This is a genomic window from Nitrospira sp. Kam-Ns4a (assembly GCF_965152595.1).
Window position 1 is genome coordinate 2584519 of record NZ_OZ224218.1, and the last position, 225131, is coordinate 2809649.

214 protein-coding genes, 7 tRNA genes and 5 pseudogenes (2 of these 226 only partly in view) are annotated in these 225131 nt (G+C 66.6%); 88 read left to right on the forward strand and 138 right to left on the reverse strand.

All coding sequences use genetic code 11. The features are described 5' to 3' along the window. Positions 1-1226: the 5' portion of a class I SAM-dependent methyltransferase gene (locus ACWHYQ_RS12940; protein ID WP_447972536.1), read on the reverse strand. It extends 277 nt beyond the left edge of the window; only the first 1226 of its 1503 coding nucleotides appear in the window; its start codon is at positions 1224-1226; the stop codon falls past the left edge of the window. Positions 1227-1268: 42 nt separating this feature from the next. After that, positions 1269-2636 carry a glutamate-5-semialdehyde dehydrogenase gene (locus ACWHYQ_RS12945; protein ID WP_447972537.1) on the reverse strand — a complete coding sequence of 456 codons (1368 nt, stop codon included), beginning with the start codon at positions 2634-2636 and terminating at the stop codon, positions 1269-1271. Between the two features lie 174 nt (positions 2637-2810). Here ACWHYQ_RS12945 and ACWHYQ_RS12950 point away from each other — a divergent pair, with 174 nt between their 5' ends. From ACWHYQ_RS12950 to ACWHYQ_RS12965, 4 genes are all read left to right on the forward strand, one after another. Beyond that, positions 2811-4052 (forward strand): hypothetical protein, encoded by a 1242-nt coding sequence (locus ACWHYQ_RS12950; protein WP_447972538.1) that lies wholly within the window; start codon positions 2811-2813, stop codon positions 4050-4052. Positions 4053-4098: 46 nt separating this feature from the next. Then, the gene (gene ltaE, locus ACWHYQ_RS12955; protein WP_447972539.1) at positions 4099-5133 is read left to right on the forward strand and encodes a low-specificity L-threonine aldolase; all 1035 of its coding nucleotides are present in this window, start codon (positions 4099-4101) and stop codon (positions 5131-5133) included. Positions 5134-5200: 67 nt separating this feature from the next. Beyond that, a complete protein-coding gene (locus ACWHYQ_RS12960; protein WP_447972540.1) occupies positions 5201-5425 on the forward strand; it encodes a hypothetical protein in 225 nt (74 codons plus the stop codon). Positions 5426-5588: 163 nt separating this feature from the next. Then, positions 5589-6335: a hypothetical protein gene (locus ACWHYQ_RS12965; RefSeq protein ID WP_447972541.1), complete on the forward strand. Its 747-nt coding sequence runs from the start codon at positions 5589-5591 to the stop codon at positions 6333-6335. 30 nt (positions 6336-6365) lie between these two features. Here the strand turns inward: ACWHYQ_RS12965 and ACWHYQ_RS12970 are convergent, their stop codons facing one another. Next, entirely contained in the window at positions 6366-6497 is a 132-nt protein-coding gene (locus ACWHYQ_RS12970) for a hypothetical protein (protein WP_447972542.1), read from the reverse strand. Positions 6498-6569: 72 nt separating this feature from the next. Further along, positions 6570-7748 (reverse strand): ISL3 family transposase, encoded by a 1179-nt coding sequence (locus ACWHYQ_RS12975; protein ID WP_447972543.1) that lies wholly within the window; start codon positions 7746-7748, stop codon positions 6570-6572. Between the two features lie 158 nt (positions 7749-7906). On the opposite strand from ACWHYQ_RS12975, the gene ACWHYQ_RS12980 reads away from it, so the two are divergent. The 3 genes from ACWHYQ_RS12980 to zwf (ACWHYQ_RS12990) all read left to right on the forward strand — a co-directional run bounded on the left by ACWHYQ_RS12980 (position 7907) and on the right by zwf (ACWHYQ_RS12990) (position 11877). Further along, positions 7907-9208 carry an IS1380 family transposase gene (locus ACWHYQ_RS12980; protein WP_447972544.1) on the forward strand — a complete coding sequence of 434 codons (1302 nt, stop codon included), beginning with the start codon at positions 7907-7909 and terminating at the stop codon, positions 9206-9208. Positions 9209-9427: 219 nt separating this feature from the next. Next, positions 9428-10321, forward strand: a complete 894-nt coding sequence (gnd, locus tag ACWHYQ_RS12985) for a phosphogluconate dehydrogenase (NAD(+)-dependent, decarboxylating) (RefSeq protein WP_447972545.1) — start codon at positions 9428-9430, stop codon at positions 10319-10321. Positions 10322-10359: 38 nt separating this feature from the next. Beyond that, positions 10360-11877 (forward strand): glucose-6-phosphate dehydrogenase, encoded by a 1518-nt coding sequence (gene zwf / locus ACWHYQ_RS12990; RefSeq protein ID WP_447972546.1) that lies wholly within the window; start codon positions 10360-10362, stop codon positions 11875-11877. Between the two features lie 76 nt (positions 11878-11953). On the opposite strand, the gene ACWHYQ_RS12995 is transcribed toward zwf (ACWHYQ_RS12990), so the two are convergent. Beyond that, a complete protein-coding gene (locus ACWHYQ_RS12995) occupies positions 11954-12613 on the reverse strand; it encodes an SGNH/GDSL hydrolase family protein (protein ID WP_447972547.1) in 660 nt (219 codons plus the stop codon). Positions 12614-12764: 151 nt separating this feature from the next. Here ACWHYQ_RS12995 and ACWHYQ_RS13000 point away from each other — a divergent pair, with 151 nt between their 5' ends. Beyond that, positions 12765-13847: a GGDEF domain-containing protein gene (locus ACWHYQ_RS13000; RefSeq protein WP_447972548.1), complete on the forward strand. Its 1083-nt coding sequence runs from the start codon at positions 12765-12767 to the stop codon at positions 13845-13847. Between the two features lie 157 nt (positions 13848-14004). Continuing rightward, complete coding sequence (locus ACWHYQ_RS13005) at positions 14005-14565, forward strand: OmpH family outer membrane protein (RefSeq protein WP_447972549.1); 561 nt, start codon at positions 14005-14007, stop codon at positions 14563-14565. Between the two features lie 10 nt (positions 14566-14575). Here the strand turns inward: ACWHYQ_RS13005 and ACWHYQ_RS13010 are convergent, their stop codons facing one another. The 3 genes and pseudogenes from ACWHYQ_RS13010 to ACWHYQ_RS13020 form a co-directional block, all read right to left on the reverse strand. After that, positions 14576-15664, reverse strand: coding sequence for a DUF362 domain-containing protein (locus ACWHYQ_RS13010; RefSeq protein ID WP_447972550.1), 1089 nt, complete (start codon positions 15662-15664; stop codon positions 14576-14578). Between the two features lie 60 nt (positions 15665-15724). After that, positions 15725-16095 (reverse strand): annotated as a pseudogene (locus tag ACWHYQ_RS13015) (rhodanese-like domain-containing protein). After that, positions 16092-17117 (reverse strand): PA0069 family radical SAM protein, encoded by a 1026-nt coding sequence (locus ACWHYQ_RS13020; RefSeq protein ID WP_447972551.1) that lies wholly within the window; start codon positions 17115-17117, stop codon positions 16092-16094. The pseudogene ACWHYQ_RS13015 and the gene ACWHYQ_RS13020 overlap by 4 nt, the downstream one beginning before the upstream one ends. Before the next feature lie 128 nt (positions 17118-17245). On the opposite strand from ACWHYQ_RS13020, the gene serS reads away from it, so the two are divergent. Together serS and ACWHYQ_RS13030 are read left to right on the forward strand one after the other, a co-directional pair. Beyond that, positions 17246-18541, forward strand: coding sequence for a serine--tRNA ligase (serS, locus tag ACWHYQ_RS13025; RefSeq protein ID WP_447972552.1), 1296 nt, complete (start codon positions 17246-17248; stop codon positions 18539-18541). A 12-nt stretch (positions 18542-18553) separates the two neighbouring features. Beyond that, complete coding sequence (locus ACWHYQ_RS13030) at positions 18554-18916, forward strand: hypothetical protein (RefSeq protein ID WP_447972553.1); 363 nt, start codon at positions 18554-18556, stop codon at positions 18914-18916. A gap of 23 nt (positions 18917-18939) precedes the next feature. On the opposite strand, the gene ACWHYQ_RS13035 is transcribed toward ACWHYQ_RS13030, so the two are convergent. Together ACWHYQ_RS13035 and ACWHYQ_RS13040 are read right to left on the reverse strand one after the other, a co-directional pair. Continuing rightward, the gene (locus ACWHYQ_RS13035) at positions 18940-19572 is read right to left on the reverse strand and encodes a response regulator (RefSeq protein ID WP_447972554.1); all 633 of its coding nucleotides are present in this window, start codon (positions 19570-19572) and stop codon (positions 18940-18942) included. Positions 19573-19611: 39 nt separating this feature from the next. Then, entirely contained in the window at positions 19612-21822 is a 2211-nt protein-coding gene (locus ACWHYQ_RS13040) for a PAS domain S-box protein (protein ID WP_447972555.1), read from the reverse strand. Positions 21823-22373: 551 nt separating this feature from the next. Between ACWHYQ_RS13040 and ACWHYQ_RS13045 the strand changes: the two genes are divergently transcribed. The 3 genes from ACWHYQ_RS13045 to ACWHYQ_RS13055 all read left to right on the forward strand — a co-directional run bounded on the left by ACWHYQ_RS13045 (position 22374) and on the right by ACWHYQ_RS13055 (position 23394). Beyond that, positions 22374-22460: transfer RNA gene (locus tag ACWHYQ_RS13045), tRNA-Ser, on the forward strand. Between the two features lie 342 nt (positions 22461-22802). Then, positions 22803-22896 (forward strand) — tRNA-Ser (locus ACWHYQ_RS13050). A gap of 105 nt (positions 22897-23001) precedes the next feature. After that, on the forward strand, positions 23002-23394 hold the full coding sequence (locus tag ACWHYQ_RS13055; protein ID WP_447972556.1) for a cupredoxin domain-containing protein: 393 nt from the start codon (positions 23002-23004) through the stop codon (positions 23392-23394). Between the two features lie 3 nt (positions 23395-23397). On the opposite strand, the gene ACWHYQ_RS13060 is transcribed toward ACWHYQ_RS13055, so the two are convergent. Together ACWHYQ_RS13060 and ACWHYQ_RS13065 are read right to left on the reverse strand one after the other, a co-directional pair. Further along, entirely contained in the window at positions 23398-24150 is a 753-nt protein-coding gene (locus tag ACWHYQ_RS13060; protein ID WP_447972557.1) for a tetratricopeptide repeat protein, read from the reverse strand. Beyond that, positions 24147-24302, reverse strand: a pseudogene (locus tag ACWHYQ_RS13065) (tyrosine phenol-lyase); the annotation flags it as partial. The gene ACWHYQ_RS13060 and the pseudogene ACWHYQ_RS13065, both read right to left, overlap by 4 nt. A 357-nt stretch (positions 24303-24659) precedes the next feature. Here ACWHYQ_RS13065 and ACWHYQ_RS13070 point away from each other — a divergent pair. The 4 genes from ACWHYQ_RS13070 (at position 24660) to ACWHYQ_RS13085 (ending at position 28310) form a co-directional block, all read left to right on the forward strand. Further along, positions 24660-25724 carry a putative zinc-binding metallopeptidase gene (locus tag ACWHYQ_RS13070; protein WP_447972558.1) on the forward strand — a complete coding sequence of 355 codons (1065 nt, stop codon included), beginning with the start codon at positions 24660-24662 and terminating at the stop codon, positions 25722-25724. Then, complete coding sequence (locus ACWHYQ_RS13075; RefSeq protein ID WP_447972559.1) at positions 25721-26734, forward strand: D-alanine--D-alanine ligase family protein; 1014 nt, start codon at positions 25721-25723, stop codon at positions 26732-26734. The genes ACWHYQ_RS13070 and ACWHYQ_RS13075 overlap by 4 nt, the downstream gene beginning before the upstream one ends. A 34-nt stretch (positions 26735-26768) precedes the next feature. After that, positions 26769-27650: an SDR family oxidoreductase gene (locus ACWHYQ_RS13080; RefSeq protein WP_447972560.1), complete on the forward strand. Its 882-nt coding sequence runs from the start codon at positions 26769-26771 to the stop codon at positions 27648-27650. 84 nt (positions 27651-27734) lie between these two features. Next, a complete protein-coding gene (locus ACWHYQ_RS13085) occupies positions 27735-28310 on the forward strand; it encodes a thioredoxin family protein (protein ID WP_447972561.1) in 576 nt (191 codons plus the stop codon). A 25-nt stretch (positions 28311-28335) separates the two neighbouring features. Here the strand turns inward: ACWHYQ_RS13085 and ACWHYQ_RS13090 are convergent, their stop codons facing one another. The 3 genes from ACWHYQ_RS13090 to ACWHYQ_RS13100 all read right to left on the reverse strand — a co-directional run bounded on the left by ACWHYQ_RS13090 (position 28336) and on the right by ACWHYQ_RS13100 (position 30558). Beyond that, positions 28336-28890, reverse strand: a complete 555-nt coding sequence (locus ACWHYQ_RS13090) for a DUF1264 domain-containing protein (protein ID WP_447972562.1) — start codon at positions 28888-28890, stop codon at positions 28336-28338. Between the two features lie 188 nt (positions 28891-29078). Further along, on the reverse strand, positions 29079-30098 hold the full coding sequence (locus ACWHYQ_RS13095; protein WP_447972563.1) for a helix-turn-helix transcriptional regulator: 1020 nt from the start codon (positions 30096-30098) through the stop codon (positions 29079-29081). Positions 30099-30186: 88 nt separating this feature from the next. Further along, entirely contained in the window at positions 30187-30558 is a 372-nt protein-coding gene (locus ACWHYQ_RS13100; RefSeq protein WP_447972564.1) for a hypothetical protein, read from the reverse strand. Between the two features lie 149 nt (positions 30559-30707). Between ACWHYQ_RS13100 and ACWHYQ_RS13105 the strand changes: the two genes are divergently transcribed. After that, a tRNA-Arg gene (locus ACWHYQ_RS13105) sits at positions 30708-30783 on the forward strand. A gap of 27 nt (positions 30784-30810) precedes the next feature. On the opposite strand, the gene ACWHYQ_RS13110 is transcribed toward ACWHYQ_RS13105, so the two are convergent. From ACWHYQ_RS13110 to ureA, 9 genes are all read right to left on the reverse strand, one after another. Continuing rightward, a complete protein-coding gene (locus ACWHYQ_RS13110) occupies positions 30811-31698 on the reverse strand; it encodes a transporter (RefSeq protein ID WP_447972565.1) in 888 nt (295 codons plus the stop codon). A 37-nt stretch (positions 31699-31735) separates the two neighbouring features. After that, the gene (locus tag ACWHYQ_RS13115; RefSeq protein WP_447972566.1) at positions 31736-31930 is read right to left on the reverse strand and encodes a hypothetical protein; all 195 of its coding nucleotides are present in this window, start codon (positions 31928-31930) and stop codon (positions 31736-31738) included. A 417-nt stretch (positions 31931-32347) separates the two neighbouring features. Further along, on the reverse strand, positions 32348-32923 hold the full coding sequence (locus ACWHYQ_RS13120; protein ID WP_447972567.1) for a hypothetical protein: 576 nt from the start codon (positions 32921-32923) through the stop codon (positions 32348-32350). Between the two features lie 156 nt (positions 32924-33079). Beyond that, positions 33080-33409: a hypothetical protein gene (locus ACWHYQ_RS13125; protein WP_447972568.1), complete on the reverse strand. Its 330-nt coding sequence runs from the start codon at positions 33407-33409 to the stop codon at positions 33080-33082. A 249-nt stretch (positions 33410-33658) separates the two neighbouring features. Next, positions 33659-33973 (reverse strand): hypothetical protein, encoded by a 315-nt coding sequence (locus tag ACWHYQ_RS13130; RefSeq protein ID WP_447972569.1) that lies wholly within the window; start codon positions 33971-33973, stop codon positions 33659-33661. Then, entirely contained in the window at positions 33970-34632 is a 663-nt protein-coding gene (gene ureG / locus ACWHYQ_RS13135; RefSeq protein WP_447972570.1) for an urease accessory protein UreG, read from the reverse strand. The genes ACWHYQ_RS13130 and ureG overlap by 4 nt, the downstream gene beginning before the upstream one ends. Positions 34633-34654: 22 nt before the next feature. Beyond that, positions 34655-36379: an urease subunit alpha gene (locus tag ACWHYQ_RS13140; RefSeq protein WP_447972571.1), complete on the reverse strand. Its 1725-nt coding sequence runs from the start codon at positions 36377-36379 to the stop codon at positions 34655-34657. Between the two features lie 63 nt (positions 36380-36442). Next, the gene (gene ureB, locus ACWHYQ_RS13145; protein ID WP_447972572.1) at positions 36443-36937 is read right to left on the reverse strand and encodes an urease subunit beta; all 495 of its coding nucleotides are present in this window, start codon (positions 36935-36937) and stop codon (positions 36443-36445) included. Between the two features lie 22 nt (positions 36938-36959). Continuing rightward, positions 36960-37262 (reverse strand): urease subunit gamma, encoded by a 303-nt coding sequence (gene ureA / locus ACWHYQ_RS13150; RefSeq protein ID WP_447972573.1) that lies wholly within the window; start codon positions 37260-37262, stop codon positions 36960-36962. Positions 37263-37446: 184 nt separating this feature from the next. On the opposite strand from ureA, the gene ACWHYQ_RS13155 reads away from it, so the two are divergent. Beyond that, positions 37447-38532 (forward strand): cytochrome-c peroxidase, encoded by a 1086-nt coding sequence (locus ACWHYQ_RS13155; protein WP_447972574.1) that lies wholly within the window; start codon positions 37447-37449, stop codon positions 38530-38532. Between the two features lie 285 nt (positions 38533-38817). Here ACWHYQ_RS13155 and urtE read toward each other — a convergent pair whose 3' ends face one another. The 6 genes from urtE to ACWHYQ_RS13185 all read right to left on the reverse strand — a co-directional run bounded on the left by urtE (position 38818) and on the right by ACWHYQ_RS13185 (position 46117). After that, positions 38818-39528: an urea ABC transporter ATP-binding subunit UrtE gene (gene urtE / locus ACWHYQ_RS13160; protein WP_447972575.1), complete on the reverse strand. Its 711-nt coding sequence runs from the start codon at positions 39526-39528 to the stop codon at positions 38818-38820. Then, the gene (gene urtD, locus ACWHYQ_RS13165; RefSeq protein ID WP_447972576.1) at positions 39512-40303 is read right to left on the reverse strand and encodes an urea ABC transporter ATP-binding protein UrtD; all 792 of its coding nucleotides are present in this window, start codon (positions 40301-40303) and stop codon (positions 39512-39514) included. The genes urtE and urtD overlap by 17 nt, the downstream gene beginning before the upstream one ends. Positions 40304-40311: 8 nt before the next feature. Beyond that, positions 40312-41532, reverse strand: coding sequence for an urea ABC transporter permease subunit UrtC (gene urtC / locus ACWHYQ_RS13170; RefSeq protein WP_447972577.1), 1221 nt, complete (start codon positions 41530-41532; stop codon positions 40312-40314). Continuing rightward, the gene (urtB, locus tag ACWHYQ_RS13175; RefSeq protein WP_447972578.1) at positions 41519-43081 is read right to left on the reverse strand and encodes an urea ABC transporter permease subunit UrtB; all 1563 of its coding nucleotides are present in this window, start codon (positions 43079-43081) and stop codon (positions 41519-41521) included. The genes urtC and urtB overlap by 14 nt, the downstream gene beginning before the upstream one ends. 139 nt (positions 43082-43220) lie before the next feature. Next, on the reverse strand, positions 43221-44606 hold the full coding sequence (gene urtA / locus ACWHYQ_RS13180) for an urea ABC transporter substrate-binding protein (protein ID WP_447972579.1): 1386 nt from the start codon (positions 44604-44606) through the stop codon (positions 43221-43223). Between the two features lie 35 nt (positions 44607-44641). Beyond that, the gene (locus ACWHYQ_RS13185; protein WP_447972580.1) at positions 44642-46117 is read right to left on the reverse strand and encodes a hypothetical protein; all 1476 of its coding nucleotides are present in this window, start codon (positions 46115-46117) and stop codon (positions 44642-44644) included. Positions 46118-46462: 345 nt separating this feature from the next. On the opposite strand from ACWHYQ_RS13185, the gene ACWHYQ_RS13190 reads away from it, so the two are divergent. Continuing rightward, the gene (locus tag ACWHYQ_RS13190; protein WP_447972581.1) at positions 46463-47485 is read left to right on the forward strand and encodes a hypothetical protein; all 1023 of its coding nucleotides are present in this window, start codon (positions 46463-46465) and stop codon (positions 47483-47485) included. 8 nt (positions 47486-47493) lie between these two features. On the opposite strand, the gene ACWHYQ_RS13195 is transcribed toward ACWHYQ_RS13190, so the two are convergent. The 13 genes from ACWHYQ_RS13195 to ACWHYQ_RS13255 form a co-directional block, all read right to left on the reverse strand. After that, positions 47494-49275 (reverse strand): adenylate/guanylate cyclase domain-containing protein, encoded by a 1782-nt coding sequence (locus tag ACWHYQ_RS13195; RefSeq protein WP_447972582.1) that lies wholly within the window; start codon positions 49273-49275, stop codon positions 47494-47496. Between the two features lie 13 nt (positions 49276-49288). Continuing rightward, on the reverse strand, positions 49289-51679 hold the full coding sequence (locus ACWHYQ_RS13200) for a protein kinase domain-containing protein (protein ID WP_447972583.1): 2391 nt from the start codon (positions 51677-51679) through the stop codon (positions 49289-49291). 225 nt (positions 51680-51904) lie between these two features. Continuing rightward, a complete protein-coding gene (zwf, locus tag ACWHYQ_RS13205; protein ID WP_447972584.1) occupies positions 51905-53428 on the reverse strand; it encodes a glucose-6-phosphate dehydrogenase in 1524 nt (507 codons plus the stop codon). 70 nt (positions 53429-53498) lie between these two features. Continuing rightward, on the reverse strand, positions 53499-54173 hold the full coding sequence (locus ACWHYQ_RS13210) for a DUF6445 family protein (RefSeq protein ID WP_447972585.1): 675 nt from the start codon (positions 54171-54173) through the stop codon (positions 53499-53501). A gap of 62 nt (positions 54174-54235) precedes the next feature. Beyond that, positions 54236-55012, reverse strand: coding sequence for an MCP four helix bundle domain-containing protein (locus ACWHYQ_RS13215; protein WP_447972586.1), 777 nt, complete (start codon positions 55010-55012; stop codon positions 54236-54238). Between the two features lie 134 nt (positions 55013-55146). Beyond that, a complete protein-coding gene (locus ACWHYQ_RS13220; RefSeq protein WP_447972022.1) occupies positions 55147-56436 on the reverse strand; it encodes a 4Fe-4S dicluster domain-containing protein in 1290 nt (429 codons plus the stop codon). A gap of 62 nt (positions 56437-56498) precedes the next feature. Then, positions 56499-59936 (reverse strand): molybdopterin-dependent oxidoreductase, encoded by a 3438-nt coding sequence (locus tag ACWHYQ_RS13225; RefSeq protein ID WP_447972587.1) that lies wholly within the window; start codon positions 59934-59936, stop codon positions 56499-56501. Positions 59937-60434: 498 nt separating this feature from the next. Then, positions 60435-61895: a sigma-54-dependent transcriptional regulator gene (locus ACWHYQ_RS13230; protein ID WP_447972588.1), complete on the reverse strand. Its 1461-nt coding sequence runs from the start codon at positions 61893-61895 to the stop codon at positions 60435-60437. Continuing rightward, positions 61876-63984: an ATP-binding protein gene (locus ACWHYQ_RS13235; protein ID WP_447972589.1), complete on the reverse strand. Its 2109-nt coding sequence runs from the start codon at positions 63982-63984 to the stop codon at positions 61876-61878. Before ACWHYQ_RS13235 ends, ACWHYQ_RS13230 begins: the two co-directional genes overlap by 20 nt. Positions 63985-64069: 85 nt before the next feature. Further along, positions 64070-64618 carry a glycine zipper family protein gene (locus ACWHYQ_RS13240; protein ID WP_447972590.1) on the reverse strand — a complete coding sequence of 183 codons (549 nt, stop codon included), beginning with the start codon at positions 64616-64618 and terminating at the stop codon, positions 64070-64072. Continuing rightward, complete coding sequence (locus ACWHYQ_RS13245; RefSeq protein ID WP_447972591.1) at positions 64596-65468, reverse strand: hypothetical protein; 873 nt, start codon at positions 65466-65468, stop codon at positions 64596-64598. Before ACWHYQ_RS13245 ends, ACWHYQ_RS13240 begins: the two co-directional genes overlap by 23 nt. Positions 65469-65483: 15 nt before the next feature. Beyond that, on the reverse strand, positions 65484-67208 hold the full coding sequence (locus ACWHYQ_RS13250; protein WP_447972592.1) for a SagB/ThcOx family dehydrogenase: 1725 nt from the start codon (positions 67206-67208) through the stop codon (positions 65484-65486). A 45-nt stretch (positions 67209-67253) separates the two neighbouring features. Continuing rightward, entirely contained in the window at positions 67254-67604 is a 351-nt protein-coding gene (locus ACWHYQ_RS13255) for a cupin domain-containing protein (RefSeq protein ID WP_447972593.1), read from the reverse strand. A gap of 37 nt (positions 67605-67641) precedes the next feature. On the opposite strand from ACWHYQ_RS13255, the gene ACWHYQ_RS13260 reads away from it, so the two are divergent. The 19 genes from ACWHYQ_RS13260 (at position 67642) to ACWHYQ_RS13350 (ending at position 84986) form a co-directional block, all read left to right on the forward strand. After that, the gene (locus ACWHYQ_RS13260) at positions 67642-68463 is read left to right on the forward strand and encodes a tetratricopeptide repeat protein (protein WP_447972594.1); all 822 of its coding nucleotides are present in this window, start codon (positions 67642-67644) and stop codon (positions 68461-68463) included. A 59-nt stretch (positions 68464-68522) separates the two neighbouring features. Beyond that, a complete protein-coding gene (locus ACWHYQ_RS13265) occupies positions 68523-68726 on the forward strand; it encodes a hypothetical protein (RefSeq protein ID WP_447972595.1) in 204 nt (67 codons plus the stop codon). A 13-nt stretch (positions 68727-68739) separates the two neighbouring features. After that, the gene (locus ACWHYQ_RS13270; RefSeq protein WP_447972596.1) at positions 68740-69846 is read left to right on the forward strand and encodes a hypothetical protein; all 1107 of its coding nucleotides are present in this window, start codon (positions 68740-68742) and stop codon (positions 69844-69846) included. A 132-nt stretch (positions 69847-69978) separates the two neighbouring features. Continuing rightward, positions 69979-70278: a PqqD family protein gene (locus tag ACWHYQ_RS13275; protein ID WP_447972597.1), complete on the forward strand. Its 300-nt coding sequence runs from the start codon at positions 69979-69981 to the stop codon at positions 70276-70278. After that, the gene (locus ACWHYQ_RS13280; protein WP_447972598.1) at positions 70262-70711 is read left to right on the forward strand and encodes a lasso peptide biosynthesis B2 protein; all 450 of its coding nucleotides are present in this window, start codon (positions 70262-70264) and stop codon (positions 70709-70711) included. The genes ACWHYQ_RS13275 and ACWHYQ_RS13280 overlap by 17 nt, the downstream gene beginning before the upstream one ends. After that, entirely contained in the window at positions 70708-72636 is a 1929-nt protein-coding gene (asnB, locus tag ACWHYQ_RS13285; RefSeq protein WP_447972599.1) for an asparagine synthase (glutamine-hydrolyzing), read from the forward strand. Before ACWHYQ_RS13280 ends, asnB begins: the two co-directional genes overlap by 4 nt. Before the next feature lie 44 nt (positions 72637-72680). Further along, entirely contained in the window at positions 72681-72818 is a 138-nt protein-coding gene (locus ACWHYQ_RS13290) for a lasso RiPP family leader peptide-containing protein (RefSeq protein WP_447972600.1), read from the forward strand. Continuing rightward, positions 72793-73899 carry a 50S ribosomal protein L11 methyltransferase gene (locus ACWHYQ_RS13295; protein WP_447972601.1) on the forward strand — a complete coding sequence of 369 codons (1107 nt, stop codon included), beginning with the start codon at positions 72793-72795 and terminating at the stop codon, positions 73897-73899. Before ACWHYQ_RS13290 ends, ACWHYQ_RS13295 begins: the two co-directional genes overlap by 26 nt. 179 nt (positions 73900-74078) lie before the next feature. Further along, the gene (locus ACWHYQ_RS13300; protein WP_447972602.1) at positions 74079-74888 is read left to right on the forward strand and encodes a hypothetical protein; all 810 of its coding nucleotides are present in this window, start codon (positions 74079-74081) and stop codon (positions 74886-74888) included. A 9-nt stretch (positions 74889-74897) separates the two neighbouring features. Continuing rightward, positions 74898-76091: a nucleotidyltransferase family protein gene (locus ACWHYQ_RS13305; protein ID WP_447972603.1), complete on the forward strand. Its 1194-nt coding sequence runs from the start codon at positions 74898-74900 to the stop codon at positions 76089-76091. Positions 76092-76135: 44 nt separating this feature from the next. Then, the gene (locus tag ACWHYQ_RS13310; protein ID WP_447972604.1) at positions 76136-76759 is read left to right on the forward strand and encodes a sigma-70 family RNA polymerase sigma factor; all 624 of its coding nucleotides are present in this window, start codon (positions 76136-76138) and stop codon (positions 76757-76759) included. Beyond that, complete coding sequence (locus tag ACWHYQ_RS13315; RefSeq protein ID WP_447972605.1) at positions 76737-77765, forward strand: anti-sigma factor domain-containing protein; 1029 nt, start codon at positions 76737-76739, stop codon at positions 77763-77765. Before ACWHYQ_RS13310 ends, ACWHYQ_RS13315 begins: the two co-directional genes overlap by 23 nt. Before the next feature lie 183 nt (positions 77766-77948). Then, positions 77949-78266, forward strand: coding sequence for a hypothetical protein (locus tag ACWHYQ_RS13320; protein WP_447972606.1), 318 nt, complete (start codon positions 77949-77951; stop codon positions 78264-78266). 101 nt (positions 78267-78367) lie between these two features. Next, a complete protein-coding gene (locus ACWHYQ_RS13325) occupies positions 78368-81496 on the forward strand; it encodes an efflux RND transporter permease subunit (protein ID WP_447972607.1) in 3129 nt (1042 codons plus the stop codon). Beyond that, positions 81493-82641 carry an efflux RND transporter periplasmic adaptor subunit gene (locus tag ACWHYQ_RS13330; protein WP_447972608.1) on the forward strand — a complete coding sequence of 383 codons (1149 nt, stop codon included), beginning with the start codon at positions 81493-81495 and terminating at the stop codon, positions 82639-82641. Before ACWHYQ_RS13325 ends, ACWHYQ_RS13330 begins: the two co-directional genes overlap by 4 nt. A 246-nt stretch (positions 82642-82887) precedes the next feature. After that, positions 82888-83817: a hypothetical protein gene (locus ACWHYQ_RS13335; RefSeq protein WP_447972609.1), complete on the forward strand. Its 930-nt coding sequence runs from the start codon at positions 82888-82890 to the stop codon at positions 83815-83817. Continuing rightward, positions 83814-84209 carry a hypothetical protein gene (locus ACWHYQ_RS13340; protein WP_447972610.1) on the forward strand — a complete coding sequence of 132 codons (396 nt, stop codon included), beginning with the start codon at positions 83814-83816 and terminating at the stop codon, positions 84207-84209. The genes ACWHYQ_RS13335 and ACWHYQ_RS13340 overlap by 4 nt, the downstream gene beginning before the upstream one ends. Positions 84210-84325: 116 nt before the next feature. Further along, positions 84326-84814, forward strand: a complete 489-nt coding sequence (tadA, locus tag ACWHYQ_RS13345) for a tRNA adenosine(34) deaminase TadA (protein ID WP_447972611.1) — start codon at positions 84326-84328, stop codon at positions 84812-84814. A gap of 82 nt (positions 84815-84896) precedes the next feature. Beyond that, positions 84897-84986 (forward strand) — tRNA-Ser (locus tag ACWHYQ_RS13350). A 205-nt stretch (positions 84987-85191) separates the two neighbouring features. Here the strand turns inward: ACWHYQ_RS13350 and modA (ACWHYQ_RS13355) are convergent. Further along, on the reverse strand, positions 85192-85983 hold the full coding sequence (gene modA / locus ACWHYQ_RS13355) for a molybdate ABC transporter substrate-binding protein (protein WP_447972612.1): 792 nt from the start codon (positions 85981-85983) through the stop codon (positions 85192-85194). 456 nt (positions 85984-86439) lie between these two features. Here modA (ACWHYQ_RS13355) and ACWHYQ_RS13360 point away from each other — a divergent pair. The 5 genes and pseudogenes from ACWHYQ_RS13360 to ACWHYQ_RS13380 all read left to right on the forward strand — a co-directional run bounded on the left by ACWHYQ_RS13360 (position 86440) and on the right by ACWHYQ_RS13380 (position 93962). After that, a pseudogene (locus ACWHYQ_RS13360) lies at positions 86440-89614 on the forward strand (efflux RND transporter permease subunit). Between the two features lies 1 nt (position 89615). Beyond that, positions 89616-90809, forward strand: coding sequence for an efflux RND transporter periplasmic adaptor subunit (locus ACWHYQ_RS13365; protein WP_447972613.1), 1194 nt, complete (start codon positions 89616-89618; stop codon positions 90807-90809). Positions 90810-90822: 13 nt separating this feature from the next. Beyond that, on the forward strand, positions 90823-92442 hold the full coding sequence (locus ACWHYQ_RS13370; protein WP_447972614.1) for an efflux transporter outer membrane subunit: 1620 nt from the start codon (positions 90823-90825) through the stop codon (positions 92440-92442). Between the two features lie 151 nt (positions 92443-92593). Next, a complete protein-coding gene (locus ACWHYQ_RS13375; RefSeq protein ID WP_447972615.1) occupies positions 92594-93439 on the forward strand; it encodes a M48 family metallopeptidase in 846 nt (281 codons plus the stop codon). Between the two features lie 103 nt (positions 93440-93542). Beyond that, the gene (locus ACWHYQ_RS13380; RefSeq protein ID WP_447972616.1) at positions 93543-93962 is read left to right on the forward strand and encodes a hypothetical protein; all 420 of its coding nucleotides are present in this window, start codon (positions 93543-93545) and stop codon (positions 93960-93962) included. 316 nt (positions 93963-94278) lie between these two features. Here the strand turns inward: ACWHYQ_RS13380 and ACWHYQ_RS13385 are convergent, their stop codons facing one another. Then, positions 94279-95763, reverse strand: coding sequence for a DUF2779 domain-containing protein (locus ACWHYQ_RS13385; RefSeq protein WP_447972617.1), 1485 nt, complete (start codon positions 95761-95763; stop codon positions 94279-94281). Between the two features lie 73 nt (positions 95764-95836). After that, complete coding sequence (locus ACWHYQ_RS13390) at positions 95837-97222, reverse strand: 2-dehydropantoate 2-reductase (RefSeq protein WP_447972618.1); 1386 nt, start codon at positions 97220-97222, stop codon at positions 95837-95839. A gap of 146 nt (positions 97223-97368) precedes the next feature. On the opposite strand from ACWHYQ_RS13390, the gene ACWHYQ_RS13395 reads away from it, so the two are divergent. Then, positions 97369-98094: an SIR2 family NAD-dependent protein deacylase gene (locus ACWHYQ_RS13395; protein WP_447972619.1), complete on the forward strand. Its 726-nt coding sequence runs from the start codon at positions 97369-97371 to the stop codon at positions 98092-98094. A gap of 72 nt (positions 98095-98166) precedes the next feature. Here ACWHYQ_RS13395 and ACWHYQ_RS13400 read toward each other — a convergent pair whose 3' ends face one another. Next, on the reverse strand, positions 98167-98472 hold the full coding sequence (locus tag ACWHYQ_RS13400) for an RNA recognition motif domain-containing protein (RefSeq protein WP_447972620.1): 306 nt from the start codon (positions 98470-98472) through the stop codon (positions 98167-98169). Positions 98473-98721: 249 nt separating this feature from the next. Continuing rightward, positions 98722-99462 (reverse strand): HAD-IA family hydrolase, encoded by a 741-nt coding sequence (locus tag ACWHYQ_RS13405; protein ID WP_447972621.1) that lies wholly within the window; start codon positions 99460-99462, stop codon positions 98722-98724. Positions 99463-99606: 144 nt separating this feature from the next. Here ACWHYQ_RS13405 and ACWHYQ_RS13410 point away from each other — a divergent pair, with 144 nt between their 5' ends. From ACWHYQ_RS13410 to ACWHYQ_RS13450, 9 genes are all read left to right on the forward strand, one after another. Then, positions 99607-100755: a response regulator gene (locus ACWHYQ_RS13410; RefSeq protein ID WP_447972622.1), complete on the forward strand. Its 1149-nt coding sequence runs from the start codon at positions 99607-99609 to the stop codon at positions 100753-100755. Positions 100756-101117: 362 nt separating this feature from the next. Next, entirely contained in the window at positions 101118-103976 is a 2859-nt protein-coding gene (locus tag ACWHYQ_RS13415; protein WP_447972623.1) for a valine--tRNA ligase, read from the forward strand. Further along, positions 103976-104851, forward strand: coding sequence for a carboxylating nicotinate-nucleotide diphosphorylase (nadC, locus tag ACWHYQ_RS13420; RefSeq protein WP_447972624.1), 876 nt, complete (start codon positions 103976-103978; stop codon positions 104849-104851). The genes ACWHYQ_RS13415 and nadC overlap by 1 nt, the downstream gene beginning before the upstream one ends. 4 nt (positions 104852-104855) lie before the next feature. Then, positions 104856-105701 (forward strand): biotin--[acetyl-CoA-carboxylase] ligase, encoded by an 846-nt coding sequence (locus ACWHYQ_RS13425; RefSeq protein WP_447972625.1) that lies wholly within the window; start codon positions 104856-104858, stop codon positions 105699-105701. A 69-nt stretch (positions 105702-105770) separates the two neighbouring features. Continuing rightward, positions 105771-106544 carry a type III pantothenate kinase gene (locus tag ACWHYQ_RS13430; RefSeq protein ID WP_447975568.1) on the forward strand — a complete coding sequence of 258 codons (774 nt, stop codon included), beginning with the start codon at positions 105771-105773 and terminating at the stop codon, positions 106542-106544. 100 nt (positions 106545-106644) lie between these two features. Next, entirely contained in the window at positions 106645-107268 is a 624-nt protein-coding gene (grpE, locus tag ACWHYQ_RS13435; RefSeq protein WP_447972626.1) for a nucleotide exchange factor GrpE, read from the forward strand. A gap of 80 nt (positions 107269-107348) precedes the next feature. Further along, on the forward strand, positions 107349-109268 hold the full coding sequence (dnaK, locus tag ACWHYQ_RS13440) for a molecular chaperone DnaK (protein WP_447972627.1): 1920 nt from the start codon (positions 107349-107351) through the stop codon (positions 109266-109268). Positions 109269-109389: 121 nt separating this feature from the next. Further along, positions 109390-110523 (forward strand): molecular chaperone DnaJ, encoded by a 1134-nt coding sequence (gene dnaJ / locus ACWHYQ_RS13445; RefSeq protein WP_447972628.1) that lies wholly within the window; start codon positions 109390-109392, stop codon positions 110521-110523. A 34-nt stretch (positions 110524-110557) separates the two neighbouring features. Next, positions 110558-111298, forward strand: coding sequence for an RsmE family RNA methyltransferase (locus tag ACWHYQ_RS13450; protein ID WP_447972629.1), 741 nt, complete (start codon positions 110558-110560; stop codon positions 111296-111298). Between the two features lie 67 nt (positions 111299-111365). On the opposite strand, the gene ACWHYQ_RS13455 is transcribed toward ACWHYQ_RS13450, so the two are convergent. The 16 genes from ACWHYQ_RS13455 to ACWHYQ_RS13530 all read right to left on the reverse strand — a co-directional run bounded on the left by ACWHYQ_RS13455 (position 111366) and on the right by ACWHYQ_RS13530 (position 129154). Then, the gene (locus ACWHYQ_RS13455) at positions 111366-112340 is read right to left on the reverse strand and encodes a WD40/YVTN/BNR-like repeat-containing protein (protein ID WP_447972630.1); all 975 of its coding nucleotides are present in this window, start codon (positions 112338-112340) and stop codon (positions 111366-111368) included. Between the two features lie 10 nt (positions 112341-112350). Further along, positions 112351-114039 carry an IPT/TIG domain-containing protein gene (locus ACWHYQ_RS13460; protein WP_447972631.1) on the reverse strand — a complete coding sequence of 563 codons (1689 nt, stop codon included), beginning with the start codon at positions 114037-114039 and terminating at the stop codon, positions 112351-112353. A 131-nt stretch (positions 114040-114170) separates the two neighbouring features. Next, positions 114171-115067, reverse strand: coding sequence for a HEAT repeat domain-containing protein (locus ACWHYQ_RS13465; RefSeq protein ID WP_447972632.1), 897 nt, complete (start codon positions 115065-115067; stop codon positions 114171-114173). Between the two features lie 27 nt (positions 115068-115094). Beyond that, complete coding sequence (locus ACWHYQ_RS13470) at positions 115095-115553, reverse strand: RidA family protein (protein WP_447972633.1); 459 nt, start codon at positions 115551-115553, stop codon at positions 115095-115097. Positions 115554-115650: 97 nt separating this feature from the next. Beyond that, entirely contained in the window at positions 115651-116826 is a 1176-nt protein-coding gene (locus ACWHYQ_RS13475; RefSeq protein WP_447972634.1) for a phosphopentomutase, read from the reverse strand. 81 nt (positions 116827-116907) lie between these two features. Continuing rightward, positions 116908-119349, reverse strand: coding sequence for a hypothetical protein (locus ACWHYQ_RS13480; protein WP_447972635.1), 2442 nt, complete (start codon positions 119347-119349; stop codon positions 116908-116910). A 52-nt stretch (positions 119350-119401) separates the two neighbouring features. After that, complete coding sequence (deoC, locus tag ACWHYQ_RS13485) at positions 119402-120082, reverse strand: deoxyribose-phosphate aldolase (protein WP_447972636.1); 681 nt, start codon at positions 120080-120082, stop codon at positions 119402-119404. Between the two features lie 8 nt (positions 120083-120090). Beyond that, a complete protein-coding gene (gene mltG, locus ACWHYQ_RS13490) occupies positions 120091-121113 on the reverse strand; it encodes an endolytic transglycosylase MltG (protein WP_447972637.1) in 1023 nt (340 codons plus the stop codon). Then, positions 121113-121613 carry a Holliday junction resolvase RuvX gene (gene ruvX, locus ACWHYQ_RS13495; protein ID WP_447972638.1) on the reverse strand — a complete coding sequence of 167 codons (501 nt, stop codon included), beginning with the start codon at positions 121611-121613 and terminating at the stop codon, positions 121113-121115. The genes mltG and ruvX overlap by 1 nt, the downstream gene beginning before the upstream one ends. Positions 121614-121622: 9 nt before the next feature. Continuing rightward, on the reverse strand, positions 121623-121925 hold the full coding sequence (locus ACWHYQ_RS13500) for a hypothetical protein (protein ID WP_447972639.1): 303 nt from the start codon (positions 121923-121925) through the stop codon (positions 121623-121625). A 35-nt stretch (positions 121926-121960) separates the two neighbouring features. Beyond that, positions 121961-124597 carry an alanine--tRNA ligase gene (alaS, locus tag ACWHYQ_RS13505; RefSeq protein WP_447972640.1) on the reverse strand — a complete coding sequence of 879 codons (2637 nt, stop codon included), beginning with the start codon at positions 124595-124597 and terminating at the stop codon, positions 121961-121963. A 12-nt stretch (positions 124598-124609) separates the two neighbouring features. Next, on the reverse strand, positions 124610-125155 hold the full coding sequence (locus ACWHYQ_RS13510; RefSeq protein ID WP_447972641.1) for a regulatory protein RecX: 546 nt from the start codon (positions 125153-125155) through the stop codon (positions 124610-124612). 50 nt (positions 125156-125205) lie between these two features. Continuing rightward, positions 125206-126351 carry a recombinase RecA gene (gene recA / locus ACWHYQ_RS13515; protein WP_447972642.1) on the reverse strand — a complete coding sequence of 382 codons (1146 nt, stop codon included), beginning with the start codon at positions 126349-126351 and terminating at the stop codon, positions 125206-125208. A 276-nt stretch (positions 126352-126627) separates the two neighbouring features. Next, on the reverse strand, positions 126628-127230 hold the full coding sequence (thpR, locus tag ACWHYQ_RS13520; protein WP_447972643.1) for an RNA 2',3'-cyclic phosphodiesterase: 603 nt from the start codon (positions 127228-127230) through the stop codon (positions 126628-126630). Continuing rightward, positions 127227-128534, reverse strand: coding sequence for a competence/damage-inducible protein A (locus ACWHYQ_RS13525; RefSeq protein ID WP_447972644.1), 1308 nt, complete (start codon positions 128532-128534; stop codon positions 127227-127229). Before ACWHYQ_RS13525 ends, thpR begins: the two co-directional genes overlap by 4 nt. A gap of 8 nt (positions 128535-128542) precedes the next feature. After that, positions 128543-129154, reverse strand: a complete 612-nt coding sequence (locus ACWHYQ_RS13530; RefSeq protein ID WP_447972645.1) for a hypothetical protein — start codon at positions 129152-129154, stop codon at positions 128543-128545. 157 nt (positions 129155-129311) lie between these two features. Between ACWHYQ_RS13530 and ACWHYQ_RS13535 the strand changes: the two genes are divergently transcribed. From ACWHYQ_RS13535 to ACWHYQ_RS13555, 5 genes are all read left to right on the forward strand, one after another. Further along, on the forward strand, positions 129312-130019 hold the full coding sequence (locus ACWHYQ_RS13535; RefSeq protein WP_447972646.1) for a chlorite dismutase family protein: 708 nt from the start codon (positions 129312-129314) through the stop codon (positions 130017-130019). A 91-nt stretch (positions 130020-130110) separates the two neighbouring features. Then, positions 130111-130791, forward strand: coding sequence for a hypothetical protein (locus ACWHYQ_RS13540; protein WP_447972647.1), 681 nt, complete (start codon positions 130111-130113; stop codon positions 130789-130791). A gap of 89 nt (positions 130792-130880) precedes the next feature. Beyond that, on the forward strand, positions 130881-131102 hold the full coding sequence (locus ACWHYQ_RS13545) for a hypothetical protein (RefSeq protein WP_447972648.1): 222 nt from the start codon (positions 130881-130883) through the stop codon (positions 131100-131102). Between the two features lie 67 nt (positions 131103-131169). Next, positions 131170-132339 carry a hypothetical protein gene (locus tag ACWHYQ_RS13550; RefSeq protein ID WP_447972649.1) on the forward strand — a complete coding sequence of 390 codons (1170 nt, stop codon included), beginning with the start codon at positions 131170-131172 and terminating at the stop codon, positions 132337-132339. A 74-nt stretch (positions 132340-132413) separates the two neighbouring features. Further along, positions 132414-132845, forward strand: coding sequence for an OB-fold nucleic acid binding domain-containing protein (locus ACWHYQ_RS13555; protein WP_447972650.1), 432 nt, complete (start codon positions 132414-132416; stop codon positions 132843-132845). A 90-nt stretch (positions 132846-132935) separates the two neighbouring features. Here ACWHYQ_RS13555 and ACWHYQ_RS13560 read toward each other — a convergent pair. Next, a pseudogene (locus tag ACWHYQ_RS13560) lies at positions 132936-133463 on the reverse strand (ATP-binding protein); the annotation flags it as partial. A gap of 429 nt (positions 133464-133892) precedes the next feature. Between ACWHYQ_RS13560 and ACWHYQ_RS13565 the strand changes: the two are divergent. Both ACWHYQ_RS13565 and ACWHYQ_RS13570 read left to right on the forward strand, forming a co-directional pair. Next, on the forward strand, positions 133893-134699 hold the full coding sequence (locus ACWHYQ_RS13565) for a HAMP domain-containing protein (RefSeq protein WP_447972651.1): 807 nt from the start codon (positions 133893-133895) through the stop codon (positions 134697-134699). A gap of 7 nt (positions 134700-134706) precedes the next feature. Further along, positions 134707-136104: a sigma-54-dependent transcriptional regulator gene (locus tag ACWHYQ_RS13570; protein ID WP_447972652.1), complete on the forward strand. Its 1398-nt coding sequence runs from the start codon at positions 134707-134709 to the stop codon at positions 136102-136104. On the opposite strand, the gene ACWHYQ_RS13575 is transcribed toward ACWHYQ_RS13570, so the two are convergent. Beyond that, positions 136096-136320, reverse strand: a complete 225-nt coding sequence (locus ACWHYQ_RS13575) for a PEP-CTERM sorting domain-containing protein (RefSeq protein ID WP_447972653.1) — start codon at positions 136318-136320, stop codon at positions 136096-136098. The genes ACWHYQ_RS13570 and ACWHYQ_RS13575 overlap by 9 nt on opposite strands. 308 nt (positions 136321-136628) lie before the next feature. On the opposite strand from ACWHYQ_RS13575, the gene ACWHYQ_RS13580 reads away from it, so the two are divergent. Both ACWHYQ_RS13580 and ACWHYQ_RS13585 read left to right on the forward strand, forming a co-directional pair. Then, positions 136629-136704 (forward strand) — tRNA-Met (locus ACWHYQ_RS13580). A 304-nt stretch (positions 136705-137008) separates the two neighbouring features. Beyond that, the gene (locus tag ACWHYQ_RS13585; protein WP_447972654.1) at positions 137009-138052 is read left to right on the forward strand and encodes a hypothetical protein; all 1044 of its coding nucleotides are present in this window, start codon (positions 137009-137011) and stop codon (positions 138050-138052) included. Here ACWHYQ_RS13585 and ACWHYQ_RS13590 read toward each other — a convergent pair. From ACWHYQ_RS13590 to ACWHYQ_RS13635, 10 genes are all read right to left on the reverse strand, one after another. Further along, on the reverse strand, positions 138042-139151 hold the full coding sequence (locus ACWHYQ_RS13590) for an ABC transporter ATP-binding protein (RefSeq protein ID WP_447972655.1): 1110 nt from the start codon (positions 139149-139151) through the stop codon (positions 138042-138044). The genes ACWHYQ_RS13585 and ACWHYQ_RS13590 overlap by 11 nt on opposite strands. Next, complete coding sequence (gene modB / locus ACWHYQ_RS13595) at positions 139136-139810, reverse strand: molybdate ABC transporter permease subunit (protein ID WP_447972656.1); 675 nt, start codon at positions 139808-139810, stop codon at positions 139136-139138. Before modB ends, ACWHYQ_RS13590 begins: the two co-directional genes overlap by 16 nt. An 88-nt stretch (positions 139811-139898) precedes the next feature. Further along, positions 139899-140102, reverse strand: coding sequence for a TOBE domain-containing protein (locus tag ACWHYQ_RS13600; RefSeq protein ID WP_447972657.1), 204 nt, complete (start codon positions 140100-140102; stop codon positions 139899-139901). 116 nt (positions 140103-140218) lie between these two features. Further along, complete coding sequence (locus tag ACWHYQ_RS13605; RefSeq protein WP_447972658.1) at positions 140219-140584, reverse strand: hypothetical protein; 366 nt, start codon at positions 140582-140584, stop codon at positions 140219-140221. Then, positions 140562-141323 (reverse strand): molybdate ABC transporter substrate-binding protein, encoded by a 762-nt coding sequence (modA, locus tag ACWHYQ_RS13610; protein ID WP_447972659.1) that lies wholly within the window; start codon positions 141321-141323, stop codon positions 140562-140564. The genes ACWHYQ_RS13605 and modA (ACWHYQ_RS13610) overlap by 23 nt, the downstream gene beginning before the upstream one ends. Positions 141324-141409: 86 nt before the next feature. Continuing rightward, positions 141410-142450 (reverse strand): IS630 family transposase, encoded by a 1041-nt coding sequence (locus ACWHYQ_RS13615; protein WP_447972380.1) that lies wholly within the window; start codon positions 142448-142450, stop codon positions 141410-141412. A gap of 50 nt (positions 142451-142500) precedes the next feature. Beyond that, positions 142501-144291 carry a porin gene (locus ACWHYQ_RS13620; protein ID WP_447972660.1) on the reverse strand — a complete coding sequence of 597 codons (1791 nt, stop codon included), beginning with the start codon at positions 144289-144291 and terminating at the stop codon, positions 142501-142503. Positions 144292-144299: 8 nt separating this feature from the next. Continuing rightward, positions 144300-144980: a hypothetical protein gene (locus ACWHYQ_RS13625; protein ID WP_447972661.1), complete on the reverse strand. Its 681-nt coding sequence runs from the start codon at positions 144978-144980 to the stop codon at positions 144300-144302. Between the two features lie 76 nt (positions 144981-145056). After that, positions 145057-145881 carry a molybdate ABC transporter substrate-binding protein gene (locus tag ACWHYQ_RS13630; RefSeq protein WP_447972662.1) on the reverse strand — a complete coding sequence of 275 codons (825 nt, stop codon included), beginning with the start codon at positions 145879-145881 and terminating at the stop codon, positions 145057-145059. A 19-nt stretch (positions 145882-145900) separates the two neighbouring features. Then, entirely contained in the window at positions 145901-147100 is a 1200-nt protein-coding gene (locus ACWHYQ_RS13635) for a substrate-binding domain-containing protein (protein WP_447972663.1), read from the reverse strand. A gap of 134 nt (positions 147101-147234) precedes the next feature. Between ACWHYQ_RS13635 and ACWHYQ_RS13640 the strand changes: the two genes are divergently transcribed. The 6 genes from ACWHYQ_RS13640 to ACWHYQ_RS13665 all read left to right on the forward strand — a co-directional run bounded on the left by ACWHYQ_RS13640 (position 147235) and on the right by ACWHYQ_RS13665 (position 156897). After that, on the forward strand, positions 147235-148806 hold the full coding sequence (locus tag ACWHYQ_RS13640; protein ID WP_447972664.1) for a sensor histidine kinase: 1572 nt from the start codon (positions 147235-147237) through the stop codon (positions 148804-148806). A gap of 21 nt (positions 148807-148827) precedes the next feature. After that, on the forward strand, positions 148828-150186 hold the full coding sequence (locus tag ACWHYQ_RS13645; RefSeq protein WP_447972665.1) for a sigma-54-dependent transcriptional regulator: 1359 nt from the start codon (positions 148828-148830) through the stop codon (positions 150184-150186). Positions 150187-150393: 207 nt separating this feature from the next. After that, positions 150394-150876 (forward strand): response regulator, encoded by a 483-nt coding sequence (locus tag ACWHYQ_RS13650; protein WP_447972666.1) that lies wholly within the window; start codon positions 150394-150396, stop codon positions 150874-150876. Between the two features lie 3 nt (positions 150877-150879). Continuing rightward, positions 150880-154164, forward strand: a complete 3285-nt coding sequence (locus tag ACWHYQ_RS13655; RefSeq protein WP_447972667.1) for an efflux RND transporter permease subunit — start codon at positions 150880-150882, stop codon at positions 154162-154164. Further along, positions 154161-155468, forward strand: a complete 1308-nt coding sequence (locus ACWHYQ_RS13660; RefSeq protein WP_447972668.1) for an efflux RND transporter periplasmic adaptor subunit — start codon at positions 154161-154163, stop codon at positions 155466-155468. The genes ACWHYQ_RS13655 and ACWHYQ_RS13660 overlap by 4 nt, the downstream gene beginning before the upstream one ends. A gap of 61 nt (positions 155469-155529) precedes the next feature. Beyond that, positions 155530-156897 (forward strand): TolC family protein, encoded by a 1368-nt coding sequence (locus tag ACWHYQ_RS13665; protein ID WP_447972669.1) that lies wholly within the window; start codon positions 155530-155532, stop codon positions 156895-156897. Between the two features lie 289 nt (positions 156898-157186). Here the strand turns inward: ACWHYQ_RS13665 and ACWHYQ_RS13670 are convergent, their stop codons facing one another. The 23 genes from ACWHYQ_RS13670 to ACWHYQ_RS13780 all read right to left on the reverse strand — a co-directional run bounded on the left by ACWHYQ_RS13670 (position 157187) and on the right by ACWHYQ_RS13780 (position 179290). Then, positions 157187-157972 carry an MCP four helix bundle domain-containing protein gene (locus ACWHYQ_RS13670; RefSeq protein WP_447972670.1) on the reverse strand — a complete coding sequence of 262 codons (786 nt, stop codon included), beginning with the start codon at positions 157970-157972 and terminating at the stop codon, positions 157187-157189. 153 nt (positions 157973-158125) lie between these two features. Further along, the gene (locus ACWHYQ_RS13675; protein ID WP_447972022.1) at positions 158126-159415 is read right to left on the reverse strand and encodes a 4Fe-4S dicluster domain-containing protein; all 1290 of its coding nucleotides are present in this window, start codon (positions 159413-159415) and stop codon (positions 158126-158128) included. Between the two features lie 98 nt (positions 159416-159513). Further along, the gene (locus tag ACWHYQ_RS13680) at positions 159514-162951 is read right to left on the reverse strand and encodes a molybdopterin-dependent oxidoreductase (RefSeq protein WP_447972671.1); all 3438 of its coding nucleotides are present in this window, start codon (positions 162949-162951) and stop codon (positions 159514-159516) included. 468 nt (positions 162952-163419) lie between these two features. Next, positions 163420-164838 carry a sigma-54-dependent transcriptional regulator gene (locus ACWHYQ_RS13685; protein WP_447972672.1) on the reverse strand — a complete coding sequence of 473 codons (1419 nt, stop codon included), beginning with the start codon at positions 164836-164838 and terminating at the stop codon, positions 163420-163422. A gap of 45 nt (positions 164839-164883) precedes the next feature. Further along, positions 164884-166923 carry an ATP-binding protein gene (locus ACWHYQ_RS13690; RefSeq protein ID WP_447972673.1) on the reverse strand — a complete coding sequence of 680 codons (2040 nt, stop codon included), beginning with the start codon at positions 166921-166923 and terminating at the stop codon, positions 164884-164886. 25 nt (positions 166924-166948) lie between these two features. Further along, positions 166949-167653, reverse strand: a complete 705-nt coding sequence (locus tag ACWHYQ_RS13695; protein ID WP_447972674.1) for a hypothetical protein — start codon at positions 167651-167653, stop codon at positions 166949-166951. A 15-nt stretch (positions 167654-167668) separates the two neighbouring features. Beyond that, positions 167669-168199 carry a peptidylprolyl isomerase gene (locus ACWHYQ_RS13700; RefSeq protein ID WP_447972675.1) on the reverse strand — a complete coding sequence of 177 codons (531 nt, stop codon included), beginning with the start codon at positions 168197-168199 and terminating at the stop codon, positions 167669-167671. Positions 168200-168258: 59 nt separating this feature from the next. Continuing rightward, positions 168259-168795 (reverse strand): O-methyltransferase, encoded by a 537-nt coding sequence (locus ACWHYQ_RS13705; protein WP_447972676.1) that lies wholly within the window; start codon positions 168793-168795, stop codon positions 168259-168261. A gap of 25 nt (positions 168796-168820) precedes the next feature. After that, complete coding sequence (locus ACWHYQ_RS13710; protein WP_447972677.1) at positions 168821-169741, reverse strand: ligand-binding sensor domain-containing protein; 921 nt, start codon at positions 169739-169741, stop codon at positions 168821-168823. Positions 169742-169901: 160 nt separating this feature from the next. After that, complete coding sequence (tatC, locus tag ACWHYQ_RS13715) at positions 169902-170678, reverse strand: twin-arginine translocase subunit TatC (protein ID WP_447972678.1); 777 nt, start codon at positions 170676-170678, stop codon at positions 169902-169904. 35 nt (positions 170679-170713) lie between these two features. Then, the gene (locus tag ACWHYQ_RS13720) at positions 170714-170956 is read right to left on the reverse strand and encodes a DUF465 domain-containing protein (protein WP_447972679.1); all 243 of its coding nucleotides are present in this window, start codon (positions 170954-170956) and stop codon (positions 170714-170716) included. Between the two features lie 137 nt (positions 170957-171093). After that, the gene (rimI, locus tag ACWHYQ_RS13725; RefSeq protein WP_447972680.1) at positions 171094-171678 is read right to left on the reverse strand and encodes a ribosomal protein S18-alanine N-acetyltransferase; all 585 of its coding nucleotides are present in this window, start codon (positions 171676-171678) and stop codon (positions 171094-171096) included. Next, positions 171678-172412, reverse strand: a complete 735-nt coding sequence (gene tsaB, locus ACWHYQ_RS13730; RefSeq protein ID WP_447972681.1) for a tRNA (adenosine(37)-N6)-threonylcarbamoyltransferase complex dimerization subunit type 1 TsaB — start codon at positions 172410-172412, stop codon at positions 171678-171680. The genes rimI and tsaB overlap by 1 nt, the downstream gene beginning before the upstream one ends. 19 nt (positions 172413-172431) lie before the next feature. Beyond that, positions 172432-173274: a hypothetical protein gene (locus tag ACWHYQ_RS13735; protein WP_447972682.1), complete on the reverse strand. Its 843-nt coding sequence runs from the start codon at positions 173272-173274 to the stop codon at positions 172432-172434. Positions 173275-173356: 82 nt separating this feature from the next. Beyond that, a complete protein-coding gene (gene radA / locus ACWHYQ_RS13740; protein ID WP_447972683.1) occupies positions 173357-174730 on the reverse strand; it encodes a DNA repair protein RadA in 1374 nt (457 codons plus the stop codon). 116 nt (positions 174731-174846) lie between these two features. Further along, the gene (locus ACWHYQ_RS13745) at positions 174847-175761 is read right to left on the reverse strand and encodes a hypothetical protein (protein WP_447972684.1); all 915 of its coding nucleotides are present in this window, start codon (positions 175759-175761) and stop codon (positions 174847-174849) included. A 37-nt stretch (positions 175762-175798) separates the two neighbouring features. After that, on the reverse strand, positions 175799-176089 hold the full coding sequence (locus ACWHYQ_RS13750; RefSeq protein WP_447972685.1) for a hypothetical protein: 291 nt from the start codon (positions 176087-176089) through the stop codon (positions 175799-175801). Beyond that, positions 176073-176576 carry a thioredoxin-dependent thiol peroxidase gene (bcp, locus tag ACWHYQ_RS13755; protein ID WP_447972686.1) on the reverse strand — a complete coding sequence of 168 codons (504 nt, stop codon included), beginning with the start codon at positions 176574-176576 and terminating at the stop codon, positions 176073-176075. The genes ACWHYQ_RS13750 and bcp overlap by 17 nt, the downstream gene beginning before the upstream one ends. Before the next feature lie 36 nt (positions 176577-176612). Beyond that, positions 176613-177758 (reverse strand): Glu/Leu/Phe/Val dehydrogenase dimerization domain-containing protein, encoded by a 1146-nt coding sequence (locus ACWHYQ_RS13760; protein ID WP_447972687.1) that lies wholly within the window; start codon positions 177756-177758, stop codon positions 176613-176615. Positions 177759-177791: 33 nt separating this feature from the next. Beyond that, a complete protein-coding gene (locus ACWHYQ_RS13765; RefSeq protein ID WP_447972688.1) occupies positions 177792-178238 on the reverse strand; it encodes a tetratricopeptide repeat protein in 447 nt (148 codons plus the stop codon). Positions 178239-178263: 25 nt separating this feature from the next. Continuing rightward, positions 178264-178542, reverse strand: a complete 279-nt coding sequence (locus tag ACWHYQ_RS13770; RefSeq protein WP_447972689.1) for a DUF507 family protein — start codon at positions 178540-178542, stop codon at positions 178264-178266. A gap of 83 nt (positions 178543-178625) precedes the next feature. Then, complete coding sequence (locus ACWHYQ_RS13775; protein ID WP_447972690.1) at positions 178626-178907, reverse strand: DUF507 family protein; 282 nt, start codon at positions 178905-178907, stop codon at positions 178626-178628. Next, complete coding sequence (locus tag ACWHYQ_RS13780; protein ID WP_447972691.1) at positions 178907-179290, reverse strand: cyclophilin-like fold protein; 384 nt, start codon at positions 179288-179290, stop codon at positions 178907-178909. The genes ACWHYQ_RS13775 and ACWHYQ_RS13780 overlap by 1 nt, the downstream gene beginning before the upstream one ends. A gap of 224 nt (positions 179291-179514) precedes the next feature. Here ACWHYQ_RS13780 and ACWHYQ_RS13785 point away from each other — a divergent pair, with 224 nt between their 5' ends. Next, positions 179515-180288 carry a ribonuclease H-like domain-containing protein gene (locus tag ACWHYQ_RS13785; protein WP_447972692.1) on the forward strand — a complete coding sequence of 258 codons (774 nt, stop codon included), beginning with the start codon at positions 179515-179517 and terminating at the stop codon, positions 180286-180288. Beyond that, a complete protein-coding gene (locus tag ACWHYQ_RS13790) occupies positions 180285-181058 on the forward strand; it encodes a Stp1/IreP family PP2C-type Ser/Thr phosphatase (RefSeq protein WP_447972693.1) in 774 nt (257 codons plus the stop codon). Before ACWHYQ_RS13785 ends, ACWHYQ_RS13790 begins: the two co-directional genes overlap by 4 nt. Positions 181059-181061: 3 nt before the next feature. Here the strand turns inward: ACWHYQ_RS13790 and ACWHYQ_RS13795 are convergent, their stop codons facing one another. From ACWHYQ_RS13795 to ACWHYQ_RS13825, 7 genes are all read right to left on the reverse strand, one after another. Next, positions 181062-181367 carry a hypothetical protein gene (locus ACWHYQ_RS13795; RefSeq protein WP_447972694.1) on the reverse strand — a complete coding sequence of 102 codons (306 nt, stop codon included), beginning with the start codon at positions 181365-181367 and terminating at the stop codon, positions 181062-181064. Positions 181368-181489: 122 nt separating this feature from the next. Then, the gene (locus ACWHYQ_RS13800; RefSeq protein ID WP_447972695.1) at positions 181490-182347 is read right to left on the reverse strand and encodes an urease accessory protein UreD; all 858 of its coding nucleotides are present in this window, start codon (positions 182345-182347) and stop codon (positions 181490-181492) included. Positions 182348-182428: 81 nt separating this feature from the next. Next, the gene (locus ACWHYQ_RS13805; protein ID WP_447972696.1) at positions 182429-183115 is read right to left on the reverse strand and encodes an urease accessory protein UreF; all 687 of its coding nucleotides are present in this window, start codon (positions 183113-183115) and stop codon (positions 182429-182431) included. A 20-nt stretch (positions 183116-183135) separates the two neighbouring features. Beyond that, a complete protein-coding gene (locus ACWHYQ_RS13810) occupies positions 183136-183849 on the reverse strand; it encodes a 3'-5' exonuclease (RefSeq protein WP_447972697.1) in 714 nt (237 codons plus the stop codon). Positions 183850-183904: 55 nt separating this feature from the next. Further along, positions 183905-184450 (reverse strand): N-acetyltransferase family protein, encoded by a 546-nt coding sequence (locus ACWHYQ_RS13815; protein WP_447972698.1) that lies wholly within the window; start codon positions 184448-184450, stop codon positions 183905-183907. 17 nt (positions 184451-184467) lie between these two features. Beyond that, positions 184468-184974 (reverse strand): (deoxy)nucleoside triphosphate pyrophosphohydrolase, encoded by a 507-nt coding sequence (locus ACWHYQ_RS13820; RefSeq protein WP_447972699.1) that lies wholly within the window; start codon positions 184972-184974, stop codon positions 184468-184470. Between the two features lie 3 nt (positions 184975-184977). Then, complete coding sequence (locus ACWHYQ_RS13825; protein WP_447972700.1) at positions 184978-185781, reverse strand: A/G-specific adenine glycosylase; 804 nt, start codon at positions 185779-185781, stop codon at positions 184978-184980. A gap of 179 nt (positions 185782-185960) precedes the next feature. On the opposite strand from ACWHYQ_RS13825, the gene ACWHYQ_RS13830 reads away from it, so the two are divergent. Then, positions 185961-186425, forward strand: a complete 465-nt coding sequence (locus ACWHYQ_RS13830) for a hypothetical protein (protein WP_447972701.1) — start codon at positions 185961-185963, stop codon at positions 186423-186425. A 355-nt stretch (positions 186426-186780) separates the two neighbouring features. Here the strand turns inward: ACWHYQ_RS13830 and ACWHYQ_RS13835 are convergent, their stop codons facing one another. The 6 genes from ACWHYQ_RS13835 to malQ form a co-directional block, all read right to left on the reverse strand. Next, complete coding sequence (locus ACWHYQ_RS13835; protein ID WP_447972702.1) at positions 186781-187827, reverse strand: reverse transcriptase domain-containing protein; 1047 nt, start codon at positions 187825-187827, stop codon at positions 186781-186783. A 2-nt stretch (positions 187828-187829) separates the two neighbouring features. Then, positions 187830-188195 carry a diversity-generating retroelement protein Avd gene (gene avd, locus ACWHYQ_RS13840; protein ID WP_447972703.1) on the reverse strand — a complete coding sequence of 122 codons (366 nt, stop codon included), beginning with the start codon at positions 188193-188195 and terminating at the stop codon, positions 187830-187832. Continuing rightward, positions 188192-190036: an SUMF1/EgtB/PvdO family nonheme iron enzyme gene (locus tag ACWHYQ_RS13845; protein WP_447972704.1), complete on the reverse strand. Its 1845-nt coding sequence runs from the start codon at positions 190034-190036 to the stop codon at positions 188192-188194. The genes avd and ACWHYQ_RS13845 overlap by 4 nt, the downstream gene beginning before the upstream one ends. A 133-nt stretch (positions 190037-190169) precedes the next feature. Beyond that, on the reverse strand, positions 190170-191567 hold the full coding sequence (locus tag ACWHYQ_RS13850; protein WP_447972705.1) for a sigma-54-dependent transcriptional regulator: 1398 nt from the start codon (positions 191565-191567) through the stop codon (positions 190170-190172). A gap of 4 nt (positions 191568-191571) precedes the next feature. Next, complete coding sequence (locus ACWHYQ_RS13855; RefSeq protein ID WP_447972706.1) at positions 191572-192777, reverse strand: sensor histidine kinase; 1206 nt, start codon at positions 192775-192777, stop codon at positions 191572-191574. Beyond that, positions 192774-195086, reverse strand: coding sequence for a 4-alpha-glucanotransferase (gene malQ / locus ACWHYQ_RS13860; protein WP_447972707.1), 2313 nt, complete (start codon positions 195084-195086; stop codon positions 192774-192776). Before malQ ends, ACWHYQ_RS13855 begins: the two co-directional genes overlap by 4 nt. Before the next feature lie 250 nt (positions 195087-195336). Here malQ and ACWHYQ_RS13865 point away from each other — a divergent pair, with 250 nt between their 5' ends. Further along, positions 195337-195831 carry a hypothetical protein gene (locus ACWHYQ_RS13865; protein WP_447972708.1) on the forward strand — a complete coding sequence of 165 codons (495 nt, stop codon included), beginning with the start codon at positions 195337-195339 and terminating at the stop codon, positions 195829-195831. Between the two features lie 16 nt (positions 195832-195847). Here the strand turns inward: ACWHYQ_RS13865 and ACWHYQ_RS13870 are convergent, their stop codons facing one another. From ACWHYQ_RS13870 to ald, 9 genes are all read right to left on the reverse strand, one after another. Further along, a complete protein-coding gene (locus tag ACWHYQ_RS13870; RefSeq protein WP_447972709.1) occupies positions 195848-196690 on the reverse strand; it encodes an SPFH domain-containing protein in 843 nt (280 codons plus the stop codon). 107 nt (positions 196691-196797) lie between these two features. After that, positions 196798-197208: a c-type cytochrome gene (locus ACWHYQ_RS13875; RefSeq protein ID WP_447972710.1), complete on the reverse strand. Its 411-nt coding sequence runs from the start codon at positions 197206-197208 to the stop codon at positions 196798-196800. Between the two features lie 5 nt (positions 197209-197213). After that, complete coding sequence (locus tag ACWHYQ_RS13880) at positions 197214-197372, reverse strand: hypothetical protein (protein ID WP_447972711.1); 159 nt, start codon at positions 197370-197372, stop codon at positions 197214-197216. 24 nt (positions 197373-197396) lie between these two features. Then, complete coding sequence (gene queC / locus ACWHYQ_RS13885; RefSeq protein WP_447972712.1) at positions 197397-198092, reverse strand: 7-cyano-7-deazaguanine synthase QueC; 696 nt, start codon at positions 198090-198092, stop codon at positions 197397-197399. Between the two features lie 69 nt (positions 198093-198161). After that, the gene (locus tag ACWHYQ_RS13890) at positions 198162-198629 is read right to left on the reverse strand and encodes a TraR/DksA family transcriptional regulator (protein WP_447972713.1); all 468 of its coding nucleotides are present in this window, start codon (positions 198627-198629) and stop codon (positions 198162-198164) included. Between the two features lie 130 nt (positions 198630-198759). Next, positions 198760-199281, reverse strand: coding sequence for an adenine phosphoribosyltransferase (locus ACWHYQ_RS13895; RefSeq protein ID WP_447972714.1), 522 nt, complete (start codon positions 199279-199281; stop codon positions 198760-198762). Positions 199282-199309: 28 nt separating this feature from the next. Then, positions 199310-199609, reverse strand: coding sequence for an acylphosphatase (locus tag ACWHYQ_RS13900; protein ID WP_447972715.1), 300 nt, complete (start codon positions 199607-199609; stop codon positions 199310-199312). Between the two features lie 212 nt (positions 199610-199821). Continuing rightward, positions 199822-199898, reverse strand: a tRNA-Pro gene (locus ACWHYQ_RS13905). A 15-nt stretch (positions 199899-199913) separates the two neighbouring features. Continuing rightward, the gene (gene ald, locus ACWHYQ_RS13910) at positions 199914-201017 is read right to left on the reverse strand and encodes an alanine dehydrogenase (protein ID WP_447972716.1); all 1104 of its coding nucleotides are present in this window, start codon (positions 201015-201017) and stop codon (positions 199914-199916) included. A 154-nt stretch (positions 201018-201171) separates the two neighbouring features. On the opposite strand from ald, the gene ACWHYQ_RS13915 reads away from it, so the two are divergent. Genes ACWHYQ_RS13915 through ACWHYQ_RS13930 form a run of 4 tightly spaced genes read left to right on the forward strand, consistent with a single transcriptional unit; the run spans position 201172 to position 202716 of the window. Then, positions 201172-201579, forward strand: a complete 408-nt coding sequence (locus tag ACWHYQ_RS13915) for a hypothetical protein (protein ID WP_447972717.1) — start codon at positions 201172-201174, stop codon at positions 201577-201579. An 18-nt stretch (positions 201580-201597) separates the two neighbouring features. Continuing rightward, the gene (locus ACWHYQ_RS13920) at positions 201598-201954 is read left to right on the forward strand and encodes a (2Fe-2S) ferredoxin domain-containing protein (RefSeq protein ID WP_447972718.1); all 357 of its coding nucleotides are present in this window, start codon (positions 201598-201600) and stop codon (positions 201952-201954) included. A gap of 38 nt (positions 201955-201992) precedes the next feature. Then, the gene (locus tag ACWHYQ_RS13925; protein ID WP_447972719.1) at positions 201993-202406 is read left to right on the forward strand and encodes a hypothetical protein; all 414 of its coding nucleotides are present in this window, start codon (positions 201993-201995) and stop codon (positions 202404-202406) included. 19 nt (positions 202407-202425) lie between these two features. Beyond that, positions 202426-202716 (forward strand): hypothetical protein, encoded by a 291-nt coding sequence (locus ACWHYQ_RS13930; protein ID WP_447972720.1) that lies wholly within the window; start codon positions 202426-202428, stop codon positions 202714-202716. Positions 202717-202731: 15 nt separating this feature from the next. On the opposite strand, the gene ACWHYQ_RS13935 is transcribed toward ACWHYQ_RS13930, so the two are convergent. Both ACWHYQ_RS13935 and ACWHYQ_RS13940 read right to left on the reverse strand, forming a co-directional pair. Then, entirely contained in the window at positions 202732-203787 is a 1056-nt protein-coding gene (locus ACWHYQ_RS13935; protein ID WP_447972721.1) for a phytoene/squalene synthase family protein, read from the reverse strand. Further along, positions 203784-204209 (reverse strand): cupredoxin domain-containing protein, encoded by a 426-nt coding sequence (locus tag ACWHYQ_RS13940; protein WP_447972722.1) that lies wholly within the window; start codon positions 204207-204209, stop codon positions 203784-203786. The genes ACWHYQ_RS13935 and ACWHYQ_RS13940 overlap by 4 nt, the downstream gene beginning before the upstream one ends. A 245-nt stretch (positions 204210-204454) precedes the next feature. On the opposite strand from ACWHYQ_RS13940, the gene htpX reads away from it, so the two are divergent. Then, positions 204455-205339, forward strand: a complete 885-nt coding sequence (gene htpX, locus ACWHYQ_RS13945) for a protease HtpX (RefSeq protein WP_447972723.1) — start codon at positions 204455-204457, stop codon at positions 205337-205339. Between the two features lie 182 nt (positions 205340-205521). Here htpX and ACWHYQ_RS13950 read toward each other — a convergent pair whose 3' ends face one another. The 3 genes from ACWHYQ_RS13950 to ACWHYQ_RS13960 are packed head-to-tail and all read right to left on the reverse strand — an operon-like array spanning position 205522 to position 206803. After that, positions 205522-205794 carry a hypothetical protein gene (locus ACWHYQ_RS13950; protein WP_447972724.1) on the reverse strand — a complete coding sequence of 91 codons (273 nt, stop codon included), beginning with the start codon at positions 205792-205794 and terminating at the stop codon, positions 205522-205524. Positions 205795-205822: 28 nt separating this feature from the next. After that, positions 205823-206092, reverse strand: coding sequence for an FmdB family zinc ribbon protein (locus tag ACWHYQ_RS13955; protein WP_447972725.1), 270 nt, complete (start codon positions 206090-206092; stop codon positions 205823-205825). 57 nt (positions 206093-206149) lie between these two features. Continuing rightward, on the reverse strand, positions 206150-206803 hold the full coding sequence (locus tag ACWHYQ_RS13960; protein WP_447972726.1) for a hypothetical protein: 654 nt from the start codon (positions 206801-206803) through the stop codon (positions 206150-206152). A 290-nt stretch (positions 206804-207093) separates the two neighbouring features. Here ACWHYQ_RS13960 and ACWHYQ_RS13965 point away from each other — a divergent pair, with 290 nt between their 5' ends. Continuing rightward, complete coding sequence (locus ACWHYQ_RS13965) at positions 207094-208533, forward strand: MFS transporter (RefSeq protein WP_447972727.1); 1440 nt, start codon at positions 207094-207096, stop codon at positions 208531-208533. Positions 208534-208789: 256 nt separating this feature from the next. Here the strand turns inward: ACWHYQ_RS13965 and ACWHYQ_RS13970 are convergent, their stop codons facing one another. Beyond that, positions 208790-209437 carry a hypothetical protein gene (locus ACWHYQ_RS13970; protein ID WP_447972728.1) on the reverse strand — a complete coding sequence of 216 codons (648 nt, stop codon included), beginning with the start codon at positions 209435-209437 and terminating at the stop codon, positions 208790-208792. Positions 209438-209606: 169 nt separating this feature from the next. On the opposite strand from ACWHYQ_RS13970, the gene ACWHYQ_RS13975 reads away from it, so the two are divergent. Then, positions 209607-210092, forward strand: coding sequence for a GatB/YqeY domain-containing protein (locus ACWHYQ_RS13975; RefSeq protein ID WP_447972729.1), 486 nt, complete (start codon positions 209607-209609; stop codon positions 210090-210092). 409 nt (positions 210093-210501) lie between these two features. Here ACWHYQ_RS13975 and ACWHYQ_RS13980 read toward each other — a convergent pair whose 3' ends face one another. Both ACWHYQ_RS13980 and ACWHYQ_RS13985 read right to left on the reverse strand, forming a co-directional pair. Beyond that, on the reverse strand, positions 210502-212061 hold the full coding sequence (locus tag ACWHYQ_RS13980; protein WP_447972730.1) for an IS200/IS605 family accessory protein TnpB-related protein: 1560 nt from the start codon (positions 212059-212061) through the stop codon (positions 210502-210504). After that, positions 212062-212628, reverse strand: a complete 567-nt coding sequence (locus ACWHYQ_RS13985; RefSeq protein WP_447972731.1) for an IS607 family transposase — start codon at positions 212626-212628, stop codon at positions 212062-212064. It abuts the gene before it with no gap. Positions 212629-212680: 52 nt separating this feature from the next. Here ACWHYQ_RS13985 and ACWHYQ_RS13990 point away from each other — a divergent pair, with 52 nt between their 5' ends. The 5 genes and pseudogenes from ACWHYQ_RS13990 to ACWHYQ_RS14010 form a co-directional block, all read left to right on the forward strand. Then, positions 212681-212938 carry a hypothetical protein gene (locus ACWHYQ_RS13990; protein ID WP_447972732.1) on the forward strand — a complete coding sequence of 86 codons (258 nt, stop codon included), beginning with the start codon at positions 212681-212683 and terminating at the stop codon, positions 212936-212938. Between the two features lie 348 nt (positions 212939-213286). Then, positions 213287-215140: a PAS domain S-box protein gene (locus ACWHYQ_RS13995; protein WP_447972733.1), complete on the forward strand. Its 1854-nt coding sequence runs from the start codon at positions 213287-213289 to the stop codon at positions 215138-215140. After that, positions 215127-215813 carry a response regulator transcription factor gene (locus ACWHYQ_RS14000; RefSeq protein ID WP_447972734.1) on the forward strand — a complete coding sequence of 229 codons (687 nt, stop codon included), beginning with the start codon at positions 215127-215129 and terminating at the stop codon, positions 215811-215813. Before ACWHYQ_RS13995 ends, ACWHYQ_RS14000 begins: the two co-directional genes overlap by 14 nt. Before the next feature lie 527 nt (positions 215814-216340). Next, positions 216341-216907, forward strand: coding sequence for a hypothetical protein (locus ACWHYQ_RS14005; RefSeq protein WP_447972735.1), 567 nt, complete (start codon positions 216341-216343; stop codon positions 216905-216907). A gap of 1288 nt (positions 216908-218195) precedes the next feature. Beyond that, positions 218196-218390, forward strand: a pseudogene (locus tag ACWHYQ_RS14010) (di-heme oxidoredictase family protein); the annotation flags it as partial. Here the strand turns inward: ACWHYQ_RS14010 and ACWHYQ_RS14015 are convergent. The 3 genes from ACWHYQ_RS14015 to ACWHYQ_RS14025 are packed head-to-tail and all read right to left on the reverse strand — an operon-like array spanning position 218305 to position 219280. Then, the gene (locus ACWHYQ_RS14015; RefSeq protein ID WP_447972736.1) at positions 218305-218667 is read right to left on the reverse strand and encodes a hypothetical protein; all 363 of its coding nucleotides are present in this window, start codon (positions 218665-218667) and stop codon (positions 218305-218307) included. The pseudogene ACWHYQ_RS14010 and the gene ACWHYQ_RS14015 sit on opposite strands and share 86 nt — an antisense overlap. Continuing rightward, positions 218634-219056 carry a hypothetical protein gene (locus ACWHYQ_RS14020; RefSeq protein ID WP_447972737.1) on the reverse strand — a complete coding sequence of 141 codons (423 nt, stop codon included), beginning with the start codon at positions 219054-219056 and terminating at the stop codon, positions 218634-218636. The genes ACWHYQ_RS14015 and ACWHYQ_RS14020 overlap by 34 nt, the downstream gene beginning before the upstream one ends. A gap of 20 nt (positions 219057-219076) precedes the next feature. Further along, positions 219077-219280, reverse strand: coding sequence for a hypothetical protein (locus ACWHYQ_RS14025; RefSeq protein WP_447972738.1), 204 nt, complete (start codon positions 219278-219280; stop codon positions 219077-219079). A gap of 311 nt (positions 219281-219591) precedes the next feature. On the opposite strand from ACWHYQ_RS14025, the gene ACWHYQ_RS14030 reads away from it, so the two are divergent. Next, positions 219592-219729 (forward strand): UPF0175 family protein, encoded by a 138-nt coding sequence (locus ACWHYQ_RS14030; protein ID WP_447975569.1) that lies wholly within the window; start codon positions 219592-219594, stop codon positions 219727-219729. Then, on the forward strand, positions 219722-220309 hold the full coding sequence (locus ACWHYQ_RS14035; protein WP_447972739.1) for a DUF3368 domain-containing protein: 588 nt from the start codon (positions 219722-219724) through the stop codon (positions 220307-220309). The genes ACWHYQ_RS14030 and ACWHYQ_RS14035 overlap by 8 nt, the downstream gene beginning before the upstream one ends. A 208-nt stretch (positions 220310-220517) precedes the next feature. Here ACWHYQ_RS14035 and ACWHYQ_RS14040 read toward each other — a convergent pair. The 6 genes from ACWHYQ_RS14040 to ACWHYQ_RS14065 form a co-directional block, all read right to left on the reverse strand. After that, a tRNA-Ala gene (locus tag ACWHYQ_RS14040) sits at positions 220518-220593 on the reverse strand. Positions 220594-221032: 439 nt separating this feature from the next. Further along, on the reverse strand, positions 221033-221296 hold the full coding sequence (locus ACWHYQ_RS14045) for a hypothetical protein (protein ID WP_447972740.1): 264 nt from the start codon (positions 221294-221296) through the stop codon (positions 221033-221035). Between the two features lie 15 nt (positions 221297-221311). Beyond that, complete coding sequence (purN, locus tag ACWHYQ_RS14050) at positions 221312-221998, reverse strand: phosphoribosylglycinamide formyltransferase (protein ID WP_447972741.1); 687 nt, start codon at positions 221996-221998, stop codon at positions 221312-221314. Beyond that, positions 221985-223025, reverse strand: a complete 1041-nt coding sequence (purM, locus tag ACWHYQ_RS14055; RefSeq protein ID WP_447972742.1) for a phosphoribosylformylglycinamidine cyclo-ligase — start codon at positions 223023-223025, stop codon at positions 221985-221987. Before purM ends, purN begins: the two co-directional genes overlap by 14 nt. 86 nt (positions 223026-223111) lie before the next feature. Beyond that, positions 223112-224401, reverse strand: a complete 1290-nt coding sequence (gene rlmD / locus ACWHYQ_RS14060) for a 23S rRNA (uracil(1939)-C(5))-methyltransferase RlmD (protein WP_447972743.1) — start codon at positions 224399-224401, stop codon at positions 223112-223114. A 370-nt stretch (positions 224402-224771) separates the two neighbouring features. After that, positions 224772-225131 carry the end of a sigma-54-dependent transcriptional regulator gene (locus tag ACWHYQ_RS14065; RefSeq protein ID WP_447972744.1) on the reverse strand. The gene runs 1032 nt beyond the window's last position, so only the last 360 of its 1392 coding nucleotides appear in the window; its start codon lies off the right edge, out of view; its stop codon occupies positions 224772-224774.

The window sequence follows — 225131 nt, forward strand, 5'->3', positions numbered from 1 at the left end:
AGCGGCGTCTGCTCCGGCGGAGGCTCCTCCCCGCCGGAGGGAAGGCCCAGCGCCTCGACGAGTGCCACCAGGGCCTCATCGTCGCTCGTCGCCAGCTCGACCGCGCGCGTGATCGTCCCCACCCCTTGCCCGCCGACCAGAAGCACCTGGAGCCGGTCGTCCGTCGCGACATACAGATAGGCCAGCACACCGGCGGACTCCCCCCACTCGATCTGGATCGCCCCATGGGCCCCGCCCGGCCGCCGCCTCTCGCCCAACGACTTCTTCGCCGGCAGGCGGCCCCAGACAAACTTGGCGGCCTCACTCCGGCACCGAAACAGATCCTCGCCGGGATCGGCCTCGGGGTCTTCGCTCCAGGCAACCGAACCCGGCCCAGGCGAGCCGGAACTCGGGCCCAGCACATAGAGCGGCCCGTCGTCCACGACATCCTCGACGAGCCGATAGCGGAGGGGCACGGGCGATTCGAGCAGGGTCAGCCCGCGGGCGGCCAGGGCACGCTGAAAGGGCACCCGGCGCGCCAGGCGCCTCGACTTCTCGAAGACGACCAGCCGGCCGTCCGGGGCGAGGAGGCGCCGGAGCGCATCCAGCCTCGGCCCCAGCCCGGTCCGTCGTTCGAAGTCCGCCTGCGCTTCGGCGTCTTGCGGCCGCTCGAATGTCCGCCAGTCCCGGCTAAACAGCCCAGGGTCCTGCTCGGCCTGGAGCAGCGCATGGGTGCAGACGACCGCGTCAAATGATCCGTCCGGGGGCCCGGCCGGCACCTGGCTGGCCAGATCGAGACATTCAAACCGGAGGTTACGGAGGCCGAGCGCCCCGGCCCGCTCCGTCGCGGCGGCGATGGAGGCCGGAGACCGGTCCACGCCCACAAAGACGAGTTGCGGGCACCGCCGCGCGTAGAAGGTGGTCAAGATCCCGACGCCGCAGCCGAAGTCCAGGATGCAACCGGAGGGCAGCGATGCCAGGCGCTCGGCGACCAGCCCCCCGACGCCTTGGTAGTACTCATAGCGCTGGCTCTGGAGGACAGGCAAGATCGTCGGCCGCGCCGCATAGTCGTAGAAGGCGACGTCCAGAGCCGGATCGGCGCCGGGGGCTCGCTTGGCTTCGGCCAGCCGGTTCAGCTCGGCCAGATCCTGAGCAGGAATCATCTCCTGCTGCCAGCGGAAGTAGGCTTCGTCGGACTCGACGTGACGGAGCCCCCACCAGGCCAGGTGCTCATCAAGGTCCACCATGTGGTTTCGTGTCGCCCGTCCCGCGTCCCCCATCCCGCGTTTTTACGAAGGTCGCTTCAGCATGATCGCGTCTTCGTAGGCCACCGGCACGGGATGCGGCTGCCGGAGCTGGCCCGTGCCCAGCACGACATACTTCTCGCAGGTGAGCGCCTCGATCCCGATCGGCCCGCGGGCATGGACGCGCCCGGTGCTGATCCCGATCTCCCCCCCCAGGCCGAACTCGGTGCCCGCATGCAGGCGCGTGGAGGCATTCACGAGCACAGCGGCGGCGTCCACCTCCCGCGCGAACCGCATGGCGGCGGCGTAATCCCGCGTCACGATCGTGTCCGTCTGGCCGGGCCCGTATCGCGCGATGTGGTCGAGGGCCTCATCCATATCCTTGACCATTTTCATCGCGAGCGTCTTAGACAGGAACTGGCGCCCCCAATCCTCCTCCGTGGCTTCGACGACCGCCTTGTGGCCGGTCATGGGCTGGGACCCGGTGAGCGCAATCGTCTTGGGGCAGCCCCGCACCTCCACCTTGAACTCGTCAAGCAGCCGACGGACCAGACCCGGGATGAGGGTGCGAGCGACCGCCTGATGGACGAGCAGCGTATCGCACGCGTTCGCCGCGCCCGGGCGCTGCAGCTTGGAATTCACGACGATGTTCTGGGCCATGGGCAGATCCGCGTCGGCGTCCACGTAGACATGGGAGACGCCCCCATCGTGGCAGAGGATCGGCACGCGGGACTGCTCGACGACCACCTTGCGCAGCCCCGCGCCGCCACGCGGGACGAGCGCGTCCACGTGCTTCGTCATGCGAAGCAGCTCGAGCACAGCTTCCTTCTCTGTCCGCTCGACGAAGCTGAGGGCCCCGGCCGGCAGGCCAGCCTGCTCGGCTGCCACGCCGAGGCTGGCGGCCACCGCCGCAGTGGTCCGGAACGCTTCGACCCCAGCGCGGAAGATGCAGACATTCCCGGCCTTCAGGCAGAGTCCGGCGGACTCGATCAGGGCGCTCGGGCCCAAGTCCGTAATGACCCCGATCACCCCGATCGGCACGCGGACCCGGCTGACCTGCATCCCATTGGGGCGGCGCCACATCCGCGTGACCTCCCCGACGGGATCCGGCAGCTCGGCGATCCGGCGGAGCCCCTCAGCCAACTCCGCGACCGCCTCGGCGGTCAGGCGGACCCGCTCCACCGCCTCCTTGATCGCCTCCTTGTTGGGCTCGCCCTCCAGGGTCTTGCCGATGGACTGAATGTCCTCGCGGTTGGCCTCCAGAATCCGCTCCTCGTCGGCCACCAACCGATCGGCCATCGCCAGCAGGGCCGCATCCCTGACCGGCCCCGGAAGCAACCCGAGGGGACGAGCCGCCGCGCGGGCCCGATCGGCCAGCTTCGTCATGTAGATCTTGACTGGAACTTCGACCATTTCCAACCCCGTGCGAAGCGACGCGTGATGCGTGACGAGTGATTGGCTCTGAAAATGCGGGAGGACTATAGCATGCGGTTTTCGAGGGCGTCAAAACGGCCGGAGGGCCCGACGGGGCTTGTGGCTCGTCCAGGACTTCCCTTAGAATGCAGCACATTCCGAAGAGATGACGCTATGCTGCCGGATGACGCCCGGGCCCAGTACAACTATCTGATGACCCTCTGCATCCGCAAGGAGGAGTCCTTCGGCCCCCTCGCCCTGGCCTTCATCAAGGAGCACGAACTGGATCGGCTCGGCCTGACGCCGGAGGAGCAGTTCAACCTCCTCATGGCGACTGCCGACGCTTTCGCGCCGGAGCCCAAGCGTTACAGTCACAAGCTCGAGTGCCTCCAGAAGGCGCAGGACGTGCTCCCGCGGACCCGATTCGCCGAGCCGGGCCTCGCCCGGCACCTCCGGCAGGAAATCCAAAAGACCGCGGCGGAGCTGCAGATGTACAACGAGGCGATGCGGGCGCCGCGTCCACCGAGCCCGGCGGCGCCGATGGAGAAGCACCGGATCATCGTCGAGACGGATCTCCCCGACTATTTCCTCAACGTCGCCCAGAAGCGGGCCGCCACCTACTATCAGAACAAGTTTAAGCTGACCAAGGACGCCAAATACGCCCAGCATTTCACGGGCCCGACGCGGAAGTTCGAGCCGGACAATCCGGCCGTCCACAAGGAGTTCGCCGGCGCCTGCGCCCCCTTCATGAGCGCGCGGACGAGCGCCCTGCACATGATGCTCCCTTTCGACCTGAAGATCAGCCGCAGCCCTGAGGATCCCCTGGACGCAGCGGTGCGGATCTGGTACGCGACGATGGGGTACTCCTTTCCGCTCCGCTACGAACTGGGCAAGCTGTGCAGCTACTACGACGACCAGGTCCTGGACATCAGCCTCGACGACCCCAACCTCCTGTTCGTGTCGGCCTCGCCGGTCAAGGAGCCGGAACTGGGGACCGTGGCGCGGCCTCTGCCCAAGGACGTGCCGATGGAGATCGGCTTGCCTCAGGCCTTCCTGGAGAGCAGCAACGCCCTGGGGCCCTACATCCAAATCAGTTGCAACTTCAAGGTATGGTTCGACGCCTCGGCGATCTCGTTGCTGATCCAGGGGGCGCCGGACCTGTACGAATACGGGCTGCAGGGCGGCGCGGGACTGCTCACCCGGACCTACGCGACCGAGAAAATCCACGCCTACGTCCCCTCGGCCCGCCAGCCCTGGCAGGAGGGCCTGAGCTTCAACTTTGTGAACCTGCACCTGTTGCTGGCGCCCGGGTGCCAGGCGGCCGTCGTGCCCTACAACACGCCGATCTTCTCCGTCTATGCGGTCCTGGACCGGCAAGCTTACCGGTTCGAGGATGCCCGCTCGTTATCGAGCTGACCCCCGATGCCCCATCACCGGTCACCTGTCACCCATCACGGCTTTTATGATTGACCTCCGGAGCGACACCGTCACCAAACCCACGCCGGGCATGCGCGAGGCCATGGCTCGGGCGGAGGTGGGCGACGACGTCTACGGTGAGGACCCGACCGTCAACCAGTTGCAGGCCCGAGCGGCCGCGTTGCTCGGGAAGGAAGCGGCCCTCTTCGTACCGTCCGGGATCATGGCGAACCAGCTTGCGATCCGCGCGCACGCGGGGCCGGGCGACGAGATCATCGTCGAGAGCCAGGCCCATATCGTCCGGTACGAGCACGGCGCCGCCTCGGCGCTGACGGGGGTCCAGCTCCACTGGGTCTTCGGAGAGCGCGGCATCCTGCAGCCGGAGCAGGTGGAGGCGGCGATCCGGCCGAAGGATCCCTACAGTATCCAGACCCGGCTCATCTGCCTGGAGAACACCCACAATAGCGGCGGCGGGACCGTTTACCCGCTGAGCGTGATCGAGCGCATCCGCGCGATCGCGACCGCGCGCGGCATCCCGATGCATCTGGACGGCGCGCGGCTGTTCAACGCCGTCGTCGCCACCGGCGTGCCCGCTGCCGAGTACGCGCGCCACTTCGAGACCGTCTCGTTCTGCCTCTCCAAGGGCCTGGGGGCGCCGGTCGGCTCGCTGATCGTCTCGGACGCCGCCACGATCCAGAAGCTCCGGCGCTACCGCCGCATGTACGGCGGCGGCATGCGCCAGGCCGGCACCCTGGCCGCAGCCGGGCTGTACGCGCTGGAGCATCACATCGCGCGCCTGAAGGAGGACCACGACAACGCCCGCCGGCTGGCGGAAGCCCTAGCAAGGATGCCAGCCGTCTCGGTGGACCCGGCGCGCGTCGAGACGAACATCGTGATTTTTGACGTGACGGACCGACGGCGCACCGCCGCCGACCTTGCGGCCGAGCTGAAAAGCGCCGGCGTCCTCGTCAACGCGGTCGGCGCGCGGACCCTGCGCGCCGTCACTCACCTCAACGTGACCGCCGCCGATATCGAAGAGGCCGGTCGCATCTTCGCCCGCGTGCTGAGCGGCGGCGATTGACAGACCCGCCGTTCCTCCATACAATGCGCTCGCAGCGGCTCGCTGCTGGAGCAAGGGAGAGCGGCCTGTGCTGGACACGGTCTCGTTGAATCAGATCCACCGGATCCTGGAACTGACTGACCGCCTCGGCTTGTCGCGCGAATGGGTCGAGATCCCGCTTGCGCCCGCCCGTCCAGGCGCCGTCCGGAGGCTTCCGAACGGCAAGCTCGAGATCGTGGTGGACGCCGACGCACCATTTGAGCAGTGGCTGGCCTCGCTGGAGCCGCAGATCAGGGCGGTGGCCGCCCTGTAACCAGTCGGGCCGGCGCATTCGGGCACTCCAGACAGACTCCCGCCCCTCCACCTCCAGCCAGTCGGGTAGTTCCCGTCCAGCGCCCATGACTATGGACAATCAGTCCTCGCAACCGTCCTCTTCGTCTTCAGGCACGGCGCCCGAGACGCCCACGCGGGAAGAATTGCAAGCCGAGCTGCTGGAGATTCCCGAGGAGGCACCAGGCCCTCCCGCCCCGCCGGAGCAGCCGAGCCTCGAGGCCATCCTCCAGATCGCCGTGCGGTATGTCCGAGGCAAGCGCGGCGGCGACCTCGTGGCGATCATCCTCGTCGGCTCTGGCGCGCGCCGCGCCCTGACCGCCCACAGCGATCTGGACTTGATCGCGGTCGTCAAAGGCCAGGACGAGGGCGAGGAGACGGTGCGGATCGCGGAGCGGGTGGTCGAGATCCGCTACCGCGCCCAGAAGAACATGGAACAGGACCTCGCCCACGCCCCGCGCCTCCCGCCGCTCCTGCGGAAAGGCCGCATTCTCTTCGAGCTAGAGGGCGCGGGCGCCCGCCTGGTGGAGCGGGCCAACCAGCGCTTCCGGCAGGGACCGCCGCTGCCCAGCGTGCATGAGAAGATCCGGCTCAAGGCAGAATGCCTCCACTGGCTGGGCAAGGCAGAGGACCTAAGCCATCAGCCAGCCGTCGCTCAGTATCTCCTGGGGATCTTCTTCGAGGAGGTGTTGCAGGCCTTCTTCCGGCTACGGGGATACTGGTTGACGGCGCCGGCGGACATGCTCCGGTTCGTCGCGACCCGCGACCGAGCCATCGGCGACGCGGCGGAGCGGGTCCTGACGGCCCCGTTGCTGGCTGACCGCATTGCGGCGGGCCAGCAGCTCGCGGGATTGGTGTTTCAAGACGTTCCGAACCCGCAGCGGATTGACTAGCAGCCCCGGTGCCCCCTGCCGCGCGCGGGCCTACTTCTCGGCCATCTCTATCACCACCGTCGTCTCCATCTCCTCCACGCACGCCGCCGCCCACGAGCGCGACAGCCCAAGCAGCACCCCGAGTCCCCCGGCCACGCGGAGGTGCCCCTGCGCCAGAAGCATAATCGCCCGTCCTCCCTGTGGATCGGCCCAGCCCACACCGCACCGGTCGCGAGGCCTAGAAAAAAAGGCTCTTCAGGCTTTCGTGTGGGTTGGATAGAGATCCAATCCTCCACAATGGAAGTAGATCGCGGTCTTGAAGTGCTCGACGTTGCGGAAGCCGCGGGCGGTCTTCTTGACCCACTGGATCGTGGCATTGACCGCTTCCAGCCCCGCGTTGGTGAGCCGATGCCTCAGATACGTCAACACATTCGGAAGATGGCGCCGGATCAGGTGGGCGACGGCGGCCATTGGGCGCAGCCGACTGTGCGTGGCGCGCCAGAACCAGCGGGCAAAGAAGTTCTGCGCGGCACCGGGGGAGGCATCGTCCCAGAACGGGCGGAAGCGCTCCTTGAGGGTCCAGGCCCGGGCCACCGTCCGCTCACTGCGCTGCAGCGTCCGGAAGGTGGCCTGCTGCTCGGCGGTCATGTCCTTGGGGCGCATGAGCCAGAGGTACTTGGTGCCGGTCAGGCGCGCATCCCCGTCCTGCTTGAGCGTCCGATGCTCGACCCGGCGCACGCGGTCCACGGCGTCATGGAGGTGCTTGGCGATATGGAACTTGTCGAAGACGCTCGTCGTCTCGGCCTCGGGGAGATGGGCGTGGGTGGACTGGACGTAGGGCTCCCACCTGTCCATCGCGATGGCCTCAATCCCCGCGCGCTGCTCGGGCGTCAGCGTCGCCCAGAAGCCATCGAGGCTCTCTTGCTTCCGGTCCTCCGCCAGATCGAGCACGCGGCTGCGGTCCAGATCGGCCACCACCGTCAGGTCGCGATGCCCCTTCGCGATGGCCTTCTCCTCGACACCGAGGTGCGCGACGACGTCCCGGGTGCGACGGCTGAGCCCCCGCGCGACGGCCCGCTCCTTGATCCCCCAGGCCTCATCCCAGGTGATGCGCAGCAGCCCGGCCGCACCTGTGACCGAGCACTCGCGGAGCAGGTCGATGGCCAGGCGTTCGAACCAGGCGGTGAATTGGCTCCCCGGCTCGGCCCAGGGCACCGCGATCTGCTTGACCCCATGGGTCGGACCGCTCACGCGGGGCAGGTCCGCCTGGATCCATGTGGTGAACTGGCATGTATCCAGATGCCGCCACCGCCGGCGCTTGCGATCATAGCCTGGGACCGGCGCCTGGCACTCAGGACAGGGATACGGCCCCGGTCCGGCCTCCACGGTGACGGTCACCTGCTGTCCCTTCACGTCCAGTTCCACGTTGGCCACGGTCCACGGGGCCTGCAGCCCCAGCACAGCTTGATAGAGTTCAACCTGAATCCGGCGCCAGGTAATGACAAGATCCTCTGCTGACGCGCATTCTCGGGCCGCTGGCGCCCCTTCGGGGGAGTTGAGCGAAAGCTATCATTGTGTTAGCTTTGGCTCAAATGCCGCGGGGGCCCCGGAAGCTCACGATCAGGTTCGGTGCCGCGTCGCTGACGCATTACGGCGGCGTCTACCTGCTGCATCGCTTCTTGTCCCGGATTGGCTTCAAGGACGCGATCGCCCGACATGTCCGAGTGGTCCAGCGGAACAACCGGTACAGCATGGGCGAGATGCTGCTCGCCCTGCTGTACCCCATGATCCTCGGGCTCGAACGGATCGAAACCACGCAGTTGCTGCGGCAGAATGGCGTATTCCAGTCTCTCACCGGCCTGCCGAGCTATCCAGAGGCGACCACGCTCCGCCGCTTCCTGCTGCGGGTGGCCCCGACGGCGCTCCCGAAGGTGCGCGCCCTGCACGACAGCTTTCTGCGCCGGATGACCGTTCGGCCGCGGCCCCCGACCCGGCTGATCTTGGACGTGGACTCCACCGTGCTGGTGGTCTATGGCCGTCAGGAGCAAGCTCGGATCGGCTACAACCCGGTCAAGCGGGGCCGGCCGTCGTATCACCCCTTGCTCTGCTTCGAGGGACAGACCAAAGATTTCTGGCACGGCGAGTTGCGGCCAGGGGATGCGCATACCGCCAGCGGGACGCTCGACCTCCTCGCGGCGTGCTTCGCGAAGATCCCGGCCGGGGTCCGGTTGACGATTGTCCGCGCGGACAAAGGGTTTTACGACCACAAGCTGATCGAGTGGCTGGAAGAACACAGGGCCCGATTTGTGATCGTGGCTCGCCTGACCGCCCCGATCAAGCGCAAACTGTCGGGTCTGCGGTACGTCAGTCCCAGTCGAGGCATCGAGGTGGCCGAGTTCCGCTACCAGCCTACCCGCTGGCCCCATCCCTGTCGGTTCGTCGTGATCCGTCGCCCGCAGGCCGAAGAGCCCACCGCCCAGCTGACACTCTTCAAGCTCGGCAAGTACCACTACCAGGTCCTCGTCACGAATCTCCCGTTGCGACCCCTCAACCTCTGGCGGTTCTACAACGATCGCGCCGGAGTCGAGTTGCTCATCAAACAGCTCAAGGGAGATTACGCGTTGGGCAGCATTCCCACCCGTCACTTCTTTGCCAACGAGACCTACTTCCATCTTCTTCTGCTAGCCTACAACCTCGTCAACTGGTTCAAGCGACTCTGCTTGCCTCTGGAATTCCAGAACGCCACCCTTCAGACCTTGCGTCAGCGGATCCTCTCCATGCCCGCCCAGTTGCGGCGCGCTCGCAATCGTCCCACCCTGACCTTACCGGCCAGCGGCTATCGAGAGGCCGCGTGGAAGTACGCCCTGCATCAGATCCAGCGACTTAGGCTGTGACGCCCGCGCTTTTCACGCCGGATTCAGGTTCAAAGTCGCGCATCGCTCGGGTCCTCCTTTCGAGGAACCGAGCATAGCGCAAGAGGGATCAGTGACCCACACAATTTCCTGAAGAGCCGAAAAAAAACGGCAATCTTGAAAGAGCAGGACCCCGACCGGCGGGTGTGATAGGATTGGGCCTCGGCGCCGGCTAGGCGTCCATGCACAGAGAGGATGGCCATGGAAATCGGATTCGTCGGCCTCGGCAAGATGGGCATGAACATGGTGACGCGCCTCCGGCGCGACCAGCACCGCGTCGTGGTGTATGACCGCAACCCCGCGCTGATCGCGCAGGCGGAGGCCCAGGGCTGCATCGGCGCCGCCTCGCTCGCTGATCTGGCGCAGAAGCTCAGCCCGCCCCGGGCGGTCTGGATCATGGTCCCCTCCGGTCCCCCGACCGAGGAGACGGTGCAGGCGGTCGCGGCGCTGCTCCAGCCGGGCGACACGGTTGTGGACGGCGGCAACACCCGCTACCACGACGACGTCCGTCGCGCCGCCGACCTCACGGCACGCGGACTTCACTACGTGGACGTGGGGACCAGCGGTGGCATCTGGGGCCTGACGGTCGGCTACTGCTTGATGGTCGGCGGGGAAGAACCAGCGGTGAAGCGGCTGGAGCCGATCTTCACGACGCTCGCCCCTGAGCGCGGCTGGGCGCACGTGGGCGGCACCGGCGCGGGGCACTACGTCAAGATGATCCACAACGGCATCGAGTACAGCATGATGCAGGGCTACGCCGAGGGCTTCGAGCTGATGGCGAAAAGCGAGTACAAGCTCGACCTCGCCCGCATCGCCGACCTCTGGATGCACGGGAGCGTCGTCCGCTCCTGGCTGCTCGAGCTCGCGGCCGGCGCCCTGGCGAAGGACCCGCGGCTCGAAGGCATCAAGGGCTACGTGCAGGACTCCGGAGAGGGACGCTGGATGATTCTCGACGCGATCGAGAAAGACGTCCCGGTTCCCACGTTGACCGCGGCGCTGTTCACCCGCTTCCGGTCCCGCCAGGAGGAATCGTTTGCCGAAAAGCTGCTGGCCGCGCTGCGTAACGCCTTCGGCGGCCATGCGGTCCGGCGCTGAGGACCAGGCGACCCGCGCCGATCACCGAGGAGCACCCGATGCCCAGTGAGCCCAACCGCGCCTTGCTCGCCCAGCCCTGCACGCTTGTCATCTTCGGCGGGTCGGGCGACCTCGCCAAGCGGAAACTGCTCCCGGCCCTCTACAACCTGCTGCTCGACGGGCTGCTCCCATCCAACTACGCGGTGCTTGGAACCGGCCGGAAGCCGCTTGGCGACCAGGGTTTCCGCGCCGGGGCGCGCGAGGGCATCGCGAAGTACTCCCGGCAGGCCGTGACGGACGGCTCGTGGGCCGAGTTCGAGCGGCGCCTCTTCTACGTCGTCGCCTCGATCGAGGCCCCCAAGGACTACGAGGGACTCAAGAGCAGGCTGGAGCAGATCGAGGCGGCTCTGCACCTTCCGGGCAACCGGATCTTCTACCTGGCCATCCCGCCGACCTCCATCGAAGCGGCCTGCGAGGGCCTGACCCGTGCCGGCTTGGTCGGGCCTCCGGCGGCGGCCCGGCCGTTCTGCCGGGTGATTGTCGAGAAGCCGATCGGGCACGACCTCCAGTCGGCCCAGGCCATCAACGAAACGCTCGGGCGGGTCTTCGACGAATCCCAAATCTTCCGCATTGACCACTATCTGGGCAAGGAGACGGTCCAGAACATCATGGTGCTGCGGTTCGCCAACAGCATCTTCGAGCCGCTCTGGAACAACAAGTACATCGACCACGTCCAGATCACGGTCAGCGAAGAGGAAGGCGTGGGCTCCCGGGCGACCTACTACGAGGGCACCGGCGCGTTGCGGGACATGGTCCAGAACCACTTGCTCCAGTTGCTGTGTCTCGTGGCGATGGAGCCGCCCTACTCCCTCCACCCGGACGTGGTCCGCAACGCGCGCATTGACGTCCTGCGCTGCCTCAGGCCGATCGTCGGCCCGGACGTGGAGCGATATACGGTGCGGGGCCAGTACGGCCCGGGCAAGATTCGCGGGATGGAGGTCCGGGGGTATCGGAGCGAGCCGGGCGTCCGGGCGGATTCGGTCACGGAGACCTACGTCGCCCTCAAGCTGTTCCTCGATAACTGGCGCTGGGCTGGCGTCCCGTTCTATCTGCGCACCGGCAAGGCGTTGCCGAAGCGCTCGACCGAGGTGGCTGTGCAGTTCAAGGATATCCCGAGGATCCTCTTCAACGCCGATCCCGCGGCGGCCCAGGCCCCCAATCTCCTCACGCTCCGGATCCAGCCCGAGGAGGGGATGTCCCTGCGGATCATCTCCAAAGTGCCCGGTTCCCGCGCGCGCACGCACCCGGTGGACATGAGCTTCAAGTACGGCGACGCCTTCGGCTCCCCTTCGCCCGAAGCCTACGAGCGGCTCCTCCTGGACGTGATGGCCGGGGACGCCTCGCTCTTCATGCGCCGCGACGCGGTGGAGGCTTCCTGGGCCTGGATCACGCCGATCCTGGAAGCCTGGCAAGAGGTGGGCCCGCGGACCCTCCTGGAATACCCGGCGGGTTCCTGGGGCCCGGCCGACGCGGACCGGTTCATCGCGAGCGACGGGCGCGCGTGGCGGATCCTCTGAACCCCGTGACGCGGGACGCGGGACGGGAACGCAGGACGGGAACGCAGGACGGGAACGCAGGACCGCAACTCCCCCGTCACCTGTCCCGCATCCCGTGCCCTGTGCTTCCCAGCGGGCGAAACACCTGGTGGTAGAGCAGGTCGGCGAACCGGCGATACCCGTCGGTCGTGAGGTGCAGCCCGTCGTTGGAATAGGCGCGGGCGAGCCGGCGCGTGCCGGGCTCAAGGGTCGCCTGGAACAGATCCACGCAGGCCAGCCCGCGGCCAGCGCAGAATTCCGCGATCATGCGGTTCAGGGCCTCGCGGGGTGCGATCAGCGCCTGTTCCCAGGCTCGCTCCGCCGGCGTGCCCGGCTCACCCCCGATTCGGATCGAAGGCACCGTGACCGCGATCGGTTGGGTCCCGGCCGCCAGCGCCTGCTCGTACATCGCGACGAGGTTCTGGAGAATGTCCCGGGGAGCCAGCCACCACCCCAGGTCGTTCGTCCCACCCAGGATGATCACAAAGGCCGGCTTGGCCGCCAGAGCGTCCGCGCCGAACCGGGCAGCCATGTCGGCCGTGACCTCGCCGCAGACGCCGCTGACCGCCACCCGGGCCGCGCCGGCCAGTCGCTCCCGAAGAAAGACCCCGTAGGGGGTCTCTCTCACGGAAGGGCAGTCCAGAGTCGGAGCCTGGTACCCCGCGGTCAGGCTGTCGCCGAAGCAGACGATGAGCGGAACGGACTCGTCGGACTTCACCGGCTCTTCTCGGGCAGGGCGGCCGCGCGCCCGGGGGCGCCGCGCCCGCCCTCGCCGACAGGGCCGCCATTGTAGCCGCGAGCGCGCGGAATTGACAAACGCCTCGTGGACGGCAAGAATGGGCCCACCTTCAACGCCGGAAGAGGCCCCCATGGCCATTGCGACCAGTTGGGAGCAGCACCACCACATCATCAAGCCCATCCCGATCCTGCAGTGGCTGGTCGTACTCGTCCTCTCCGCCCACATCCTCTTGGGAAACCAGGACGCCCTCTCCACGTTCCAGGCGATCCGCTTCGTCAGCCTTATGCTGGTCAGTAACATCGTGTGCCTGTACATCCTGCCGAACCTCATCAACATGACCGCCGTGGCGACGATCCTGGTCCTCCTAGACACGCTGCTGGTCCCGGCCACGCTCTACGCGACGGGCACGACGGGAACGGACCTGTTCGTCGTCTACTTCGGCATCATCATGATTGCCGGTGCGGCGGGCAGCCTACCCCGCGCCTTGCTCCTGGCGACGGTGACCTGCGTGGCCTACGGCGCTTTCGCCCTGCTCTACGAGCCGGGCACCACCCCGCTCGGCTCGGTCCTGCTCCGGATGCCCTTCTTCCTTGTCGTCACCCTGTTCTACGGACTCATGGGCGAATTCGCGGAGCGGGAACGGAAGGACAAGGAGCGCCTCGCCTATGCGGCGACGCACGACGAGCTAACCGGCATGCCCAACCGGCGACACATCCAGGAAGCGCTGACCCGGGCGCTCGAAGAGGCCAAGCGGTTCGAGTCGCCTCTCTCCTGCGCCATGATGGACATCGACGGGTTCAAGCGGATCAACGACACCTACGGCCACGACGCGGGCGACCAGATTCTGCGGGAGTACGCATCCGTTCTGATCGAGCAGCGGCGGGGCTACGACCTGGTTGGGCGCGTCGGCGGCGACGAATACGTCTGGCTTCTTCCCCGCGTGGACACCGAGGGCGCGATCGCAGCCGGGGAGCGGCTCCGGAAGGCCGTAGAGCGGACCCTGTTCCGGAACGGGGACCGGACCATCCCGCTCACCACCAGCATCGGAATGACCACGTACGAGCCGGGCAAGAGCAGCCACCCATCGCCGGCCACCATGCTCAAGGTGGCGGACCTGGCCCTCTATACCGCCAAGCGCAAGGGCCGGAACCAGGTCTGCCACATGCCGTTGCTGGATCAGGCGTCCGACTGGGAACCGCAGCTCCAGCCCTGAAAGGCGCGACCACGCACTCCGCGTAACGGCGCCGGCCTGCGGCCGCCGCGCCCCGATCTTGACAGGGCTCCAGGCGCAGGGCTATTCTCCCGCCCTTGGACGAAGCCCAGACGGACCGCAGTCGAGACCGCTGGAACCCAGAAAGGAGCGGACCTGTATGCAACGCGCTCGCGGGACGGCAACCGGAACACTCCTGATCGCCGTGCTGACACTCTCGATCCTGGTCGGCCTCTCCCGTGTCGCCGCAGCCGCCGAGACGTTCAAGATGGCGGTCGTGGACCCCCAGGCCGTGCTGGAGAAATCGAAGGCCGGCAAGCGCGCCCTCGACGGCCTCCGCGAATACGCCGCCACCCGCCAGAAGCTCCTCGCCAGCGACGAGGAGGAGCTCAAGAGCCTCCAGAAGCAGCTCAAGGACCAGGAGGCCACCTTGAGCGAGAACCAGAAGCGGGAGAAGGAGGAGCAGTTCAGAGGCAAAGTTCAGGCCTACCAGCGTCGGGTTCAAGAATTCAACCAGGAGCTGGCCGCCAAGCAGAAGGAGTTGGTGGATGAGTACATGCAGAAAATCGCCGCTGCCACCAAGTCGGTGGCGGAGCGGGCCGGGTTTTCGCTGGTCGTGGATAAGGGGAGCGAGAACTCGATCAAGATCGTCATTTACAACCGGGAGGCCCTCGACATCACTGATCAGGTCATCAAAGAATTCGACCGGGTGAACAAGTAACCGAAGCCCGCTACCCCACTCCCACGTCGCGCCGGATCCGCTCGACCAGGCGCTCGAAGGCGGGCGCGTCTCCGCCGATCGAGCGCGCGACCAGCTCGACCTGATTGGGCCCCGCGACCCCCAGTCCCAGCTCGATCGCCCGCACGAGTTGCCGTTGCTCCCACACCCCTCGCTCCAGGACCCTGGGCCACTCGCCGTAGGTGCGGAGCAACGCCACCGCCACCGCGTCCAGCGCCACCCGGTCACCGCTGAGCAGCAGCAGGTCGGCCCGAGCCGAGGTGCCGCTAGTCGGCCCGCCGGCGATCATCACGGTGGTGGCGTCCGCGATCGTGAGCGCCGGGTGGACCGCGAGGTTCAGCTCGGCGATGCGCTCGTGCCAGTCCCCCGAGAGGAAGCTCAAGGACGGACGGTAGCGCGGATGCGTGACTCCCACCAGGTTCTTGAGGCCGCAGGAATAGTGGGCGAACCGGTGGGTCTTCACCACCGGCAGGTTGATGAAGACCTCCGCCTCATACACCGGCTTCGAGACGTAATAGCGCGTGAGGGTCGCAGCCGCGGCGGGCTCGACGCGCACCCACGGTTCGTCCTCCAACGCGAGCAGGCGCGCGCCGGCGGACTCGGCGACGCGACGCATCCCCGTCGCCTCCAGATTCTTGGTGGTCGGAAACCGGATCATCCCGGAGCTGTCGGCGATGACGACCTCGGCAGCCCCGGCGCCGCGCGCGAGCCGGGCGACCGCGGCGACGACTTCCGGCGCCGTTGTGCTGGGCGGCCGGCGGTCGTTGACGACGTTCGGCTTCAAGAGCACGCGTTTTCCCGTGAGCCCGAGCCGGTCGAGCCCGCCGAGCAAGGCTACCCCCTCGCTCAGCATCGCGGCCGGGTCGGTCCCGTGCACCAGGGCGACCAGCGCCCGGCCGTCGCGCGTGAAGGGATTGGGCGGGACCGGCTTGGCGGGCACCAGGGGCCCATCCGGCTCGAAGAGGAGAGCGCGCCAGAGGGAGCGCGGCGCGAAGGCCAGCGCCGGCAGGAACGCGAGCCCGAACCAGAGCCGGGCCAGCAGCTCGCGGCGCGTCAATGCGAAAAACCCGCCATGCGTCATCGGTCACTCGTCACTGGAAAAGGTCCCTTTCACGCATGACCAATGACCATTGACCACTCCTCAGCCTTGCTTCAATGGATAGCCGGCTTCACGCCAGGCCCGGATGCCCCCAGCCAGGCTGACCACGTTCGTATAGCCCATCTGCCGCAGGCTGTCGGCCGCCAGCGCGGACCGAAAGCCTCCGCCGCAATAGAGCACGATCGCGGCTCGCTTGTCCGGGATCACGGTCTCGATATCCCGCTCCAGGATGCCCCGCGCGAGGTGCAGGGCCCCCGGGACCCGGTCCGTGGCGTACTCGTGGTCCTCCCGGACGTCGATCAGGTGGAACGAATCCCCGCGTCAAGCTTCGCCTTGACCTCGGCGATCGTGCATTCCTTGATCCGCCGCCGCGCCTGCTCGACAAGGGCGAGAAAGCCGGGATTGTGCTTCATTGGTCTCCCGAGAACAGCGCCAGTTGCTCGGCGCCCGGTCTGCGGAAGGTCTTCGGGATCGGCTCTGGGGCGCCGTCTGGAAAGCCCGCCTTCCGGCGCGCCACCTCGAACAGCCGCTCGATCATCTCCCAGTAGGTCCCGTGCCCATGGTGCCGTGTAAAGAAACGGCTGTCCGACAGTCGGCCGCCCCGCACCTCGCGGAGCCGGTGCGTGATCTTTGCGATCCGGTCGGGGAAGGCCGCCGCCATCCGCTCGATGAAGACCGGCTCGACGTTCCCGGGTAGCCGGAGCAGGATACACGTCGCGGCCTGCGCCCCCGCCTCGCGGGCGCGGGTCAGCAACTCGGGCAAATCCTCCTCGTTCAAGCCCGGAATCACGGGCGCGATCGAGATGCCAGTCCGCACACCGGCCTCCGAGAGGAGCTTCATCGCCTCAAAGCGCTTCGTGATCGCGGGCGCCTGCGGCTCCACCTTCCGGGCAGTCTCGTTGTCCGCGAACGGGATGCTGAAGAAGACCCGCACCCAGGCTTCCCGGTCAAGTCGCAGGAGCAGGTCCAGGTCCCGGACGACGAGCGCGGCCTTGGTGATGATCCCGACCGGGTTCCGGAATTCCGCGCAGACCTCCAGGCAAGCTCGCGTGAGCCCGTAGCTCGCCTCCAGCGGCTGGTAACAGTCAGTGTTGCCGGAGAAGACGATCAGCTCGCCCGTCCAGGAGCGCCGCAGGAAGGCGGCGCGCAGGAGGGCCGGCGCGTCGCGCTTCACGACGATCTTCGACTCGAAATCCGTGCCGGCGCCGAAGCCCCAGTACTCGTGCGTGGGCCTCGCGTAGCAATAGGCGCAGGCGTGGAAGCAGCCGCGGTAGGGATTGATGCTCCACCGGAACGGCAGATCGGGGCTGTCGTTTCGACTCAGTATTTCTTTTGTGGTATCGTCATACACCTGGAGCGTGACGCGGCCCGGCGGCTCCAGCCGCTCGCGCTGCAGGGACTCGAACGGATTGGGCGGGTTGGACACCAGCCGCATGGCCCTATGGTCCTCTCCGCTGACGGCCCTGTCAAGATCGCCCGGCGGGCGCGTCGAGCATTGACTGGCCGCGGACCCGGTGTTAGAGTGCGGCGCGGTCCGACCCGGGCCGTTGCCACGAGGCCGCCATGTATGAGCTTCGCGCTCTCCGAGAGGACCTGGACGGGATCAGGCAGCGCCTCGGCCCCCGCGGGGCCGACGTGCCCTGGGAAGACCTGCGCAAGCTGATCGAGGAGCGGCGCGGGCTCACGGCGACCGTCGAGGAGCACCGGCACCGGCTCAAGCAGGGTTCCGATGAGGTCGGCCGGCTCAAGCGGGAACGGCAGCCCGAGGCCGCCATTGCGGTCAAGGCGGCCGAGATGAAGGCCCTCGGGGACCGGATCCGGGACCTGGAGGAGAACCTACGCGCGGTCGAGGAGCGGTTGACCGAGCTGGCGCTCCGCATCCCGAACCTCCCGCACGCCACCGTGCCGGTCGGCCAGAATGCGGCCGACAACCAGGAGATCCGCCGGTGGGGCTCCCTCCCCGCTTTCGCCTTCGCGCCCAAGCCGCACTGGGAGCTGGGCGAGGCGCTGGGCATCCTGGACTTCGAGCGCGCCGCCAAGATCGCCGGCGCCCGGTTCGCCATCCTCACTGGTACGGGCGCCCAGCTCGAGCGGGCGCTCATCAACTACATGCTGGACCTGCACACCGCCCGGCACGGCTACCGCGAGGTGCTGCCGCCGGCGCTCGTGAACCGGACGGCCATGACCGGCACAGGCCAGCTCCCGAAATTCGAAGAGGACCTCTTCCGGCTGGCGCACGACGACTACTTCCTGATTCCCACCGCAGAAGTCCCCTTGACCAACCTGCACCGCGAGGAGATCCTCCCCGCGGAGCGATTGCCGCTCCGCTATACCGCCTACACACCCTGCTTCCGGCGGGAGGCGGGCTCCTACGGCAAGGACACGCGCGGGCTCATCCGCCTGCATCAGTTCAACAAGGTCGAGCTGGTCGCCTTCGCCCGGCCGGAAGAATCCTACGCGGAGCTGGAGCGGCTCACCGCCGCCGCGGAGGCCGTGCTCCAGGGCCTGAACCTTCACTACCGCGTCGTCACGCTCTGCACGGGCGACCTGGGCTTCGGCGCGGCCAAGACCTACGACCTGGAGGTCTGGTTGCCGGGGCAGCAGGCCTATCGCGAGATTTCCTCCTGCAGCAACTTCGAGGCCTTCCAGGCACGTCGGGCAAACATCCGGTACCGGCCCCGCGCGGGCAAGGCAGGCAAGACCGAGTTCGTTCACACCCTCAACGGCTCTGGCTTGGCCGTCGGGCGGACGCTGGTGGCCGTGCTGGAGCAGTACCAGCAGGCCGACGGGTCGGTGGTGATCCCGGAGGTCCTGCGGCCCTATCTGGGTGGGCGCGAGCGCCTCGTGCCGGAATCCTGAGAGGAGACGGTCATGTTTGAGGTCGCGTTCCTGGCTACGGCCCTGTGGGTCTGTCCCGGCGAGGTCTACACGAACGAGCCCCGAGCGGGATGCAAGCCGTTTCAGCCATCCAACAAAGAAGCCGTGAGCACCGTCCCCGAGCCCGGAGCGGAACCGGCTCCCACGGAGCCGGCCCGCTCGGACCGCGTCCCGGCCGAAGCGCCGCCGCCTCGCCGTCCGAGCGCACCGTCGGAGCTCTGCGCGCTCTACAAGGAGTACCTCGCGCTGGAATTGAAGACGCAGGGCGGCTTCGTCACCGAATCCACCGACGAGGTCGAACGCTGGCAGACCCTCAAGCGGATGTTCCAGAACAGCCCGGCTCCAGCTTGCCCCTAACCCCGGGCCCCGCGCGCCGCCACTCATTCCACGAGCCAATGCCGGAGAGCGTAGCTCACTAGATCGGCCGTCGTCTTCAGGTTGAGCTTCTTGAGCACCCGCACCCGGTAGGTGCTGACCGTCGTGACGCTCAGGGTCAGGACCTCGGCGATCTGCCCGACGGTCTTCCCCGTCGCGAGCATGCAGAGCACCTGATATTCCCGGTCGGACAGCCTCGCGTGGAGGGGAGTCTCGGGCCCCCGGCCCATCGCCTCCACGATGTGCTCGGCGAGGGCGGCGCTGACGTAGCGGCTACCCGTGTGCACTTTCCGGATCGCCTCGATGAGCTTCTCCGGGGCGTCGGCCTTGCTCAGGTAGCCGGCGGCGCCCGCGCGCAGGACCCGGAGGGCGAAATGCTCCTCGGTGTAGAGGCTGAGGACCAGCACAGGCAGCGCAGGATGGAGCCGCTTGAGATCCTGCAGCACGTCGAGCCCGCTGCGGTCAGGCATGTTCATATCGAGCACGACGACGTCGTAGACCTCGGAATGCACCGCGTCGAGTACCTCCCGCGCGGAGGCCGCCTCTCCCGCAACCGCGAGATCCGGCGTCGTGGCCAGCACCTGCTTCAGTCCCGCCCGGACGACGGGGTGATCGTCGGCGATCAGCACCCTGATCATGTCTCCGCTACCAACCTTCCCGGGAGTCAGTTCCAGCGCTCAGGCGGAGGTCTGCCGAGCCGGCTCGTCGGCTTCGCCCATGGGAATCCGGACCGCGACGGTGGTGCCCCCACCCGGCGCACCTGTGATGGCGAAGGTGCCCCCCGCCAGCTCCGCCCGCTCGCGCATGCCGAGAAGCCCGAGCGACCGGACGTCGGCGATCTCGCTCTCGCCGATCCCCACGCCGTTGTCGCGGACCTCCAACAGGATTGCGTCCTCCTCGCGCGCGAGCCGCACCGTCACGGCGGTGGCGCGCGCGTGCCGGAGCACGTTGGTCAGGGATTCCTGCAGGATTCGGAACAGCGCCGTTGCCCGCTCACGGTCCACCGGCGCATGGCTCAGATCTGAGAGGAACCGGGTCTCGATGCCGGTGCGGGTTTGGAACTCCCGCGCCTGCCATTCCATAGCGGCCGGCAGGCCCATCTCGTCCAGCAGCGGAGGCCTCAGCTCGGCGGCGATCGCCTGGACGGTCTGGATCGTCCGTTCCACCAGGCTTCCCAGCGCATCCAGCTTGGCCGCCAGCTCGGCCGTTTGCTCGGCAATCGGCTTGAACTGCCCTGGCGTGGCCAGACGGCTCCGGACCCACCAGAGGCCCAGCTTGATCCCCGTCAGGGCCTGTCCCAGCTCGTCGTGAATCTCGCGCGCGATCCGCGCCCGGTCCCGCTCGCGCACGGTCTCCAGGTGCGCGGATAGGGCGCGGATCTGCTCGTACGACTGTCTCAAGTGCTCTTTGCTCTCGCGCAGCGCGAGCTGGGCGCGCACGCGCTCGGTGATGTCCCAGCAGTTGACGATCACGCCCTGGACCACGGGATCGTGCAGCAGGTTCTTCCCGGTACCCTCGAGGGTGCGCCAGGACCCGTCGCGATGCCGGATCCGAAACTCCTGAGTGGCCGTGTGGCCCGGGATCCGAACGCCACCCGCGAAGACCTCCGTGACTGCCGGCTGATCGTCCGGATGCAGGAGGTCCCGGGCCTTGCGGCCGATCAGTTCCATCGGCGTGTAGCCGAGCACCCGCTCGACGGAGGGACTGGCGAACAGCACCGATCCGTCGTGATCCAGGAGCACGATGAGGTCGGACGCGTTCTCGATCAATGCCCGGAAGCGCCGCTCACGCCGCTGGCGCTCCTCTTCCAGGCGTCTCCGCGCCCCCATGTCATGAGCCATCGCCACATATGCGGGCCGTCCCTCGAAGGTCACGGGGGCCCACTCCACCTCGACGGCGAGCGCCGCCTCCGCTCCCATCTCATCAAGCCGCTCGACTGCGCGGGGGCTGCGGGGAGCCGCCCGCACCTGTCGTGCCACCAGGGCCATGACGTAGTCGTGGAGGGACACGCTATCCGGGCGGCGCGCAGGGCCCTCCCCCGTGACAGCGGCAGCCCGGCCCCGTGGCACCCCGTACCGCCGCGCCGCCGCCTCATTGACGGCGACAATGGAAAAGTCGTCCGCATCTAGGATCCACATCGGATAGGGGCTACGCTCGAACAACTGGCGGTATTGCTCTTTGGCTTGCTCGAGCGCCCCTTCGATCTGCTTCTGCTGCGTCAGGTCAATGGCCAGCCCGCCCAGCAACTGGCGGCCCATGGCGTCCCGCACCGGGAACTTGAAGACCCACCAGACCTCCGTTCCGCCGTCCTGCCCGGGCAGTCGTGCGAACATCTCCGTGGACGTATCGGTCTCGAGAACCCGCTGGTCGTGCTCACGGAGCTGCCGGGCGGTCTCGGGCGGAAACAGATCGAAGTCCGTCTTTCCCAACCACTCCGCCCGGGGCCTCGTGAACCGTCGTTCCATCGGCCGATTGACGTACCGATAGCTGCCGGAGGCGTCCTTCAGGAACGCCAGCACCGGACTGTTGTCCAGGAAGGTCTCGAACCAGGCAGCTCGCGCGCGCGGTGCCACGCGGTCCCGCCAAACCCACATCACCGTCGCCCAGACCGCCACGAGCATCGTCCCGCTGCCGAGCAGGAAGGACGCGCTCCCGTCCGTGCGGAGCTTGAACAGGGCTGCAAGAGCGATCAGGCCACTCGAGAGCGCCGCGAGCCGGAGGAGATCCGTGGGAACTGGGGACCGACAGGAGGCCCAGACCGCGAACAGGTAGATGACTGCCGGAACCGCCGAGAAGGGAAGCCAAAGGTCGAGTACGAACGCTGCTCCGGCCGCGCTCACCAGCCCAGCCAACAGGATCGCGCGGGCTCGCGCCTGCCCCTCCCACACGATCGGGGCCTTGTGCCCAGGGTCACGCGATGAGGTCACCTCTCGTGCCACAGCCTGGACTGCTCATCCGTTGCTGCCGCGCAATACAAGGGCGATCCCGAGCCGGAGCGCCGCCACTGCCGAAATGGCCCATGGCCGGCCCCTAGCATCCGCCTAAGCACCGACAAGCGCGACCGACCGCCTGTCGGCGCCGGTCGGGCGAAAGCGGCAGGAAGAAACCGGCAGATTTTACCAAGTCGCCCGCGCGAAGCCTAGCGAATACCGATGCCTTTCGCATAAATTTTCAACGCGTTCCGTTGTCGTTGCCAGTACGACAGCGTGACATGGTCTGGGAGGACAGGCCACAGGAGCGCGCTGGTGGTGGACCCAAGCTAGCCTCGACAGCCTAAGAGATAGTTAGACTTACGAATTCGATCCCGTTTGGCCGGCAGCCTGGCTGAAGCGCCCATGAACGGGGCGGCTGGATTAATCCGAGAAAACCCTCTATCATCCAGGAAGCCGACCCGGTTCCCCGGGCGGCCCGTTCACCAGCAGATCGAGCCTGCTGCTGCGGAGGGGTGGCTGAGTGGCCGAAAGCGCTGGTCTTGAAAACCAGAGTCGGGGCGACTCGACCGTGGGTTCGAATCCCACCCCCTCCGCTCCTCGCCAGCGTGGCTGGCCGCTTCAAATTGCTGCGGCCAGGCAGTACCGTCGCGGCTTCTCCGCCTGTAGCTTCGGGGGTAGGATTCGTTTCCCATCCTAACGGCACGATGGTATCGCGCCTGTGCCCCCTCCGCTCCTCGCTCGCGCGGCTGGCCTATGCAACACTGTTGCCGGCTGGGAGGTGCCTCAGCGGTTTTCCTTGGTTCTTGATTCAACTTGCCCCGCCACATCGCTATACTCCTCCCCTTGTGCCGTGGTATAAAGAACGCCTCTAAAAAGGAGCGCCTAGCGCGAACCAGGATCGCGACCAGTTTCGCCGACAGCGGGATAGAAGACACGGAGAGGTGGCCGAGTGGCCGAAGGCAACGGTTTGCTAAACCGTCACAGGGCCTAAAAGCTCTGTCGCGGGTTCAAATCCCGCCCTCTCCGCCACACCAAGCTTGCTCGGCGGGCCGCGTCGGGTCTGGGCGGTCAGTGTGTACTTTCGCGGCCGTGTCCCCTCTTCCGCGACCGAGAAGACTGCCCCTTGCTCCAGCGATGACGCACTCCCTGCTCCTATTGCTGCTGGTCACCCTCTCCCCCCTCCTCCTCACCTCCTCCTGCACACTCTCCGTGCAATCCATTCGTATCGCGGCGCAGGACTTTCGATTCGTCCCGGCCCTCGTGCAGGTGGAGGCCTCACGGCCTGTGCGCCTGGTGGTCGTCAACGAAGGCCGGGAGGTGCATGAGTTCGCCGCGACCCTGCTCGCCGATCCGCACGCGCAGATCTTCTCGGAGCCGCCCCAGACCGCGCCACGCGGCGAAGGCCTCCGGCTCCCGCCCGGCAAGACCCTGGAGATCCTGCTCCGGCCCCAGCCGGGAACCTACCTCTTCCGTTGCCTCATCCGGGGCCACGCCGGCATGCAGGGCACGCTCGTCGTCGAGGGTTGACGGTCACGGGGCGGCGGAGTCGAGCGAGGCGAGGAGCCGTTCCGCCTCCGGCCGGTAGCGCGTCCGCCAGGCGTACCCGGCGCCCGCCCCGCGCAGGTGCACAATCGCGCGCAACTCGCGCCGCGCCGCCTCGACCTGGTTGTGCCGGAGATAGGATTTGGCCAGATCCAGCCGGGCGTGCGCGTAGGTAGGATCGAGGGCGACTGCGCGTTCGAGATAGTCGAGCCCGGCTGCCTCGTCCCCGCCCAGGATCCAGGGCAACTCCTCGAGCAAGCGACCCATCATGTGCAGCGCGGGAGCATAGTCGGGCTTCAGCGCCAGCGCCCGGTCGACGTGCGCCTTGAGATCTCGGACCAGGAGCGCCGAGGCCATGACGCCCTTGAGCTCCGCGGCGCTGCCCGCGTTGGCGGCGTAGAGGTAATGTCCGATACCGTTCGCCTCGTCGCGCTCCAGCGCGCGTTTTGCGAACCGAGCCCCCTCTTCATAGGCCGCCATGCGCTGGGCGGGATCGGTATAGGCGTTGTCGCCGAGATCCAGGTAAAGGTCGGCCAGCGTGAGCAGAACGTGCGGATCGGAGGACTCCCGCGCGCCGGATTCCAGCAGGCGCGCCAGCTTCCGCTGTAAGGACGGTGGGTCGTCGTCCGCAGGTCCGTTCGCCTGAACGGCGGCACGATCCGCGGGCCACGGAGAGAGGAGAAGCCCGATCAGCAGCGCGGTGACCGCCGCGCCGAGCCGCCACCAACGCCCGTCGCTCATAGCGGCTCGAACCGAGCGGTGAAGAATCGGAGCATCGGCGGTTCGTAGACCATCTTGAGGCCCCAGATGCGATCCCGCGCGCGAAAGACCTGGGCGACGCCGTCCGCGACAACGTCCATGTGACTGTAAGTGTACACGCGCTCGCGCGGGAGTCGGAAGACGTTGTAGTGCGCCTCCCGCAGCGCCGCGATCCGCACATCGTACGGGACGCGCTTGAGCGTCTGGACAATCTTGATCCGGAACGACTCCCCGACGGCGCCGGAGCCCGTTGGGCCCCCCCACTCGTTTGATTCATGAACCGTCCGCTCCATCCAGTCCTCCAGCCTGGAACCTTCATTCGGGGGCGGCTTCCTTCTATCCCAATCCAGCCGGATCCCGCAAGCGGACAAGCGGGATCACGCGGCAGCGGCGTGGGCTGCCCGGCATCCGGCGTCCCGCTCGGCTTGCGGGCGCTGCGGCTCTATGCCATCATGCGTCCGAGCGAGCCGTTCCCACAACGAGCCGACAGCATGAGCGGTGCTAGGAAGAAGACGCGCGCCAGATCATTGCGCCGCCCTCCCACGCGGTTTCTCTGGGCCCGCACCCCGACGGAAAAGCTCCTGGACCTCCGCCTCTGCGATCTGGGCGTCAAGCTCGAGCGCACGTGGCTGCACGACTGCATCCGCGAGCTGTACGCCGAGCTCGAGCGGCGCGGCTTTCGCTTCCGGCCGCACGTCTGGCTGTCACACGACTGGTACTCGCCGGAGGGCGTGCCTGGCATCGCCATTCCCTTCTACCTAGCCCATCCCCGCCTGATCCGGCTCGAGCGGAGCCAGATGCTCGAGGCGGAGGGCAGCGCGCGCCAGGAGTGCTTGAAGATCCTCCGGCATGAATGCGGGCACGCGCTCCAGCACGCCTATCAGCTTCACCGCCGACGCCGCTGGCAACAACTCTTCGGCCGATCCGCGCAGCGGTACCCGGACTTCTATCGCCCCAACCCGGCCAGCCGGCGCTACGTCCAGCACCTGCGCCTGTACTACGCCCAGAGCCACCCCGACGAGGACTTCGCCGAGACCTTCGCCGTCTGGTTTCAGCCGCGTGCGGTGTGGCGGAAGCGGTACGCGGGCTGGCCGGCCCTTCAGAAGCTGGAATATGTGGACCAACTGATGCGGGAGATCAGGCGGGCCAGGCCGGCCGTGCGGACGCGCGTGCAGGTGGATCCCCTCCACAAGCTCACGATGACCCTGCGCGAGTACTACGCGGAGAAACGGGAACGCTACCAGACTGGCTCGCCGGACACCTATGACCGCGACCTGGCGCGGCTCTTCTCCCGCGACCCCCGTCACCGCAACCGGGAGCTGGCCTCCACCTTCCTCCGGCGCAACCGCGCCGAGATCCGGCGCCTCGTGGCCCGATGGACTGGGGAATATCAGTTCACCCTGGACCAGGTCCTGAACGAGATGATCGCCCGGTGCCGGGAGATGAAGCTGCGCGTGGTCGGCGCCGAGCGCCAGGTCCGTATAGACTTTGCCGTCCTCCTCACGGTGAGGACCATGCAGTCGCTCTACAACCGCCGGACGTGGTTCGCCCTATGAAGTCGCTGCGCGTCCTCGTCCTCCTGCACCCCGACCTCATGCCCCCCGAGAGCCTGGAAGGCTACACGGAAAAGGAAATCTTCACTTGGAAGACCGAATACGACGTGGTCACCGGCCTGCGGAAACTCGGCCACGATGTGCTGCCGCTCGGCGTCCGGGACGAGCTGACGCCGATTCGGACCGCGATCACGGACTGGAAGCCTCACATCGTGTTCAACCTTCTGGAAGAGTTCGACGGCTTGGCCGAGTTCGATCAGCACGTCGTGAGCTACCTGGAGCTGCTGCACGTCCGGTACACCGGCTGCAATCCCCGCGGGCTCGTCCTGGCCCGGGACAAGGCGCTTTCCAAGAAGCTCGTCGTCTATCACCGGACCCGGGTGCCGGCCTTCACGGTCTTCCACAAGGGCCGGAAGGTCCGCCGCCCCAAGGGGCTGGAGTTTCCTCTCATCGTCAAGAGCCGGAGCGAGGAGGCCTCGCTCGGCATCGCGCAGGCATCGGTCGTGGACAACGACGAGAAGCTGGCCGAGCGGGTCGCGTTCGTCCACGAGAGCATCGGCACCGACGCGATCGTCGAGCAATTCATCGAGGGCCGCGAGCTGTACGTCGGCGTGCTCGGGAACAACCACCTCCAGGTCCTGCCCGTCTGGGAGCTGGTGATCGAGAAGCTGCCGCCCGGCAGCACTCCGATCGCCACGGCGCGCGTCAAGCACAGCCTCGACTACCAGGCGAAGCACGGCATCTTCCAGCAGCCCGCGGACGGTCTCACGCCCAGCCAGGTAGCCTTCATCAACAACACGACGCGACGGATCGCGCGCGTCCTGGAGCTGGACGGTTACGCCCGCATTGACTACCGGCTCAGCCCGGACGGCCGGCTGTACTTCCTGGAGGCCAACCCGAACCCGGAAATCGCCGAGCGGGAGGAGTTCGCCTCGGCCGCGAAGGCCGCCGGTTTTACCTACCCGACGCTCCTCCAGAGAATTCTGGAGCTAGGGTTAGCGCGCCGGCGGTGAGCCCCACCTGCCACCGCTCCCCTCGAGGACGCGCATGGCGAGCAGCGAAGCCCAACAACAGGACGGATATCCCACCGCCGTCGTCACCGGCGCCGGCGGGCTGATCGGCAGCGCGCTCGTAGCGGCCGCGCCCCGGTGGGTGCCCGGCTGGCGGGTGTTGGGACTGACCCGCGCCGACCTGGACCTCACGGATTTCGCGGCCGTCCGTCAGATGTGCGCGACGCTCCGGCCGTCGCTGATCATCCACTGCGCGGCGCTCAGCCGGACACCGGACTGCCAGCAGCAGCCGGCGCTCGCGCGTCGGCTCAACGTCGAGGTGACGGAGATGCTCGCGGAACTGGCTCGGGACATCCCCTTTGTGTTCTTCTCGAGCGACCTGGTCTTCGACGGCCGGAAGGGCTGGTACGACGAAGCCGATGTGGTGAACCCTCTGAATGTCTATGCCGAGACCAAGGTCGCCGCCGAGCGGATCGTGCTCGAGAACCCGCGTCACACGGTGATCCGTCCGGCTCTCGTCGGCGGGGTCTCCCCAACCGGCGACCGCGGCTTCAACGAAGCGCTCCGCCGGGCGTGGGCCGCCGGTCAATCCGTCACGCTCTTTACCGATGAGTACCGCACGCCGACGCCCGCTCCCGTACTCGCCCGGGCTGTCTGGGAGCTCCTGGCCAACGACTGTCCGGGCCTCTACCACCTCGCTGGCTCCGAGCGGCTCTCCCGCTGGCAGGCCGGGCAGCTCGTCGCCGCCCGCTGGCCGGCGCTCCATCCCAAGATCACGGCCGGCTCGCAGCGCGACTACCGAGGCGGGCCGCGCCCGCAGGACACCTCGCTCAATTGCGCCAAGCTCCAGAAGCTCCTGTCGTTTCCGCTGCCCGGTCTCACGGAATGGCTGGCCGCCAACCCGGATGAGCCCTTCTGAGAATGGGCCGCCGTCTCATCCTTCGGACAGGCGCTTGAGTTGGGGGGAAGGCGGTTGCTACAGTAGGTCCGTTGGAGGGTGCCTATGGCAATGGCGTCGGTCATGCTTCCACTGGGAACCCCCGCTCCGCCGTTTGTCCTTCGCGATGTCGTGAGTGGGCGCGTCTACTCGCTCGACTCCTTTAAGGATAAGACCGCTTTGCTCGTCATGTTCCTCTGCCGGCACTGCCCCTACGTCCAGCACGTGCAGGAGGGAATCGCCGCGCTGGGGCAGGACTACGCGAACACCGGGCTCGGCATCATCGCCATCAGCAGCAACGATCCGGCCCAGTATCCGGACGACGCCCCGGAGCGGCTCAAGGAGATGGCCCAACGTCTCGGGTTTCGGTTTCCCTTCTGCTTTGATGAGACCCAGGAAGTCGCGAAGGCATACAAGGCTGCCTGCACCCCGGACTTCTTTCTGTTTGATGCCCAGCGGCGCCTGGTCTATCGCGGGCAGCTCGACGATAGCCGGCCGAGCAATCGCCTCCCCGTGACCGGCCGCGACCTCCGGGCCGCGATTGACGCGGTGCTCACCGGCCGTCCGGTGGACTCCACCCAAAAACCCAGCATCGGCTGTAGCATCAAGTGGAAACCCGGCAACGCCCCGCCGTATGCCTGACCGCCCTCTAATTTCCCCCTTGTCGCTATTGCTTCTTCGACCCCTTCTCGTGCGAGGCATGGCCGACCATCTGGCCCATGCTCACCTTGCCGTTCGGGAGGGCGGCCCCCACCGGCCACAGGGCAAAAATGATCCCGTCCGTCTTGGCCACCGTGTCCGCGACTTCCTTAGCCTTGTCCGGCGGAAGATCGAGGACCTTGACGTTGCCGGTCGCGATCTCCTCCGCATGGTCGTGCCAGACCTTCTTCCAGACCTTCTTCGGAACCGTCTTTTCATCCCGTGTGACCGTCTTGGCCACGATGTACTCGACCCCGACCAGCTTGGCGCCGGGGTCATCGGTCTCGTAGAGCAGACACTCGATGAAGGGGTCCGGCGCCACGACCTTGCAGTAATGGTGGAACGGTCCCCGAACCTTGCCGTCAATCAGGTGCGGCGCGGTGACGTGGATCGTATGGCCGTCGGCTGGGGTCGGCTTGGCCGCCGGACTCGGCGCGGACGGGGCCGGCGGAGCCGGCGCCTGGGCCAGAGCGGAACCACTGGTCAGAAACATGCAGATGGTGGCGATAAGCAATCTCACCATGGCGACACCTCCTTCGTCGGGATCGGACTGGATAGGCCCTGCTGCCCGACACGTCAAGCGGTACTCATGTGCAAGAGGATAGCCCCAACTGTCTGTTCAGATACGATCTCGCGCGACGACGGCATTGCGCGTGGTTACCCTGATCGGGTCGAACTCCCCGCTGGATTCTGTCGAGAGCCGGGCCCCTCTTACTTCCCCTCCGTGCTCGCCGTCGCCGGATCGGCCGGCCGGCCGGCGATCCGCTCGGCCTCCTCCCTGACCACCGCGCGCAGGGACTCCGGTCTTACGACGCGCACCCCGCTCCCGAAGCTCAGCACCCAGCCCACCAGCTCGCGCGTATCCGCGACCGTCAGCGTCATGCGAAGCCGACCGTGCTTGAGCGGCGTCTGCTGCTGGCTGGGGTGCCAGATGCGGTCCTTCACCCACGAGGCCGTCGCCTTGTTAAAGAGTAGCTCCACTTCGATCCTCGGCCCACCGCGCATGACCGTGAGAGCGTCCTGGACGTAGGCCTCGAGGTCGAACCCCAGCGGCATCTGGTAGGGATGGTCGGTCAGGGTGATGGACCGGATGCGCTCGACGGCGAACAGCCGCACGTCCCGGCGCAGGTGGCAGTAGGCGACCAGATAGAGCCCGCCGGAGGCGTACCAGAGCCGGTAGGGATCGGCTTCCCGACGCGTGACCTTCCCGCGCGAAGCGGAGAAGTAGCGGAGCTGGACGGTCCGGGCCTGGCTGATGGCCTGCGTCAGGCGATCAATGGTGTCCCGGTGCCCCTTGTAGGTCTTGTGCGAGCCAAGCCCTACGGAAAACAGACCGCTGACCTGGTCCACGTACTCGCGGCTCGGGGACGGCAAGGTGGCGGCGGCCTTGCTCAGGAGCGAGTCCAAGGCGGTCTGGACCTGGGTGCCCTCCAGGGGCTTGAGGAGATGCCGGCTGATGAGCAACGCCATCAGCTCGGTGGGCGAGCAGGTCAACGCGGGGATGCTCTTAAAGCCGTCCATCAGGCGCCAGCGGACGCGCCCGTCCATCCGCTCGCGAATGAGCGGAAAGCCAGCGGTCTCGAGCGCCGCAAGGTCCCGCCGCAAGGTCCGCACGTGCCGCGGCAGGTCCGGCGGCAGTCCCTCTAGCAGCTCATCGAGCGTGCGCCCGCGCGACGACTCGAGCTGGCGCAGGAGGTGCCACTGCCGGATGACCTGGTCGTTGCGCGACACGCGCGACCTCGCGACAGGGTTGCGGCTAGCATACCGGTCTTTCCGTACGCTCGCAAGCCGAGCGCGGCCGGGCGGGGGCGGTGGAAGGTCAGCGTTCCAGTTGAAGCTGGGGAAGCAGGCCGGGGGTCTGGGTGATGATCGTTTCGATGGCTGGTGCGGACGGCGTCGGGACAGCCGGCGGAGCGGCCGGAGCCGCTGGGCCCGGTAACGGCGGGCTGGGCACGATCGGCGCGCGGGCGGAAACCGGAGGAAAGTACTGGTAGTCGTGAAAGCCACAGCCGGGGGCGCGATAGAGAATCCCGGAGTTGCCGCCGTTATCCCGCTGGGCGCGGAAGCCGCCCGGGTAGGCCTGCGTGCTTCCCGCGCCGCTCCGCACGCCGGCCTGGACGCCGCCAGTCTGGGCGGAGCCGACAGCCGGAAGGAGCAACGCCAAGGCCAAGACCGGGGCCAGGCGGTTCATGGGAGACTGGCTCATGGTGGCCAGTATGCCCGGTCCCGCAGGCACGCGCAAGGCGCAAATCTGTTCAGGTCCACCCTGACTTGACCGTCCCTCACCTGGCCCTGTATAACGTGCCCGACACCTCTGTCCCGCCGCAGACGACCGGCCACGCGCCCGTAGCTCAATGGATAGAGCATCAGACTACGGATCTGAGGGTTGGGGGTTCAAGTCCCTCCGGGCGCGCCATCTCAAACGGAACTGCGACGCCTCGCCTCAAAACCGGATGGCAAGGCCACCCGTCAGCCCGTAATCCGGGGCGCCAGCGGAGAGTCCGACCAGGAAGCCCGCATTGAGCCGGACCGTCTGCCCGAGTTTGTAGCTCAGGTCAAAATAGATGTCCTGCGGGTCCTGGAGTCCTGCGAGGACGGCCGACCAATACTCGTAGTAGACGCTTCCGAGCAGGTTGGGGGTGAAGTAGTAGCCAAGGCCGAGGTCGTAGTTCCATTGATTCTTCAGCTCAACTCCGGGGGGAGAACCGATAAAGGTGTAGCCGACATCTGCGAACGTGATCCACCTCTCAGGCAGCGTCTTGGACACCTGGAGCCCGAATTTCTCGTCGAATTCCCCTGTGCCCAGCCCCTTGTCCGGGTCGGCGGTAGGGAACTTCACCCGGCCGAGCACGGCGACCGTGGGCAGCAGCCCCTTCTCATCGAGGAGATAGTACCGGCCCTGGAGCAGGGTATCCCCGATGCCGCTCTGGGTGACGCGGGTCGCCGTGGTCCGTTCCTGCACAACCTTCCCGCCTCGGACGACGGTTCTCGTGGGGCAGGTCCCTCCCGTGGCGTTGGGCACGCCGCTCAAGAGCGTCACGTTGCAATCGCCCGTCACCCACAGGTACGAGACGATTAACGTCACATCGCCGTTATCGAACAAGCGGCGGATGGAGAGGGGAACCGCCGTGATGTCCGTTCGGGAGCCGGTGCCGTACGTTCCCGAGGAATAGTAGCCCGCGAGGCCCACTTGCCAGTTCGGGGGCTGATCGGCGCTCCAAGACGGCCCGGGTGCCGACGCGAGCAGCAAAACCAGCAGCACGGCGAAGCGGTACGCCTGTCGGCGCGGAGATCGTGCCGCTACCTGAATCGTGGTGATCACGGTCACCATCCACAGGAACGTCCCGCCATGTGAACTCGGCCAGGGCCTAGCACACCTGCCGTGTCCAGCTTCGCAGGACATGGTGGTCGTCGAATCTCAGCACGTAGGCCCGGCACTGGCCGTCCCCCGTGTCGAGCCCTCCGAATGGCCCGACCGGGCTGCTCTGATAACGGTACTCCCATTCGCTTCCGCCGGCGCTGAGGGCCCGCTTGGTGTGGGGGCTCCCTAGTTGCTCCGTCACCTCGACCTCGGTGGCCCTGTTGACGGCCTTTTCGAGATACGCTGCCTGCCACGGGGTACAGGACAAGAGTCCCAGACATAGGACGCTGAGCCCCCACCTCGCTAGGCCTGCCCGGCTGGTCATGGCCCTGTTCGTTTCGCCTCCACCTGAGTGCAGCAAGGAGCCTGCCACGCTTGGCTGACAGAGCCTCTTGCCTGAGGCTGGTTTTTCTGACGAGCCCTGCTGGCCGAGAACTACTTACCGATCCCTGTCGGTTTCTTACACCCGTTCCGGACATAGTAAACCCCTCGAGCGGCAATGTCCGCCCTGCTTCCGCGGGCCTTCTCCGTCGTTCGGCTTGGCGGCGGAGCCGGAGGGTGTTCTAACCGCAGGGAGACGGGTGCCCGGACGTCCCTGTTGGGCGCCACTCGCCGACGGCTAGCGGTTGAGCGGGCGCTCGGGTTTCATCGGTCGCTCGGGGCGCTCCGGACGCTCCGGCCGCATCGGGCGGTCTGGCCGTTCCACGCGCTCAGGCCGAGCGACTTGCCCGGTCCGCTCTTGGCGGACCTCACCGGCCACGAGCTGCTGCCGGGCCTGCTGGACGTCGGCGACCACCGGCCCCAGCTTGAAGCCAAGCTCTTTGGCGATCCTTCCCCACCCCATGTTCTCGTTGCGCATGGACTGGATCTTCGTGAGCGCGTCGGTCATGGTCGGATAGGTGGTCGGATCGGTCTTGGTCAGATGCTGCGCCATGGCGAGCTGAATGGTAATTTCACCCCAGCCCTGCTTTTGGCCTTGCATGGTTTCGATCTGACTCGCAGGCACGTTGAACCGCTGCGACAGAGCCTGCACCCGGTTGGCCGAGTTTTTCGACGCGGCCTCGCTGTCAATGGCCGCACGGGTGGTTTGCAGACGCCCTTCGTCTTGATCAGCTTGGGCCCACAGGGACGTGTGTGACGCCAAGACAAAAGCCAGCCCACCCAGGATCGCAGACAGAAGCCTGTTGCCTCTCATGTCTCTCCCTCCTTTGCTCCGGCTGTCCCAGTTTGCCTAGAACCGCTCACGTCACCAGTACTTTTTCAGCGCACCCCTAAGACCATCAGGTAGATACCCCAGTGACAAACGAGGAAATCCCTGATCCTGCGATCCCGACAAATGCCGGGCAGACCCCTATGACTTGCTATCCCCGTTCTTCTCCTTGCTCTTCTTGCTCGATTTCGCGGCAGGCTTGCTCGCTGCGGTCTTCTCCGTCGTGGCGGTCCCACCGTTGGCCTTGTCCTTCTGCTGCTGGTTCATGATCGCGCCGCCCACGACGCCGGCTGCACCGCCGAGCGCGGCCCCGAGCAGCACGCTCCCGCCGGCCGCCGCCGCGAGCACGGCGCCGCCCCCGGCGCCGATCGCGCCGCCGGAGAGCATCCGCTGCTGCTCGTCGGTCATCCCGGCGCAGCCCGTCAGCGACACCGTCAAGACCAGGCAGAGCATCGCGCTGAGCCCCTTCATGCGCTTACCTCCCTTCCGGTCCCCCTCCCGCCGAGGGGGATGTGTCCAGATTCCGCAAGGAAAAGTCGTGCAAGCACTATGCCTTCATTCACTGAACCGGAAGTTGCGCTACCTCGCGGGGATGTAAGGGAGGGGTCGTGCCGAGCCTTCCCTCAGAAGATCACTCGGGCGGTCAGGATCGTGTAAGGATTTCCTGCAGGAGTGGAGGCTGCTCCCACCGCCGGGGAGGGGGCCGGACGTCTGTTGAACCTAGCAGGGTTGAGTCATCTCCGGCTTCGTGACAGGGTCTATCGCCTGCCGGCAGGCACGCTCATCGAGGATCTTCTTCTCCATAAGGGCGATCGCCGCGATGCCGTCCGGTGAGGGACCCTTGTCCGCCTGGGGTTCGTCAATTTCCATGCGGGCCTTCAGCGCCCGATCCTCCTGCGCCTCGTGCGCGGCTCGGGCCGGGTCGCAGTGCGCCGGTCCGATCGGGCCGGCGCAACCGGCCAAGAAGACCAGGAGAGGCAGGAGCGCGAGGGCACGACCGGCACGGCTCGACGCCATCGAGATGATCGGCATCATCGGGTGGATGTGTCCTTCAGAAGCTGCTCCACCCAGGCCACCACGGTATCAAGGCCTTCCCCGGACAGCAGGTTGGTGAACACGAACGGCCGGTCGCCCCGCATGGCGCGGCTGTCCCGCTCCATCACCGCGAGATTGGCGCCGACGTGCGGAGCCAGGTCAATCTTGTTGATGACCAGGAGGTCGGACCGCGTGACCCCCGGCCCGCCCTTGCGCGGAATCTTGTCCCCGGCGGCCACGTCAATCACGTAGACGACCCGGTCCGCCAACTCCGGGCTGAACGTCGCGGCTAAGTTGTCGCCGCCGCTCTCGACGAAGATCAGCTCGACGTCCGGGACGCGGCGCACCAGCTCGTCAATCGCCTCCTGATTGTGCGAGGCGTCCTCGCGGATCGCCGTGTGGGGGCAGCCGCCGGTCTCAACGCCGAGAATCCGCTCCGGCGGGAGCACACCCCGCCGGGTCAGGAACTCGGCATCCTCCTTGGTGAAGATGTCGTTCGTGACCACGGCCAGGCTCCACCGTTTACACAGCCGGCGACAGAGTGCCTCCACGAGCGCGGTCTTGCCGGATCCGACCGGTCCACCGACGCCGACCACGGGGATGCCCTTGGCCCGCGCCCGGGTCGGCCCACCGCCCTCGTGGTGATGGTGCCCGTGCATGAAAAGATGAAGACCGTACGGCCTAAAACAGAAAATACCGCTGCGCCATCGGCAACCGTGCCATCGGCTCGCAGACGAGCCGCACGCCGTCCGCGCGCACCTCGTAGGTCTCGGGGTCCACTTCGATCCGCGGCAGCGCGTCGTTCAGCTTGAGGTCGCGCTTGCCGATCCCGCGGCAACGCTGCACCGCGACGACGCGCTTCTGGAGGCCGAGCTGCCGCGGCACCTCCCGGTCCAGCGCGGCCCGGGAGACGAAGGTCACGCTGCAGGTAAAGGGCGCGCGGCCGAAGCTCCCGAACATCGGCCGGCTGAGGAGCGGCTGCGGCGTCGGGATCGAGGCGTTCGGGTCTCCCATCGCCGCCTCCATCACGAAGCCGCCCTTCACGACCAAGTCCGGCTTGACGCCGAAGAACGCCGGCCTCCAGATCACCAGGTCCGCCAACTTCCCCACCTCTACCGACCCGATCTCGTGCGCCAGCCCGTGCGCGATGGCCGGGTTGATCGTGTACTTGGCCACGTAGCGCCGCGCCCGGAAATTATCGTGCATCCGGCTCCCGGATTTCTTCCCGTCGTCCAGGTGCCCGCGCTGGAGCTTCATCTTGTGCGCCGTCTGCCAGGTGCGGAGGATCACCTCCCCGACCCGCCCCATCGCCTGGGAGTCGGAGGACATGATGCTGATCGCCCCCATGTCGTGCAGGATATCCTCGGCCGCGATGGTCTCCCGCCGGATCCGGGATTCCGCAAAGGCGATGTCCTCGGGCACCCGTGGGTTCAGGTGGTGGCAGACCATCAGCATGTCCAAGTGCTCGTCCATCGTATTCACGGTGAAGGGCATCGTCGGATTCGTCGAGGACGGGAGCACGTTGGGCTCGCCGCAAACCTTGATGATGTCCGGCGCGTGGCCGCCCCCTGCGCCCTCGGTGTGGAAGGAGTGGATCGTCCGTCCCGCGAAAGCCTTGATGCTGTCCTCCACGAAGCCGGCCTCGTTCAAGGTATCGGTGTGGATGGCGACCTGGACGTCGTAGCGCTCGGCGACGTCGAGGCAGGTGGAGATCGCCGCCGGCGTCGTGCCCCAGTCCTCGTGGAGCTTGAGCCCGAGGGCGCCCGCCTCCACCTGCTCGGCCAGCGCCTCCGGCAGCGCTGCGTTCCCCTTGCCCAGGAAGCCGAGGTTGATCGGGAAGCCCTCGGCCGCTTCCAGCATGCGGTGGATGTTCCAGGCGCCCGGTGTGCAGGTCGTCGCGTTCGTCCCCGTGGCCGGGCCGGTCCCGCCGCCGATCAACGTGGTCAGCCCGGCCGCCAGGCCCTCGATGATGATCTGCGGGCAGATGAAATGGATGTGGGTGTCGATCCCGCCGGCGGTGACGATCTTGCCTTCGGCCGAGATGACCTCGGTGCCGGGGCCGACCTCCATCCCCGGCGTGATCCCCTCCATCAGGTCGGGGTTGCCGGCTTTGCCGATCCCGGCGATGCGCCCGTCCCGGATCCCGATGTCGGCCTTCACGACGCCCCAGTAATCCAGGATGATCGCGTTCGTGATGACCGTGTCGAGGGCACCCCGCGCGCGGGTCGCGGCCGGCGACTGGCCCATCCCGTCGCGGATCACCTTGCCACCGCCGAACTTCGCCTCTTCGCCCGGGGTCGTGAGGTCGCGCTCGATCTCGATGAGCAGCTCGGTGTCAGCGAGACGGACCCGGTCGCCGGCGGTTGGGCCGTAGAGATCGGCGTACTGACGGCGCGGGATTTTCATTGTCGGGCCTCTCCCGGAAGACTAGAATTTCATGAATTACACGAAGTATGACTGCTATCTTGTCTAAATAAATCTGAGTTCTTTAGCTCGCTTAAGGGCCCTGGCACGGATTTCCGGATCGTCCAGCCGGCCGTTCACCAGGCCGTTGATCCCGTAGACCACCCGGTTGCCGCCGAAGGCAACCAGGGTGACACGCTTCTCCTCCCCCGGCTCGAACCGGACCGCTGTCCCAGCCGGCACCTGGAGCCGGAAGCCGAAGGCCTTTTCCCGGTCAAAGCGCAGCGCGCGATTGACCTCGAAGAAATGGCAATGGGAGCCGACCTGGATCGGCCGGTCGCCGGTGTTGGCCACGGTCAGCTCCACCGTCCTGCGGCCCTTGAGCGCCTCGATCGCGCCTTCCCCCAAGATGACCTCCCCGGGGACGACCTCGGCGACCGGCGCGGCGGCGCGCGGCTTGGCGCGGACCGCGCCAGCCTTCGAGCGCGCGGGCTTCGCTTGCTTCACGGCGGACTTCGGTTTCGCCGTGGCTCTGGCAGGTTTGCGCCGATTCGTCTTCATCCCCATGGCCTCCCTCTCCCGCCTACCGGATCGGCTGGTGCACCGTGACCAGCTTGGTGCCGTCCGGGAAGGTGCCCTCGACCTGTAGCTCCGGCAGCATCTCCGGGACACCCGGCATCACGTCTTGGCGGGTGAGCAGCGTTGCGCCGTAGCTCATCAGGTCGGCGACGCTGCGGCCGTCTCGGATCCCCTCCAGGATCGCCGCGGTCAGATAGGCCACCGTCTCGGGGTAGTTCAGCCTGAGCCCGCGCGCCTTCCGGTCCTTGGCAAGCTGCGCTGCCACGTAGATCAACAGCTTCTCCTGCTCTCTCGGCGTCAGATGCATACGTCACTCTTTACGTTCCAGGCCCACAGCGAAGCGGGCAGCAGCCTATCACAGCTCGAACCGCTGTTCAAACGGACTCCGCCAGTCACCCCGACTGTTCGCCCTTGAATTTTCGTCCCGCAGTTTCTACCCTGGTGCCTGACTTGATGGGCGCCTTGACTCACCCGCAACGGAAGACCGGTCCATGAAGACGCGCCAGCGCGGCGACCGTGTCGTGCGCATCCCGCTTTGTATCCTGGGGCTCTGCCTGGCCCTGCCCGTTGAGATGGACGCGGACATGGCCCAGCGGGCCGCACCGGCCGCCCCGCTGCCCGGCACGCCCTACAAGCTGGTCGTGCCGCTGGGGCTCGAGGACCCGGCATCCTACCTGCCGGCGGACAACCCGCTCACGGTGGAGAAAGTGGAGTTGGGGAAGCTCCTGTTTTTCGACCCCCGGCTCTCCGCGGACAATACGATCTCGTGCGCGAGCTGTCACATCCCTCAATTGGCCTGGACGGACGGGCAGCAGGTCGGGGTCGGCATCCACCACCAGCTCGCGACCCGGAACACGCAGACCATTATCAACCGCCTGTACAGCAAGGAGCAGCTCTGGCACGGAAAGGCCTCGAGCCTGGAGGCCCAGGCCAAGAACCCCCTCACCAAGCCGGTCCGGATGGGTATGCCCTCCTACGACGCCGAGGTGCAGAAGCTGAACGCCATCAAGGGCTATCGGGAACGGTTCCGGAAGGTCTTCGGAACCGACGTGACAATTGACGGCATCGCGAAGGCCATCGCCGCCTTCGAGCGCACGATTCTCTCCGGGAACAGCCCGGCCGACCGGTACGACTACGGAGGCGACGAGACGGCCGTCTCCGAGTCGGCCAAGCGCGGCCGCGACCTGTTCCAGGGCAAGGCCCGCTGCGCCCGTTGCCACTCGGGATTCAATTTCACCGACGAGCAGTACCATAACCTCGGCATTGACTGGGACAAGCAGGAAATCAACCTCGGCCGCTACCAGGTGTCCGGCGATCCCGAGGACATTGGCGCATTCAAGACCCCCACGGTCCGGGAGATCGCGCGCACCGCGCCGTACATGCACGACGGCCGGTTCGCCACGCTCGAGGAAGTCGTCGAGTTCTATGACCGGGGCGGGATCCAGAACCCGCACCTCTCGAACCTGATGTTGCCGCTCCATCTCATGGAGCAGGAGAAGAAGGACCTGGTCGAATACATGAAGGCGCTCAACGGGGAAGGCTGGGTCGTCGAGCCCCCGAGGGAACTCCCCCGGTAGCCTCCCACTTCCCACCCTTCTCACCCCTCCCACCCTTCCTCCCCCCACAGGAAGCTGCGACCGGCAGGGCTGGAAGGGCGGCCGGTCGCGGCCTTCACCATGGCGAGTGTGCGACACGGCAAGCCCGATACGCACCGATTCGCCGTTCCGAGAGTCCGCAGAGGCGAAGCGGCCAACCAGGAGGGTTTGAACCAGCAGCTCCCTGCCAACGCATCAGGCGGACCCGAGCGCGACCGTCCTTCGTCAGCCGCGCCCGCCATTCGTCACCCGACCCCGCTCGCCCGCTCACACCACCAGGTGCTGCCTCACCTGTTCCTCGGTCAGCTCCGTCGTCTTCCCCGACGCCACCACCGCCCCCTTCGCCATGATCACGTACGTATCCGCCAGCCGCGCCGCGAACTCCATGTACTGCTCGACCAGCAGGATTGCGAACCGCCGCTCAGCCTTGAACCCCTCGATCACCCGCTCGATCTGGTCCACGATCGAGGGCTGGATGCCCTCGGTCGGCTCGTCGAGAAGCAACAGCTTCGGCTTGGCGAGGAGCGCCCGCGCGATCGCGAGCTGCTGCTGCTCGCCACCGCTCAGCACGCCTCCGGGCCGCTCCAACAGCACCGTCAGCTTGGGAAACAGCGCGAAGACCTCCTCGTAGGCTTCCCGCTCCAGCGCGAGCGTCACGGGCATTCCCCTGGCCTCGAGCCCGATCCGGAGGTTCTCCCGCACAGTCAGGTGCGGGAAGATCTCCCGGCCCTGGGGCACGTAGGCGAGGCCGCGGCGTACCCGGCGGTCCGGCGGCTCATGGGAGACGTCCGCGCCGTTGAAGAGGATCCGCCCGGTCTTGGACCGGAGCAGCCCCATAATCGTCTTGAGCAGGGTGGTCTTGCCCACCCCGTTGCGTCCCATCAGGCAGACGACCTGGTCAGCTCCGACCTCGAACGAGACGTTCCGCAGGATGTGGCTCTCGCCGTAGTAGACGTTGAGGTTATCGAGCCGCAGCATCCGCTTCTCGTTCCCGCTGGCGCCCGAGGTAGATCTCCACCACGCGCGGGTCGGCCTGGACCTTCTCGACCGGCCCCTCGCAGAGCACGGTGCCCTCGTGCAGCACTGTCACCGTCCGGGCGATCTGCCGAACGAACTCCATGTCGTGCTCGATCACGACGATCGAGTGGCGATCGGCGAGCGAGAGGAGCAGCTCGCCGGTCTTCTCGGTCTCCTGGTCGGTCATCCCCGCCACCGGCTCGTCCACCAGCAGCAAGGCAGGGTCTTGGAGGAGCACCATCCCGATCTCAAGCCACTGCTTCTGCCCGTGCGAGAGCGCCCCCGCACGGCTGTGCGCCTGGTCCAGCAGGTCGATGGTTTCGAGTGTCGCGACGATCTTCTCGACCTCGCTGGGGGTCAGCCGGGACGTCAGCGTGGCGAAGACGCCCTTGCTCCTGCGGCGGAGCGAGAGGTCGAGGTTCTCCCAGACCGTCAGGTTCGAGTACACGGACGGCGTCTGGAACTTCCGCCCGATACCCAGCGTGGCGATCTCGTGCTCGCGGAGCGGGATCAGGTCCGTGTCCTTGCCGAAAACCACCCGGCCGGCGACCGGCTTGACCTTGCCGGAGATGACGTCGAGCAGCGTGGTCTTCCCGGCCCCGTTGGGTCCGATCACGACCCGCAGCTCGTAGTAGTCCACGTAGAAGTTCAGATTGCGGAGAGCCTTGAAGCCCTCGAAGTCCACGGTGACGCCTTCGAGGTAGATGATGGAGCCGCGCTCGGATGGCTCGGTCACGTCTGCCCCTATCGCACTTCCTGATGCCTAGCCTCAGCCGCCTCCAGCTTCTCCCGCCCCGCCTCCGCGCGCGATGGCCAGGCGGCACTGAGCTTCCGGAACAACCCGATGAAGCCGTCCGGAAAGATCAGCACGACGGCAATAAACAGCCCGCCGAGGAAGAAGGGCCAGAGGTCCGGGAACGAGTTGGTGAGAATGCTCCGCGCCCAGTTCACCCCGACCGCGCCGAGGACGGCGCCCGCAAGCGTCCCGCGCCCGCCGACCGCGACCCAGATGACCATCTCCAGCGAGGGGAGCACGCCGATCTGCGCGGGCGTGATGATCCCCACCTGCGGCACGTAAAGGGCGCCCGCCAAGCCTGCGAGGCCGGCCGAGACGACGAACACGAACAGCTTGTAGTTGGCCGGCGCGTACCCCGAGAACAGCACCCGTTGCTCGCTGTCCCGGATCGCGACCAGCACCTTGCCTGTCCGGGACCGCGTGATCCACCGGCAGAGCAGGTACGCCCCGCCGAGGCAGAGTACGGTGAGGATGTAGAGGCTGCGCTGCGTCGCGGGATCGGCCAGCCGGAACCCCAACACCTGCTTGAAGTCCGTGAGCCCGTTCGTGCCGCCCAGGTTGGTCTCGTTGCGGTTGAAGACCAGCCAGGCCGAGAGCGCGAGCGCCTGGGTGATGATGGCAAAATAGACGCCCCGGATCCGGCTTCGAAAGGCGAGGAACCCGAACAGCAGCGCGAACAGCGTGGGCAGCAGGATCGCCGCGACGGCGGCGAAGCCGAAGCTGTAGAAGGGCTTCCAGAACAGCGGCAGCTCCTTGACCTGATTCCAGACCATGAAGTCGGGCAGCGTGCTCCCGTACACGCTCTCGGTGCCGATCGCCAGCATCAGATGCATGCCGATCGCGTAAGCGCCCAACCCGAAGAAGACCCCGTGGCCCAGGCTGAGGATGCCGGTGTAACCCCAGATCAGGTCAAGGCCGAGGGCGAGGATCGCGAACGCGAGAAACTTCCCGAAGCGGTTCAGCGCGAAGTCCGAGACATGCAGCCAGGAATCCGGCGCCGGCAGCACGTTGAGGAGCGGGACGACGGCGAGCAGGAGCACGCCGGCGAGCGCAAAGGCTAGCCCCTCACCCTTAGCCTGCCCGTTCACGTCGGCCAGGGCCCGCGCGCGTCGCCCGGCCGCCTCGTCCGGCTCGGCGGCCACAAGCTCGATCGTCTCAGGACTCGGCATGGCGCCCCTTGATCGCGAACAGCCCGGACGGCCGCCACTGCAGGAACAGGATGACCAGGACCAGGATCAGCACCTTGCCGTACACCGCGCCGAAGCTGGGCTCCAACAGCTTGTTCAGCCCGCCGATCCCCAGCGCCGCCACGATGGTCCCCGCAAGCTTCCCCACGCCCCCGGTCACGACGACCATGAAGGAATCCACGATGTAGTTCTGCCCCAGCCCCGGCTCGACGTTCCCGATCAGCGTGAGCGCGCAGCCGGCCAGCCCGGCGAGCCCCGAGCCGAACGCGAAGGTGTAGGCGTCCACCTTGCGGGTGGGAATTCCCAGGCAGGCGCTCATCTCCCGGTTTTGCATGACCGCACGGACCTTCAGGCCGACGCCCGACCGAAAGAGCAGGAGGTAGAGGCCCAGCACGCAGACCACCGAGAGCGCGATGATGAACAGCCGGTTATACGGGAGCTGCACCCCGACGAGCACCTGCGCCCCACCGCTCAGCCAGCTCGGCGACGCGACCGCCGTGAGGTCCCCGAAGATCACACGTGCCCCCTGGATCATGATGAGGCTCACGCCCCAGGTGGCGAGCAGCGTCTCCAACGGCCGGCCGTACAGGAACCGGATCAGGCTCGCCTCGAGGAACAGCCCGAAGACCCCCGCGACGAGGAAGGAGCTGGGCATCGCGACCAAGAAATAATAGTCGAAAACGACCTCTGGAAGATAGGCCTTAAACGCCTCCTGCGTGAGGAAGGTCGTATAGGCGCCCAGCATCATCAGCTCGCCGTGGGCCATGTTGATCACGCCCATCAGGCCGAAGACGATCGCCAGCCCCAGCGCCATGAGGAGCAGAATCGAGCTGAGGCTGATGCCCCGGAAGACTGTCTCGATCGCGCTGGCCCAACTGCTCCAGGTTTCGATCCGCTCCACCGCCCCCGCCGCGACGGCCGCGATCCGGGCCATCTGCTCGTAGGCCTGCCGAGCCTGGACATCGCCCTCGGCGAACTCCGGCGGCGGCGCTTTTGCCAGCTCCTTGAGCGCCGGCAGCGCGTTCTGGCTCCGGAGCTCCCCGAGCCTGGCGGCGGCGGAGAGCTTCACCTCCGGCTCCGCGCTCGCGAGCCTGATCAGGTTGATAGCCTCCTCAATCGTGTACCGGACCCAGCGGTCTGGCTCCCGCGCCAGTGCCGCCTCCAGCCAAGGCACGGCCACCGGATGGCCGAGCATGCCGAGGTCCGTGGCGGCCGACCGGCGCGTGTCAGCATCCTCGCTTGCCAGGTTGGCCCGGTTCTTCAGCAGATCAATCACCGGCTTGAGGAGCAGGCGAACGCTCCGCTCGGAATTGATCCGCAGTTCCTCCAGCCGCGGCAGGAGGCTGGCGTCACCCTGCTGGATCAGCGTGGCGACCGCCGCCTCCTGGGCCGCCTGGTCGGTCCCCGTGAGGTCGGCGAGCGCCCGCTCGATCTCCGGCGGGGCGGAGGCCGGCGGCACCGACGTCTGCGCCCAGGCGGGCGCGGCCAGCGCCAGAGCGCCGGCCAGGACCGCACACCACAATACGTTCATATGCGGGGGTTCCCTTCAGTTCAGAGGTTCCGGTGCAGCACGCGCGGCTGGCGGCGAGGCGCGCGGAGAGCCGCCGATCCCGGCAGCGGCAGGGGCCCGTCGGGCAGTCAGTGCAGCCGCTCCGCGGGCCCCGCGCCGGTTATTTCTTCTTCTGATACGTCCCCTGGTGCTTCACCCAGTCGCAGCCTTTGTCCGGGTTCGTGTACTCGCTCCAAGGCTCGGGCTTCACCAACCCCTTCGAGCGCCAGACAATCTTGAACTGGCCGTCCTTGAGGATCTCCCCGATCAGCACTGGCTTCCAGGTGTGGTGATTAGCCTCGTCCATCTTCTTCTTGCCGCCCGGCGCGTTGAACTCCATCCCGTAGACCGCCTTGCGGACCGCGTCCACGTCCGTCTTGCCAGCCTTCTCGACCGCCTGCTTCCAGACGTACACTCCGTAGTAGGCGGCCTCGATCGGATCGTCCGTGACGCGCTTGTCGCCGTCCGGGAGATTGTTCCGCTTGCAGTACGCCTTGAAGTTGGCCACGAACTGCTTGTTCTCGGGTGTGTCAATGCTCTGGAAGTAGTTCCAGCAGGTGAGATGGCCGACCAGCGCGCTCGTATCCATGCCGCGCAGCTCATCCTCCGCCACGCTGAAGGCCATGATCGGCGCATCCTCTGCCCGGAGGCCCTGGTTGGCGAACTCCTTGTAGAAGGGCACGTTGCTGTCGCCGTTGATCGTGCTGATCACGCAGGCGCTCCCGCCGGCCGCGAACTTTTTGATCTTGCCGACGATTGTCTGGTAGTCCTGGTGATGGAACGGCGTGTATTCCTCCATGATGTTGGCCGGCGGCACCTTCTTGGCCAGCAGCATCGCCCGGAGGATCTTGTTCGTGGTCCGGGGGTACACGTAGTCGGAGCCCAGCAGGTAGAACTTCTTGTAGCCGCCCCCTTCCTTGCTCATGAGGTATTCGACCGCCGGCACCGCCTGCTGGTTCACCGCCGCCCCGGTGTAAAAGACGTTGTGCGAGCACTCCTCGCCCTCGTACTGCACGGGGTAGAAGAGCAGCCCGTTGTGCTTCTCGAAGACCGGCAGCACGGACTTGCGGCTCACCGAGGTCCAGCAGCCGAACACGACAGCGACCTTGTCCTGGAGCAGGAGCTGCTTGGCCTTTTCAGCAAAGAGGTCCCAGTTCGAGGCCGGGTCCACCACCACCGGCTGGATCTTCCGCCCCAGCACGCCGCCCTTGGCGTTGATCTCTTCCACCGCCATCAGCACGACGTCCCGCAACGACACCTCGCTGATCGCCATCGTCCCGCTCAGCGAATGCAGCACGCCGATCTTGATCGGCTCCTTGTCCGCCGCGTAGGAGAGCGCCCAGTGCCCCAGGTTGCCGAGCAGGGCTGCGATGCCCGCGCCCGCCACCACCTTGCCGCTGGCGGCCAGGAATTCCCGCCGCGACGGACCCGCCGTCACACCCTCGCTGCTCGCGGCCGCCGGTTCCGCCGCTTCGTTCGTTTTGGACGATGCCATCGTCTTATCCATCACGCGCACTCCTTTCCCTCCCTGCCGGGAAGTTCTCAGAAGTTGTACCAGAACGAGAGGTTATATTGCTGTCCGGAGAATCGCTCGAAGGTGCCCGCCCACTGCGTCCACAGGTTCTGGAACTCCGCGCCCATGTAGAAGTCGGCCCAGATCTGCTTGACCGCCGTGACGTACATTCGCTGATTCGAGAGGTACTGGGTGTCCGGATTGGTCGTGCTCCCTGCCAGATCGCCGTGGAGCGGACTGTCCACTCCGTAGCCGGCCAGGAAGGTGTAGCCCTTGACCGGCGCGTAGCTGAGCTGCCCCCAGGCCACGACGGTCCGGATCGGCCTGCCGGTCGTGAGGTTCAGATCCTGCCCAAACCGGAAGAACTCCTGGCCCAAGCCCTGCCCCCAGGCCAGCTCGCCCGAGAACTTCAGCGTCTTGGTGATCGGCCAGACAAACTCGGCCCCGACCAGGTAGGAGTTCACGTCCTTGCCGGACTGGAAGGTGCCGCTCCCAAAGGCTGCGGCGTTGGTCCCGGCCCGGGGCGCGGACCGGTACCACCGGTAGGCCGCGCTGACCGCGAAGAGCATCCCGTCCTTGTTGTAGGCCAACCTGGTCCCGTAATAGGGATTCTGAATCGGATCGCTGAACGCATCGTTGGAGGCGCCGAATCCCCCTAAGCTGTTATCGCCTTGCGCGACATTGGTGCCCGGAGGCCGGAAGTCCGGCCGCACCTGGCGCTGCCCCGAGATCGCATAGAGGCCGCGCTCGAACCGCATGACCGTCAGCAAGCCCTCCAGATTCTTATTGAACTGGTAGCGCAACGTGATCTGCGGGATCCGTTGCCAGAGGTTGCCACCGTACCCCATGATCGAGAAGTCAATCAGGTCCGGATGCAGGGCCATGACCGGCGTCCAGTCCTGGCCGACGGTCAGACTGGCCTCGCCGTGCGTGTAGCGGACGTAGGCCAGACGCAGACGGGGCGGAATGTTGCCCGCCAGGTCCTTAGCCCCGTAGAAGTCCATTTCCACCACGCCGGTCAGGTTGTGCTTGCCGTCGGTCCGATCCGCCCGGATGCCGAACACGCTGTAGCGGGGGTTCAGCGTGCTGGACGCATTGCTGTTCTTGCCCGCCGCCGTCGCGTACCCGTTGAACTGCGCCGGGTCCAGCGGGTTGGTGTTCCGGCTGCTGTAAATCGCGTCCAACTCGACGCGCCCGTAGGGCGTGATCGTGCCCTTGCTCTGATCCGTGTACAGGGTGGCGAGGCACCCCGGGCAAAGATGCACACCTTCCTCTTCCTTCCGGATGGCCCGCCCCGCACCAGCCGCCTCTTCCGCCGGTTCCTCCCCTTTCCCCGCCCCCTGCGAGGGCGGGGATGCGGGGGGCGGGGCCTGCGCAATCTGCACCAGGCGAGCCGGGCCTCCCGAGTCCACTGCGTTCTGTGCCAACGCTGGCGCCGCGGCCAGGGCGAGCGCGGCGGGCATGAGACCGAGGAGCCTCTGTCCCCGGGGATACTGCGTATCCATGAGCCAACCTCCTCCCAAGTGGTGAAGTCAGGGGTGAACAGCCCGGGAGGGGTTCAGGCCATAAAAAAACGCCCTCCCGGTTCAACAGTTGAACCAAAAGGACGTCGTTGTCCCACGGGTGGCCGGTCTGGGCCGGAGACTCCGTCGTCCGCGGCCCTCGGCCTCATGTCAAGCCGCCACGTTTTTAAGCCAGACAGGTCGCTCTGTCAAGAGGTTTTCTTGCGGGAGTCGCCGCCCACTGAATTGAGGGGTCTCTCTTGGCCCTAGCCAGTGGCCTGTTCCAGCTCAAGGAACCTGTGATACACTACGCCCGGCCTGACGAGTCACACAAGCAACGGAGATCGAGTGGCTCACCAACACTCAGGGGCACGGCCAAATGCGGGCTGGCGCACCGGCCTTGCTATTCTCCTGCTCCCCGCTCTGCTCCCGGGCTGCGCGACCTCTCCGAGAACGGAGGCCGTCATCTTCGAGAGCCCCCGGGTCTCGGTGTACCTGGAACATCCTTCGGACGCCTTCGAAGCCACCCATCCGATCACGTTGAGCCCGGCGCTCCTGGAGCGCGTCCTCAAGGGCGTGCTCGTGACCGGGCGCAAGACCGCACTCGAGACGATTTTTACCGACACCGATCAGTTCGAACGGGTCTTCTCGGACGAAGAAGCGCGGCTGCTGGCCCCCCTGCTGACCAAGGCACTGGCCCAGGCCAAGCCGACCCAGCGCGTCCGCTTTACGGTCACGCAGCCGCCGCGGGGGCCACGGCGCCTCTTCTCCATGTCCGAGACGGGCGGCGCTGCCGTCGGGTCGTCCGATCCGCCGCCCTACGAGCCACCGCTCGAAACGTCGGCCGCCACGCTCTACGTCTTCCGGCCCTCGCTGTACCTGACGCTGACGGAGTATCGCCAGAAGCCGAGCCGGCCGGACAGCATCAATATGCCCAACCGTCGCCTGCCCGATGCGGACGGCCTGGACCGCATCGATATCCTCTTCACCCCCAAGGCGGCCCTCCAACCGGAGTCCTTCCAGGAGCCGGGAGTCCTGGGCGAGCCGCACCTGACGCCGATCATCCTCGATTACGAGCGGTTGGCGAGCCTGCCGGAGCCAAAACCCAAGCCCGCGTCCCAGCCTCAGCCAGCTCCTCCGGCCGCCGCCGGAGCATCTGACCAAGCGGCCCCCACATCCAGCGAGGGGCCACCCGCCCGGAGCGAGGCCGGCGCGCCGGGGGACCTGCACTCGCTCAAGGAATCGCTCGCGAAGCAGGAGCAGGAGTTAAAAGCGCTGCGTGAGGAGCTGGAGTCGCTCCGCAGCCAGCAGGAGGAGCGGAACGCGGCGGGAAAGCACCCGAAGCCCCAGAGGAAAGCGACCCCGCCTTAGCCCTCGGCTCAGAAAGCGGTCCGTCGCTCGGGAGCCCGACTGCTTTCGGCCGCCGGCGACGTATCGGCGAATTCGAGACCCAGCTTGAAATAGACGGCCCCGCGCTCATCCACCAGCCGCTCCGACCGGACCACACGCGCTTCGCGGTTGGTCATCTTGTCCCCGTTGGGCAGCTTGAACGACAGCAGCACCCGCGCGCCGGGCGTGAATTCGTCCCGGGTGCTCAGTTGCGCGCCGCCCAGGCTGAGGTTCTTGATCGTTCCCTGGTAGACGCGGCTTTGCGCGGGGTCCCGGTAGATCGCGAACAGCGAGACCTCCTTCCGCTCGCTCCGCCTGAGGTTCTTGGCCTCCTGATCGGAGGGCGGCGCCAGCAGCTCCAACACCTCAAAGACCTCCACCGTGCCCGTGCGGCCCTTGACTTTGATCGGCGGCCAGCGCTCGACCCGCACCTGCGCGCCCACCTGCCGGTACGTCGCCTCGCTGATCAGGATCCCGCCCGGCCTCGCGCAAGTCTGGAGCCGGGCCGCCAGGTTCACGTTGTCGCCGATGATCGTATACTTGACCCGGGAGACCGACCCGATGTTGCCAGCCACCACCTCCCCGCTGTTGATCCCGATCCGGATCTGGAACTGAGGCCAGCCCTGCCGCTCGGCGCGCTCGGCCAATTCGGCAGTCGCCTTCTGCATGTCCACGGCGGCCGCCACGGCCCGCTTGGCATGGTCCGCGCGCGGGACCGGGACCCCGAACACGGCCAGGACCGCGTCCCCCAGGAACTCGAGCATCGTTCCCTGGTGGCGAAACACGATCTCGGTCATGATCCCGAAGAACTCGTTCAAGTGCCGGACCACCTGCTCCGGGTCCAGACGCTGCGCCACCGGCGTGAAGCCGCAGATGTCGCCGAAGAGCACCGAGCAGTCGGTCCGGCGGCCGCCGAGGATCGCCGCCCCTTCCCGCTTGAGGGCCTCCTCCGCCACGGTCGGTGGGAGGTACCGTTGGAGGTTCATTCGCGCGGTCGTCTCCTTCTGGACGTTTTCATACAGACGCGCGTTCTCGATGGCGATGGCCGCCTGGTGGGCGAACGCGGTCAGGAACTCCAGGCTCTGCTCGGTGAACGCCCCGGAGGTCAGCCGGTTGTCCACGTAGATCACGCCCAGGATCCCGCTCGTCTTGGATTGCAGCGGCACGCAGAGCAGGGACCGGATGCGGTGCGCGATCACGCTCTGCATGTCCTGGAAGGCGCGTTCCCGGCTGGCGTCTGTAGCCAGGATGGGTTTCCCTTCGCTCGCGACGCGGCTGATGATGTTGGTGCTCACCTCCCAGGAGCCGCCGCTCGCCAGCTCCGCGTCCAGCTTGCGGGCCGCCTGCACGGCCAGCTTGCCTGTCTGGGCGTCCTTCAGCATGAGGAGCCCGCGCTCCGCGTTCATTACCTTGATCGCCATGTCCATAATCGTGTTGAGGAGCTGGTCCATGGCGAGGACCGAATTGATCGTCTTGCCCACTTCGACCAAGGTGGCCATTTCCCGCTGCAATCGCGTGATGTCCTGAAAGCTTCTCTGCAATCCCTGGAAGACCTCGGCCAAGCTCCGGAGCGCATCGCCGCCGGCCTGGGCGGTCTGGGGGGCCTCCTCGAAGCAAGTCCGCGCCCGCGCCAGCCCAGCCTCGAACTGGGCCAGGCGCGCCTGGACACCCGCGTACTGCTCCATGTGGACGAGGCAGCCGACGCAGTAGGTGGCGGGGGCCTGGACCCGGCCGCAGTGAGGACAGGTCGTGGTGGGAGCGTCTTGGGCCATGGCGCAAGGAGACCTAGGCCAGCGCCTGCAGCTCCCGGTTGAGCGCGTCGGCGGTCGGGGGGCGGTCTTCCGGCCGCTTCTCCAGGCACTTCATCACCAGGGCCTCGAGCGGTTGACTCACCTTGGGGTTCAGCAGACCCGGCACCAGGGGCACTTCATGCACGTGCCGGTAGGCCACGTCCCCTTCGGCGAAGGGCACGCGCCCCGTCAGGAGCTCGTACAGGGTCACCCCGAGCGCGTAGAGATCCGTCCGGCCGTCCACCGGCTTGCCGAGGATCTGCTCCGGCGCCATGTACCAGGGCGTGCCCAGCAGCGCCCCCGTGTGGGTCAGGCTGGATACGGCGAGGTCCAGGTGGGCCAGACCGAAATCCGCGATCTTGACCTGCCCCTCACCCGTCAGCAGGATGTTGTCCGGCTTGATGTCGCGGTGGACGACACCCTGGCTGTGAGCGTAGCCGAGCGCGGCGCAGAGCTGGGTGGCGATCGCCCTGACCAACTCGGGGGCCAACGGGCCTTCCCTCAGGATCTCGCGCAGGCTCCGGCCTTCGACATGCTCCATGGCGATAAAGACAGGATCGCCGACGTGGATGTCGTAGATAGCGATGATGTTGGGATGCTTCAGGTGGCTCGCGGCCTGCGCCTCGCGGATGAACCGCTGGACCGCGTCGGCGGCCTGCTTGAGCTCGTCCTTCATGAACTTGAGGGCGACCTTCCTGCGCAGGACCCGATCCGTCGCGCGATAGACCGTGCCCATCCCGCCGCCCCCGATCCGGACGATGTCGTCGTACCGCTCGCGGACCCGGGTCCATCCGTCGGCCTGCCCGGTCTGGTCCTTTATGGCGGGAAGACGCTCCAACCGGGACAGGACGTCTCTGTAGTTGAGGTCCACCTCAAGGATTTTCTTGTAGAGCTCCCGGGCCTTCTCGTGGCGCCCTGCGCTCTCGCAGGCCACTGCCATCGTGTACAGGCACTCCGTCAGCCGGTCCATCGGCATCGGCATCTGGACGAACCGCTCGAACTGCTTCTCCGCGAGATCCGCCAGCCCCTTGCGCAGGAAGCTCAAGCCAAGCTGGAGCACGGCCTCGGCCTGGCCGGGGAAGGAGATGCGCGACAACTGCTGGTAGACTGAGATGATCCGGTCTTCGGACTCGCCACGGCGCCGGTAGATCTCACCCAGCTCTTGCAGCACCGGGAGGCTGTCCGCTTCCGAGAGACGCCCCGAGTGCACCAAGGCCTCCAGCTCGCCCGCCCGCTTCTGGAGCAGCAACTCCTCCAGCTCGCGCAACTGGGTCTGAAAACCCTCATTGCCGGGGTCCAGGAGGAGAAGCTGCTCGAGGATCGCGCGTGTCGTCTCCAGATCGCCCGTCTCGAGGGCCTGGTCGCCCGCCGCCGCCAGCTTCTCCTGCAGCTTGATGCGCAGCTCGTCCTCCTGCGGCGGGAGCGGCAGGAGCCGTTCCAGCCAGAGGCGGCTCGCCGCCAGCCGTCCCGCCTCCAGGTTGAGCGTGAACAGCTCGACCAGCACGTGCCGCTGCCGGAATCCACTCAACTGGTTCACCGCCATCTCGAGCTTGGCCAGGACCGCATCCAGCCGGTCCGGCCGCCCCTCGACGAGCAACCGGCCCTGCTGGATCGCCTCCAGCACGTCGCCGCGTTTCAGGCACAGCTCCGTCAGACACCAGCGGACCGCGGCGTCCTCCGGCCGGCGCCGCAGGTACTGTTGAAAGAGGCGGATCGCCTTGTCCAGGTGGCCCTGGAATTCGTAGTAGTGTCCGAGGGCGTAGACCGTCCCCGGGCCGGCCTTCCCCTCCTTGACAGCGGCCTCGCCTTCCTCGATCAGGGCCTGGAGCCGGCCTTTCTCCCGGTGGATCTCGAAGGCCAGCCGGTGGGCCTTGGTGTGCAGCGGGTGCTTCTCGATGATCTGCTCCAGCTCCTTGACAACCTTCTGCTCCCGATCCGGACGCAGCCTCCACATTTGCTCGTATTCTTCCACCGCCTGATCCACCCGACCCTGCATCAGGAAGATCTGGGCGGCGTAATGAAACTTGTCCGAGAAGTGCCCTTTCAGACACTTCAGGCTGGTGAAGACGTCCAGGGCCTCACGGAACTGGCCCCGTCGGTACAGGAGCGCGCCGTAGACGATATGGTGGCGCATGTACCGGAGGCCCGATGAGCTGAGCTGTCTCAGCACATCGTGGGTGGGCAGCAGGGCCTGCAATTGTTGGCAGGTCTCGAACGCCTGATCGTATTGCTCCTGCTCATAATAGGCGACCGCCAGGTCGTTGAGCGCCTTCAGATCCCCTGGCTCCTCCTCGAGCTGCTTGAGGGCGAGGGACAGCACCTGGTCCCACTTGCCTTCGTGGTAGGCCTTCTCGCGCCGCTCGCGCCGGTTGATCAGGTTGAACATCGCTTCCCCGGCGGATCGTCAACACCGCGTGCGTGCAGGAGGGATGGAACGGACGGAGAGGGTGGCCCCGTGGACGCTTCTCTCCCCGCGTGCCGCCTGGGCAACAAGGCTTGGATACTAAGTAGAAGCACCTCGCTTACTGTGGGCGCACTTACGTGGGGGCCAGGGTAGCACGGATCAACGCAAATGTAAATGCAGCCGGCTTTCGGGTGCGCCGAACCGGTCTTATCCCGGATTCCGCCAGTGGCGGCCTTCCCGTGCCAGCAGCTCGTCGGCCTCCGGCGGGCCCCAGGTGCCGGCGGCGTAGTTCGGAAAGCTCGCCGCCGGCAGCGACTGCATCACATCCAGGACCGGTTGCACTACGCGCCAGCCTTCCTCCACGTTGTCCGAGCGCATGAACAGCGTGGCGTCGCCCGCCAGGCAGTCGTGCAAAAGCGTCTCGTAGCCGGTCGTCGGCGCTCCGCCAAAGTACCGCGCGTACTGGAAGTCCATCTCCACCATCCCGATGCGGACCGTCGGTCCCGGCACCTTGGCTCCGAAGCTGAGCGAGATCCCCTCGTCCGGTTGGATGCGGAGTACGAGCAGGTTCGGCGACAGCCGCTCGACTGGTGTCTTTCGGAACAGCATGAGCGGCGGCCGCTTGAACTGGATCACGACTTCCGTCGCCCGCTTGGGCAGCCGTTTCCCCGTCCGCAGGTAGAAGGGCACATCGGCCCAGCGCCAACTGTCAATCACCAGCCGCAGGGCGATAAAGGTCTCCGTAGACGACGTGGGCGACACGTTCGGCTCCGCGCGGTAGGCCGGGACCGGCTTTCCCTCGATCGTCCCCTCGCCGTACTGCCCTGCTACGGCGAACCGCAGCACCTCGATGGGCTGCAGCGGCAGGATGGAGCGCAGCACCTTGGCTTTCTCGTCCCGGACCGCCTGCGCGTCGAACGAGCTGGGCGGCTCCATCGCGATCAGCGACAGGAGCTGCATCAGGTGGTTCGGCACCATGTCCCGGAGCGCACCGGCCTCCTCGTAGTAGCTGCCCCGATGCTCGACGCCGAGGCTCTCGGCCACGGTGATCTGCACATGGTCAATGTACCGGCGGTTCCAGACGGGCTCGAAGATGCCGTTCGAAAACCGGAAGACGAGGATGTTCTGGACGGTCTCCTTCCCGAGATAGTGGTCAATCCGGTAGATCTGGCTCTCATCGAGCACCTCCTGGATCTCCCGGTTCAGCGCGCGGGCGGAGGCGAGGTCCCGGCCGAAGGGCTTCTCGATAACCACCCGCCTCCAGGCGTCTCGCCTCTGCACGGTCAGGCCGGCGCGGCCGAGCTGACGAATGATCTCGCTGAAAAAGCTCGGCGCCGTGGCCAGGTAGAACAGGTAGTTGCCCCTGGTGCCGTGCGTCCGGTCCACAAAAGCGAGCATGTCGCGGAGCCGCTCATAGGCCTGGGGATCGCGGAAGTCCCCGGTCACGTAATAGAGGCGCTGGCGCAGCCACTCCCAGACCCCCGGATCCAGCAGGCCAGCGGCGAACTCGCGGATGTCCCCGCTCAGCTTGCGCCGAAAGTCCTCGGTGGTGAATTCGGTCCGGGCGAGCCCGACAAACGCGAAGTCCTTGGGAAGCAAGCCGCAGGACGCCAGCTGGTACAGCGACGGGACGAGCTTGCGCTTGGTCAGGTCGCCGTCAGCGCCGAACACGGCTATGACGCTCGGATCGCGCGCCTGACTAAGAGAATCGGAGACTGGTCCGTCAGCCATACCGCGGATAGTGACGTCGGACCGTCAGCCTGTCAAGAGGGACGCACACGAGGGTGCTGTTCCAGTCGGCTCAGCCGTCCGCCTTCCAGAAAAACACGATCGCCATCCGCTTCGAGGCCAGCTCGTAAGCCGAGCCGAAATACGCAGTGGCGGAATGGACGAGATCCGACCGGTAGACCAGCAGCCGGTTGAATCGGTAGGGCACCTCTAGTTCTTCCTGCCACTGACCCGGCTCCATCTCCTTCAAGCCGGGAATCTGACTGATGCTCTCATACTCCGGCGGGCAGACGTTGCCGCCGAGCCTGCCCTCGCCCAGCTTGAGGCGGTAAAAGGATGTGCCGCAATGGATGGTCGGCGGATAGGGATGCAGGTACAACACACCGGCGTGCGTGCAGAGCTTGGCCGAATCCACGTGGGGTCGGGCGACGCCCTCGGCACCGCCCACCAGTTGCACCCAGTTATTGGCGGACACCCCGGTGGTGGGGTCGGGCTGGACCAGCAGACGCCGGACGCCGAGCGCCGCCTTCACCCAGGCCTCCACCCGGGCCAACTCCGTGGGGGTGAGCGCGTCCGGGGCGCGCATGCCCGGCCAGGGCTCCGGACGCCACGGCGCACCCAACACCCAAGTCGGTTTGCTGACGCAACGCTCGGCGACTTCGAACGGGTTCTCCAGGATCCCCTCGCAGACCCAGTACTCACGTCCGAGGATCGGCTCGCGGTAGAGCAGCGGGTTCTTGTCATCCATCACGAAACCCTTTCACCCCTGACATCCCGATGACGTCCTGACCAAAGGCCGTCTCGGTGTGATCACCCGAGACCCGCCCCACCCGGGCGATCCGCCGGCGCGGACGAGCATGGCGAAGCGGCCGGATCTGGCTCCGGCGTCGAGCGCACGGGCATCTTCCTCGGCCACCGCCCAGGAAGCACGGCGAGGTTCAACAACGCGAGCAGCACACTTCCCACCAGAAGCGCGGCACTGATCTCGCGGATCGTGACGATGCCCTCGTCCTGCATTCCCTTCCCAACCTCCGCCACAGTGTCCAAGAGCCGGTCCAAAGCCAAGCTGACCGCCACCAATCTCGCTCCCGCCGTATCCCGGATGTGCACTTCCAGTCTGCTCCGTAGCGCCGCGGCCTCTTTCGCCGATTTGACATCCCAGCGCTTCTTCAAGAGGGCGATGGTTTCGTCCGCGGTCACAAAGTAGGATTCCAGGCTTTCCCGCAAGGCGGTGAGGACCTGTTGTTCCCTCGCCGCCTCAGGTCCCATCCGTTTCCCTGTCATGTCGTAGCGGTCCACCGCAGCGCGGATGCGCTCGCGTTGATCCGGAAGCCCCACCATGATCCTCTCGGCATCCTGGCGACTCCTCGCCTCGAACGCCTGGATGATCGTGGCCCTGTAGCGCATGATGTCCCCGGAGATATGGGCTAGGTCAGCCGCCGCCAAGGTGTACTCCGTGTAGAGCATGCGCAGATCGCGATCAACCTGGTCGAGCATACGCGCAGCCAGCCCCCCCAACACCACGACGAGCAGGCTGATCAGGACCTGGTTCCAGGACGGCCACCGGTTTCTCTTGTGATCTGGCACGGGTCCTCGTAAAGGAAGGGGGCAGGGGCGCTCCCATGCGCCTCCTGCCCCCTCGCCGAGCCCTCAGCGCTCAGCTTGCAGCCTCGTCAGGTTTGCTGACGGCTGAGCACGGATGGCGGGGTGTGGCCTCAGCCTCAGAGCCAGTTCACCCGCTCCGCGGGCCGAATGTAGATCGGCTCCTCGATCTGCTGCCGCACCACCTCCTTGCCCGACTTGTTGAACCCCAGCACGGTGTCGTTGTACATCTCGAACCGCCGCCCGTGAATCTGGGTCTCAAACACCTTCGGGCCCGGAATCACGTCGTACCGGAACACAATCTGCTGGCTCGCCCGCCACAACTGCAGCACCGCCAGCAACTCCCGGCTCGGCACCAGGTACTTCTCAATGGCGTTGTCCACCCCCGGCCCGAACATCTGCCGGATGTACCCCCGCGGCGCCCACCGCGGCGGAATGTAGTACCCGTTCGGCTCCGTCCCCCACTGCGGGTACAACGGCAACGCCACCTGCTCCACCCGAATCGCAAAGTACAACGGGTGCCACCGGTCCTCCGCCCACAACCCGTCCTCGCCGATCCGCACCAGGCTCTGCATCCGAATCTTCCCCACGCAGGCCGCCATGCACCGCGTCTCCATCGGCTCCCCGCCCGTCAAGGGGTCCTTCCCCTCAATCCGCGGATAGCACGCAATGCACTTCTCGCTCACCCGCGTCGTCCCCCGGTACATCGGCTTCTTGTACGGACACTGCTCCACGCACTTCTTGTACCCCCGGCACCGGTTCTGGTCAATCAACACAATCCCGTCCTCCGGCCGCTTGTAGATCGCCTTGCGCGGACAGGCCGCCAGACACCCCGGGTACGTGCAGTGGTTGCAGATCCGCTGCAGGTAGAAGAAGAACGTCTCATGCTCCGGCAACGAACTGCCCGTCATCCGCCACGGCTCGTCCCGCGTGAACCCGGTCTTGTCAATCCCCTCCACCACTGCCCGCATGGAGGTCGCCGTGTCCTCGTAGATGTTGACGAACCGCCACTCCTGGTCCGTCGGGATGTAGCCAATCGCCGCCTGGCCCACCTTGGCCCCCGCGTCGAAAATGGTCATCCCTTCAAACACCCCGTAGGGCGCATGGTGCTTGCGGCCCACCCGCACGTTCCACACCTGCCCCCCCGGGTTCACCTGCTCGATCAGTTGCGTGATCTTCACGTCGTAGAACTGGGGATACCCGCCGTAGGGCTTGGTCTCCACGTTGTTCCACCACATGTACTCCTGCCCCTTCGAGAACAGCCACGTGGACTTGTCCGCCATCGAGCAGGTCTGGCACGCCAGACACCGGTTGATGTTGAACACGAAGGCGAACTGCCACTTGGGGTGCCGCTCCTCGTAGGGGTAGAGCATCTTCCGCCCCAACTGCCAGTTATAGACTTCCGGCATGGTTCCTCCTCCTTCTTCTCATAATCAAGTGGTGACTGGTACGCGCATCCGGTGGCGATCGGTTACACCTTGATCTTGATGTGCTCGCCCTTGAGCCACTTGATCATGAACTCGTTCTCCTGCGCCGGCGTGAAGCCCGTCCGCACCGGCTCCCACGGCCCGCGCGCCCCGATGCCGCCATCCTCCGCCTTCGTGATGCGGATCAGACACTCCTTCGGCACCGTGTTGACCGCGTGGTTGTCAACCTGATAGCCGAACTTGAACTTCCACGCGACGGCGTGCTTGCCCGGCAGCGAGTCCGTCTGGTGGGTAGGCATCAGCCAGGAACGCGTGAACGACTGCTGCGCCCCGTACCGGAAGTTGCTCTGATAGCCGGTATCCAGCGCAATCGCCCGCCCGTCCGGCCGCGTCTCGTGCCCCTTCACGGTCTTCGCCGTCGCCACGTAGGGGGCGTGCTTCGCCATCGTCACGTGGTACGGATACGCCGGGTTGTACTTCGCCCGGATCATCAACCGCGCCACCTTGTAGAACGGATCGCTCGGCCGCCAGCCCCGGTACGGCCGGTCCACCGGGTTCCCGTCCACGTAGACGTAGTCGCCGTCGTTGATGCCCCGGTCCTTCGCCGCCTGCGGGTTGATGTGCAACTGGTGCTCGCCCACCCCCGGCGTCCGCTTGTCCATCCGGTACGGATCGCCGAAGTTGGACTCGTAGATCTGCACCCAGTCGTTCACCGACCACTGGCTGTGCACGCGGTGCCGGGTCTTCGGGGTCACGCAGTAGAACTGGTACCCCTTCTCCCACAGCGGGTTGCTGTGCCGCTTGATCTCCTGCCACGGCAGCTTCAGGTTGCGCACGTGCTTGTCATCGTGGTGCTGGGCCGTGATGGGAATCCCGTAGTCGTCTGGGCGAACATACGGGTTCGTGGACATGATCGCGTTGGGCAGGTACGGCGTCGCCTCGGTGCCCTCCCGGTGGCTGATGAAGTTCTCACCGTACTCGATCATTTCCGGCTCGATCCGGTAGTTCTCGTACCGGCCGGTCCGGGTCCACATCGGCTTCGACTCGTTGGTCTCCTCCCAGAACGGCTGCCGCGGATACGTCCGCGTCATCACCATCCAGCCCTTCTCGCTCTTCAGCATCGCGTCTGCGCTGTAGCCGTAGCACGTCGCGCTGGCGTCCAGCAGCCGTTGCACGTACACGTCCACCCGGTTGAGGTAGACGAAGTGGAAGTGATTCCTGATCCGCTTGTCGCCCGTCATCTCGGTCAGCTTAACCGAGACCCCGGCGACCGTGTCCAGGTCGTTGCGGGTGTCGTACAGCGGCCGGATGCCGCCCTTCCAGACCTGCAGCCACGGGTTCGACACCGTGGCCGTCATCTCCGGATAGGTGAACTCCATCCAGGAGTTGCAGGCAAACGCCACGTCCGCATGGTTCACGTCCGAGGTCATCTCAATATCCTGCGTGACGATACACTCGATATTGGGATCGACGTTCTTGACCATGTCGTAGTGATGCTTGGCGTTGTTGAGGATGTTCACGTTCGTCACCCAGCGGAACTTGCTGGGCGTCGGCATGTGGGTCTTGCCCGTGAACACCTTCCGGCCGTACTTCGGCGTGTTGACGATCAAGGCCGTGTCCCCGTGGTTCCAGTAGCCGACCTCTTCACCGTAGTAGTAGGACCTGACCTTGACCTCCTTGCCGTGGGCGCTTGCATCCAGATTCTGATTGAACGGATCTTCGCCCGTGTGCACGCCCAGCCCGCCGCCCGACCAGGGGGTCGAGTTCCAGATGCCGGCCTTGTAGTTGCCGGCCCAAGTGTGCTGGCCCGTGCCGAACTTGCCGACGTTGCCGGTGATGATGAGAATCATCGCCGCGCCACGGCCGTAGATCGTCTCGTGGAAGTAGTGGTTCACCCCCTCGCCGTTGTGGATCGCCGCCGGCTTGATCGTGCCGCTATCCCGGGCCCAGCGGACGATCAGGTCCTTGGGCGCCCGGTTGATCTGATGCACCGTGTCCAGGTCGTAGTCCTGGAAGTGTACCAGATACATCTGCCAGATCGGCATCACATCGATTTCGCGGCCGTTGAGCAGCTTGACCCGGTAGGTCCCGGTCAACGCCGCGTCAATGCCGCTGTTGCGGAAATGCCAGCCCACCAGCTCACGATCCAGAAACACCGGCTGCTGCTTGTTCAGATCCCAGACCATGCAGCCCCCCAGCCGCTCGATCTGCTCGGGCTTGAGCGTCTGCACCTTGCCGGAGTACCGGCTCGTGTAATCTGGGAACTTGAAGTCCTTGATTACATCCCGCGGGTCCAGATATTGGAGCGTGTCCGTGCGGACGAGGATCGGCGCGTCCGTGAACTCCTTGAGGAAGTCCACGTCGTGCATGTTCTCGTCAATGATGATCTTCATCGCGCCACAGAACAGCGCCCCGTCCGTCTCCGGCCGCACCGGAATCCAATAGTCGGCCCGCGTTGCCGTCGGGTTGTACTCCGGCGTGATCACCACGATCCGGCAGCCCCGCTCGATGGATTCCAGCTTCCAGTGGGCCTCCGGCATCTTGTTCTCGACGAAGTTCTTCCCCCAGCTCGTGTTCAGCTTGGAGAAGCGCATGTCGCAGAGGTCAATGTCGGAGGTCTGCACGCCCGACCAGAAGGGATGTGACGGGTTCTGGTCGCCGTGCCAGGTGTAGTTCGAAAAGTAGCGGCCGCCCTGCGCCTGGTTGGGCCCCACCTTGCGGATGTAGGTGTCCACCAATGGAAGCACCCCGCCGTTGAACCGGGTCACGCCCATTTTGCCGACAATGCCGAGCACCGGCATGCCGGCCCGCATTTTGAAGCAGCGCGTACCGGCCCCCTTCATCATCTCGATCATCTCCGGCGGATAGCCCTGCTCGCGCAGCCGCCGCGCCCCCGCCTCGCCGCTGTAGCGCTGTGCGACGATTAGCACCGCCTTGGCGACGTAGGTGAAGGCCGTGTCCCAGGACACCCGGACCATGTCGTCCAGGAAGCGGCTGTCGAACTTGTACTTCCGCTTGGTCTCCGGGGTCAGCTCCGGCGCTCCCGCATCCATCCATTCCTTCCAGCCCCGCCGCATCAACGGCCCCTTCAGCCGATAGGGCCCGTACACCCGGCGGTGGAAGGTGTAGCCCTTCAGGCACATGCGCGGGTTGTGGGCGAAGGTCCCGCGGTTGCCGTAGAGGTCCTCGTAGGTCTGGTGGTCGTAGTTCTGCTCGACCCGCATCACGACGCCGTTGCGCACGAAGGCGCGCACGCGGCAGCCGTGGGTGTCGTTCGGGGAACAGCAGAACGTGAAGGACGAGTCGTACCGGTACTGGTCGTGGTAGACCCGCTCCCAGGACCGGTCGGGGTACTCACCGAGGGGGTTGCCCACCTCGATGACCGGCTGCAGCGCGGTCAAGGCCAGCGCCTTGTCGGCGATCGCAGCCGCCACGATGCTCCCGGCCGTGGCTTTTAAGAATTGCCGACGTGAAAGATGCATACTCCCCTCCTCCTTACGCTAGATGCTTTCATCACACTTCCGCACTCGGGCTTCGCGACCCCTCCTCACCTCCTTTCAAGTCCCGACACGGACTCGCCATAATGCTTAGCAAGTTCATTGCCCCAAGCCCGTCTTCCACTTGGCCGGAGGTGACGTGTTGAACCAATTGAAATGACAAGCGAAATCAGCCTTCTTCCGCACGACCGCGAAACGGGGGACGAACCAGAGGAATCAGATTTGATTCAGCGGGGCGAACCAATGCTCAAGGAATGAAAAAATTCAGTGACTTGTCGCGCGCATCACAAATGATGCGTGACCGCCCTTCTCAGAGAGGGTTCATACCAGGAGCGCGATGGAAGTGGTGCGGCAGAATGAAACGCGGAACGCCTGTTACCGGAAGGAATCGAATCCGCGACCGAAACCGAACTACGCGAGCTCTTGTCCCGGCTCGGCGGTCAGGCACTCAAGCGGCTGAGGCGAAATGGAAACGCGGCCTGACTAGCCGTCGCCCTGGCCCAGGTATCGCTTGAGCAACCGGGAAAAGTTCTGCCGCGGCAGGCCGCTCTGCAAGGCCGCCTGCGAAATCTGGCCACCAGACAGAGCCAGCTTGGTTTTGAGGTACAGGGTGGTGAAGTCCTTGAGGAGTTGGCGCTTGGCTTGGCTATAGGGGGCCGCCATGTAGGCGCCGAATTCCGTGTCTCCCTTCGGCGTCGCCTCGGAGGAGAGCAGTGCGGTGATCGTGGAGCGAGGGATGGAATCTGCCTTCGCCAGCATCACCGCCCGCTCCATCACGTTGCGCAATTCCCGGATATTGCCGGGCCAGGGGTAGGCGAGCAACTCCTCCATCGCCGCGGGATCGAGGAAGCAGGGCGATTTGCCCAGTTCCCTCCCGAACTGCGAGACGAAGTGCCGGGCGATGAGCGGAATATCGTCAAGGCGCTCGCGCAGCGGCGGCACGTGGATTTTGATCACGGCTACCCGATAAAAGAGGTCCTTGCGGAACGCACCCGCCCGGACTTTCTCCTGCAAGTCCTGATTCGTCGCTGCGATGAATCGCATATCCACCCGCTTCACGCGCGTGCCGCCGACCGGGCGCACCTCGTTGTCCTCGAGGACCCTGAGCAGCTTGGCCTGCAACGGCGGAGGGAGCTCCCCAATCTCGTCGAGGAAAACGGTGCCCCCGTCGGCCAGCTCGATCAAGCCCGGCTTGTCGGAAACTGCCCCGGTGAAGGCACCGCGCACGTGACCGAACAGTTCACTCTCCACTACCCCCTCGGGCATGGTCGCACAATCAATCACCTGGAACGGCTTGTCCTTTTCCCGGCTCCGTTCGTGGATCGCCCGCGCGATCAGTCCCTTGCCGGTCCCGGTCTCCCCCGTGATCAGGACGGGCGAGCGGACCTGGGCCGCCTCCTCGATCAGGGCGAGCACCGCCTGGAACGCGTCGCTGGCGCCGATCAGGCTGCCGGCCTCCGCAACCTGCCGCATGGTCCGCTCGAACGCGGAGTTCCGGCGCACGATCTCGGAGATCCTGATGGCGCGATGCAGCCGCATTCCCAAATCGGTCGGGTTGACGGGTTTCAGGATGAAGTCGTAGGCCCCCCGCCGCATGGCGTCCACGGCTTCGGGAATGCCCTTGATGCGCGTGACCACCAGCACGGGCAGATTCCGGTCAATCTCCTGGATCCGGCTGACCAGATCCAGCCCGTCCATGCCCGGCAGCATCATGTCCGTCAGCACCAGATCCACCGGTCCTTCGGCCAACGCCTGCAAGGCTCCCTCGGCGGTGGCCCGGATCTCGATGATCACCTCGCCCTCGACCGCCTTGAGGTCCGCCTGCTCGAGCGCGTTGAGCAACAACTCCGCGTCAGCGGCCTGATCTTCCACCACGAGAATCGTGAAGGGGCGCCTGGCCGTCGTTGTGCCGCGACACAGCGGATCAAACGTCAGGTTCGTCATGCCGATCCTCCGCTTGATGCCTCTCCTCAGAGGACGGGCCGGGCCGAGCCGTTGTGGGGATGCCGACAAGCTCCACGGCGGCGGGCAATGTAAACGCGACCGTGCAGCCTGGCTGTTCCGACGGCTCGACGGAGACCGCTCCCCCATACATCTCCACAATCCGCTTCACGATGGCCAGCCCGATCCCGCTCCCTTTCGCCCCGTCGGGGCGCAGCCGGACGAACGGCTCGAAGACCCGCTCCCGATGTTGGGGCGGGATGCCCGGGCCGTTGTCACTGACCGAAATCCGCACCAGCGGGCCGTTCCGCGAGACGGTGATCCGAACCTGAGGATGGGACTGCTCGCCGGCGAACTTGATCGCGTTGGAAATCAGGTTGTCGAGCACCTGCCGCAAGTAGGCCCGGTGACAGACCACCGCCGGAAACTCGGCCGGAGTGTGAACCCGAACCTTGCGCTGCTCCAGCTCCCCGGCCCGTTCCTTCAGCACATCGGCAAGCACCACGGCGGGATCCACCACCTCCAGCGATTCGCGCCCCACCCCGACCCGGGCTAGCTCGAGAATGTTCTCGATCCGCGTGCTCAGTTCCCGGCCTTCCTCGTCCATAAGCCGTAACCAGCGCTTGGCCCGGTCGTCCAGGCGATCGCCGTACTGGGCCAACATCGCGGCCGCCAAGCCACCGATGCGTTCCCCCGGGCCTTTCATGTCGTGGGCAAGCGTCACGGCCAAATGTTCGAGCTGCTTGAGCCGCGTCTCAAGCCCCTTGCCCTTCTGGGCCAGGGCCTCGTACAGGCGAGCATTGGCGATCGCGATTGCAGCCTCGCTGGCAAACCCCCGCGCCAGTTGCACGTTCCAAGCCGCATGGGAGACCGCGCAGCTCTGCAACAACACCAGCACGCCGAATGGCTTGTCCTGGGACAAGAGGGGAATCGAGAGCATACTCTGCCCGATCAGGTTCCGGCGCCGCACTTCAGGCCGGGTGTCGTCCCGGAGGTTGTCGCCGAACGCCGGCTGGCCGGTTTCATAGGCCTGCACCGACACCGGAAACTCCTCCCACAGCATCACAGACTTGTAAAGCCGGTCATGCCACTCCCCTGAGGCCGCCTCGACGACCCAGCAGCCCATCTTGTCGTTCCTGAGCATCACCAGGCAGACATCCACGTTGAGCAGCTCGCAGGCCCGGTCGGTGATGCGCCGCAGCACGCCCGGCACGCCATCGGCCCGAATCGTATTGATCTCGTTGCCGATGGCCGTGAGCGCATCAATTTCCCGCAGATGCGCCTGGATCCGACTGGCCATCTCTTCGAACACTCGCGCCAGCTCTTCCAGCTCATCCCCGGGGCGGCCCCGGCCGCGGGCGGCCGTCCCGTTCGGGGCGACGGCGGCGTTCAACTGCGCCGCCGTCGCCTGCAGGGCCGTCAGCGGCCCGGTAATCGAGCGCGATAACAGCCGGACATAGAGAAGCCCAAGCCCGAGCGCGCCCGCCACGGTCAGCAGGATTCCCCAGAAGGCCCGATTGACCAGGCTGGCTTCCTTCGCTTCGTAGCCTTGGAGGAGGTCGTCCAGCCGGTCCTCAAGCCTGCGGAAATCGTTCAGCACGGCATCCGACAGCGCGAGCCCTTGTCCCGACCGCACGTACGCCAAGACCTCTCCCGTACGGTTTGCACGGACCTGCTCGATGAGGACATGTTTGGACTCGACCAGCGATGCCAGCCGGCCGCTCGCGCTGCGCAGGGCGCCCGCAAGCTCCGAGTCGCTCTCGACCAGACTCATAATCCGGTCCACCGTCGGCTGGACCTTGGGCTCCGCTTCCTGTAACGGCCTCAAGAACGCGTCCTGCCGCGTCAGCAGGTACCCGCGGAACGCGTCCTCGATATCCACGGCCAGCCGGCGGAGCACCTGTAATTGCTCACGGGCCAGGACGATCTGGTGATGCTGAGCTTGGACTGCGCGGAGCTGCGTAACAAAGGAGAAGTGAATGACCAGAGCGGTGATCAGAGGGACAAAGATGACCAGCAGAATGGTCACCAGCTTCTGATGCACGCGAAGCCGGCTCCACCATTCTCGGCTCTTCTCGAGCACCCTTGGCATCAGGTGGAGCTCCTTGTCCGGGTCTGCCACCACCTAGTATGCGGAGACCATCCTAGGCAGTCAACCCCGGGAAAACCGGTCAAGCCTACTGCCACCCCACCGGCTCATACCCGCGTTCAGTTAGACAACGGTCCACAAAGCGCTTGTAGGCCTGGCTCGGCTCCTTCTTGCGAAAGAGTCCCCGGAGGAAGCCCCAGACAGAACCGCTGACCGCTCCCACCGCCGCGCCCGTCCCCGCCGAGCCGACGACAGCGCCGCCGGCCGCTCCGGCGGCGGCCCCGATTCCTGCGCCGGTGCCCGTGCTGGTGGCAACCTGGCCGGCCCTCCCCGGCGCGGGCTTCGCACCCGCTTCTTCCGCGATCTCCTGGCAGGCGGCAATATCCTGCTCGGCAACCTCCCGGCCGACCTGCTTGAGATGTGCGTTGGGATAGAGAATCGGCGTCGGTCCGCTGCACGCCGCCACCAAAACAGCAATGAACAATGTCAAAGGCAAAAGCAAACCGACCGGGCAGGCTCTGGCGTGGAACGTCACCCCGGCGGTCGCTGGGGCCCAGTCTGGCTCTGGATTCCGGCATTCGCCGGAACGATGGATTCTGACCCCGGTTTGCATTTCACTTTTCCCGTTTGCTTTCACCCAGGCGTCGTTCCAGCCGTCTGAGCGCACCCATCATGACCGGATCGCTCAACCCCACCTCGCTGAGTGCATCCAGAAGATGCAGGCTCTTGGCGGCCGCCAGCTCCTTCGCCTTGGCGTAGTGCCGGTGGCCGAATCGGGCGACGGCAGGCTGGCCGTTGACGATCTGGCAGGCCAGCACCTCGCCGGCCACCTCCAGCGTCCCGCCCTCTTCGATCAACCGGCGGGCGTCCGCAACCGGGATCCCGTGCAGGGAGGCGAACTCCTCCAGGCTGCCGGTCTCGACGAGCCGGCCATCCGGCATGATGCAGGCACGCTTGTAATGCGGTGACCAGTCCTTCCGGAAATCGATGTACTTGATGTCCCCGTGGCGGGCGATGGCCTTATCGAGCTTGGCGTAGTCCAAGCCGAGATTCTTCTGGCCAAGCCGCTCCTGCAGCGCCGGTGGCAGCATCCGAACGAACACTCGCTCCGCGGCCTCCTCCAGGGACAGCCCGCGGGACCGGACGAGCTGCTCCGCCTCGGCATACTGCGCGAGATCGAGCACCCAGGTCCATTTGGGCTGGTCGCCGGCCGGGTCAATCCGGCACGCGAAGAGCCCCTTCGTCACCAGCAGCCCCGCCTGCGGATAGACGTACAGGCCGCCCTCGGCAAGCAGCCGCGTCATGACGTCCAGCGGGATGTCGTAGCTCTCCGCCAGCACGCGGGCATGCTCCGCCAGGTTCTCGGGCTCGGTCATCGCGCAGACCATGACGTTGCCCGGCGCGTCGAACTCCGTATAGTCCTCGATGATGTTGTAGAGCGCCGGCGGCTTGGGGGGCGCCGGCCCCCGTTTTTTGATCTTGTACATGGCTCTCTCAATCAATTATCGGAGATCAACCGCCGCCGGGCCCGAGCCGCCCTCCCGCGCCTGCGGCCCGTAGGCCGGCAGCGTCGTGAGCCGCGGATCCTCGACTGGGCCGCCGACGGTGAAGTGATACAGCGACTGGAACGACCGGTCCGTGAAGCCGAGCACCTGGTGGACGGGGTCGTCAAAGTAGCAGCCGATGCCCGTGGCACGCACCCCGGCCGCCTCCGCTTCCAGATACAGCACCTGCCCGATCACGCCGGTCTCCCAGAAGAGCCGGCGGTAGAACCAGGGCCCATGCCGCCGCAGCGCCTCCTCGAAGTCCGCGATCATCCCGAGCGAGAACGCGCCGTCCCCCGCGATGTCCTGCCCGCAGCTCACCTGTGCGGCGAGCCGTTGCGCATTCCCCTCCTCCAACAGGAAGAGTGGCAGGTCTGGCGGGCACCCAGGCGGCACCGTCCAAGCGAAGTGCGGATGCGCCGCCTTCCGCAGCCGCTCCGTGCAGGCCGGATCGCGCGCGAGCAGATAGAGTCCCGACGCAAGCCCTTCGACCCGGTGCACGAACAGGAAGAGATGGATCGCCGGGTCCCAGGGAATCGCATCCCAGGGCATGGGGCGTCGGGAGACGGGCCGTTCGTGCCGCGGCACGACCCGGCTGAGCATCGTGAAGAACCGGCTCGCCGGAATCGAGGTTTTGCCGTCGAGCGCCACGGCGCTCCGCCGCTGCCGGATAAGCTGGCCGGCGGAAGGGTGATGAGTGAAGGGTGACGGGTGACGGGTGGAACGAGCGGATTGCTCAGACGCCCAGTCAATCGCGAGACGGTTAGTGGTGGATTTCCAAGAAGCGGCCGCGACCTCGTCAATGATCTCCCACTGCACGGGATGGTCGGGACTCAGCCGGTTAGCCCGGCCCTGCCAGGACGCGGCCGCGACGGCCTGCACCGCCTCCGGCTCCAGAAAGAGTGGAACCTTTCTCACGGAATCGGCCGGCCAGACGACGGCCAGGCAGTCCGGGTGTTCCCGTTCCGCTTCGCCGTAGTCCTCGGCACGGTTCAGCCCCAGCAGCGCGGCCACGTCCTCGTCCGCCGCGCCGTCCAGCAGGAGGAGCTGCCACCCCAGAGTCGCCGCTGCGATCCGCGCCGCTGCGATCGCGTGCCCGGCGTCGTGCTGGCAATAGCGAAAGGCGCGCTCGCCGTACTTCCACGCCTCCCGCCAGTGGACGGAACTCCAGCCCACGAGGAACGCGGAGGCAGGAAAGGGCGCCAGCAGCGCGGCCCACCGGTCCGCGGCCAGTTCCGCCCGCCGCTCCAGCGCGTGCTCCTTCGGCGCATAGTGGTAGACGCCCGGCGTCGGCGCGAGCCCCGTCACGGGGCCGATCACTAGATAGCCTTCCGTCGGGTGCAGGTTGCCGCTCGACGGATTGGTTCGCAGCGCCCAGCGCACGCCGCCGGCCTGCTTCCACGCCGAGATGGCGAGCGAATACTCGAAGAACCGGGAGATCGCGCGCAGGGACACCGGCTCCGGCGGCACTGCGCCCCGCTCGTAGAGGGCCTCGTACGGCGGGGACAACGGCGGCTCGTCCGGCCGCAGGAGCGGCAGGGGTATGAGGGGTGCGCCTTCATAGCGCCGGAAGGGGTCTGGCTGGTTGGCCCAGTCCATGTACCCGAGCGAGCGGGCATAGCGGAAGAAATGATGCTTCGTCTCCTCGTGGTAGCGGAAGACTGAGTCGAGGGGCTCCATCATGCTGGAGGTTCAGCGTTCGAAGCTCGGTGTTGACCCTCGAACGGCTCAGAGCGTGCAGGCGTTCTTCGTGGGAATCACGCAGATGAAGCGCGCAGGCCCGCTCGCATCGGCGGCGAAACAGTGTTTCTCGCCCGCCGGAATGAACACCGAATCGCCGGGACGGAACGGCGTCTCGCCCCCTTCTGACCGCACCAGGCCGGTGCCGCTGACGATGAAGACTTCATGCTCCCAGGGATGGTCGTGGAACGGCGTGCTGGCGCCGGCCTCGACGTCGAAGACGCGCAAGGCGAAGTTCGGCGCCCCGTCGCGGCCCGTGATCATCTCCCGTACCTGCACGCCTTCGGGCACGCCCGTATAGCGGTCCGGTTTGACCTCCGTGTAATGCTTGATCACCATCGCTCCCCTCCCCGGCTCTGCATGACGGCAGGATAGCATGGGCGGCCGGGCTCGACAAGGCGGCCGACTCTGGCCTATCCTGGGCGCGATGTCCGAAGCGTCCAGCCAGCGCGGCCGGATCTTCTTCCATCGGGGCGACCTGCCCCAGGCGCGCCACTGGTACGCACAGGCCGTACAGGAGGCCCGTGCGGGGGGCGACGGGCCTGCGCTCTCGGCCGCACTCGGCAACTTGGGGAACGTCTGCGCGATGCTCGGCGACCCCCAGGAGGCCGAGCGCTGTTACCGGGAGGTCCTGGCACTCCAGCGCGCGCGCCAGGACTGGAGCGCCATCGGGCAGACTCTCGTCAACCTCGGCAACCTGCAGCTCGAGGCCGGCCGTCCCGAAAAGGCCGCACCCTACTACCTGGAAGCGCGCGACCTCCTCGAGGCGGTGCAGGACCGGCGCGCGCTGGGCGTGCTCTGCGCCAATCTGGGACTCCAGGCCGCGGCGGCGGGGCAGCACGAGGCGGCGATCGCGCAGTTCCAGCAAGCGCTCGAGCATCACCGGGCCGTCGGCGATGAGGACGGACTCGCGACGACCTATAGCCAGCTCGGCAAAACCTTCCTGGAAGCCGGCCAGCCAGATCAGGCGGAGAAGTGCCTGAACAACGCCTCCGAGCACTTCATTAAGCTGGGGAACGAGCCCGGCGAGGCCGCCGCGCTGCGCCTGCTCGCGGCCCTCTATGAACGGATCGGCGACCGGACGAACGCGGTTCGTTGCTTGGAGCGCGTGGCCCTGCTCGACCAGAGGTACGGACTGCCGCAGACGCAGGAGGACACGGAGCGCCTGGCCTGGCTGCGGAGCGGGCTGGGAAGATGATAAGATGCCGCCGGCCGCCCGGCCCGCGGTCCCCACACCGGTTAACCGAAGGGAGCCCCATGACCATCGAGGAGGCCCGGCAACGGATCCAGACCACGATCGAGCAGTTCGAGGCACAGGCCGGCGTGCCGCTGGACCTCCTGATGAGCGACGTGCGCGCCAGCCTCGGGGACGCCACCGCTAACGACCTGATCGCGGAGTTCGACCTGGAGTTGCGCTACAACATCGTTCCCACCCACGACCCGGGCACCGGAGACTCGTGAGGAGGCGTCCGGCATGCCTCTGATTTGGTGCGCGATCTCCGGGCACGGCTACGGCCATGCCGCGCAGATGATCCCGGTCTTGAACGAGCTGGGCCGGGCCCGCTCGGGGCTGAAGGCCCTGCTGCGGACGAGCGTCCCCGCCTCGTTCTTCGAGGGAGGGCTCACGATTGAATGGGAGCTCAGCCCGGCCGAGCCGGATATCGGCTGCGTCCAGCGGGGCCCGCTGACGATTGACATCGGCGCGACCTGGCGCGAGCACGCGCGGTTCCACGCGGACTGGTCGGCGCGGGTGGAGGAGGAAGCCCGGGCGATTCGGGCCCGGGCGCCGGCGCTCGTTGTCGCGAACATCCCGCCCCTGTCCGTAGCGGCTGCGGCACGGGCAGGGGTCCCGGCCGTGGGGCTCTGCAATTTATCCTGGGACGCGGTGCTCGAACCCTTCTTGGACGAGCCGCGGGAGCTGCACCCTGGCGTCGATCGGCCGACCCGCCTGGCGATCCTTGCCCAGATGCGTGAAGCCTACGGGCGGGCCGACCTGATGATTTTGCCGACACCAGCCGTGCCGGTGCGAGCCTTCCGGCGGATCGCCCAGGTCGGCCCGATTGCCCCGCCCCGGCGGCCTAACCGAACGCACTTGCGGGAGGTGATCGGGGCCCAGACCGATGAACGGGTGGTCCTCGTCGCCTTCGGCGGCATCCCGCTCGAAACCCTCCCCACGTCGGCACTGGAGGCCATGGAGGGCTACCGGTTCATCGTCGTCGGACCGGTGCCACCCGAGGCTCAGCGCACCCATCGGATGGCAACCACAGGCCTACCGTTCGGCCTCATCATGACGTCCGCCGATCTCCTCGTCACGAAGCCCGGCTACAGCACCATCGTCGAGGCCGTGGCCCACGGCCTGCGGGTGCTCTACGTGCGCCGCTACAACTTCGTTGACGAGCCGCCTCTCGTGGACTACCTTCACCGCTATGGCCGGGGCGTCGAGCTGTCAGCCGAGGACTTCGCGAGCGGCCGCTGGCGGGCCGGGCTCGACGCGCTCTGGGCTCTGCCCGAACCGGAGGAGCCGGCACCCGCCCCAACCGGCGCGACCGAGGCCGCCCGCCTGCTGGCCGGGTACCTCTGACCAGGCCTGCGAGGTCCGGGCTCCACTCCCGCGCGCCCACCCGCGACTTCCTTGACAGCACTGGGATTCAACGCTAGGCTAGCTTGGCGCCACCGGGGTGCGCCCGTTGTCTTCTAAGGGACGAGGCCACGGATGAACGAGACTCTTGCCCTGACCTCTTCAGTGTCCATCCCTGAGGATATCCTGTTCCGGGAGCTGCAGAGTGAAGGCGTCATCCTGAACCTGAACACTGGAGTCTACTTCGGCTTGGATGCAGTCGGGACCAGAATCTGGCGCCTTTTGCGCGAGCACGGCCAGGTTCAGAAGGTTCTCGACTCGCTGCTCCAGGAATACGATGTCCCGGAGGCTCGCTGCCGCGAGGATCTGCTGAACTTGCTTGTCCAGATGCGAGAGAAGGGTCTCATCGAAGTCCGCAATGGAACGGCTCCGTAAGGCATGCCAACTCACCCTCCGCGACTGGTTGATCCTGGGAGAGGCCTGGGTGCTGTTCCTGGTGATCGCCTTTGGCCTGCGCCTCTTCTGCTTCCGCTCGCTCCTTCACTTCTGTCATCGGCTCTCGCAACTCAGGCTCCGAGACGCTGCGGCCTCCTCGCTCCTGCCGATCGCACGGTGCGCGTGGCTCACAGCCGTCGCCGGCCGCTATGCCCCAATACAGGCTACCTGCCTCACGCAGGCGCTCGTCCTGTCGGTCCTGCTGGGGCGCCGCGGCGTCGCCGTCCAGCTTCGCATCGGCGTCTCGCGACAGGCCGGCCGCTTCGCGGCGCACGCCTGGTTGGAGCGGGAGGGCTCGATCCTCCCTGGATTGCCGGGAGGTGAAGGATTCGAGCCGTTGTTGCCCCACCGATCTGAAACCAGCGTACCATGAGCGGGTTCGTCGCCATATGGAACCTGGACGGACGACCGGTTGATCCCTCGCTCCTACGGAGGATGATGGACACGATCGCCTACCGCGGCCCCGACGGGAGCGGGCAGTGGATTCGCGGCTCGGTGGCGCTAGGCCATTGCATGCTGTGGACGACACCCGAGTCGCTGGAGGAGCGGCAACCCCTGACCGACGACACCGGCGCCCTCTGTTTGGCGCTGGACGGGCGGGTGGACAACCGGGACGAGCTGAAGGCCGCGCTCCGATCCAAAGGCATCGGGCTTCGGACCGACACCGACGCCGAGTTGATGCTCCGGGCCTACGAGGCCTGGGGTGAAGAGTGTCCCGCGCACTTGCTTGGAGACTTTGCCTTCGTGATCTGGGACGGATGGAACCGGCAGCTCGTCGGCGCCAGAGACCCGATGGGTGTCAAGCCCTTCTATTATTACTATGACGACCGGCTGGTCCTCTGCGCCTCCGAGATCCCACCGCTCCTGGCCCATCCGGCGGTCAAGCGGGAGATCAACGAGGGCATGCTCGGAGAATACCTGGCCTGCGAGATCACCTCCCAGGAGGAAACTCTCTACGCCAACATCAGGCGTCTCCCGCCAGCTCACGTGCTGCTCGTGCGGCCGAAGGGCTTATGGAAGAAGCGTTACTGGAGCGTTGATCCGGAACGAACCCTCCGGTATAGGACGGACCAGGAGTATGCCGACCATTTTCGCGCAGTCCTCCACGAGGCGGTCCGCTGCCGGCTGCGGAGCTATGGACCGGTCGGCGCCTACTTGAGCGGCGGCCTGGATTCATCCTCCGTGGTCGGCGTGGCCCAGACCCTCTACCGCGACGGGCTGGCGGCGGACCAGGGTTTTGAAACGTTCTCCCTTGTCTTCCCAGGCCTACCGTGCGACGAGCGTCCCTTTATTGAGGAAGTCGAGCGGCTGTGGGGGCTCACTTCGAACCGCGCCAGGCCGGAGGCTTGGGAGCCCACCGCCTGGGCCAATTGTGCACGGCAGAGCCAGGACTTCCCCGGCTATCCCAACGGCACCATGGCCAATCCACTGCGGGCCCTGGCGCAGGAGAAGGGCATCCGGGTGCTCCTGACCGGCGGTGGAGGCGATGAATGGTTGGCTGGGAGCTTCTACCATGCAGCCGACCTTCTTCGGCAATGGCGTATCCTGCCCCTATTGCGCAGAATCAGCCGGGCCTCCGGCAGCTCCGCGCCCCGCGAGCTCGCCCACGCGTTCCTGGGGTATGCAGTACAGCCCTTGCTGCCGACCAGGTTGCACCGAATGCTGAGGAAGGTTTTCACTCGCGACGGCGTCCCTCACTGGATCGTCCGGGGCTTCGCCCGGCGGATCCATTTAGCCGACCGGCTGGCTGTTCCCTCCGAGGCGCCCCGGTTTCCAAGCTTCGCCCAGGCAGAAATCTACGCCACGCTGACCTCCGGCTGGTGGCCCCACAGTTGCGAAGTTGAGGAACGGGCAGCCTCCCGCTTTGGTCTCGAAGAGCGCCACCCGCTCACCGATCTTCGACTCGCCGAATTTGCCCTGGCCCTGCCCGAGGACCAACGCTGGCGCGGTGCTGTGCCCAAGTTTATCCTCAGGCAAGCTGTTCAGGGATTGCTCCCGGAGTCGGTTCGGCAACGGGTGACCAAGGTGGAGTTCTCTGCGGTCTTTTCCGAGGCATTCACGGCGCTTGGAGGGCCGCGTTTCTTCGAGTCGCTTCTCACCGTCGCTCGGGGGTGGGTGGAGGAAAGGTCCGCACAAGCGATGTACCGCGAGCAGGAACAGACGGGCGCATGCGTTTGGCCCTTGTGGATGATCGCTGGCACCGAGCTTTGGCTCCAAGCCGTGGAGGCAGGAAAGGCGAACCTCACACGCACGCCCCGGCGCAAGCAGGAACGCATCCTGGTGCCCGCGCCACCCTAAACAGCAGCCTGCGCTCCCTACAGATGGGCTGAGGAGAACGATCCATGGACCACAGTCGCGAACAGGATTCCAAGAAGAAGCCGTACAGGCCCCCCACGCTTATCGAATACGGCAGTGTCGCTAAGCTCACAGAAAAAAAGTCTGGGACAAAGCCGGATGGCAAGTCGGGGAGGTTCAGATGACGCGCGTCTGATCGCCTTCCGCCGCGCGATCAATGAAGTGGTCAAGCCGGACGACGTCGTGCTCGACCTCGGGGCAGGAACGGGCATTCTCGGACTCCTGGCCTGCCAGGCTGGCGCCGGGCGAGTCTACGCAGTTGAGGAGGGCGGGATGATCCAACTGGTACGCGAGATTTGCCGCGCGAACGGCTTCCAGGATCGCCTCGTGCCCGTCAAGGGCCTGTCAACTCGAGTGGACCTGCCAGAGCCGGTGGATGTCGTCGTCGCCGATCAGATCGGGCGCTTCGGATTCGAAGCGGGAGTGTTTGAATATTTCGCTGACGCGCGGGAGCGGTTCCTGAAGCCGGGCGGACAGACGATTCCCCGCCGCATTGACCTGCAGGTCGTGCCTGTGGAGTGCCCGCACCTGTGGGAGCAGGTCGAGTTCTGGAACCACCCGGTGGCCGGATTCGATTTCAGCGCGGCCAGGCCCCTCGCGGCCAATACCGGCTACCCTGTGAAATACCGGCCGGAGCACCTACTCGGCAAGCCGGCGGTGATCGCGTCGCTGGACCCAGCCACCGCGGCTCCGGCGATTCTCGGACTCGAAGTGTCCATCCCCGTCGCGCGGCGAGGCCTGCTCAACGGGATCGGCGGGTGGTTCGCCGCGCAACTGTCCGAGCACGTCACGCTATCCAATTCCCCCTTGGCCGACACCCCCATTGACCGGCATGGCGTCTTCTTTCCTCTGGACCGGCCGGTTGAGCTGATGGAAGGCGATAGGGTCCGGGTTCGGATGGACATCCGGCCGGCGGACACGCTCGTCACCTGGAACGTGACGGTCCCGGGGAAAGTTCACGAGGCCCATTCAACCTTCCAGGGAATGCTGCTCTGCGAGGAAGACCTCCGCAAGACCAAGCCATCGTTCGTTCCTCGCCTCACCCCTTGGGGTGAAGCTCGACTATCGGTGTTGATTCTTTGCGACGGGCGGAGAACCCTGGCCGAGGTTGAGCAAGAAGTGTACAAGCGCCATCCCACGTTGTTCCGATCGGCAGCCGAGGCAGCAAAGTTCGTCGCCGAGGTCGTTGCACCCTACGCCGTCTGACCATGGCGCTCGAGTCAGGCGTCATGACCCTTGTCTATCGCGTCTGCGGGATGACCCTATCGAGCGGTATCCCTCTTCCCGAACTGCCCGCCGGACCCCACCCGGGAACCGACGGCTCTGCCATCCGAGTGGACCTCGACGGACGAGGCACCGAGCCGAGCGCCCCCGAACGATGGTGCTTGACCTGGACGCTCCCCTCGGGGAAGCCGTGGCTCTCCACCGCCAGGGTCCCGGCAGGCTATCTCTTACGATTCCACGGCTGGGCCGATTTCACCGTGGATCCAGCGGGCCGCTCCATTGTCTGCCATCCGGGAGCGGACGTGCCCGCCGAGACCCTGCGCCACCTCCTGCTGGACCAGGTGCTGCCGCTCGTCCTTACGCTCCACAAGCGCCAGACGCTCCACGCGACGGCGGTGCTGACGTCTCGCGGGGCCTGCGCGTTTCTCGGCGCGGCCGGTGTGGGGAAATCCACACTCGCGGCATCCTTCCTGACGGCAGGCTACCCGGTTCTGAGCGATGATTGCCTCGTGCTCGACGAATCGCAGGGACGGTTCCTGGCCCTCCCCGCCTATCCGGGCCTACGCCTCTGGGACGATTCGCTGGAGGCTGTATGCGGCGGCCGGGAGGACTCCAGCTCCGTCGCGCACTATAGCTCCAAGCGCCGTCTCGTCCTTGGAGTCCCTTCTTCCGCCTTCCCGGCGGAGCCGCAGCCCTTGGCGGGACTCTACGTCCTCGTAAGACCGGACAAGGCGTCCGGACACACGACGGCCGCGCCCCGCATCGAGCGGCTCCGCGGCCGCGAGGCGTTCATGGATCTCCTGAGCAGCTCGTACCGGCTCGCCGTCTCGGACCGAGCCGCCCTTGCCTGGGAGTTCGATTTCCTCGACCGGCTGGCCGCTGCGGTACCGGTCAGCCGGCTCCATCTGCCCGATTGTTTCTCGGCGCTGCCCGAGGCCCGCGAGGCGGTCCTGGCGGATCTCCGGACCTGAGCGCGATCCATGGCAGCCGCGACTATCCACCCGTTCCTCTTGAGCCTGGTCAGGGGGGAGTTGGCCGATGGCCTGGGACCCCCTCCGCGCGAGCCGGCGGCATGGGATGCGATCCTGGCAGAGGCCGCCGAGCAGCAAATCCTCCCGCTCCTCTATCGTTGGCTCAACGCTACCGGCGGACGCGGGCAGCTTCCGCTCTCCCAGCAGGACTGGCTCCGAGCGGAGGTCTTCCGCATCGCGGCGCACAACGCCATCCTGGCCGAGGAGCTTCGCGCGATCCTCCTGCAGTTCGATATTCGGCAGGTCGCCTGCGCGCCCATCCGGGGCCTGGCCCTGGCCGAGCTGCTCTACGGGGAAGACCTGCCGCGCCCGACGGGCGATCTTGATCTCCTGGTCAAGAAGGGCGACCTTCCCGCGGTGACCGACAGCTTGACCAGCCTGGGCTTTCAGTTGATCGAGCGACGGGCCGGCTTCGCCGAGAGCTACGACTACGCTCTCGTGTTCGCGAAACAGCGGCATGGGCTGATCGTCGTCGAGCCGCACTGGAGCCTCGCCTATCCCCCGTTTACCGACTCGGTGGATATGGAGGGAGTCTGGCAGCGCGCCGTGGTCGGGCAGGTCCTCGGCGTCCCTGCCCAACTGTTGCACGTGCATGATCTGGTCCTGCATCTTTGCCTGCATCTCATCCATTGGCGGGAGCGGGCGCCGCTGCTCTGGTATTACGAGCTCGATCAACTGATCCGACGGAGCAACCCCAGGCTTGCCTGGCGTGAGGTCCTGTCGCGAGCGCAGGAGTCCGGACAGAGTTCCTTGGTGCGTGAGGTCGCCCACACTCTGAGGGACCTCTGTGGGACCCCTGGTCCTGACCAGGGGCTCCCGGAGCTGGACACCCATCCCGTCCCACAGCGTCCTGGCAGCCGGGCCGGCGCGTTGCGCAGAAGGGCGGTGGCCCTGCTCGCCCGCCGGGCCGGCGGGAGCGGGCGCGAAGAATTTGCGCTGCTGCTCTCGCTGAAAGGCATCCGCGGCAAACTGCGATACGCCTTGTCCCTCCTGTTTCCTTCACCCGAGTACATGCGCTTCCGCTATGGCCCCGGCGGGCGAGTCACGCTCGCGTGGCATTACGTCGCCCGTGTCTGGAATCTCTCTTGCCAGGCTGCGCACTGGCTGAAAGACCTCGCCTTCGGCCTCAACACTCGCCGGTAACGCCCGCTGGGATCCCGCCCCTTGCGTCGGCTGCGGAAGGTGGTATGATGCGACCCAGTCGTATGGAGCCCCCCGTCCCCGAAGCCGCCTCTACCATCCCGCCCGAGCTGCTCGCCCGCGTCGCCAAGGGCGACAAGCAGGCGTTCCTGGAGCTGTACGACCGCTCCAGCCCCCTGCTCTTCGCCCTCGCCGCACGGATCCTCGGAGACACCGGCGAGGCCGGCGCCCTGCTCCAGGAGGTGTACCTGGAGATCTGGCGGAAGGGCGTCCGCTACGACCTCGGGCGCGGCACGCCGATCACCTGGCTGCTCAACGTGACGCGGACCCGCGCGCTCGATCGCCTGCGGTCGCGGAGCGCACAGGCGCGGGACCGCGCCGACGGGCAGCGGGAGGCCGGGGCGCTTGCCGCGCACGCGGCGCCAGCCGCGCCGGCAGACCGGGAGGTGCAGGCTCTCGTAGCGAAGGCTTTGGCGGAGATGCCGGCCCACCACCGCCAGGCGGTCGAGCTGGCCTATTACGGCGGGCTCTCCGTCGCGGAGATCGCGGCTCGGCTCAGCCAACAGCCGGAGACGATTCAAACCTGGATCAGGCGGGCCGTGACCGAGCTGAAGACGGCCCTCCGGCCTGCCTGGGCCAGCCAGACCCGTGACGGCACACACAGCGTTTGAAGAACACCTCGAGCTGTACGCGATCGGCGCTCTGGATCGGCAGGATCGCCAGGCCCTCGAGGTGCATCTGCTGGCCGGGTGCCCGTCCTGCCACGCCGCGCTGAAAGAGACCCAGGCTGTTGCCGGCCTCCTCCCCTTCCAGCTTCCGCTCATCGCGCCGCCGCCCGAATTGCGGGAGACGCTCGTGGCATCGCTGCCTCAGGCCTCCCCGGCGCCGACCGTGCCCAAGGTGACCGTCCAGATCGAGCGGCCGCCAGAGGTCCGACTCAGCCGCATTGATCCGCGCGCGCCCTGGTGGGCCCGGCTGCTCCACCCAACGGTCCTGGGGCTGGTCGTGGTGGCCCTGGCCGTCTATGCCTGGTCCCTGCGGTCCCGCCTTCCCGCCGAGGTCGCCCAGCGCAACCGGGTGGAGGCGGCGCTGAACGCGCAGACCACGCAGCTCGCCGCCCTGCAACGCCAGTTCGAGGAGCAGCGGCGCCTGCTCGACGAGCTGCAAAGCCAGGTCGCGGCCGGCGGCACCGAGCTGAACCGGCTGCGCGAGGCGCTGGCCGAGCGCGAAGCGGAGCTGGAACAGGCCCGCGCCGCACTCGCGCAGCTCCAGCAGGACGCCCGCAAGGGCTCACGCGACGAACTCGCTGCCTTCCTGCGCTCGCCGGGAGTCCAGGTAATCCAGCTCGTTGGGATCGAGCGCGCCCAATCCGCCGGGGCGCTGCTGTTCTTCGACCCGGACAGCAAGAAGGGCTTCTTTTACGCCTTCAACCTCCCGCCGCTGCCAGCGGGAAAGACCTATCAGCTCTGGGCCTTCACCGTTGACCCGAAGCAACCGAAGAGCATCGGGTACCCCGTCAGCGCCGGCACGTTCCGGCCGGACGCGGGCGGCAAGGGGCGGCTCGCCTTCAAGGGTCTGCCCGAGCCCGCATCTATCCTCCGGTTCATGCTGAGCATCGAACCTACCGGCGGGCGCGCGCAACCCGGCAGCGATCTCCTGCCGTTCCAGCGCCCATAACCCTGAAGCAAGCTTTGCGCGACAGCGAGCACCCCGCGAGCGCGGGAATGGGCTTCATGGCGATCGGACGCTGGGTGCTGCTCGACGTGCGCTCGTGTGCGTGGCTTGACGGCGCCAAGACCGCGTGTTATAAGCCCACCCCGTGGGGGAGCCTATGCCCCGATCCACCGAGGATCTCGCCACATGAGCCTTCTTCGAGGCGCCCTGCTTCTTCTCCTCGTCCTCGTGATCGGAGCCGATCTGGTCTTCGAGGATCCGTCTGAGCGGCCCGACCGTCCGGTCCGACAAGCGGTCCTCCTCGATGATCTGGACGAGGCCGACTACTCGGAATCGAAGGCCGGTCCGCCCCACCCATCCGACCAGGCGGCATGCGCGAAGAGCGCCCGCTCTCTCCAGGTAGTTCACCCCGAGCGCCTTCTTGCCAGCGTGGCCGACAGCACCTCCTCTTCTGCCTCCTTCACGGCCCGCTTGCTGATTCCCCGCGCTCCTCCCGTCGCCTGACCGCTCGTCCAGTTCTCCGGATCTGACCATCTACAGCCTATGTACCAGACCGGCGGGGCTCTGTCGGGGGTGGCCCCAGCCCCGCCTGGGCGGGTGTCTGCATGATTGCGCGACTGGTCGAGTTTGCCATCACCCAACGGGCGCTGATCTGCCTCCTGGGCGTCGTGCTCCTGTTCGGGGGCCTCTACGCGTTCCACGTGCTGGACGTGGTCGCCTACCCGGACCCGGCGCCGCCCATGATCGAGGTCATCACCCAGTATCCCGGCTATTCCTCCCAGGAGATCGAGCGGATCATCACGATTCCCATCGAGGTCAACCTCGCCGCGATGCCACACCTGACCGAAGTGCGGTCCCTCTCCATCCTGGGCCTGAGCGACATCAAGTTCTATTTCGAGTTCGGGTCCGACTACTTCAAGGACCGCCAGGAGGTGCTCAACCGGCTGGCGATGATGAATTTCCCTCCCGGGGTCCAGCCGCAGATCTCGCCCTGGTGGTCCATCGCGGAGATCTACCGGTATGAACTGACCGGCGAGGACCACGGCTATTCCCTCACCGACCTCAAGACGATTCAGGACTGGCAGGTCCGGCGGGAATTCAAGCGGGTGCCGGGGGTCATTGATGTGACCAGCTTCGGCGGCACCACCAAGCAATACCACGTGGACCTCGACCCGGGCCAATTGCTCGCCTACGGCGTGGATTTGGGCACCGTGATCGCGTCGCTGGCCCAGAGCAACTCCAACATGGGGGGCAATTACCTCTCCCTGGGGGAACAGAGCTTCGACGTCCGGGGCCTGGGGCTCATCGACAGCCTGAACGATATCGAGGACGTGGTGGTGGCGGAGAAGGAGGGGACGCCGGTCTACGTGAGGAACCTGGGGCAGGTGACCCTGGGCCACGCCATCCGGCTGGGCAAGGTCGGGGTCAATGACCGGGATGACGTGGTGGAAGGGATCGTGCTGCTCATGCGGGGCTACCAAGCCCTGCCGGTGCTCGAGCGCGTGGTGAAGAAGGTCGAGGAACTGAACGAATGGAAGCTGCCCGCGGGAGCCAAGATCCGGAGCGTCTACGACCGCACCCGGCTGATCCACACGACGATCGAGACCGTGACGGACATCCTGATCACGGGCATGCTGCTCGTCTTCGTGATCCTCTTCCTGTTCCTCGGTCACGTGCGGACGGCGGGGATCGTGGCGCTCACCGTCCCCGCCGCGCTCCTGTTCACGTTCAGCGCGCTGGTCATGACGGGGAGCTCGGCGAACCTGATCTCGCTGGGCGCCATTGATTTCGGGATCATCGTGGATTCGACGCTGCTGATGGTCGAGCGCATTTTCTCCCTACTGGCGCAGCGCCCAGCGCCGCCGGGCCTGACGGTGCACCACCAGATCCTCCGGGCGTCGCGCGACATCGGGCGCCCGGTCTTCTTCGCCACCACGATCATCATCGTAGCGTTCATCCCCCTGTTCACAATGGTCGGGGTGCCGGGCAAGATCTTCGCCCCGATGTCCCTGACCTACGGCTTCGCCCTCAGCGGGGCGCTGCTCATGGCCTTCACCCTCGCGCCCGCGCTCTGCTCGCTGCTGCTGCAGGGACCTCTACCGGAGGAGGATCCCCGGCTAGTCCGCGCGATCCGGGACCGCTACCTCCGAGTCCTCGGCTGGGCACTCGACCACGAGCGGCTTGTGCTTGGCAGCGCGGCGGGCCTGTTCGTCCTGGCCCTGCTGGTGGTACCCCTGCTCGGAGGGGAGTTCATGCCGCAGTTGGAGGAGGGCAACCTGTGGGTGCGGGCCACGATGCCCATGGACATCTCGTTTGAAGCGGCCAGCCGGCTGGTGACCGACATGCGCGCCGTCTTCCGGTCGTTTCCCGAGACGACCACGATCGTCTCCCAGTTGGGCCGGCCGGACGACGGGACCGATCCGACCAGCTTCTTCAACGCCGAGTTTCTGGTGGACCTGAAGCCCCGCAAGGAATGGCGGCCGGAGCTCACGGACAAGGAGCACCTGATCGCGGAGATCGAGGCGGCCCTGACGGCGAGGCTACCCGGCGTGAAGTTCAATTTCTCGCAGTACATCCTCGACAACGTCCAGGAGGCCATGTCGGGCGTCAAGGGGGAGAACGCGATCAAACTCTACGGGCAGGACCTCAGGGTCCTGGAAGCCAAGGCGGCGGAGATCCTGCAGGTGATGAAGCACGTGCGCGGGGTCACGGACCTGGGAATCTTCCACCTCATGGGGCAGCCCAACCTCAATATCGCCGTGGACCGGCAGGCGGTCGCGCGATACGGGCTGCAGGTGGACTACGTCAACGCGGTGGTCCAGGCCGCCATCGGCGGCCAGGTCGTCACGCAGGTCTATGAGGGGGAGCGCTGGTTCGATCTCGTCGTGCGGTTCCTCCCCCAGTTCCGGCAGGATCCGGAGGCCATCGGGCGGATCCAGGTCAGCACGCCGGACGGAACCCGGATTCCGCTCCGACAACTGGCCGCGATCACGCTCGGGACCGGGCCGTTCATCATCTATCGGGAGAACGGCGAGCGCTACATTCCCATCAAGTTCAGCGTGCGGGGCCGGGACTTGGAGAGTACGGTCAAGGACGCCCAGGCGCGGCTTGCGGAGCAGGTCTCGCTGCCGGAACGGTACCGGATGGAGTGGCACGGGGAGTACGGCCAGCTCCAGGCCGAAAAACGGCGGCTGGCCAAGATCGTTCCGATCAGCTTGCTGATCGTGCTGCTCCTGGTCTACATCGCACTGAACTCGTTCAAGGACGCCGCGATCGTGCTCTGCGCGGTCCCCTTCGCGCTGATCGGCGGGATCTTCGCCCTGTTCCTCACGCGAACGGACTTCAGCATCTCGGCCGCGGTCGGCTTCATCTCGCTGTTCGGGGTCGCGATCCAGGGGGCCCTGGTGGACATCTCGCGGATCCACGAATACCTCGACAAAGGCGACCCGCTCAGGACGGCCATCCTCAAGAACGCGGCGGTCCGGATGCGCCCGGTGATGATGACGACCCTGGCGGCGGCCATCGGACTGCTCCCCGCCGCCATCGCGACCGGGATCGGCGCCCAGACCCAGCAGCCCTTGGCGCGGGTCGTCGTCGGAGGCATGCTGAGCTCCGTGACCCTCATCCTGTTGGTACTCCCGGTCCTCTATCAGCGGGTGCATCGGGGCGACGTCAGGCCGGAGGCAGCGGAGCCATCGTTGGCGGTGGTCGGGGACGAGGAACCGCTACCGTGACTACCCCGGTCCGAAAGCTCGCACCCGCCGGGCTGATCCTGCTGGTCGCCCTCGCCCTGCCGGCCTGCGGCAGCCCGGAGTCATCCCCCACAACCAGCCAGGCCAAGCCCGGCGACACGGGACCCGCTGCCTCGCCCCCCCGCATCGAGACCATGACGGTCTCAGCGAGCCAGACGCCACCCATCCTTATCCTGGGCAGCAAGGTCACCTACGCTGAGGATCGGTTTTCGCGGATTTCCTCGCCGCTCCAGGGCCGGGTCATCGAAGTCCGGGCGAAGCTGGGCGACCATGTGGAGGCGGGCCAGATCCTGCTGGTCGTGGACAGCCCGGACATCGCCGCCGCCTACTCCGACTACGTGAAGGAAATCTCCGAACTGTCGCTCGCGAAACGAAACTATGAGTTGTCGGTGGAGCTCTACAACGTCCAGGCGATCTCGCTCAAGGATCTCAAGCAGGCCGAAAACGATTACAACCGCGAGAAGGCCGAGTTCAAACAGGCCAAGGAGAAGCTCCTCATCCTGAAGGTGCCGGCGCCGGAGCTGGAGAAGCCGCTCGACCAGCAGAACATCTCGTCGCGCTTCAAGCTGAAGAGCCCGCTGTCCGGCACGGTGGTAGAACGGACCGTGACACCCGGACAATTGGTGGGCGGGGACCCCTCCCAGGTCCTGTTTACCATCGCCGACCTGGATACTTTGCAGGTCGTCGCCGACGCCTACGAAGGAGACCTGGGGCTGCTCCAGGTCGGCCAGGTCGCCGTCGCCACCGTGGAATCGGCCCCGGGCAAGACGTTTCCCGCCGCGATCGCGTTCATCGGCGATCTGGTGGACCCGACGACCCGGACCGTCAAGGTCCGGGCCTGGGTGAACAATGAAGTGCGCCTGCTCAAACCCGAGATGTTCGCCCGACTGAACATCCCCATCGGCGGCGGCGCGTCGTTCATCACGGTCCCGACCGAGGCGATCGTGGAACAGGAAGGCCATCTGTACGTCTATGTCCAAGACCAGCCGGGACACTATGTGAAGCGGGAGGTGACCGCCCAGAAGATCGAGGACAACCGCATGCGGGTGCTAACGGGGCTCGCGGAAGGCGACACGATTGTGTCCAAGGGAGCGATCCTCGTGAAGGCTCAGCAGAACGGAGTGTGAACCGAGGAGGCGGCGATCGGACGCCCATCTGTGGTGCCGCGGTGGCGCGGGACCTTGGAGCATGGACACGCCTGCCACACGGCGAAGGGCGCCTGATCGCTGTCCCTACCTGGCCTGATTTTTCTCTTGACAGCCGCAGGGAGGCTCGCTACAAGGGCCAGACCGCCATGGAACCGGGTTCAACTCACGCACGGCCATACGACCGGACGGGTCGGCCACGGCACGCCCTCCGGGAACGACCGAGTCATGCTTCGCACCGCGGCGACAGCCAAGTGGACCCTGTGGACCCTGTCTCTGCTCTGGTTGGGGTGTCCGCTCCCCAGCTCCGCGCTGGAAAAATACGGTCGGCCGCTGCCGGCGTTCGAGGAGGAACGGGAAGAGGGAGCCCCCGTCGGTCCCGAAGAGGAAGAGACCGCGATCGGCGGCTATTTCCTGACCAGCGCCTTCGTCACGAACCCGACCTTCGCCGCGCGCCCCAACAACACGGGCCTGGTGGGACTGCGGCACATGGCCCATTTCGAGACTGATCTCTACAAGCAGTACCTCACCTTCTACACGGACCAGAACTTCTTCTCCGACCGGACGCGGGGGTGGATCAAGCTCACCGAGTGGGACATGACGTACGGATTCACCGGCATCTTCGATCACTGGGGCTGGCGCATCCAGTACGAGCGCGACGCGCCGCTGGACCAAAGCGGGCTGAAGCAGATTTACGCGGACGCAGTCGTCACCTACCGGGTCCAGGCCGCGCAGGACTGGGGTGCCTGGCGCCGGCTCCTGCCGAACCAGAATATCTCCGTCTACCTGGGGCCTGGCTGGTTGTTCTATAACAGCAATTATTTCGCCCGCCCCGACAACACCGGCCGGGCGCTGTTCCGGTACGTCGCCCATGCGGACGTGGACCTGTACAAGCAGCGCGGGATCGCCTTCGCTGACATCAACATGTTCACCGATCGGACCGCCTCCAACGTGTTGCGGCCGACGGAGCTGGATTGGATACTCGGCATCGCCTTCCGCTGGCGGGACCTGGAGCTGAGCATCTACCGGGAACAGGACCTCCCACTGGACAAGCCTGGGCTCGTCCAGCAATATACCGCCGTCCAACTCCGCTTCGCCTTCGACCTTTCCAAAGGGGAAGCAAAGCGGTTCTTAAAGCGCGTGTGGGCATCGCCATGACGTGTCGGCTGGCTGTTCGGAGGGGGATCGTCCGACTCGCGGGCTTGGCGGTCGGTGGGGCGCTGAGCCTCCTGGCCTGCGCCGGTCCCCAACCGCAGGCCGTGGGCCAGCATCTGTTGGGGAAGAGCCGCGACTACATCGTCGCGTGCGCAGGTCAGCCCAAGTCAGTCTCGGAAGCAGACGGCCTCACCATCCTGACCTACTACAAGGAAGCGACGATTCTTGAAGAGGAGTTTCCCCAATCGAAAAGCACCTTCCCGAAGATCCACCATGGCTGTTGGGCGAGACTAGGGCTTCAGGGCGGTCAGGTGGTCGGCGTGGAATATGAGAACGTCCCTTCGTCCTACGAGGACTATACTCACTGCGAGGCAATCTTCGAGTCCTGCCACTGAGCAACTCCCCCCACCTTCTCCGACCGAGCGGGCTATGTTATGATACCGCGCCTTGCAGGACAGCAATGGCGTGACCGGTGATGAGTGACGGGTGGCGAGTGGATCGTATGACGTTCATGGCTGACAAAGACATCGAGTACATGCAGGCGGCCCTGGAACGGGCCAGGTTGGCGCCAGCTTTGGGCGAGGTGCCGATCGGGGCCGTCTTGGTCATGGACGGCCAGATCCTCTCGCAGGTGCACAACTTCCGGGAGGTCTGGCAGGACCCCACGGCGCACGCGGAAGTGGTCGCGATCCGCGAAGCCGCCAGCCGGCTGGGCACCTGGCGGCTGACCGGCGCAACCCTGTACGTGACGCTGGAACCCTGCGCCATGTGTGCAGGCGCAATCATTCAGGCCCGGATCTCCCGGCTGGTCTTCGCTGCCCGGGACCCCAAAGGCGGCGCCTGCGGGTCCGTCTTCAACCTGCCGGAGGAGCGACGCCTCAACCATCGCGTCCAGGTCGTGAGCGGCGTCCTCGAGCAGGAGAGCCAGGCGCTGCTCCAGACCTTTTTCCGGAACCTCCGTGAGGACATGGGAGCGCGCGCTAGCCTGTCGGAGACGTGATGGGTGATGAGTGGAAGGATGAGCATCCCTTCGCGTCACATGCCCCATCGCTGCTCACCCATTTCTCATCACTCCTGAAAACGGAGAGGTGCGAGAGTGGACGAATCGGCCGGTCTCGAAAACCGGAGTCGGGGCAACTCGACCGTGGGTTCGAATCCCACCCTCTCCGCCATCCTTGCTGGCGTGCAAGCCGCTCCTTGTCTGCATTTGTGGCGGCGGCGCCGTACCCTCGCGGCTTGGCTCATCCGGCTCCTCGCTTGAACGCGCGCGTGGCCAGCCCCCTGCAACTCCGGGAATGGCTGGCAACTCGCTCGGTGGCTGCGGGTGGGCTGCGACCACTCTCCCGTCGCTTGCGTGGAAATCGGCGCGCCAGCGCGTTACCCTTTCAGCGACACGGGATCGAATCCGTACTTGAGCAGGAGTTTTCGGATGCGGGGACTCGCCATGAACTCAACGAACTCTTCCGCGACCGTGAGGGAGGTCTTCCGGCAGGTCCACACCACCGCTGCCCCGAACTGGACCGGCGTAAACGTTCCGTCAAGCGTTTCATCAATGATGCGCACCTGCCCGTTGTTGATCGCGTCCACCCGGTAGAGGATGCCCACCTCGGCCCTCCCTGCGCGAACCAGGTTCGCCACGGCTTCGCCATCGTCACCATAGAGCACGCCGGCGCGATTCGTAAAGACCGGATCGAAGTGGGCGAGCGCCCTCGCCGCGATTTTCCCCAAGGAGGACACCCGCGGGTTGCCCAGGGCGATCCGGGTGGTGCGATTCGGCCACACCTCGCGGAGCGAGACCGCGAGGGCCGGCGACGTCGCCGACATGACGAGCACGAGGGAGTTCTGCGCGTAGATTCGCGGGCCGCCATTGAGCGTCAGACCCTTCGTGTGCAGAATCTCCAGCTCCTCGACCGCCGCGGGAAGAAACACGTCGATCGCCGCGCCCCGTTCAATTTGCCGACGAACCGTGAGGGACGGCCCATAGATGACGCGCACGGTGGTGCCGTATTCTCCCTCGAACATTGGAACGATTTCTTGGAATGCCGCTTTCAAGCTCGGCGCCGCGGCGACCGTCAGGGGTTCAGCCTGAACCAGCCCCCCGCCCCCGACGAGGCCCATGAGGACGACTGCAGCAGCCACCGCCCCGCCGCCTCTCCGAATTCCCGCCATCACTGCTCCTTTCCCCGCCCTTTCGCCGGCCGAGCGGCGAAAAGGCAAACAATCCCCCCACCGGCAAACAACCGCTGCAAGATCAATACCGAGGCTCGTGCTCGTACGAGGGTTTGGGGATACCGGGCCAACGCCGCAGTTCAAGCGGATGCACTTCAGCATTTTTAGCCTCTGCCACTCTGCAGCCTGGTCGGCGGTGTGAGTTTCCGAACGCTGCGCTCAGTGCAACACCGCACAGTCTGCTTGCCCTGCTGTTCAATCCATAAGCCGAGGTTCGCACGGTCGTCGGCGAGAGCCGGCCAACGCCCTCTGTGTCAATATAGGTTGAGTCATTCTGGCAGGACCCGTCGCGGGCGAGCGAGCCGGCTGCTGGCAAACCCTTTGCTTCTCCCCAGTGGCATCCACGCCCCCAGGGGAAGTCGCATCCGACCTGTGAGTTTGTGGTAGACAGCGTACGTGAACCAGATCGTCCTCATCGCCCTACGCAAGCCATACACCTTCGTCGTGATGGCGATCCTGATCGTGCTGTTTGGGATCCTGACGGTCCTGCACATGCCGACGGATGTCTTCCCGAACATCACGATTCCCGTCACCTCCGTGGTCTGGACCTATGCCGGCCTGTTGCCCCAGCAGGTGGAAGGGCGCATCACGTACCTGTTCGAGCGTTTCCTCACCTCAACGGTGGAAGGCATTAAGTACATCCACAGCCACTCGTATTTCGGCAGCAGCATCATCAACATTTACTTGCAGGACGGGGTAGACGTGGGCCGGGCCGAAGCGGACATCGTGGCTATTGCGCAGACGGTCGTCAAAGCGCTGCCCCCGGATATTTCGCCGCCCATGATCATGCGGCTCGCCCCCTCCTCCATCCCGGTGGCCATGATCGAAGTCAGCGCGGACCACATGACTCCCGCGGAGCTCTACAACCTCGCCTACATGCGCATCCGGCCCCTGCTCGTGACGGTCCCGGGGGCGATCCTGCCGCACCCGTACGGCGGCCAGGACATGCAGGTCATGGTCAACCTCGATCAGCAGAAATTGCTCGCCCGACACCTCACACCGTCGGACGTCCACGACATCCTCATGCGGCAATACCTCGTGCTGCCGGCCGGCGATATCAAGGTCAAGCAGACCGACTGGATCGTCCAGACGAACGCGTCGCCGCTGCGGATCGAGGACTTCGAAAATATCCCGATCAAGCGGGAAGGCAACGCGTTCGTCTACCTGCGCGACGTCGCTACGGTGCGCCTCATGGGCCGGGTGCAACAGAACGCAGTCCTGGTAAAGGGCAAGCAGACCGTCATCATCGTCGTCATGAAGAGCACCGAGGCCTCGACCTTGGCGGTGGTGGACGGGATCAAGAAGGCGATCCCGCGTGCCCAACAAGTCGTCCCCGAGGGCGTGAAGATCCGCTTGCTCGACGATGCCTCGACCTTCGTCAAGGATTCGATCAGGGACGTGGTCCACGAAATGCTGACCGCCGGCGCGCTGGTCGGCCTCATCGTGCTGCTGCTCCTCGGCTCGTGGCGAGCCACGGTCATCGTCTGGACCTCGATCCCGCTCTCCATCCTGACCGCGCTCATCGGCCTGCATTGGCTCGGCGAGTCCATCAACGTCATGACCTTGGGCGGGTTGGCGCTGGCCGTGGGGATTCTGGTGGACGATGCGACCGTGATGATCGAGAACATTGACCGCCATCTCGACATGGGCAAGCCGCTGGAGACGGCCATCATTGACGCCGCCAATCAGATCGTCGTCCCGACGTTCGTCGCGACCCTGTGCATCGCGATCGCCTGGTTCCCGCTCTTCGGGCTGGGCGGCGTCGCCGGTTACCTGTTCAAGCCCATGGCGGAAGCTGTCATGATCGCGATGATGGCCTCCTTTCTCCTGTCGCGCACGCTGGTGCCGACCATGGCGAAATATCTGTTGAGGGATCACCATGGCGCAGGTGCCTGAGCCGGTGGCGCAACCCGTCGCACCACCGGCGCGGAATGTCTTCGTCCGCTTTCAGCAGGGGTTCGAGCGCCGCTTCGATCGGTTCCGCGAGCACTACGGGGCGCTGCTCGAACGGGTGATCGCCCACCGCCGTGCCTTCGTCAAGGTCTCGCTGGCGATCGCGGTGGGCTCCCTGTCCCTGTTTTACTTCCTCGGGCGCGATTATTTCCCCGAGATCCGGTCGGGAGTCATCCAGATGCATATGCGGGCCCCGCTCGGGACGCGCATCGAGGTGTCGGGACGCCTGGCCACGCTAGTCTCCAACAGCATCGAGGAGTTGCTGCCCGGCCAAATCGACAACATCGTCAGCAATTGCGGCCTGCCGGTCGGCCCGCACAACCTCGCCTTCATCCCGACGCCGACGATCGGCTCCCAGGACTGCGACCTGACGGTCCTGCTGAAGGATGAAAAGTCGCCGGTGTGGGAGTACCGCCGCATCCTCCGTAAGGGGTTGAAGGAACGCTATCCAGGAACCGACTTCACGTTCCAGCCGTCCGATCTGACCGCGAAGATTCTCAACTTCGGCGCGCCCGCGCCGATTGACGTCCAGATCAACGGGCCGGACCTCTACCCCAACTACGAGTTCGCCCGCAAACTGGCGGGCAAGTTTCGGGAGATCCCTGGCGCCACGGACGTGGTGATCCAGCAGACGATGCGCACGCCGACCCTCATGGTGGAAGGCAACCGCACGTTCGGCCTCGGCGTCAACAGGACCGAGAAGGAGATCGCCTCCGATCTGCTCATGACGACCGCCGGAAGCCAACAGGTCGACCAGATCTACTGGCTCGATCCCCAGACCGGCATGTCGTACCTGATCAACGTCTATACGCCGCAGCCACAGGTCAACAGCCTCAACAGTCTCAAGACCATCCCGGTCGGTTCCTCGAACACTGCTTCGGATGACGACGTGCAGTTGCTCGGCAATCTGGCTACCCTTTCGATAGAAGGTACGCCGGGCGTGATCACGCACGGGAACATCATGCCGCTGTTCGATATCTATATCTCGTCCGAAGGGCGCGACCTCGGCGGGGTGCTCGCAGACGTCCAGCGGATCGCCAAGAGCCTGGAGCACGAGAAGCCCCGCAGCGCCGCGATCGAAATCCACGGCCAGGCCGCCCTCATGTACGAGGCCTACGCCGAGCTAATCTTCGGCCTGCTCGCCGCGATCGTGCTGGTCTATCTGGTGATCGTCGTCAACTTCCAATCCTGGCTCGATCCCTTCATCATCATTACGGCCCTGCCCGGCGCGCTGGCGGGCATCGCGTGATCGCTGGTCCTGACCCAGACGCGGCTGTCGGAGCCGGCCCTGACGGGGGCGATCATGACGATGGGCACGGCGACCGCGAATGCCATCCTCGTCGTGGCCTATGCGCGTGAGCGGCTCAAAGAGCATGGCGACGCGCTGCGGGCCGCGATCGAGGCCGGGAAGACCCGCTTCCGTCCGGTGCTCATGACCGCCTCGGCCATGATCCTCGGCATGGTTCCTATGGCGACAGGCTATTCCCAGAATGCGCCGTTGGGTCGAGCCGTCATCGGCGGCTTGCTCGTGGCCACCGTTTTCACCCTGTTGTTTGTACCCTGCGTCTACGCCATCCTCTACGAGAGGCGGACCGCCAGCCTTGGAGAGAGGGTGTAACGTGACCGGTCTCCGTGGAAGAAGCCTTGCGTTCTCCGCGCTTGTCCTGTGTGTACTCTACCTCGGTTACCGGATCTATGAGAGCCGACTGGACGCCGCGGCGCTGCGCGAGGAGACGCTGAAGAACGCCGTCCCTACCGTGGCCGTTGTCCATCCCACGCCGGTGCCGTCGACCGAGACCATTACGCTTCCCGGCAATATCGTGGGGTGGTACGAGGCGCCAATCTACGCGCGCGTCACGGGCTATGTGAAGATGTGGTACAAGGACTATGGAGACATGGTGCAGAAAGGCGACATTCTCGCCGAAATCAACGCGCCGGATCTCGACGCCGAATATGCGCAGGCTAAAGCGGACCTGGAAACGGAGCGCGCCAAGTACGCGCTGGCCGTGGTGACGGCCAAACGCTACCAGGCAATGCGCGACACCCACGCGGTCTCCGAGCAAGCTATTACGGTGCAGGAACAGAACCTCAAGGCCCAGGCCGCGACGCTCAAGGCCGCGGAGCAGAAGGTCCGGAACATCGAGGCGTTCATCCGGTTTAAAACGATCGTCGCCCCCTTCGACGGCGTGGTGACTCAGCGCAACATCAACGTCGGCGACCTGGTCAGTAAGGAAGGCACGCTCAGCACGCCCAACGCCAAGAGCAATCTCTTTACAGTGGCCGACATCCATGTGATGCGCCTCTTCGTCAACGTGCCGGAGCAGTTCGGGCCCTTCCTCCAGCCGGGGCTGACGGCCGAGGTGACCGTGCCGCAATTGCCCCATCGCCGGTTCACCGCCAAATTCCTAACTGTCGCCCGCGGATTCGACGTGAGTACGCGCACCGCCGTGACCGTCTTCACGATCGACAACGAGGACCGCTCGCTCTGGCCGGGTTCCTACGCCCAGGTCACACTCACCGCGCCGGTCCCGCGGAAGGCCTTCACGATTCCGTCCACCGCCTTGGTGTTCCAGGAGCATGGCACGCAAGTGGCTGTGGTGACGGACGATAACCGCGCGCACTTCAAACCCATTACCGTGAGCAAACTTCTAGACAACACGGTCGAAGTGGCGGACGGGATTTCCGCGAGCGACCGCGTGATCAACAATCCCAGCGCCGCGCTGCTCGAAGGCGACCACGTGCGCATCGTCACGCCGGCGCCCGGGTACGATCTCATCACAGAACCGGCATCGAAGGAGGCCCCCTCCTCGTGAGGGTAGCAGTCCCATGAGGGGCACAGGCGTACGAGCGCGCGCAAGCGGGTCTCGCTTGCTTCGCACCTGCGCGCGAGGCAGCAGCGGGGTCGTGCTGGCGCTCACGCTGTCGGCGTGTGGCGACTGGTTGCCACACGTGGATCTGGCGCCTCCTTACGTTCCGCCGCACTACGTCGTCCCCGCCTCGTGGCGCGGGGCGAGCCCCTTCGTCGAGGCGAAGCCGTCGGACGACGCGCTGCGTCCGGATTGGTGGAAGCTGTACGACGATCCGGTGCTGGACACGCTGATCGAACAAGCAATGGCGGCCAACGCGGACCTGCAAGCCGCCGCCGAGCGATTCGTCCAGGCCCGCGACATGATGATGAAGGCCCGCTCACGCCGCATTCCGCAGCTCGGCCTGGGGTTCGACGCCTCGAACAACAAGCAATCCCCCGAGACGTTGTTTCGCGCGCCGGACAGCCCCATCCACGAGAGCAGCGTGTCCGGTTCGGGCCTCGCGTCCTGGGAGCCCGACTTCTGGTCGGCGATCCGCAACGCGACGCGCGTCGAAACCTACCGCGCCCAAGAGCGGGCGGCCGAGTACGGGCTGGCGCGCCTCAGCTTGCAGGCAGAACTCGCGACGGATTACTTCACGTTGCGCGGCTACGACGCACAGATTGCGATCTATTCGCAGTCCATTGACCTCTACAAACGATCGCTGGAGCTCGTCAAGACCCAGTTCGCGGGCGCGATCGCCTCGGCCCTCGACGTCGCGCGTGTCGAATCGCTCCTGTACAGCACGGAGACGAAGCTGGCCCAGGTGCAAGGCCAGCGCCAGGTGGCAGAGCAGGCGATCGCCATCCTCGTGAACAGGGCCCCAGCCAGTTTCACGATCGAGCCGGTCACCGAGCTGCGCGTCGCGCAGTTCGCGATTCCGCGGACCATCCCGTCCACCCTGCTGGAGCGGCGCCCCGACATCGCCGCGATGGAGCGCCGGATGGCGCAGGCGAACCGCGCCATCGGCATCGCCCGCGCCGCCTTTTTCCCAGACGTGCGATTCCGGGCCGACGGCGGGTTTGAAGACACCGGGATCAATCTCTTCACGCTCGCCAATAGCTTCTGGTCCTACGGCTCCCCCGTGTCCCTGCCGGTCTTCCAGGGCGGATATCGCCGCGCTCAATTGCAGCAGGCGTGGTCGGCCTATCGCGAGACAGAAGACCGATACCGGTCAACGGTACTCAATGCCTTTCGCGAGGTTGAGAACGGTTTAGCCGTGACGAATCGGCTGACCCTCGCGGCCGAGCGGCAGGACGCCGCCGTCCGAGCCTTTGTGAAGACGCAAGACCTGACATTGGAGCTCTATCAGGGCGGGCTGGCGTCCAGCCTCGAGCTCATTTACGCGCAAGTTCAAACGCTCTTGGCGCGCATCGACGCGGTGCAAATCAAGGCGGATCTACTGAAAGCTTCGGTGGGCCTCATCCGGGCGCTCGGTGGAGGATGGAGCCGGGATCAACTGCCGACCGATGAGCAAATCCAGCCCTTCGGGACGCTTCAATACGTCAACCTCGACAAACCGTCGCCGGCTGGCGGCATCGATGTCAATGCGCCCAATAACTGGGTGAATAACGATCTGACCAAGCCTTCTGCCCCTTGACCGTGCCCACCACGCTTGCCCGGCTGGCGCGCGCAATCTGGCGGCTAGTCGGTCCCGCGCGACTTCTCCCGCTGCTTGATCCGGCGCCGCCGCCCCCCTATACTCTGATTCCGTGCACGCCATCCGATCACTCTCTCAGCGGTTGCCGCCCATGCGCAGGCTCGCGACACCTGTTGCCCTCTGCGTCACCTTCTCGCTCCTCGCCTGCGCCACCAACCCCTATACCGAGCGCTACCAGCTTCTGCTCCTCCCCGAGGCTGACGAGGTCAAGCTCGGATCCCAGGCCTACGCGCAGCTCCAACAGGATCCGAACGTCCGGTTCTCCCAGGATCCGCGCGAGGTCGAGCCGGTCCAGCGGGTTGCCTCCCGCATCATCGAGGCAGCCAAACAGTCGAAATACGCGGAGCGGGCCAGGCAGTACGACTGGGAGGTGAAGGTCATCAAGGATGACAAGACGTTGAACGCCTTCGCGCTCCCCGGTGGCAAGATCGCTGTCTACACCGGCATCTTTCCGGTGGCCAAGAACGAGGCGGGGCTTGCGGCCATCCTGGGCCACGAGGTCGTCCATGCGCTGGCCCGGCACGGCGGCGAGCGGATGAGCCAGGGCGTGTTGACACAGGTCGGGCTCCAGGCCGTCAATCTCGCGCTCGCCACCCAGGGCGGCGACCCGGTCATCCGCCAGACCACCATGGCCGCGCTGGGACTCGGGGCCAACGTCGGCATTATCCTGCCGTTCAGCCGGGCGCACGAATCCGAAGCCGATTATATCGGCCTGCTCCTGGCCGCGGCGGCCGGCTACGACCCCCGCGAGGCCGTCCGCGTGTGGGAGCGGATGGAGCAGCTCTCCAAAGGTCAGCCGCCCGAGTTTCTCTCCACCCACCCCAGCCACGGCACACGGATCAAACAGCTCGAAGGCCGGATGGCTGAGGCCCTCTCGCATTACCGGCCGCGTCCCGGCGACCGGCAGGTCGAGCTTCCCCCTATCGGGACCCGGTAAAGCGTGCCCGCCGGTCGGCAGGACTTGCGGCAACGACGTGGCCGGTCGCGCCCTTCGACCCATTGCATGACAAGAGCATAAGAGCAAGGAATGGAGAATCGCTATGAAAAGCCTCAGAAGCCTGTTCTTGACGAGCGGCAACCGACTGGGATTGGTCATGAGCCTGGCCGCAGGAGCGGCCGGCGGGGCCCTGTCCGCGCTTCTGATGCTCGGCCCGCCAGCCGGCGCCGAGGACCAGCAAGGGCGAGCAGCGAAGGTGCTCGCCGCTGAGGAGTTCCGCCTGGTGGATGCAACGGGGCGCGTCCGGGCGCTCCTGGCCTTCTCGCCGAGCGGAGAGCCGTACCTCGCGCTGCTGGACCTGCGCGATACGCAACGGGTGTGGCTCGGGCTCGCTCAGGACACGGGGCTTGCGGTCCGGGACCGGGACGGGAAGACACGCCTGGTCCTTAGTCTCGACCAGGATGGCGAGCCGTCCTTGGTCGTCAGGGACCGGGAGCGGCGGTCGCGCTCGTTCCGCCCCTAGCCCGGGCGAGCCGGCCTCCCGAGGGCGGCGGTCCCTTCTCACCGGCCCAGTCACTCCAGGCTATTGACCGGGGCCTAAGGATTTCCTAGGATGGGGGCCGGAACGTTCGTCAACCGGGATGGCGCGATGGCGGGATCGCAGCCGGAGGGAAGCCGGACAGGCCCGCGGAAGGGCACCTGGAGCGACGCCGCGGGGAGCGGCGGAAGGCCGATCGGCGGCGCACCGACCGCGGTGGGCGCGATCGCCGGGTCGGAGACCGGCGTAGGTCCCGCCCACGCTTCGACGCCGGCTGACGCGGCGGCCCCGTCGCGCCTGCTCACCCCGCACGCAAGGCAGCCCGAGCCCACAGTTCCTTTCGGATGCGCAGGAGCGCCAGCGTGTCCTGCCGGCAGTACTCCAGCAAGGCCGCGCGGATCCGTTCCTTCTCAACCCAGTCCGTTTCCTCGAACACCATCTCCTCATAGCGCCGGGCCGCCGTCGCGCCGTCGCGGATCTCCAGCCGATCGTAGCGCAGGTCGGGAGCTAGCGCGTGCAGGACCGCTTTGACCGACAGCGACCCGTTGAAGGCCGGGTGGTAATACTGATCCTGGATGACCGCCAGAAGATCCCACAGCCGGATCAGGACCTGATCGAGGTCCCGCTTCAGCCGGGGAACGGCCTCGCCCAACCGTTCCAGGACGTCCCGCTCGGAGCCGGAATAGACGCAGATGCTGCCTGTCCCCCCTAGACACGCCAGCAGAGACTCCGCGAACTCCTCGCGCGGGTCCCGAGGCTCCGTGCAGAGGTAGCCCTCGTGCCGGATCGTCCCGTCTTCCTCTTCGATGTGGTCGGACCACTGCACGGGAACGGGCTCGAAGGGGCTGGTCCCGGGGAACCTCGGCACCGCGAGCCCGACGGCTTCGATATCAAGGTGGTGCACCGGATACCGTACCGACCGGAGCGCGGCGCGCAGGCCCGGGCCGATCCATTCGACATTCTCCTTCATCCGCCGCTGGAGCGGGGTCAGCTTCGTGCCAGGGGGAAGGTCGTCGATCGTCTGTACGCCGCTGGCCGCCAGCCGCTCCAGTTCGCGGCCGCCGTCGGACAGGCGAAAGATCCAGCGCGCGGGCTTGTCCTTCGTGCAATGCGCCCAGAAGGGACAGTCGTAGGGGCGATGACAGTGAGGGCCCGGCTCGACCGCCGGCGGCTCTGCTGCACCCAAGGCGGCCCACACCTCTGCCAGACGGGCTTGGATGCGGGCGCAGCGGGCCTCCACCGCCTCCGTCACCTCTTCAAGGGCGAAGTACCGCTCGAGGTCGAGCGGCCCTGCACCCAGCCGATAATCCGTATTGACGTGCATCAGCCAGACACCGGCGAGCCGCACTCCCGCGGCGCGCACCACGGAGGTTTGAATCGCCAGGTCGTCCAGATGCACCTCCTTGACCCGGGCGGAGGCCTTTACCTCGATCAGGCGCCAGGCCAGCTCACCCGTCGTGCCGCGCGCCACCCGTTCCAGGATGTCCACTCGGACAAAGACCCCGTGGTGCTCGAACGCCGCTTCGAAGATGGCCGGCGCACCCGGATCGCGGAGCAGCTCAGCGGTGCGTCGCACCGCCTCCTCGCGGCGGCCAGCGTGCGGCTCGACGAGCCGGCCGCCCGGGAACCGGCGCCGCGCCAGCCGGCCGACCTCCGTGCCCGTCGCGAGGAGCGCCCTGGTCGCATCATCGGGCGGCCGGGCGAGGTCCGGGGCACGGATCTCCAGGAACACCCGTTTCAGACATTGAAGCCCGGCCAGGACCTTGGACTTCGTCAGGGGGACCATTCCAGTCACCGGCGGGATCGGGTCAGCGAGAACGGGCAGCATGGCGGTAGGCTAGGCGGGCGATAGCCATGGGTTAGTGGTCCTTGGCCATTGACGAATGCCCATTGACCATTGCTGCCTCTCCCTTCCGCGAGGGACGCGTGTCCTTCCCAGGTCCGCTTGTGATCTCGATGCGCGCGACGCCCTTGACGTTCGCGCAGAGGTCGCCCAGTCCGGGGGTCAGGAGGCGGAACGGCCCGCCGTTCTGCTCCGGAAGCGGCCCGCCGTCCAGCTCATACAGCAGCACGCCGTAGGTCGCCGCCTGCTCCAGGGTGAGGCAGGCCGCGAACTGCCCATCTCCCGCGTGAAACGTCGCGTGGGTCGCGCCGATGGCCAAGGCCGGCAAATCGAGCAGCCCCTTCACACGGATGCCGGTCCCGCGCAGGCCCGGGATCAGGGCACCCACGTCCGGGACCTGGTGCTCCGCCGGCAGCATGGCCAGCGCGGTCCGATCCAGCGTCATGGGCTGGAGCACGGCGCCGTCAATGGTCAAGAGACCGGGCCCCCGGCGGTCCCGCTCGGTGATGACCTTGATGATGGCGGTGAGCGCATCGTTCACCGGGGTCGGGATGCCCAGCTCCCGGGCCCGCCGGGAGACGTACCCGTTCAGGTGCTCGATCTCGGTCGGGCGGCCCGCCTTCCAGTCGTCGTACATGGAGGTATGGATGTCGCGAATCTCCTGTGACCAGCGGACGACCTTGTCCGCGATGTCCGCGGCCAGCGGCACCTTGCAGCCCGCCGCAACCGCCGCCACCTCCCCGACGATCTGCCGGATGACGGCGAGCATCTCAGGATGGTCCAGCGCCTTGGCGACCCGGTCGTTCATGACGACCGTCAACGGGTTGAAGACGCAGTTCCAACACAGCTTCTCCCACTTGGTCCGGCGGATGTCCTCGGCGATCTGGCAGGGAAGGCCGGCCGCCTTGAAGAGGTCGGCGATCTGCACGAGGCGGGGGCTCTGATGGCCCATCAATTCTCCGATCGCGACCGCGCCGCGCTTGTAATGCGCGATAACGCCGGGCTCGACGATCTTCGAATAGATGAAGGCGACCCCGCCGACGACGCAGTCCCGCTTGAGGCGGGCCAGGATCCGGTCTTCGGCGTCCACGCCGTTCTGCAGGGTCAGCAGCACGATCCGGTCGGTCAGCACCGGCTCGATCTGGTCCAGCACCTCGTCCAGATCGTAGGCCTTGACGGCGAGGATGATCAGGTCCGGCGTCGGAAGCTCCCGGGGATCCGCTGCCGCCCGGGGGTGGACTGTAAACGTGCCCGTGGCGCTGCGGACGGTCAGTCCCCGCTCGCAGACCGCTTGGAGTGTCCGGGGACGCAGGAGAAAGGACACGTGCGGGTTATGCCGTGCCAGGTGCGCGCCGAAGAACCCGCCAACGGAGCCTGCGCCGACAACAAGAATCTCCTGCATCAACATCTCGCGAAATCGTCGCGGAGACGGGGGGACGCGGCGATCCCTGTTTCACCCCGTTGCCCTGTCTCCTGTCCCCGCGTCGCTGAACGTGGCACTATAGCATGGCGCGTTCAGCACCACAAAGTGGCGTATAATCGGCGGCCATGGAGCGGGAGCAGGCCATCGCTACCCTGCGGGCGCGGCTGGCCGGCGCGCGGGCCATCACCGTGCTCACCGGCGCCGGGATCTCCGCCGACAGCGGAGTCCCAACGTTTCGCGGACCGGACGGGCTCTGGCGCACCTATCGCGCCGAGGACCTCGCCACCCCGGAGGCTTTCGCCCGGGACCCGAAGCTGGTCTGGGAGTGGTACAACTGGCGGCGCGAGCTGCTGGCGATGACGCGTCCCAATCCGGCCCACGAAGCCCTGGTCGAACTGGAGCGGCGGGTCGAGCGCTTCTGGCTCATCACCCAGAACGTGGACGGCCTCCACCGCGCCGCCGGCGCGACCAAGCTCTCCGAGATCCACGGCAACATCTGGACGGTCCGCTGCACGGCCTGTAAGCGCCTGACCGAAAACCGGGACGTCCCCATCGCGATCCCGCCGTGGTGCTCCGCCTGCGGAGGCCTGCTGCGGCCGCACATCGTCTGGTTCGGCGAGGCCCTGGAGGAGGCCGTGCTCGACCGCTGCATGGAGACCCTGAGCCGCTGCGAGCTGTTGCTGGTGATTGGCACCTCCGGCCTCGTCTATCCCGCCGCGTCCTTCGCCCCCATCGCCAAGGCGGCCGGGGCCTTCGTCGCGGAGATTAACCTGGAGCCCACGCCTCATTCGGATCTCGTGGATCTCTCGATCCGGGGACGGGCCTCGGAGATCGTCCCCAGACTCCTGTAGGCTTGTCCCAACGAAAAAGGGCGGGCAGCCTTCGGGCTGCCCGCCCTCCTCCGCCAGACCATCCGGCTGAGCTTACCAGCGGCCGCGCTTGCCGCCGCTCCCGCCAGGACGTCCCCCGCCGCTGCGCGGCTCCTGTGGCCTGGCCTCATTCACCGTCAAGGTCCGGCCGCCCAACTGGGTCGCGTTCAGGGCCTCGATCGCCTTCCGCGCCTCCTCGGCCGACGCCATCTCGACGAACCCAAATCCCCGGGACTGGCCCGTGAATTTGTCCGTGATCACCCGGACAGACTCGACCGTGCCGTGCGCCGCAAACAGCTCGCTGAGCTGCTCCTCGGTGGCGGAATACGGCAAGCCGCCGACATAGATCTTCGAACCCATGAGGGGTTCCTCCTCTCGTTGGGATATTGTCTTTGACTCGAGAACCAGGGTACGGAAAGGAGCGGGCCAAAGACGCAAGAAACTGGGCGGCTTACGGCGAGCCTTCGCGCAGATTCCCGGGGCAACACAACATCCGGTGTGAGGTCTTTCTGTCTCCCGTTCCCTCGCCAGACCCCGGGGCGCAGGAACAAGGTCACCTTATACCAGGACCGGGAGAAATGCAACCTGCGAGTGGTCCGTCGAGCAGCTCTACCTCATGGCACCGAGCAGCGCCGGCAGCTCCTCCAGCGACCGGATCCCCAGGATCGCCGGGCCGCCTGGCGGGCTGGGCGGCGCCGCCCGCCGCTCCGGGTCCACCAGCACCGCGGTCATGCCCGCCGCCAGCGCGCCCTCGGCGTCCTCGTGCAGGCTGTCCCCCACGTGCACGGCCTCGTCCGGATCCACCGCGTGTTTTTCCATGGCCGCTCGGAACAGCCGGGCGGCCGGCTTCGCTGCGTGCGCGAGGCTCGAGAGCGTCACGGTGTCGAACAGGTCCGCGAGGCCCAGCCCCCGGAGGACGGAGAACAGCCGTGTGTCGAAGTTGGAGATGATGCCCAGCTCGAGGCCGTGGTCCCGCAGCGCTTTTAGGACGCCGAGCGTTTCCGGGTAGAGCGTCCAGTGTCGCGGCCCGTCAAAGGCCTGGAACACGTCGTCGAAGTAGTCGTCAAAGCCCTCGAACAGGCCGACTCGATAGAACACGCTGTGGACGATGTCGAACCACCAGAGCCGCTCGCACCGTTTGATCTCGGCAGGGTCGCGAACCGCGAAGACCGGCGGTGGCGCATCGCGGAAGGCCCGCGCAAACGCGTCGTCCACCGCCGCTACCAGCTCCGGCGTTCGCCGGACCCCGTACTTCTCAGCATACTGCAGGTAGATATCCCCGACGGATCCCTTGACCCGGAAGAGGGTGCCGGCTGCGTCGAAGAAGACGGCCTTGATCCGGCTGCTCATGCGCGCCGCGTGCCTCCGATCGAGGCCCATTCTATCCACTGGCTCGACGAGTCGTCAAAGCGTGTTCGCTTCCTTGACAAGGCCGGGGTCGTCTGTTAGCTTCGCCGACGGTCATCCCGTTGGGAGCTCCTCGGGTAGAGAGTTATGAGCGCGGTCCTCTTCGTCATTGATGCGAGCCCGGCGATCCAGCGGCTCGTCCAGGAGGCAGCGCGGCTGGCCGATTGTGACCTGGTCGCCTTCAAGGACGGCCTCACCGCGTTGGAAGCGGCGCCGACCCTGAAGCCGGAACTGATCCTCGCCGACTACCACATGGACGGCATCGGGTTTCCGTCGTTCTGCCAGTGCCTCCGGAGCGGCGGGGCGGCTGCGGAGACCCCGATCATTGCGTTCATCACCTTCGCGGATCAGCTCGACGAGGGCCTGCTCCGCTCGCTCGGCGTCAAAGCCCTGCTGACCAAGCCGCTCCATCCCGACCACCTGCTCCAGACAATCCGGCGCGTGCGCTCGGGACCGCCGCCCCTCTTGAAGCGCGAGGAGGCCGCCGAGCAGCGGATTTCCCTCGCCTCATCGGCTCAACGGCTCTTCGGAACGCCGGCCCAACGCCCCGCCGTGGAGAGCCTCCCCGAGTCCGGCGCCGAGCCCGTCGCGCCGCGGATCGCCGCCGAGTCTGCGCCTTCGCAGCGCCCCGACCGGCCTGCAGCGGCCGATCCCTCGCTCGAGCAGATCCTCCGCGACCTCGCCGCGCACCTGGCCCGCACGGCCCGGGAACAGGCGCAGCAGGAGGCGGCACGGCTGCTGCCGGACCTCGTCGTCAAAGAAACCCGAGCGCACCTGCTCCGGACAGTCCAGGCGGAGCTTCCTGCCCTGATCGAGGCCGCGGTGCCGCGCGACCAGTTGACGCACCTGGTCCAGGAGACGCTCCGGCAGCTTCTCCCGGACCTGGTGAAGCAGCAGGTCTCGACCTTCGAGCCGACGATCCGGCAACAGCTTCAGGAAATCGCCCGTCCCCTTGTGGAGCGCGTGGCGGAGACCCTTACCCGGGAGCTCGTGGACCCCGCCGTACAGCAGCACCTGGGAGGCGCCTTGCGCCGGCAGCTCGGGCCCATCGAGATGCTCGTCAAGGAAGCGGTGGAGGTGGCCGTCTCGCACTATACCGGGCCGGCAGCCGAAGCCGCCGTGCGCGAGGTGGCGGGCGAAGTCACGCGGCAGGCGGCCGAGCGGATCGTGCGGGAGGTCGTGCCGGACCTCGCCGAGGCGGCGATCAAAGAGGAAATCGAACGACTGACGGCGTGAGCGCGCGACCGTTGGCTTAGCGTTTCACGCGCTTGGTCCGCCGCGCCCGCGCCAGAGCCCTAAGCCGCTCCTGGTTCTTGCGGTGCTTCCTCCGAACCTTGCGGTCCTTCTCTCGTCCCCTGGCCATCGCCTCAGCTCTCCTTTTCAATGGCGTCCGATGAGTCCCCGACAGGGGGTCGGCTTTCGGGGCAGGACTGCGCGCGGACTGGCGACTGTATAGCACATCGCGGGACCCTGCACAAGCACGCGCCCACGCTCCACGCCGCGCCCCCTTCGCCACCCGAGGCCCTTCGCTCCCCGCGCCTTGCGGGCTCTCAGGGCACATGCTAAGATACGCGACCACTTGCAATGCGCTCTGGTCCATGCCGCTGCGCCAACTCGAGAAGACCTATGATCCCGCGCAGGTCGAGGAACGCTGGTACCGGTTCTGGACCGAGCGGGGGTATTTCCACGCCGCCGTTGACCATCCGGGCAGCCCCTACACCATCGTCATCCCGCCGCCGAACGTCACCGGCTCCCTCCACATCGGCCACGCGTTGAACAACACGATCCAGGACATCCTGATCCGTTGGCGCCGGATGCAAGGTCGTAACACGCTCTGGCTGCCCGGCACGGACCACGCGGGGATCGCCACGCAAAACGTCGTAGAGCGCCAGCTCCTGGCGGAAGGGACGACCCGGGAAGCCCTCGGCCGCGACGCCTTCATCCAGCGAGTCTGGGCGTGGAAGGCAAAGGCCGGGGGCACGATCATCGAGCAGCTCAAGCGGCTCGGTGCCTCCTGCGACTGGGACCGGCTGCGTTTCACGATGGACGAGGGCCTATCCCGCGCCGTGCGCGAAGTGTTCGTCCGGCTGCATGAGGACGGGCTCATCTACCGCGGCGAACGGCTGATCAACTGGTGCCCGCGCTGCCTCACCGCGCTGTCCGACATCGAGGTCGAGCACGAGGAGCAGACCGGCCAGCTCTATCACATCCGGTACCCGGTCGCCGACGAGCAGGCCCCCTTCCTCACCGTGGCGACAACCCGGCCGGAGACTCTGCTCGGCGACACCGCGGTGGCCGTGCATCCGGAGGACCCGCGTTACCGGCACTTGATCGGCAGGAGGGTCCGGCTGCCGCTGACCGATCGCACGATCCCGATCGTGGGCGATCCGATCTTGGTGGATCGCGAGTTCGGGACCGGGGCGGTGAAGATCACGCCGGCCCACGACTTCAACGACTTTGAGGCGGGCGGCCGGCACGGGCTCCCGCGCATCGCGCTCCTGGACGAGGAGGCGCGCTTCTCGGCTTTCGGCCTGCAAAGAGCCGCCATCGAGGCGTCCCTGCGGGAGCGCCTACTCCATCAGCCGGTGCACAAGGCGCGCGCAATCGTCGCGGACCTTCTCAAGGAGCGCGGCCTCGTCGAGAAGGTCGAGCCCCACAGGATGGCGCTTGGTAAGTGCTACCGGTGCAAGACAGTCGTCGAGCCCTTTCTGTCTCCCCAGTGGTTCGTCAAGATCAAGCCGTTGGCCGAGCCCGCCATCCAGGCGGTCGAGGACGGACGGATCAGGATTGTTCCCGAGGGGTGGAAGAACAACTATCTCGGCTGGATGCGGGACATCAAGGATTGGTGCATCTCCCGCCAAATCTGGTGGGGCCACCAGATTCCAGCCTGGTACTGCACGAAGTGCGACGCGCACGCTGGCTGGACCGCGCATGCTGCCATGGCGACCGCTGAAGGCGGTCGCCTGTCGGCGCCATGGGTGAAATCAGATGTCTTCGGCCCGGAGGCGACCCCAATCGTCTCCAGAACGACGCCCACACGTTGTCCACGCTGCGGGAACACCGACCTCGTTCAGGACCCGGACGTTCTCGATACCTGGTTCTCCTCAGCCCTCTGGCCCTTCTCGACCTTGGGGTGGCCCGAGCAGACGCCCGAGCTGAAGACCTTCTACCCCACCTCGACCCTGGTCACGGGACTGGACATCCTGTTCTTCTGGGTCGCCCGGATGATTATGATGGGCTTGAAGTTCACGGGCCAGGCCCCCTTCCGCGACGTGTACATCCACGCGCTCGTCCGCGACGCGGAGGGGCAAAAGATGAGTAAGTCGAAGGGCAACGTCGTGGACCCGCTGGAGGTGATGGACCGGTACGGGACCGACGCGCTCCGGTTCACGCTGGCCTCTCTGTGCACCCCCGGCCGCGACATCAAGCTGGTCCGGGAGGTCAACAAGGACTACGAAGGGGGCTGGCGCGCACCGCAGATCGAGGGCTACCGGAACTTCGCCAACAAGCTTTGGAACGCGGCCCGGTTCATCCTGATGCATCTGGACGGGCCCGCGGCGACAGTGCCGCCGGCCGACCGGACCCTGCCGGACCGGTGGATCCTCAGCCGCCTGAACGACACGATCCGCCAGGTCGGCGCGGCGCTGGAGGAATACCGCTTCGATCAAGCGGCGCGCAGGGTCTACCAGTTCGTCTGGCACGAGTACTGCGACTGGTACCTCGAGCTGATCAAGCCCGTCCTGAGCAAGGCGGACGGGCCCGTGTTGCAGGCTGGCGACTCGATGGAGGCACGGCGCATCCGCGGCACGATCGTGGAGACGTTCGAAGCCACGCTGCGCCTCCTGCATCCGTTCATGCCCTTTATCACCGAGGAGATCTGGCAGGCGCTCCCGCACGAGGGCGAGAGCCTCGTGGTGCGCCCCTACCCGACGCCGGTTCCCGCGTGGGACGCGCCACAGGCGGAGGCGGCCTTCCGGCTCCTGGAGCAGGCGGTGACCACGGCACGAACGGGACGGGCGCTGCTCGCCTACCCGCCGGGCAAGAGCCTGGCCTTCTACGCCGTTGCGCGGGATCCGCAGGCATCTGCCCTCCTCGGAGACCTGCATCCCCACCTGGAATCCCTCAGCCGCGGCGCGTTTACGCTGGCGCCAATCGATCAGTGGCCGGCAGGGGATGTCCTGCGACTCGCCGTGGAGGGGTTGACGATCGGCGTGCGGGTCGAGGGCGATGTGGACCTCCGCAAGGCCCTCGACCGGATCACGAAGCAGCAGGCGGACAACGCGAAGGAGCTGCAGCGGGTCGAAGCCAAGCTTGGCAGCCGCGAGTTCACCGAGAAGGCCCCCCCCGAGGTCGTCGCCGAGCACGCGGCGCGGGTCCGCCTGATCCGGCACGAGCAGGCGATCCTCGCTAGCAGCGAAGGCCAGCTCCGGATGATGCTCGAGGCAGGAGGTCGGTGATGCTCCCCGCGCGGGCGCAGATCCGGGCCGTGGTGCGGGCCGCCATCGAGGAGGATCTCGCCCAGGGCGACGTGACGACGGCCGCGCTGTTCCCGGATCCGGCTCCCGCCCGCGGCACGATCGTGGCGCGGCAGGCGTTGACGCTCGCCGGCGTGGCCGTGGCGCGGGAGGTCTTCGCGGAGGTGGACCCCTCCCTGCGCATCGTGCGCGCGCTGCGCGACGGGACCCTCGTGCGGAAGGGACGCGCCGTGCTGGTCGTCGAAGGCGACGGCCGCTCGATCCTGATGGCCGAGCGAGTCGCCCTGAATTTCCTCCAGCGCCTCTCCGGCATCGCGACGCTGACGAGCCGGTTCCGCGCGGCCGTGCGCGGCTACCCGACCCGGATCCTGGACACTCGCAAGACCACGCCGGGCTTGCGGGCGCTGGAGAAATGGGCCGTTCGGCTCGGCGGCGGGACAAACCACCGACAGTCGCTCGCGGACGGCATCCTGATCAAGGACAACCATCTCGCGCTGCTCCGCGGACGGGGTCTTGGGCTGACTGCCGCCTGCCGGCTGGCGCGCGAGCGTGGGCCCCACGGGCTGCGCGTGATCGTCGAGTGCCAGTCGCTCGAGGAAGTCCGCGCGGCGCTGGACGGCGCTGCGGACGTGATCCTGCTCGACAACCTGTCGCCCGCCGACGTCCGAGCGGCCGTCGGGTTGATCAAGGGCCGCACGCTCGTGGAGGCGTCGGGCAGGATCACCCTGGAGACCGCCCGCGAGCTGGCCGCTGCGGGCGCAGACTTGCTCTCGATCGGCGCGCTGACCCATTCGGCCCCGGCGGCGGACCTCAGTCTGGATCTCGTGCCCCTGCGCCATCGGGCCGCGAAACGGTGAGTGCATGACGGCCGTGACGCGCTCGCAGGTTCTGACAATCGAGGCGGTCCAGGCGGGGCTCCGGACGCGAACGGTCGGCCGGCGCTTGCACCTCTTGGAGGAGGTGGATTCGACCAACAGCGTGGCGCTAACCCTGGCCGCGGCGGGGGCCAAGGACGGGACGGTCGTCATGGCGGAGGGCCAGACCGCAGGGCGCGGACGCCAGGGGCGCTCGTGGTTCTCGCCGCCAGGCGACAACCTCTACAGCTCGTTGATCGTGCGCAGGAACGTCCCCCGGGAGCGGCTTGCCGCCTGGTTGTCCTGGGTCCCGCTGGCCTCGGCGCTCGCCCTGGCGCATGCCGTGCGAGACATGGCCGGCCTCGAGCCGACCGTGAAATGGCCGAATGATGTGCTGATCGGGACCCGCAAAGTCTCGGGCGTGCTCTGTGAAACGGCCGGCTTCGGCGCCGAGGCTCCCGTAGTCGTCGTCGGCGTCGGACTGAACGTCAACACGCCACATGACCGCTTCCCGGAGGACCTTCGGGAGACTGCCACCTCGCTGGCCGCCGAGGCGGGGCGGCCCTTCGATCGGGCCGCGATCCTGGCCGAGCTGCTCAATCAGCTCGAGGCGTATCTCGATCGCCTGCTCGGCCCCGAGATCGGCGCGCTCGCCGACGAGTACCGGGCGCGCTGCGCGACGCTCGGCCGCAGAGTCCGGGTGAGCCTGGCCGACGGAGCGGTCGTGACCGGCCTGGCCGAGTCCATCGGCCCGGACGGTGCGCTCCTGGTGGCACCCGAAGGTCCGCCACCCATCACGGGAGAACGACGCCTCGTGGAGATCCGCGCGGGGGACGTGGTCCACCTGCGGTAAAAAGGAGGCGGGGGCGAGAGGGCGGATGTTTTGCCGCTCGCCTCTGGCACTCGCCGCTGCCTGTATACGATGCTGCTCGCCCTGGACATCGGTAATTCGCACGTCGTCGCCGGGGTGTTCGAAGGCCAGACCCTGCGGGCGCACTGGCGGGTCGCGACCGATCAATCCAAGACCGCGGACGAATACGGCGTGCTGCTGCTCAGCCTGCTCCGCATGGCGGACCTCGCGCCGAGCCGCATCACTGGGGTCATTCTCTCCAGCGTGGTCCCACCGATGACGCCCCTGTTTCAAGCCATGGCGGAGACCTATTTTCGCCGGCCCCCGCTGGTCGTGACCGCGGATCTGGACACCGGGCTCACGGTGGCCTACCCCAACCCCCGGGAGATCGGCAGCGACCGGCTGGTCAACGCCGCCGCGGCCTACGACCGGTACAAAACCTCTCTCATCGTCGTGGATTTCGGCACGGCGACGACCTTCTGCGCGGTCACGCAGACCGGCGACTACCTTGGGGGGGCGATCGCACCAGGCCTGGCGATCGCGGCGGATGCGCTGACGGCCCGGACCGCCAAGCTCCCGAAGGTGGACCTCGTCCGACCCAAGACCGTCATCGGCCGGGACACGACCAGCAGCATTCAGGCCGGGCTGATCTTCGGCTACACGGGTCTTGTGGACGAGATCGTGACGCGCATGCAGCGTGAGCTCAGCCACCAACCCAAGGTGATCGCCACCGGCGGGCTTGCGTCGATCATCGCGCCGGAGTCACGCACGATCCAGGAGGTACGCCCTTTCCTGACCCTCGAGGGCCTGGCATTGCTCTACCGGCGCACGTGCGGCGACGCGTAACCCATCCCGCCTCTGCTTCCGGGCTCTGGAAACAATTCTCCCGGCGCCGGTTGACTTTAAAACCCCGGTGGCTATCTCCACCGCACTACAGGTGTGCACAATGTCGGAAAACGAGGGCATCCCCAATACATTCAGCGAGTTGCAGGGAGACACGCCTACGTCACAAGACAGTGCGCGGGAGGAACCCAGCCAGACGGGATCAGTTGGCGACGGCGGCAGTCCTCTGGCAGGCCAGAACGAGGAATTGGAGCGCCTCCAGGACAAATATCTTCGTTTAGCCGCCGAGTTCGAAAATTACAAGAAGTTGGTCCAGCGAGACCAGCGGGAGCAGGCCCGGTTCGCCGCTGAGGGCATTCTCAGGGAATTGTTGCCGGTCGTTGACAACCTGGAGCGGGCGGTCTCCTGTGCCAAGCAGGGACAGGCCATCGAGGGTCTCATCCAGGGCGTCGAGCTGACGCTCAAGCAGTTTCACGAGACCCTGAACAAGTTTGGGGTCCGACCGGTGGAGGGGCTGGGGGCACCCTTCGACCCCGCCTGCCAGCAGGCCGTGGCCCGGCTGGAATCAGGCTCGGCGCCGGAAAACACGGTGATTGAGGTCTACCAGAAGGGATACTTCCTGCACGACCGGCTATTGCGGGCCGCCATGGTCGCCGTGGCTGCGGCCCCGGCCGAGACTGGGGGAGACGCTCCAGCGGCTTCTCCTTCAGAAAACGCACTCAACTGAGGCGTGAGGCGCCCGTGACCGGCAGGTCACGCGGCACGACGGGCAGACCGAACGCGGAGCTAACGGGAAGGAGTCATCCTATGGGTAAGGTAATCGGGATCGATCTGGGCACGACCAATTCCTGCGTCGCCGTCATGAGCGGCGGCGACCCCGTGGTCATCGCCAACGCTGAAGGCAGCCGGACGACTCCTTCGGTCGTGGCGATCACGGACAAGGGCGAGCGGCTCATCGGGCAGATCGCCAAGCGGCAGGCGATCACGAATCCGGAGAATACGATTTTTTCGGTCAAGCGGCTGATGGGACGCAAATACAACTCGCGCGAGGTCCAGGAGGCAATCAAGCGCCTGCCCTACAAGATTGTGCCGGCCGATAACGGCGACGCGCACGTCGAGATCCGCGGCAAACGGTACAGCCCGCCCGAGATCTCCGCGATGATCCTGCAGAAGATGAAGCAGACCGCGGAAGACTACCTCGGCGAGAAGGTGACGGAGGCCGTGATCACCGTGCCGGCCTACTTCGACGACAGCCAGCGGCAGGCCACGAAGGATGCGGGCCAGATCGCCGGCCTCAACGTGCTGCGCATCATCAACGAGCCGACCGCCGCCTCGCTCGCATACGGGCTAGACAAGAAAAAGGACGAGCGAATCGCCGTCTACGACCTCGGTGGCGGCACCTTCGACATCTCGATCCTCGAAATCGGCGAGGGCGTCTTCGAGGTCAAGTCCACCAACGGCGACACTTACCTCGGCGGGGACGACTTCGACCAGCGCATCATGGACTGGCTGGTAGATGAGTTCAAGAAGGACCAGGGGATTGATCTCCGGAAGGACCGGATGGCGCTGCAGCGGCTCAAGGAGGCGGCCGAGCGCGCCAAGATCGAGCTGTCCTCCTCGCAGGAGACCGAGATCAACCTGCCCTTCATCACCGCAGACCAGAGCGGGCCCAAGCACTTAGTCATGAAGCTGACCCGGGCCAAGCTCGAGCAGCTCGTGGACGATCTGATTCAGCGGACCATCGAGCCCTGCAAGAAGGCGTTGGCCGACGCGGGCGTCACCGCGCGCGACATTGACGAGGTTGTGCTGGTGGGCGGGATGACCCGCATGCCCAAGGTCATCGAGAAGGTCCGCGAGTTCTTCGGCAAGGAGCCGCACCGGGGCGTCAATCCGGATGAGGTCGTGGCGGTGGGCGCCGCGATCCAGGGCGGCGTGCTCAAGGGTGAGGTGAAGGACGTCCTCCTGCTTGACGTCACGCCGCTGTCGCTCGGCATCGAGACGCTGGGCGGCGTGTTCACGCGGCTGATTGACCGCAACACCACGATCCCGACCAAGAAGAGCCAGATCTTCTCCACTGCCGCGGACAACCAGACCGCCGTGACCATTCGGGTCTTCCAGGGCGAGCGAGAGATGGCGAACGACAACAAGCTGCTCGGGCAGTTCGATCTGGTCGGGATTCCACCAGCGCCGCGCGGCGTGCCGCAGATCGAGGTCACGTTCGACATCGACGCGAACGGCATCGTGCACGTCTCGGCGAAGGACCTGGCGACGCAGAAGGAGCAGTCCATCAAGATCACGGCCTCGAGCGGGCTCTCCAAGGAAGAGGTAGAGAAGCTCGTCCGGGACGCGCAGGCCCACGCGGAGGAGGACAAGAAGCGGCGACGGCTTGCCGAAGCGCGCAACCAGGCGGACTCCCTCATCTACAGCACCGAGAAGAACCTCAACGAGCACGGGGACAAGGTCGGCGAGGCCGAGAAGACCAAGATCAAGGACGCGATCGCCGCGCTCCGCAAGACGATGGAGGGCGACGACCCGGCGGCCATCGAGTCGGCCCTGCAGGCTTTGACGACCGCCTCCCACAAGCTGGCGGAGGAGATGTACAAGAAGGCGGCCAGCGCCAGCGCCTCGGGCGCCGGTGCCACCGGCGGCAATGGCGGTGGCTCGAGCAAGCCCGACGAGAAGGTCGTGGACGCCGAATTCGAAGAAGTGGACAAGGACAAGAAGTAAGGCAAGCTGTCAGCCGTTAGCCATCAGCGTTCAGCGGGACGGTGCCGAGCGGCCCTCGGCCCGTTCCTTCTGCTTCTCCGGAAGCTAACGGCTGAAGGCTGAGCGCTGATCGCTTCCGACCATGGCGCACGTGGCAAAGCGCGACTACTACGACATCCTCGGCATTGACCGGAACGCTTCGGAGGAAGACATCAAGAAAGCCTTCCGCAAGCTGGCCCGCCAATACCACCCCGATCTCCAGAGCAGCGATCAGCAGAAGAAAGCGGCCGAAGAGAAGTTCAAGGAGATCAACGAAGCCTACGAAATCCTCAGCGATCCCGAGAAGCGCAAGCACTACGACATGTTCGGCCACGCTGGCGCCCAGCAGGGCTTCGGCGGCGGCTTCGAAGGCTTCGACTTCGGCCGCGGCGGCTTCGGGGACATCTTCAACGACATCTTCGAAGACTTCTTCGGGACCGGCCCGCGCGCCCGCCAGCGGGCGGAGCGCGGGTCGGACCTCCAGTACAACCTGGAGCTGTCGTTCGAAGAGGCCGTCTCAGGCAAGGAGGCCAAGCTCAAGGTCCCGCGGTGGGAGGTCTGTCAGGATTGCCAGGGAACCGGCGCGCGGGCCGCTGCTGCGCTCAAGGTCTGCCCGAGCTGCAAGGGGTCTGGCCAGCTCCGCTTCCAGCAGGGCTTTTTCAGCGTCAGCCGGCCCTGTACTCACTGCGATGGGACGGGACAGATCATCACCGAGCCCTGCGCGACCTGCCGGGGGCGCAAGCGCGTCTATCGCGAGCGCACGCTCTCCGTGAGTATCCCCGCCGGGATCGAGTCCGGCATGCGCCTGCGTCTCGCGAACGAGGGCGAGCACGGAGTCAACGGCGGCCCTCCGGGCGACCTCTATGTGGCCATCACGGTCAAGCCCCACCCCGTCTTCACGCGCAAGGGGAACGACATCCTGTGCGACGTGCCGATCAACTTCGTCACCGCGACGCTGGGCGGCAAGGTGGAGGTACCGACCCTCAAGGGCTCCACGGTCGTTAGGATCCCGCCGGGCACGCAGCACGACAAGGTGCTTCGGCTGAAGGGCCTGGGCGTGCCCAGCCTGAAGGGCCAGCAGACTGGCGACCAACTCGTGCGGATCAAGGTGCAGATCCCCACCAAGCTCACGGCTAAGCAAAAGGATTTGCTCACGCAGTTTGCCAAGGAGAGCGGCATCGCCGCGGACACGGAGGGTGACGGCTTCTTCGAGAAGATGAAGAGCCTGTTCGACTAGCGCGTGTCCCGTCTTGCGTTTCACGTCTGAGCACGTGCCCGTCTTCTTCATCCAGGCCAGCCAAGTTCAGAACGGGGCGGTGTGCGTAACGGGCCCGTTGCTCAATCACCTGCGGGCCAGCCTCCGGATCCGGCCGGGGGAGGAGCTGTGGCTGGGCGATGAGCGGCGGCGGCGCTACCGGGTCCGGGTGACCAGCCTCGGTCGTCAAGAGCTGACCGGGCAGGTCCTGGAAGAGCGGAGCGGCCCCCCGGTCACCTGGCCCACGCTTCTGCTCGGACAGTGTCTGCTCAAAGGCGAGCGGATGGAGTGGGTCATTCAAAAGGCCACCGAGCTTGGCGCCGCCGGCCTGGTCCCAATGATCTCGAGCCGGAGCGTGGTCAGGCCACAGCCGGACCGGGTGGCCGGCCAGCGTGAGCGCTGGCAGCGGATCGCGCTCGAAGCGGCGCAGCAATCCGAGCGGTGGGAGGTTCCGGAGGTCGCGGCGCCCTGCGAGGCCAGGGAGTTTTTCCTGAGAGGGTCGCGCGCCACGCTCGCGCTGATCCTCAGCGAGCGCGGCCCCGGCAAACCCCTCTCTTCGATTGCCCTGCCCGCGGGCCCTGCGGCCAGCCTTGCCGTGGCCGTGGGACCGGAGGGCGGGTGGACCGGTGAGGAGCTGGAGGCGGCCGTGGCCTGTGGCTTCGTGCCAGCCACGCTCGGCAAGCGGATCCTTCGGGCCGAGACCGCGGTGCTCGCTGCGCTCAGCATCCTCCAGAGCCGGTTGGGCGAACTGGGATAAGGAAACGAGCGGTCAGCGGTCCGGGAGCAGTTTGGGTGGAAGGCTAATCGCCGAGGGCTTCCGAGCGCTACCGACTGGTGGTTATGTGGAGGATGGTCCCGCCCTCTCCGCTCGCCCAACCGTGCTCGGGATCGGGAAAGGATAAACCGAACAGCGAGGCTTTCGCGCCGTTCTCCTGCGGCACCCAACTGAAGCCGGCATCGGTGGTTCGGAAGATCGCCCCCCGTTCTCCGACGATCCAGCCCGCCTGGGGGCTGGTGAATCGGATCCGGATCAGGTCGAGCGGTTTCAGGCAGCCCCGCCCGCAGGGCAGCGTCCGGTCCACCCACGTCCGCCCGCCGTCAATCGTCTGAAACATCGCGCCCGCGTTCCCGACCGCCCATCCGTTTGCGACATCGGCGAACACGATATCGAAGAACGTCGCGGCGCCTTGCGTGTCCCGCAGGGTCCAGCTCTGACCGCCGTCCTCGGTCACCAGGATCGTGCCGAGCGCACCGACGACGCCGCCACGCTTCTCATCCGCGAAATGCACCCCGTAGAGGGCCGCGTTGGATCCGCTGGGCTGGTCTTCCCAGTGGAGCCCTCCATCCTTGGTGTGGAGGATGGTCCCCCCCGCGCCCACCGCCCACCCCAGAGCAGGCGTCAGGAAGAAGAGCCCGTACAGCGTGGCTTGGACGCCGCTGTTCTGACGGCGCCATTGCTCCCCGCCGTCCTTCGAGTGCAGGATCGTGCCGTTGGCCCCCACCACCCAGCCGCGCTGCTGGTCCGCGAAGAAGACCCCCGTCAGCAGGGCGGTGCTGCCGCTCGGCACCTTGCGCCACCGCCGGCCGCCGTCGGCCGTCTTCAGGATCGTCCCGCCGGCGCCCACCGCCCAGCCGAGCTTGACGTCGCGGAAATGGATGCCCATGAGGGAGACCGCCGTCCCGCTGGTCTGCACGACCGTCACGATCCGGGGCTCCGCCGCATCGGCGCGGCGGGCAAGCGCCAGCGCCGTCAGGCTCGCCAGCACCAGGAAGGCGGTCATGAACGGTCGCGGTCGCATCGAGCGCCCGTCAATCCCGACCCGGCTGTTTGTCGTTGTAGTAGCCCTGGTCGGGCAGACCCGTCGGCAGGATGGTGAACTGGCCGGCCTCGACGGTGATCCACTTCTTCTGCGTGCAGCAGCCGCCGTCGGGCAACAGGTCCCAGGAGCCGCGCCGCACGACGAGCGGACCGGTGGTGGGACTGGGAAGGAAGCCTTCGCGCGTCCCGAAGCCGAACACGTGCCGGTGGGGCACCCGGACCTTGATCTCCGTATCGGTCCAGGAGAGGACCAGGCCCGCAACGCCGTTGAAGAGCACCTCGCTGCGCGAGACGTTCTCGTTCAACTGGATCCCGAGGTTATCGTGGGCGCTCTCGTTGAGGCCTGGCTGAGTCGCCTCCATCGTCTTCAGGAAGTCGCCGAAGCCGGAGCCCTTGATCGTCACGACCGCGTCGAGCCCGGCCGAGATAGGAGCGAACGAGTCCACCCGCGGCGTGACGACGGTGAACGTGCCCGCCTCCACCCGGATCACCCCCCGCTCGGCGCAGCAGGACCCATCGGGCTTCGGAATCGTGGCGCCGCGCTTGACCACGACAGGGCCACTCTTGGCGCTGTACGGCACCCACACGTCAATCTTGTCGTCGTGCCAGCGGTAGACGATCGCCGGAACCCCGCCGATCTCGACGCCGTTCTCGCCCTTGTTGAAGTCAATGAAAGCGAAGGGCGTGGACCCGCTCTCGGAGAAGAGGCCGAAGTGCTCGCCCGTGATCCGGAGAAGGCTACCGATCGGCGCGTGGTTCGGGGACAGCCCGGTGGCCTTCGGTGTCTGCACCGTGAAGGTCCCGAGCGCCCGATCGGTTCCGTTGCGGCGCAGCGTCAAGGGCCCGCTCGTCGCGTTCAGCGGGACATGGACGACAATAATCTTGTCCGACCACTGTGCCACGGTGGCCGGATGCCCGGCAAAGAGCACCGCGTCGCCCGGCGCCTTGGTTGCGCCAAACCCCCGGCCGAACAGGACCACCTTCGTCCCGACCGGGCCAGCCATCGGATCCACCCGAATGGTCGGCAGCACGGCGAGCGGCACGGGGTTACTCACCGTGTACTCGACGGGGGCACAACAGGAGCCGTCGGGCAGCGGATCGTAGGAGGCGAGCCGGACCACGACGTCGCCGTTCTCAGCGTTGGCCGGCACCTCAACCTCGATCTTGGTGTCGCGCCACTTTCGCACCCGGGCAGGCACGCCAGCGATGAGGACGTCGTTGACCCCGAACATCGAGTTCGGATCCTTGGAGCCAGCCGTGTTGCCGAAATGCTGGCCGGTGATCTGAATGACCGAGCCCGGCTCGGTCTCAGCCGGTGTAACCGCCTCGACGACCGGTTTGGTGACGGTAAAGGTCCCGACCGTGAGCTTCTTCTTCCCGCGGACGACCTGGACAGGCCCGCTCGTCGCCCGCAGCGGGACCCGCACCTCGATCAGCTCCGGCTCCCAGCGCTGGACGAGGGCGGGGACGCCGTTGAACAGCACCCGGTTGGCCTGACTGGACTTAAACGAGCCGAACCCCTTGCCGACGATCGTGACGGCCGCGCCGGGCGAGGCTGCCTCTGGGGTGAGGCTGGCCTGTGCCCGAACCTCGGCCGCGGCCCCGGCAATCGCAAACCAGGCGCAGAGCCAGACAATCAGACGCCATCCGTGTCGCGATGCGCTCGACGTCGTCGCCATGGGTGTGTTTCCTGGGCGCAACTGACGCTTCCCGTGCGCCAGGAGGAAGCAGGCCGGGGCGGAGGCACGCCAAGAAACGAAGGATGGCCGCACTATACCAACCGTAGAATTTTCATGTCAAGCCGCCACGCTCACGGCGTGGGCGGATCCGCCAGCCTGGCGGCCAGCGCCGAGGCAGCCGCCGCCCGGACGTCGCCCGCCTGATCCTGTCGGGCGACCCGCTCCAGCGCGGCACCGGCCTCGGGCCCGGGAATGGCGCGCAAGGCTTCGACGGACGACAGGCGCACTCGGGGATCCGCGTGCTGCAACAGCCGATCCAGCACGGGAACGGCGCGGGGCTCCTTCAGCCGCCCCAGCTCCCGGATCGTGTTCTCGCGGGCCTGTCCAAGGTAGAGGATCTCGTTCGGAGCCATCGTATGCCCGTCCTGGGGATGATCGAGCTTCGAGGGGTCGAAGTCAATCAGCCGCTCCAGCGCTTGGATCAGCGCGCCCGTCTGGTCCAGATGCGACACCAACCGGCCGTGCACGATGTTCCCGAGCAGGTAGAAGTACGGGTTCGCCTCGAAGCGGGCGAGCGCTTCCAGGTACGGAGGTGTGCCAGTCTCCGGTTCCGGGGAGGATTCCCGGATGGTCAGGTCCAGGAGGAGGCCCAAGATAGGGTGCTCCAGGCGGACCCGACAGACGATGTCGGTCCCGTAGTTGTCGAAGCTGAATTCCTTGCCCCGCTCCTCCCGATAGTCAACCAGGAGGACGAGATCATGCGGGTCTGTCGGATTGCGGACCGCCTTCAGCCCGGCGGCAGCGAGCTTCCGGTGCACCGTCGCCTCGGCGTCAAAGAGGGTCCGGCCCCGCGGCATCCAGGTCGAGACCCGCACATCCACGTAGAGCGTGGTCTTGCCGTCGAGGAGCTGCCGTTCCTCGGCCGTCAGCGCGCGCTCACCGGGTTCCGCCGCGCCGGCGGGCCAGGCCAAGCATCCCGCCAGCATCGCCGCCGCGCCCCACCGGACCACGGCCACTCGCCCACCCATCGTCCTGCCTCCCTGGATTCTGATGTGTTACGTGACCTGCAGGATCAGCTCGAGCTCGACTGGCGCGTTCAGGGGCAACTCGGCCGCGCCCAGCGCGACCCGTGCGTGCCGCCCCGCCTCATCAAAAATCCGCACGAGGAGATCCGAAGCCCCATTGATGACCGCCGGCTGCTGGACGAACCCCTCGGCCGACGCCACGTATCCCACCAGCCGTACCACCCGGCGCACGCGGTCCAGCGACCCGAGCTCGCCCCGCACGATCGCCAACGCGTTGAGGAGCGCGATCCGCGCCGCCTCGTACCCCTGCTCAACGGTCAGAACCTTGCCGACCTTGCCCTCCACGGCCAGCCGCCCATCTTCAAACGGAATGACGCCGCTAAGGAACAGGAGGTCGCCGACCCGCACGGCCGGGATGTAGGTCGCCACCGGCTTCGGGGGAGCCGGGAGGACGATGCCCAGTTGCGCCAGCCGCTCTTCGAAAGACATCGCCGCTCCTACGCGCACAGCAACTGGCGAGCAACGAACAGCGAAGGACGAGTCGCCGGCACCTGCTCGTCATGAGCTGCTCGCTGCTGGCGGTTCGCTATCCCGGCACCAACGCATCCAGGAAGCTCTCGCCCCAGGGAAGCCGCGTCGCGCCGAGGGCGTCCGCGACAGTCTGGCCTAGGTCCGCGAAGCTCCGGCGCGTGCCCAGGTTCACGCCCCGCGCGAGCCGAGGGCCCCAGGCCAGCAGCGGGACGTATTCCCGCGAATGGTCCGTGCTCGGCGTCGTCGGGTCATTCCCGTGATCGGCCGTCAGGAACAGGACATCGCCCTCGCGCAGGCCCTTCAGCAGCTCCCCGAGCCTCAGGTCGAAGGCCTCGAGCGCCCGTGCGTACCCTGGGGCGTCGTTCCGATGCCCGTAGAGCGTGTCGAAATCCACCAGGTTCACGAAGATCAGCCCGCGCGGCACCGTCTTGAGCGCGCGCAGGGTCTCATCCATTCCGGCCTGGTTGTTACCCGTGTGGATCGCCCGCCCGATCCCGCGTCCGTTGAACAAGTCTTGGATCTTGCCGATGCCTACCACGGGCTGGCCAGACGCCTGCAGGCCGTCCAGCAGGGTACGCCCGGGAGGCTCGATTGAGAAATCCCGACGCCGCTCAGTCCGGACGAACGCCCCTGGCTCGCCAACGAAGGGCCGCGCAATGACCCGCGCCACCTGGTGCGGGGGTCTGAGCAGTTGGCGCGCCGTCCGGCACAGGCGATACAGCTCTTCCGTCGGAATGACCCGCTCGTGCGCGGCGATCTGAAAGACGCTGTCCGCGCTCGTGTACACGATCGGAGAGCCCGTGCGGAGGTGTTCCTCGCCCAGCTCCTTGATGATCTCCGTGCCGGAGGCGGCCCGGTTGCCCAGGACCTTCCGGCCGGTGGCCTCCTGGAAGGGCTCGATCACATCCGGCGGGAAACCTTTCGGATAGGTAGGGAACGGCGTCTCGACGACCAGGCCGGCCAGCTCCCAATGGCCGGTCGTGGTGTCCTTGCCCGGCGACAGTTCCGCCATCTTCCCGAAGCACCCATCGGGCTGCCCGATCCGCCTGAGGCCGGCAAACTCGCCGATGAGGCCCAGCCCGAGCGATTCCAGGTTCGGTACCCTGAGCCCGCCGACCGCCGCCGCCACGTGCGCCAGCGTATTCGACCCGGCATCGCCGTAGGCCGGGGCATCGGGTAACTCCCCGACCCCCAGGCTGTCCAGCACGATGAGGATGACGCGGTTGATCACGGTCGGATCCGATACGCGGGCCGGGAACCCTCACCCGATGGTACCCCCCGGCCGCCTATAGATACAAGGGCCGCAAGGCTCCTACCCTTCCCCTACCGTCTCCTTGAGCGCCTCGGCGACCTTGGCGAGCACCGTCTCGTTCGTGACGACTTCGTAGAACACTCCCTGAGTCGGCTCGCCGAACAACTTGTGGGAGCGGTCGAAGACGCGGATCCGCCCTTCACGAACCACGACCCGATGCATCCCCCCCTTGAGATCGGGAAACCGCCCGGTGTGGACCGTCAGCAGCCCCGCGTCCCCGGGCAGCCGCAGCTCCAGCCGGCGGAGGGTGATCTCCGTCTTGAGCTTGGCGAACGCGGCTTCGTCCAACATAATCCCGTTGAGGTTGTACAGGAGATGGATCTCCCCCTTTTCCCCGCGCAGCGGGTCGCCCTCCGGCAGCTCGTAGAGGTCCACGTTTGCATAGGCCAGGCTCGGATGGATGCGGAGGCCGCGCTCCTTCCGCAACATCCATGAGCACGAGGAGAGACGGTCCGCCTTGCCGATCGCCGGCGAGATCATGATCTGGGCGTTCCCGTCGTAGAGAAAGGTCGGCGCCTCCTCGTTGAAGACCAGCCCGATCCCCAATTCCAGCTCGGGCAGGCCCTCTTTCTTGCAGACCGCGTTCTGCGCCTGCACCATTCCCAGGAGCCGCTTGGCCAACCCGCAGGCGCGCGCCACGCTGAACTGGTGCTCGAGCGTTTCCTGATATTCCAGGATGCTCAGGATCACTGCATCCCCTTCGATGAAGACCTTGCTCGCCCCGTAGGTCTCCAACAGGTCGTTGAGCGGCCCGAAGAAGTTGAGGCTGAAGTGCGACGCGGGATTCAAGCCGCGCTTGCGGAGCTCGGCGACCATGGTGGTGGACCCGCGCACGTCCGCCTTCAGGATCACGTGGTTGAGCACCGTCTGCGCGACGATCTCCTCCTCAGTGGAGACGAGAAACTCGTACAGCGTGTGGTTGGTGCGCGACAGCCGGATGTGTTGGGGGTCCTCCTGGAGCGCGATCTGGTTCATCAAGTGGTGCACCTGGTGATAGGCACCAAGATCGCGCCGGAGCGTAAGGAAGTCGGTCATGAACCGGAGGAGGGCTGCCCGGCGCTGCCGGCGGGACGGGGCCTGGGCGCGGCGGGCTGCCGCGAGCAGCGGCTCCGTCGGGACTGCCAGGCCGCCCCGCGGCTTCTCCTTCAGCTTGAAGAGCAGCTCCTTCTTGCCGACCACCCCGCTCAGAATCTGGTGAAGCTGCTGAGCCGTGAACAGCGCCGCGCAGTCACGGAACAGTGGCACCATCTCGTAGGAAGCCAGGACGGAGCCGAGCCACCCGCGCTCGCGGAACCGCCGCTCGAGCGTCGCGAGCAGGCGGCGCTGGAACCGCACTTGCGCGCGCAGGCGAGCCGCGCCCGCGCGATCCCCCTGTTCCTCGGCCTTCTTCGCCAGCCCGGCGTAGTGGTCCGCGTTGAACAGGAGGTCGGCGTTGGCTGGCACGTCGAGCCAGGCGGCGTGCGCGCGCACGTAGGCGGCCCGCGCGCGCTCCAGCTCCGCCTGGGCGGCCGCGATCCGGGTTTCCAGTTCCGTGCGGCGGTCGGTGGACTTGGTCCCCGACCGCTTGCCCCGCAGCCGTTCCAGCTCGAGGACGAGCTGCTGATGCCTCTGCTCAGCCTGGGTCAGCACCTGTTCGGCCTCGCTGACCGGCTCGCGCCGGCGGAACAGGTACGGCAGCGCCCCATCCAGCGCCGAAAAGCTGTACAGGTCGTCCATGCCCTGCCCCAGCCAGACGTAGTGCTTCATCAAGATTTCGTCGTCGAGCGGGTTCTCCGCCCGGAGCAGCGGATTGAACAGCACCTCCTCGGGCAGCGGCCAGCGCTCCCCCAACAGCGACTGCCGGAGCTCGGCGACCGAGCCCGACTCGGCCTTGTACACCTGCTCGATGACCTGGTGACTGAGCCGGTAGCGGAGCCGGGCCCGGTTGCGGACCAGCCATCCCATCCGCTCATTGAGCTGGATGCGGTCGGCGTCCGAAGTCTCGCCGGCGGACCCGAGCGCCGCCCGCAGAGACTGACGGAGGTGATCGAGCTCCCCCTGCACCTGACGCAGAAGGAACTTCATCGCTCCCAGTTGCACCAAGGCGACGAGGGCGGGCTGGCCCAGGAGCTTGGCACGATGGATCGCCCCCTCCACCATCTGGGCATAGGTCGTCCGGAACGTCTCCCAGTCGCTGCGCGAGGGCCCGGCGCCCTTCTGGCCCCACCCGTCTTGCCCGACCTGCTGCTCTAGGAGGCTGGCGATCAGGCGCCGGGCCTGGCGGACGAACTGCGGGCTGAGCCGCACGTCGATGTGGACGTTATCGATGCCCTTCTTGAACCCGTCGAAGTCGACGAGGGAGCTGGGGCGCTGCTGGAGCGGGAGCAGGGACTCGGAGGGATCGGCCGGCGTTCCCCAGACCGACCGCAGATCGCGAAGGGTATCGAGCAGCGCGCTCAGCACGGCACTCCGTAGGCCGCGAGGGGACCGCCGGCAGCGGGCGCAGGCGCCATAGTTAGGCCCTTCCGGACGGGCGGGCGGCCAGGCACTCCGCCATGATCGCGAGACTGGCACTCGTCCCCAGACGGTCCGCCCCTGCATCCAGAAGCGCCACGGCAGTCTTCAGGTCGCGGATCCCGCCCGACGCCTTCACGCGGGCTTGACCGGCCACGGTCTCGGCAAGCAGCCGCACGTCCGTGACGGTGGCGCCGCCGGGGCCGAAGCCGCTCGAGGTCTTCACGTAGTCCGCGCCGGCGTTGACAGCCAGGCGACAGGCCGTGACCTTCTCCTCCTGCGTCAGGTAGCACGTCTCCAGGATGACCTTGTGGCCGACCCCAGGCGTAGCCCGCACCACTTCGGCGATGTCGGCCTCCACCGCCTCGTACTCACCCGATTTGAGCCGGCCGATGTTCAGCACCATGTCCAGCTCCACCGCGCCCCGCTCGCAGGCCTCCACAGCTTCGCAGACCTTCGCCCGGGTGCGCTGGGAGCCGAGCGGGAACCCAACGGGCACGCCGACGCGGATTGGCCGGTCCCGCAAGGCCGCAACTTCCTCCTCCAAAAAGCAGGGCGGGACGAACACTGCCCCGAACCCGTACTGGACCGCTTCCTCGCAGAGCCGCCGCACGTCTCCCCGCGTCGCATCCGGGCGCAGCACTGTGTGATCAATCCGTTCCGCCAACGAGCGCGGCTGCATCGGTCCTCCTAGGAAAGCCGTCGCGCGCCCCGCCGCTGATACTTCTCCACCGCGCGGTTGTGCTCGGCCAGCGTGGTCGAGAAGACATGGGTGCCGTCGTTACGCGAGACGAAGTAGAGATAGGGCACCGGCGCGGGGTACAGCGCGGCCCGGATCGCCTTCGCACCGGGGTTGGCGATGGGTCCCGGCGGCAGGCCGGCGACCCGGTACGTGTTGTACGGGCTCGCGACCGAGAGGTCGCGTTTTTTCAAGTCCCCGTCGAAGGCGCCGAGCGCATAGATCACCGTCGGATCGCTCTGCAGCGGAATCCCCCGTCGCAGCCGGTTGTGGAAGACGGCGGAGACCAGCTCGTATTCGCCCTCCGCGTTGGTCTCCTTCTCGATCACGGAGGCCAGCGTGAGCACCTGGTGCACGCTCAGACCGATGTCGCTCGCCCGGTCACGCCATTCCGCCGTGAACGCCCGCCGCAGGCCCTCCACGAGCGCGGCGGCGACCTCCTTGGAATCGGTGCGCCGGGCGAAGCGGTAGGTGTTCGGGAAGAGGTAGCCTTCCAAGCTCGGGGCCTCGATCCCCAGCGTCCGGATGAACCCCTGGTCGCGCACGACCGTGAGGAAGTCGCCAGGGTCGGTGACGCCGGTCTGGCTGAGCAGGTCGGCGATCTGGGCCACCGTGTAGCCTTCGGGGATCGTGACCGTGCGGAGGGCGACGCGGCCTTCGACGAGAGCTGACAGGATCTCCCGCGGGGTCATGCCGGGGTGCAGCACGTACTCGCCCGCCACGACCCGCCGGTCCGCCCCTTGGAGCTTCCCCAGCAACAGGAACGGCCAGCGGCTCGCCAGCAGGCCTTCCCGCTCCAGCAGCGCCGCGACGTCCCGGAACGTCGCCCCGTCCGGCACGTCCACCGTCCGCGGGGCGCTCCGGTCCCCCGCGCCGGCGGGCGCATCGGCGGCCCACTGCAGGCCTTGGTACCCCAGGGCTCCCGCTGCGGAGACCCCGGCCGCCACGAGCACGGTGGCGAGCGCACGGTGCATCAGCTTGCCCCGCGCCGCTGTCCCTGGCCGGCAGACCGGTCGGCCTCGGTGGAGCCCCCGCTCTCCTCGGCCGGCGGCGCGGCGGCTCGTCCCTCCAGATAGCTCTGGAGCAGGAGCGCCGCCGCCACGCGGTCGACCGCTCCCCTCCGCTTGCGGCGGCTCACGTCGGCCTCGATCAGCAGGCGTTCAGCCGACTTGGTGGTCAGCCGTTCGTCCCAGATGACCACCGGGACGGTCAGGGTCCGCTCCAGGCTCGCGACGAACCGCCGCACCGCCTCGGCCTGCGGGCCCGCGGCGCCATCCAGCCGGAGCGGCAGGCCCATGACGACCTCGCGCACCTCGTGCTGCTCGACCAGTCGCTGGATGTGAGCGACGTCGCGCTCGACCGTCCGGCGCTCGAAGGTCTCGAGCGGCTGAGCGAACCAGCCCAGCTCGTCGCTGAGCGCGACGCCGATCCGCTTGGCGCCGGGGTCCAGGGCTAGGATGCGCTTGCCCGCCATGCGCGTCGCTCAGGAATGCCGCTCGGGCCGGCCGGTCGCCATCGTCACGGCCAGGTCGTCCAGCTTGCGGTGGAGGCGCTCCAGGTCGGCGCGGGTGGGGATGTTCAGCTTCTCGCACAGCCGCTCGACGATTCGGCCCTCTTCCCGCCGCAGATCCTGCTTGACCGTCTCCCCCTTCTCCAGCAGGCCCCGGACCGACCGCGCCAGCGGGCTCTCGCTGGCTTCGCCCTTGCGGACCAGCTCGCTCAGGGCTTTGCGGACGGTCGCCTCAATCCCCAACGTCGCCAGACAGGCGGTCTTGATCAACCCCATACGTCACCTCACCATCCGAGCCATCCTACCCCCGCTCAGGGCGCCAGCGCCCGCTCGACGAGCGCGAAGACGCGCTCCAGCGCCGCGCCTAGCCGCGCCGGGTCCTTGCCGCCGGCCTGCGCCATCTCCGCCCGGCCGCCGCCGGTGCCCCCGATCTCGGCGGCCATCTCCCGGATCAGCTCCGAAGCCTTGAGCTTGGGCGTCAGATCCTTGGTCACGACGAGCAGCAGGGAGGCCTTCCCCTCCGCGACCGAGCCCAGTGCGATCACACCGCTCCGGAGCTTGTCCCGGATCCGGTCCGCGAGCGCCCGCAGCTCCGCCGTCTGGAGCCCGTCCGCACGCTGCGCGTGCACCGCCACGCCGCGGATCGTCCGGACCGCCGCCTCCGCCTCGCCGCCGGCGCCGCTTGCGAAGCGCAGCTTCAGCTCCTCCAGCTCCCGCTCCTTCTCCTTGAGCTGAGCTATGAGCTTGCGCGTCTTGCCGACCAGCTCGCCAGGGCCGACCTTCAGGAGCTCGGAGAGCTCCCGGATGTCGGCTTCCAGCCGCTTCATCTGGGCCAGTGCGCCGCCGCCGGTCAAGGCCTCGATGCGGCGCACGCCTGCGGCCACGCCCGACTCGGACACGAGCCGGAACAGGCCGATCTCGCCGGTGGCGCGGCAGTGGGTGCCGCCGCACAGCTCCTTGCTGAACGTGTTGATGCTGACGACGCGCACGCGGTCGCCGTACTTGTCGCCGAAGAAGGCCAGCGCGCCCGCCGCCACCGCCTCTTCGACCCCCATCACGGCGGTCTGGACCTGGGCGTTCCGCCGGATCTGCTCATTGACCAGCCTCTCGACCTCGTCCACGTCGCGCGAGGACAGCGGCCGGAAATGGGCGAAGTCGAACCGCAGCCGGTTCGGCGCGACCAGCGACCCGTACTGCTTGACGTGCGGGCCGAGGATCTCGCGGAGCGCTGCGTGGACGAGGTGCGTGGCCGTGTGGTTCCGCGCCGCGTCCTGACGCGTCGTCGGGTTCACCGCGGCCAGGAGGCGATCCCCGGTCCGAACCCGGCCCGCCCGGACGACGCCACGATGGAGGATGAACTCGGGCAGCGGCCGCGTCGTCTCCCGCACCTCCACCCGTCCGTCCGGGCCGTGCAGGGTGCCCTGGTCTCCCACCTGGCCGCCGCCTTCCGCGTAGAAGGGCGTGACGTCCAGCGCGATCTCGACCTCCTCGCCTTCCCCCGCCTCTCGTACCAGCCGCTCGTCCTTCAGGATCGCCTGCACGACCGCCTCGGCGGTGAGGGACTCGTACCCGACGAACTCGGTCGCCCGGACCTGACCGGCGATCTGGAGGACGACAGGCTTCGCCGTCACCGCCTCGAATCCCGCCGTCTTCCGGGCCCGCTCCCGCTGCTCGGCGAGCGCGCGGCGGAACCCCGGCTCGTCCAGCTCCAAGCCCTGCTCGCGGCAGGCCTCGGCGACGAGATCCAGTGGGAACCCGTAGGTGTCGTAGAGCTTGAAGACGTCCTCCCCGGGCAACGCCGGCCGGCCCGCCGCCTTCGCCTTTGCCGCCAGCTCCTGCAGGATCGGCAGCCCCTGGTCCAGCGTGGCGATAAACCGCTCCTCCTCCCCCTGCGCCACCTCGGCTACGGTCCCCGCTGCGGACCGCAACTCCGGGTAGGCCTCGCCCATCTGCTCGACCACCGCCCCGGTCAGACTGTACAAGAAGGGCTCGGCCATGCCGAGCAGCCGGCCGTGCCGCGCCGCCCGCCGCAGGATCCGCCGTAGCACATACCCGCGCCCTTCGTTGGACGGGAGCACGCCGTCGGCGATCAGGAAGGTGGTCGCCCGCAGGTGATCCGCGATGACGCGCAGCGAGCGGTCCGCCGCCACGTCGGCGCCGTAGCGTCGGCCAGTCCGCTTCCCGATCACATCCAGCAGCGGCCGGAACAGATCCGTCTCGTAGTTGCTGGGGACGCCCTGGGCGACCGCGGCCAGGCGCTCAAGCCCCATCCCCGTGTCAATGCTCGGCTTGGGCAGGGGGCGCAGGATGCCCTTCGCATCCCGATCATATTGCATGAAGACCAGGTTCCAGACCTCGATCACCCGGTCGCCCTCGCCGTTCGGCACGTCGTCGCCGGGCACCGCCGGACCCTGATCGTAGTGGATCTCCGAGCAGGGGCCGCAGGGTCCCGTGTCCGCCATCTGCCAGAAGTTGTCCTTTTCCCCGCAGCGCATGATCCGGGCTGGCGGGACGCCAAGCTTCGCCCAGAGTCGGGCGGCCTCGTCGTCCTCGCGGAAGACCGTGACCCAGAGCCGGTCCTTCGGCAGACCGACCACCGTGGTCAGGAACTCCCACCCGAACGCGATCGCCTCTTCCTTAAAATAGTCGCCGAAGGAGAAGTTTCCGAGCATCTCGAAGAACGTATGGTGCCGGCCTGTGTAGCCGACGTTCTCGAGGTCGTTGTGCTTGCCGCCTGCCCGTAAGCACTTCTGGACGGTCACGGCCCGCCGGTAGGGGCGCGTCTCCTCGCCCAGAAAGACGCCCTTGAACTGGTTCATTCCCGCGTTCGTGAACAGGAGCGTCGGATCGGCCTGGGGAATCAACGACGAGCTGGGCACCACCTGGTGGCCGTGGCCGGCGAAGTACTGCAGGAAGGCCTGGCGGAGCTGGTTCGCAGACTGGACCATGATCCTGATTCCCTATGCCTGTTCCTGCCTCGCACCCGAACGTCCTGGCCGGCGAGGGTGCCGGCCGGCCCGAGGAAGGCGCCGCGGCTCCTCGGCCGCCGCATCGGCCTCGGCGGCCCCCAGGAGCCCCGCGATCACATCCTCGTCGAAGCCATGGCGCCGGAGCAGGGCCGCAGCACCCGACGGGGAAACGTCCCGCCGCTTCGCCAGCAGCGCCTCCGCAAGGACACGCTCGGCGGCCCCGACGTACAGCTGGTCCAGCGTCCGCTCGACGATCGCTTGGTCCAATCCCTGGCTCAGCAGCTCGGCCGCCAACCGGCTCCGGCCGACCGGGCGCCGCGCGAGCCGCGCGGCGCCCCATCGCAGCGCGTAGCGCTCATCGTCCAGATAGCCCAGGGCGCGCCAGCGGGTGAGCAACCGGGCGATCCGGGACGCCGGCACACCCCGACGGGCTAGGTAAGCGGACACCTGTGCCTCGGTCCGGTCCCGCCCTGCGAGGTAGCCGAGTCCCAGCCGCTCGGCTGGATCCGTCACCGCCCCGGCTAACGTTTTCGCCATGGCCCGCCGCCTATCCTATCCCGGTGCCGGGGCCGGAATCGCGGGCCGGTTCAGGAGCCGGTGCGGGCACCGTGGGCGCGCTTCTCGTCAATCCGCCCCTCCCGACCTTCCCGCCCCTCCCGACTCTCCCGGACGTCCGGACGCCTCTCCTCCGGCCGAATCTCAGCTCGCCGGTCGGCCGCCCGGGCCGGCACCCCGGCTATCTCGCGCAGCTTCGCTTCGAGCTCCCGCGCGAGGGCCTGGTTTGTCTTTAGATAGTCCCGCACGGCGTCCCGCCCCTGCCCCAGCCGCTCGCCCTTGTAGGAGTACCAGGCGCCAGACTTCTCGATCAGCTTCTTCTCGACCCCGAGGTCCACCAGCTCGCCAGCCTTCGAAATTCCCTCCGCGAAGAGGATGTCGAACTCGGCCTGTTTGAACGGCGGTGCCATCTTGTTCTTGACCACCTTCACGCGTACCCGGCTCCCGGTCACGTCCTGGCCTTCCTTGATGGACTCGATCCGCCGGATGTCCAACCGGACGGAGGCGTAAAACTTGAGCGCGTTGCCGCCGGTCGTGGTCTCCGGGTTGCCGAACATCACCCCCAGCTTCATCCGGATCTGATTGATGAAGATCACGGTCGTCTGCGATTTAGAGATCGCGGCCGTGAGCTTGCGGAGGGCCTGGGACATGAGCCGGGCCTGCAGGCCCATGTGGGCGTCGCCCATCTCCCCTTCGATCTCGGCGCGCGGCACAAGGGCTGCGACCGAGTCCACGACGATCAGGTCCACGGCGCCGCTCCGCACGAGCGTCTCGGCGATCTCGAGGGCCTGCTCACCCGTGTCTGGCTGGGACACGAGCAGCTCGTCGGTGTTGACCCCGAGCTTCCGCGCGTAGCCCAGGTCCAGCGCATGCTCGGCGTCAATGAAGGCGGCGATCCCGCCAGTCCGCTGTGCCTCGGCGATCGCGTGCAGGGTCAGCGTGGTCTTCCCGGAGGCCTCGGGCCCGAAGACCTCGATGACCCGTCCGCGCGGAAACCCGCCCACGCCAAGCGCCAGGTCCAGGCCCAGGGATCCCGTCGAGATCGCCGGCACATCCGCCGGCGCCTCGGCGGTGCCGAGCTTCATGATCGCGCCCTTGCCGTACTGCTTTTCGATCTGGGCGAGCGCCAGGTCCAGCGCCCGCTTTTTCTCGTCCTTCTCGACCGTTCGCTCGGCCATGGAGGCCTCCATTCCATGCTAGCCTGGCCCGCCGCACCACGCTAGCGCGGCTGGCCGCCTGCCACGCGAGGCGGCCAGTCAGTTCCTTCGCGGCTCTGTCGGTTATCCTTTTGCCCAGCGACCAGGAGTCAGCGGGTGGTCGTGTCACGCCGATTCCTCGTCGTGCCCAAAACTCTGCCATTATACCGAAGTGGGCCGGGGAAGGATAGACACAGGCTCGCTCCGAAGCCTGCCGCAGAGCAATCAGTCGGCCGACGGGGCGAAGACATTCAGCGATCACCCGCCCGCGAGGACCGCTTCGTGCAGCCGCGTGTAGACTGCGCCGGAGGGACGGAGGTCGCTCTTCATGAGAGCGATCGCGCGCACCCGAAGCGACCCGGCTGCGGCCGCTCGGTCGAGCAGGCCGGAGGCCGCCAGCGCGCGCCCCACGTCGCGCTGGCGGTCCTTGACCCGTGCGAGCGTAAGGTGCGGGGCGAAGGGCCGGTCCTCCCGTGGAAACCCGAGCGCGTGAAGGGCCGCGTCCACCTCGGCGGCCAGCCGGACCAGCGCGTCCACCTGGCCCGAGAGGCCGAGCCACACAACGCGGGGCGCTCTCGCGTCGGGAAACACCCCCAGACCGCCGACCTCCACGGCAAAGGGGGCGAGGCTGGCCGCGATTCGCTCCAGCGCCTCGCCGATGGCAGCGACCCGGCCCTCTTCGATCTCGCCCAGGAACTTGAGCGTGACGTGGATGGACTCCGGGCGCACCCACTGGAGCCGCACGTCCGGCGCCTCGCGGCGGAACTCGCGCTCCAGTCGCTCGCGCATCTCGGCCTGGACGCGACCGATCACCGCCCGCAGGGGCTCGTCCAGCTCCACCGCGACGAAGGTCCGGATCATGGTTCGACAGGCTCACCATGCACGGATATTGATGAGGACTCCTCTGATGTCAGCCAGAGCCTCAGGACGTTGAGCGCCGCCTGCGAGGCGCGCAGCTTGATCGCCTCCCGCTCGCCGTGAAAACGGAATTCCCGCACGGTACGATGGGACGTCCGGCCAGCCCGGACGTCCAGCCCGACATAGACGAGCCCGACCGGTTTGCCGGCCGTCGCGCCGCCAGGCCCGGCGATCCCCGTTACGCTCAGTCCCACCTGAACCCGGCTGAGGGCGCGGACGCCACGGGCCATGGCTGCGGCGACCTCCGCGCTCACCGCCCCGTGCCGCCGAAGCACGGACTCGGGCACACCCAGCAGTTCCGTTTTGGCCCGGTTGCTGTAAGAGACCAGGACGCGATCGAGGTACGCGGAGCTGCCGGGCACCTGCGTGAGCCGATGGCCGATCAGCCCGCCGGTGCAGGACTCAGCCACAGCGAGCAGAAACCCGCGCGTAGTCAGGAGCCGGCCGACGACCTGCTCCATCGTTTCCTCACCCTCACCGAACAGGGCGTCGCCGACCTTCCGGCGCACCGCCCGTGCCAGCCGGTCCAGCCGAGACGCCCCCCTGGGCGGGAGGGCGGTCAGTACCACGTCCACGCCCAGCGGCGAGGCGAGGAGCCCGAGCCGCACGGTGCGCAGGCCCCGGCGGAGAGCGTGCAGTCTGCAGTCCAGCTCGGCCTCCGGGAGACCGAACGTATGGAGCACGCGGTGGGCGATGTCGGCGAGTGCCCCGGCGCGCCCCCGCCGCGGGCGGGCTGCAAGCAGCCGCGGTGCCACCGCCTCCTCCCACATCCGCTCGACCTCAGAGGGCACGCCGGGCAGGGCCACGATCAGCGCGCCTCGCCACCGGAGCGCGAAGCCGGGCGCCAACCCGGTTGGGTTCGGGAGCACCTCCGCGCCGGCAGGAAGGCGTGCCTGCCGCTCCTGCACAGGCGTCGTGGGCCGCCCCCAGGAGGCGAGTCGCTCCCGCAGCCCCGCCAGAGCCTCCGCGCGCCTCCGGAGCGGGCGACCGGTCGCGCGGGCCACGCCTTCTCTCGTGCAATCGTCCCGCGTGGGTCCCAGCCCGCCGGTCAGGACGACCACGTCGGCGCGCCGCGCGGCCTGTCTGACCGCATCCGCGATGTCCGCCGCGTCATCGCCGACCACCAGCTTGACCCGCACCTCAATTCCCGCAGCGGCCAGGCGTCGAGCCAGGAACAGGGAATTGGTCTCGGCCCGCCCCCCCACCAGCAGCTCCGCGCCGACCGCAATGACGGCTCCGCGTTTCACGGCGGCGCTCAGGGGATCTCCGAGAAATTCAGGTCGAAGAAGACCTCGCCGCCGGCGGCGGGAAACACCGAGATCCTGGTCCGGGCCCGCGGATCGAAGTCGCTGTACCGGAACGACGCGACCACCTTGGCGCGGAACGCCGGGGACCTCGGCCAGATCGGGGTCCGCGCCGCCTGCCCGTCGAAGCGGACCTTGATCGGCTTGATCGAGCGCGAGCCCTGCGACATGACCATGTAGCTGTCCCGGGCAAAGTCCGGCCGATCGCCGAAGATGATGACGCTGACCAGCAGGGACTGCTCATCCAGAATCTGCCGGATCTCGGCGTCGGAGGGGGTCTGCGCGCGAAGGGCGAAGTGGGCCGACAGGACGGTCAGCCCGGCGAGCTTGGTCATGAGAAAGCCGCGCGGCTCCAGCTCCTTGTCGGACCCGAACCAGGCGTAGAGCCGGTCCGGAGGCGTCCTGGCTGCGGCGGCCGCTTTCCCACGCTCGAGCGCCGCGTGGACCTGCTCGCGAGTCGGCTGCACCTCAATCGCGGTGACGGGAGGCGCGCCGACGACGCTCGCCGCCACGATGCCCGCCGCCAGCCAGAGCCCCCGTCCTGAACTGCTCCCATGCCGCATGGGGCTGTCTCGATAACAGATCGCCGGTGCCCTGTCAACGCGCGGATCCGTGTGGGCGGTGGGCCTCGTGGCCGGTTGACAGGGGAAAGGCCGACGTGATAGGAAACTCCCCACTTGCCGGCTCGTTTTTCGTCGGCGCGCGACAAGGAGGAAGGCGATGGCCAGCGCAGAGCAGAGCGCCAGACGGCAGTTCGTGAACTTTTCCTTCTACAAGGTAGACCCTGCCTGGCGCAGGCTGCCCGAGGAGGAGCGGACCCGCGGGAAGCAGGAGTTCATGCGGGCCGTCGAGGACTATAGCGGGAAGGTCCTCGTGATCCCCTACACGACGGTGGGCATCCGGGGGGACTGCGACTTCATGCTCTGGCGGATCTCCTACGAGCTGGAACTGTTCCAGGAGATGACCTCCAAGCTGCTGGCGACGGGCCTGGGCCGGTATCTGACCACGCCCTATTCCTACCTCTCCATGACCAAGCGCTCCATCTACGTAGACCACCATACCCACGAGGGGCAGGAGAGCAAGCGGCTCCAGATCATCCCCGGGAAGAGCAAGTACATCTTCGTCTATCCCTTCGTGAAGACGCGCGAGTGGTACCTGCTGACCAAAGCGGCCCGGCAGGGGATGATGGACGAGCACATCGAGATCGGGCACCGGTATCCCTCCGTCAAGTTGAACACGACCTATTCCTTCGGCCTGGACGACCAGGAGTTCGTCGTGGCCTTCGAGACGGACAAACCCGAGGACTTCCTGGATCTGGTCATGGAGCTGCGGAGCGCTGAAGCGAGCCGGTACACGGAGCGGGATACGCCGATCTTCACCTGCATCATGAAGAGCCTGAAGGAGGCCCTCGACACGTTGGGCGGCTGACCGCAGCCTGTATCCGGTCCCCACGGACGGCCTTCCGATCGCCGGTCGGAGGGCCGTGTTTGTTTTCAGCGGCCGCCCCGCAGCTCCGGCCATGTCGTCCCCGATCACCGTCACCGCATCGAGCCATCCCCGCGCCGCCCTCCTGTCCGCGCTCGTCCCGGGACTTGGCCAGGCGAGCCGGGGCCGGGGCCGCCAAGCCGCCGTCAGCTTCTTGGTGAGCGCGGCGCTGCTCGCCGGCACCTGGGCGCTCGGCCGGGCCGCGGGCGCCGGCGCCGCCCTGTTCTTTGCCTTCATGGTCGTGCTGCCCTGGTGGGTGCTCCAAAGCTACGAGGCCTTCTTGCCCGACGCGGCAGGCTGGCGGCAGACGGTCGCGGTGGTCTGGGCGCGCGCCCACGACATCCGCTACCTGGGCGCCCTGTTCCTGCTCACCGCTGTGACTGACCTTTCTATTATCGTCGCGAATCCAGCCTACGCGCTCACGGTGTTTTGCAACAAGCCGGAGGGAGTCCTCGGCATCTTGGCCAAAGCCCAATCCCCCACCTTGCACACGTTGATCGGGTATGGCTTTCTCCGGCTCCGCCGCTGGGCGCTCTTCCTCTACATGGTCTATGCCGCGTTCGGACTTCTGAACGCGACCGCCAACTTCGCCTGCTTCGGCTATGGGCGGATCAGGACCGTGTTCCTGCTCACGCTCGCCGGCTTCACAATCTTCGTGCTCTGGCGGCGCCGCTGCTTCGAGCCGCCGGAGAGACGGCTAGCGAGCCCGCTTTGACACCGGCGGCGGGCCTGTGTTACACAAAAGATCCTCACCCGCGGTCTTCGGCTCGCGGGGCCGACCGCCTGGGTGTCCGGATGACCGGCATGGACGAGTTGGACGACTCCACCGCGCTCTACGTCGTGCGCCACCAGGACGGCTCCGTCAGCCTCTACGTGGACGAAGCCTATGCGCTGGAACGGGGGGTAGACCCGTCCAAGCTGGTTCGGATCGAGATTCCACGCGAGCTCTACCAGAAGGGCACGGTCCAGCAGATCCGGGAATACTGCGCCACCTACCTGGAGTCCCAGGCGAGCGGCACGGCCTAAGCTTCCCGGACGGCAGGCGGCCCCGAACGTCCCCAATGGTCCGATCGCAGAGCCCGGGACAGTCCCCATGCCGGCCGTCCTGACTCCCGAAGACATCGAAGCGGTCATCGCCGCGCTTCCGGCGCAGGCCCGGGTCATGCTGCGGCTGCTGCTGCTCCAGTACCTTGACGTGACGGCGGAGGACATCGCCTACATCGCGGCAGACCGCCCCGACCCCCGCATGCTGGCCGGGGTCCGCAAGACCCAGCCGGTCGTCACCCGGGACGCCATTCAAGGCGTGACCGATCGGGTGGCCCAGTACCAGACTCGCGTCCGGCATCGGCGGGAACGCGGCGCCCTCCAAACCGAATGCATCGGCAAGCAGATGGCCCTGTTGGAGGCGCGCGGTGCGGCGGCCGAGCGGTTGCTCACCTCCCGGTTCGGTCTGACGAAAGAGACCGTCCTCGAGCTCAAGCGGCAGGCCCGCACCGCGGTGCCCAAGCCGGCGCTCCGGGCGCTCGAGCGCCGCTGGGAGCAGGACGAGATCACGGAGGACGAGTACCGGAGGGACCGCCTCGTCATCGAGTACCAGGGATTCCTGCGCCGGCTGGACCGTGAGCGGCGGCGACTCGAGATGGCCAAGCGCGAGATCGCGATGCACAGCGCCGCCCCGCTCCAGGATCACGAGATCGCCCACATCTGGGGGATTCCGTCGAGCAGCCTGGCTGCCCGCAAGGTGAAGGCCTTGAACCTCTACCTGCAGGGCCTCCAGGCTAGGCTTCAGCAGGGCCGTCCTCCCACGGAGCAGGCCGTCACGGTGCCGCTCGACCTGTGGAAGGAAACGTTCCATGTACTAGCTCAGCGGCCCGTCCCGCGCTCGGCGGCCGTCTACGACGGACTGGAAGGCACCGAAGAGGCGCTGATGGAGAAGTTGGCGGCGTACGTGGCCAACACGCTGCCCGAGGAGATCGAAGGGCGGTTCTGGGGGACGATGGTGCAGGATTCACTGCTCAACGCCGAGACCGGCGACCAACTCCGATCCATGTTTGCCCTGCAGCGGCTCTCCGCCCTGCTGTCAGAGGTGGATACATCGCCCGAGGCGCTGGAGGAGGACCTGCTCGCCCGAGTCGCTCCCACCCCCAAGGAGCCCGTCGCCCGGATCGAGGCGGAGCCCGCCAAGCCCGCTCCCGGCGAGGCCGAGCTTGGGCAGATGGCCGAGCACGTCCTCCGGAGCTTCCGGGGGGACGACCGCCGATAGCGCGGCGGCCGAGGCCTTGCAAAAGGGCCTCGGCCGGGTATGATAGTGCTCACCGTTGGGAGAGAGGGTTCGCCATGCAGGTCTTTGGCTTGCTCCTGCGATCGGTCCGCGTCGTCTGTCGCCCCACCCTCCTCTCGTGGCTGCTCCTCCTCGTGACGGCCGCTTCGGGCGACCTTGTGGCCGGCGGACGGCTCGAGCTCGCCGAGCTGCTGTCGCATCCCGAGCAGTACGACAAGCAGGTCGTCACGGTGGTCGGGCGCGTCTCCAACCTGCAGATCGCCAGCAACCGGCAAGGACAGCTCGCCTACGGGTTTCTCCTCAAGGACGGAAACGGCTCCGTCAAGGTGGTGGCCCTGGGAAAGGCCGAGGTGCACGAGGGCGATCAGGTGATCGTGGAGGGCGTCTTCTCGCGCCAGCGGCTGGCTGGCCGGAGCTTCATCTACAACGAGATCAAGGCCAGCTCCGTCCGCTCGCTCGAGCGATTCAGCCCGGATTTTGTAGGCTGACGGAGACTGGCCGGAAGCCCGCGCGCCGAGCTCGGCGCGCGCAAGGTCCGGGACATCGAGCGCGGGGCCCATCCATTTCCAAGCCACAACCATCGTGCCGTGCCCAGGCTTCGATCGGATGTGCACCCGGTCCATCAGCCGCTTCACGCCCGGAAGCCCCAGTCCGAGGCTGTTCGAAGCTGAGAACCCGTCCGTGAGCGCCAGCTCGACGTCAGCGATGCCGGGCCCCTTGTCGCGGGCGATCACGGCGATTCCGCGGCGCGGCCCCGCAACCGCTTTGAGCAGGATCTCGCCACGGGCCGCGTACCGGAGAATATTGCGGGCCAGCTCCTCGATCGCGGCCACGATGAGGAGAGCATCCGTAGGGGCGAACCCGATCAGGCTCGCCAGCTCGCGCCCTTTCCGGCGCGCGGTCACCACATCGGCATCCGAGGCGAGCGCCACCCGGACCGTGCCCATCCGCCGGCGGACCGACGCTCCCGGCCTTCTGTAAAGCCGGTCGTCCCGCATCGGTACAGCCATCACATGGACATACGCCTCGGCTTGCTCCGGCCCTCTTGGCTTCAGGACCGTCCAGGTCAAATCGTTATTGATGACCAGTGCTTCCTTGCCACCCATCTACGCCGCCCCGGTTAGCGCCAGCCTCCTCGTTGCGGATTGAGGACCTGGATTCTACTGTGCCTCCTTGCCTGACTCCGACGTCCAGCCTCGCGGTGCCGTCCGGGGCTCTTCCCGAAGCACAAAACCCCAGCCCCGCGGAGTGTGGCCCGCCTGCAGCTCGACCTGCCCCACGTGGGGACTGGCCGGACGGCCAGTTGTGCCTTCAGCATGGGCATATGATTTTCCTGAGCAAGCATGGTGCCTCGGGTTGCCCCTTGATGCTGCCGTAGAAAGCCATCGGTTTTTCAATAGGATGGGATCGGCAAGCTAGCGGCCCTCCCGAGCAAGAAGTACAGGCTTCGTATGCAAATTCCTCCGCCCAACCCACTGGAGATGGGGAAACACCTTTGAATCTCAATGGGTTACCCATGCATGGTCAATCCTACGATGGATCGTAAGAATGACCCGCCGGACCGGGTGTATGGGCGGAAAGGGCCGTTCCGTGGGAGTCCGTCCATCTTCTGGCGTCTGGCGCTCGGCTCGCGCGCGGTCCTGCTCGTGATGATCGGTGTCGCCCTATACGCGCTGGTTCAGCGCCGCCAACTGAGCACCCTCAGCACGGAGATCGTTTCCATTGACTACCCCGCGATCGAAACCGCGGAGCGGCTGCTCGCCAGCCTATTCGCGCAGCACGCGAGCGAGGAAAAGTACCCCGCCGTGCACGACAAGGTCTTCCTCGGCAACTTCGACGAGGAGGCCCGAGAGTTCCGGCGCGCCCTCGCCACGCTGCTCGCCCTGGACCGCGCGGCAGAGCGGCGCGCAGCCCTGCAACAGGTGCAACGTCTGCACAACGAGTACCAGACCCTGTTCCGGGGCGAGCCAGACCAGCACACGGTGCTGCAGCTGGGCCCGGCCCTCGACTATGCGGTCCGGCGCGACAGGCTGATCACCAAAATGACGAACGCGCTGCAAGGCTACGTGCGCCAGCATGAGGCAGGGATCGGCACCCTCGTCACGGAAGCCCGCTCCCGTGCGTTCGATGCCAAGGTCATGACGGAACGGCTGGTCGTCCTCTCGGCCGTCTTCAGCCCGGCGCTGGCGGGCGCGGCGAGCTACAGCATCCTGCGTCCTCTGCACCGGCTCCGGGAACACATCCGTGCCATCGGGCAAGGAGACTTCGGCCCGAGCGTCCAGATCCCCGCCCCGGCTGATCTCCAGGATCTCGTCGAGACCGTCAAGCGGAAAGAACCATAGGAGCCTAATGGAGCACGAACGCATCCTCATCCTGGACGATGACGAGGGCCTGCTGCGCCTGCTGAAGATGCGGCTGAGCGGCATGGGGTTCGCCGTGGTCACCTGCACCAGTGGGGCGGCGGCGCTGGTGGAGACCCGCCGCTCGACCTTCGATCTCGCGATCATTGACCTCCGGCTGCAGGACCTCGACGGTCTCGTCCTGCTGGACGAGCTGCTGTTGATCCATCCGAGCCTGCCAGTCCTCATCCTGACCGCACACGGGAGCATCCCGAACGCGGTCGAGGCCATGCAAAAGGGTGCCTACGGATATCTCGCCAAGCCCTTCGACAACAAGGAGCTGGAGACCTATATCGAGCGAGCCCTGGCCCAACAGCAGATGAGCCGCGAGCTGCACCGGCTTAAGCTCCTCGTCAAGGAGCTCTACGGGCTGGACCAGGTGATCGCGCGGAGCCAGGCCATGCAGAACCTGCTCCAGCAGGTGGCCCAGGTGTCGGATACGGACGCGACCATCTGCCTGGTGGGCGAGACCGGCACCGGCAAGGAGGTCATTGCGCGGGTGATCCACTGCAACAGCCGGAGGGCCCGCAGCCCCTTCATCGCGGTCAATTGTGCTGCCATCCCCGAGAGCCTGTTCGAGAGCGAGCTGTTCGGCCACGTCAAGGGTGCGTTCACCGGGGCGACCGACTCCAAACGGGGGTTCTTTCAGCAGGCCGACGGCGGCACCCTGTTCCTCGACGAGATCGGCGAGATGCCGCTCGCGCTCCAGGCCAAGCTCCTGCGGGTCCTCGAGGATCACAAGGTACTCGAAGTCGGCGCGGAGACGCCGCGCATGGTGGATGTCCGCATCATCACGGCAACCAACCGGGATTTGCGGCAAGCCGTCCAGACTGGCGCGTTCCGGGAGGACCTCTACTACCGAATCCAGGTGGTACCACTCGAGGTCCCGCCGCTTCGCGAACGGCGCGACGATATCCCCGTGCTCGCCCAGACTTTCCTCGAGCAGAGCAGCAGGCGACTGGGCAAGGACGTTCGCGGCTTCCTGCCTGAGGCCATGCAGAAACTCATGCTCCATCACTGGCCTGGTAACGTCCGCGAGCTGGAGAACACGATCGAGAAGGCCGTCATTATGGCCACGCAAACCCTCATCACCCCCGACCTGATCACCTTCACAAGGCCGCCCGCGGACAGCCAGCTCAAGTCCCTTACGGAAGCCAAGGAAGAGTTCGAGCGACAGTACCTCAAGCAGGTCCTGGATCTTACGGGCGGCAACATCACGCGGGCAGCAAAGCTCGCTGGCCGGTACCGAGCCGACTTCTACAAACTGCTCAAGAAATACGGCCTCTATGCCCCGGCCAAGCGGGAGCTGCGTCCCGTGGGGAAGACCAGCCGCCCTGGATCAGGATGACGGGGACCGCAGCCAGCCCGCCTGGGCTTGCCTCAGGCACCGGCCGGCTCGACGCAGCGCCGCCAGCCCCATCGTGTAGGTTCCGAGCAGCAGGACCGTGCCGGGCTCGGGGTTCACCAGGTGTGCCCGGGGGTTGTCCGCCGCCCGCCCAGGGCCGCCGACCGGCCCCGGGACGAACAGCCCCGATGCGGCGGAGGGCACGCGCAGCAGGAACACGTCGTGGTGGCCGCGCCCGCCCCAGTTGCTGGTGAACAGGACGAACTGTCCGCTTTGATCCAGGGAAGCCCGCGGCAGGTCCAGATAGCCGACCGTGTTCGGCCAGCAGCCACACGTAGAGCGTATCGCTCACCTGATCGTAGGCCCACTGCCCGGGCCCGCGCGGCGGGGCCACATGAAAGCAAGAGAGCCACGTGTTTGGAAGTTGGCTGATCAGAAGCCTGGGACGGCCTTTACGCTCAAGCGGAGCGCGTGGTATAAAGATTGCCGCACCACCTCCCTGTAGAACGAGGCTCTCAGATCGGCGTGGCGGTGTAGCTCAGTCGGTAGAGCAGCGGACTCATAAGCCGCGGGTCGGGGGTTCGATCCCCTCCACCGCCACCATCCTTAGCTTGCGTGCTCGCCGCCTGCTGTCTTTATTGTGGCAGCGGCGAAGTGCCCTCGCGGCTTTTCCTCCGAGCAACTCTTCCCGAGCGTGGCGCCAGCGCTGGAGGTTCGATCACTACCCGCTGAGGCGCCTTCTAACAGAGGTCGTATCTCGGCACGAGTTTGGTCTTCCTGTTAGGGGGTTGTATTGTAACTTACTGTAAAAATTACTTTAAATTATTATTGACTAAATAAGTTAAGTTAATTATTTTATTCTCTATTAAATCCATCGGATTTAATGATTTTAGCCAGGAGGAGCCCTATGCAATTCCGTCTTTCCCCCCTTCGCATCGTCAGCCTCCTCACGTTCCTCATGCCCTCCGTTGCCATGCCCTTCGACTGGGTACCGACAACTGAGGAGATCCAAAAGTACCGCAAAAGCTGGAATCCCTTCTCTCACGGTCCCGTGCTCCTGCAAGCCGTGGACATCCAGCCCAAGGGTCAGCTCTCGGTCCGCGAGTTTCTCTTCACCCAGATCGGCGAGTACAGTTACGGCAACGACCTCCGCTTCGCGTCCAACCGCAAAAGCGGCCCCGTCCACGTCTATTCCATCAGCCCCCAGGTCAACACCGCCTACGGTCTCACCGACCACATCGAGCTGGGCGCTGCGACCGGCTTGAACGCTTTTTGGGCAAGGGACACCGCTACGGCGAATCGGATCGGAGGGAAGGCGGACAGCTCCGACTTTGGCTGGGGCGATACCTCCCTCATCGTCAAGTACCGGCCGATCGTGCAGGATCCCGACACCTGGCGACCGTCCTTCACGCTGTTCAATCAGGTCGTCCTGCCGACGAGCAAGTGGTTCACGGACACGAAGCGGCCGCCAGGTGGGTTCTCTCCCTTAGGACGGCTCCCGAACACCCGCTTCGGTGAACTCGGCTTTACCGAAGGGCTCATGGTGCGAAAGAATCTCCAGCCGTTCCGCATCAGCTCGGCCGTCTTCTACACCTATTCGGCGCCCGGCAGCGAAGGGGCGGTGACCACCTATTCTCCCGATGTGCTCAACACTCGGTTCATCGTCGAGCATCTGCTCGACGACAAGAAGGGCTTCGGCTACAACATCGAGGTCAGCACGCTCCATGGGCTCACCTGGCGCGCCGACGGGCACGCCATCAACCGCGGGCAAAGGAACGGCTTCACGATCATCGGGGTGGAGCCCGCCGTTCAGTGGCGGTTCTGGGACAACTGGGTGGTGGCCGCAGGGGTGCTGTTCACGGTGGCCGGGCAGAATGCGGTTGACGCAATCTACCCCAATATCTCGCTCTTCTGGTACTGGAGCAAGACGGGGAAGGTGATCATGCGGTAGGGGGAGCCCCGTCCCGCCGGGGAATGAGGTGGACCGCACCGGCCTTGACGGCGGCAATGACGGGTAAGCCCGGCTTGAGCTGCAGGTCTTCGAGCGCCGCCCGGGTCACGACGGCGGAGAGCAGGATGCCGCAGTCAATCTCGGCTCGAACCAGGGCGCCCATCGAACTGACCTCCTGCACGGTGCCGACGAGCCGATTCCGGGCGCTCGTGGCGCCGCCCGTGACCGTCTCGAGGACCACGTCCTCCGCGCGAATACAGACGAATACCTCATCCCCTGCCCGCTCGTTCCCCACGGCCAGCAATTTTAGCCCCGCCACCTCGACGGTGACGAGCCCGCCAGCGGCTCCGACGACACGGCCGGGGAGCACCGTCTCCATCCCCACGATCCTGGCCACGGTCGCGTCACGGGGATGGTTGAAGATTTCCTGCGGAGCGCCGACCTGGAGCACCTGTCCTTCGTGCACGACGACCATCTGGTCGCCCAGGGCCAGGGCTTCCTCCCAGTCGTGCGTCACCACGACGCAAGGAACGCCCACCTCCCGCAGCAGGCGGCGGAGATCCCCGCGGACCGCGACGCGCGTCGGCGCATCCAGCGCGGAGAGGGGCTCGTCCAGGAGCAGGAGCCGCGGGCGGCGCGCCAGGGCCCGGGCAAGCGCCACCCGCTGCTGCTGGCCGCCCGAGAGCTGCCGCGGCTTGAGCCGCTCCAGCCCCTGCAACTGCAGCAGCTCGACGACCTCCTGGACGCGGCGGCGCCGCTCACCGGCGGGCAAGCCGGTCAATCCGAACGCGATGTTCTGCTCGACCGTATGCGTTGGGAACAGCGCATAGTCCTGCGACATGTAGCCCAGGCGGCGGTGCTGGGGCGGCACCGCGATCCCCGTCCCCGTCTCAACCCAGCGCTCCTCCCCGAAGCGGATCGTTCCGCGCCACGGCCATTCCAAGCCGGCCAGGCACCGGAGGATCGTCGTCTTCCCAGAGCCAGACGGCCCGAACAGAATCAGCACAGTCGGGGGCTCCAGGGGCATCCGGAACGCCACCTGGACCGTCAGCCGCCCTGGGAAGGTCTTGGTGACGTCTACGGTCATTTCTGCGGCCATACCGCCCACACTTTCCGATTCACAGCATACACGGTCAGGAGCACGGCGTAGGAGATCGCCAGCAGAAAGAGCGCGGTCTTGGCGGCGACGGCATAGTTCAAGGCCTGGACTTGGTCGTAGATGTCAATCGAGATCGTCCGCGTCTCACCCTCGATGTTGCCCCCGACCATCAGGACCACGCCGAATTCCCCCAGCGTGTGGGCAAAGCTGAGGACGACCCCGGTCATGACGCCGGCGACGGACAGCGGGACGATCAACCGGAAAAACGTGGCGAGCCGCGATACCCCCAACGTCCAGGCTGCCTCGATCAGGCGGCGATCCACTTGGTCGAAGGCGCTCGCAAAGGGCTGAACCGCGAAGGGGAGGCTGTAGAGCACGGAGGCAAAGAGCAGCCCTTCGAACGTGAAGGGCAGCGGATGGCCGACGAGATCAGTGTAGAACCGCCCGAGCGGGCTGTGCGGCCCGATGGCGACGAGGATGTAGAACCCCAAAACCGTGGGCGGCAGCACCAGCGGGAGCGCCACGACCGACTCGACCAGAAACTTCCAGCGCCAGCGGGAGAAGCTGAGCCAATAGGCGATGGGTAGGCCGATAATCAGCAGAATCAGCGCCGTCAGCACAGCCAGCTTGAACGTGACGCCGATCGCGGTCCAGTTCACAAGTCGCTCACCTCCCCGCCCAGACCGGGCCAGAGTCGCGCCATCGTAGGGAGGCGCATCCGGAGATGTCAACCAGGGTGGGCCGGGGTCACTTGCCGATCAGGACATCGGTTGCTTTGATCGCGACGGTTACAGCATCGTTCGCCTTCAGGCCCATGGCCTTGACCGCCCCCTCGGTAATAGCCGCGACGAATTCGAGCGTGCCGACCTTGACCGTGACCTCGGCCATCGCTTGTCCTACGGTGATGTTCGTGATCGTCCCCTGAAACTGGTTGCGCGCGCTGAGTTTCATGTCCCTTGCCTCCATTCCTCTTTTATGGTCAGGTCGGGTTCAATCCAGAAGCCAGCTTGGCGGTGAATGCGGCCCCCGCTCGCAACAGATTCGTGGAACCGACGGCGATCCCCGGCTCACCTTTCCTGCACCCCTTTGCAGCGGAACTGGAGTCCCCAGAATCGCCGGGTGACGAGAAGATCGTCCTCATCCAACCCGGAATTCCTGGTCTCACCCCGCGTCTCCCCTTCCCGGGTGATCTGATAGCCGGTTGGACAGTGCGCTTCGATCAACTTGAGCGCCTCGGCCCGGAACGGCGAGGCGTAGATGGAATCCCGGTCTCGCTTGAGCGGGTAGGCCACCACCCCGCCCTGCTCGGTCACCTGGACGAACCGGGCGCCGTCCGTGCAGGCGACGCAGAGGCACAGGAGGGAAGCGAGGGCCGTTCCGCGCGCTGCACCGGCTTCATAGCGGTGCGGCTCACTCCGGCAGCACGAACCCATACCGAGCCATGACCTGTCGGCCTTCCTGGCTCCGCAGGAGTTCGAGGAACGCCCAGGCCCCCTGCGGATTTTTGGCGTTCTTCAGGACCACGGCCCCCTGCTCGATAGCCAGATGGGCCGCTGCGGGGACCTCCCAGTACCGCCCCGCCGCCTTCATCGCGGGAGCCAGCGCCAGGGACAGGGCGATGATGCCGATATCCGCGGCGCCGGATTGGACGAACTGAGCCGCCTGGGCGATATTCTCCCCAAACACCAGCTTGTCCTTCACCTGCTCGTAGACCTTGAAGTATTGCAGGGCCGCCACGGCCGCCCGGCCGTAAGGCGCGTGTTTGGGGTTGGCGATGGCGATTCTCTTGACCGAGGGATCCAGCAGGACGTCCAGACCGAGCGTGTCCACAGCCAGCGGCGACCCGTTCGGCAGCCAGACCACAAGGCGGCCGATCGCGTACCTGTAGAGCGAGTCTGGCACCGCATGGCCGGACTCGATGAGCTTTTGCGGGTACCGGACGTCGGCCGAGAAGTAAAGATCGTAGGGGGCGCCCTGCTGAATCTGCGCGAAGAAGTTGCCGGATGAGCCGAGGGAGAGCTTCACCGGGATACCGGTCTTCTGCTCGAAGGCCGCCACGAGCTCCTTGAACGCGAAATTCAGGTCGGACGCAGCGGCGATTGTGAGCGCGTCGGTTCCGGCGAACGCCCACGCGGGCCCCAGCACGGCCAGGGCAGCCAAGAAGCATGTCATGCGTATTCTCATCATATAGAGCCGGCCCGGTCTATGATAGCCGAGCGGAACACTTATTACCGGGAGCGCAAAATACTTGACGCCTTTCACTCAGCCGCATAGCGGACCGCAGGGTGATGGAAGAAGGATTGCACCACGGCCGGCATGCGCTGGGTGCTGCGAAGATAGCGACGGACGTTGACCGCCAGCTCATCTGCGTCCTGGGGCGGCCGACGGCCCAGCGCGTTGGTCTTGACGTCTTGGTTCAGATATTCGTCGGGATTCAGTTCCGGGCTGTAGGGTGGCAGGAAGAACAGACGCAGCCGATCGCGGTGACGGTGGAGCCACCGCTGGGTGACAGCCGCGGTATGCACGGGATGCCCATCCACAATCAGAAAGACCGGATGCCTCACGTGCCGGAGCAAGCGGTGGCAGAATCGGAGGAAGACTCGTGCGGTGAAGCGATGCCGGAACACCATAAAGTACAACCGGCCGCGATTGGTGATGGCCGAGATCATGTTGCAGCGAAAGCGCCGACCGGGGCCACGGATCACCGGGGTCTGGCCGCGCTTGCCCCAACTGGTCCCCGCCTGATGATCCGAGCGCAGCCCCATCTCATCACCCCAGTAGATCTGGGCCCCCGCGCGCTTGGCCGCTGCCCGAATTCGGGGGTACTCGACCTCCAGCCAGCGTCGCACCGCCTTCGGGTCCCGCTCGTAGGCCCGTCGCAGCGGCTTCTGCGGGGTGAAGCCCCAGGCCCGCAGGTAGCGACCGACGGTCCAGACCGACAGCCGAAGCCCGTACCGGCGCGCGATCAGCTCGCCGACCGCTTCGCGGGTCCACAAGTAGAACGGCAAGTGCATCTGCTCCGGACAGCAGTGGGTCAAGGTGCGGACGACCTGGGCCGCTTGCCAGCCCTTGAGCTGGCCGCCGCGCGGTCGGCCCCGGGGTCGCGCTTTCAGCGGGTGCCGGCCCCCCCGCGCATGGCGCTTCAACCAGGTGTACAGGGCTTGCCGACTGATGCCCAAGAGCCGACAGACTTCGGCCTTGGAGCGCCCCTGCTGCTTGACAGCGGCCACGGCCTTCTCGCGCAAGACTTCTTGAGCTTCGGGCGACAGGTGCCGCGCATCCCGGGTTCGAGCACGCATGGCCACGTGATAACCATCGCCCGTCAAATGTCAAGTATTTCATGCTCCGATTAATAGAAAAAGACCTGCATCTGGACGCGCAGCACGTTGTCAATCAAGGTCCCGCCCCGCGCATCCAGCGGGACGCAGCCCGAAGGCCAGGCCGTCGCCGAGGTGCATTGGCCTTGGTTGCCGTTTACGGTATTGGGCAACGGGCTGCTCCGGCCGATCGCGTAGCCCCCGGTCCCCATCGCGATGTTCGAGTAGGTGATCATGAACTGGTAATCATAGGTGCCGAACGGAAACCAGTTCACCGAGACATCCACCTCCTTGACCAGATCGCTCGCAGCGTTGGTATCGGGGTCCCAATAGGCATAGCGGGCCGCCACCTCGAGGTGACGGGGCACCAGATAATAGCCCGACTGGACGTACCAGCCGGTGGCGTTGCCGAGCAACCCGGGGGCAAAGCCCGTGCAGGCCCCCCCGACACCGTTCGTTTGCACGCAAGGCAGGCCCTTATTGTGCCGGGTGATGTTCTTGAAGTAATACTCGCCCTGGAGCGAGAAGCCGCGGTACTTGAGCACGGTGTCCAAGCCCCAGGTCGTGTAATCGAGGATCCCCCAACCGAGCTGGCGCCCGTTCCCGAACGTCGCCAGTTGCCGGCGCCAGTTTAGGTTCGCCAGGTCAATCCCGACGTAGGCATTATCGCTGCTCGTGTTGATGCCGGGGTTGTAGGCGAAGTCGCCGGCCACCGCCAGTTGCGGCGTTTCCGAATAGGCCAGGTCCCCTTCCCCATAACCGGGTCGCCCGATGATGTTCCACTGGAGGCGGGCCGCGTACATGAGCTGGTTGATCCAGTTGCCCCGAAAGTTCGCGTTCAAGTTCCGCTGATTGGCGGGACAGCCGGCGGGGGTCGGAAACGGATTGCCGCTCGTTTGGCCGCCAGGACAGCCCTTCGCCGGCGACTCACTCTCGAAAGAGCCGTAGTCGGTGAAAAGGGGGCCCCCGCCGTTGAAGACGCCCACATAGTAATTGACCGGGTACAGCTCCTCGTCGTTCATGATCGTGAGGCCGATGTCGCGGCGATTCAACCCGTTGGCGGTGAACGCATCCTGGACCAGTGCCCGCTCCGCAAACTGCATGGAGGCTGTGTTGTTGATCTGGGTCCGGTTGAAATAGACCTTGTACTGGCCCGCCTGGACGTTCAAGAGCGGGAGGTGGGTGCTGGTGAAGTAGAAGTCCAGGAGATTGACCGAGCCGGGAGTTTGCGCGTTTTCGGACGATTCCATGCCGAGCTGCACGAAGTACTTGAAATCCGGGTTGATGAGGTGCCCGGTGAACAGCAACCGCGCGCGCCGGAGATTGAACTGGGAGGAGGTGCCGACCGAGCGGTTCGCCCGGTAGTCTCCGAACACCCCGAGCAGCTCCGGAAAGTTCTTCGCGTCGCCCGGATCGCGCCAGGCGTTGTTCCGCCACCGCGTCGTGCTCCGGAGCATGGCGCGGCCGCGGATCTTCAGGAAAAACGCGTTGTCGTTCGTCGAGATATTGAACCCCCGGTCGTACCAGATCTTGAACGGAAGCTGGGTCTGGTACCGATAGGTCTCCGACTCCCGGAGCACCCGCTCGTATTCCTCCTGCGTGATGAGGCCTTTGTTGAGGGCCCGCTCCAGGAGGAGCTTGATGGCCGGGTCCTGGCTCTCGACGAAGACGTACTCCCCGTTCTTCTCGATCAGCTTACCCGATTCGACGGCGGCCGCATCGACTGGACTGGCCAGCGGGACGATCGCCATGATCGCCAACGCCAACGGGCCAGGATGCCGGGCCGCAGGGTGTCCTTGGAGGCATGGAATTCCGATCTTCACGGCGCTCCTTATGGCTTCTTGGCGGGCGGGACCGGGGATTTCAGGAAGTCGCGGTACAGCACCCCTCGCTCGCCCATGACTGGATCAGTGCTCCAGAAGCGATTCGGCTCGAAGTAGAGGAGGAACGTCCCAGGCTCCGGCGGGAGGGCAGGATAGCGGAGGTCCCACAGCTCCTGGCTGCGGATCGGAAACTGCGCGTGGACGTGCTCAAGCGTGAAATGGAAATAGGGGTCCCGGACGGCGATCCAGCCGCCAGTTGTGTCACGCTCATAGGCGGGGTTGATGCCGGGCGCCAGCACCAGAAAGTGCACGCGCTCATCCGGCCCCGCGGTCCGGAGCGCCTCGGCCAGGTATGGCACGAGGGCGTCGAGCTCGTCTTGACGGAAGATCTTCTTCGGCGGAGTCTCTTCCGCGTACCAGCGAAGCGGCAGTCGCTGCGCGGGCCGGAACGAGAACGACCCGAGAAGGCGTGCCAGATCCTGTGGGTCGAGCTGGACCGGATGGCTGTACCCGGCCGGCCCCACCTCCCGCTGGATCGTGACCACCACCCGCCGGTCTTCCTGCACGGTCCGGACGGTGTATGGGAGCCGCGCGCAGCCGGTGAGCGCCACCCATCCCGACAGCAGGACCATCCCGGCTGCTACCGCGACCCACAGCCCGCGGGGCGTCGCCGGCCTGCCGGTCCGCATAATCCGGGCGCCAAGGACATCTAAACATGACAATTTATAAAGCATACTGACATTTCGCAAAAAAATTTTTCCCCTGCTAGCGGCCCGCTGGCGACGCGTACCCGAGCGACCGCACGATCGCCTGCGCCTCGGGCGACTGAACGAACGCGAGGAACTCGCGACAGAGGGCCCGGTTGGGACAGTACCGTTCCATGGCCATCGAATGGACAGTCGGCTCCAAAGCTGGAGGGCCCGCGACGGCCACGATGCGGATCCGCTCGCGCTCCCTGACAGCGTCTGGACCGAACAGGATGCCGACGTCAGCCTGCCCGTATAGGAGGTGATCGAGCACCCCGTGCGAGTCCGTCGCCACGTCTAACCGCCCCTTCACGTCCTCCGCAAGGCCCAGTGCCTCGAGCAACTGCCAGGTTTGCCGGCCTAGCTCCGTCAAAGCCGGATCGGCGATCGCGATGCGGTACGTGGCCCCCCTGCCTAGCTCCTCGAACGAGGTCGGCGCCTCAACTAGTTGCTCGGGCACGGCCAGGACCAGCGGAACCGCCGCGTAGGCCTGACGCGTGCCGGGCAACACGTAGTATTTGTGTTCCAGCCGCGTGAGCAGCTCATCCCCGCCTGGGGCAATCAGGTGAATGGGCCCACGCCCGATAAAGTACTTGCCGGTGGGATCGTTCTCCATCGCAGCGACCGTGCGACGGAGATCCAGGCCCGTGTCGTACCACACGTTCACTCTCACGTCTGGACGCCGCACCTCGAACGCTCGCGCCAATGCCTCGATCGGCGCCTTCAGGCTCGGCGACGCCGCGATCACCAGCGTCTCGGCGGCCCAGACGTGGGGCGCGAGGCCCCAAACAGCAAAGAACGAGAAGACCACCAGCGCTGCGTGTCTGTTGCCTGTCCGTTGCACGCCTCTTCCTCTGGACGCCTCATCCCGCACGGAGGCTTCGCACCTTGCCCGTCTCCCGTGTATCGTAGCCGCCGAGCGCCTCGATCTCGGCCCGGAACGAGCGGCTCACGATCGTGTCGAGAAACGCAGCAAGCCCGGGATGGGTCTCGAGGTACTCGGTGGGAATCACGAGGTCGTACCGCTCCTGCTGCAGCGGCACGAAGTCCAGCCCAAACAACCTGGCCGCGGATTGCACGCCCATGCCCGCGTCCGCCTGCCCTTCCGCGACGAACCTGGCAACCTCCAAATGGGAGCGCACGGTGCGCTGGTAGCCCTTGACCTGCTCGGCCTTGATGCCTGCCGCGGCCAGCTTCTGATCGAGGAGCAGCCTGGCGCCGGCTCCTTCCTCTCGATTGACCAGAACCACGTCCCTTCGGGCCAGGTCCGCGACTTCCCGTAACCCCTTGGGATTGCCGCGCCGGACCATCAGCCCTTGCGCCCAGGCAGCAAAGGTCACAACCCGGACTTCGGGGCCTTTCCAGTGGCGCCGCAGGTACGGAAGGTTTGCCTCGCCCGACCGGGCATCCACGAGGTGGAGCCCCGCCATGTGGACCTCGCCCTGCCTGAGCGCTTCAAGGGCCGCGACGCTCCCCATCGTCCACTCGACGACCGTGGCCTGATCCAGCCGGCGGCGCAGATACTCCCCGGCCAGAAACAGGGCCGGGTCGCAGCCCGCCACCAGGATCTCCCCGTCCACGGTCCGCCGGTCGCGCAGCAATCGGACCGTGGCACGTGCTGGCCGCCGCCCGCCCCTTCCCGAGGCGAGCGCGAGCCGGACCATCAGACCGTCGGCGGGGACGGTATAGTTCAGCACCTCCCCCAGCGCAGCGACCGGCCGCACGACGATGCGATTCCCGACTCGCGCCACCTTCACGCGGACTGGCCCCGCTTCGGGGGCGTCCGCCCCTGGGCCGATCCAATCCCCTTCGATGACTTCGCCGCCCGACGCGAGGCTGAACAGGTCCTCGACCCGGCAGTCGAGCGCCGCCGCCAGGCGCAGCGCCACAGCGGTGGTCGGCAGGTACTGGTTCGCCTCGATCGCGTAGATCGCCTGCCGCGTGACCCCCGCCAGATCCGCGAGCGCCCCTTGCGAGAGCCCCTTCGCCGTCCGCAGCGCGCGCAAGCGGTTCTCGAAGTTCCCGACCGGCTCGGCACGGGCTTTCACGCTCCTCGTAGCCATCCCCAGCCTCGCGGTTGACGGACTTACCAGAGTACAGTACAAATTGTCAAGTATAATGACATTCCAGGGGTCGGGGCCGGACCCGGCGGCCTCGAGGCCCTGGCTCCCATCCAATCCCTGTGGTAGGGTAGCGCATGCCCAACGTCAAGATGTGGTGGACCAGGCGACTCACCCTCGGCCAGAAATTTCTCGCTGCGTTCGCGCTCCTGCTCGTCCTGCTAGGCCTGAGCCTCGCCGCGATCCTCTTCTATCTCTCCCGGATCAACAGCTACGTGGACCGCCACCAGCGCATCACCGCACCGGCGGTGGCGACTGTCGCCGAGCTGCAGCGCCAGGCCTTCGAGATGAACGTGACCTTGCGGGCGCTGGTCGAGACCCGCGCCGCGCCGGACCGGGCCGGCCTCTTCCGCACGCTCGAGACCCTCGAGGCAGAGATGCGGACGGCGCTGGACCTGTACCGGACCAGGCACGCCGCGCGCACGCACCCCGTCCTCTTCCGCATGCTGACGGAGCATGGGCGCGCGGGGTTGGCCGACCGAGAGGAGTCGGCCCTGCGCGAGATCGCCGCGCTTCTCGATCGCCTGTCCGCACGCGGCAAGGAGATCGCCTCGCGCCTGCAGCATAGCCGGCAGGCCGACGCGGATGAGCAGTTCGCCGACGCGAACCGGCTGTCTCGACGCCTGATCGAGGTGTTGACCGCCCTCGTCGGGGTACACACCGAGATTGACCGCGAGATGAAGTACGAGGGGGACATCCTGCTGGGGCGCGCCAAACTGGTGATGCTGGTGCTGGCCGTGCTCCTCGTGCTGGCGCTGGCCGCCTCCTACGCCGCGGTGAGCCGGCACGTGGCTCGCCCGCTCACGCGCCTCGCCACCACCGCCGACCGCGTGGCGCACCATGATCTGTCCGCTAACTTCGATCCTTGGCCGGCTCACGACGAAGTCGGCGACCTCGCGCGGTCGCTGCAGGCGATGCTCGTGACCCTGCGGGAGCGCACCGTCGCCCTGGAGCGGAAGAAGCGGGAGCTTGAGGGTTTCACCTATTCGGTCGCCCACGACCTCAAGGGTCCGCTGCGCGAGATCGAGGGGTTCTCCGCCCTCTTCGAGCAGAAGTTCGCCGAGACGCTGCCGCCCGCCGCCCGGCACTATCTGGCCACCATCCGCGCCTCGTCGCTCCGCATGACGAACCTGATCAACGACCTGCTCCGCTATTCCCGCTTGGAGCAGCAGGCCATCCCGATGACGCGAGTGAACGTCCGGACGATGATCGAGCAGCTCCTGGCGGACCGCATCCCCACCGGCGCGACCGCTCCCCGGGTCACGGTCGAGCTTCCCTACGCCGAGCTCTGGGGCGAGCCGACCAGCATCCAGCAGGCCCTGCTGAACCTGCTCGACAACGCGCTGAAGTTCTCCCGCAGCGTCGCCGAGCCTCACATCAGCATCGGGGGAGCGGTGGCGGACCGCGAGCGGGTGCTCTGGGTGCAGGACAACGGGATCGGGTTCGACGAGAAAGACGCCGAACGGATCTTTGGCCTGTTCGAGCGCCTACACGAGCCTGACGAGTACGAGGGGACAGGGGTCGGGCTCGCCATCGTGAAGCTCGTGATGGACAAGCATGGCGGGCGCGTCTGGGCCAACTCCACACCGGGGAAGGGCAGCGTCTTCTACCTGGCCTTCCCCCACAACGATGCGAAGGGCGATGGGTGAGGGGTTGAGGACGGTTTGAAGATGCGGATACTGGTGATAGACGACGAGGAGCTGGTGCGCCTCGTCCTGGACGAGGCGTTGCGGGCCGAGGGGTGCGAGGTCGTGACCGCGGCGAGCGGGCAGGCCGGGATCGAGGCGCTACAGACCGCCTCGTTCGACTGCGTCATCACCGATCTGCGCATGCCGGGCTTCGACGGCCGGGAGGTCCTCCGCTGGATCCGCGAGCACCAGCCGGACGTGGACGTGATCGTGCTGACGGGCCACGGCCAAGTGGAAGCGGCGGTCGAGGCGATCAAGGCGGGCGCCTGGGATTTTCTGGTCAAGGAGACGCCCTTCGACGGCGCCCCGGTGAAAGCTGCACTGGCGAAGCTGACGGCGGTCCGCGCCCTGCGCCGGGAAAACCTGGCGTTGCGGTTCGGCGCCCGCCTGGCCGGCGCCGACACGATAGTGCCGGGAGTCAGCAAGGCCTGGCAGAAGCTGATGGAGCTGGTCGAAAAGGTCGCCCCCGCCCAGGCCCCGGTCCTCATCCACGGTGAGACTGGCTCGGGCAAGGAGCTGGTGGCACGAGCCCTGCACCGGTTGAGCCCCCGACGCAATGCCCCGTTTCTGGCGGTGAACTGCGGCGCGGTCAGCAGCCAACTCCTGGAGAGCGAGCTGTTCGGGCACGAGAAAGGCGCCTTCACCGGCGCGACGGCGAGCAAGATGGGGCTGATCGCCGCCGCGGAGGGAGGCACGTTGCTGCTGAACGAGATCAGCGAGATGAGCGGGGCCATGCAGGTCAGCCTGTTGCGGGTACTGGACCGCGGCGAGTATCGCCAGGTGGGCGGCACCCGCACCCTACGGGCCAACGTGCGCTTCGTCGCGGCCAGCAACCGTGACCTGCAGGACCTGGTGCTGGCCGGGCGCTTTCGAGACGACCTCCTCTACCGCATCAACACGGTCACGCTCCGCGTCCCGCCGCTGCGGGAGCGGCCCGAGGACATTCCGCGCCTGGCCGACCATTTTCTCCAGAGCCTGCAGGTTCCGGGAGCCCCGCGGCGGACCTTTTCCCAGGAAGCGTTGGCGCTTCTCACGGCGTATTCGTGGCCGGGCAACGTCCGCGAGCTGCGGAACGTGGTCGAGCGCCTCGTTCTGCTGTCCCCCAGGGACCGTCAGGGACCAGTCCGGCCCGACGAGATGGAGGCGGTCCTGCCGCGGGCCGCTCCCACAGCCAGTCCTCCGTCCGAGGAGGCCGCGGGCTCGCTCTTAGCGGTCGAAAAGGCCCACATCCGCCGCGTGCTCGAGGCGCACGGTGGGAACAAGAGCCAGGCCGCCCGGACGCTCCGTATCGATTACAAGACCCTCCTCGCCAAGCTCCGCAAATACGGACTGTCCGGCTGACTTCCCTCTGGAAGAACTCCAGCGCTCCAGGGCGTTTCTCCCCACTGCCACGCCGTTCGAGAGCCGCGCCCATCCCGGCACAGGATTCGATTTGCCAAACACCGCGTCGGTCGAGCGGTTGTTCCGCTATCGGCGGGTCGTCGTAGCGGCCGGCTTTTGGCACCGCCCTTGCTCCCCTCGCCTGCGAGCGGGAGGCGAGCCGTCCGCATGACAAGCCACATCAGCGTCGGGCAGACACGGATCCTGCTGATCGAGGACAACGCCGCACAGTGCGAGCTGCTGGGCCAGGCGCTGGCCCGGCACAACCTTGCCGGGGAGCCCCGGACCGAGCACGACCCGGAGGCGGCACTGGCTTTTTTGGAAGGGGAGGTCGCGCGGCCCGTCCCACGGCTACCCCATTTGATCCTGCTGGACCTCAAGCTCGCCAGCGGAAGCGGTCTCGATCTGCTGCGCCGATTGCGTGCTCATCCGCACCTGGCACTCTTGCCCGTCGTGATCCTGACCACCTCCGACGACGCACGCGATCTCCGCGCGAGCTATGCCGAAGGCGCCAACGGCTACGTCGTCAAGCCGGACACGTTTGCACAGCTCGTCGCGATGGCCGGCGACCTCTGCCGGTTCTGGCTCGGCTGGAACCGGCCGGCGCCCCTGACCCGGACCCACTCCGGCCATCTGGACCGAACCACCTAGCCCATGCTTACGAGAAGCGCGCTCAAGAATCCTTACGCCGTCCTGGCCGTCTGCCTGATCGTGGTCATCCTGGGGACCGTGTCCTACCGGAAGATGCGGGTGGACATCTTTCCCGACATCAACATCCCGGTGATCCTCGTATCCACGTTCTATCGGGGGCTCAGCCCCTCCGAGATGGAGGGCGCGATCACGCTCCGGTTCGAGCAGCAGTTTTTGCAAGCCAGTTACATCGAGCACATCGAATCCCAGTCCCTGGCCGGCATCAGCTACATCAAGGTCTTCTTCCAGCCCGAGTACAACATTGACGCCGCCCAGTCTGAGCTGACCAGCCTGGCCTACAGCATCATCCGCCTGTTGCCGCCCGGCGTCTTCCCCCCGTCGGTCTACAAGTTCGGGGTCGCGAGCCTCCCGATCGGGTTGCTGACGGTGAGCAGCGACCAGCTCAGCGAGAAGGAGCTCCGGGACATCGCCTACTTCACGGTACGCCCGCAAATGGCTTCAATTCCCGGGATCTCCACCCCGCCCGTGCTCGGCGGCAAGGTCCGGCAGATCACGATCTTCATGGACCAGGAGAAAATGCTCGCACGGGGCGTCTCGCCCTCCGAAGTCGTCAAGGCCATCAACGCGCAGAACGCGATCCTGCCGGTCGGCGACGTCAAGGTGGGCGACCTCGATTACTACGTGTACTCGAACAGCCTGATCGACGTCGTGGACCGGATCAACGAGGTTCCGATCAAGGTCGTCAACGGCACCCCGGTGTTGATCCGGGACATCGGCACCGCCGCCGACTCGGCCGCCATCCAGACCTCGATCGTGCGGGTCAACGGCCGCGAGGCGGCCTACATTCCCGTGACCAAGCAGCAGGGTGCGAACACGCTCGAAGTCGCGGACGGGATCCGCGAGCGCCTCCCGAACCTGACGGAGATTCCCGCCAACGCGACCGTCAAGTTCATCTACGACCAGTCGGTGTACATCCGGCAGGCTATCGCGAATCTCCAAAAGGAAGGGGCGCTCGGCGCCGTTCTCGCCGGATTGATGATTTACCTCTTTCTCCGCAGCCTCAAAGCGGCGCTGGTGGTCGGGCTCGCGATCCCGCTCTCCTTGACCTCCGCCCTAGTCCTGCTCTACCTGACCGGCCAGAGCGTGAACATCATGACCCTCGGCGGGCTTGCGCTCGTCATCGGGACGCTGCTGGACAACAACATCGTCGTCCAGGAGAACCTCCACCGGCACCTTGAGATGGGCAAGGACGGCCGCTTGGCGGCCGAAGACAGCGCCTCCGAGCTGACCCTGCCGATCTTCGTGGCAACGGTCTGCATCCTGATCGTCTACCTCCCGATCATGTTCTTCAGCGGCATCGTCAAATACCTCTTCGTCCCGCTCGCCATGACCGTGGCCTTCGCGATGCTGGCCGACTACGCCGTGTCCATGACCGTCACGCCAACGATCCTGGCCCGGCTCTACCGAGGCAGCGACGTGCAGGCCACGCCCAGCGCCCGGGAGGGGCTGGCGTCGGCCGAAGCGGGCTGGTTCGGGCGTGTCCTGGGCTTCTACGAGTGGCTGCTGCGCCGCTGCCTCCACTTCAAGCCGCTGGTCCTCGCCGGCGCGGCCGGCCTGCTGGTCGCCGTCGGCTGGCTGCTGCTGCCCCGCCTGCACACGGAGTTCTTTCCGAGGATCGACGCAGGCAATTTCACGATGCTGGTGTCGGCGCCTGCGGGGACCCGCATCGAGAAGACGAGCGCGATCGTCGGGCGGATCGAGCAGCTCGTCAAGAACACGATCCCTCAGGAAGAGTTGTACGAGATCGTGGCCAACATCGGCCTGTACTACGGCGACGCCAGCCGGTTCGCCCCCAACACGGGATCGCACACGGCCTTCGTCCTCGTGAACCTGGTCGCCGGCCATAAGGGTCGCACCGACGACTACATCGCGCACTTGCGGCAGCGCCTCCGACAGGAGCTGCCCGGCGTCGAGGTCGCGTTTCAGACCGGTGGCATCGTCAGCGACGTGCTGAACTTCGGGCTTCGGGCGCCCGTGGACATCCAGGTCCGCGGCCCGCGGCTCGACCTCATCAGGCCGGTGGCGGAGACGATCCGGGAGCGCGTGGCCCGCATTCCCAACGCCACAGATGTCCGGATCAAGCAGGGCAAGGACTACCCGGAGCTGCACATCAACGTGGACCGCGCCAAGGCGGCCTACCACGGGATCACCCAGGAGCGGGTCATCGTGGACGTGATTACCGGCCTCAGCTCCAACATCGCGCTCAGCCCGAACTATTGGCTGGACCCGAAGACCGCCAACAGCTATTTCCTCCTGGCCCAGTATCCCGAGCAAGTCCTGGACAGCACCGAAGATCTGCTCAACATCCCGATCATCGGCGGCAAGGTTCCGCTGCTGCCGTCGGCCAACCTCACCACGGCGGCCACGACCTCGACCGGCTCGAGCCTGGCGTTGGGGAGCACGCAATTCACGGGCAGCGCGCTCGGACCGGCGACCGGCTACTACGGCGGCGGAGACGAGCGGACCGGGCCTCCGATGCTGCTCCGCGACGTCGCCGAGCTGGTGTACAAGACCGGCCCGGATTCCGTGGACCACTACGACCTCTCCCGTGTCATTGACGTGCTCGTCACCCCGGTCGGGAATGACCTTGGCCGCGTCGCCCGGGAGATCGAGGACGTGGTGCGAACCGTTACGCTCCCCAAGGACGTCACCCTCGCCTTGCGCGGCGAGGTCGCCAACATGCGGACGGCCTTCGACAACTTCGCCCTGGCGCTGCCGCTGGCCGTCGTCCTGATCTATCTGGTCATGGTGGGGCTGTTCCGCTCGCTGATTGACCCCTTGATCATCCTGCTTGCCGTGCCGCTGGGCTGGATCGGCACGGTGATCCTGCTCTATCTCACCGGGACCTCGGTCAACGTCGAGTCCATGATCGGCACGCTGATGATGATGGGCATCGTGGTCTCGAACAGCATCCTCCTGGTGGACTTCGCGAACCGGATGGCGCGGGCTGGCCTGCCCCCCGACGAAGCCGTCCTGGAGGCCGGCCGCCGCCGCGTCCGGCCAATCGTCATGACGGCGCTGGCCACGATTCTTGGACTGGTCCCGCTCTCGCTCGGGTTCGGGGAGGGAAACGAAACGATGGTGCCACTGGCGCGGGCCGTCGTCGGCGGCCTGCTGGTCTCGACCGTGATGACGCTCGTGGTCGTGCCGGTCATGCACAGCCTCCTGCTCGCCCGCGAGCACCGCCCGGCCGAGCGCGCCGCCTCGCAGGAAGGGGGAGCTCCATGATCGCCCAGTCCGACGAGATCCCCCCAGACCCGTCGCGGCGACGGCCAGGCCGGACGGGACTGTGGATCGGCCTCGCCGTCGCCGCGTGCGCGGCCGTCGCCGCGGCGGTCCTGCTGCCGCGGCACGAGGGGGGCCCGAGACCGGCCCAGGAGGCCGGCTCGACGGGGACCGGGTCATCGGCGGAGCCCCCGGAGACCGCCGCGCCGGCGGGCAGCGTGGACGTGCAGGTCGCCAAGCCGGTCAGGCGGGACCTCACCTATTCCATCACGCTCTCGGGGAATATTGCGCCCCTTTACCAGACGACTCTCTATGCCAAGGTCTCCGGATATCTGAAGTGGATCGGACCAGACAAGGGTGACAAGGTTTCGAAGGGCGAGGTCCTCGCGATCATTGACGCGCCGGAGGTCGAGGAGCAATACGAGCAGGCTCTCGCCGACTACAAGATCAAACGGCTGACCTACGAGCGGTTGGCTGCCGTCTGGCGTGAGACCCCCGACGTCATCGCCAAGCAGGACGTGGACGTGGCGGAAGCGGCCTTCGAGTCGGCCAAAAACGTCATGGAGCAACGCCGGGTCCTCCGGGATTACACCAGGGTCCGGGCCCCCTACGCCGGCATCATCACCGCCCGCTTCGTGGATCCCGGTGCGCTCATCCAGGTAGCGACCGCCTCCGCGACCGGGGCGATTCCGCTGTTCACCATCATGGCGATCGAGACGGTCCGGGTCTACACGAACGTGCCCCAGGACGACGCCCCCTTGGTCAAGCCGGGGATCACGCCGGCGGTCGTCACCGTCAAGGAGCTGCCGGGCCGCCCATTCACCGGGACGGTCACCCGCACGACCCTAGCCCTGGACCCGGCGACGCGGACCATGCTCGTGGAGATTGATCTGCCCAATCCCGACCAGGCCTTGCAGCCCGGCACGTTCGCGGAGGTGACGCTCCACCTTCGTCAAAGCCTCAACGCTCTCGTGATCCCGCCCGGAGCCCTCGTGGTCGGCGGCAAGACGAAGTCGGTCTATGTCGTCGAGCAGGGTCGCGCCAAGCTGGTCCCGATCCAAACCGGCATCAACGACGGACGATGGGTGGAAGTCGTCCAGGGACTCACCGGTGCCGAAGACGTGGTCATCGTCGGCAAGAGCAAGCTCGCCGAAGGGACGGCGGTCTCGACCGCTCCCTACAATCTGCCCGAGGGCACACCGGCCGTCCAGAAATTCGAGCCACGCACCTCCGGGGTTCCGAGCGCCCCCGGCAGCACTCGAAACCATGTCGGGACGAAGCCTGAGGCCGGGCAGCCGGGCTACTGATCGAGCTCGCCCGATCCGGACAACCGGCCACGGGCTGCCGTTACAAGGAAAGGAGACCCCAATGAGTCGCGGACTGCTCATGCGAGGCCTGACCCTGGCAGCGACCGTCCTGTGTGTGCTCGGGGCGCCGGACCGGACCAGTGCCCAACGCCCCTCGGCTGAGCCGCCCCGCGGCGAGTCGCTCGCTCCAGGCAGCTTCCTGGGGTTGCGGCAAGCCGTGGAACTTGCCCTTCGGGTGCACCCCCTGCTCCAAGAAGCGGACGCCACGCTCGTCGCCGCCGACGCGCGCACGGAACAGGCCCGGTCCCTCTACTATCCCCAGGTCTCCGCCAACATAGACAACTCGTTCGGGGCTGGGCGCATCAATCCTCGATTCTTGGTTGGCGGGGCCCTGCTGCAGCAGAATCAGAGCATCTTCGTGAGCGGCGTGCTTGCCAATCAGCGGATTTACGATTTCGGGTTCACCAAGAACCTCGTGGAGTCGTCCGAGCAGGCCAAGCGGGCCCAGGAAGAGGACATCACCGCCCGAAGGGCGCTTGTGGTGCTGGCCGTGGAGCGGGCCTATTTCACCAGCCAGAAGCGCCGGCGGCTGGTCCAGATCGCCGAAGAAACGGTCAGAGAGCGAGGGGTCATCAAGAGTCAGATCGAGGCGCTGTACCGTCAGCAGCTCAAGTCCAAGCTGGATCTGGACCTCGTGCAGGTGGAACTGACCAATGCGGAGGCGTTGCTAGTCCGAGCCCGGAACGACCTGAAGGCCAGCTTCGCGGACCTGAACCGCGCCATGGGCATTACTGGGCCCGAGGACTACGTCCTCGACGATTTTCCGGTGGAGATCAGGCAACCGCGGCCGCTGGACTCGCTCATCGCGGAGAGCTTGTCCCATCCGGAGCTCAAGAAGGCCAAGGAGATCGTCGAGTCGGCAGAAGCGAAGGTCCGGGCGATGAAGAAGCAGTATCTGCCGACGATCTCGGCGGTGGCAAGCGGCGGCAGTTTCGACCCCTACGATCCCAGGCAACATCAGGAGCACGGTGGCTGGTGGGCCGCCGGTGCCCTGATGTCCATGCCGCTCTTTACCGGCTTCCTGATCGAAAACCAGGTCCGGGAGGCCTCCGCACAACAGGACGCGGCGCGGGCCACTAGCCTAAACATCGAGCAGGCGCTCGCCCAGCAGGTCACGACCTCTTACCTGGAGACGCTGTCGCTCGCCCAACAGATCAAGCTTGCGGAGGAGCAGGTCCGGACCGCACGGGAGGCCTTGCAGCTCGCCAGGCAACGATACAAGTTGGGATTGGGCTCAGTGGTGGAGGTCACCCAGTCGGAGGTCGCTTTGACCGCGGCCCAGACCAGGCTGGCGGAGGCCCAGTACGATTACAAGATCGCCGAGGTGACGCTGGCCTACGCCACAGGCGCGCTCACCGGCCCGCCGTGACTCGCCGGCTCGCGGTTCTGCAGGGATCCGGATGCGACCCGAGGCGCCCCCTTGCTACCCGCCCAACCGAATCAGCGTCTTCAAGCGCGCGCCGCTCCCGCAGGGTTCGGAGGGTGCCGCCCGGTTCTTCAAAATCACCGGATCCAGGATTTCGCCACACAACATACAGCGCCAGCCTGGAAACCTGATGGAGCCGGTGTCATCCCGTAGGTCTTCGAATACCTCCTCGACCATCGTCCCGTTGCACCGCTGACAGTTCATCGCTCATCCGTGTTCCTGTTCAGTTGTTCTAGCTTGACCGATGCGGCCCACCAGAATCCAGCAAGGAGGCCCCGTGGCTGGCTGCTGGCGACTGCTGGATCGGATACCCAGGCGACGCCAGCCGGCCGGGACGCTCCGTCGGTGGTCTCCAAAGATTGAGCAGCGCCAAGAGGAAGCTGCCCCCCAGCAAGACCATGCCGATCGTCCGAATCGTGGAGGCCCCCTCCTCTTTCATGTCCTTGGCGACGTCGGCGACGGTTTCCATCAGCCGATCGAGCGCCAGACTGACCTGGATCAGCTTGGGACCGGCGTTGTCCGCCGCATGCAGCTCCGCTCGATGGCGAAGTTCCGCCGCCTCCGCCGGAGAGGCGGCCGTCCACACCTGACTCATGAGTCGGACGGCCTCGCCTGCCGCGGCAAAATAGGCTTCCAGGCTTTTCGTCAGGGCCTGTAAGTCGTCACGCTCGCTGCGTCCGCTTCGCGACACGCGCAGGCTCGCCTTGGCGTACCGCTCCACCGCCTGTTCGATCCGCATCCGTTGCGCAGGAAGCGGCACGGTCAGCCGGGCGAATTCCTCCTCGCTGGGGGCTTCCAATCCTCGAATCACCGTCGTCCGGTAGCGCATGACATCCGCCGAAATGTGGGCTAAGTCGGCTGCCGCCAATGTATATTCCGTGTACATGATCCGAAGGTCCTGGTCCACCCGGTCCAAAACCACAGCACTGCAGACTCCAAGAACCACAACCAACAGGCTGACCAGCACCTGCATCCCAGACGGCCGGCCCCACTCCAGTCCCCCCGCGTACCTACGCATGTCAGGCCTTCCTGCAAAATTCCGAGAATGAAGAGGGGGCAGGGGCGCTCCCATGCGCCTCCTGCCCCCCTTCGCCGAGCCCTCAGCGCTCAGCTTGCAGCCTCCCCATGGTTGCTGACGGCTGAGCACGGATGGCGGGGTGTGGCCTCAGCCTCAGAGCCAGTTCACCCGCTCCGCGGGCCGAATGTAGATCGGCTCCTCGATCTGCTGCCGCACCACCTCCTTGCCCGACTTGTTGAACCCCAGCACGGTGTCGTTGTACATCTCGAACCGCCGCCCGTGAATCTGGGTCTCAAACACCTTCGGGCCCGGAATCACGTCGTACCGGAACACAATCTGCTGGCTCGCCCGCCACAACTGCAGCACCGCCAGCAACTCCCGGCTCGGCACCAGGTACTTCTCAATGGCGTTGTCCACCCCCGGCCCGAACATCTGCCGGATGTACCCCCGCGGCGCCCACCGCGGCGGAATGTAGTACCCGTTCGGCTCCGTCCCCCACTGCGGGTACAACGGCAACGCCACCTGCTCCACCCGAATCGCAAAGTACAACGGGTGCCACCGGTCCTCCGCCCACAACCCGTCCTCGCCGATCCGCACCAGGCTCTGCATCCGAATCTTCCCCACGCAGGCCGCCATGCACCGCGTCTCCATCGGCTCCCCGCCCGTCAAGGGGTCCTTCCCCTCAATCCGCGGATAGCACGCAATGCACTTCTCGCTCACCCGCGTCGTCCCCCGGTACATCGGCTTCTTGTACGGACACTGCTCCACGCACTTCTTGTACCCCCGGCACCGGTTCTGGTCAATCAACACAATCCCGTCCTCCGGCCGCTTGTAGATCGCCTTGCGCGGACAGGCCGCCAGACACCCCGGGTACGTGCAGTGGTTGCAGATCCGCTGCAGGTAGAAGAAGAACGTCTCATGCTCCGGCAACGAACTGCCCGTCATCCGCCACGGCTCGTCCCGCGTGAACCCGGTCTTGTCAATCCCCTCCACCACTGCCCGCATGGAGGTCGCCGTGTCCTCGTAGATGTTGACGAACCGCCACTCCTGGTCCGTCGGGATGTAGCCAATCGCCGCCTGGCCCACCTTGGCCCCCGCGTCGAAAATGGTCATCCCTTCAAACACCCCGTAGGGCGCATGGTGCTTGCGGCCCACCCGCACGTTCCACACCTGCCCCCCCGGGTTCACCTGCTCGATCAGTTGCGTGATCTTCACGTCGTAGAACTGGGGATACCCGCCGTAGGGCTTGGTCTCCACGTTGTTCCACCACATGTACTCCTGCCCCTTCGAGAACAGCCACGTGGACTTGTCCGCCATCGAGCAGGTCTGGCACGCCAGACACCGGTTGATGTTGAACACGAAGGCGAACTGCCACTTGGGGTGCCGCTCCTCGTAGGGGTAGAGCATCTTCCGCCCCAACTGCCAGTTATAGACTTCCGGCATGGTTGACTCCTTCGTTAGGCGTGACGGGGGAGGGGGGCAGCGTCAACCCGCATGGCCGCGCCAGGCGCCCCGCCTCACTCGCCACGCATCCCTCTCCCCTAGACCTTGATCTTGATGTGCTCGCCCTTGAGCCACTTGATCATGAACTCGTTCTCCTGCGCCGGCGTGAAGCCCGTCCGCACCGGCTCCCACGGCCCGCGCGCCCCGATGCCCCCATCCTCCGCCTTCGTGATGCGGATCAGGCACTCCTTCGGGGTCGTGTTCACCGCATGGTGGTCAATGGCATACCCGAACTTGAACTTCCACGCAATCGCGTGCTTGCCCGGCAGCGAGTCCGTCTGGTGCATCGGCATCAGCCAGGAGCGCGTGAACGACTGCTGCGCCCCGTACCGGAAGTTGCTCTGATAGCCGGTGTCCACCGCTATCGCCCGCCCGTCCGGCCGCGTCTCATGCCCCTTCACCGACTTCGCCGTCGCCACGTACGGCGCGTGCTTCGCCATCGTCACGTGGTACGGATACGCCGGGTTGTACTTCGCCCGGATCATCAACCGCGCCACCTTGTAGAACGGGTCGCTCGGCCGCCAGCCCCGGTACGGCCGGTCCACCGGGTTCCCGTCCACGTAGACGTAGTCGCCGTCGTTGATGCCCCGGTCCTTTGCCGCCTGCGGGTTGATGTGCAACTGGTGCTCGCCCACCCCCGGCGTCCGCTTGTCCATCCGGTACGGATCGCCGAAGTTGGACTCGTAGATCTGCACCCAGTCGTTCACCGACCACTGGCTGTGCACGCGGTGCCGGGTCTTCGGGGTCACGCAGTAGAACTGGTACCCCTTCTCCCACAGCGGGTTCGCCTGCCGCCGAATCTCCTGCCACGGCAGCTTCAGGTTGCGCACGTGCTTGTCGTCGTGGTGCTGGGCCGTGATGGGAATCCCGTAGTCGTCCGGCCGGACGTACGGGTTGCTGGACATGATCGCGTTGGGCAGGTACGGCGTGCACTCCGGCCCCTCCCGGTGCACGATGAAGTTCTCGCCGTACTCGATCGCCTCCGGCTCCACCCGGTAGGTCTCCAACCGCCCGCACCGCGTCCACTGCGGCTTGCTCTCGTTGATCTCCTCCCACAGCGGCTGCCGCGGATACGTCCGCGTCATCACCATCCAGCCCTTCTCGCTCTTCAGCATCGTGTCCGCATGGTAGCCGTACATCGTGGCGCTGGCGTCCAGCACCCGCTGCACGTACACGTCCACCCGGTTCTGGTAGACGAAGTGGAAGACATCCTTGATCCGCTTGTCACCGGTCATCTCGGCCAGCTTCGCCGCGACGCCCGCAAAGGTGTCCGCGTCGTTGCGGGTGTCGTACAGCGGCCGGATCCCGCCCTTCCAGATCTGCACCCAGGGGTTCGACACCGTCGCCGTCATCTCCGGATAGGTGAACTCCATCCAGGAGTTGCAGGCAAACGCGATGTCCGCATGGTTGACGTCGGAGGTCATCTCGATGTCCTGCACCACGATCATCTCGATGTTCGGATCGACGTTCTTGACCATGTCGTAGTGGTGCTTGGCGTTGTTGAGGATGTTCACGTTGGTCACCCACCGCACCTTGCTCGCCGTCGGCATGTGGGTCTTGCCCGTGAACACCTTGCGGCCGTACTTCGGCGTGTTGACGATTAAGGCCGTGTCCCCGTGGTTCCAGTACCCGACCTCTTCGCCGTAGTAGTAGGACTTGACCTTGATCTCCTTGCCGTGGGCGTTGGGATCGAGCGTCAGGTTGAACGGATCCTCGCCCGTGTGCACGCCCAGGCCGCCGCCCGACCAGGGGGTCGAGTTCCAGATGCCGGCCTTGTAGTTACCGGACCAGGTGTGGCAGCCCGTGCCGAACTTCCCGATGTTGCCGCCGAGGATCATGACCAAGGCCGCCCCGCGGCCCATCTCGGTGCAGTGGAAGTAGTGGCACACGCCCTCGCCGTTGTGGATCTGCGCCGGCTTGATCGTGCCGTTGTCCCGGGCCCAGCGGACGATCAGGTCCTTGGGCGCCCGGTTGATCTGATGCACCGTGTCCAGGTCGTAGTCCTGGAAGTGCACCAGGTACATCTGGAAGATCGGCATCACGTCCACTTCGCGGCCGTTGAGCAGCTTCACGCGATAGGTCCCGGTGAGCGCCGCGTCAATGCCGCTGTTCTGGTAGTGCCAGCCCACCAGCTCACGGTCCAGCGGCACGGCCTGGTTCTTGTTGAGGTCCCAGACCATCATGCCGCCCAGCCGCTCGATCTGCTCCGGCTTGAGCGACTGCACCCGGCCCGAATACCGCTTGCTGTAGTCCGGGAACTTAAAGTCCGGCACCACGTCCCGCGGGTCCAGGTACTGCAAGGTGTCCGTCCGGACGAGCAACGGCATGTCCGTGTACCCCTTCAGGAAGTCCACGTCATGCATGTTTTCGTCAATGATGATCTTGCTCGCCCCCAGGAACAGCGCCGCGTCCGTCTCTGGCCGCACCGGAATCCAGTAGTCGGCCCGCGTCGCCGTCGGGTTGTACTCCGGCGTGATCACCACCACCCGGGCGCCCCGCTCGATGCTCTCCAGCTTCCAGTGGGCCTCCGGCATCTTGTTCTCGACGAAGTTCTTGCCCCAGGAGGTGTTCAGCTTGCAGAACCGCATGTCGGAGAGGTCAATGTCGCAGTTCTGCGTGCCGTTCCACCAGGGCTGGGCAGGGTCCTGGTCGCCGTGCCAGGTGTAGTTCGAGTAGTAGCGGCCGCCTTGCGCCTGATCCGGCTTCACCTTCCGAATGTAGGTGTCCACGAGCGGGAGCACGCCGCCGTTGAACCGGGTGTTCATCATCTTGCCGATGATGCCCAGCACGGGCATGCCGGCCCGGTGCTTAAAGCAGCGCACCCCGGCGCCCTTCATCATCTCGATCATCTCCGGCGGATAGCCCTGCTCGCGCAGCCGCCGCGCCCCCGCCTCGCCGCTGTAGCGCGTGGCGATGATCAGCACCGCCTTGGCGGCGTAGGTGAAGGCTGTGTCCCAGGACACCCGGACCATGTCGTCCAGGAAGCGGCTGTCGAACTTGTACTTCCGCTTGGTCTCCGGGGTCAGCTCCGGCGCTCCCGCATCCATCCATTCCTTCCAGCCCCGCCGCATCAACGGCCCCTTCAGCCGATAGGGCCCGTACACCCGGCGGTGGAAGGTGTAGCCCTTCAGGCACATGCGCGGGTTGTGGGCGAAGGTCCCGCGGTTGCCGTAGAGGTCCTCGTAGGTCTGGTGGTCGTAGTTCTGCTCGACCCGCATCACGACGCCGTTGCGCACGAAGGCGCGCACGCGGCAGCCATGGGTGTCGTTCGGGGAGCAGCAATAGGTGAAGGAGGAGTCATACCGGTACTGGTCATGATAGACGCGCTCCCAGGACCGGTCGGGATACTCGCCGAGGGGGTTGCCCACCTCGATGACCGGCTGTAGCGCGGTCAAGGCGAGGGCCTTGTCCGCCAGCGCGACAGCCGCCACGGTCCCGGCCGTGGCCTTCATGAACTGTCTACGGGAAAGCAGCATTGTTACACCTCCTCGCAATGGAAAAACCCCTCTGTCTTACTCACGAGCCATACCACCTCAGTCTGGCCACCACCTCCTTTCCAGTCCTCCTTGTTGGGCCGGGAGGGTGACAAACCGATCAGATTTCCGTACCGAGACACACCCACCCTGGAGAACCAGGTATGCAGCACTACAAGGCCTATGCCATGAGGCCCGATGGGCCTGGGATGACCCAATGGAAAAGACGACAATGATTTCAAGCTGTTATGGAAATCGTCTGAGCTGGATTTGCGAGCCTGCAAACGATCCGCGAGCAGAAGTCAGGAGGGACTGACAGCAGAGAGGGAGGGAACTTATAAGCCTATGACTTATCTGGTTAATTCTCTGTTAGTTTTCAATGACAGCATAGGTTGAATCGTCTAACTACTTGATGTAACGGTAAGTTTTCGCCTCTCTTGGCCTCGCACTGTCAGTGATGGCTGACACCGGCTAGTCTGCGTCTTTGAGATAGCGCTTCATGATTTCGTGAAAGTAGGACCTGGGCAGTCCGCTGTCATTTGCCGCATGCGTGACGTTGCCTTGGTGAGCGGTCAGCTTCGCCTTGATATAGCGACGGTTGAATTCCTCAAGCACTTTTTCCTTGGCCTTAGCGTAAGGAAGCCGAACGTAGTCCTCCCCGAACGAAGCCACGGAGTCGCCGGACTGCAACAGCCCTAGCACGTCCTGCCTGCCGATCCGATCCCCCTTGGCCAGCATGACCGCCCGCTCGATGACGTTGCGCAGCTCTCTGACGTTGCCCGGCCAGGGGTAGGCGAGGAGGTCCGTCACAGCCGAAGGGTGGAGGTCGTCCACAGCCTTCCCGAACTCCTTCGCATACCGCGCGATGAAGTGCCGCGCCAGCGGGGCGATGTCCTCGGTGCGCTCTCGCAGCGCCGGCACCCGGATCGTCATCACATTGAGCCGGAAGAACAGGTCTTTGCGGAACTCGTTGCGCTTGACCTTCTCGGCCAGGTCCTGGTTGGTCGCGGCGATGAACCGCACGTTGACCTTCTTCTGCTGCGTGCTGCCGACGGCGCGCACTTCCCCCTCCTCCAGCACGCGGAGCAGCTTGGCCTGGAGGTTGAGCGGCAGATCGCCGATCTCATCGAGGAAGAGCGTTCCGCCACTCCCCAGTTCGATCAGCCCTTGCTTGTCGGCGATGGCTCCGGTGAAGGCGCCGCGCACGTGGCCGAACAGCTCGCTCTCGACGGTCCCCTCGGAGAAGGTCGTGCAGTCCACCACCTGGAATGGGCCTTCTCGCTCGGGGCTTCGCTCGTGGATCGCCCGGGCGATCAGCTCCTTGCCTGTTCCCGTCTCGCCGATGATCAGCGCCGTGGAGGACACCTGCGCGACCGCGTCCACCATCGCCTTGACCTGCTGCATAGCGGGGCTCTCCCCGATCAGGTCCTTGAAGGGCACCGCCGGGCTCGACCGGTTCACGTCCGTGCGCTGCCGCATGATCTCGCTCATCCGCATGGCGCGGTGAATGCGCATGGCGAGGTCCAGCCCGTGGAACGGCTTGAGGATGTAGTCGAAAGCCCCGTGGCGCATCGCATCCACGGCGGTCTCCACCGCGTTGACCCAGCTCATCACGACGACTGGCATGCGCCGGTTCGACTGCTGGATCCGTTGGAGCAGCTCGATCCCGCTCATCCCGGGAAGCCGCACGTCGGTGATCACGAGATCAATCCGCCGCTCCTCGAGCGTCTTGAGCGCGCCCTCCGCGCGCGCCGCGAAGATCAGCTCCACGTTCTCGTCCTCACTCCTTGGCAGTTCCTCTTCGACCGCCCGGAGAAACATCTCCACGTCGCCGGCATTGTCCTCGACGACGAGGATCGTAAAGTCCCTCGCTTTGTTGGTGGTCTTCATGAGGCTGGCTCTCATGCTTCGGCCGGCTTCTACCGGCCGCCCCTGCTACGGCTCCGCCCGCGTCGCCGCCGCGCTCGGCTCGGAGGTGAGCCGCTCCGGCCGCTCCGGCAGCTCCGGAAGCCTGACATAAAAGGTGCTTCCGGCCCCCGGTGCCGTGGTCACCGTGACCGACCCGCCGTACTGCTCGACCACGGTCCTGACGATCGAGAGCCCGATCCCGGCTCCCGGCACGTCCACGGTCCCGAGCCGCTGGAAAGGCTGGAAGATCCGCTCGGTCATGGCCGGATCCATGCCGACGCCGTTGTCCCGGACGAACAGCTTCACCCCGTGATCGTCCCGCTCCGCGCCAATCTCGATCCTCGGCCTGGGCTGATCGCCGAGGTACTTGATCGCGTTCGTGATCAGGTTCTCCAGGACCTGTTTCAGGTGGATGCGGTGACAGGCCAGGCGCGGCAGGCTGTCGGTCACCACCACCGCGATCCGGTCCAGCGGATACTGCTCGCCGACCAGAGCCAGCACCTCCCGCACCACCGCCCCAACGTCCACGCTCTCCACCTGGCGCGGCTGCTGCGTGATCCGCGCGAGGTCCAACGTGCGCTCAGCCAGATGGAAGAGGTCCTGCCCCTCCTTCTTGATCCACTCCAGGTAGCGCAGCGCCCGCTCGTCAAGGCGGGACCCGTAGTCGTTCACCAGCCACGTGGCGAACTCGGCGACGCGCCCAGCCGGCGCCTTGACCTCGTGGGTCAGGTTCGCAACGTTCCCTTCCACTGCACGCAGTCGCTCCTTCAGCTCGCGCGACTCGGATTCCGCCGTCTCGAACAGCCGCACGTTTTCGATCGCGATGCCCGCATAGGCCGCAAACTGCTGAGCCAGCCGAATCTCCCACTCCGAGAACGCGCGAACGGTCTTGAGGCTCAGCAGCACCAGGACGCCGATCGCCTCGTGCGGCCCCAGCAGCGGCACCGCCATGTAGCTCTTGGCGCCGTACTTGTCTCGAAACCGAACCGGCCGGTCCATATACTGGGACAGGTCGGTGACGACCACAGGCTGCTTGGTCTCGAAGGCCTGGTTCGAGAAGGGGGTCTCCTCCAGCAGCAAAATCTCCTTGCGCACGCTGTCGAAGACCTTCCCGGACGCGGCTTCCACCACCCAACACTCCAGGACCGGATGGCGCACCATGAGCACCGCCAAGTCCACCTCGGCGAGGTCGGCGGCCCGGTCGGCGATCCGGCGCAGGATCCCCTCCAGCCCCCCTGCTCCGATCATGGTCAGTTCTTGACCAGTCGCGTGGAGCGCCTCGAGCTGCTCGATGTGGTGGTGGATGCGGCCCGACATCATCTCGAACGTGCGCGCCAGGTCCCCCAGCTCGTCGTTGGTCTGAATGGGGATCGCCGGGAGCAGCCCGCCTCCGGAGGCCTGTTCCACGCCGCGGGTCAGCTTCTCCAGTGGAACGCGGATCACCCAGTGCAGCACCACAAACCCGGCGATCGCCAGGCCGGCCGCCACCAGCAGGAAGACCAGTTGGAGCGCATAGAGCGCGTCAATGCGCCCCGCGACCCGCCGCTCGATCACGCCGACCAGCTCCGACAGCGCGCTGACGAACCCGGAGGCGTGCCGCTCATAGGCGACCAGGGCTCCGTCCCGCTCCACGGAGCTCTGCGCGGTCAGCGCCCGCTCGACCGGCGGCCGCATGGCGACGAGCCACTCGTCCCGGATCCCTTGGATACGCCGGCGGACCTCCGGCTCAGACTCACCCAGCAGCCCTCGGCTCGGATCGCCGTCCAGCAAACCCAACAACGCGGCGTCCAGCTCGGCCAGCTCCTGCAGGAGCACGGCGCGTTCGCTCTCAGCCGGACCTTGGGGCGGAAGCTGCCGCAAGAGGTGCGCGAGCTTGTATACCCGCATGCGCTGAATGCCGGTCTGGTTGATCGCCGCGCTCGCGCCGATGAGCTGCCGCGTGAGGTAGGCGTTCACGAGCATGAGCGTGACGAACACGAGCGACAACAGCACGAAGACCGCGCCGATCTTGATCGTGACGGACGTCCGGCGGGCGCTCATTGGCACCTCCGCCTGCTCGATGCCCACGTGCAGCTCCCCATTGCCATGGCCCCTACGCCACCGGCCGGGCCGGGGCAAGCTTCCGGAGGTCAAGCACCAGCTCGTCCTTTTCCCGGCCCAGCAGACGATCCCACAGGTTCTGCGCTGGCGACACGACCGCGTGCGCCGGCTCGAACAGCAGATCGAACCACTTCGCCACGATCGGCATCATCGGGTAGCGGCGATCATACACCATCCCATAGGCGGGAATCCCGTAGAGGGTCCGATAATTGCCCAGCACGAAATGAAGATGCGGCCCGTGCACGTAGAGCCCTCCGGTCGTAATCTCCCGCTTGATGGACGACTGGGGCTGGCTCAGGTAGTAGGTGACCACCTGATCCGGGGCCGCCCGGGCCAGCGCCTCGGACAGGCGCGGCGCGAGCAACGCGACTTCGTCGTCGCGAAAGACCGGCTCCGGGTTAGCCTCCCCCTGGAATGCCCGCTGGATCGAGGTCCGGTGCTCCCGGGCCAGGAACCCGCGCAGGATCCCGGCCATGACCTCCGGCTCGATCTGCGCCGGGTGGCTGTGCCGGGTCTCCGGCTTCGTCGGCAGGACGGCAGGGTCTGCTTCGAGCCGCACGAAATTGACGGGGTCCTCATAGATGATCTGGGAGGGGACCTGCGGGATCGCACAGGCAGCGATCGTCGCCCATGCAAAAGGCAAAATGAAAAAGACAAGATGCCGGACGCTCCCCGTTTTTAACTTTTCGTTTTGCATTTTGAATTGTCACCGTCAGCCTTCGCTGACGGTGACCGTCATCTCGATGCGCTCCAGCGGATTGTCCCGACTGTCCCGCTTGGCGTTCACGATCCGGTCGGCCACCTCCATTCCGCTCACAACTTCGCCGAACACCGTGTACTGCCAGTCCAGGAAGTGGGAATCGGCCACGCAGATGAAAAACTGGGAGCCGGCGCTGTCCGGGTCATTGGCCCGCGCCATCGAGAGCGTGCCCCGCTTGTGCGGCCGGCTGTTGAACTCCGCCTTGAGCCGGTAGCCCGGGCCTCCTGTCCCGTGTGTGGCACGCTCGGGATTTCTGCTGTTGGGATCGCCCCCCTGGATCATGAATCCGGGGATCACCCGGTGGAAGGTCGTGCCGTCGTAGAACCGCGCCTTGGCCAGCTTGACGAAGTTGTTCACGTGGTTCGGCGCCACTTCGGGAAAGAACGCCAGCACGATGTCGCCCCAGGGCTCGTTCTTGACCGTGACTCGGATCGTCGCGCGAACCTTCTTCAACTGTTCCAGCGTGAGCGCAGTCTCAGTCATAGCGGACTCCCTCGGCAAAGGACCGGATCATGTTCCAGCGCATCGTCGGAACTGCGGCCTCAGGGTACCGCCCGCGAAGGCTGGGACGCCCAGGTCACGACAAGGACGCCGTCGCGAGCCATGACCAACTGCGCCGTGACCCGGGGATCCGAATGGGCCTGGCGGGCCAGCTCCTTGATCGCGGCGACTGCCGGGTCCCTGGCCTGGACGACGCCCCCGATCGCCATACCCTGGGTGTTGTCCATGAGCAGCACCCCCGTCGGGGCCAGTAACTCCAAGGCACGGTGGTAGTAGTGGACGTAGTTGGGCGTGTCTGCATCCACGAAAATCAGGTCGAACGAGCCCGTCAGAGTGGCCAGCGTCTGCAGCGCCGGTCCCACGAGCACCTCGACCTTCCGGCCGTGCGGGCTCCGCCCCAGACGCTTCCGGGCGAGCATGGCTAGCCCGGCATTGATCTCGCACGTGAGGAGCGACCCATCCTCCGGCAGCACCTCCGCCATCGCCAGCGCGCTGGTGCCGTCGCCCGTGCCGATCTCCAGCACACACCTGGCAGAGACCTTCTGCGCCATCGCTTTGAGGAAGGACGGGTCCTTCATGGACGCTGGGTGTGCACTCGATGGCCTACCGGAACATGAACGGCGATTCGGCGGTCCCTTCCAGGCCGTCACTGATGCCGGTCCAGCTCTGTCCGGCGTCGTCGCTCCGAAAGACACCGGAGCTGGTGCCGGCGTAGAGCGCCCCGTCGGCAGACGCGATCAGCACCTGGATGGACAGCTCCGTCAGCCCGCGGTTGAGCGGGGTCCAGCTCTTGCCTTGGTTCTCCGTTTTGAAGACGCCGCGGCCGGTGGCCACGATCAGCCCTTTTTCGCTCGGCACGATGCCGCGGATCGAATCGTTGGGAAGCGCCCTGCTGATCGGCCGCCAGGACGTTCCGCCGTCGGTGCTGCGGAAGACTCCGCCGTCGAAGGTCCCCGCATAGATCGACTGGTCGGCACCAACCGCCAGCACGCGGATAAAATTCTCGACCAGCCCCTCATGGTCCACCAGCCCCTCCCGCAGGCGTGTCCACTCCGACCCGTTGGGCTTGAAGCGGAAGACGCCTCGGCCGGAGGTCCCGGCGTAGAGCGTCCGGTCCTGCCCCATCGCGAGGCTATGCACCAAGGTTTCGTCCAACCCCTTCGTCACGACAGACCATCTCGTTTCCCGGTCGCCCAGCCGATAAACCCCATCCCCCGTCCCGGCATAGACGGCCCCCCCCTCAACAAGGAGGGCCTTAACCTCCAGCCGCTTGAGCCCCTCGTTGATCTTTTCCCAGCTTTGCCCGCCGTTTCGGGTGCGGAACACGCCTCCGCGGAAGGTGCCGGCGTAGATTGCTCCGTCGGGCGCCGCAGCCAGACACAGAATGAAGGGGTCAGTCAAGCCCGAGTTGACCGGCACCCACGTGGTGCCACGGTCCGAGCTGCGGTAGATCCCCAACCCGAAGGACCCTGCGTAAAGCGCACGGTCCTTGCCCACTGCCAGGGCCTGGATGCTGGGTGCCATCTGGGGCGGTTGGCCGTGGCCTCCCTGTCTGGCGGCTGCGGCCGGCAAGGCCAAAGGCCAAAGGCCAAAGGCCAAAGCGAAGAGCGCCAGTTTGGAAGCTGTTGCCTGCGACCGAGCTTTCATGGCTTCCTCTCCCTGCCGCCTTTTTACTTTTGCCTTTTCACTTCGTCCTTATGCCCGCAGTCCCGACCGGCAGGCCCCCGGCGGGAGCGGACCCCGCCGCCTGGGTCGGCGCTCGCCGCCCAAATAGGCGCGCGCCAAGGATCCCAATTTCGTACAGGATCATGAGCGGCACCGCCATCAACAGCATCGTGAAGAGCGTCGCGTCCGGCGTGATGATCGCCGAGGCGATCAGCGCCACCATCACCGCATGCTTCCGGTACTGGCCCAGCAGCGCCGGCGAGACGAGCCCCGCCCGCGCCAGCAGCGTGATCGCCAAAGGCATCTCGAACGCGAAGCCGAAGACGAGCAGGAACTTTACGTTGAAGTCCACGTAGGTGCCGACAGCGAGCTGGGGCGTCAGCTCCCGCTCCATGCCGAAGGTCACAAAAAACTGAATGACGAGGGGGAGGATGACGAGGTTGCAGAACACCAGGCCCAGCGCGAAGAACGCGGTGGCCAGGCAGAACAGCGGAATCGCCCAGCGCTGCTCCCGTGGCAACAACGCCGGCCGGACGAACAGCCAGAACTGGTGCAGGATGACCGGCAGGCTGAGCACCACGCCCATCATGAAGGAAATCTTGACGGACGCGAACAGGGCCTCCGCGGGGCCGTAGAAGATCAGCTCGTTCGGAAACGGCCGCTGGAACCAGGCGATCAGCTCGGAGGAATAGGCGAAGCACAGCACGAACGCGGCCGCGACGGTGAGCGCGATGATCAGCAGGCGCCGCTTGATGGTGGCAAGATGGACTGCGAGTGGGGACAGGATGGCGGCCATTGGACCGGTCTCCGGTCGCCGCGCGCCTGGCGGCGTCAGTTTGCGGCGGAGTGTTGTCGGCTCATTCGGTATTGCCGGATCAGCTCGGCCATCTTGTCCTTCAAGGCCAGCTTTTCCTTCTGGATCCGCTTTTTCAGCACTTCTTCCTGGGGAGTCAAGACATGGCGTCGGTGGAGCTCCGCGAGCTCCGCGTCCAGGCGATGGTGCGACTCCTCGAGTTGGCGAAATTCGGGGCTGGACGCACGGAGAGCATCAACGATCCTGTCCTCTGTCTGCATTGCCTCCCTCCTGCTCAGCGAGGCGCTCGGTTGCCCGGTCAGGACCGATCGGGCGACTAAGCGCCGACGTGGATGGCCAGACCACCGTCTTGCGTGGCCCGACGGATGCGGGCCCGAAGCCCTCTTCTCGTGCGATCTTACCACTCTCCAGGTTCCCTGCAGCAAGCGCCAATTTCCCCGGCCGGTGCTCCACCAGGCGTGACCGCAGGCGCCGCCGGATCGGCCGGTCCAAGCGGCGCCAGGCTCATCAAGACCGCGTCCTCGACCGGGTCCCGGTAATAGTGCGCCCGGACGGCGAACGGTTTGAACCCCGCCGCTTCGTAGAGCCGACGCGCCGCCTCGTTGGACGCACGGACTTCCAGCACCGCGCGCGTCGCCCCGCCGGCGCGCCCCGCCTCCAAGGCCCGCCGGACCAGCGCCCGGGCGATCCCCCGCCGACGCCACTGCGGGTGGACCGCCAGATTCATGAGGCGTAGCTCCTCGAACACCACCCAGAAACAGATGTAGCCCGCCAGATCCCTACCACCGCCCGAGTCCCCCGCCCAGCGGGCGATCAGGAGCGTGGCAAAGGGATTGCCGTCCAGCTCGGCCTCGAACATCCTCCTGGTCCAGGGAGCTGAAAATGAGCGCGACTCAAGCCCCGCCAGGGCGTCGAGGTCCTCCCGGGTGGCCGGCTCGATGCGGAGGCGGCGTTCCAGCACGTCCGGGCTCGACACGTCCATCAGCCCCCCCTCGCAGCCGCGCGGCTCCCGGGAGAAGGTGTGCGCCGCTCCCACATCAGCTCCGCCTCCGCCCGCTGTACATACCGCGGGCTCACGACCGGGCCGGCCGTCTCGCCCCGCTCCAGATAGCCCCATGCGGCCAGCCCGACGCTGACGGCCGAGGCCGACATCGCGTCCAGCGGGGCCTCCCGGACGTCGTCGGCGCGTGCGCCTAACAGTCGCCGCAACGGCTCCCGATAGGCGAGCCACCCCTCCCCGAGCACCAGGGTCGGACCCGTGATCGCCAGGGCCGCCTCGGCGAGCGACCCGACTCGATCGTCCGTGACGCGCCGGAGCCGGTCAGATGTCTCCCACCGAAACAGCGCCCAATAGAGCTCCTCCGTCCGGGCCTTGAACATCGCGCAGACCGGGAGGTCGGCTCCGCGGACGTTCCACGCCAGGGCTTCCAGCGACGGAACCGGCACGAGCGGACGTCCGGTAATCGTCCGGAACCCCAACATCGTAGCCAGACCGACCCTCAGACCGGTGAACGAGCCGGGCCCGGCGGATACCGCCAGGGCATCCAGCTCGCTCAGGGAGACACGGCACGACGCCAGCACGCGATCCACCGCGGGCACCAGCCACCTCGCGTGATGCCCTTTCGCGTCCTCGTCCGACCGCGCGAGCACGCGCTCGCCCTCCAGCAGGGCTACGCTCTGGCATGCGGTCGCCGTCTCAATCGCCAGGAGTTTCATGCGCGCCTTCCCGAGGTGTTCACGGGCGCCACGACGCTGGCCCGCTCAGGCCCATCGGGCTCCCTCCCGCCTTCGGCCCGGCGACACCCAGATCCTCAGGCCGCAGCGAGGGGTTCGGGACGATCTCCTTGAACGTCAGCAGGAGGGTCCCCTGCCCGTGACCGTCCTTGATGGTGACCTTGAACGGCCGGAGGACGGGCTTGAACGCATCCGACGCCGCCGCCCCGGTCGCCGTCGCCCCGGGCACCCCGATCGGGCGATAGTCCTCGAACTCCAGCATCGCCTCGACTTCTCCGGTCGGAGTCAGCCGGTACTCCTGGACCACGTGTAGCGTTGGGCGGTCGAACCAGATCTGGCGAACCGGCAGGCCGGACGTGCCCCCCGCGAAGACATCCAGCCGATAGCGGTCCCCCTCCTCTGAAAGCAACACGTGCTGGCCTTCCCGCACCGATTCCACCGCGATGGTCTCGCTGACCGCCAGCACGCTTAACTGAAAGGGTCGCCCGATCTTGTCGTTCTGCTCCAGGTCCTGGACCCTGCCGGAGTACACCTGCCCCGTCGCCGCCAGCCGAAGCCGGTAGAGGTCGTCGCCGAGGACGAATTCGAATAGCTCCCCGCCGAGGCGATTGAACCCTTGCAGCCGCAGGAACCTGGGCCGGCGATAGTACATCGCCCCTTCGAGGTGGTGGGCGAAGGGAACCCCCGGCCCCGAAAGCTTCGCCGAGAACAGCCCCTTCATCGTCTCGATCGCCGCCTCCCGCTCCTTGAGCAGTCCGGTCAGCCGCTCCGCCGTGGCCTGCTCGGCCGGCTGCGCCGGCTTCGCCCGCCAGCTCGCGCAGCCCGTCGCAGACGCAAAATGCAAAATGAAACATGCAAGGGCGAAACAATGGCCGATCGTCCCTGCTGCGGTCGTCATTTTCCATTTTGCATGTTGCATTGTTCGTTCATCCCAGGATCGCGTCGAGCGCCTGCCGGATGTCCCGGACGCCGACCACGTCGAGCCCCGTCACCGGGTCCAGCTTGGCGAGGTTCCGCTCGGGCAGCACGCAGCGACGAAAGCCCATCTTCGCCGCTTCGCGCAGGCGCAGCTCCGCCTGGCTGATCGCCCGCACTTCCCCGCCCAGGCCGATTTCCCCGAAGACGACCGTCCCGGAATCAATGGGCTGGTCGCGCAGGCTGGACAGGACCGCGGCGACGATGCCCAGGTCAATGGCCGGCTCGTCAATCTGAATCCCCCCGACGACGTTCACATAGACATCCTGGCCGGACAGGTGCACGCCCAGACGTTTCTCCATCACGGCGACCAGCAACGCCACGCGGTTGAGCTCGACGCCGTTGGCCACGCGTCTGGCCATGGGGTAGCCGGTCGGCGAGACGAGCGCCTGGAGCTCCACCAGGATCGGCCTGGTTCCTTCCACGCTGGAGACCACCACCGAGCCGGCGCTGCGCCCAGGCCGCTCGGCCAGGAACAGCTCGGAGGGATTTCCGACCTCGTCCAGTCCCGTGTCCTTCATCTCGAAGACGCCGATCTCGTTGGTCGAGCCGAACCGGTTCTTGACTGCGCGCAGGATGCGGAAGCTGTGTCCCTTGTCCCCTTCAAAATAGAGCACCGTATCCACGATATGCTCCAGGAGCCGCGGCCCGGCGATGGCCCCTTCCTTGGTCACGTGGCCGATAATGAACACCGGCACCCCGCTGCGCTTCGCGAGGGTCATGAGCTGGCCGGCCACTTCCTGGACCTGGCTGATGCTGCCCGGCGCGGAGCTGATCTGATCCGTGTACATCGTCTGAATGGAATCCACGACGGTCGCGGTCGGCTTGAGCTCCTGGACAGCCTTCAGAATGTCCTCAAGGCAGGTTTCGGCGAGCACGTAAAGGAGGGGGCTGCGCACCCCTAGCCGCTCGCCCCGCATCTTGATTTGTTGAGGGGACTCCTCGCCCGAGACGTACAGGACCGGCGCGCCGGCGGAGGCCAGGCGGGCGAGCGCCTGCAGCAGCAGGGTCGTCTTGCCGATGCCCGGGTCGCCGCCGATGAGGACGACCGATCCAGGGACCACCCCGCCGCCGAGAACCCGATCGAACTCCCCGATGCCAGTCAGCCGGCGCGGCTGGCCCACGACCTCGATCGCGTCTATCGGCGCAGGCCTGGAGGCCGCCGCTCCGGTTAGCCCGTCACGGACCAACCCCTGGCGCGGGCTCGAAGCGGGCAGCCGCTCTTCCTTGATGCTGTTCCAGCGTCCGCAGTCGGGACACCGTCCCAACCAGCGGGGAGACTGGTGGCCGCAGGCCTGGCAGAGGAAGCTGGTCTTCGCCCGCATGGGCCCGGACCTCTTGGTCACGTGACAAGCCCCCGCTTCGGCTCGCATCTTATCGGAACCCTCGGCAAAAGACAAACCAGGCTGGATTGCTTCGGGCTCCGATCCACAGGACGCTCTCAGCTCTGGAGCTTCTTGCGGACCTCTTCCCAATCCTCCGCCGTCTGAGCCTTCCGGGGCAACTTGGCGTCCTCGGCCGAGGCCGGCAGGATCACGACGCGGAGGCGGTGCCCGACCAGCACTTCCGCGAATTCGCGCGTCCGCCCGACTCCGGCCTTCAGATTATCCCAGCCCTCCTGCCGCATCACATCGAGCAGGGACTCCAGTGCGCCACGGCCGGGCTCGATCGCCCTGGTCAGGCCGAGCGGGAACTTGTGCTCAAGGAGCCACGCTCGGATGGAGGCCTCCACCACCAGCCCCCCGCCTTTCGAGCGAGAGAGGTACAGGGGATTGTAAAAGTAGGCGGTGAGCCGGCTCAGCTCCTCCGCCGCCTTGGCGAGCGGAGGCGGCAGCACACCCTCGTTTCCGCCGAATGGCAGGGAGGGCAGGGAAGGCAGAGTGACCGGCGGCGGCTTGGGAATGTCGGACAGGGCCTCAACCTCAATCAGGAGAATGGGCCGGCGCCGCTCCCAACTGGCCAGGACCGCCGTGGCCTCGCGGCTGTCCACCCGCGGGCTCGTCCCCAGCCGGACCCTGATGGTCTGGGTGCCCCGCATGACCGGCGTGTAGTCGAAGAACGCCCACCCGTCCCCGCCGGTCATCGCGGTCGCCACGCGCTTGTTGCCAACCAGAAGCTCGAGCGGCTCGCCGCCGAGCCCGGCCTGAGCCAGAAGCCCGTCGCGCACCAATCTGGCCTCGATCCGGGCCGGTTTCCCCGGCATCGTCAGGGCATCGCGCAGGAGCAGTTTTCCGGCGATCTTGTCCGCGGACCAGCCCGGCCCGCCCCCGAGCGCCAGCCCAGCCAGCGTTAACACCGCGACCGTAGTCGGCCACCCCCGGCGCCGAGCGCCCCTGAGCCAGCGGAGGTCCTCCACGAGGCGTCTCCTCCTCCCCCCCCGGACCATCGTCACGTCACATGAGCCCGTGACCGCGCTTGGCGATCGAGTACGCGTCGAACGCGGAAAAGATGGCGAGGCTCAGGTACAACAGCTCCGCCGGAGGCCAGATCGTCCGGGAGATCAGGAACAGCGTCACGGAAAACGCGACGATGAGGTAGCCTTTCTTTTCTCCGAGGTACAGGTGCCCGACTCCCGGCACGATGGACAGGGAAGCGGCCCGCAGCCCATGCCAGGTCTTTTCGCGATCGTCCATGACACGAACCAGCGAGTAGCCCAGAGCGAGCAGCTCATAGCCCTCTGCCACGAGCTACTGGCTGCTCGCCGCGAGCTTTCAGGGCGGCCAGCACTTCCTCCACGTGGCCGTCCACCTTCACCTTGCGGAACGCGGCCTTGATCACGCCCTTCTCGTCAATCACGAAGGTGCTGCGCTCGATGCCCCAGTGCTTCTTTCCGTACAGGTTCTTTTCCTTGTACACCCCGTAGGCCTTCGAGACCATCGCGGCCTGATCGCAGAGCAGCGAGAACGGCAGGTTGTACTTGGCCATGAACTTCTGATGCGAGTCCGGCCCGTCCAGGCTGACGCCCAGGACGACCGCGCCGGCCTTCTCGATCTGCTTGATCGCGTCGCGAAAGCCGCAGGCCTCTTTCGTACAGCCGGGCGTATCGTCTTTCGGATAGAAATAGAGCACCACCCGCTTTCCCTTGAGGCTTTTCAAGTTCACCGGCTTCCCGGTCTGATCCGGCAACGAAAAGTCGGGCGCCTTGTCGCCAACCGAAATCTCTGCCGCCATGGGTGCCTCCTCTCGCCTCGTCGTCCTGGGCTTCGCCTATCCCACCGCCCGAGCCCGCCTGCCGACGTCGGCTTCGGGCCCGCGCCAGCGCCGCCCCCCGCGCAACCGCCGTTCGGCCAGCCGGTCTGCGGCGTAGGCCGGCGACCAGCCCTTGGCCGCTGCCAGCCGAAAGACCGCGGTGAGGTTCGCATAGATGTCCCTGGCGCGCCGCTCCGCCTTCGCCCGATCATACCCGCCGGGCTCCAAGCCGACCGCGATGTTGATGATCCCTCCGGCATTGATCACATAGTCGGGCGCGTAGAGGATTCCCCGGCGATGGAGGCGCTCCCCGTCCTCGGGCTCCAACAATTGATTGTTGGCGCATCCGGCGACCGCCCGGCAGCGCAACTCAGGGATGGTCCTTCGATTCAGGATCCCGCCGAGCGCGCAGGGCGCGAACAGGTCGCACCGGACGCGGTGGACGCGGTCCACCGGGACGACCTCCGCGTCGAAGGCCCGGCCGGCCTGCCGGGCCCGCCGGGAGTCCAGGTCGGCGACGATCAGCCGGGCTCCGTGGCGATGCAGCAACGCGGCGAGGCGGAAGCCGACCTTGCCCACCCCCTGGACCGCCACGGTCAGCCCGTGCAGGCCGCTCCGGTCCGAGGAGCGCCCGTCGAGGCGCTCGACCACGGCGCGGATCCCGTGCAGCACACCGATCGCGGTCAGCTCCGACGGATCGCCGCTGCCGCCCCGGTGTCGCGGCGTCCCGGTGACATAGGGCGTCACCCGGCGGATGATTTCCATGTCCTCCATCTTCATGCCGACGTCTTCGGCGGTGAGGTACAGCCCGCCCAGCCCGTGCACAAGCCGGCCGAACGCCCGCAGGAGGGCCTCCCGCTTCTCACGCCGCGGGTCGCCGATGATCACGGCCTTGCCTCCGCCCAGCGGCAGTCGGCTAGCCGCTGCCTTGTAGGTCATGGCCTGCGCCAGACGCAACGTGTCGCACAACGCCTCTTCCAGCGTGGGATAAGGCCACATGCGGACGCCGCCGACCGCCGGGCCGCGCCTGGTGCTGTGCACGGCGATGATCGCCCGCAGTCCGGCTGACCGGTCGTGTGCGATCACCACGCGCTCGTACCCCTCCGTGGCGATCCGCCCGATGAGGGAGGCAGACTGAACTGGCGGCGCGTGTCTGTGTGGCACAGGAAAGGGATCCGCGCTAGGAGGAAGCCGCGGCTATTGGCGGGGGCCGCCTCCAAACGTCGGCCGCCGGTTTGAATAGGTCGAGTCAATCGGCTTCTTGGGGGTCGAGGGCTCCGGCGAACCAAACGGCCGCAGGGCCGGAGAATCCCAGATCACCTTGTGGCCGGGCGCCAGGTTGGCCGCCTCGATGAAATGCTCCCTGGCCTGTTCGTTCTCGCCCAGCGCGTAGAGGACGAGCCCGAGATTGTAGTGCGCCTCGCCGGAGCTCGCCGCGGCGGCCACGGCCTGCTCGAAGTGGGTCCGCGCTTCATTCAACTGGCCGTTCTTATACTCCGTCGTGCCCAACAGGGTGTACTGAACCGCCGGCTGCGGCGCGCCCGGCCCCAGGGGCAACGGCATCCGGGGCGCTGGCTTCTCGGCGGCGCACCCCACGATCCCGGCAAGACAGGCAGCGAGGACCGTCAGACTCAGGCCTCTCATATTCCTCCCCCAATTGCCGCGCAGTTCACGGCTTCTTCCGCCTTCGTTGCTCCTCCTCGAACGCCTTCCGGTAGAGCACGTCCCATTCCTGGCTGCCTTCGACGATCGGACGCGAATAGGACGCCAGCCTGGCCCGGACCGCGCGGTCCACCTCTTCTTCCTTAGCCAGCTCCGCGGCGAGCACGCGCTTGATCTCCTTCAAGGCCCGCGCGTCATCCCCTGTGAGCTTCGCCGCCGGCGTCGTCTTCAGGCAGGACAAGACGACGTGCGACAGATGTGTAAACTTCTCCTCGCTCAACAACATACGAAGCCCGGCGATGAGTGCTCAGTGATGGGCGATGCGGCAAGAGGCAGTCCGTGTTCCCTCTGTCCCCAACCCTTCACCCTTCACAGGACCAGGCCGCGCTCCCGCACCAGCTTGTTCTTGATCATCGTGAACATCTTCTGGTAATCCACGCGCCCCGCCGCGATATCGGCCTCGTATGGCTTCAGGAGCGCGCGCACCTCGGCGTTCAGCCGGTCCTCGACCTGCAGCTCATCCGCGATCGCCTGCCCGACGGCCTCGATCACGGAACTCTTCGTTCCGGCAATCTGCAGGTACCCCTCACCCTCAAGGCGGGAGACCAGCGCAGCGGCGAGGTGACGCACCCGGTCCTGGGAGAGTTTCATCAGACCTTTTCCACCCTGATGCGGGAGGCCCCCATCGCCTGCCGCAACAACGTGGCGTCGCCGATGATGCGGCCGACCACATTCACCCGGTCGGCCGGGACGGGGTCGGGCCCCAGGCTCATCGGGGTCCGCCCGAAGAAAATCGCCAGGACGCCGCCGACCCCCCAGTAGGCCACGTCGCCGATGGAGACTTTGGTGGTCGCGGTTTCGCGGTAGTCGGTGACGCCGGGCAGCTTGCAATAGAACTCTTCGCCCCAGGTGTTGACCTCGGCCTCGACCGGCAAGGCCGCGTACACGGCTTCCGCCGTCTTGTTGGACTTCAACTCGGCTTCGACGGTCACCCCGCCGACCGAGATCCTGATCCTTCGAGGCCCTTCCCCCATCCACCGGTCCCGACATTCCAGCCCGCGCCGCGGGCGCCGCCAACGGCGGTGCGGTTCGCCGGGCCCGGAATTTAACTTGTTTCCCCAGTGAAATCAAGGCTAGAATCCCCCGAGAGCAGGGTAACCGGCGGACCGCTCGCTGCAGCAGGTCCGGAGCGACGGAGCGTCCTCGCCTCGCTGGGTTCCGCGCGCGTCCATCACGATCCGCTCGTCGCCGTAGGTTCATGATCACCTCCACATTCGTGTTCCTTAAAGGCATCGGCGAGGCGACGGAGCGCGCGCTGTGGCGCCGGGGTATTACCCATTGGCTGATCTTCCGGGAGAGCCGCTCCATCTTCGGGATCGCCCCGCTGCGCAAGCGGATGTATGACGACGAACTGGCCGCGGCGGCGCACCATCTGGACCAGGGTCATTCCCGCTATTTCGCGACCTGCCTGAAGCCCCGGGATCACTGGCGCCTGTTCCAGACGTTCCGCTCACGGACGCTGTTCCTGGACATCGAGACCACCGGCGGGCCGCCCGAGTCGGGCGACGTCACGGTCGTCGGGCTGTGCGCCGACGGGAAGATGACGAGCCTGGTGAACGGCGAGTCGCTGACCGAAGCGCGGTTGAACGAGGAGCTCGCCCGCCACGATCTCCTCGTCACCTTTTTCGGCAGCGTCTTCGACATTCCCTATCTGCGCGCGAAGTTCCCCGGGCTCCTCGTGGATCTCCCCCACCTTGACCTCTGCTTCGCCGCCCGGCGGCTCGACCTCCGCGGCGGGCTCAAGCAGATCGAGGCGACCTTGGGCATCTCGCGCGCGCCCGATCTCGACGGGCTGGACGGCTGGGCCGCGGTCCGTCTCTGGAACGCCTGGCGCCGCGGCCGCAGCCAGGCGCTCGATCTCCTCTTGCGTTACAATGAGGCGGACACGCGGAACCTCGAGCCGCTCGCCGACCTGCTCTACCGGCAACTGGCGGCGCGGTACGGCCCGCAGGCCACGGAGGCCCGGTCGTGAGTGCGACCGGCGGCCAGAGGGACCGCGCCCGACCGGGCTGGACGGGCACGGGACTCAGCGACCTCGGCAAGGTCCGCGAGGAAAACGAAGACGCCGTTCTCGTTCTGGACGAGCTGGGACTGTGGCTCGTCGCCGACGGGATGGGCGGGCACCCAGGCGGGGATGTCGCGAGCCGGCTCGCAGTCCGGGCGGTGGCGGACTTCATGAAGCGCGCCGGTCTCAGCCCGTCAAGCCGGGAGGCCGAGCCCCTGCTCCGAAAGGCCATCCAGCACGCCAACGACGCCGTACGCGAGGAAAGCCGGACGCGCCCCGACCTGTCCGGCATGGGCACGACGCTGGTCGCGCTCCACATCAATCACGAGGAGGCGGTCCTGGCCCACGTCGGCGACAGCCGCGCCTACCTCCTGCGCGACCGCAGTCTCCGGCCACTCACCCATGACCATAGCTTTGTCGAGGAGCAGATGCGGCTGGGCCTCCTGACCGCGGAGGAGGCCCGCCGTCATCCCTACCGTCACATGCTCACCCGGGCCGTGGGGATCGAGCCCCAGGTCGAACCGGACACCTTGTCCCTGCCCCTTGAACCGGACGATTGCCTGCTGCTCTGCACGGACGGGCTGACGAAGATGCTCGAGGACAGCGAGATTCTCGACACGCTCGAAAAGGCCTCGTCGGCGCCCGAGCGGGCCTGCCGGGCGCTGGTGGAGGCAGCCAACCGCCGCGGCGGCCCCGACAACATCACCGTCGTCGTCGTGCGGCGCGCGATGGGGTGACGGCTACCGCATCACCTCGGCCTTGCAGTACCAGCCCTCGCCCTTCACGGCGTTGACCGCGTCCGTCAACTGCTTCTCTTTCACCTTGCCGCCATCCACCGTAACGACGACGTGGCCTTTCATGCTCTTGAAGTCCATGGCTTTGACGCCAACGACCTTCTTCAGCGCCGTCTCGATCTCGCCCTGGTACAGGTCGCAGAACTTGCCGCCGAGCATGAGCGTGACCTTCTGATCCCCGGCTAGAACCGGCGCGGCCCACAAGAACCACCCAAGGGCTATCGTGAGCACAGGGATGCGGACATCGAGCATGGTCCGTCTCCTTTCTTGCCCCGCTGAGGGGCATGCACTGGTTCGGGACGCGGGCCCCGCCGAGCCCGCGCCCGGCCGAGCGTACCACAGGCGAGCCGCGTGGATCACGCCCGTTCTCCGGCTCAATAGCGTCGGAGCGCCGGCACGGGCAGGTTCCACAGGTGGCTCCGCACCGCGCTCCACAAGCGTTCCAGCGCCCCCTGCAGATCCGGCGCCGAGCGTGCGACCAGCTTGACGACGAGGCCCGGCGCGGCCGGCTCGGAGACCCCGCCGAGCACCGAGCCTGGCTGCTGGTCCAGTGCCTCCGAGAGCCGCTCCTGCAGGCGCTTCCAGACCTGCTCCTCCACCGCGTCGTTCACCAGGTACAGCGTGCCGACATAGTCCCACTCGGAGAGCCCGGGTGCCGGGCTTGTCCCGCGATCGAGCCCTACCGCCACCCGCTCGAGGACCGTTTGTCCCGAGGCGGTCTCGATCCAGACCTCGCTCTCCAGACTGGCGAAGGCCCAGCGCTCCCCGCGGGCCACCCGGCCGGAGGCGATCGCATCCCAGACCAGCCCCGTGGCTCCCGCGGCGAGCGCGACGTGGATCGTCTGGTGATAACGCGAGCCGGCGTAGGGGATCGTGACCTCAGGGACCCATTCCACGACGGCGCCCGGTCCGACGGACAGCTCGACCTCCTGGACCGAGGGAGCCGAGATGGAACGATACACCCGCGTGGCCGACGGCGTTGAGAAGAGGACGTGCGTCTGCGCGTTCAGCGTCGCGTTGATCACAAGCTGGTCTCCGCCCACGAGCCCGCCGGAGGGGTTCACGAGCAGGGTGTAGGCGCAGCCGGATCCGTCCAGGGCGATCGGCGGGACGAGATGCCAAGGACTGCAGCAGCGCGAGTGCGCGAGCACCGTCCTGGCCCCCTCACGGGCGTAGTCCAGGGACAGCTCCCCGACCCGTCCCACCGACGCGAGGTCCGGTCCCAGGGTCATGCGTGCCCCGGCCCGCGCCGCCCGGCGCGCACCGTCAGGCGCCTCTCGTCGGGGAGTCCCTCCCCGAGTCCGTCTCATAGATCACGAGCGAAACAGCCGCACGGCGAGCCGCGCGTGGCGCATCGCATAAATATCCTGGACCGGCGCCCAGGCGGCCATTCGTGGCTGGGTCGCGGCCCGGCGCGCCAAGCCCTCGATCAGCGGCACCCAGTGTTCGAGCAGGCGCTGTCCCTCCCGCTGGCCGACCGGCAACAGCTTGAGCGCGGCGGACACCAGCCCCACCGCGCTCTGATAGAGGAAGGCCGCGAGCGTCGCCTCCCTAGGCCAGCCGGCCGCCGCCAGCGCCGCGCCCAACGCGACCGCATAGTGGCCCGGCGCCCGGCCGGACTCGACCGCGGCGAGATAGTCCCGCAAGGACCGGGCGGCCTCCGCATGGCCGCCGGCGACGCGGAGCACCTGGCGGCCCATTTGCCGACTGGCCAGGCGGGTCTCCCGACAGAGCAGCAGGGCGTCCAGCTCCCTATCCACCGCCATTGCATCGGCCAGCCGGCCGGCTTGGGCGGCCGAATGGGCTAGCGCTGTCGCGACGGCCTCCCGGCGGCCGATCTCCCCGTCGAGGTAGGCGATCACGTAATGCGACAGACTGTCGCCGTCGCGGACCGCCCCGGCCTGGACCGCTGCCTCAAGCCCAGAGGAATAGGCATACCCGCCCGACGGAAAAAAGCTGTCCACCAGCCGCATGCCGAGCAACAACGTGCGCGTCTTCACCGGCGACATCCGCGAGGCGGTTAGTTCACCTCGACCAGCTCCTGCCCGGCCAGCACGGCCTCCCGGGGGAGGGGGAGCCTGAAATTCATCCGGCAGTAGCAGGCATAAGTCACGTAGGTGTCCCGCAGGCAATATTCGGCGATCTCCTTGTGCTGTCCGCGGGCCCACAGCTCGGCCACCTGGCTGCCGCTTCCCGACTTGGTTTCCACGTTCAAGGCGCGGGCGAGCACGTCCAGCTTGATCCAGCCTCGGCCCTCCCAGTTGCTCCAGATCGCCATCGTGTCGTACACCGGCTCGGTCCGGAACTTCGCCAGCGGGATCTCCACCGTCGGCTTCACCTGGTGAATGATGGAGCGCTTCTTGATGAAGGGCAGATCGAACCCCAGGCCGTTGTGAGTAATGTAGAGCGATGGTCGTCCCTGACCAACCCTGGTCCAAAACTGCCTGAGCAGCTCTTTCTCGTTAGGCCCGTACCAACTCACGGCGCCCTGCGGCTCCATGGCGTCGCTGAACTGGAGCAGCCCGATGCAGACAATCCGGCTGAACGTACCGTCGAAGGCGGACTTCTCGTACAGCTCGTCTTCCAGACGCTGACGCTCGCCGGCCTCCGCCTGCGCGAACAGATCCGCGGGCTCCGCAGCCCCACCGGGCTCGCGCTCGGCCTCCAGCCCGATCAGCCGGGCCCACTCCTCACGCGGGGCCTGGACCGTCTCAATGTCGAGGACGACTTTCATAAAAGGAAACTGGCAGCGAACCGCGCACAGCCAAGACTTCGCGGTTCGCTGCGTGCTATTCGCTGACCAGCGACTTGAACATGATGATCCCGTCCTGGTACGTCCCGTCGTTCTTCCGGACCGCGCCGGGGATGCGCCCCACCTCCGCGAAGCCGAGTTTCGTCCAGAGGTGCCGGGCCGGCTCATTTTCAGCGAAGACCAGGTTGAAGAGCACGCTCCGGTAGCCGAGCCGCGCGGCATATTCCAGCATCGTCGCGCCCAGCAGCCAGCCCAGACCCCGGTTCCGCCACGCCGGCGCGACGACGAAGCCCGCGTTGGCGACCTGCCTGGCTCGTCCCGGCCAGTTCGGTTTAAGGTAGAACGCCCCCAGCATCCCTAGCTCTCGGCCGCGGTCCGCGTGATAGGCCGCCACCGTGCTCTTGCCGCGGAACCAATAGTCCAGGAACTCGTCCTGGTCGAGCGGCCGCTCGTGCGGATACGACGTCCCCTCGGAAACGATCACATCATAGAGCCGGCGGAGCGGCTCGACGTCGGCTTGGTCGGCCAGGATCAACCGGACCGGCGTGCCGTCCTTGAGCCGGGCCTCAACCGGAAAGCGCATGGCGCAACGGGGATTCGTTATTCGTCGCTTATGACTCGGCGGTCGCGGCTCGGCGCGGATCCGTGCTGGCCGACGACGGGTGACGAACGCGCTCTCCCTCGGAGTAACTCGATCAGCGGTCGGTCGGCCGGCGGAAACTCGAACTGCGGCAGCTCCTCCGGCGTCACCCAGCGGACCTCCTCGCACCCCAGCGCCCGGGCGTCGCCGCTCAGGATCGCGCAGCGGAAGAAGTGCAGCTCCACCGACTTGTCCGGGTACCGATGGGAGATGACCTGGACGGGCACGGGCTCGGTGATCTGGATCCCGAGTTCCTCCCGGAGCTCCCGCCGGAGACAGTCCTCCAGGGATTCTCCCGGCTCCCGCTTGCCACCCGGAAATTCCCACAGCCCCCCCAGGTGCGTGCCCCGTCGCCTGAGCGTGATCAGATACCGTCCGTCCCGGACGATCAGCCCCGCGGCCACCTGGATGGGGGACTCGGGACGCGGGACGTGGGACGCGGGCTGCAGTTCCTTGTCACCCTTCACGCGTCACCCGTCACGGTTCCGGTCGAAGGGATAGCTCCGGCAATCCTGCCGCATCGGACAGAGGAGGCAATAGGGATCGCGCGCGGTGCAGACGACCGCGCCGAAATCCATGAGCGCCTGATTGAAATCGTAGCCCTTGCCCTTGGGAATCAACAGCTCGGCCAGCGCCCACAACCGGGCCTTGTGCGCTTTCGGCTCGCCCGCGCCGATGAAGACGCGATGGAGCACCCGCATCACGTTGGTGTCGAGGATCGGGGCGTCTTCCCGGAAGGCGAAGGACCGGACGGCCCCGGCGGTATACCGGCCGATCCCTTTGAAGGAGAGCAAGGCATCCGGCTCCTTCGGCAACGTCCCGCCGTACTTCTCCACCGTTTCGCAGGCGATGCTGTGGAGGCGGATCGGCCGGATATTGTATCCGAGCGGGTACCAGGTCCGCTGCACTTCCTCCGGCTCCGCCGCGGCCAGGGCCTCGAAGGTCGGATAGCGCGCCAGGAACTCGTGATATTTCGGGATGACCCGCTCGACCTGGGTCTGCTGAAGCATGACTTCGGAGACCAGGATCTTGTACGGATCCGTTGTCTTCCTCCAGGGCAGGTCGCGCCCATGCTCGCGGTACCATTTTAGGAGACGGGTCTGGAACCGCCGCTTGACGCCCCGGTCCACCGAAACGGCCCGCGCCGCTGCAGCGTCGGCACGAGGCCGCACCAGGCCACGCCCGGCACCCTTTCGGTCGCGACTCTTCTCGTTCTCCCGCACGTAGCCCCTTTCAGGTACGACAAACAGCCCCCACGATACTCCCGGGGTCATCCGGGAATCAACGGGACAGGGTGTTGGGATTGGCGCGCCCGGACGGCGGCTTTCGACGAGGGCGATCCAGGGACTGATTGACTTTCGGCACCATCTGAAGCATCCTGCATGGCGGGGACAACAGACCGGTGCCGGCTCGAGCTGCCGATTGCCCCCGAGGGAAGGAGGCTCGCCCAACCATGCGACGATCTCGGAACCTGCGTGGATTGGCCCTGGCGGTCTGGGTCTGCGTAGGGCTCGCGTCGGGATGCACCGCGCTCCAGAAGCAGCCCGGGGAGGATTCGATCGAAGCAGTCCTGCCCGCTTCCCCAGCTCGCGTCAAGGCGGCGCTGCTGGATGTGCTGGCGAACGACGGCTACACCCCCGCCACCTCGGAGGCTGAAGCGTCCCTTGTAGAGACCGGCTACCGACAAGAGATCGCCAGTCCCTGGAACGTCCTGCTGGTTGCTCGCCTGGGAGTAGGCCGGAGCTGGGTGGAATGTACCATCGCGCCGGCGGAGGAGGGGGGCACCCGCCTTCACATCCACGTCAGGTATGAGGCGAAGGACCGGCTCTGGGGCTTCTGGGAGCCCGCCCAACCTCCCCTCGCGCAGAGCGCCGCCAACCAGCTCCGGCTCATCAAGAACGCGCTCGGGCTCCTGTAGCGCCGTCCCTTTTGCGCAAAGCCAGCCGGCGCCCCGGTCCCGAGCCGGCCCTCGGTCCAGTGATCGGGACACTTGGCCGGTCCGGGATCAGGGTGGTGCGCTCTTCGGCTGCCCGCCTCGCTTGCGGGATCAGCCCGGGATCGGTCTGGACGCCCGCGCGGCTCGCTCCGCGCCTCCCCCATGGAGACCCGGACTCCGGCCCACGGGCCGGCGTCTTGGGCGCAACGGAACCCCTGATTGTTGTTCCTGTCATCAGGAGTCCTCCTGTTGCGGTTCGTCGCCTCCAGGTTGTTCGCGTTGTTGTTCCACGACCCACCGCGGATCACCTTGGGCAACCGACCCCGTTGCAGCCCGGTCACCGGGACCAGGCCGCATCCGACAACAGCCGTTTCCGGACCATGACCGTGTCCGCATGTTCTGCGTGCGCCACCCAACTGCGGACACAGTGACTCAGCTCCTCCGCGGTCATATGCCCGGCCGCCACCGCCGCCCGATACCGCCTGAGCCGCCGTGCCATGCGCCGCACATTCCCGGCCTCCAGCCGCCGGTGCGCCGGGAAAACCCGGTAGCCCAGGAACGTGAACCCGGCCGTGACCGGCGCCACGAAGCACTTGCGGGGATGAAGCGTCAGCCGCAGCCCCTCGCAATAGGCCGTCAGCGCCTCCCGCGCCTCGTGCAGCCGGCGCTTGTCGTTCGCGAACACCAGGAAATCATCCACGTACCGGAGGTAGCCCGGCAGCCGGAGGGTCTCCTTCGCATAGTGGTCCAGCCCATCCAGATAGACGTTCGCGAAAAACTGGCTGGTCTGGTTCCCGATGGGAATCCCGCGCCGCCGCTCGTGCGGCGTGAAGAGATCGTCTCCGCCGAAATAACGGAGCACCGGCTCCTGGGGGTTGCTCCCGTCGATGACCGTCCGCACCAGCCACAAGACGCCCTCGTCGTGGATGCGGCGCGCCACCAGCCCGAACAGCAGGTCGTGATCCAGACTCGGAAAGAACTTCGCCACGTCGCACTTGAGCACGTACCGAAAGCGTCGCGCGTAGGTCGAGGCCCGCTCCACCGCCGCGTGCGTCCCCTTGCCCTTCCGGCAGGCGTAGGAGTCGTACAGGAAGCCCCGCTCGAAGATCGGCTCAATCACGTTGCACAGGGCATGGTGGACGACGCGATCCCGGAAGGGCGCCGCGCTGATCAGCCGGGGCTTCTTCTCCTGCAGGATGAACGTCCGATAGGGACCGGGCCGATAGGTGCGGGCGCACAGCTCCGCGCGCAAGGCATGCAGCTCTTCTTCCAGAGCCAACGAGAAGGCGAGGACATTGGGCCGAAAGCGCTTGCCCCGGCTCGCCGCCCGGGCGGCGTCAAGCAGATTGGCAAACGCCGTGAGCCGGTCAAACAAGCCGCCCATGTTTAGCCCGGCTGCGCCTTGGCCCAGCCGCCGACCTGCCGGCCCAACTCGACCAGCTCGCGCGAGATGAACTCGTATTGCTTCAGACTCGTGAACCCCAGGTCCTTTCCCACCCGGACCAGGAGGCGAAGCACTTGGACCTCCGCATTCGCCTGAAGCAAATGGGCTTTCTTCTCCCGCGAATAGGCCGCGCGCACCAGCAGCTCCAGCACGGTCAACATGCGGGTCTCGATCCGTTCTCCCAAGACGAACCGGTGGGAACGGGGAAACTTGCCCACGTGGTTGACCAGCCAGAGCAGAATGTCGTAGGCCTTCGTCACGGCCGCCGGGGGTGACCCGGAGAGGGGCTCGGTCATTCGATGAATCACCGCGCGTCCTGGGCGCAACGGAACCCCAGAAGGCTGTACCAGTCATCAGGAGTCCACAAGAAGCGGTACGCCGCCACCAGGCCGCTCGGGTCGCGGAGCCACGACCCACCGCGGACCACCTTGTTGCTGTTGTCGTAGTCCGAACTCGTCCACTCCCAGACATTGCCCGCCAGATCGTAGATCCCATAAGGACTCTTGCCGTCTTCTAAAGAGCCCACGTTGACCAGGACACCGTAGTTCTGAAAATCGAGACCCCGGTCGAAATTCGCATGCCGCCTCGTCGGCGCCTCGTTGCCCCAGGGATACGTGCGCCCATCCGTGCCCCGCGCCGCCTTCTCCCATTCCTGCTCGGTCGGCAGCCGCTTGCCGTAGTAGCGGCAATAGGCGTCGGCGTCGTGCCAGGTGACGCCCACGACGGGCTTCTGTCCGTGGCTGACTGGCACGGAGGGCTCCCAGTCCTGCGGCGCCACCCGGCCCGTCGCCGCCATGAACCTGGCGTACAAGGCCGTCGTCACCTCGAACTTGTCCAGGGAGAAGGCGGGCAGCGACAGCCGCCGGTTGTCGGCCCCGTAGAGGAACTCGCCTTTCGGCACCAGGACCATGGGCGCCCCGTCCCGGCCCGTGATCTCCCGCCCGGCCTGCTGGGGCGCGGCATAGGCCGGCGCCTTGGCCACCTGGATTTCCGCGTTGACCTGCTGCTTGAGCGCCTCCACCTCGGCGACATGCGGGTTGTCGTCGGGAAAGTCCGCCAGGAACTGGTCCAGCGCCGCCAGCCGCCGCTCCCGCATGATCCTCGTGTCCGTGGCGAACCCCTGGACCTTGGCCCAGGCCTGCTCCCGCTTCTCCGCCAGTCGGCGCTCCTCATCGAGCCGGTCGTAGCCGCCCACATCCACGTCCTTACCCGGCGGCGGCGCGGGGCTCCCGGCCGGCGGCCCGCCCGCAACCCCGAGCCCCGTCCCCGTCGTCGCCAGCGGCAACCCGTTGTCGAACCGCCCCTGCAGCTCAGGGTTCTGATAGCCCGTCGTGCTCCGCTTGGTCTCCCGATAGGTGTAGTCGTACAGCTCCCGCACCTGCACCAGCCCGTTCCTGTCGCTGTCCGCCGCCCCCTGCAAGCCCGTCAGCAGCGCGCAGGTAAACGCCCCATGACCCCCGCAGAACTGCGGCCCCTCCTGGGAGCGCTCGGCCGCACTGGCGGCCGTCAGCACCGCGATCCCGTCCTGCGCCTGCCCCATGGCCACGAGCATCCGGTTGATGTCCGCCGCGTGCGCGTTCCGCATGGCGAGCAGCGTGGACGAGGCCCCGAAGCCCCCGGCGTGGCAGGCATCGAGCAGGAGCACGATCTTCCGGACCTTGCTCCGCTGGATCTGCTTGAGCAGGTCGTCCCGGCTGAGGCCCCGGTCCTCCGGCAGGTTGGCGTCCGCGTCGTGGGCCAGAAAGTAGAGGTCCTGCCCGCTCATGTCGGGCAGGCCATGGAGGGCCAGGAAGAGGATCACCAGGTCCTCCGGCTGGGCCCGCCGCAGGACCTCTCCGACCTCCTTGAGGATCCGGCCTCGCGTCGCCTGCGCGTTGGTCAGAACCCGAAACTGGTCGGCGGGGATCCGGCCCTGGAACTGCTGGACGAAGAAGGCGTGCAGGGCCTTCGCGTCCTGGTCGGCGTACCGGAGGTTGAGCTCCTGCTGCTGATACTCGGAGACCCCGACGAAGACGCCCCAGACCGACCCCACCGCGACCCCGGTGGCAGGCGACACGAAGACGCCGCGGCTGTCGGCGAGCGCGCGGGGCAGCACGAGCCCTACGGCCAGACCACCCACGAGCAGCGCGTGCAGCCCGATGCGCCCCATGACGCCTCCTCCGTTTCCCCTCCAGCGCCCGCCTCGGAGCCAGCGGGTGGCTCTATGGTAGAACCGGCCCCGGACAAAGGCAAGCCCCGTCGAGTCCGCCGAACAGCGTACGTACTCCGCCGGCCAACGGCCTTCAGCCCTCCTCGTTGCTCTCGCCTAGCTCGATCCCGTAGCGCTCCGCCATCCGGTAGAGCGTCCGCCGGTCGATACCGAGGATTTTGGCGGCGCGGACCTTGTTGCCGCCGGTCTCGCGGAGCACGCGGATCAGGTGCGCTTTCACTACCTCGTCAATCGTCTGCAGCGCGTCGCGCCGGTCCGGGCCGGCCCTGGGCGCCCCGCCCGCCGCCGCGGCCTGCCTGACCGGCTCCGGCAGATCCTCGGGCAGGATCAGCGGCCCGTGGGCCAGGGAGACGGCCCGCTCGATGACGTTCTCCAGTTCCCGGACGTTGCCCGGCCACGCGTACTGCTGGAGCAGCGCCAGGGTCTCGGGGACGAATCCCCGGATCGGCAGGGTGCCGGAGGCGGTGAACCGCTGCAGAAAATGATGCGCCAGCATCGGGATGTCTTCGCGCCGCTCCCGCAGCGGCGGCAACACGATGCGCACCACGTTGAGACGGTAGAAGAGGTCCTCCCGGAACCGCCCTTCCTTCACCAAGGCGGCCAGGTCCCGGTTGGTCGCCGCAATGATCCGGACGTCCACCTTGACCGGCGCGGTGCGCCCAACCGGCCGGATCTCCTGCTCCTGGATTACCCGCAGCAGGCGGACCTGGAGCGCGGGGCCGATGTCCCCGATCTCGTCGAGGAAGATCGTCCCGCGGTGGGCCGTCTCGAACAGCCCCAGTTTCGCGCCGGTCGCGCCCGTGAACGCGCCCCGCTCGTGGCCGAACAGCTCCGATTCCAGCAGGCTGTCCGGCAACGCCGCGCAGTTGACCGCGACGAACGGGCGGTCGTGCCTCGGGCTGTTGGAATGGATGGCACGCGCGACCAGCTCCTTGCCGGTGCCGCTCTCGCCCTCGAGGAGGACCGTGCTCTTGCTGGCCGACACGCGCGCCACCAGCTTGTAGACCTCGAGCATGGGCGGGCTGCTGCCGACGAGCGGCGAGCGCTCCTGGCGCTCCCGCAATTCCTCCCGAAACCGGGCGTTCTCGCGAACCAGGCGGCTATGCTCCAGACTTCGCCGGACGACGAGCTTGATCTCCTCCTTCTTGAAGGGCTTGGCCAGGTAGTCGTAGGCACCCTGCTTGATCGCCTCGATGGCCCCCTCCATGGAGCCGAAGGCGGTCAGGAGCACGATCGGGGTGCCCGGACTGAGCTGCTTGAACTCGCGGAGCACGGCATACCCGTCCACCGCGCCCATGCGGATGTCGGTCAGGACCAGATCGAAGCGTTGCCGGCGGCCGCGCTCGATGGCCTCCTCCCCGCTGCCGACCGCCTCCACGCAGTAGCCTTCCTTGCGCAGGGCCTCCGCGAGGAGGTCGCGCGCCACCGCGTCGTCGTCCACCACCAGGATTTGGAACTCGGCGTCCGTCATGCCGTCAGCCCCTCGTCGGCTCTTCCTCCGCGGCGCAGCGCGGGAGCGCGATCACGACCGTCGTCCCCTTGCCCAGCTCGCTCTCGATCGTGAGCGAGCCGCCGTGCGCGGCCACGATCTGCCGGCTGAGATACAGACCTAAGCCCGTGCCGTCGCCGACGGCCTTGGTCGTGAAGAACGGCTCGACGGCTCGTCTCCGATGCTCCTCCGACATGCCGATCCCCGTGTCGCGGACGGTCAGCGTCACCATGGTCTCGACCGGCGGCTCGCCCGCCCGGCGGCGCGCTTCGATTTCCGAAGGTGAGGCCGCCCGCTGGCCGACCGCGATGACCACCTCCCCGCCGGCCGGGGTGGCGGCCAGCGCGTTCGCCATCAGGTTGACGAGCACCTGCTGAAGCTGCGCTTCGTCGCCCCACAGGGCGAGGCCCACGGTGCCCACCTCCGTCTTCAGCGCCACGCCTTTGCCGGCAAAGGACGGGCCCATCAGCGCCACGACCTGCTGGACGAGCTGGTCGGCCGCGAGGCGCGAGAAGGCCGGTTGCCGCTGCCGGGTCGAGGAGAGAAGATCTTCGATGATCCGCACGACGCGGCTGATCTGCGAATCAATGATGTCAATGCGCTTGCGCATCGCGGGCGTGAGCCCGTCCTCTTCGCCCAGCGCCTGGACGTGCCAGGCGATCGAGTGCAGGGGCGTGCCGACCTCGTGCGCGACCGACGCGACGAGCTGCCCCATGGCGGCCAACCGCTCCGAGCGGTTCAGCGCGTCCTTGATCTCCGCGAGCTGGGCGTGCGCCCGCAGGAGCTGCTCGGTTTGCAGCGCGAGCGCCGCGCGCGCCGCCTCCTCCCGCGCCTTGCGCTCTTCCCGGGTCATCGCGAAGTAGGCGACCCCGATCAGCACGCAGACCACGACGGTCCGGTTGATGACGGCGGAGACGAACCGGCCCGGCTTGGTGGGCGCGAAGAGCCCGGCGTAGGTCGCGATCACGCAGAGCGCCACGGTCAGCACCATGAGCCGGCGGTTGCGGGCCGTGGCGATCAGCAGGATGGGAAGCACGAAGCCGTAGGCGCCGACCACGTTCGCCGGGCTCACCGTCTCGATGCCCACGATGAGCAGGAACAGCGAGGCCGACACGCCGACCACCCAGGGGTTCCAACTGGCCCGGCGCGCGGCGCGCGCCGCTCTTCGTCTGAACAGGTCTCGCAGTCTCATCGGCAGGCGTCCGCCGCCGCCCTCCCCCGCCCTTGCGCCCAAGGCCGAAGCGCCCGTAACGCCTGCGCGAGCGCTCGGGGTCTCGGATCGGCGCCCAGTTCCTCCACGGATAAGGCGTATTTTCTCGACCAGTTCGGGTGGGCATCCACGGTGCCCGGCAGGTTGACCTGCTCGCACGCGCCGATCACGTCCTCGAGCGCGGCCAGCATGACCCGGGCCGGCGTGCGGGCGAGGAACAGGTGGACAGCCTGGCAGAGGTCCGGCGTCATCTCCGCGACGGTCTCCGCGTCGTCCGGGAGTCCGTCGGGCAGCAAGCCCTCTGCCTTCAAGGCTTCGAGGATCCGCGCGCGGTCGCGGCGGCGCTCCTCCCAAGCCGAGGCCCGCGCGCGCTCATCTGGCAGGATCCCCAGCCGGAACCGCTCCTCGATGTCGCGCCCGCTCCAGTACCCAGCGAGCGGCGGGAGGTCGTGCGTGGTGGCGACCGCCGCAGCCTGGGGCGGATAGGCCGCGGGCGCCTTCCACCGCCCATCGGGCTCACGCTCGAAGTAGAACACCCGGTAGGAGAGCACGTTGGCGGCGGCCAGCCGGTCGCGCACCCAGTCCGGCACGGTCCCCAGATCCTCGCCGATGACGAGCGTGCGATGCCGCAGGCTTTCCAGAGCGAGGATGCCTAGCAGATCCTCGGCGGGATAGCAGACATAGGTCCCGGCCGAGGCGGGCAGGCCCTCCGGAATCCAGAAGAGCCGGAAGAGCGACATCACGTGATCGAGCCGCAGCGCGCCCCCGTACGCGAAGTTTTTCCGTAACAGCTCGATGAACATCCGGTACCCGCTCGCCCGGAGGCGATGGGGGTCCACGGGCGGGACCCCCCAGTTCTGCCCTTCGGGCGAGAAGGAGTCCGGAGGGGCCCCGCAACTGGCGCGCAGCGCTAAGACGTCCTGGAAGGTCCAGGCCTCGCTCCCGGAGCCGTCGCCCGCCAGGGCCAGGTCATGGTACAGGCCGACCGCCATCCCCCTCGCGCGGGCCCGCTCCGCGACGGCGGCGAGCTGCTCGGCGGCCGCCCACTGGAGATACTGAAAGAACCGCACCCGCTCGGCTCGCTCGGCTCGGAACGCGCGGACCTCCGGCGAGTCCGGGCGCCGGTAGGGCTCGGGCCAGTCGCGCCAGCTCCACAGGGGCGGCTGACGACGCCGGAACTCCTCGGCGAGCGCCTGGAAGACCGCAAAGGCCTCGAGCAGCACGCCGCCGTCGCGGACGAACCGAAGGAACGCCCATCCCCGCTCCGTCAGGGCCTCCAGATCCCGGCCGACGATCCGGAGATGCCGCGCCTGAAACGTCGCGAATACCGCCTCCAGCGCGGCGAGCTTGGCAGCCCAGACCCCGTCGTAGTCCACGGTGTCGCCCTTGCGGGCGCGCGCCAGCCGGGCCTGGAATTCAGGGTCCCGCACCACTCGCTGCGCGGCCGCGGAGTCGCCGAACTCGGGGAGGCCCTCCACATCCACGTAGAGCGCGTTCAAGTAGAGGCGGCTGTCCGGCGAATAGGGACTGATGTGGTAGGGACGCGCGTTTCTCAGCGCATGGAGCGGATTCACGCCGATGACGCCGGCGCCCAGCTCGCCGGCGGCCCAGTCGAGCACCTCGGCGAGGTCCCGGAAGTCCCCGACGCCCCAGTTGCGGTCCGATCGGAGCGCATAGACCTGGAGGGCCAGCCCCCAGATCCGCCGATCCTTGTCACCTCCGGGCTCGCTTCCAGCCCCGCAGGGGGGAGGCTCGTAGCACCGCGCGGGCACGACGATGAGCCGCAGGTCGCCCTCCACGAAGCGGGACCGGGTCAGCCCGTAGGCCTTCACATCGTAGTAGCCGACTTCCAGATCCTCCGGCAGCGGCAGCTCGAACCGCAGATACCGGCGCCCGCCCACCAGCCGACCCTCCACCGGCTTCAGCCCCGGTCCCTCCTCCCGCTCCCGGCAGCGGCGCCCGGCCTCGTCCCAGATCTCCCAGCGGAGCCGGAACGACGGAGCCTCGTCCTCTTCCGCCGGCAGGCGGAACGACCAGCGCAGGCCGCCCGCGCCGCGCCGGTGGACGAGCACCGGGTCGCAGGGCCTCAGCCACGGCGCGGCTTCCCGGGCCTCTAGCTCGGCCCGCGCCTCCGCCGCGGTGCTGACGCGGAGCCCCATGGCGGCGAGGATGGCGCGCGTGGTCTCGAGGGAGGTCGGATGGCGGTGTCCCCAGATGTCGGCATACTCGCGAACGATGCCCTGCAGCTCCGCCAGACGCTCGAGCACCTCCTGCTCACTCAACTCGTCCATGCAGCGAGTCTAGGTACCGCTCACCCCGAAGTCAAGGCGACAGGACGCTCCGCGACCGCGACCGCGGACCCGATCGCGACGAGTGCCCACATGACCGAAAGCGCCACAGCCTCGCCGCCAGAGCTGGGATTGCTCCCGGCCGGATCGCCGTAACCCGCTCACGGAAGGCGCTACGGTGCGCCACGGATTGCCCACCCGCAGCCCACGGTGGTAGCATGGGCCCGAGCTTCCCGCGCGAAGGAGGAACGCCGTGTACCAGACGAGAACCCGGAGGATCGTCGTGGCGGCTGTCTGCAGTCTGATCGCCGTCGGCCAGACCGGCTGCGTCAGTTCCAGCACCTACGAGCTGGCCAGGAAGGATGCGGAAAACGCGAGGCTGCTGTATCAGAACGAGACGCGCCGCGCCCAGGAGCTGGCCGCGACGGTGGTGCAGCTCACGGCACAAATCGAGCGGACGCAAGCGGAGCTCAAGAAGGCGCAGGAGCAGATCGCGAGGACGGAGCAGGAATTTCAAGCGACTCGGGACGAGCTGCTGCGGCTCAAGATTGACTGGGAGCAGCACCAGCACGCCCTGCGGAAACAGCTCAAGGTCGCCCAGGCTCACCTGCAGCGGGAGCAGGCCGTCCTCGACGCCGAGGCCGACCTCCGCTCGAAGACGGAGGGACAGTCGGAGGAGACCAGGCGCCGGGTCAAGGCCCTCGTGGTCCAGATCCAAACGCTGCTCGGCCAGCTCGAGCCCTTCTGACCAGCCGCGCCGCCCGCTATTTCGAGGCCCCTCCCCCCGTCGTCGGGAGGTTGATCCCGAGCCGGTCCATCCCCATGATGATCGTCAGCGCCGCCGGTGCGTGCTGGGCGATCTCTTTCTGAACTTCGATCCGCCGCAGATCCACGAATTCCGTCGCGCTGAGCCCCAGGTGCTCGCGGTAGGCCCGGTCCGCGATCCCGCGCTGCCGCTCCGCCTTTTCCCGCGCCTCTTCGGCCTTCTGGAACTCGATCATCGTGATGCGGCGCTGCTCCTGGATGATCGTCTGCGCCGTCTGGTCCAGCACCCCCTTCGGCGGGAGGATGCTGCCGATGACGATCCGGTTCAGACGCACGGGGATATTCTGCTGCTCGATCAGCTTGCGCTTGACGGCCTCCTCCACCGCGCTTTGCAGCTTGGCCCGCGTGCCGGGGTTGGTCGTCAGCTCGAACAGCGGATACTTCTGCACCTCCTCGCGGACGTAGGTCCGGAAGGCTTCCTTGACGTTCTGGCTGTACCAGTTGGGGCCGAAGCGGCTGATCAGGTCCGGCGAGCGGCCTTCGATAACGTTGGCGATCAGAAAGGCGTCGAAGGAGACCGGCGCGTTCTCGGCGGAAATGATGTCGAAGTGCTCCGCGTACTGGACCGGCCGGACGTCCACCTCGATCAGCTCGGTCGTGGGCGCGACGAAGATGCGGCCGGTCGTGGCGGGCTCGGGGTCCACGCCGCCGTGGCCGAAGAGGAGCGGCTTCTTGACCAGCACCCCCTCGTGCCCGGCGTCAATGGCCGGGAGGATGCAACCGGAGGCCGTCAGCAGCAGGACCATCACGACGAAGGCCCTGACGCCGCCAGAGGTCTTCATTGCCATTCGCCCCTTGGCTCGGAACCGGGCAAGGCCTTGCGCCAACACCGTTCAGCTTAGGCCGCCGCAGACCGCCTGTCAATGGCAGGCACGGGCGGGCCCGGCGCTCATTTGATTCCCGCCTCCCGCTGAAGCCAGCGGACGTACTGGATGATCTGCTCGACGTCCTCTCGGGTCACCCCATCGATCTTCGGCATATCGCCGAACGTCCAGTGATGCGCCCGGACGCCGTTGGCCGCCGCCATGAAGAACGCGGCGTCGCCGTGGTGGTTGGGCTCGTAGATCTTGTGGACCAGCGGGGGGCCGTGATCCGTCCCTTTGGCCCGTTCGCCGTGACAGCGGGCGCAGTTCGCGTTGAACTTCGCCTCGCCCCGCTGGTACTCCGCCGGGACGCGGGACGGCTCCGGCCTGGCGGCCAACGCCCACGCGGCGAGTGAGCCCGCCAGCAACGCCGCGGCGCCCAGCAGGCCGATCCGTGCCAGGGCGAGCCAGCTCATCGTGCACGGGGGAAGGGGCATGGCGGTCATCCCCGGTCGCCGCGCTCCGGCCGGGCCGGCTGGGAGCTGCGGCCCTGGTCGCCGAACTGCTCGCGGAGTCTCCGCTTGGTCCGCTTGGCCGTCATGTACCGATAGGCCCGCACCGACACCGGGATCCCCACGATCAGCCCGATCGTCAGGTACATGAAAAATTCCTCCGGGGACACCGCTTAGCTCCCTGCCGTCACATCGGCATACCGGATTGGATCCGCAAGCCCGGCTTCCCGGAAGCCCTCCAGCCGGATCAGGCAACTGTCACAGCGCCCGCAGGCCGCCCCGTCCGGGGCCGGATCGTAACAACTGTGGGTTAGTTCGAAGGGCACCCCGAGCGACGCCCCTAGCCGGATGATCTCGGCCTTGGACATCCGCAGGAGCGGCGCGCGGATCTCGATCCGGCCGCCCGAGGCCCCGACGCGCGTGCCGAGCCGGGCGACCTCTTCGAAGGCGCGCAGGAACTCCGGGCGGCAGTCCGGATAGCCGGAATAATCCACCACGTTCGCGCCGATATAGATGGCCGAAGCGGCCCGCGTCTCGGCGTAGGCCAGCGCCAGGGCGAGAAAGATCGTGTTGCGGGCGGGGACGTAGGTGCTCGGAATCCCCGCCGCGCGGGCGGCCCGCTCTCGATCCTTGGGCACCGGCTGGTCCGCCGTCAGCGCCGATCCACCGATCCGCCGCAGGTCGAGTTCCAGGACGAGATGCTCGGCCGCGCCGAGGGCTCCGGCAAGCTGCCGGGCCCGCGCCACCTCGATGCCGTGGCGCTGGCCGTATGCAACGGTGAACAGGTGGATCCGGCAGCCGTCCCGCTTGGCCACGGCCGCCGCAACCGTGGAGTCAATCCCGCCGCTGGCCAGCACCACGGCCTTCATGCTGCGCTCCCACCGGCGGGGCGAGGAACATGCTCAGGGAAAGGGGCGGCCGAGGCTCCCCCGCCGCGCCTACTCCCGCTCCTCTTCACGTTCGATCTTCTCGAGCAGCTCCTGCCGGGACTGGCATTCGACGCAGAGCTTCGCGAACGGCACGGCTTCCAGCCGCTTCTCGCTGATTTCCACCCCGCATTCCGCGCAGATGCCGTAAGTCCCTTCGGCCAACCTCGTCAACGCCTCGTCAATGAGCTGACGTTTCCGGTTGCGCATCTCCAGGAGCGAAATGCCGAGTTCCCGATCCAGGTCGGCGAGCGCCTGGTCGCCTACGTCCATCGCTGACTCCAGCCGGCGCTGCTGATCGTCCGTCAAGGACTGACCCAGGACCCCCTCGATCTCCTTCATGATCTCCTGGCGCTTGGCCATCAGCAGGCGGTGCAGGGTTTCTTTCCGGTCGCCCCCGGCGCGCTTGGCGGTGGCCGCGCCGCTCGACAGCCTGGCGCCTCCGGCGGGCTTTTTCTTGGCCTTGGCCTTCTCCGGCATCGTCCTGTTCTCCCGCGTCAACCCGTTCCGGTCACGAAAAATGAGCGGTATTCATACCACGGCCTCCGCGCATTGACAAGCCCCTGAAACGAAGCCCGGGATGACCCGTTCGAGGGTCGCGGGGCGCGGTTCACACGTAGGTCACGACGGCGTGCACGTCGCAGCCGTCGAGCTTGGCCCGCCCGTTCAACGCCTGCAGCTCGACCAGGAAGACGAGGCCGACGATCTCGCCGCCGAGCTTGCGGACGAGATCCACCGTCGCCGCAGCGGTACCGCCCGTCGCCAGCAAATCGTCCACGATGAGCACCCGTTCGCCCATGCCGACCGCGTCGCGGTGGATGGCCAACGAATTGGAGCCATATTCGAGGTTGTACTTCACCTCGAAGATGTCCGCCGGCAGCTTGCCGGGCTTGCGCACCGGGACGAACCCTGCGTCCAAGTTGTAGGCGAGCGGGCTGCCCAGGATGAAGCCCCGGGACTCGATGCCGACGACCTTCGCGATCCCCTTTCCGCGGTACCGCACCGTGAGGTCGTCTATGATCGCGCGGAACGCGTCGGCCCGCTTGAGCAGCGTCGTGATGTCGTAGAACAGGATGCCCGGCTTCGGAAAATCGGGTACTTCGCGGATCAAGGATTTGTAGTCGAGCGGCATGGCCTTCCTCGCGTGAATGAGGCGGGTTTTACCAGATCCGGAACCCCACGAACCGGCCCGAGGCGGATTCCCACCGGACCTGCAGATCCTCCACCTTAGCCCCGGGCGGACCGAGTCGTAGTTGCTCCAGGAACGTCTCCAACGCCGGACGCGGGCCCTCCGCCTCGACCTCGACCCGGCCGTCCTCCAGATTGCGCACGCCGCCGTGAAGGGAAAGGCGCATGGCCGCAGACCGGACGAAGGCGCGGTAGCCGACACCTTGCACCCGTCCGCTCGCCCAGGCCCGCACCCGGACGGTCGGGGCCGATGGATCAGCGTCAGCCCTCATGGCTCTCCACCCACCCTGCACTCGACAGGAGTAGGAAAAGCCCGGCTAGGCCTTCGGCTGGGAATCCGGCGTTGGCACAGGAGCATGCTTTCGCGCATAGCCTGGAGAGCGACGCCTGCGCAACCGGGTATGGGAGAGGACGGAACAAACCCCGACGGTACGGCTGCGGCGACCCAAGCGAAGCCCCTGCGTCGCCGCATGGCTAGCACGGTTGGTCGGGGCGAGAGGATTTGAACCTCCGACACCCGCGTCCCGAACGCGGTGCGCTACCGGGCTGCGCTACGCCCCGACTCGTTCATGGCCGCTAGGCCAGCGGGCGGTACTCCAACCCATGCGCCTCGGCCACGCCGCGGCACACGACGGTTCCACTGGCGATATTGACGCCCTTGGCCAACTCCGGATCTGACCGGATAGCCTGCTTCACGCCCGCCGAAGCAAGGCGGACTATAAAGGGTAGCGTCGCGTTGGTCAAGGCCAAAGTGGCCGTCCGCGGCACGATGCCCGGCATATTCGCGACGCAATAATGCAGGACGCCCTCCACCTGATACACGGGATCCGAATGGGTCGTCGGGCGCGTCGTCTCGAAGCAGCCGCCCTGGTCCACGCACACGTCCACCACCACTGATCCGGGCCGCATCCGGGCGACCACCGAGCGCGACACGAGCCGCGGCGCGCGCGCCCCGTGCACGTAGACCGCCCCGATCGCGAGGTCCGCTTCCGCCACTTCGCGGTCAATCCAGGCCTGGTGAGCCGCCAGCGTCCGCACGCGGCCCCCATAGAGGCGGTCGAGCTCGCGCAACCGTTTGAGATCCAGGTTCAGAACCGTGACCTGGGCGCCCATGCCGACCGCGATCCTGGCCGCCGCGCTACCGACCGTCCCGGCCCCCAGGATCACCACCTTGGCCGGCGGCACTCCCGGCACGCCTCCCAGCAGCAGACCCGCGCCACCCTGCGACCGTTCGAGATAGTGCGCGCCGATCTGGACGGCCATGCGGCCGGCGATCTCGCTCATCGGCCACAACATGGGCAGGCTGCCGTCCCCCAACTCAACGGTCTCGTAGGCGATGGCGGTGACGCCAGTCTCGAGCAACACGCGGGTGAGCTCCGCGGAGGCGGCCAGATGCAGATAGGCGAACAGGGTCTGGTCGCGACGGAGCAGGCGGGCCTCGGCCAGGCTGGGCTCCTTGACCTTGACGATCAGCTCGGCCTCCTCGAACACCCGCGCCTTGGAGGAAGCCACATGGGCGCCGGCCTTGCGATAGTCCTCATCGGAAAATCCACTCCCCTCCCCGGCTGTGGACTCGACCCACACCGTATGACCGGCCGCCGCGAGGGTCTGGACCCCGTCCGGGGTCAGGCCCACCCGGAACTCCTGGTCTTTGGTCTCCCTGGGCACGCCGATAATCATGACGCCTCCTTCGCGAACAGGATTCGCCCCGGCTCGCAGTCTCATTATACTCCCTCCGACGTCCGCGACGAGCCGGCCCGCCCGCCGCCCGTGGCTGGACAGTCGGCGAGCCCCTGGTGTAAGATCACCCCCTCTTTCTCGGGAGCACGGCGCGATGGAGAGCGGTCAGGGCGGCCCAGCCATTCGATGCGACGCCTGCGGCACGGAGCGGGGCCCCTTGATGAAGCTGTCGCTGGGAAAGGACTTCTTCGGCCGGGCGTACGATCGGCTCTCCCCGGCCGCCGACCAGAGCCCTAAGTGGTACTGCGAGACTTGCTCGATGCACAAGAATCTGCAGCGGGACTTCCGCGACATCAAGGCGGAGCTCGACAAGCTGGCCAGCGCCCAGGCGTCCGAGCTGGCGGCGGCGGACCAGTTGCAGCGGGCGCAGCTCCGCCTGTGCGAGATCCGGACGATTCTGGAAAGCAGCCAGCGCGCCTCTCGGCTCCTCGACTCGGCAGAGGTCGCCGCGTTGATCAGCCGGATCCAGGCCCATAAGGACTTCCTGTCCGTTCCACACTGAGCCGCAAAGACCCGGTCCGTGTCCACGTTCAAACATCACATCTTCGTCTGCGTGAACCAGCGCCCCAAGGGCGACCCGCGCGGCTGCTGCGCCGACCACGGGTCCGAGCGCCTGCAGGCCTTTTTCAAGAAAGAAGTGGAGCGGCTGGGGCTCAAGGGAACCGTCCGCGCCAACAAGGCCGGATGCCTGGACCATTGCGAGTATGGGCCGAGCGTGGTTATCTACCCGGAGGGTGTCTGGTATTGGGTGGGCACCGAGGCGGACGTGACGGAGATCATGGAGCGGCATGTGCTCAAGGGCGAGATCGTGGAGCGGTTGCTGATGCCCGGCCACGAGCCAGACCGGACGCCGGGCGGTCCCCAATCCGGGAGCTGAGGGCCAGCCCCCGCAGCAAGCAGGGAAAGGGACAGACCATGCCGGTCGAAGACAAGTGGAAAGCCAACCAGGCGAAGGTCGCCTACATGAAGAGCTTTCCCGGCCTCGCCACAGCCTGGGACCAGGTGAGGGGCAAGACGGTCGAGGTCGTCGCGCCGATGCGGACTAAGCACGGCGCCGCCGTGCTCGTGTTCACTGACGGCTCGTTCGTCGTGGCCCCACCTCTCGCCCCAGAGCCTTGGGAGCTGACGGAAAGCCTCGAGGTCGCCCGGCCGATGCTGGAACCCCGGCACCCGGCCGCGTTCGCGGAGTATGACCGCCTGGTCCAGCAGGACAAGGAAGCCTTGCGGGCCGCCCGGCTGGAGAAGATCCTCGGCGCGATCCAGAACAATCTGGAGCAAATTCCAGAGCTCAAGGACCGCCTGCGCCAGCTCGTGGAAGGGTGGAAATAACACGCCACGGTTACCGGCCATGAACATGCTGGAACTCTTCTCGCAGGCGCTGTTCGAGGGAGTCACGCCCATGATGGTCACAAGGGATCACCTAGTCCGCCACCCGGATCGCTGCACCCACAATGCTGTGTGTATCCCGGTCTGCCCGACCGGGGCCTGGCTCTCCACGCCGCCCTTCAAGTTCGACGCGTGCCGCTGCCTGGAGACCTGCCGTCTCTGCCTCGACGCCTGCCCGTCGCAGGCCATCTACGCCGTCTTCCGCAAGGGCGACAAGCTGCTCGAGCCGACCAGGAGCGAGCCCAAGAAGTAGGACTGGGCAAGCGCCTCAGCAGACAACCCGCTTGCGGACGTGGCCCCAGTAGGCCGTCCCCGCGAGGCCGCAGGCGGCGGTTAAGGTCGTCAGCGCCATGATCCGAAAGACCTGCCCTTTAGAGATCTTCATCGGAGCGGCGGGGTCCAGCAGATCGGGCGCACGCGAGATCAGCTCGAGCGTCCGCCCCCCGAACAGGATCGGCCACATGCAGGCGAGCCGCAGGCGAACCTCGCACCGCGGGATCGCCAGCGTATAGCACCAGCCTCGGTCCAGGTGTTCCAGGGCCTGGGTGATCACCCGTCGCAGCACGGGCCTGAGCGCTGGCAGGGCCTCCTGCCGCAAGAGCTGCGCCGGCTCGAGCCCCGCTTCCCGGAGCAGGCTCTTGGGCAGGTAGCAGCGGCCCCGTTTGAGGTCCTTCGCCACATCCTTGAGGATGTTCGTGAGCTGGAGCCCCTTGCCGAACCGCACGCCGACCCCTGCCATTGCCCGGACATCCCAGTGCGCCAGCGATGGCAGGTGCGCGCAGACCATTTCGGTCCAGAACTCTCCCACGCAGCCTGCGACGTGATAGGTGTAGCGATCGAGGTCGGCCTCGGTCTCGAGGGCCACGATCTCCCCCGTCGGGTTCGCGTGGAACACGGTGAGATCCATCTCCATGCCGAGCGTCAGAGTGCGCAGAAGCCGCGCGAGTCGCTCCCGATCCCCGATCTCCAGCCCCTCGGCGAGGCGGAAGCAGTCCTCCAGTCGCTCCAGCAACGTCTGCTCCGACGAATGGGGCTGGCTCGGCACCAGCGCCGCCTGGATAGCCCGGATCTCCGACCAGTCGGGGGCGGCTTCGCCGAACTGGGCACGGAACCGCCGGAGCAGGTCCAGGCGGCAGGCCGACTCGATCAGCTCCGTGTCGGCGATCGTGTCCGCTGCCCGGGCGAAGAGGTAGGCGAGCCCGATCTGGGTTCGCACGGGCCCGGGCACGACGGCCAGGGTCAGGTAAAAGGAGCGCGACACGCGCTTGAGGAGATCGCGCAGCAGCTCGCGCTGGAGGGTCTTTCCGGGAGACAACGGCGTCACTCGCGGACTTCCAGCCGGCCTTCCATCCCCTTCTCCCGGTGACTGGCGGCAAAGGGGATGGGCGGCTTCTTATCACAGAAGAACGGATAGAGCCCTGGTTTGGCGGGCGTGAAGCGAACCGTGACCGTCAGGCCGGCCTTGACATCCTGGTTGACCTCGAGACCGGCTTCCGGGTCTTTCAGGAGGAAATTATGCGGCACGATGAACGTGACGCTGGTGAGGGTCAATTCGACCGGCTTGCCGGCCCGCACGACCAGATGATCCGGCGCGTACGAGTAGCTGTCGAGCGTGATGATGGCCCGCTGCACGCCGTCCTGGTCCACCTTCAAGACGAGAGGCTCCCCTGCCTGCGCGCCCAACCAGGTCGCGACGGTCGCCAGCACCAGCCCTCCAACCACGTTCCAGCGACAAGGGTTTTTCACGTGCGTCGTTCTATCAAAGGGCGCTCTACCCGTCAACCTGCCCGGCGAGCCTGTCACGGCGCCCCTCCGCCTCTGCGGCCCGGCCTTGACTGGCCGGGCCGCGGCCTTATCTCTGCCCACGCGGCCAACCGAGCAGCCTATCTCCGTGAATTTCCCGGCGACAGACTGTATAATAATGGGCGCCGCCCCGTCGGAGCCTCAAACCACTCCAGGGGCCCAGGCTCGCTGAGGAATGGAGGATTGCAATGAAGTGGTTGAAGGGCATCGTGCTCCTGCTGATCGCCAATGTCCTGGTCTTCGTGACCCTGTCCATCACCTTCCACGTGCTGGTGAACTTCATCCTGCCCGCCTTCGGGATTGACGTCCGCGGAGCCGTCAACCAGCAGGATCTCGTCTGGGCGATGGTGATCGGCTTCGGCGGGGCGTTCATCAGCCTCGCCTTCTCCAAGCAACTGGCCAGGTCCTGGCTGGACTGCTACCAGATCGTCCAACCCCGGACCCCTGCGGAGCAGGTGATCTACGGGACCGTGCAGGAGATCGCCCAGCGGCTGCGCATCCGGATGCCGGAGGTCTGGGTCTATGACTCGGACGACCCGAACGCCTTTGCGACTGGCCCGACCAAGAACAACGCCATGGTGGCCGTCTCCACAGGCCTGCTGAACAATCTGAACGAGCAGGAAGTGCGGGCGGTGCTCGCCCACGAGATGGGCCACGTGTTCAACGGCGACATGTTCACGACGACGGTCCTGGCCGGTCTGATGAATACCTTCGTCTACTTCATTAGTCGGTGGGTCTACCGGCAGCTCGCCGAGCGAAACGAAGCCCTGGCGTTCGCTGTCTATTTTCTGCTTCAGACCCTGCTCTCGTTCCTGGCGATGATCCCGATCGCCTGGTTCTCCCGGCGCAGGGAGTTCGCCGCCGATGCGTTCGCGGCCAAGGTCTATGGCCGGGATGCGATGATCTCGGCCCTGCACGCGATCGACCGATGGGTCAAGCGGGCGCAGATGGAGTACACGACGCAGGACGCCTTGGCCACGATGAAGATTTCAGGGAAGTCCAGCGGGTTTCTGCACCTGTTCGCAACCCACCCGCCGATCGAGGCGCGGGTGGCAGCGCTGCAGCGGTTGTGAGCGCGATCAGGCGCCAGCGGACAGTCCGGACAGCGCGAAGGCTGGCGTTGGCGACGGCCTTCGGGCTGATGGCGAGCTGCGGGCGCGAGCTATTTGCTCGCGCCGACGCTCGCCGAGGTCTCGGAGGCGGCCGGCGCTGGTCCGTCGGCGCTTGTCTTCGACATCGTCGCTCCCGCTCCGAGCTAGGTCTTCTTGATGAAGCCAATGCGGTCCTTGTATTCGTGGATAGCCGCTTCCAGGGCCTTGGCCCCCAGCGGAATGTTCGCCTCTAGGACCGCCTCGACCTCTTTGTCGTCGATGACCACCTCGTAGCGATCCTGGACGTTGGTCAGGACAGCGCCCTTCTTGACGTCGCGCGGCATAAAGATCTCGTACCAGACCTCTTTCTCCACCAGGCAGACATCGCGAAAGCGCTCGTAGAGCAGCTTTAGCTTCTCGGGATCCGTCTCCCTCATGCCCCCTCCGCGAGCGAGAATCGGCACATCAATGGTCGTGACCGCACCCGCTGCCCTCGGAGCCCGGCATCGCCCGCGGGGCCGGGATGTTGGTGATGTTCAACGGCGTCGGATCGGGTCTAGAGACGCCGACCTCGCCGGACCGAGCCGCAAACGAGGACAGGATGCGCCGGATCGGAGCCCCGCACTCTCGGCAAGCCGTCAGGGCCGGCTCCGTGATCCGCTGGAGATACTCCTTCCGGCGCGAGCAGGACTCCTCCCGCCGGCACTGGTCCGCGACGTACTCGTAGATCGGCATGGTCCTCCCTGCCTGGAGTTCGCGCTCCGGAAGCAGCCTGCATCGGGTTGGAAGAAGTTACTTCTGCGTGGATGCGCTGGCCGGAGCGACCTGGTCGGCGATGTGAAATCGCATGGTCCCGACCTTGTTCACCGCGTGGAACGGCTGTTGCCCTAGGGGTGTGACGTAGATGTGCACCTGGTAGGTTCCCTTTTTCCACCCGTCGGCTGGCTTTTTCAGCTCGAGGAAGCCATACCGCTCGTGGCCGGGCACCTCCAGCGTGTCGCGGCCCACCGGCTGCTCGGGAATGTTCCCCTGCTCGTCCTCCAGAAACCACTGCGCGCTGAACTGCGCGGGGTCTTCCAGCGGAGCCACTTCGAACACGATGTAGACGGCGGGCGTGTCAGGGGTAAAGACCGTCGTCGGCTCAATCGGCTTGAGGCGGGGATCCTGGGTGTACCACCCCTTGCGGCCGAAGCTGTCCCACTCGACCTCGTACCCCTTGGCAGCCTTGATCCAGACGAAGATGGACTGAGGGACGCCGCGGCGCTGCTCGTCGAACGATGGCGCTTTGGTGGGCTCGAACTCCGTGACGCTCTGCTCCTTGGGTGCCAACAGTTCCTTGGCCTGCACCCGGTCCGTCTGAACAGCCAGGAACCCAGCGACCACTGCCATGAGCCCATTGAGCAGGATGCCGTGCCGCCTGGTCGGACCATCGGTGCGGTGGCTCATCGCTCACCTCCTGGCCTGCGCTCGATCCATGTCAGCTCACAATCGCCGGTTTAGTTGTTAGCCTACTCCAACGGTCCCATGAATTCAACTCGCCGTCCCCCCGACGCCTGACGGCGAGGCCGGTCGTTGCCCTGGCCCTCTGGTATAATGCGCCCGGTCCGCATCCGATCGCAACGGAGGCACCGTCTCCGCTCGACAGACGGCCCTCCGCGTGGAGCGCCTCGTTCGGAGGAGTGCCGCAGCGGCGGGCGGGCTGCCGTCGCGCTTGAATGGCATAGGGAATGAGTGTGGTGTCGGAACAGACGGGCCCGGGCTTCCCACCAGGTGATCGGCAGGACTCGCGCTGGAAGCGGAGCCGCCGGTATGGAATCCGCGAGGGCGCCTTGCAGGCAGCAGCCCAGGGAGGCGGTGAGTCCTTCCTCTCGGCCTTTGCCTTGCTGCTGCACGCCTCTCCCTTCCAGATCGGCTTGCTGTCGGCCCTTCCCCAGCTCATCGGCACCTGGTCCCAGTTGCTCTCGGTCAAGGTCCTGGCGCGTCTCTCTTGCCGTCGACCGCTTATCCTGGCCGGCGCCGCAGGCCAAGCCATCATCTGGGTGCCGCTGTTCCTGCTTCCCTGGCTGTTTCCAACCCAGGGGCCGTGGATCCTCGTCGCCTGCGTGCTGGCCTACGTGGCAGCAGGCCACCTGGGCGTGCCGGCTCTGTCCAGTCTGCTTACCGACCTCGTCGCAGCGGACCGGCGAGGGGCCTATTTTGCACGTCGGGCGAAGGTCATGGCCGTGGCCAGCTTCTGCGCGCTCTGCGGGGCCGGGCTGGTGCTCCATTGGGCCCAGACGCGGGACGTTCCCTGGCTCGGATTCGCGTTGATTTTCCTGGGAGCCTCCACGGCCAGGGCCCTTTCCGTCTCCCTGCTCGCCCGCATTGATGAATCGGTCCTGCCTACGTCGAGGGAAGCGGAGATCCACCTGCTCGAATTCCTCCGGCACGAGCGGAGCGCTGATTTTCAGCGCTTCCTGCTCTTCTCCGGACTCATGCACCTGTGCGTCTTGATTGCCGGGCCCTTCTTCGTCATCTACCTGTTGAGAGATCTGCACCTGACCTATGTGCAATACGCCGTGTGGCTGGCAGCCGGGACGCTGGGCCAGTTCCTCACGCTGAAGCCCTGGGGACGAATCAGCGACCGGTACGGGAATAAGAAGCTCTTGACCGCGACCGGCTTGCTGGTGCCGTTTCTGCCGATGCTCTATTTACTCGGCACCAGCTTCCTGTTCTTGGTCGCCGTGAACTTCGTGGGCGGGGTCATCTGGGCGGGACTGCTCCTAGGGCTGCAAAACTACGTCTTTGATGCGGTCAGGGCGGAAGATCGGGCCAAGGGAGTGGCCGTCTGGAACGCAGTGAACGCGGGAGGCTGGTTCGCGGGCGCCATGCTGGGAGGTTGGCTCGCCTCCTGGCTCCCCGGCGCGATCATCCTGCCCGGTGTTGAGCTGCGCTTCGTCTCGAATCTGCCGCTGGTCTTCTTTATCTCAGGCCTGCTCCGCCTGGGGGTCTCCGCCTGCTTGCTGCGGACCTTTGGGGAGCCACGGCCGGTCGAGCCCATCTCGCATCGCCGGCTCTTCCGGGAGCTGCCGCTCGTCAAGCCACTCAGCGACGCCTGGACTGTTCGGACGCGCCCTCGCACAGGCGGGCGGAGCTCCGAAGTTACCGATGCTGCACCGGGCTCGCCGGGCCCCTAACCGACTCGCGCTCCTCCTGCTGCATCTTGTCGAAGAATCGGTCGGAGTCGCTCCGGATCTCATTGACGGATCGAGGCGGCGGCTCCTTGGACTCCGACGCACACCCCAAGACCGACCCCCATCCCAGCAGCGCTGCGGAGTACGCGAGCGCCCTGAGCCCGACGATCCACGCTTGTCTCCCTGCTGCTGCCTGTCGTTCCATGCGTCTTCCCTTTCGTCGGTCCAGCCTTCGGTCGCCGCTCCGAAGACTCCCCCGTCAGCGGAACGCCCGCCACAGGTCGGCGGCGGTCCGATCCACGCCCCGATCCAGCGCCGCTCGGATCAACGGCTGCACGCGGGACTCACTGAAGAACAGAGACGACCGCGGATCCACGCCCTCCACCTGGGCCACCACCACGTTATAGAACACCACCTCCGCGCTCTCGACCATGATGATCTTGCTGGTAAACAAGAACGGTGGAAGATCTCCGGAATACTTCGCGAAGACCCGATCCCGGAGGTTCGGCCCTTCGATCCGGTACAGCAGGACACCGTCCGCCCCCAGGAAACGGCCGAGGCGGACGGCGGTCCGATCCGAAACCCGTCCGCCCATCTGCAGCCGCTGCTCGTCCAGCAAGGCCGACAGATCGGAGCGTTCCACGATCTGCAGCGACGGACGCTGCGTCTTCAGGAGAAAGGTCGCACCGGCAAGACGGAGATAGGCCGCTGCCACATCGCGATCCGTGGTGTGGGGATATACGACTGCCAGGCGCGCGATGTGCTCGGGGATCCGGGATGCGGGCGAGAGACTGCTTGTCACGTTCGCCGAGGGCTCCGCCCGCGGCTCCCAGAGCTGACATCCCTGGAACAGGCAGCTCAGCGCGACCCCAACCGCAGTGAGAGCCAGTTGCTTCTCTCCCGCCATGGTCCGCCCTCGGCGAGCGCCCGGCCAACGCGAGTGTTTCGTTTGTATCCTACCGCAGCGGTCCACCAAAAGCCATGGCCGCATTCCGCCCGCTTGACTCCTGCTTTCGGCGGCGTCTATGCTCGCATCCCTGTGGAACGGCACCCGGACTCCAGGGGGAGGAGACCCGATGTCGCTTCATGACCGATTGTCCGAGGACCTGAAAACCGCGACGAAGGCGAAAGACCAAGTGCGGATGGACGTCATCCGGATGATCAAAGCCGCCATCCTGAACAAGGAACTGGAGCTGAAGAAGCACCTGGATGATGCAGAGATGAGCCGCGTCATGGCCACCTTGGTGAAGCAGCGCAGGGAAGCGGCCGACCAGTACCAGAAAGCCAACCGGACCGACCTCGCCGCACGGGAGCTGCGGGAGATCGTGATCATCGAGGGCTATCTGCCCAAGGCACCGTCTTCGGAGGAGATCGCCCAGGTCGTCGAGGCTATCCTGCGCGAGACCGGCGCGAGAACGTTGAAGGACATGGGCTCCGTCATGAAGCAGGCCATGGCAAGGCTCGCCGGCCAGGCGGTGGACGGCACGCAGGTCAGCGAGCTCGTGCGGGCCAGACTGCAATCGGCGGAGCAGGCAGGAGACAGCCGGCCCGGAGGCGCATGAGCGCCGGATAAGACGGACGGTGGTGACGGGCTGTTGGCGAGGAGGGTCGCGGTGAGGCCACGAGCTTGGCTGGCGAGCTTGGCTCCCCTCGCCCTGGCATCGGGGCTGGTCTCGGAAGGGACCCTCGCCGAGGTGCCGGTAGACGAGCTTGCAGACCTGACCGGCCGTGCCAGCGCCGTCGTCACGCTAAAGGCCCATGATAACTTCTCCAACGAATTCACCTTCGACGTGAGGGTCCGGAACCACACCGCGAGCGCCCTCGAGGCCGCCAACCTGGTGCTCGTTTTGGACCACGCGACTGACCTCTCCGGCAAGAACACCATGAACCGGGTCGAGGCTGTGGGACAGGATGGACAGACCCGGGACGGTAAGCCGTTCCTAAAACCATGGAAAACCATTCCACAGCACGTCACCCGAACGGCGCTGATGACGATTCGCGTGCAGGAATTCCACCTGCACTCGCCGGTAGGATCGCTGCCGGCGCCTTGCCGGACCGTCCGGCAGGTGACCGACAGGATCGAGCCATGCCCGACCAGCGAGGCGCTGCCAGCGCCGCTTCCTTCCTGGCGACCTGCCGCCAGAACGACCAGACGTGCTTGTCCCGATTCCTCACGGGTAGGGAGAAGGCGACCTGGTCGCTCATGCGGCGGTTTGGCCGCTCGGAATACTTCAGAGCCCGCCGCGCGAGGCACAACGCTGCGGCCTGGTGAGTCGAAAGCCCATAACGGCGGGCGAATTTGTGCCGACCGATGACCGAGGTGTAGGCGGGATTGACCTCCAGCACCTCCAGACCCGCATCATGAGCACGGGCCTTGAGGATGGCGAGGATGCGGGCGTAGGACAGCGCCGAGAGCATCCGGCGATAGCGGACACCGTTGCCCTCGAGCTGCGCCTTCTTCCGGGCGAACGCCAGCCGCTCGAAGGCCAGGGGCTTGTGTGTTCCCCGGGCGAATGCCATCACCTGCTTGACGGCTTCGCCGATGCGCGCTTGGGCCTGTTCTCGGCTGCACCCGTACGTGACCAGCGGGATCTTCGCCGTGGCGCACGGATTCCCATGCCGGTCGGTTTCGGTTACAGCCAGATGGTCGTTGTTGAGGTCAAGCCCGATCACACCGAGCCGCCGATCGCTTTGGAGCCTGACGGGCAGGACTCCGGTGGAGATGAATACACGCCAGCCTTTGGCATCACGAACAAAGCGGTAGCTGATCGCCTGTTGCCGGGCGAGCGCCGCCACCACATGCTCAGTCCCATACGGCAGCGTCGCCTCAACGCGCAGGAATTTCTCTCCCCCGTTGGCCGCGATGACAGCGTCCGGCAGACGCAGCCGGAAGGCAAAACGGCCATGGCCCAGGTATTCCGCCACACACCCCTGGCACCCGGCGGTCTCGTCCTTCGATCCCAGGACGAAGAACTGGCTCGCACGGGCACGTCGCCACGCGGTGCGCCATTCATCCAGAGACGCGTAGCCATGCTCCTTCAGATGGAACTGGGCCCGGAACAGCGGCCGGCTGCCAAAACAGATCCGGACCCGGTCATGGGCGTGATCGTCCTCCAGGCGAGCCAAGCGGTGCCGGAGGATGGCCAGGCGGCGCTTCTTCTGATGGATCCGTTTGGCCAGGCACGCGCGCTGCGTAGCATCGGTCTCTTCGCGGTGGCGTCTGTCCAGCGCAGCCAGCCGCTTTTCGGCCGTGTTGATGCGTGTCCGGGCTTCCTGGATCAGTCCCTTGCGGCGTTCCTTGATCGAGGACACCATGCCCTTCAGCGTATGGCAGATCGCATTGAACTGCCGGGCGGTCAGGCCAAAACGCTGGAGATAGGCGGGCTTCAAGGACTCCGGGCTCTCGCCCCGTGCCATAGCGGCAAACAGCGTGCGCTGCACGTGGCCATACAGTTCGGCATAGGCCCCGAGCAGGCTGTCCGCCTTCGGCGGGATGACCAGGCGGGTTTGATACGTGCGTTGAGCTGCCACCTATCCGCCCTCCCTGCAGGCCGCGATCAGGTTCTTGGCCCGATTCTTGGCCGAGCGGCGTCCATACAGACGGGCGCAGAACGAAGTCAGCACCGCGATCATGTCCTGCACCAGGTCGTCCTGAAGCTCAGACTCGTCTACCACCAACACGCGTGCCCCGCGGGCAGTCAGGGCCGCTTCCACGTACTCCGCTCCAAAGCGCATCAACCGGTCCCGGTGTTCCACAATGATGGTTTTGACCCTGGGATCGGCCAGAAGGTGCATCAGCTTCTTTCGATGGCCGTTCAGACCGGAGCCGATTTCAGTGACCGTCCGGCTTACCGACAGCCCTCGGGCATTCGCGTATTCCAGGCAACGGGCCACTTGTCCATCCAGATGGGGGCGCTGATCACTGCTGGAAACACGGGCATAGATCACGGCGATGCCGTTATCTTCTGATGCCTCCTGAACGATGATCGTCCCACTCGGCAACTGTCTGGCGGGGATAGGCAGCTTGCCGAGCCGAAACCAGTTCCAGACCGTGCGGTAGCTGACGCCTTGTTTCTTCGCCCAATCGCTTAATTTCATGCTTCATAGAGCAGCATGTATTTCTATAGTATTCTAGACAACACGAGAACTGTTGCAACCCTATTTTCGGGTTCCCGGACCCATGCTCGCGCCTTACGGCGAAAGCGGGGCTGTGACCGTGCGCCTCAGGAACCCCGACTACGTGGCGCTTTGGACTCCATCCTTCCGTGTCCTTGGGACCGCACAGCCGGACCCCGGCCTGCAGGCGGCAGACGCCCTCGATCGGCTCATCCAGCTCCTGATCAAAAAGGGCCTGCTGACCGAAGAGGAGTGGACCGAGGCGGTCCAGCCAACCAGCCCCGACCGGTGACGCGCGAAAGAGGACCGGGCCGCCCCCCTGGAGTCTGGCGGACTCGCTTTCTGTCCAATTCAAACCCATTCCCGTACGGAATCACCCTTCCTCTAACACGCCTCCACACATTTGAGGCATTGAGTATCTGCATAACGCTTTCTACCCTACACCGCTCCAGGCATATCAACGGCGATGTTCCAACACCCTGCCTGGCAACCCGATCGTCACACCGGAGGCCCGGGCTGGCCGATCACCTCGCGCGCCACCGTCGGCCCGGACGCGGAGTCAGCCAGGCCCAGTCCATCCGCTTGGCGGCGGTGACCGTGGTGCCCCTGTGGTCCTCGTTCAGTGGAGGACGCGTCAGCGATGGGCCTGACCCGGAGCGACAGTCAGGGAGTCCACTACGGACAGGTGCCGGAAATCCTTTCTCCGGAACAGCCTGCTCCTCCAGTCCCAGTCGTGGCTTCCACAGTCTCGATCGGGCTGATCTCGACCGTGCTCCTGTTGGCCGCGCTCCTTGAGATGGCCAGGCGCCGGCGCCGCCAGCGCGAACGCAGCGGCTCACGCGACACCGCCAAGGATCTCCAGCCGCTCTTGGCACATCAGACGCCCACCCAGGCCATGGAGGAGAACCGCTGGTGCCCCGGTTGGTGGAACCTCCCGGGGACAGCCCCGTCGCCCAAATCAGACACGCATCTCGCTGAAGAAGCCCTGCAGGAGTCAGAGTTGCGGTTCCGGTCGGTCTTCTTTTCGGCCATTGACGCCATCGTGCTCGCCGACGGAGACGGTTGCATCATCTCCTGGAACCAGGGCGCCGCCACGATGTTCGGCTACCGGGAGGACGAGATCCTGGGATGCCCGCTCACCTTGCTCATGCCGGAACGTTACCGGCAGCGGCACCTGCAAGGCCTGGCGCGGCTGCGTGCCACGGGCATAGCTCCGCTTCTCGGCCGTACCCTGGAGTTCCACGGGTTGCGGAAGGATGGCATGGAATTTCCCTTGGAGCTGTCCTTGGCGACCTGGAGGGTCGGCGCCCGGGCTTTTTACAGCGGGATCATGCGAGACATCACCGAGCGCAAGCGCGCGGAGGAGCGCCTGGGGAAGATCAACGACTGCTTTCTGCACTTCACCACTGAGTTTGATCAGAACATCGCGCGTGTGACCGCGCTCTGCGGGGAACTCCTGGGAGCGAGCGGCGCGTGCTACGTGCGGCTGGACCGTGGCGTCCTCCACGAACGCGCGCAGTGGGGCTTTCCGGCATCGGCCGTGCGCCAAGGAACGCCGGAGGGCCAGGCCATCGAGCAGGTCATCCGGCGGGGAGGAGACCGCGCGGTCGTGCGCCAGGTTGCGGAACCCCAGACAGACAACGGGTCCGAGCCCCAAGGCCCCACCTGGCAGTCCTGGATCGGGGTGGCGGTCAAGCTTGGGCAGCAAGCTGTCGGCTGCTTATGCGTCCGCTCTGTGAAGCCGCTCGCGCCTTCCGAAGCGGATGAACGCCTCATGGGCATCCTTGCCTCGGCGATCGGCCTCGAAGAGGAGCGGAAACTGACCCAGGGCACCTTGCGCGAGCGCGAGCGGCAGTTGCGGCAGATCAACGAGGAGCGCGAGCGGTTGGCGCGCGACCTCCACGACGGCATCATTCAGTCCGTGTACGCCATCGGGCTCAGCCTGACCGAGTGCCGCCGATGCCTGCTTCCGAAGGACCCTGAGAAGGCCTTGGTTCGCCTGGATGGGGCCATCACGGACTTGAATGCGGTGATCCGCGAGGTCCGGTCCTACCTCCCTGGACTCACGCTGAAGACCGGAGCGGTTCCTGATCTCGAGACCGGACTCGCGAGCCTGCTTCGGACCCTGAACCGGGCTCCGTCGCCACGCTTTCGCTCGGAGATTGATCCTCAGGCGGCCGCCCAGGTGACGCCGGACCAGGGCTACCATCTCCTGCAGATCGTGCGGGAGGCCCTGAGCAACAGCCTCCGGCACGCCTACGCCACAACGGGCACGGTGTCCCTTCGGCTGGGATGCGACTGCATCCGGCTCGAAGTGCGGGACGACGGCGTGGGGTTCGACGCCGAGGCGTGCCAACAACGCGGTCATGGGCTGCACAACATCCAGACTCGCGCCCGCAAGCTCGGCGCTCAGGTCGAGATCGCCTCGGCGCCCGGCGCCGGGACCAGGATCTCTGTCGAGGTCCCCGTGGGAGGCTGGCATGGCGCCCCCTAGGAGCGAGCCGATCCGCGTGCTCCTCGTGGACGACCACGAGGTGGTGCGGAGCGGCCTGCGAATGCTCCTCAATCGGAGCGGCCGCATTGAGGTCGTGGGTGAGGTCGGCACGGTGCTGGCCGCCGGCCCCGCAGCCGTCCGCCTGAAGCCCGATGTCGTGCTCATGGATATCTGCCTGCCGGACGGGAGCGGCGTCGAGGCCTGCCGCGAAATTCGCGCCGCCTGTCCGGCCACCCGGATCCTTTTTCTGTCGTCGTTCCTCGACGACGAGGCTGCCATCGAGACCGCCCGGGCCGGAGGTGATGGGTATCTTCTGAAGGAAATCAGCGAAGAGGTACTCATTGGCGCGGTCGAGATGGTCGCCCGGGGCCAGTCCATCCTGGCGCCGGCGGTCAGAGGGCTGGTCCAGGAGCAGATGCGGCGCGCGGAGGGAATCGAGACCCAAGCCGATCGGGTCATCGTCACTTCGCAGGAGCAGCGCATCCTCGCGCTCGTTGCGCGAGGGCAAACCAACAAGCAGATCGCGGTGGCTTTGGGGCTGAGCGACAAAACCGTCCGGAATTACCTCAGCAGCATCTTCCAGAAACTGCACGTCTCGCGCCGCGCCGAAGCCGCAGCTCAGTATGCCCAGCTCCTCATCCGGCGCAAGAACATACCCGATCTCACTAAGTAGCCACTCCTTCTCTTCGCCTGATCCATCCCGCTCCCTCGCTGCAGGTTGAGACATTGTTCCTGGCCGTGATGGGCAGATGACCCCTACCGCCGACCCCGCGCGCTGCGCCAGAGTGGACCTCGCGCAAGCTCTACGTACCAAGTTCATCCGGGTCGCGGGGAAACGAAGGGGATAAGGAGCAGCGCTCCTCCCCCTTTGCACCGCCGCCAGTGCCAGTCATGCGAAGGAAGGCCGCCCCTACACGGCATCACCGCAGAGGGCGCGGGAACATGACCGGTGCATCGGTCACACACGGTTTAGCATCCCCCTAAACAGATGGGCCTCAAAGTGGGCCATGAATACGCCTGATTCTATTTAGTGTATTGTACTCATCCTGTACTTAAGGGAGGGTTAGGCGCCTGGCTTGGCCTTGCATGACCGTGGACCGGAGCGGTCCATCAGGCTGCACCGCCACAGCGGATTGGACCAAACCGGATAAGGCTGAGGTGGCGGCGTACCCATTCACTACCGAACGAGGGAGGTCGACCGTGAAACGGCTCTCGCAGACGATCGGCTGGCGGGCAGGCTTGGTGGGGCTCGTCTGGATTGGGTCGGCCTTCGCCGGGCCCAGCCTGGGGCTCAAGGACGAGGGAGTCGGCATGTACACCGACGCTTCGGTGGCCAACCAGGTCTCCACCTTCACCCTCACTCGGGCTCTGATCAGTTGCGGCGTGGGGACGGTGAACGCCGGCGGGGACTTCGGCCCCTTTGAGATGCTCATGTTTTCGCTCAGCATTGACAGTTACGCCGTCAAGCGAGACGTCCCCAGAACCATCACGGCCACCGGCAAGATGCGCTCGATCACCCGCGTGGCCGGCCAGATCGTCGAGGACACCGACGGCACCGGTCTCAATCCTCCTCCGCACGACTACATAGCCATCGGCCAGGACAAAGATTCCCCCCAAGCGGATCGGTTCGACATTCACGTCGCCACGCCGTTCTGGAACACCGGCAATCCCTTGTGTACCCCCTCGGCAATTGTCGCCGGCGGGTGCCGATTCGGCGGCGCGGTGTTCCTGGGAAATGTCGTGGTGTCGAGCAGCAAGCAGTTCTAGCCAGCCGCCGTTCGGGATCGCGAGGGCAACCGAATAGGGAACGCACCCGGAGACGGGGACCCCTTCCGAGAGAGGGATGACCATGAAGCGGGCTACCGCCGCGGCCGCGTTGGCGGCCTCCTTGTACATCGTCTTTACCGTCTTCGCCCATGAGCCGCATGTCACGCAAACGATTGGAGACCGGCCGGTGCTGCCCGGTCACATCAACCACGACGACATCGTGGCCGGCAGGCTCAGCTTCGCCCAGATCTTCGCCGCCGGGAAGCTGCTCTTCGAGGCTCCGTTCAACAAGCTGGACGGCCAGGGCCGACCGGCAGCCACCGGCAACGGCAAGCCGACCCTGCGCACTCCGGTCACCGATCCGGAGATCGCGATGATCCGCACCTCGGCCCCGGACTCCAACGCCTGCGCTGGCTGCCACGTCCAGCCCCGGGCCGGCGGCGCCGGAGACTTCGTGGCCAACGTGTTCGTACTCGCCCAGGTCCTGGACCTCGTCACCTTCTCGGTTGCGCGGGAGTTCAGTAACGAGCGCAACACCCTCGGCATGATGGGGGCCGGGCCGATCGAGCTCCTGGGACGCGAGATGACCCAGGACCTCTTCGCCATCGCTGCGGCCGCCAAACGGAAGGCTGCCATGACACGGCACGACACGACCTTGCCGCTGGTCTCCAAGGGCGTGAGCTTCGGCGCGATCACCGCCCGGCCTGATGGCACCCTCGATACCTCTCAGGTAGAGGGCGTGGATGGGGATCTGATCATCAAGCCCTTTCACCAGAAGGGGGCTGTCCGCTCGATCCGCGAGTTCAGCGTCAACGCGATGAACCACCATCACGGGATGCAGGCCGTCGAGCGGTTCGGGATGGCGGAGACGGGCACCCGCGACTTCGATCAGGACGGCGTGGAGGATGAGCTGTCGGTCGGGGACATCACGGCCGTCACGATCTTTCAAGCGGCCCTGAGCACTCCAGGGCGCGTCCTTCCGAGCGACCCGCTGCTGCGCAAGGCGATTGAGCGCGGCGAGAAACGGTTCGGTCAACTGGGCTGCGCCTCGTGTCATATCCCGGCTTTGATCCTCAACAATCCGGTCTTCTGCGAGCCCAACGGACTCAACCCCAATGGCACCTTTTCGGACACTTCGAAGTCCGTTTGCTTCGACCTCACTCAGACCGGGGAGCAACCGCGCCTCGAGCGCCTCGCCGACGGGCGCGCCGTGGTGCGGGCCTATACCGACCTCAAGCGCCACAAGATCTGCGACGACACCCTCCCGCACTTCTGCAATGAGAAGGTCATGCAGGCCGGCATCCCGCTGGACCAGTTCATCACACGGAAGCTCTGGGACGTCGGCAATTCGGCGCCGTATGGACACCGCGGGGATCTGACCACGATCACGGAGGCCATCATGGCGCACGGCGGGGAGGCCCGGAAAGCGCGGGACAAGTTCGCGTCGCTGTCACCGGACGATCAGGCCGAGGTGGTGGAGTTCCTGAAGACCCTGCAGGTCCTGCCGCCGGGCGCGCCGTTGGTGGTGAGCCAGTAGCCGTGAACGACCACGGGCCGGCCCCGGTCACGCGCGGGCCGGGCTCAGCCCGCGCAGAGCCTCCTGTGGGATTGCGACTCAGAGCGTGGGGGCACGTTCGACCTATTCGTAGCCACAGAATTTTCACATCTACTTTTACCTGCCTGAACTCCCTATCCCCCGTCACCGATTCCGCTTTGCGGGACTTGGCTAAGGCTGCGGAGAAACAATCCGCGTACGACATTTTCTTGGTTGCCTTGAACTCTGCGGCTGCTTCGTGAGGTCCACATCAGCCGAAATGATCTGAACCGGCGCGGATTCTGCTTGCGCCCTTCGTGAACCAGCCCTCCTATCGACGGTGCCCACCTCCAACGCGATCACCACCGCCAGCGTCAACCCAACGCCCGGCAGCGTCATCAGGAGCTCCATCTCGGGCGTGGTCGCAAACACGGTCTGGATACGGGCCTCAAGCCGGTCCACGTGGTCATCGAGCGTCGCCACCCGGGCCAACAGCCGCTCGGTCGTGTAGCGGGTATGCACGGGCAACCACGTCAGCCGCTCCCGCAGAAGGGCTTGCCCACGGACCCCAAACAGATCGCTCACCTCGGGGACGCTCACCGCATCTTTGGCCAACGTCGCGTGAATCCGATTCTTCAGCTGCATCCGCTGGTGTACCAGGACCATCCGCGTCCGCGCAGATCGCGCTGGTCGCGCAACACCCCCGGTGGGATCCAGACGGTCGGCAGGGTGCCCGTGCGCTGCAGTCGAGTCAGCCCGTGCGCGTCCAGCTTGTCCGTGTTGTTGACCATGCCCATCATGAGCTTCGCCTTGCGGGCGTGCACCAGCTGCGGCAGCATCCCAGCGGCCTCAATCTCCTCCACAATCCAATACCAATTCCCGATGGTCTCCACGGCGACCGGGGATTCCCGCTCACACGCTTGCAAAAAGGTCTGCCACGCGCCCCGTGCGTGGGGGATCCGCGTCTCTCGGGCAGACCCACCGGTCGCAGGTTCCACAGACGCCAACGTGTAGTGCTGATGCGAGTCAAACGCGATAGACTGCATCCTGCGCCTCCCTCCTGCGGCTTCGCCGCGGTTGAGTCCCGAACGTAGGATACCACCTGCGTGAGGGAGGCGCGCACGTTCATACCATCACACCTATTGACAAGATCTCCCCTTCTTCCGGAGCTGCGGCAAAGCTCGCGGGCGTGCCGCGGGTGGTGTTCCTCACGAAGCTCGCCGACTACGGTGGGGACACGTTTCGCCTGACCGAGGAGCAGCTTGCACGCGAGACCCGCCTTGCCTGAAATCATCTGGAACACCTCCCCGATTCAATATCTCTATCAGTTGGGCCTGCTGCACATCCTTCCTGCTCTCGCCCGCCCTATCACAGTCCCCCCAGCCGTCCTTGAAGAGATCAATGTCGGACGGAAGCTGGGCCTCAATCTGCCGGACCTCGCCGCACTGGACTGGATCACGACGCGACGGCCGGTGAGCTTCGCCGCGCTGCCATTGGCGACCGATCTGGGGCCCGGTGAGGCAGAGGTCCTCGCGCTGACCCCTGAAACGAAGGACGCGATTGCGGTTCTAGATGACGCCCTGGCCTGTCAGGTGGCCGAGACTCTTCGGTTGCCATTGACCGGGACGCTCGGACTGATGCTGGACGCCAAGCGCCACGGTCTGATCCCGACCGTCGGTCCCTTCCTTGAGCAGCTCGATGCCCTTGGCTTCCGACTGGCCTCACGCACTCGCGCAGCTGTGCTGAAACTGGCCGGGGAGCGCCGGGGGTCCCTGATCCCCTTCCTGGCTAACCGGTTCGGCGGGGCAGCGCGACACAGGGAAGAAGGGGCCCTGTTCACGCTGTGGCAGCGCGCTCGCACAGGTTGAGCGGCAGGGGAATCACTGGCTCGAACCGCTGGCGCAGTTCGTCCGCGCGGCTCACCAGGCCTATTCCGCGGCTTCCACGGAGAATCTCGACTCGCTCAAGGAGTGGACGATCCGGATTGGCTCGAACCTTCGGCTGGCGGGCCGAACCGTGCGGCTGGATTACGAAAACCCCTGGCGGCTCGTGGCCGCCAGGGGCAAACATGACGTTTGGTGGAGGGCACGGGAGTCGAACCCGCGACCCCGACGTTGCGAACGTCGTGCTCTCCCAACTGAGCTAGCCCCCCACCTATCCTCTTAGCTCATTCACAGGCCGCGGCGTTCTCCCATCCGACGTTCGCTAACCCTGTTCACAGGCCACGAAGTCTCACACCGAAAACGGTGGCGGCCCATTGATCTTAGCTCATACTGACGCGCCGGCGATCGGACAACGCAAGACGCGGCGGCCTCACCGACTCGGCCGTGCGCACAACGGTGGCGCTCGTTATTCTTCGCACCGTGCGCTCGCTAATCCAGTTCTCAGGCAGTGACGCTCCGCGCCGAACTAGGGGCGGAGCCCACTCATTGCATAAAATGCCAAGCGCCAGTGATGTTCCCGCGGGTTGGGCCCAGCGGAATTGCCGGGGCGATGCCGCCGCGGAGGAGACGGGGAGGAAGACCGGCGCTTGGGCAGGTCTCAAAGGCCAGGGCATTATACACGACTTGCCCGCAGGACTCCACGGGAAGTTAATTCGTCGCGTCCGCGAGCCCCCACTCCTGGAGGGCCCGTTCGTCGAGGATGCGCAGGAAGCGCGGCCGCAGCACCAGATCGAAGACCTCGCCCTTGTCGGGAAACAGCTCCAGAATCTCGTCGCGGGTCCGCTCGATGAGCGCCAACGCCTCTTGTCGGCTCAGCGGCGTGTGGGCCAGCCGGTAGGTCGTGAGATCCACGCGGAGACGAAGCCGGAGCATACGGATCTGCTCTTCCCGAATCTCCTGCGAGATGGCCATGACGGACACAAGCCACTACGGATTGATCAAGGCGGCGGCCGTCGGCCCCGTTGGGCCGACGACGTGCACGCGCCGCCCTTCTACGCTCAGGCGGCCTTCGACGTATAACTGGATCGCCCGCGGGTAGATCCGATGCTCCTCGGCCAGGATACGCGCGGACAGGGTCTCCGCGGTATCGTCCTCCAGCACAGGCACGGCCGCCTGTATGATGATGGGCCCTTCGTCCACCCCTTCCGTCACGAAATGCACGGTGCAGCCAGCCACCTTCACGCCCCAGTCCAGCGCCTGCTTCTGCCCATCCAGGCCCGGGAAGGCCGGCAACAGTGACGGATGGATGTTCATCATCCGGTTCGCATAGGCCTCGATCAGGACGGGCGTGACGATCCGCATGTACCCGGCCAGGATGACCAGCTCGACTTCGTGCTTGCGCAGCACCTCCAGCGCCGCGCGGTCATAGGCTTCCCGGGCCTCGCGCTTATCCGCCAGGGCCGTGTACGGCTTGGGATCGAGGAAGACCGCAGGAAGCCCATGCCGCCGGGCCCGCTCCAATGCCGGTGCGTCAGCCCTGTTGCTGAGCACCACCGCGATCCGCGCCCGCAGCGACCCCGCCTCGATCGCGTCAATGACCGCCTGCAGGTTCGATCCGCGCCCGGACGCGAGCACACCCAGGCGAACGGTCCGATCCGAGTCAGCCAGCGACATACTCCACCCGCGTGGCGCCAGGCCCGGCCGCAATTGCCTCACCGATGGGGTATGCCCGGTCGCCAAGTTCGGCGGCCCGGCCGATCAGGCGATCCACGTCCTCCGGTGCGACGACGAGCACAAGGCCAATGCCCATGTTGAAGACCCGATACATTTCCTCCTCGTCCACGCGACCGACCTTCTGGACCACCCGGAAGATGGGCGGCACCGGCCACGCCCCGCGCGTGATCCGTGCCCCGCAGCCCTGGGGGAAAATACGCGGCAGGTTCTCCGTGAGCCCGCCGCCGGTGATGTGAGCGATCCCCTTGATCGGAAATTCGGCGGCCAGGGCGAGGATCTGCTTGGCGTAGATGCGGGTCGGCGTCAGCAGCACCTCGCCGAGCGGACGGTCCAGATCCGAGATCCGACTCGCGACGGTGAAGCCGCCGTCCTGGAACAACACCCGTCGCACCAACGAGTAGCCGTTGCTATGCAAGCCGGTCGAAGCCAGCCCGACCAGCACGTCGCCGGGCCGGACCCTCGCGCCGTCAATGATCTTGGGCCGATCCACGACCCCGACGGCGAAGCCCGCAAGGTCGTATTCGCCCTCGGCGTAGCACGACGGCATCTCCGCGGTCTCCCCGCCCAGGAGCGCGCATCCCGCCTGGCGGCAGCCCTCGACGATTCCCTTGACGACGGCCTCGGCCTTCTCCACGGTCAGCTTGCCCGTCGCGAAGTAGTCCAGGAAGAACAGCGGCTCGGCTCCGCTCACCGCAATGTCGTTGACGCACATGGCGACCAGATCCACGCCGACCGTGTCATGCCGATCCATGAGAAAGGCGATCTTGAGCTTGGTCCCCACCCCGTCGGTGCCCGACACCAGGACGGGATTGGTGAAGCGGCCGGCTGGAAACCGGAAGAGCCCGCCAAAGCCGCCGAGATCGGTCAGTACCTCGGGCCGGAACGTCGCACGGACCAGGGGCGTGATCCGGCGGACGAGCTCGTTGCCGGCATCAATGTCCACCCCCGCTTGTTTATAGGTCGCCATGCGGGTGGCATCTTAGAGTGGGACATGGCCCGCGGTCAATGGCCGGTCGCGGAGATCACTGCGAACGACGCGACCTATGGCCCCCCCTACCGCGCCAGCTCGACCAGGGTCTCCAGGTGGGTGGTCTGGGGGAACATGTCGAAGGGTTGGATCCGGGCCACCCGATAGCCGCCGGCGCACAGCCGGGCGAGGTCGCGCGCGAGCGTCGGCGCATCGCAGGAGAGATAGAGGAGCCGCGGCGCCGCGATCCGGACCAGATGTGGCAGGCAGTCCTGTCCGAGCCCGGTCCGCGGCGGATCCACGAGCACCACGTCATAGTCGCCGGGTTCGACCGTTGCCAGCATCGCCTCGGCGCGGAGCGGCCGGAACCGGCAGCGGCCGACATGGTTGCGCTTGGCGGCATGTCTCGCGTCGGCTAAGGCGTAGGGATTCGCCTCGACCTCCGTCACCAGCGCACCCGCGCGCGCTAGCGGCAACCCCAAGGTCCCGATGCCGCCGTACAGCTCGAGCACGCGCAGCCGCTCGCCGGAGCCCACCCAGGCTGCGACGGTCCGCGCAATCGTCTCGTACAGCCGCCAGTTGGCCTGCATGAACGACCGGTCGCCGATCCGGAAGATCAACTCCCCCAACCGATCCGCGATCCAATCGTCCCCCTGCACCCACCGTCGGCCCGGTCCAGCCACCACCACCTGACCCGTGACCCCGGGCAGATTCTCAAACAGCGCGAAGACCTCGTACGCTTGGGGCCGCTCCGCACGCCCGGTTCGGCAGATCACCAGAACGGACCCAAAGGTCGTGGATCGTCGGATCTCGATGGACTCCAGCCGGAGCGGCAGTCTTTTCTGATGAGCCAGTCGCTCGCCGACCGCAGCCGCCACTGCCCGAAGGGCGTCGGGGATCAGCAGGCACGAAGCCGCCTCGACCGGGTCGTGCGTCCCTTCGCGGTGAAAGCCCAGGCGGAACCCGTGCCGATCCTTAAAGACGACAAACCGCACTGTGCTGCGGTAGCCGTACGGCTCCGGCGAGGCCACCACCGGCGGAATCTCGCCGACGTGCAGCTTGGCGACCCGCGCGAGCGCCTCGGCCAGCATCTCCCGTTTCCAATAGAGTTGCGTCTCGTACCGGACGTGCTGGAGCTGACACCCGCCGCAGGTCCGATACACCGGACAGGGCGGCGCCACACGATCCGCCGAGGCGACCCGGACCTCCTCCATCTCGCCTTCGCGGTAGCCCTTGTGCTGCGTGACCTCGCCGACCGACACCGTTTCGCCCGGCAGCGCCCCGCGGACGAACAGCACCTGCGAGCCCTCGTGGGCCAATCCCCGCCCGCCCTGGACGAGCTTCTCGATCGTGACGGTCAGCGGCGCGTCGGCCATGGCTTCACCGATCCTCTCCGGAATTGTCAAGGGGCTGAGTCTACCCGTTGGCGCGGCGCAATGTGGCCTTTCCTTCATCCCGGGCGGTCCCCGAGCGCGCCACAGGGGCCGGGCACGAGACCCTCGCCGGTTGGGTGCCGGAGCCGATCGTCCACCGGCGAGCCGGGCTGCCGGTCGGATGGAACGGACGCACACGGCGGTTCCCGAGATCGCGGGAACATGCGTGTAGCGGGCTGGAAGGCACCGTGAGCCGTTCCGATGGTCCGATGAGGCGAGCGGCCAACAGGACGACACAGAGCGGCTGACCAGGTGCAACGCATGATGTCGGGAACCCGCGATCGTGCGCCGTTCGTCGGCCGAGCCTTTCCCCTCACCCTTCGGGGCGGAGCTCGATATTGAGCAGCTTGATCTTCCGGTGGAGGTGGCTGCGCTCGATCTTCAGGTCGTCGGCCGTGCGCGAGACGTTCCAGCCGTGCTCCCGCAGCTTGCGGGAGATGTACTCGCGCTCGAACGCGTTGCGCGCATCGCGGAGGGAGGCGAACGACTTTGCCGCGAGCGGGGTCGCGGCCGCCGCGACCGGCGCCACCGCGGCAGCCGGCCGCGCCCGCAGGAACAGCCCGACATGGGAGGCATCAATGATCTGGCCGGGCACCAGAATGAGGAGCCGCTCGATCAGATTCCGGAGCTCGCGGATGTTGCCGGGCCAGTCGTGGGCCTGGAGCGCCTCCAC

Excerpts from the sequence above, each read along its gene's own strand:
- ACWHYQ_RS12945 (WP_447972537.1), bottom strand. The coding sequence starts at position 2,636 with ATGGTCGAAGTTCCAGTCAAGATCTACATGACGAAGCTGGCCGATCGG.
- ACWHYQ_RS12950 (WP_447972538.1), top strand. The coding sequence starts at position 2,811 with ATGCTGCCGGATGACGCCCGGGCCCAGTACAACTATCTGATGACCCTC.
- ltaE (WP_447972539.1), top strand. The coding sequence starts at position 4,099 with ATGATTGACCTCCGGAGCGACACCGTCACCAAACCCACGCCGGGCATG.
- ACWHYQ_RS12970 (WP_447972542.1), bottom strand. The coding sequence starts at position 6,497 with ATGCTTCTGGCGCAGGGGCACCTCCGCGTGGCCGGGGGACTCGGGGTG.
- ACWHYQ_RS12980 (WP_447972544.1), top strand. The coding sequence starts at position 7,907 with ATGCCGCGGGGGCCCCGGAAGCTCACGATCAGGTTCGGTGCCGCGTCG.
- gnd (WP_447972545.1), top strand. The coding sequence starts at position 9,428 with ATGGAAATCGGATTCGTCGGCCTCGGCAAGATGGGCATGAACATGGTG.
- zwf (WP_447972546.1), top strand. The coding sequence starts at position 10,360 with ATGCCCAGTGAGCCCAACCGCGCCTTGCTCGCCCAGCCCTGCACGCTT.
- ACWHYQ_RS13000 (WP_447972548.1), top strand. The coding sequence starts at position 12,765 with ATGGCCATTGCGACCAGTTGGGAGCAGCACCACCACATCATCAAGCCC.
- ACWHYQ_RS13005 (WP_447972549.1), top strand. The coding sequence starts at position 14,005 with ATGCAACGCGCTCGCGGGACGGCAACCGGAACACTCCTGATCGCCGTG.
- ACWHYQ_RS13010 (WP_447972550.1), bottom strand. The coding sequence starts at position 15,664 with ATGACGCATGGCGGGTTTTTCGCATTGACGCGCCGCGAGCTGCTGGCC.
- ACWHYQ_RS13020 (WP_447972551.1), bottom strand. The coding sequence starts at position 17,117 with ATGCGGCTGGTGTCCAACCCGCCCAATCCGTTCGAGTCCCTGCAGCGC.
- serS (WP_447972552.1), top strand. The coding sequence starts at position 17,246 with ATGTATGAGCTTCGCGCTCTCCGAGAGGACCTGGACGGGATCAGGCAG.
- ACWHYQ_RS13030 (WP_447972553.1), top strand. The coding sequence starts at position 18,554 with ATGTTTGAGGTCGCGTTCCTGGCTACGGCCCTGTGGGTCTGTCCCGGC.
- ACWHYQ_RS13035 (WP_447972554.1), bottom strand. The coding sequence starts at position 19,572 with ATGATCAGGGTGCTGATCGCCGACGATCACCCCGTCGTCCGGGCGGGA.
- ACWHYQ_RS13055 (WP_447972556.1), top strand. The coding sequence starts at position 23,002 with ATGACGCACTCCCTGCTCCTATTGCTGCTGGTCACCCTCTCCCCCCTC.
- ACWHYQ_RS13060 (WP_447972557.1), bottom strand. The coding sequence starts at position 24,150 with ATGAGCGACGGGCGTTGGTGGCGGCTCGGCGCGGCGGTCACCGCGCTG.
- ACWHYQ_RS13070 (WP_447972558.1), top strand. The coding sequence starts at position 24,660 with ATGAGCGGTGCTAGGAAGAAGACGCGCGCCAGATCATTGCGCCGCCCT.
- ACWHYQ_RS13075 (WP_447972559.1), top strand. The coding sequence starts at position 25,721 with ATGAAGTCGCTGCGCGTCCTCGTCCTCCTGCACCCCGACCTCATGCCC.
- ACWHYQ_RS13080 (WP_447972560.1), top strand. The coding sequence starts at position 26,769 with ATGGCGAGCAGCGAAGCCCAACAACAGGACGGATATCCCACCGCCGTC.
- ACWHYQ_RS13085 (WP_447972561.1), top strand. The coding sequence starts at position 27,735 with ATGGCAATGGCGTCGGTCATGCTTCCACTGGGAACCCCCGCTCCGCCG.
- ACWHYQ_RS13090 (WP_447972562.1), bottom strand. The coding sequence starts at position 28,890 with ATGGTGAGATTGCTTATCGCCACCATCTGCATGTTTCTGACCAGTGGT.
- ACWHYQ_RS13100 (WP_447972564.1), bottom strand. The coding sequence starts at position 30,558 with ATGAACCGCCTGGCCCCGGTCTTGGCCTTGGCGTTGCTCCTTCCGGCT.
- ACWHYQ_RS13110 (WP_447972565.1), bottom strand. The coding sequence starts at position 31,698 with ATGGTGACCGTGATCACCACGATTCAGGTAGCGGCACGATCTCCGCGC.
- ACWHYQ_RS13120 (WP_447972567.1), bottom strand. The coding sequence starts at position 32,923 with ATGAGAGGCAACAGGCTTCTGTCTGCGATCCTGGGTGGGCTGGCTTTT.
- ACWHYQ_RS13125 (WP_447972568.1), bottom strand. The coding sequence starts at position 33,409 with ATGAAGGGGCTCAGCGCGATGCTCTGCCTGGTCTTGACGGTGTCGCTG.
- ACWHYQ_RS13130 (WP_447972569.1), bottom strand. The coding sequence starts at position 33,973 with ATGATGCCGATCATCTCGATGGCGTCGAGCCGTGCCGGTCGTGCCCTC.
- ureG (WP_447972570.1), bottom strand. The coding sequence starts at position 34,632 with ATGCACGGGCACCATCACCACGAGGGCGGTGGGCCGACCCGGGCGCGG.
- ACWHYQ_RS13140 (WP_447972571.1), bottom strand. The coding sequence starts at position 36,379 with ATGAAAATCCCGCGCCGTCAGTACGCCGATCTCTACGGCCCAACCGCC.
- ureB (WP_447972572.1), bottom strand. The coding sequence starts at position 36,937 with ATGAAGACGAATCGGCGCAAACCTGCCAGAGCCACGGCGAAACCGAAG.
- ureA (WP_447972573.1), bottom strand. The coding sequence starts at position 37,262 with ATGCATCTGACGCCGAGAGAGCAGGAGAAGCTGTTGATCTACGTGGCA.
- ACWHYQ_RS13155 (WP_447972574.1), top strand. The coding sequence starts at position 37,447 with ATGAAGACGCGCCAGCGCGGCGACCGTGTCGTGCGCATCCCGCTTTGT.
- urtE (WP_447972575.1), bottom strand. The coding sequence starts at position 39,528 with ATGCTGCGGCTCGATAACCTCAACGTCTACTACGGCGAGAGCCACATC.
- urtC (WP_447972577.1), bottom strand. The coding sequence starts at position 41,532 with ATGCCGAGTCCTGAGACGATCGAGCTTGTGGCCGCCGAGCCGGACGAG.
- urtB (WP_447972578.1), bottom strand. The coding sequence starts at position 43,081 with ATGAACGTATTGTGGTGTGCGGTCCTGGCCGGCGCTCTGGCGCTGGCC.
- urtA (WP_447972579.1), bottom strand. The coding sequence starts at position 44,606 with ATGGATAAGACGATGGCATCGTCCAAAACGAACGAAGCGGCGGAACCG.
- ACWHYQ_RS13185 (WP_447972580.1), bottom strand. The coding sequence starts at position 46,117 with ATGGATACGCAGTATCCCCGGGGACAGAGGCTCCTCGGTCTCATGCCC.
- ACWHYQ_RS13195 (WP_447972582.1), bottom strand. The coding sequence starts at position 49,275 with ATGGCCCAAGACGCTCCCACCACGACCTGTCCTCACTGCGGCCGGGTC.
- ACWHYQ_RS13200 (WP_447972583.1), bottom strand. The coding sequence starts at position 51,679 with ATGTTCAACCTGATCAACCGGCGCGAGCGGCGCGAGAAGGCCTACCAC.
- zwf (WP_447972584.1), bottom strand. The coding sequence starts at position 53,428 with ATGGCTGACGGACCAGTCTCCGATTCTCTTAGTCAGGCGCGCGATCCG.
- ACWHYQ_RS13210 (WP_447972585.1), bottom strand. The coding sequence starts at position 54,173 with ATGGATGACAAGAACCCGCTGCTCTACCGCGAGCCGATCCTCGGACGT.
- ACWHYQ_RS13220 (WP_447972022.1), bottom strand. The coding sequence starts at position 56,436 with ATGCCGGAAGTCTATAACTGGCAGTTGGGGCGGAAGATGCTCTACCCC.
- ACWHYQ_RS13225 (WP_447972587.1), bottom strand. The coding sequence starts at position 59,936 with ATGCATCTTTCACGTCGGCAATTCTTAAAAGCCACGGCCGGGAGCATC.
- ACWHYQ_RS13230 (WP_447972588.1), bottom strand. The coding sequence starts at position 61,895 with ATGACGAACCTGACGTTTGATCCGCTGTGTCGCGGCACAACGACGGCC.
- ACWHYQ_RS13235 (WP_447972589.1), bottom strand. The coding sequence starts at position 63,984 with ATGCCAAGGGTGCTCGAGAAGAGCCGAGAATGGTGGAGCCGGCTTCGC.
- ACWHYQ_RS13245 (WP_447972591.1), bottom strand. The coding sequence starts at position 65,468 with ATGTACAAGATCAAAAAACGGGGGCCGGCGCCCCCCAAGCCGCCGGCG.
- ACWHYQ_RS13250 (WP_447972592.1), bottom strand. The coding sequence starts at position 67,208 with ATGATGGAGCCCCTCGACTCAGTCTTCCGCTACCACGAGGAGACGAAG.
- ACWHYQ_RS13255 (WP_447972593.1), bottom strand. The coding sequence starts at position 67,604 with ATGGTGATCAAGCATTACACGGAGGTCAAACCGGACCGCTATACGGGC.
- ACWHYQ_RS13260 (WP_447972594.1), top strand. The coding sequence starts at position 67,642 with ATGGGCGGCCGGGCTCGACAAGGCGGCCGACTCTGGCCTATCCTGGGC.
- ACWHYQ_RS13265 (WP_447972595.1), top strand. The coding sequence starts at position 68,523 with ATGACCATCGAGGAGGCCCGGCAACGGATCCAGACCACGATCGAGCAG.
- ACWHYQ_RS13270 (WP_447972596.1), top strand. The coding sequence starts at position 68,740 with ATGCCTCTGATTTGGTGCGCGATCTCCGGGCACGGCTACGGCCATGCC.
- ACWHYQ_RS13275 (WP_447972597.1), top strand. The coding sequence starts at position 69,979 with ATGAACGAGACTCTTGCCCTGACCTCTTCAGTGTCCATCCCTGAGGAT.
- ACWHYQ_RS13280 (WP_447972598.1), top strand. The coding sequence starts at position 70,262 with ATGGAACGGCTCCGTAAGGCATGCCAACTCACCCTCCGCGACTGGTTG.
- asnB (WP_447972599.1), top strand. The coding sequence starts at position 70,708 with ATGAGCGGGTTCGTCGCCATATGGAACCTGGACGGACGACCGGTTGAT.
- ACWHYQ_RS13290 (WP_447972600.1), top strand. The coding sequence starts at position 72,681 with ATGGACCACAGTCGCGAACAGGATTCCAAGAAGAAGCCGTACAGGCCC.
- ACWHYQ_RS13295 (WP_447972601.1), top strand. The coding sequence starts at position 72,793 with ATGGCAAGTCGGGGAGGTTCAGATGACGCGCGTCTGATCGCCTTCCGC.
- ACWHYQ_RS13305 (WP_447972603.1), top strand. The coding sequence starts at position 74,898 with ATGGCAGCCGCGACTATCCACCCGTTCCTCTTGAGCCTGGTCAGGGGG.
- ACWHYQ_RS13310 (WP_447972604.1), top strand. The coding sequence starts at position 76,136 with ATGATGCGACCCAGTCGTATGGAGCCCCCCGTCCCCGAAGCCGCCTCT.
- ACWHYQ_RS13320 (WP_447972606.1), top strand. The coding sequence starts at position 77,949 with ATGAGCCTTCTTCGAGGCGCCCTGCTTCTTCTCCTCGTCCTCGTGATC.
- ACWHYQ_RS13325 (WP_447972607.1), top strand. The coding sequence starts at position 78,368 with ATGATTGCGCGACTGGTCGAGTTTGCCATCACCCAACGGGCGCTGATC.
- ACWHYQ_RS13335 (WP_447972609.1), top strand. The coding sequence starts at position 82,888 with ATGCTTCGCACCGCGGCGACAGCCAAGTGGACCCTGTGGACCCTGTCT.
- ACWHYQ_RS13340 (WP_447972610.1), top strand. The coding sequence starts at position 83,814 with ATGACGTGTCGGCTGGCTGTTCGGAGGGGGATCGTCCGACTCGCGGGC.
- tadA (WP_447972611.1), top strand. The coding sequence starts at position 84,326 with ATGGCTGACAAAGACATCGAGTACATGCAGGCGGCCCTGGAACGGGCC.
- modA (WP_447972612.1), bottom strand. The coding sequence starts at position 85,983 with ATGGCGGGAATTCGGAGAGGCGGCGGGGCGGTGGCTGCTGCAGTCGTC.
- ACWHYQ_RS13370 (WP_447972614.1), top strand. The coding sequence starts at position 90,823 with ATGAGGGGCACAGGCGTACGAGCGCGCGCAAGCGGGTCTCGCTTGCTT.
- ACWHYQ_RS13375 (WP_447972615.1), top strand. The coding sequence starts at position 92,594 with ATGCGCAGGCTCGCGACACCTGTTGCCCTCTGCGTCACCTTCTCGCTC.
- ACWHYQ_RS13380 (WP_447972616.1), top strand. The coding sequence starts at position 93,543 with ATGAAAAGCCTCAGAAGCCTGTTCTTGACGAGCGGCAACCGACTGGGA.
- ACWHYQ_RS13385 (WP_447972617.1), bottom strand. The coding sequence starts at position 95,763 with ATGGTCCCCCTGACGAAGTCCAAGGTCCTGGCCGGGCTTCAATGTCTG.
- ACWHYQ_RS13390 (WP_447972618.1), bottom strand. The coding sequence starts at position 97,222 with ATGCAGGAGATTCTTGTTGTCGGCGCAGGCTCCGTTGGCGGGTTCTTC.
- ACWHYQ_RS13395 (WP_447972619.1), top strand. The coding sequence starts at position 97,369 with ATGGAGCGGGAGCAGGCCATCGCTACCCTGCGGGCGCGGCTGGCCGGC.
- ACWHYQ_RS13400 (WP_447972620.1), bottom strand. The coding sequence starts at position 98,472 with ATGGGTTCGAAGATCTATGTCGGCGGCTTGCCGTATTCCGCCACCGAG.
- ACWHYQ_RS13405 (WP_447972621.1), bottom strand. The coding sequence starts at position 99,462 with ATGAGCAGCCGGATCAAGGCCGTCTTCTTCGACGCAGCCGGCACCCTC.
- ACWHYQ_RS13410 (WP_447972622.1), top strand. The coding sequence starts at position 99,607 with ATGAGCGCGGTCCTCTTCGTCATTGATGCGAGCCCGGCGATCCAGCGG.
- ACWHYQ_RS13415 (WP_447972623.1), top strand. The coding sequence starts at position 101,118 with ATGCCGCTGCGCCAACTCGAGAAGACCTATGATCCCGCGCAGGTCGAG.
- nadC (WP_447972624.1), top strand. The coding sequence starts at position 103,976 with ATGCTCCCCGCGCGGGCGCAGATCCGGGCCGTGGTGCGGGCCGCCATC.
- ACWHYQ_RS13425 (WP_447972625.1), top strand. The coding sequence starts at position 104,856 with ATGACGGCCGTGACGCGCTCGCAGGTTCTGACAATCGAGGCGGTCCAG.
- ACWHYQ_RS13430 (WP_447975568.1), top strand. The coding sequence starts at position 105,771 with ATGCTGCTCGCCCTGGACATCGGTAATTCGCACGTCGTCGCCGGGGTG.
- grpE (WP_447972626.1), top strand. The coding sequence starts at position 106,645 with ATGTCGGAAAACGAGGGCATCCCCAATACATTCAGCGAGTTGCAGGGA.
- dnaK (WP_447972627.1), top strand. The coding sequence starts at position 107,349 with ATGGGTAAGGTAATCGGGATCGATCTGGGCACGACCAATTCCTGCGTC.
- dnaJ (WP_447972628.1), top strand. The coding sequence starts at position 109,390 with ATGGCGCACGTGGCAAAGCGCGACTACTACGACATCCTCGGCATTGAC.
- ACWHYQ_RS13455 (WP_447972630.1), bottom strand. The coding sequence starts at position 112,340 with ATGCGACCGCGACCGTTCATGACCGCCTTCCTGGTGCTGGCGAGCCTG.
- ACWHYQ_RS13460 (WP_447972631.1), bottom strand. The coding sequence starts at position 114,039 with ATGGCGACGACGTCGAGCGCATCGCGACACGGATGGCGTCTGATTGTC.
- ACWHYQ_RS13465 (WP_447972632.1), bottom strand. The coding sequence starts at position 115,067 with ATGGGTGGGCGAGTGGCCGTGGTCCGGTGGGGCGCGGCGGCGATGCTG.
- ACWHYQ_RS13470 (WP_447972633.1), bottom strand. The coding sequence starts at position 115,553 with ATGTCTTTCGAAGAGCGGCTGGCGCAACTGGGCATCGTCCTCCCGGCT.
- deoC (WP_447972636.1), bottom strand. The coding sequence starts at position 120,082 with ATGCAGCCGCGCTCGTTGGCGGAACGGATTGATCACACAGTGCTGCGC.
- mltG (WP_447972637.1), bottom strand. The coding sequence starts at position 121,113 with ATGCACCGTGCGCTCGCCACCGTGCTCGTGGCGGCCGGGGTCTCCGCA.
- ruvX (WP_447972638.1), bottom strand. The coding sequence starts at position 121,613 with ATGGCGGGCAAGCGCATCCTAGCCCTGGACCCCGGCGCCAAGCGGATC.
- ACWHYQ_RS13500 (WP_447972639.1), bottom strand. The coding sequence starts at position 121,925 with ATGGGGTTGATCAAGACCGCCTGTCTGGCGACGTTGGGGATTGAGGCG.
- alaS (WP_447972640.1), bottom strand. The coding sequence starts at position 124,597 with ATGGTCCAGTCTGCGAACCAGCTCCGCCAGGCCTTCCTGCAGTACTTC.
- ACWHYQ_RS13510 (WP_447972641.1), bottom strand. The coding sequence starts at position 125,155 with ATGGCGAAAACGTTAGCCGGGGCGGTGACGGATCCAGCCGAGCGGCTG.
- recA (WP_447972642.1), bottom strand. The coding sequence starts at position 126,351 with ATGGCCGAGCGAACGGTCGAGAAGGACGAGAAAAAGCGGGCGCTGGAC.
- thpR (WP_447972643.1), bottom strand. The coding sequence starts at position 127,230 with ATGATCCGGACCTTCGTCGCGGTGGAGCTGGACGAGCCCCTGCGGGCG.
- ACWHYQ_RS13530 (WP_447972645.1), bottom strand. The coding sequence starts at position 129,154 with ATGCGGCATGGGAGCAGTTCAGGACGGGGGCTCTGGCTGGCGGCGGGC.
- ACWHYQ_RS13535 (WP_447972646.1), top strand. The coding sequence starts at position 129,312 with ATGGCCAGCGCAGAGCAGAGCGCCAGACGGCAGTTCGTGAACTTTTCC.
- ACWHYQ_RS13540 (WP_447972647.1), top strand. The coding sequence starts at position 130,111 with ATGTCGTCCCCGATCACCGTCACCGCATCGAGCCATCCCCGCGCCGCC.
- ACWHYQ_RS13545 (WP_447972648.1), top strand. The coding sequence starts at position 130,881 with ATGGACGAGTTGGACGACTCCACCGCGCTCTACGTCGTGCGCCACCAG.
- ACWHYQ_RS13550 (WP_447972649.1), top strand. The coding sequence starts at position 131,170 with ATGCCGGCCGTCCTGACTCCCGAAGACATCGAAGCGGTCATCGCCGCG.
- ACWHYQ_RS13555 (WP_447972650.1), top strand. The coding sequence starts at position 132,414 with ATGCAGGTCTTTGGCTTGCTCCTGCGATCGGTCCGCGTCGTCTGTCGC.
- ACWHYQ_RS13565 (WP_447972651.1), top strand. The coding sequence starts at position 133,893 with ATGGATCGTAAGAATGACCCGCCGGACCGGGTGTATGGGCGGAAAGGG.
- ACWHYQ_RS13570 (WP_447972652.1), top strand. The coding sequence starts at position 134,707 with ATGGAGCACGAACGCATCCTCATCCTGGACGATGACGAGGGCCTGCTG.
- ACWHYQ_RS13585 (WP_447972654.1), top strand. The coding sequence starts at position 137,009 with ATGCAATTCCGTCTTTCCCCCCTTCGCATCGTCAGCCTCCTCACGTTC.
- ACWHYQ_RS13590 (WP_447972655.1), bottom strand. The coding sequence starts at position 139,151 with ATGGCCGCAGAAATGACCGTAGACGTCACCAAGACCTTCCCAGGGCGG.
- ACWHYQ_RS13600 (WP_447972657.1), bottom strand. The coding sequence starts at position 140,102 with ATGAAACTCAGCGCGCGCAACCAGTTTCAGGGGACGATCACGAACATC.
- ACWHYQ_RS13605 (WP_447972658.1), bottom strand. The coding sequence starts at position 140,584 with ATGGGTTCGTGCTGCCGGAGTGAGCCGCACCGCTATGAAGCCGGTGCA.
- modA (WP_447972659.1), bottom strand. The coding sequence starts at position 141,323 with ATGACATGCTTCTTGGCTGCCCTGGCCGTGCTGGGGCCCGCGTGGGCG.
- ACWHYQ_RS13615 (WP_447972380.1), bottom strand. The coding sequence starts at position 142,450 with ATGCGTGCTCGAACCCGGGATGCGCGGCACCTGTCGCCCGAAGCTCAA.
- ACWHYQ_RS13625 (WP_447972661.1), bottom strand. The coding sequence starts at position 144,980 with ATGCGGACCGGCAGGCCGGCGACGCCCCGCGGGCTGTGGGTCGCGGTA.
- ACWHYQ_RS13635 (WP_447972663.1), bottom strand. The coding sequence starts at position 147,100 with ATGGCTACGAGGAGCGTGAAAGCCCGTGCCGAGCCGGTCGGGAACTTC.
- ACWHYQ_RS13640 (WP_447972664.1), top strand. The coding sequence starts at position 147,235 with ATGCCCAACGTCAAGATGTGGTGGACCAGGCGACTCACCCTCGGCCAG.
- ACWHYQ_RS13645 (WP_447972665.1), top strand. The coding sequence starts at position 148,828 with ATGCGGATACTGGTGATAGACGACGAGGAGCTGGTGCGCCTCGTCCTG.
- ACWHYQ_RS13650 (WP_447972666.1), top strand. The coding sequence starts at position 150,394 with ATGACAAGCCACATCAGCGTCGGGCAGACACGGATCCTGCTGATCGAG.
- ACWHYQ_RS13655 (WP_447972667.1), top strand. The coding sequence starts at position 150,880 with ATGCTTACGAGAAGCGCGCTCAAGAATCCTTACGCCGTCCTGGCCGTC.
- ACWHYQ_RS13660 (WP_447972668.1), top strand. The coding sequence starts at position 154,161 with ATGATCGCCCAGTCCGACGAGATCCCCCCAGACCCGTCGCGGCGACGG.
- ACWHYQ_RS13665 (WP_447972669.1), top strand. The coding sequence starts at position 155,530 with ATGAGTCGCGGACTGCTCATGCGAGGCCTGACCCTGGCAGCGACCGTC.
- ACWHYQ_RS13670 (WP_447972670.1), bottom strand. The coding sequence starts at position 157,972 with ATGCGTAGGTACGCGGGGGGACTGGAGTGGGGCCGGCCGTCTGGGATG.
- ACWHYQ_RS13675 (WP_447972022.1), bottom strand. The coding sequence starts at position 159,415 with ATGCCGGAAGTCTATAACTGGCAGTTGGGGCGGAAGATGCTCTACCCC.
- ACWHYQ_RS13680 (WP_447972671.1), bottom strand. The coding sequence starts at position 162,951 with ATGCTGCTTTCCCGTAGACAGTTCATGAAGGCCACGGCCGGGACCGTG.
- ACWHYQ_RS13685 (WP_447972672.1), bottom strand. The coding sequence starts at position 164,838 with ATGAAGACCACCAACAAAGCGAGGGACTTTACGATCCTCGTCGTCGAG.
- ACWHYQ_RS13695 (WP_447972674.1), bottom strand. The coding sequence starts at position 167,653 with ATGCAAAACGAAAAGTTAAAAACGGGGAGCGTCCGGCATCTTGTCTTT.
- ACWHYQ_RS13700 (WP_447972675.1), bottom strand. The coding sequence starts at position 168,199 with ATGACTGAGACTGCGCTCACGCTGGAACAGTTGAAGAAGGTTCGCGCG.
- ACWHYQ_RS13705 (WP_447972676.1), bottom strand. The coding sequence starts at position 168,795 with ATGAAGGACCCGTCCTTCCTCAAAGCGATGGCGCAGAAGGTCTCTGCC.
- ACWHYQ_RS13710 (WP_447972677.1), bottom strand. The coding sequence starts at position 169,741 with ATGGCACCCAGCATCCAGGCCCTGGCAGTGGGCAAGGACCGTGCGCTT.
- tatC (WP_447972678.1), bottom strand. The coding sequence starts at position 170,678 with ATGGCCGCCATCCTGTCCCCACTCGCAGTCCATCTTGCCACCATCAAG.
- ACWHYQ_RS13720 (WP_447972679.1), bottom strand. The coding sequence starts at position 170,956 with ATGCAGACAGAGGACAGGATCGTTGATGCTCTCCGTGCGTCCAGCCCC.
- rimI (WP_447972680.1), bottom strand. The coding sequence starts at position 171,678 with ATGGACGTGTCGAGCCCGGACGTGCTGGAACGCCGCCTCCGCATCGAG.
- tsaB (WP_447972681.1), bottom strand. The coding sequence starts at position 172,412 with ATGAAACTCCTGGCGATTGAGACGGCGACCGCATGCCAGAGCGTAGCC.
- radA (WP_447972683.1), bottom strand. The coding sequence starts at position 174,730 with ATGCGGGCGAAGACCAGCTTCCTCTGCCAGGCCTGCGGCCACCAGTCT.
- bcp (WP_447972686.1), bottom strand. The coding sequence starts at position 176,576 with ATGGCGGCAGAGATTTCGGTTGGCGACAAGGCGCCCGACTTTTCGTTG.
- ACWHYQ_RS13765 (WP_447972688.1), bottom strand. The coding sequence starts at position 178,238 with ATGAGAGGCCTGAGTCTGACGGTCCTCGCTGCCTGTCTTGCCGGGATC.
- ACWHYQ_RS13770 (WP_447972689.1), bottom strand. The coding sequence starts at position 178,542 with ATGTTGTTGAGCGAGGAGAAGTTTACACATCTGTCGCACGTCGTCTTG.
- ACWHYQ_RS13775 (WP_447972690.1), bottom strand. The coding sequence starts at position 178,907 with ATGAAACTCTCCCAGGACCGGGTGCGTCACCTCGCCGCTGCGCTGGTC.
- ACWHYQ_RS13780 (WP_447972691.1), bottom strand. The coding sequence starts at position 179,290 with ATGGGGGAAGGGCCTCGAAGGATCAGGATCTCGGTCGGCGGGGTGACC.
- ACWHYQ_RS13785 (WP_447972692.1), top strand. The coding sequence starts at position 179,515 with ATGATCACCTCCACATTCGTGTTCCTTAAAGGCATCGGCGAGGCGACG.
- ACWHYQ_RS13795 (WP_447972694.1), bottom strand. The coding sequence starts at position 181,367 with ATGCTCGATGTCCGCATCCCTGTGCTCACGATAGCCCTTGGGTGGTTC.
- ACWHYQ_RS13800 (WP_447972695.1), bottom strand. The coding sequence starts at position 182,347 with ATGACCCTGGGACCGGACCTCGCGTCGGTGGGACGGGTCGGGGAGCTG.
- ACWHYQ_RS13810 (WP_447972697.1), bottom strand. The coding sequence starts at position 183,849 with ATGAAAGTCGTCCTCGACATTGAGACGGTCCAGGCCCCGCGTGAGGAG.
- ACWHYQ_RS13815 (WP_447972698.1), bottom strand. The coding sequence starts at position 184,450 with ATGCGCTTTCCGGTTGAGGCCCGGCTCAAGGACGGCACGCCGGTCCGG.
- ACWHYQ_RS13825 (WP_447972700.1), bottom strand. The coding sequence starts at position 185,781 with ATGACCCCGGGAGTATCGTGGGGGCTGTTTGTCGTACCTGAAAGGGGC.
- ACWHYQ_RS13830 (WP_447972701.1), top strand. The coding sequence starts at position 185,961 with ATGCGACGATCTCGGAACCTGCGTGGATTGGCCCTGGCGGTCTGGGTC.
- ACWHYQ_RS13835 (WP_447972702.1), bottom strand. The coding sequence starts at position 187,827 with ATGGGCGGCTTGTTTGACCGGCTCACGGCGTTTGCCAATCTGCTTGAC.
- ACWHYQ_RS13845 (WP_447972704.1), bottom strand. The coding sequence starts at position 190,036 with ATGGGGCGCATCGGGCTGCACGCGCTGCTCGTGGGTGGTCTGGCCGTA.
- ACWHYQ_RS13850 (WP_447972705.1), bottom strand. The coding sequence starts at position 191,567 with ATGACGGACGCCGAGTTCCAAATCCTGGTGGTGGACGACGACGCGGTG.
- ACWHYQ_RS13855 (WP_447972706.1), bottom strand. The coding sequence starts at position 192,777 with ATGAGACTGCGAGACCTGTTCAGACGAAGAGCGGCGCGCGCCGCGCGC.
- malQ (WP_447972707.1), bottom strand. The coding sequence starts at position 195,086 with ATGGACGAGTTGAGTGAGCAGGAGGTGCTCGAGCGTCTGGCGGAGCTG.
- ACWHYQ_RS13870 (WP_447972709.1), bottom strand. The coding sequence starts at position 196,690 with ATGAAGACCTCTGGCGGCGTCAGGGCCTTCGTCGTGATGGTCCTGCTG.
- ACWHYQ_RS13875 (WP_447972710.1), bottom strand. The coding sequence starts at position 197,208 with ATGCCCCTTCCCCCGTGCACGATGAGCTGGCTCGCCCTGGCACGGATC.
- ACWHYQ_RS13880 (WP_447972711.1), bottom strand. The coding sequence starts at position 197,372 with ATGTACCTGACGATCGGGCTGATCGTGGGGATCCCGGTGTCGGTGCGG.
- queC (WP_447972712.1), bottom strand. The coding sequence starts at position 198,092 with ATGAAGGCCGTGGTGCTGGCCAGCGGCGGGATTGACTCCACGGTTGCG.
- ACWHYQ_RS13890 (WP_447972713.1), bottom strand. The coding sequence starts at position 198,629 with ATGCCGGAGAAGGCCAAGGCCAAGAAAAAGCCCGCCGGAGGCGCCAGG.
- ACWHYQ_RS13895 (WP_447972714.1), bottom strand. The coding sequence starts at position 199,281 with ATGCCGCTCGACTACAAATCCTTGATCCGCGAAGTACCCGATTTTCCG.
- ACWHYQ_RS13900 (WP_447972715.1), bottom strand. The coding sequence starts at position 199,609 with ATGAGGGCTGACGCTGATCCATCGGCCCCGACCGTCCGGGTGCGGGCC.
- ald (WP_447972716.1), bottom strand. The coding sequence starts at position 201,017 with ATGATTATCGGCGTGCCCAGGGAGACCAAAGACCAGGAGTTCCGGGTG.
- ACWHYQ_RS13915 (WP_447972717.1), top strand. The coding sequence starts at position 201,172 with ATGGAGAGCGGTCAGGGCGGCCCAGCCATTCGATGCGACGCCTGCGGC.
- ACWHYQ_RS13925 (WP_447972719.1), top strand. The coding sequence starts at position 201,993 with ATGCCGGTCGAAGACAAGTGGAAAGCCAACCAGGCGAAGGTCGCCTAC.
- ACWHYQ_RS13930 (WP_447972720.1), top strand. The coding sequence starts at position 202,426 with ATGAACATGCTGGAACTCTTCTCGCAGGCGCTGTTCGAGGGAGTCACG.
- htpX (WP_447972723.1), top strand. The coding sequence starts at position 204,455 with ATGAAGTGGTTGAAGGGCATCGTGCTCCTGCTGATCGCCAATGTCCTG.
- ACWHYQ_RS13950 (WP_447972724.1), bottom strand. The coding sequence starts at position 205,794 with ATGAGGGAGACGGATCCCGAGAAGCTAAAGCTGCTCTACGAGCGCTTT.
- ACWHYQ_RS13955 (WP_447972725.1), bottom strand. The coding sequence starts at position 206,092 with ATGCCGATCTACGAGTACGTCGCGGACCAGTGCCGGCGGGAGGAGTCC.
- ACWHYQ_RS13960 (WP_447972726.1), bottom strand. The coding sequence starts at position 206,803 with ATGAGCCACCGCACCGATGGTCCGACCAGGCGGCACGGCATCCTGCTC.
- ACWHYQ_RS13970 (WP_447972728.1), bottom strand. The coding sequence starts at position 209,437 with ATGGCGGGAGAGAAGCAACTGGCTCTCACTGCGGTTGGGGTCGCGCTG.
- ACWHYQ_RS13975 (WP_447972729.1), top strand. The coding sequence starts at position 209,607 with ATGTCGCTTCATGACCGATTGTCCGAGGACCTGAAAACCGCGACGAAG.
- ACWHYQ_RS13985 (WP_447972731.1), bottom strand. The coding sequence starts at position 212,628 with ATGAAATTAAGCGATTGGGCGAAGAAACAAGGCGTCAGCTACCGCACG.
- ACWHYQ_RS13995 (WP_447972733.1), top strand. The coding sequence starts at position 213,287 with ATGGGCCTGACCCGGAGCGACAGTCAGGGAGTCCACTACGGACAGGTG.
- ACWHYQ_RS14000 (WP_447972734.1), top strand. The coding sequence starts at position 215,127 with ATGGCGCCCCCTAGGAGCGAGCCGATCCGCGTGCTCCTCGTGGACGAC.
- ACWHYQ_RS14015 (WP_447972736.1), bottom strand. The coding sequence starts at position 218,667 with ATGTCGTACGCGGATTGTTTCTCCGCAGCCTTAGCCAAGTCCCGCAAA.
- ACWHYQ_RS14025 (WP_447972738.1), bottom strand. The coding sequence starts at position 219,280 with ATGCTGCCGCAGCTGGTGCACGCCCGCAAGGCGAAGCTCATGATGGGC.
- ACWHYQ_RS14045 (WP_447972740.1), bottom strand. The coding sequence starts at position 221,296 with ATGGCCATCTCGCAGGAGATTCGGGAAGAGCAGATCCGTATGCTCCGG.
- purN (WP_447972741.1), bottom strand. The coding sequence starts at position 221,998 with ATGTCGCTGGCTGACTCGGATCGGACCGTTCGCCTGGGTGTGCTCGCG.
- purM (WP_447972742.1), bottom strand. The coding sequence starts at position 223,025 with ATGGCGACCTATAAACAAGCGGGGGTGGACATTGATGCCGGCAACGAG.
- rlmD (WP_447972743.1), bottom strand. The coding sequence starts at position 224,401 with ATGGCCGACGCGCCGCTGACCGTCACGATCGAGAAGCTCGTCCAGGGC.